The 224,759-nt window shown below is 71.4% G+C and carries 202 protein-coding genes, 4 tRNA genes and 2 pseudogenes (2 of these 208 cut by a window edge); 128 read left to right on the top strand and 80 right to left on the bottom strand.

Annotated features, from left to right (window positions below; genetic code table 11):
• On the bottom strand, positions 1 to 1,108 hold the 5' portion of the coding sequence (gene paaN / locus ACZ6TD_RS24280) for a phenylacetic acid degradation protein PaaN (protein WP_471341593.1). Its footprint begins 617 nt before the window's first position; 1,108 of the gene's 1,725 nt are visible here — the first part of the coding sequence; its start codon is at positions 1,106 to 1,108; the stop codon falls past the left edge of the window.
• Between the two features lie 129 nt (positions 1,109 to 1,237).
• Between paaN and ACZ6TD_RS24275 the strand changes: the two genes are divergently transcribed.
• Together ACZ6TD_RS24275 and ACZ6TD_RS24270 are read left to right on the top strand one after the other, a co-directional pair.
• Positions 1,238 to 2,755 carry a 3-hydroxyacyl-CoA dehydrogenase gene (locus ACZ6TD_RS24275; protein ID WP_471341591.1) on the top strand — a complete coding sequence of 506 codons (1,518 nt, stop codon included), beginning with the start codon at positions 1,238 to 1,240 and terminating at the stop codon, positions 2,753 to 2,755.
• 2 nt (positions 2,756 to 2,757) lie between these two features.
• On the top strand, positions 2,758 to 3,351 hold the full coding sequence (locus ACZ6TD_RS24270) for a TetR/AcrR family transcriptional regulator (RefSeq protein ID WP_471341590.1): 594 nt from the start codon (positions 2,758 to 2,760) through the stop codon (positions 3,349 to 3,351).
• Positions 3,352 to 3,398: 47 nt separating this feature from the next.
• Here the strand turns inward: ACZ6TD_RS24270 and ACZ6TD_RS24265 are convergent, their stop codons facing one another.
• The gene (locus tag ACZ6TD_RS24265; RefSeq protein WP_137978737.1) at positions 3,399 to 3,887 is read right to left on the bottom strand and encodes an Lrp/AsnC family transcriptional regulator; all 489 of its coding nucleotides are present in this window, start codon (positions 3,885 to 3,887) and stop codon (positions 3,399 to 3,401) included.
• A 182-nt stretch (positions 3,888 to 4,069) separates the two neighbouring features.
• Between ACZ6TD_RS24265 and pdhA (ACZ6TD_RS24260) the strand changes: the two genes are divergently transcribed.
• The 9 genes from pdhA (ACZ6TD_RS24260) to ACZ6TD_RS24220 all read left to right on the top strand — a co-directional run bounded on the left by pdhA (ACZ6TD_RS24260) (position 4,070) and on the right by ACZ6TD_RS24220 (position 13,909).
• Complete coding sequence (pdhA, locus tag ACZ6TD_RS24260; RefSeq protein WP_471341587.1) at positions 4,070 to 5,212, top strand: pyruvate dehydrogenase (acetyl-transferring) E1 component subunit alpha; 1,143 nt, start codon at positions 4,070 to 4,072, stop codon at positions 5,210 to 5,212.
• Complete coding sequence (locus tag ACZ6TD_RS24255; protein ID WP_471357513.1) at positions 5,212 to 6,264, top strand: alpha-ketoacid dehydrogenase subunit beta; 1,053 nt, start codon at positions 5,212 to 5,214, stop codon at positions 6,262 to 6,264. The genes pdhA (ACZ6TD_RS24260) and ACZ6TD_RS24255 overlap by 1 nt, the downstream gene beginning before the upstream one ends.
• Positions 6,261 to 7,667: a dihydrolipoamide acetyltransferase family protein gene (locus ACZ6TD_RS24250; protein WP_471357510.1), complete on the top strand. Its 1,407-nt coding sequence runs from the start codon at positions 6,261 to 6,263 to the stop codon at positions 7,665 to 7,667. Before ACZ6TD_RS24255 ends, ACZ6TD_RS24250 begins: the two co-directional genes overlap by 4 nt.
• Before the next feature lie 29 nt (positions 7,668 to 7,696).
• Positions 7,697 to 8,524, top strand: coding sequence for an NTP transferase domain-containing protein (locus tag ACZ6TD_RS24245; RefSeq protein ID WP_471357507.1), 828 nt, complete (start codon positions 7,697 to 7,699; stop codon positions 8,522 to 8,524).
• 491 nt (positions 8,525 to 9,015) lie between these two features.
• Positions 9,016 to 10,491 carry a molybdopterin molybdotransferase MoeA gene (locus ACZ6TD_RS24240; RefSeq protein ID WP_471358006.1) on the top strand — a complete coding sequence of 492 codons (1,476 nt, stop codon included), beginning with the start codon at positions 9,016 to 9,018 and terminating at the stop codon, positions 10,489 to 10,491.
• Positions 10,488 to 11,543: a potassium channel family protein gene (locus tag ACZ6TD_RS24235; protein WP_471357504.1), complete on the top strand. Its 1,056-nt coding sequence runs from the start codon at positions 10,488 to 10,490 to the stop codon at positions 11,541 to 11,543. Before ACZ6TD_RS24240 ends, ACZ6TD_RS24235 begins: the two co-directional genes overlap by 4 nt.
• Positions 11,544 to 11,553: 10 nt before the next feature.
• Positions 11,554 to 12,531, top strand: coding sequence for an NAD(P)H-quinone oxidoreductase (locus ACZ6TD_RS24230; protein ID WP_471357501.1), 978 nt, complete (start codon positions 11,554 to 11,556; stop codon positions 12,529 to 12,531).
• A 225-nt stretch (positions 12,532 to 12,756) separates the two neighbouring features.
• The gene (locus ACZ6TD_RS24225; protein ID WP_471357498.1) at positions 12,757 to 13,218 is read left to right on the top strand and encodes a hypothetical protein; all 462 of its coding nucleotides are present in this window, start codon (positions 12,757 to 12,759) and stop codon (positions 13,216 to 13,218) included.
• A gap of 121 nt (positions 13,219 to 13,339) precedes the next feature.
• Positions 13,340 to 13,909, top strand: coding sequence for a bacterial proteasome activator family protein (locus ACZ6TD_RS24220; RefSeq protein WP_471357495.1), 570 nt, complete (start codon positions 13,340 to 13,342; stop codon positions 13,907 to 13,909).
• A 147-nt stretch (positions 13,910 to 14,056) separates the two neighbouring features.
• Here ACZ6TD_RS24220 and ACZ6TD_RS24215 read toward each other — a convergent pair whose 3' ends face one another.
• Complete coding sequence (locus ACZ6TD_RS24215) at positions 14,057 to 15,721, bottom strand: Stk1 family PASTA domain-containing Ser/Thr kinase (RefSeq protein ID WP_471357492.1); 1,665 nt, start codon at positions 15,719 to 15,721, stop codon at positions 14,057 to 14,059.
• A 312-nt stretch (positions 15,722 to 16,033) separates the two neighbouring features.
• Between ACZ6TD_RS24215 and ACZ6TD_RS24210 the strand changes: the two genes are divergently transcribed.
• Positions 16,034 to 17,617, top strand: coding sequence for a protein kinase domain-containing protein (locus ACZ6TD_RS24210; protein WP_471357489.1), 1,584 nt, complete (start codon positions 16,034 to 16,036; stop codon positions 17,615 to 17,617).
• Between the two features lie 188 nt (positions 17,618 to 17,805).
• Here ACZ6TD_RS24210 and ACZ6TD_RS24205 read toward each other — a convergent pair whose 3' ends face one another.
• Together ACZ6TD_RS24205 and ACZ6TD_RS24200 are read right to left on the bottom strand one after the other, a co-directional pair.
• Positions 17,806 to 18,846, bottom strand: a complete 1,041-nt coding sequence (locus tag ACZ6TD_RS24205) for a phosphotransferase (protein ID WP_471357486.1) — start codon at positions 18,844 to 18,846, stop codon at positions 17,806 to 17,808.
• A 335-nt stretch (positions 18,847 to 19,181) separates the two neighbouring features.
• A complete protein-coding gene (locus ACZ6TD_RS24200; RefSeq protein WP_191069776.1) occupies positions 19,182 to 19,850 on the bottom strand; it encodes a response regulator in 669 nt (222 codons plus the stop codon).
• A 322-nt stretch (positions 19,851 to 20,172) separates the two neighbouring features.
• Between ACZ6TD_RS24200 and pdhA (ACZ6TD_RS24195) the strand changes: the two genes are divergently transcribed.
• The 5 genes from pdhA (ACZ6TD_RS24195) to ACZ6TD_RS24175 all read left to right on the top strand — a co-directional run bounded on the left by pdhA (ACZ6TD_RS24195) (position 20,173) and on the right by ACZ6TD_RS24175 (position 25,863).
• Positions 20,173 to 21,339 carry a pyruvate dehydrogenase (acetyl-transferring) E1 component subunit alpha gene (gene pdhA, locus ACZ6TD_RS24195; RefSeq protein ID WP_262701945.1) on the top strand — a complete coding sequence of 389 codons (1,167 nt, stop codon included), beginning with the start codon at positions 20,173 to 20,175 and terminating at the stop codon, positions 21,337 to 21,339.
• A gap of 1 nt (position 21,340) precedes the next feature.
• The gene (locus ACZ6TD_RS24190; RefSeq protein ID WP_471357483.1) at positions 21,341 to 22,321 is read left to right on the top strand and encodes an alpha-ketoacid dehydrogenase subunit beta; all 981 of its coding nucleotides are present in this window, start codon (positions 21,341 to 21,343) and stop codon (positions 22,319 to 22,321) included.
• Positions 22,322 to 22,343: 22 nt separating this feature from the next.
• Positions 22,344 to 23,789: a dihydrolipoamide acetyltransferase family protein gene (locus ACZ6TD_RS24185; RefSeq protein ID WP_471357481.1), complete on the top strand. Its 1,446-nt coding sequence runs from the start codon at positions 22,344 to 22,346 to the stop codon at positions 23,787 to 23,789.
• Between the two features lie 122 nt (positions 23,790 to 23,911).
• A complete protein-coding gene (locus tag ACZ6TD_RS24180) occupies positions 23,912 to 24,571 on the top strand; it encodes a GntR family transcriptional regulator (protein WP_137978747.1) in 660 nt (219 codons plus the stop codon).
• A complete protein-coding gene (locus ACZ6TD_RS24175; protein ID WP_471357478.1) occupies positions 24,568 to 25,863 on the top strand; it encodes an MFS transporter in 1,296 nt (431 codons plus the stop codon). The genes ACZ6TD_RS24180 and ACZ6TD_RS24175 overlap by 4 nt, the downstream gene beginning before the upstream one ends.
• 27 nt (positions 25,864 to 25,890) lie before the next feature.
• On the opposite strand, the gene ACZ6TD_RS24170 is transcribed toward ACZ6TD_RS24175, so the two are convergent.
• Positions 25,891 to 26,715, bottom strand: coding sequence for a maleylpyruvate isomerase family mycothiol-dependent enzyme (locus ACZ6TD_RS24170; protein ID WP_471357475.1), 825 nt, complete (start codon positions 26,713 to 26,715; stop codon positions 25,891 to 25,893).
• Between the two features lie 242 nt (positions 26,716 to 26,957).
• On the opposite strand from ACZ6TD_RS24170, the gene ACZ6TD_RS24165 reads away from it, so the two are divergent.
• On the top strand, positions 26,958 to 28,772 hold the full coding sequence (locus tag ACZ6TD_RS24165) for an NHL domain-containing thioredoxin family protein (protein WP_471357472.1): 1,815 nt from the start codon (positions 26,958 to 26,960) through the stop codon (positions 28,770 to 28,772).
• A 413-nt stretch (positions 28,773 to 29,185) separates the two neighbouring features.
• Here the strand turns inward: ACZ6TD_RS24165 and ACZ6TD_RS24160 are convergent, their stop codons facing one another.
• From ACZ6TD_RS24160 to ACZ6TD_RS24150, 3 genes are all read right to left on the bottom strand, one after another.
• On the bottom strand, positions 29,186 to 29,878 hold the full coding sequence (locus ACZ6TD_RS24160) for a DUF4232 domain-containing protein (protein ID WP_471357469.1): 693 nt from the start codon (positions 29,876 to 29,878) through the stop codon (positions 29,186 to 29,188).
• 276 nt (positions 29,879 to 30,154) lie between these two features.
• Positions 30,155 to 32,122, bottom strand: coding sequence for an AfsR/SARP family transcriptional regulator (locus tag ACZ6TD_RS24155; RefSeq protein WP_471357465.1), 1,968 nt, complete (start codon positions 32,120 to 32,122; stop codon positions 30,155 to 30,157).
• Position 32,123: 1 nt separating this feature from the next.
• The gene (locus ACZ6TD_RS24150; protein WP_471357462.1) at positions 32,124 to 33,416 is read right to left on the bottom strand and encodes a M18 family aminopeptidase; all 1,293 of its coding nucleotides are present in this window, start codon (positions 33,414 to 33,416) and stop codon (positions 32,124 to 32,126) included.
• Positions 33,417 to 33,598: 182 nt separating this feature from the next.
• On the opposite strand from ACZ6TD_RS24150, the gene ACZ6TD_RS24145 reads away from it, so the two are divergent.
• Positions 33,599 to 34,354 (top strand): TNT domain-containing protein, encoded by a 756-nt coding sequence (locus ACZ6TD_RS24145; protein ID WP_471357459.1) that lies wholly within the window; start codon positions 33,599 to 33,601, stop codon positions 34,352 to 34,354.
• Between the two features lie 17 nt (positions 34,355 to 34,371).
• Complete coding sequence (locus ACZ6TD_RS24140) at positions 34,372 to 34,740, top strand: hypothetical protein (RefSeq protein WP_471357456.1); 369 nt, start codon at positions 34,372 to 34,374, stop codon at positions 34,738 to 34,740.
• A 103-nt stretch (positions 34,741 to 34,843) separates the two neighbouring features.
• Here the strand turns inward: ACZ6TD_RS24140 and ACZ6TD_RS24135 are convergent, their stop codons facing one another.
• Complete coding sequence (locus ACZ6TD_RS24135) at positions 34,844 to 36,670, bottom strand: acyl-CoA dehydrogenase (protein ID WP_471357453.1); 1,827 nt, start codon at positions 36,668 to 36,670, stop codon at positions 34,844 to 34,846.
• A gap of 138 nt (positions 36,671 to 36,808) precedes the next feature.
• On the opposite strand from ACZ6TD_RS24135, the gene ACZ6TD_RS24130 reads away from it, so the two are divergent.
• Complete coding sequence (locus ACZ6TD_RS24130; protein WP_020869891.1) at positions 36,809 to 37,303, top strand: SseB family protein; 495 nt, start codon at positions 36,809 to 36,811, stop codon at positions 37,301 to 37,303.
• Between the two features lie 120 nt (positions 37,304 to 37,423).
• The gene (locus ACZ6TD_RS24125; protein ID WP_471357450.1) at positions 37,424 to 38,395 is read left to right on the top strand and encodes a pirin family protein; all 972 of its coding nucleotides are present in this window, start codon (positions 37,424 to 37,426) and stop codon (positions 38,393 to 38,395) included.
• Positions 38,396 to 38,488: 93 nt separating this feature from the next.
• On the opposite strand, the gene ACZ6TD_RS24120 is transcribed toward ACZ6TD_RS24125, so the two are convergent.
• Positions 38,489 to 40,960, bottom strand: coding sequence for an SdrD B-like domain-containing protein (locus ACZ6TD_RS24120; protein WP_471358003.1), 2,472 nt, complete (start codon positions 40,958 to 40,960; stop codon positions 38,489 to 38,491).
• A gap of 546 nt (positions 40,961 to 41,506) precedes the next feature.
• Here ACZ6TD_RS24120 and ACZ6TD_RS24115 point away from each other — a divergent pair.
• Complete coding sequence (locus tag ACZ6TD_RS24115; RefSeq protein ID WP_471358000.1) at positions 41,507 to 42,196, top strand: hypothetical protein; 690 nt, start codon at positions 41,507 to 41,509, stop codon at positions 42,194 to 42,196.
• 7 nt (positions 42,197 to 42,203) lie between these two features.
• On the opposite strand, the gene ACZ6TD_RS24110 is transcribed toward ACZ6TD_RS24115, so the two are convergent.
• Complete coding sequence (locus tag ACZ6TD_RS24110; protein WP_471357448.1) at positions 42,204 to 43,547, bottom strand: right-handed parallel beta-helix repeat-containing protein; 1,344 nt, start codon at positions 43,545 to 43,547, stop codon at positions 42,204 to 42,206.
• 78 nt (positions 43,548 to 43,625) lie between these two features.
• Here ACZ6TD_RS24110 and ACZ6TD_RS24105 point away from each other — a divergent pair, with 78 nt between their 5' ends.
• Positions 43,626 to 44,777, top strand: coding sequence for a Dyp-type peroxidase (locus ACZ6TD_RS24105; protein WP_471357445.1), 1,152 nt, complete (start codon positions 43,626 to 43,628; stop codon positions 44,775 to 44,777).
• 10 nt (positions 44,778 to 44,787) lie between these two features.
• On the opposite strand, the gene ACZ6TD_RS24100 is transcribed toward ACZ6TD_RS24105, so the two are convergent.
• Complete coding sequence (locus ACZ6TD_RS24100; protein WP_471357442.1) at positions 44,788 to 47,070, bottom strand: ATP-binding SpoIIE family protein phosphatase; 2,283 nt, start codon at positions 47,068 to 47,070, stop codon at positions 44,788 to 44,790.
• 119 nt (positions 47,071 to 47,189) lie between these two features.
• On the opposite strand from ACZ6TD_RS24100, the gene aspS reads away from it, so the two are divergent.
• Positions 47,190 to 48,986 carry an aspartate--tRNA ligase gene (aspS, locus tag ACZ6TD_RS24095; RefSeq protein WP_471357997.1) on the top strand — a complete coding sequence of 599 codons (1,797 nt, stop codon included), beginning with the start codon at positions 47,190 to 47,192 and terminating at the stop codon, positions 48,984 to 48,986.
• A 64-nt stretch (positions 48,987 to 49,050) separates the two neighbouring features.
• Here aspS and ACZ6TD_RS24090 read toward each other — a convergent pair whose 3' ends face one another.
• From ACZ6TD_RS24090 to ACZ6TD_RS24080, 3 genes are all read right to left on the bottom strand, one after another.
• Complete coding sequence (locus ACZ6TD_RS24090) at positions 49,051 to 49,446, bottom strand: DNA-binding response regulator (protein WP_385206354.1); 396 nt, start codon at positions 49,444 to 49,446, stop codon at positions 49,051 to 49,053.
• A gap of 362 nt (positions 49,447 to 49,808) precedes the next feature.
• The gene (gene metG, locus ACZ6TD_RS24085) at positions 49,809 to 51,542 is read right to left on the bottom strand and encodes a methionine--tRNA ligase (RefSeq protein WP_471357440.1); all 1,734 of its coding nucleotides are present in this window, start codon (positions 51,540 to 51,542) and stop codon (positions 49,809 to 49,811) included.
• A 171-nt stretch (positions 51,543 to 51,713) separates the two neighbouring features.
• A complete protein-coding gene (locus ACZ6TD_RS24080) occupies positions 51,714 to 53,564 on the bottom strand; it encodes a VWA domain-containing protein (RefSeq protein WP_471357437.1) in 1,851 nt (616 codons plus the stop codon).
• Between the two features lie 271 nt (positions 53,565 to 53,835).
• Here ACZ6TD_RS24080 and ACZ6TD_RS24075 point away from each other — a divergent pair, with 271 nt between their 5' ends.
• Entirely contained in the window at positions 53,836 to 55,911 is a 2,076-nt protein-coding gene (locus ACZ6TD_RS24075) for a PhoX family protein (RefSeq protein ID WP_471357434.1), read from the top strand.
• Positions 55,912 to 55,921: 10 nt separating this feature from the next.
• Here ACZ6TD_RS24075 and ligD read toward each other — a convergent pair whose 3' ends face one another.
• Entirely contained in the window at positions 55,922 to 56,869 is a 948-nt protein-coding gene (ligD, locus tag ACZ6TD_RS24070) for a non-homologous end-joining DNA ligase (protein WP_471357431.1), read from the bottom strand.
• Between the two features lie 168 nt (positions 56,870 to 57,037).
• On the opposite strand from ligD, the gene ACZ6TD_RS24065 reads away from it, so the two are divergent.
• On the top strand, positions 57,038 to 58,075 hold the full coding sequence (locus ACZ6TD_RS24065) for a LysR family transcriptional regulator (protein WP_471357994.1): 1,038 nt from the start codon (positions 57,038 to 57,040) through the stop codon (positions 58,073 to 58,075).
• 15 nt (positions 58,076 to 58,090) lie between these two features.
• On the opposite strand, the gene ACZ6TD_RS24060 is transcribed toward ACZ6TD_RS24065, so the two are convergent.
• Positions 58,091 to 59,155 (bottom strand): endonuclease/exonuclease/phosphatase family protein, encoded by a 1,065-nt coding sequence (locus ACZ6TD_RS24060; protein WP_471357428.1) that lies wholly within the window; start codon positions 59,153 to 59,155, stop codon positions 58,091 to 58,093.
• Between the two features lie 158 nt (positions 59,156 to 59,313).
• On the opposite strand from ACZ6TD_RS24060, the gene ACZ6TD_RS24055 reads away from it, so the two are divergent.
• The gene (locus tag ACZ6TD_RS24055; RefSeq protein ID WP_471357424.1) at positions 59,314 to 60,537 is read left to right on the top strand and encodes an alginate lyase family protein; all 1,224 of its coding nucleotides are present in this window, start codon (positions 59,314 to 59,316) and stop codon (positions 60,535 to 60,537) included.
• A gap of 130 nt (positions 60,538 to 60,667) precedes the next feature.
• Here ACZ6TD_RS24055 and ACZ6TD_RS24050 read toward each other — a convergent pair whose 3' ends face one another.
• Together ACZ6TD_RS24050 and ACZ6TD_RS24045 are read right to left on the bottom strand one after the other, a co-directional pair.
• The gene (locus ACZ6TD_RS24050; RefSeq protein ID WP_471357420.1) at positions 60,668 to 62,206 is read right to left on the bottom strand and encodes an ATP-dependent DNA ligase; all 1,539 of its coding nucleotides are present in this window, start codon (positions 62,204 to 62,206) and stop codon (positions 60,668 to 60,670) included.
• 48 nt (positions 62,207 to 62,254) lie between these two features.
• A complete protein-coding gene (locus tag ACZ6TD_RS24045) occupies positions 62,255 to 62,740 on the bottom strand; it encodes a DUF7144 family membrane protein (RefSeq protein ID WP_471357417.1) in 486 nt (161 codons plus the stop codon).
• A 198-nt stretch (positions 62,741 to 62,938) separates the two neighbouring features.
• Between ACZ6TD_RS24045 and ACZ6TD_RS24040 the strand changes: the two genes are divergently transcribed.
• The 9 genes from ACZ6TD_RS24040 to ACZ6TD_RS24000 all read left to right on the top strand — a co-directional run bounded on the left by ACZ6TD_RS24040 (position 62,939) and on the right by ACZ6TD_RS24000 (position 72,766).
• Positions 62,939 to 63,118, top strand: coding sequence for a hypothetical protein (locus tag ACZ6TD_RS24040; RefSeq protein ID WP_471357414.1), 180 nt, complete (start codon positions 62,939 to 62,941; stop codon positions 63,116 to 63,118).
• Positions 63,119 to 63,165: 47 nt separating this feature from the next.
• Positions 63,166 to 65,760, top strand: coding sequence for a SpoIIE family protein phosphatase (locus ACZ6TD_RS24035; protein ID WP_471357991.1), 2,595 nt, complete (start codon positions 63,166 to 63,168; stop codon positions 65,758 to 65,760).
• Between the two features lie 248 nt (positions 65,761 to 66,008).
• A complete protein-coding gene (locus tag ACZ6TD_RS24030; protein WP_471357411.1) occupies positions 66,009 to 67,622 on the top strand; it encodes a sensor histidine kinase in 1,614 nt (537 codons plus the stop codon).
• Between the two features lie 14 nt (positions 67,623 to 67,636).
• Positions 67,637 to 68,065, top strand: a complete 429-nt coding sequence (locus ACZ6TD_RS24025; RefSeq protein WP_020869870.1) for a roadblock/LC7 domain-containing protein — start codon at positions 67,637 to 67,639, stop codon at positions 68,063 to 68,065.
• Positions 68,062 to 68,421, top strand: coding sequence for a DUF742 domain-containing protein (locus tag ACZ6TD_RS24020; protein ID WP_020869869.1), 360 nt, complete (start codon positions 68,062 to 68,064; stop codon positions 68,419 to 68,421). The genes ACZ6TD_RS24025 and ACZ6TD_RS24020 overlap by 4 nt, the downstream gene beginning before the upstream one ends.
• Positions 68,402 to 69,046, top strand: a complete 645-nt coding sequence (locus ACZ6TD_RS24015; RefSeq protein WP_471357408.1) for a GTP-binding protein — start codon at positions 68,402 to 68,404, stop codon at positions 69,044 to 69,046. The genes ACZ6TD_RS24020 and ACZ6TD_RS24015 overlap by 20 nt, the downstream gene beginning before the upstream one ends.
• A complete protein-coding gene (locus tag ACZ6TD_RS24010; protein ID WP_471357405.1) occupies positions 69,043 to 70,341 on the top strand; it encodes a cytochrome P450 in 1,299 nt (432 codons plus the stop codon). The genes ACZ6TD_RS24015 and ACZ6TD_RS24010 overlap by 4 nt, the downstream gene beginning before the upstream one ends.
• A 303-nt stretch (positions 70,342 to 70,644) precedes the next feature.
• On the top strand, positions 70,645 to 71,859 hold the full coding sequence (locus ACZ6TD_RS24005) for a helix-turn-helix domain-containing protein (protein ID WP_471357402.1): 1,215 nt from the start codon (positions 70,645 to 70,647) through the stop codon (positions 71,857 to 71,859).
• Positions 71,860 to 72,154: 295 nt separating this feature from the next.
• The gene (locus ACZ6TD_RS24000; RefSeq protein ID WP_471357398.1) at positions 72,155 to 72,766 is read left to right on the top strand and encodes a TetR-like C-terminal domain-containing protein; all 612 of its coding nucleotides are present in this window, start codon (positions 72,155 to 72,157) and stop codon (positions 72,764 to 72,766) included.
• A 93-nt stretch (positions 72,767 to 72,859) separates the two neighbouring features.
• Here ACZ6TD_RS24000 and ACZ6TD_RS23995 read toward each other — a convergent pair whose 3' ends face one another.
• The 5 genes from ACZ6TD_RS23995 to ACZ6TD_RS23975 all read right to left on the bottom strand — a co-directional run bounded on the left by ACZ6TD_RS23995 (position 72,860) and on the right by ACZ6TD_RS23975 (position 77,535).
• Positions 72,860 to 73,570 (bottom strand): DUF305 domain-containing protein, encoded by a 711-nt coding sequence (locus ACZ6TD_RS23995; RefSeq protein ID WP_471357395.1) that lies wholly within the window; start codon positions 73,568 to 73,570, stop codon positions 72,860 to 72,862.
• Positions 73,567 to 74,235 carry a DUF3105 domain-containing protein gene (locus tag ACZ6TD_RS23990; RefSeq protein ID WP_471357391.1) on the bottom strand — a complete coding sequence of 223 codons (669 nt, stop codon included), beginning with the start codon at positions 74,233 to 74,235 and terminating at the stop codon, positions 73,567 to 73,569. The genes ACZ6TD_RS23995 and ACZ6TD_RS23990 overlap by 4 nt, the downstream gene beginning before the upstream one ends.
• 87 nt (positions 74,236 to 74,322) lie before the next feature.
• Positions 74,323 to 74,736, bottom strand: a complete 414-nt coding sequence (locus ACZ6TD_RS23985; protein WP_471357389.1) for a hypothetical protein — start codon at positions 74,734 to 74,736, stop codon at positions 74,323 to 74,325.
• A gap of 193 nt (positions 74,737 to 74,929) precedes the next feature.
• Entirely contained in the window at positions 74,930 to 76,030 is a 1,101-nt protein-coding gene (locus tag ACZ6TD_RS23980) for a phenylacetate--CoA ligase family protein (RefSeq protein ID WP_471357387.1), read from the bottom strand.
• A gap of 101 nt (positions 76,031 to 76,131) precedes the next feature.
• Positions 76,132 to 77,535 (bottom strand): aldehyde dehydrogenase family protein, encoded by a 1,404-nt coding sequence (locus ACZ6TD_RS23975; RefSeq protein ID WP_471357384.1) that lies wholly within the window; start codon positions 77,533 to 77,535, stop codon positions 76,132 to 76,134.
• Between the two features lie 187 nt (positions 77,536 to 77,722).
• On the opposite strand from ACZ6TD_RS23975, the gene ACZ6TD_RS23970 reads away from it, so the two are divergent.
• The 3 genes from ACZ6TD_RS23970 to ACZ6TD_RS23960 all read left to right on the top strand — a co-directional run bounded on the left by ACZ6TD_RS23970 (position 77,723) and on the right by ACZ6TD_RS23960 (position 79,273).
• Positions 77,723 to 78,421: a response regulator transcription factor gene (locus tag ACZ6TD_RS23970; RefSeq protein ID WP_471357381.1), complete on the top strand. Its 699-nt coding sequence runs from the start codon at positions 77,723 to 77,725 to the stop codon at positions 78,419 to 78,421.
• Positions 78,422 to 78,578: 157 nt separating this feature from the next.
• Positions 78,579 to 79,022: a hypothetical protein gene (locus ACZ6TD_RS23965; RefSeq protein WP_471357379.1), complete on the top strand. Its 444-nt coding sequence runs from the start codon at positions 78,579 to 78,581 to the stop codon at positions 79,020 to 79,022.
• The gene (locus tag ACZ6TD_RS23960; RefSeq protein ID WP_471357377.1) at positions 79,019 to 79,273 is read left to right on the top strand and encodes a hypothetical protein; all 255 of its coding nucleotides are present in this window, start codon (positions 79,019 to 79,021) and stop codon (positions 79,271 to 79,273) included. The genes ACZ6TD_RS23965 and ACZ6TD_RS23960 overlap by 4 nt, the downstream gene beginning before the upstream one ends.
• A gap of 43 nt (positions 79,274 to 79,316) precedes the next feature.
• Here ACZ6TD_RS23960 and ACZ6TD_RS23955 read toward each other — a convergent pair whose 3' ends face one another.
• Together ACZ6TD_RS23955 and ACZ6TD_RS23950 are read right to left on the bottom strand one after the other, a co-directional pair.
• Positions 79,317 to 79,661 (bottom strand): hypothetical protein, encoded by a 345-nt coding sequence (locus tag ACZ6TD_RS23955; RefSeq protein WP_471357374.1) that lies wholly within the window; start codon positions 79,659 to 79,661, stop codon positions 79,317 to 79,319.
• 96 nt (positions 79,662 to 79,757) lie between these two features.
• The gene (locus ACZ6TD_RS23950) at positions 79,758 to 81,524 is read right to left on the bottom strand and encodes a cellulose binding domain-containing protein (protein ID WP_471357371.1); all 1,767 of its coding nucleotides are present in this window, start codon (positions 81,522 to 81,524) and stop codon (positions 79,758 to 79,760) included.
• 604 nt (positions 81,525 to 82,128) lie between these two features.
• Between ACZ6TD_RS23950 and ACZ6TD_RS23945 the strand changes: the two genes are divergently transcribed.
• The 12 genes from ACZ6TD_RS23945 (at position 82,129) to ACZ6TD_RS23890 (ending at position 94,094) form a co-directional block, all read left to right on the top strand.
• Positions 82,129 to 84,171, top strand: coding sequence for a TerD family protein (locus ACZ6TD_RS23945; RefSeq protein WP_471357988.1), 2,043 nt, complete (start codon positions 82,129 to 82,131; stop codon positions 84,169 to 84,171).
• Between the two features lie 102 nt (positions 84,172 to 84,273).
• The gene (locus tag ACZ6TD_RS23940; protein WP_471357368.1) at positions 84,274 to 85,185 is read left to right on the top strand and encodes a dihydrodipicolinate synthase family protein; all 912 of its coding nucleotides are present in this window, start codon (positions 84,274 to 84,276) and stop codon (positions 85,183 to 85,185) included.
• 58 nt (positions 85,186 to 85,243) lie between these two features.
• A complete protein-coding gene (locus ACZ6TD_RS23935) occupies positions 85,244 to 86,245 on the top strand; it encodes a proline racemase family protein (RefSeq protein WP_471357365.1) in 1,002 nt (333 codons plus the stop codon).
• A gap of 35 nt (positions 86,246 to 86,280) precedes the next feature.
• Positions 86,281 to 86,964, top strand: coding sequence for a GntR family transcriptional regulator (locus ACZ6TD_RS23930; RefSeq protein WP_471357361.1), 684 nt, complete (start codon positions 86,281 to 86,283; stop codon positions 86,962 to 86,964).
• Positions 86,965 to 86,996: 32 nt separating this feature from the next.
• Positions 86,997 to 88,283, top strand: coding sequence for an NAD(P)/FAD-dependent oxidoreductase (locus ACZ6TD_RS23925; RefSeq protein WP_471357358.1), 1,287 nt, complete (start codon positions 86,997 to 86,999; stop codon positions 88,281 to 88,283).
• Complete coding sequence (locus ACZ6TD_RS23920) at positions 88,264 to 88,593, top strand: (2Fe-2S)-binding protein (protein ID WP_471357354.1); 330 nt, start codon at positions 88,264 to 88,266, stop codon at positions 88,591 to 88,593. The genes ACZ6TD_RS23925 and ACZ6TD_RS23920 overlap by 20 nt, the downstream gene beginning before the upstream one ends.
• Positions 88,583 to 90,013 (top strand): FAD-dependent oxidoreductase, encoded by a 1,431-nt coding sequence (locus ACZ6TD_RS23915; RefSeq protein ID WP_471357352.1) that lies wholly within the window; start codon positions 88,583 to 88,585, stop codon positions 90,011 to 90,013. Before ACZ6TD_RS23920 ends, ACZ6TD_RS23915 begins: the two co-directional genes overlap by 11 nt.
• Before the next feature lie 119 nt (positions 90,014 to 90,132).
• A complete protein-coding gene (locus ACZ6TD_RS23910; protein ID WP_185057990.1) occupies positions 90,133 to 90,522 on the top strand; it encodes a TOBE domain-containing protein in 390 nt (129 codons plus the stop codon).
• Between the two features lie 58 nt (positions 90,523 to 90,580).
• The gene (modA, locus tag ACZ6TD_RS23905) at positions 90,581 to 91,435 is read left to right on the top strand and encodes a molybdate ABC transporter substrate-binding protein (RefSeq protein ID WP_471357348.1); all 855 of its coding nucleotides are present in this window, start codon (positions 90,581 to 90,583) and stop codon (positions 91,433 to 91,435) included.
• Between the two features lie 89 nt (positions 91,436 to 91,524).
• Complete coding sequence (locus tag ACZ6TD_RS23900; protein ID WP_471357985.1) at positions 91,525 to 92,367, top strand: ABC transporter permease; 843 nt, start codon at positions 91,525 to 91,527, stop codon at positions 92,365 to 92,367.
• The gene (locus ACZ6TD_RS23895; RefSeq protein WP_471357345.1) at positions 92,364 to 93,464 is read left to right on the top strand and encodes an ABC transporter ATP-binding protein; all 1,101 of its coding nucleotides are present in this window, start codon (positions 92,364 to 92,366) and stop codon (positions 93,462 to 93,464) included. Before ACZ6TD_RS23900 ends, ACZ6TD_RS23895 begins: the two co-directional genes overlap by 4 nt.
• 360 nt (positions 93,465 to 93,824) lie before the next feature.
• Positions 93,825 to 94,094: a hypothetical protein gene (locus ACZ6TD_RS23890; protein WP_471357343.1), complete on the top strand. Its 270-nt coding sequence runs from the start codon at positions 93,825 to 93,827 to the stop codon at positions 94,092 to 94,094.
• 608 nt (positions 94,095 to 94,702) lie between these two features.
• Here the strand turns inward: ACZ6TD_RS23890 and ACZ6TD_RS23885 are convergent.
• Both ACZ6TD_RS23885 and ACZ6TD_RS23880 read right to left on the bottom strand, forming a co-directional pair.
• On the bottom strand, positions 94,703 to 94,897 hold the full coding sequence (locus tag ACZ6TD_RS23885; protein ID WP_471357340.1) for a DUF397 domain-containing protein: 195 nt from the start codon (positions 94,895 to 94,897) through the stop codon (positions 94,703 to 94,705).
• 11 nt (positions 94,898 to 94,908) lie between these two features.
• Positions 94,909 to 95,799: a helix-turn-helix domain-containing protein gene (locus ACZ6TD_RS23880; protein ID WP_471357337.1), complete on the bottom strand. Its 891-nt coding sequence runs from the start codon at positions 95,797 to 95,799 to the stop codon at positions 94,909 to 94,911.
• Between the two features lie 181 nt (positions 95,800 to 95,980).
• On the opposite strand from ACZ6TD_RS23880, the gene ACZ6TD_RS23875 reads away from it, so the two are divergent.
• The 7 genes from ACZ6TD_RS23875 (at position 95,981) to ACZ6TD_RS23845 (ending at position 101,043) form a co-directional block, all read left to right on the top strand.
• Positions 95,981 to 96,421 (top strand): ATP-binding protein, encoded by a 441-nt coding sequence (locus ACZ6TD_RS23875; RefSeq protein WP_471357335.1) that lies wholly within the window; start codon positions 95,981 to 95,983, stop codon positions 96,419 to 96,421.
• On the top strand, positions 96,418 to 96,642 hold the full coding sequence (locus ACZ6TD_RS23870) for a hypothetical protein (protein ID WP_471357332.1): 225 nt from the start codon (positions 96,418 to 96,420) through the stop codon (positions 96,640 to 96,642). Before ACZ6TD_RS23875 ends, ACZ6TD_RS23870 begins: the two co-directional genes overlap by 4 nt.
• Before the next feature lie 50 nt (positions 96,643 to 96,692).
• Positions 96,693 to 97,463 (top strand): hypothetical protein, encoded by a 771-nt coding sequence (locus ACZ6TD_RS23865; protein WP_471357329.1) that lies wholly within the window; start codon positions 96,693 to 96,695, stop codon positions 97,461 to 97,463.
• Positions 97,464 to 97,759: 296 nt separating this feature from the next.
• A complete protein-coding gene (locus ACZ6TD_RS23860; protein ID WP_471357326.1) occupies positions 97,760 to 98,269 on the top strand; it encodes a toxin-antitoxin system HicB family antitoxin in 510 nt (169 codons plus the stop codon).
• Positions 98,270 to 98,351: 82 nt separating this feature from the next.
• Positions 98,352 to 99,194 carry a DUF4097 family beta strand repeat-containing protein gene (locus tag ACZ6TD_RS23855; RefSeq protein WP_471357322.1) on the top strand — a complete coding sequence of 281 codons (843 nt, stop codon included), beginning with the start codon at positions 98,352 to 98,354 and terminating at the stop codon, positions 99,192 to 99,194.
• An 89-nt stretch (positions 99,195 to 99,283) separates the two neighbouring features.
• Positions 99,284 to 100,264 (top strand): ATP-binding cassette domain-containing protein, encoded by a 981-nt coding sequence (locus tag ACZ6TD_RS23850; protein ID WP_471357319.1) that lies wholly within the window; start codon positions 99,284 to 99,286, stop codon positions 100,262 to 100,264.
• The gene (locus ACZ6TD_RS23845) at positions 100,261 to 101,043 is read left to right on the top strand and encodes an ABC transporter permease (RefSeq protein WP_471357316.1); all 783 of its coding nucleotides are present in this window, start codon (positions 100,261 to 100,263) and stop codon (positions 101,041 to 101,043) included. The genes ACZ6TD_RS23850 and ACZ6TD_RS23845 overlap by 4 nt, the downstream gene beginning before the upstream one ends.
• A 125-nt stretch (positions 101,044 to 101,168) precedes the next feature.
• On the opposite strand, the gene ACZ6TD_RS23840 is transcribed toward ACZ6TD_RS23845, so the two are convergent.
• Together ACZ6TD_RS23840 and ACZ6TD_RS23835 are read right to left on the bottom strand one after the other, a co-directional pair.
• Positions 101,169 to 102,182 (bottom strand): zinc-dependent alcohol dehydrogenase family protein, encoded by a 1,014-nt coding sequence (locus tag ACZ6TD_RS23840; RefSeq protein ID WP_471357313.1) that lies wholly within the window; start codon positions 102,180 to 102,182, stop codon positions 101,169 to 101,171.
• Between the two features lie 16 nt (positions 102,183 to 102,198).
• The gene (locus ACZ6TD_RS23835) at positions 102,199 to 103,173 is read right to left on the bottom strand and encodes a PhzF family phenazine biosynthesis isomerase (protein WP_471357311.1); all 975 of its coding nucleotides are present in this window, start codon (positions 103,171 to 103,173) and stop codon (positions 102,199 to 102,201) included.
• Positions 103,174 to 103,281: 108 nt separating this feature from the next.
• Between ACZ6TD_RS23835 and ACZ6TD_RS23830 the strand changes: the two genes are divergently transcribed.
• Positions 103,282 to 104,181 (top strand): LysR family transcriptional regulator, encoded by a 900-nt coding sequence (locus ACZ6TD_RS23830; RefSeq protein WP_471357308.1) that lies wholly within the window; start codon positions 103,282 to 103,284, stop codon positions 104,179 to 104,181.
• Positions 104,182 to 104,233: 52 nt separating this feature from the next.
• On the opposite strand, the gene ACZ6TD_RS23825 is transcribed toward ACZ6TD_RS23830, so the two are convergent.
• The 4 genes from ACZ6TD_RS23825 to ACZ6TD_RS23810 form a co-directional block, all read right to left on the bottom strand.
• Positions 104,234 to 104,665: an NUDIX hydrolase gene (locus ACZ6TD_RS23825; protein WP_470002969.1), complete on the bottom strand. Its 432-nt coding sequence runs from the start codon at positions 104,663 to 104,665 to the stop codon at positions 104,234 to 104,236.
• 362 nt (positions 104,666 to 105,027) lie between these two features.
• On the bottom strand, positions 105,028 to 106,122 hold the full coding sequence (locus ACZ6TD_RS23820; protein ID WP_471357306.1) for an SPFH domain-containing protein: 1,095 nt from the start codon (positions 106,120 to 106,122) through the stop codon (positions 105,028 to 105,030).
• A gap of 11 nt (positions 106,123 to 106,133) precedes the next feature.
• Positions 106,134 to 106,385 carry a hypothetical protein gene (locus ACZ6TD_RS23815; RefSeq protein WP_471357303.1) on the bottom strand — a complete coding sequence of 84 codons (252 nt, stop codon included), beginning with the start codon at positions 106,383 to 106,385 and terminating at the stop codon, positions 106,134 to 106,136.
• A 117-nt stretch (positions 106,386 to 106,502) separates the two neighbouring features.
• Complete coding sequence (locus tag ACZ6TD_RS23810; RefSeq protein ID WP_471357301.1) at positions 106,503 to 107,183, bottom strand: hypothetical protein; 681 nt, start codon at positions 107,181 to 107,183, stop codon at positions 106,503 to 106,505.
• A 363-nt stretch (positions 107,184 to 107,546) separates the two neighbouring features.
• On the opposite strand from ACZ6TD_RS23810, the gene ACZ6TD_RS23805 reads away from it, so the two are divergent.
• Both ACZ6TD_RS23805 and ACZ6TD_RS23800 read left to right on the top strand, forming a co-directional pair.
• Complete coding sequence (locus ACZ6TD_RS23805) at positions 107,547 to 108,905, top strand: hemolysin family protein (RefSeq protein ID WP_471357299.1); 1,359 nt, start codon at positions 107,547 to 107,549, stop codon at positions 108,903 to 108,905.
• Complete coding sequence (locus ACZ6TD_RS23800) at positions 108,902 to 109,921, top strand: hemolysin family protein (protein ID WP_471357295.1); 1,020 nt, start codon at positions 108,902 to 108,904, stop codon at positions 109,919 to 109,921. The genes ACZ6TD_RS23805 and ACZ6TD_RS23800 overlap by 4 nt, the downstream gene beginning before the upstream one ends.
• Before the next feature lie 65 nt (positions 109,922 to 109,986).
• Here ACZ6TD_RS23800 and ACZ6TD_RS23795 read toward each other — a convergent pair whose 3' ends face one another.
• Positions 109,987 to 112,326 carry a protein kinase domain-containing protein gene (locus ACZ6TD_RS23795; protein WP_471357292.1) on the bottom strand — a complete coding sequence of 780 codons (2,340 nt, stop codon included), beginning with the start codon at positions 112,324 to 112,326 and terminating at the stop codon, positions 109,987 to 109,989.
• Positions 112,327 to 112,639: 313 nt separating this feature from the next.
• Between ACZ6TD_RS23795 and ACZ6TD_RS23790 the strand changes: the two genes are divergently transcribed.
• The 4 genes from ACZ6TD_RS23790 (at position 112,640) to ACZ6TD_RS23775 (ending at position 115,517) form a co-directional block, all read left to right on the top strand.
• Positions 112,640 to 113,398 (top strand): DUF4232 domain-containing protein, encoded by a 759-nt coding sequence (locus ACZ6TD_RS23790; protein WP_471357289.1) that lies wholly within the window; start codon positions 112,640 to 112,642, stop codon positions 113,396 to 113,398.
• A 141-nt stretch (positions 113,399 to 113,539) separates the two neighbouring features.
• The gene (locus ACZ6TD_RS23785) at positions 113,540 to 114,298 is read left to right on the top strand and encodes a sulfite exporter TauE/SafE family protein (protein ID WP_471357287.1); all 759 of its coding nucleotides are present in this window, start codon (positions 113,540 to 113,542) and stop codon (positions 114,296 to 114,298) included.
• Between the two features lie 72 nt (positions 114,299 to 114,370).
• Positions 114,371 to 114,955: a GNAT family N-acetyltransferase gene (locus tag ACZ6TD_RS23780; protein ID WP_471357283.1), complete on the top strand. Its 585-nt coding sequence runs from the start codon at positions 114,371 to 114,373 to the stop codon at positions 114,953 to 114,955.
• A 118-nt stretch (positions 114,956 to 115,073) separates the two neighbouring features.
• Positions 115,074 to 115,517 carry a nuclear transport factor 2 family protein gene (locus tag ACZ6TD_RS23775; protein WP_471357279.1) on the top strand — a complete coding sequence of 148 codons (444 nt, stop codon included), beginning with the start codon at positions 115,074 to 115,076 and terminating at the stop codon, positions 115,515 to 115,517.
• A gap of 29 nt (positions 115,518 to 115,546) precedes the next feature.
• On the opposite strand, the gene ACZ6TD_RS23770 is transcribed toward ACZ6TD_RS23775, so the two are convergent.
• Both ACZ6TD_RS23770 and ACZ6TD_RS23765 read right to left on the bottom strand, forming a co-directional pair.
• Positions 115,547 to 116,101 (bottom strand): NUDIX hydrolase, encoded by a 555-nt coding sequence (locus ACZ6TD_RS23770; protein WP_471357276.1) that lies wholly within the window; start codon positions 116,099 to 116,101, stop codon positions 115,547 to 115,549.
• 178 nt (positions 116,102 to 116,279) lie between these two features.
• The gene (locus ACZ6TD_RS23765; protein WP_471357273.1) at positions 116,280 to 116,975 is read right to left on the bottom strand and encodes a glycoside hydrolase family 11 protein; all 696 of its coding nucleotides are present in this window, start codon (positions 116,973 to 116,975) and stop codon (positions 116,280 to 116,282) included.
• Positions 116,976 to 117,404: 429 nt separating this feature from the next.
• Between ACZ6TD_RS23765 and ACZ6TD_RS23760 the strand changes: the two genes are divergently transcribed.
• From ACZ6TD_RS23760 to ACZ6TD_RS23745, 4 genes are all read left to right on the top strand, one after another.
• Positions 117,405 to 118,016: a DUF4232 domain-containing protein gene (locus ACZ6TD_RS23760; RefSeq protein WP_471357269.1), complete on the top strand. Its 612-nt coding sequence runs from the start codon at positions 117,405 to 117,407 to the stop codon at positions 118,014 to 118,016.
• A 244-nt stretch (positions 118,017 to 118,260) separates the two neighbouring features.
• On the top strand, positions 118,261 to 118,986 hold the full coding sequence (locus ACZ6TD_RS23755; protein WP_471357266.1) for a DUF899 domain-containing protein: 726 nt from the start codon (positions 118,261 to 118,263) through the stop codon (positions 118,984 to 118,986).
• Positions 118,987 to 119,044: 58 nt separating this feature from the next.
• Positions 119,045 to 119,512, top strand: a complete 468-nt coding sequence (locus ACZ6TD_RS23750) for a GNAT family N-acetyltransferase (protein ID WP_471357264.1) — start codon at positions 119,045 to 119,047, stop codon at positions 119,510 to 119,512.
• A gap of 213 nt (positions 119,513 to 119,725) precedes the next feature.
• Positions 119,726 to 120,616 (top strand): helix-turn-helix transcriptional regulator, encoded by an 891-nt coding sequence (locus ACZ6TD_RS23745; protein ID WP_471357262.1) that lies wholly within the window; start codon positions 119,726 to 119,728, stop codon positions 120,614 to 120,616.
• Between the two features lie 34 nt (positions 120,617 to 120,650).
• Here the strand turns inward: ACZ6TD_RS23745 and ACZ6TD_RS23740 are convergent, their stop codons facing one another.
• From ACZ6TD_RS23740 to ACZ6TD_RS23700, 9 genes are all read right to left on the bottom strand, one after another.
• Positions 120,651 to 121,292 (bottom strand): response regulator, encoded by a 642-nt coding sequence (locus tag ACZ6TD_RS23740; protein ID WP_471357259.1) that lies wholly within the window; start codon positions 121,290 to 121,292, stop codon positions 120,651 to 120,653.
• Positions 121,289 to 122,488, bottom strand: a complete 1,200-nt coding sequence (locus ACZ6TD_RS23735) for a sensor histidine kinase (RefSeq protein ID WP_471357257.1) — start codon at positions 122,486 to 122,488, stop codon at positions 121,289 to 121,291. The genes ACZ6TD_RS23740 and ACZ6TD_RS23735 overlap by 4 nt, the downstream gene beginning before the upstream one ends.
• A 5-nt stretch (positions 122,489 to 122,493) precedes the next feature.
• Positions 122,494 to 124,716: an MMPL family transporter gene (locus tag ACZ6TD_RS23730; protein ID WP_471357255.1), complete on the bottom strand. Its 2,223-nt coding sequence runs from the start codon at positions 124,714 to 124,716 to the stop codon at positions 122,494 to 122,496.
• A gap of 319 nt (positions 124,717 to 125,035) precedes the next feature.
• Positions 125,036 to 125,734, bottom strand: a complete 699-nt coding sequence (locus ACZ6TD_RS23725) for a DUF4232 domain-containing protein (RefSeq protein WP_471357253.1) — start codon at positions 125,732 to 125,734, stop codon at positions 125,036 to 125,038.
• Positions 125,735 to 125,913: 179 nt separating this feature from the next.
• Positions 125,914 to 126,897, bottom strand: coding sequence for a cyclase family protein (locus ACZ6TD_RS23720; RefSeq protein WP_471357250.1), 984 nt, complete (start codon positions 126,895 to 126,897; stop codon positions 125,914 to 125,916).
• 19 nt (positions 126,898 to 126,916) lie between these two features.
• Positions 126,917 to 127,666 (bottom strand): IclR family transcriptional regulator, encoded by a 750-nt coding sequence (locus ACZ6TD_RS23715; RefSeq protein WP_471357248.1) that lies wholly within the window; start codon positions 127,664 to 127,666, stop codon positions 126,917 to 126,919.
• A 119-nt stretch (positions 127,667 to 127,785) separates the two neighbouring features.
• Positions 127,786 to 128,067: a hypothetical protein gene (locus ACZ6TD_RS23710; protein WP_471357245.1), complete on the bottom strand. Its 282-nt coding sequence runs from the start codon at positions 128,065 to 128,067 to the stop codon at positions 127,786 to 127,788.
• Positions 128,068 to 128,093: 26 nt separating this feature from the next.
• On the bottom strand, positions 128,094 to 129,431 hold the full coding sequence (locus ACZ6TD_RS23705) for a TRAP transporter large permease subunit (RefSeq protein ID WP_471357242.1): 1,338 nt from the start codon (positions 129,429 to 129,431) through the stop codon (positions 128,094 to 128,096).
• The gene (locus tag ACZ6TD_RS23700; RefSeq protein WP_471357240.1) at positions 129,428 to 130,900 is read right to left on the bottom strand and encodes an RraA family protein; all 1,473 of its coding nucleotides are present in this window, start codon (positions 130,898 to 130,900) and stop codon (positions 129,428 to 129,430) included. Before ACZ6TD_RS23700 ends, ACZ6TD_RS23705 begins: the two co-directional genes overlap by 4 nt.
• 290 nt (positions 130,901 to 131,190) lie before the next feature.
• On the opposite strand from ACZ6TD_RS23700, the gene ACZ6TD_RS23695 reads away from it, so the two are divergent.
• A complete protein-coding gene (locus tag ACZ6TD_RS23695) occupies positions 131,191 to 131,925 on the top strand; it encodes a hypothetical protein (protein ID WP_471357237.1) in 735 nt (244 codons plus the stop codon).
• Here ACZ6TD_RS23695 and ACZ6TD_RS23690 read toward each other — a convergent pair.
• Complete coding sequence (locus ACZ6TD_RS23690; RefSeq protein ID WP_471357235.1) at positions 131,922 to 132,056, bottom strand: hypothetical protein; 135 nt, start codon at positions 132,054 to 132,056, stop codon at positions 131,922 to 131,924. The genes ACZ6TD_RS23695 and ACZ6TD_RS23690 overlap by 4 nt on opposite strands.
• Before the next feature lie 260 nt (positions 132,057 to 132,316).
• Here ACZ6TD_RS23690 and ACZ6TD_RS23685 point away from each other — a divergent pair, with 260 nt between their 5' ends.
• The gene (locus tag ACZ6TD_RS23685) at positions 132,317 to 133,306 is read left to right on the top strand and encodes a S66 peptidase family protein (protein ID WP_471357232.1); all 990 of its coding nucleotides are present in this window, start codon (positions 132,317 to 132,319) and stop codon (positions 133,304 to 133,306) included.
• A 51-nt stretch (positions 133,307 to 133,357) separates the two neighbouring features.
• Here ACZ6TD_RS23685 and ACZ6TD_RS23680 read toward each other — a convergent pair.
• The 4 genes and pseudogenes from ACZ6TD_RS23680 to ACZ6TD_RS23665 form a co-directional block, all read right to left on the bottom strand.
• Positions 133,358 to 133,561: pseudogene (locus tag ACZ6TD_RS23680) on the bottom strand (amino acid transporter); the annotation flags it as partial.
• Between the two features lie 167 nt (positions 133,562 to 133,728).
• Complete coding sequence (locus ACZ6TD_RS23675) at positions 133,729 to 134,520, bottom strand: ABC transporter permease (protein ID WP_471357230.1); 792 nt, start codon at positions 134,518 to 134,520, stop codon at positions 133,729 to 133,731.
• The gene (locus tag ACZ6TD_RS23670) at positions 134,517 to 135,479 is read right to left on the bottom strand and encodes an ATP-binding cassette domain-containing protein (protein ID WP_471357228.1); all 963 of its coding nucleotides are present in this window, start codon (positions 135,477 to 135,479) and stop codon (positions 134,517 to 134,519) included. The genes ACZ6TD_RS23675 and ACZ6TD_RS23670 overlap by 4 nt, the downstream gene beginning before the upstream one ends.
• A 43-nt stretch (positions 135,480 to 135,522) precedes the next feature.
• Positions 135,523 to 136,185, bottom strand: coding sequence for a DUF4097 family beta strand repeat-containing protein (locus ACZ6TD_RS23665; RefSeq protein ID WP_471357226.1), 663 nt, complete (start codon positions 136,183 to 136,185; stop codon positions 135,523 to 135,525).
• Positions 136,186 to 136,407: 222 nt separating this feature from the next.
• Between ACZ6TD_RS23665 and ACZ6TD_RS23660 the strand changes: the two genes are divergently transcribed.
• Both ACZ6TD_RS23660 and ACZ6TD_RS23655 read left to right on the top strand, forming a co-directional pair.
• Complete coding sequence (locus tag ACZ6TD_RS23660; protein WP_471357224.1) at positions 136,408 to 137,166, top strand: helix-turn-helix domain-containing protein; 759 nt, start codon at positions 136,408 to 136,410, stop codon at positions 137,164 to 137,166.
• A 426-nt stretch (positions 137,167 to 137,592) separates the two neighbouring features.
• Positions 137,593 to 138,237 (top strand): LysE family translocator, encoded by a 645-nt coding sequence (locus tag ACZ6TD_RS23655; RefSeq protein WP_471357222.1) that lies wholly within the window; start codon positions 137,593 to 137,595, stop codon positions 138,235 to 138,237.
• Between the two features lie 617 nt (positions 138,238 to 138,854).
• On the opposite strand, the gene ACZ6TD_RS23650 is transcribed toward ACZ6TD_RS23655, so the two are convergent.
• Positions 138,855 to 139,151, bottom strand: coding sequence for a hypothetical protein (locus ACZ6TD_RS23650; protein ID WP_471357220.1), 297 nt, complete (start codon positions 139,149 to 139,151; stop codon positions 138,855 to 138,857).
• 85 nt (positions 139,152 to 139,236) lie between these two features.
• Positions 139,237 to 139,590: a hypothetical protein gene (locus ACZ6TD_RS23645; RefSeq protein WP_020869785.1), complete on the bottom strand. Its 354-nt coding sequence runs from the start codon at positions 139,588 to 139,590 to the stop codon at positions 139,237 to 139,239.
• Between the two features lie 715 nt (positions 139,591 to 140,305).
• Between ACZ6TD_RS23645 and ACZ6TD_RS23640 the strand changes: the two genes are divergently transcribed.
• The 3 genes from ACZ6TD_RS23640 to ACZ6TD_RS23630 all read left to right on the top strand — a co-directional run bounded on the left by ACZ6TD_RS23640 (position 140,306) and on the right by ACZ6TD_RS23630 (position 144,442).
• Positions 140,306 to 141,571: a hypothetical protein gene (locus ACZ6TD_RS23640; RefSeq protein ID WP_471357217.1), complete on the top strand. Its 1,266-nt coding sequence runs from the start codon at positions 140,306 to 140,308 to the stop codon at positions 141,569 to 141,571.
• A 179-nt stretch (positions 141,572 to 141,750) separates the two neighbouring features.
• Positions 141,751 to 142,866, top strand: a complete 1,116-nt coding sequence (locus ACZ6TD_RS23635; RefSeq protein WP_471357982.1) for a tyrosine-type recombinase/integrase — start codon at positions 141,751 to 141,753, stop codon at positions 142,864 to 142,866.
• A 478-nt stretch (positions 142,867 to 143,344) separates the two neighbouring features.
• Positions 143,345 to 144,442, top strand: coding sequence for a hypothetical protein (locus tag ACZ6TD_RS23630; protein ID WP_471357215.1), 1,098 nt, complete (start codon positions 143,345 to 143,347; stop codon positions 144,440 to 144,442).
• Positions 144,443 to 144,691: 249 nt separating this feature from the next.
• On the opposite strand, the gene ACZ6TD_RS23625 is transcribed toward ACZ6TD_RS23630, so the two are convergent.
• The 4 genes from ACZ6TD_RS23625 to ACZ6TD_RS23610 form a co-directional block, all read right to left on the bottom strand.
• Positions 144,692 to 145,135: a hypothetical protein gene (locus ACZ6TD_RS23625; RefSeq protein WP_471357214.1), complete on the bottom strand. Its 444-nt coding sequence runs from the start codon at positions 145,133 to 145,135 to the stop codon at positions 144,692 to 144,694.
• Between the two features lie 471 nt (positions 145,136 to 145,606).
• Positions 145,607 to 146,020 carry a hypothetical protein gene (locus tag ACZ6TD_RS23620; RefSeq protein WP_471357211.1) on the bottom strand — a complete coding sequence of 138 codons (414 nt, stop codon included), beginning with the start codon at positions 146,018 to 146,020 and terminating at the stop codon, positions 145,607 to 145,609.
• On the bottom strand, positions 146,014 to 146,442 hold the full coding sequence (locus ACZ6TD_RS23615; protein ID WP_471357209.1) for an ATP-binding protein: 429 nt from the start codon (positions 146,440 to 146,442) through the stop codon (positions 146,014 to 146,016). The genes ACZ6TD_RS23620 and ACZ6TD_RS23615 overlap by 7 nt, the downstream gene beginning before the upstream one ends.
• A 45-nt stretch (positions 146,443 to 146,487) precedes the next feature.
• A complete protein-coding gene (locus ACZ6TD_RS23610; RefSeq protein WP_471357979.1) occupies positions 146,488 to 146,895 on the bottom strand; it encodes an NUDIX hydrolase in 408 nt (135 codons plus the stop codon).
• A gap of 111 nt (positions 146,896 to 147,006) precedes the next feature.
• Here ACZ6TD_RS23610 and ACZ6TD_RS23605 point away from each other — a divergent pair, with 111 nt between their 5' ends.
• From ACZ6TD_RS23605 to ACZ6TD_RS23555, 11 genes are all read left to right on the top strand, one after another.
• A complete protein-coding gene (locus ACZ6TD_RS23605; protein ID WP_413808615.1) occupies positions 147,007 to 147,792 on the top strand; it encodes a GntR family transcriptional regulator in 786 nt (261 codons plus the stop codon).
• Positions 147,793 to 147,976: 184 nt separating this feature from the next.
• Positions 147,977 to 148,327, top strand: coding sequence for an SCO3933 family regulatory protein (locus tag ACZ6TD_RS23600; RefSeq protein ID WP_030836282.1), 351 nt, complete (start codon positions 147,977 to 147,979; stop codon positions 148,325 to 148,327).
• 5 nt (positions 148,328 to 148,332) lie between these two features.
• Positions 148,333 to 149,709 carry an FtsK/SpoIIIE domain-containing protein gene (locus ACZ6TD_RS23595; RefSeq protein ID WP_471357205.1) on the top strand — a complete coding sequence of 459 codons (1,377 nt, stop codon included), beginning with the start codon at positions 148,333 to 148,335 and terminating at the stop codon, positions 149,707 to 149,709.
• Between the two features lie 81 nt (positions 149,710 to 149,790).
• Complete coding sequence (locus ACZ6TD_RS23590) at positions 149,791 to 150,000, top strand: hypothetical protein (RefSeq protein WP_471357203.1); 210 nt, start codon at positions 149,791 to 149,793, stop codon at positions 149,998 to 150,000.
• 24 nt (positions 150,001 to 150,024) lie between these two features.
• Positions 150,025 to 150,651 carry a DUF2637 domain-containing protein gene (locus ACZ6TD_RS23585; RefSeq protein WP_471357200.1) on the top strand — a complete coding sequence of 209 codons (627 nt, stop codon included), beginning with the start codon at positions 150,025 to 150,027 and terminating at the stop codon, positions 150,649 to 150,651.
• A gap of 11 nt (positions 150,652 to 150,662) precedes the next feature.
• Positions 150,663 to 150,848 carry a mobile element transfer protein gene (locus ACZ6TD_RS23580; RefSeq protein ID WP_037954184.1) on the top strand — a complete coding sequence of 62 codons (186 nt, stop codon included), beginning with the start codon at positions 150,663 to 150,665 and terminating at the stop codon, positions 150,846 to 150,848.
• A gap of 13 nt (positions 150,849 to 150,861) precedes the next feature.
• Positions 150,862 to 151,056, top strand: a complete 195-nt coding sequence (locus ACZ6TD_RS23575) for a hypothetical protein (protein WP_086884260.1) — start codon at positions 150,862 to 150,864, stop codon at positions 151,054 to 151,056.
• Between the two features lie 24 nt (positions 151,057 to 151,080).
• The gene (locus ACZ6TD_RS23570; protein ID WP_471357198.1) at positions 151,081 to 151,377 is read left to right on the top strand and encodes a hypothetical protein; all 297 of its coding nucleotides are present in this window, start codon (positions 151,081 to 151,083) and stop codon (positions 151,375 to 151,377) included.
• Positions 151,378 to 151,541: 164 nt separating this feature from the next.
• The gene (locus ACZ6TD_RS23565; RefSeq protein ID WP_471357195.1) at positions 151,542 to 152,849 is read left to right on the top strand and encodes a replication initiator; all 1,308 of its coding nucleotides are present in this window, start codon (positions 151,542 to 151,544) and stop codon (positions 152,847 to 152,849) included.
• Positions 152,842 to 153,054: an excisionase family DNA-binding protein gene (locus ACZ6TD_RS23560; RefSeq protein WP_471357193.1), complete on the top strand. Its 213-nt coding sequence runs from the start codon at positions 152,842 to 152,844 to the stop codon at positions 153,052 to 153,054. The genes ACZ6TD_RS23565 and ACZ6TD_RS23560 overlap by 8 nt, the downstream gene beginning before the upstream one ends.
• Positions 153,054 to 154,232, top strand: a complete 1,179-nt coding sequence (locus tag ACZ6TD_RS23555; RefSeq protein ID WP_471357191.1) for a tyrosine-type recombinase/integrase — start codon at positions 153,054 to 153,056, stop codon at positions 154,230 to 154,232. The genes ACZ6TD_RS23560 and ACZ6TD_RS23555 overlap by 1 nt, the downstream gene beginning before the upstream one ends.
• 51 nt (positions 154,233 to 154,283) lie before the next feature.
• Here the strand turns inward: ACZ6TD_RS23555 and ACZ6TD_RS23550 are convergent.
• Positions 154,284 to 154,357 (bottom strand) — tRNA-Gly (locus tag ACZ6TD_RS23550).
• 598 nt (positions 154,358 to 154,955) lie between these two features.
• Here ACZ6TD_RS23550 and dcd point away from each other — a divergent pair.
• Together dcd and ACZ6TD_RS23540 are read left to right on the top strand one after the other, a co-directional pair.
• Positions 154,956 to 155,531, top strand: a complete 576-nt coding sequence (gene dcd / locus ACZ6TD_RS23545) for a dCTP deaminase (protein ID WP_037954192.1) — start codon at positions 154,956 to 154,958, stop codon at positions 155,529 to 155,531.
• Positions 155,532 to 155,536: 5 nt separating this feature from the next.
• Entirely contained in the window at positions 155,537 to 156,034 is a 498-nt protein-coding gene (locus ACZ6TD_RS23540) for a phosphoribosyltransferase (RefSeq protein WP_471357188.1), read from the top strand.
• A gap of 91 nt (positions 156,035 to 156,125) precedes the next feature.
• On the opposite strand, the gene ACZ6TD_RS23535 is transcribed toward ACZ6TD_RS23540, so the two are convergent.
• Both ACZ6TD_RS23535 and ACZ6TD_RS23530 read right to left on the bottom strand, forming a co-directional pair.
• Positions 156,126 to 157,082: a Yip1 family protein gene (locus ACZ6TD_RS23535; RefSeq protein WP_471357185.1), complete on the bottom strand. Its 957-nt coding sequence runs from the start codon at positions 157,080 to 157,082 to the stop codon at positions 156,126 to 156,128.
• Between the two features lie 296 nt (positions 157,083 to 157,378).
• Positions 157,379 to 158,959, bottom strand: a complete 1,581-nt coding sequence (locus ACZ6TD_RS23530) for a VCBS repeat-containing protein (protein WP_471357182.1) — start codon at positions 158,957 to 158,959, stop codon at positions 157,379 to 157,381.
• Between the two features lie 932 nt (positions 158,960 to 159,891).
• On the opposite strand from ACZ6TD_RS23530, the gene ACZ6TD_RS23525 reads away from it, so the two are divergent.
• A complete protein-coding gene (locus tag ACZ6TD_RS23525; protein WP_471357180.1) occupies positions 159,892 to 162,609 on the top strand; it encodes a SpoIIE family protein phosphatase in 2,718 nt (905 codons plus the stop codon).
• Between the two features lie 160 nt (positions 162,610 to 162,769).
• Here the strand turns inward: ACZ6TD_RS23525 and ACZ6TD_RS23520 are convergent, their stop codons facing one another.
• Positions 162,770 to 165,037 (bottom strand): (Fe-S)-binding protein, encoded by a 2,268-nt coding sequence (locus tag ACZ6TD_RS23520; RefSeq protein ID WP_471357178.1) that lies wholly within the window; start codon positions 165,035 to 165,037, stop codon positions 162,770 to 162,772.
• Between the two features lie 292 nt (positions 165,038 to 165,329).
• Here ACZ6TD_RS23520 and dnaK point away from each other — a divergent pair, with 292 nt between their 5' ends.
• The 4 genes from dnaK to ACZ6TD_RS23500 are packed head-to-tail and all read left to right on the top strand — an operon-like array spanning position 165,330 to position 169,559.
• Positions 165,330 to 167,201 (top strand): molecular chaperone DnaK, encoded by a 1,872-nt coding sequence (gene dnaK, locus ACZ6TD_RS23515; protein WP_471357175.1) that lies wholly within the window; start codon positions 165,330 to 165,332, stop codon positions 167,199 to 167,201.
• On the top strand, positions 167,198 to 167,854 hold the full coding sequence (gene grpE, locus ACZ6TD_RS23510; protein WP_471357172.1) for a nucleotide exchange factor GrpE: 657 nt from the start codon (positions 167,198 to 167,200) through the stop codon (positions 167,852 to 167,854). The genes dnaK and grpE overlap by 4 nt, the downstream gene beginning before the upstream one ends.
• 45 nt (positions 167,855 to 167,899) lie before the next feature.
• Positions 167,900 to 169,078: a molecular chaperone DnaJ gene (gene dnaJ, locus ACZ6TD_RS23505; RefSeq protein ID WP_471357171.1), complete on the top strand. Its 1,179-nt coding sequence runs from the start codon at positions 167,900 to 167,902 to the stop codon at positions 169,076 to 169,078.
• Between the two features lies 1 nt (position 169,079).
• Entirely contained in the window at positions 169,080 to 169,559 is a 480-nt protein-coding gene (locus ACZ6TD_RS23500) for a heat shock protein transcriptional repressor HspR (RefSeq protein WP_137978822.1), read from the top strand.
• A 95-nt stretch (positions 169,560 to 169,654) separates the two neighbouring features.
• Here ACZ6TD_RS23500 and ACZ6TD_RS23495 read toward each other — a convergent pair whose 3' ends face one another.
• Both ACZ6TD_RS23495 and ACZ6TD_RS23490 read right to left on the bottom strand, forming a co-directional pair.
• Entirely contained in the window at positions 169,655 to 170,254 is a 600-nt protein-coding gene (locus ACZ6TD_RS23495; protein WP_471357168.1) for a hypothetical protein, read from the bottom strand.
• Positions 170,244 to 170,747 (bottom strand): SigE family RNA polymerase sigma factor, encoded by a 504-nt coding sequence (locus ACZ6TD_RS23490; protein ID WP_471357166.1) that lies wholly within the window; start codon positions 170,745 to 170,747, stop codon positions 170,244 to 170,246. The genes ACZ6TD_RS23495 and ACZ6TD_RS23490 overlap by 11 nt, the downstream gene beginning before the upstream one ends.
• 167 nt (positions 170,748 to 170,914) lie before the next feature.
• On the opposite strand from ACZ6TD_RS23490, the gene ACZ6TD_RS23485 reads away from it, so the two are divergent.
• The 3 genes from ACZ6TD_RS23485 to proP all read left to right on the top strand — a co-directional run bounded on the left by ACZ6TD_RS23485 (position 170,915) and on the right by proP (position 173,724).
• Positions 170,915 to 171,400, top strand: a complete 486-nt coding sequence (locus ACZ6TD_RS23485) for a hypothetical protein (RefSeq protein WP_471357164.1) — start codon at positions 170,915 to 170,917, stop codon at positions 171,398 to 171,400.
• Positions 171,401 to 171,687: 287 nt separating this feature from the next.
• Positions 171,688 to 172,059: a cupin domain-containing protein gene (locus tag ACZ6TD_RS23480; RefSeq protein ID WP_137978827.1), complete on the top strand. Its 372-nt coding sequence runs from the start codon at positions 171,688 to 171,690 to the stop codon at positions 172,057 to 172,059.
• 54 nt (positions 172,060 to 172,113) lie between these two features.
• Positions 172,114 to 173,724 carry a glycine betaine/L-proline transporter ProP gene (proP, locus tag ACZ6TD_RS23475; RefSeq protein WP_471357160.1) on the top strand — a complete coding sequence of 537 codons (1,611 nt, stop codon included), beginning with the start codon at positions 172,114 to 172,116 and terminating at the stop codon, positions 173,722 to 173,724.
• A gap of 114 nt (positions 173,725 to 173,838) precedes the next feature.
• On the opposite strand, the gene ACZ6TD_RS23470 is transcribed toward proP, so the two are convergent.
• Positions 173,839 to 174,243 carry a pyridoxamine 5'-phosphate oxidase family protein gene (locus tag ACZ6TD_RS23470; protein WP_471357158.1) on the bottom strand — a complete coding sequence of 135 codons (405 nt, stop codon included), beginning with the start codon at positions 174,241 to 174,243 and terminating at the stop codon, positions 173,839 to 173,841.
• A 118-nt stretch (positions 174,244 to 174,361) separates the two neighbouring features.
• Between ACZ6TD_RS23470 and clpB the strand changes: the two genes are divergently transcribed.
• Both clpB and ACZ6TD_RS23460 read left to right on the top strand, forming a co-directional pair.
• Positions 174,362 to 176,953, top strand: coding sequence for an ATP-dependent chaperone ClpB (clpB, locus tag ACZ6TD_RS23465; protein ID WP_471357155.1), 2,592 nt, complete (start codon positions 174,362 to 174,364; stop codon positions 176,951 to 176,953).
• A gap of 201 nt (positions 176,954 to 177,154) precedes the next feature.
• Complete coding sequence (locus tag ACZ6TD_RS23460; protein WP_020869726.1) at positions 177,155 to 177,691, top strand: YbjN domain-containing protein; 537 nt, start codon at positions 177,155 to 177,157, stop codon at positions 177,689 to 177,691.
• Positions 177,692 to 177,805: 114 nt separating this feature from the next.
• On the opposite strand, the gene ACZ6TD_RS23455 is transcribed toward ACZ6TD_RS23460, so the two are convergent.
• From ACZ6TD_RS23455 to ACZ6TD_RS23445, 3 genes are all read right to left on the bottom strand, one after another.
• Positions 177,806 to 179,005 (bottom strand): hypothetical protein, encoded by a 1,200-nt coding sequence (locus ACZ6TD_RS23455; RefSeq protein ID WP_471357150.1) that lies wholly within the window; start codon positions 179,003 to 179,005, stop codon positions 177,806 to 177,808.
• A 179-nt stretch (positions 179,006 to 179,184) separates the two neighbouring features.
• Positions 179,185 to 180,357: a pyridoxal phosphate-dependent aminotransferase gene (locus ACZ6TD_RS23450; protein WP_471357147.1), complete on the bottom strand. Its 1,173-nt coding sequence runs from the start codon at positions 180,355 to 180,357 to the stop codon at positions 179,185 to 179,187.
• Positions 180,358 to 180,464: 107 nt separating this feature from the next.
• Positions 180,465 to 180,845 carry a VOC family protein gene (locus ACZ6TD_RS23445; protein ID WP_471357144.1) on the bottom strand — a complete coding sequence of 127 codons (381 nt, stop codon included), beginning with the start codon at positions 180,843 to 180,845 and terminating at the stop codon, positions 180,465 to 180,467.
• A 110-nt stretch (positions 180,846 to 180,955) separates the two neighbouring features.
• Here ACZ6TD_RS23445 and ACZ6TD_RS23440 point away from each other — a divergent pair, with 110 nt between their 5' ends.
• The gene (locus ACZ6TD_RS23440; protein ID WP_471357976.1) at positions 180,956 to 181,039 is read left to right on the top strand and encodes a hypothetical protein; all 84 of its coding nucleotides are present in this window, start codon (positions 180,956 to 180,958) and stop codon (positions 181,037 to 181,039) included.
• Positions 181,040 to 181,109: 70 nt separating this feature from the next.
• Here ACZ6TD_RS23440 and ACZ6TD_RS23435 read toward each other — a convergent pair whose 3' ends face one another.
• Positions 181,110 to 181,574 carry a hypothetical protein gene (locus ACZ6TD_RS23435; protein WP_471357143.1) on the bottom strand — a complete coding sequence of 155 codons (465 nt, stop codon included), beginning with the start codon at positions 181,572 to 181,574 and terminating at the stop codon, positions 181,110 to 181,112.
• Between the two features lie 208 nt (positions 181,575 to 181,782).
• On the opposite strand from ACZ6TD_RS23435, the gene ACZ6TD_RS23430 reads away from it, so the two are divergent.
• The 17 genes and pseudogenes from ACZ6TD_RS23430 to ACZ6TD_RS23350 all read left to right on the top strand — a co-directional run bounded on the left by ACZ6TD_RS23430 (position 181,783) and on the right by ACZ6TD_RS23350 (position 199,558).
• Positions 181,783 to 182,727 (top strand): DUF5996 family protein, encoded by a 945-nt coding sequence (locus tag ACZ6TD_RS23430; protein WP_471357141.1) that lies wholly within the window; start codon positions 181,783 to 181,785, stop codon positions 182,725 to 182,727.
• A 146-nt stretch (positions 182,728 to 182,873) separates the two neighbouring features.
• Positions 182,874 to 183,794: an alpha/beta fold hydrolase gene (locus ACZ6TD_RS23425; RefSeq protein ID WP_471357974.1), complete on the top strand. Its 921-nt coding sequence runs from the start codon at positions 182,874 to 182,876 to the stop codon at positions 183,792 to 183,794.
• A gap of 108 nt (positions 183,795 to 183,902) precedes the next feature.
• Positions 183,903 to 184,199 (top strand): hypothetical protein, encoded by a 297-nt coding sequence (locus ACZ6TD_RS23420; protein WP_471357139.1) that lies wholly within the window; start codon positions 183,903 to 183,905, stop codon positions 184,197 to 184,199.
• Between the two features lie 349 nt (positions 184,200 to 184,548).
• Positions 184,549 to 185,064, top strand: a pseudogene (locus tag ACZ6TD_RS23415) (DUF2617 family protein); the annotation flags it as partial.
• A gap of 267 nt (positions 185,065 to 185,331) precedes the next feature.
• The gene (locus ACZ6TD_RS23410; protein WP_471357971.1) at positions 185,332 to 186,906 is read left to right on the top strand and encodes a polyamine aminopropyltransferase; all 1,575 of its coding nucleotides are present in this window, start codon (positions 185,332 to 185,334) and stop codon (positions 186,904 to 186,906) included.
• Between the two features lie 149 nt (positions 186,907 to 187,055).
• Complete coding sequence (locus ACZ6TD_RS23405; protein ID WP_471357136.1) at positions 187,056 to 187,943, top strand: SRPBCC domain-containing protein; 888 nt, start codon at positions 187,056 to 187,058, stop codon at positions 187,941 to 187,943.
• 25 nt (positions 187,944 to 187,968) lie between these two features.
• Complete coding sequence (locus ACZ6TD_RS23400; protein ID WP_471357134.1) at positions 187,969 to 188,784, top strand: aldose epimerase family protein; 816 nt, start codon at positions 187,969 to 187,971, stop codon at positions 188,782 to 188,784.
• A 60-nt stretch (positions 188,785 to 188,844) separates the two neighbouring features.
• Positions 188,845 to 189,390: an orotate phosphoribosyltransferase gene (gene pyrE / locus ACZ6TD_RS23395; protein WP_198279142.1), complete on the top strand. Its 546-nt coding sequence runs from the start codon at positions 188,845 to 188,847 to the stop codon at positions 189,388 to 189,390.
• A gap of 176 nt (positions 189,391 to 189,566) precedes the next feature.
• Positions 189,567 to 190,589 (top strand): class II fructose-bisphosphate aldolase, encoded by a 1,023-nt coding sequence (gene fbaA, locus ACZ6TD_RS23390; protein WP_471357130.1) that lies wholly within the window; start codon positions 189,567 to 189,569, stop codon positions 190,587 to 190,589.
• 109 nt (positions 190,590 to 190,698) lie between these two features.
• Positions 190,699 to 192,264 (top strand): MFS transporter, encoded by a 1,566-nt coding sequence (locus ACZ6TD_RS23385; RefSeq protein ID WP_471357128.1) that lies wholly within the window; start codon positions 190,699 to 190,701, stop codon positions 192,262 to 192,264.
• A gap of 63 nt (positions 192,265 to 192,327) precedes the next feature.
• On the top strand, positions 192,328 to 192,741 hold the full coding sequence (locus ACZ6TD_RS23380; RefSeq protein ID WP_014178261.1) for a DUF3151 domain-containing protein: 414 nt from the start codon (positions 192,328 to 192,330) through the stop codon (positions 192,739 to 192,741).
• 261 nt (positions 192,742 to 193,002) lie between these two features.
• On the top strand, positions 193,003 to 193,845 hold the full coding sequence (locus ACZ6TD_RS23375) for a tryptophan 2,3-dioxygenase family protein (protein WP_471357125.1): 843 nt from the start codon (positions 193,003 to 193,005) through the stop codon (positions 193,843 to 193,845).
• Positions 193,838 to 195,145 (top strand): kynureninase, encoded by a 1,308-nt coding sequence (gene kynU / locus ACZ6TD_RS23370; RefSeq protein WP_471357123.1) that lies wholly within the window; start codon positions 193,838 to 193,840, stop codon positions 195,143 to 195,145. The genes ACZ6TD_RS23375 and kynU overlap by 8 nt, the downstream gene beginning before the upstream one ends.
• 3 nt (positions 195,146 to 195,148) lie before the next feature.
• Positions 195,149 to 196,069: an alpha/beta hydrolase gene (locus ACZ6TD_RS23365; RefSeq protein WP_471357121.1), complete on the top strand. Its 921-nt coding sequence runs from the start codon at positions 195,149 to 195,151 to the stop codon at positions 196,067 to 196,069.
• 65 nt (positions 196,070 to 196,134) lie between these two features.
• A complete protein-coding gene (locus ACZ6TD_RS23360; protein WP_471357117.1) occupies positions 196,135 to 197,568 on the top strand; it encodes a sensor histidine kinase in 1,434 nt (477 codons plus the stop codon).
• Complete coding sequence (locus ACZ6TD_RS23355) at positions 197,565 to 198,269, top strand: response regulator (protein ID WP_471357115.1); 705 nt, start codon at positions 197,565 to 197,567, stop codon at positions 198,267 to 198,269. Before ACZ6TD_RS23360 ends, ACZ6TD_RS23355 begins: the two co-directional genes overlap by 4 nt.
• A 65-nt stretch (positions 198,270 to 198,334) precedes the next feature.
• Positions 198,335 to 199,558, top strand: coding sequence for a cytochrome P450 (locus ACZ6TD_RS23350; RefSeq protein WP_471357112.1), 1,224 nt, complete (start codon positions 198,335 to 198,337; stop codon positions 199,556 to 199,558).
• Positions 199,559 to 199,668: 110 nt separating this feature from the next.
• On the opposite strand, the gene ACZ6TD_RS23345 is transcribed toward ACZ6TD_RS23350, so the two are convergent.
• Both ACZ6TD_RS23345 and ACZ6TD_RS23340 read right to left on the bottom strand, forming a co-directional pair.
• Complete coding sequence (locus ACZ6TD_RS23345) at positions 199,669 to 201,321, bottom strand: ABC transporter permease (protein ID WP_471357109.1); 1,653 nt, start codon at positions 201,319 to 201,321, stop codon at positions 199,669 to 199,671.
• Complete coding sequence (locus ACZ6TD_RS23340; RefSeq protein ID WP_471357107.1) at positions 201,318 to 202,235, bottom strand: ABC transporter ATP-binding protein; 918 nt, start codon at positions 202,233 to 202,235, stop codon at positions 201,318 to 201,320. Before ACZ6TD_RS23340 ends, ACZ6TD_RS23345 begins: the two co-directional genes overlap by 4 nt.
• Positions 202,236 to 202,327: 92 nt before the next feature.
• On the opposite strand from ACZ6TD_RS23340, the gene ACZ6TD_RS23335 reads away from it, so the two are divergent.
• Entirely contained in the window at positions 202,328 to 202,882 is a 555-nt protein-coding gene (locus ACZ6TD_RS23335) for a GbsR/MarR family transcriptional regulator (RefSeq protein WP_471357104.1), read from the top strand.
• Between the two features lie 63 nt (positions 202,883 to 202,945).
• Here ACZ6TD_RS23335 and ACZ6TD_RS23330 read toward each other — a convergent pair whose 3' ends face one another.
• Positions 202,946 to 203,995, bottom strand: a complete 1,050-nt coding sequence (locus tag ACZ6TD_RS23330; RefSeq protein ID WP_471357968.1) for a hypothetical protein — start codon at positions 203,993 to 203,995, stop codon at positions 202,946 to 202,948.
• 214 nt (positions 203,996 to 204,209) lie between these two features.
• On the opposite strand from ACZ6TD_RS23330, the gene ACZ6TD_RS23325 reads away from it, so the two are divergent.
• On the top strand, positions 204,210 to 205,493 hold the full coding sequence (locus tag ACZ6TD_RS23325) for an adenylosuccinate synthase (RefSeq protein WP_471357101.1): 1,284 nt from the start codon (positions 204,210 to 204,212) through the stop codon (positions 205,491 to 205,493).
• Positions 205,494 to 205,544: 51 nt separating this feature from the next.
• On the opposite strand, the gene ACZ6TD_RS23320 is transcribed toward ACZ6TD_RS23325, so the two are convergent.
• Positions 205,545 to 207,383: a protein kinase domain-containing protein gene (locus tag ACZ6TD_RS23320; protein WP_471357098.1), complete on the bottom strand. Its 1,839-nt coding sequence runs from the start codon at positions 207,381 to 207,383 to the stop codon at positions 205,545 to 205,547.
• A 51-nt stretch (positions 207,384 to 207,434) separates the two neighbouring features.
• Positions 207,435 to 210,374, bottom strand: a complete 2,940-nt coding sequence (locus ACZ6TD_RS23315) for a protein kinase domain-containing protein (RefSeq protein WP_471357097.1) — start codon at positions 210,372 to 210,374, stop codon at positions 207,435 to 207,437.
• 328 nt (positions 210,375 to 210,702) lie between these two features.
• Here ACZ6TD_RS23315 and ACZ6TD_RS23310 point away from each other — a divergent pair, with 328 nt between their 5' ends.
• The 3 genes from ACZ6TD_RS23310 (at position 210,703) to ACZ6TD_RS23300 (ending at position 213,782) form a co-directional block, all read left to right on the top strand.
• On the top strand, positions 210,703 to 212,079 hold the full coding sequence (locus tag ACZ6TD_RS23310; RefSeq protein WP_471357093.1) for an aminotransferase class III-fold pyridoxal phosphate-dependent enzyme: 1,377 nt from the start codon (positions 210,703 to 210,705) through the stop codon (positions 212,077 to 212,079).
• 175 nt (positions 212,080 to 212,254) lie between these two features.
• A complete protein-coding gene (locus ACZ6TD_RS23305; RefSeq protein WP_471357090.1) occupies positions 212,255 to 212,989 on the top strand; it encodes a GntR family transcriptional regulator in 735 nt (244 codons plus the stop codon).
• Between the two features lie 142 nt (positions 212,990 to 213,131).
• Entirely contained in the window at positions 213,132 to 213,782 is a 651-nt protein-coding gene (locus ACZ6TD_RS23300; protein ID WP_471357087.1) for a hypothetical protein, read from the top strand.
• A 95-nt stretch (positions 213,783 to 213,877) separates the two neighbouring features.
• On the opposite strand, the gene ACZ6TD_RS23295 is transcribed toward ACZ6TD_RS23300, so the two are convergent.
• Complete coding sequence (locus ACZ6TD_RS23295; RefSeq protein ID WP_471357084.1) at positions 213,878 to 214,612, bottom strand: SLATT domain-containing protein; 735 nt, start codon at positions 214,610 to 214,612, stop codon at positions 213,878 to 213,880.
• A gap of 329 nt (positions 214,613 to 214,941) precedes the next feature.
• Here ACZ6TD_RS23295 and purD point away from each other — a divergent pair, with 329 nt between their 5' ends.
• The 3 genes from purD (at position 214,942) to ACZ6TD_RS23280 (ending at position 220,162) form a co-directional block, all read left to right on the top strand.
• Positions 214,942 to 216,207 (top strand): phosphoribosylamine--glycine ligase, encoded by a 1,266-nt coding sequence (purD, locus tag ACZ6TD_RS23290; protein ID WP_471357081.1) that lies wholly within the window; start codon positions 214,942 to 214,944, stop codon positions 216,205 to 216,207.
• 325 nt (positions 216,208 to 216,532) lie between these two features.
• On the top strand, positions 216,533 to 218,389 hold the full coding sequence (locus ACZ6TD_RS23285; protein WP_471357077.1) for a hypothetical protein: 1,857 nt from the start codon (positions 216,533 to 216,535) through the stop codon (positions 218,387 to 218,389).
• Positions 218,390 to 218,662: 273 nt separating this feature from the next.
• The gene (locus ACZ6TD_RS23280; protein WP_471357074.1) at positions 218,663 to 220,162 is read left to right on the top strand and encodes a N,N-dimethylformamidase beta subunit family domain-containing protein; all 1,500 of its coding nucleotides are present in this window, start codon (positions 218,663 to 218,665) and stop codon (positions 220,160 to 220,162) included.
• Positions 220,163 to 220,631: 469 nt separating this feature from the next.
• Here the strand turns inward: ACZ6TD_RS23280 and ACZ6TD_RS23275 are convergent, their stop codons facing one another.
• Positions 220,632 to 222,083: a phytoene desaturase family protein gene (locus ACZ6TD_RS23275; protein WP_471357072.1), complete on the bottom strand. Its 1,452-nt coding sequence runs from the start codon at positions 222,081 to 222,083 to the stop codon at positions 220,632 to 220,634.
• A 182-nt stretch (positions 222,084 to 222,265) separates the two neighbouring features.
• On the opposite strand from ACZ6TD_RS23275, the gene ACZ6TD_RS23270 reads away from it, so the two are divergent.
• On the top strand, positions 222,266 to 223,186 hold the full coding sequence (locus tag ACZ6TD_RS23270; protein WP_471357069.1) for a phosphoribosylaminoimidazolesuccinocarboxamide synthase: 921 nt from the start codon (positions 222,266 to 222,268) through the stop codon (positions 223,184 to 223,186).
• Positions 223,187 to 223,262: 76 nt separating this feature from the next.
• On the opposite strand, the gene ACZ6TD_RS23265 is transcribed toward ACZ6TD_RS23270, so the two are convergent.
• From ACZ6TD_RS23265 to ACZ6TD_RS23250, 4 genes are all read right to left on the bottom strand, one after another.
• A tRNA-Gly gene (locus ACZ6TD_RS23265) sits at positions 223,263 to 223,335 on the bottom strand.
• Between the two features lie 239 nt (positions 223,336 to 223,574).
• Positions 223,575 to 223,650, bottom strand: a tRNA-Gly gene (locus ACZ6TD_RS23260).
• An 81-nt stretch (positions 223,651 to 223,731) separates the two neighbouring features.
• Positions 223,732 to 223,803, bottom strand: a tRNA-Gly gene (locus ACZ6TD_RS23255).
• Positions 223,804 to 223,907: 104 nt separating this feature from the next.
• Positions 223,908 to 224,225: a histone-like nucleoid-structuring protein Lsr2 gene (locus ACZ6TD_RS23250; RefSeq protein ID WP_037953281.1), complete on the bottom strand. Its 318-nt coding sequence runs from the start codon at positions 224,223 to 224,225 to the stop codon at positions 223,908 to 223,910.
• A 302-nt stretch (positions 224,226 to 224,527) separates the two neighbouring features.
• On the opposite strand from ACZ6TD_RS23250, the gene purS reads away from it, so the two are divergent.
• Positions 224,528 to 224,759 carry the 5' portion of a phosphoribosylformylglycinamidine synthase subunit PurS gene (gene purS, locus ACZ6TD_RS23245; protein ID WP_471357066.1) on the top strand. The gene runs 53 nt beyond the window's last position, so the window shows 232 of its 285 coding nt (coding positions 1-232); it begins with the start codon at positions 224,528 to 224,530; the stop codon falls past the right edge of the window.

Genomic DNA, 224,759 nt, shown 5'->3' with positions numbered 1-224,759 from the left:
CGTCGGTGGTGATGCCGTCGCGGGGGATCAGCAGATTCTGCGGGGTGGTGCACATCTGGCCGCTGTAGAGGGACAGGGAGAACGCCAGGTTGGCCAGCATGCCCTGGTAGTCGTCGGTGGAGTCGATCACCACCGTGTTGACCCCCGCCTTCTCCGTGAAGACCTGGGCCTGGCGGGCGTGGGTCTCCAGCCAGTCGCCGAAGGCGGTCGAGCCTGTGTAGTCGATGATGCGGATCTCGGGGCGGACGGCGAGGACCTTGGCGATCCCCTCGTCCGGCCGCTCGGCGGCCAGCGCCACCAGATCGGGGCTGAACCCGGCCTCCTTCAGCACCTCGCGCGCCACCTGGACGGTCAGCGCCAGCGGCAGCACGGCCTGGGGGTGCGGCTTGACCAGCACCGGATTGCCGGTGGCGAGCGAGGCGAAGAGCCCCGGATAGCCGTTCCACGTCGGGAAGGTGTTGCAGCCGATCAGCAGGGCGATACCGCGCGGGACGGCCGTGAACGTCTTGCGCAGGCGCAGCGGGTCGCGCTTGCCCTGCGGCTTGGACCAGTCGGCGGCGCCCGGAGTGCGGGTCTGCTCGGCGAACGCGTACGCCACCGCCTCCAGGCCGCGGTCCTGGGCGTGGGGGCCGCCGGCCTGGAACGCCATCATGTACGCCTGTCCGCTGGTGTGCATGACGGCCTGGGCGAACTCATGCGACCGGGCGCCGATCCGGGCCAGGATCTCCAGGCACACCATGGCCCGCGTCTCGGGACCGGCGTCCCGCCAGGCGGGCATCCCCGCCCGCATCGCCGGGAGGAGCACCTCGATGTCCGGATGCGGATACTCCATGCCCATCTCCGCTCCGAACGGGGAGACCTCGGAGCCCGTCCAGCCGTCGGTGCCCGGCTGGTCCAGCTCGAAGCGCTTGCCGCGCAGCGCCTCGAACGCCGCCTGGCCCTCGGCGACGCTCAGGCTCGGGCGCCCGCCCTGGCCCTCGCCGCCGTACGCCTTCGGGTGCTCGGGGTGCGGGGACCAATAGGCGCGGGTACGGATCGCCTCCAGGGCCTGGTCGAGGGTGGGGCGGTGCTCTTGCGTCAACTGCGCGGTGGTGAGTGCGGCGGTCACGACTGACCAACTCCTCGTCGAGCTGGGGCTGGGCTGGAATGGGCGACAGGGTTAGAGTAACCGAACGATCGGTCGGGACAAGAGGGCCTGGCGAACCTGTGGACAACTTCGTCGAAAAGGATCTGCGGCATGACTGCGATCGACCGTGGGACCGACCGCGCCGGCCTCGTCGCCGTCGTCGGCACCGGCACGATGGGCCAGGGGATCGCCCAGGTGGCGCTGGCCGCAGGCCATCCCGTGCGGCTCTACGACGCCGCGCCCGGCCGTGCCTCCCGGGCCGTCGGCGCCATCGCGGACCGGCTCGGCCGGCTGGTCGCCAAGGAGCGCCTCACGGCCGCCGACCGCGACACCGCCCTCGGCCGGCTCGCGCCCGTCGCCGACCTCGCGGACCTGGCCGAGGCGGAGCTGGTGGTCGAGGCGATCCTCGAGGAACTCGACGCCAAGCAGCAGTTGTTCACCGCGCTGGAGTCGGTGGTCTCCGACGGCTGTCTGCTCGCCACCAACACCTCCTCCCTCTCCGTCACCGCCGTCGCGGGCGTCCTGCGCCGCCCCGGCCGCCTCCTCGGTCTGCACTTCTTCAATCCGGCCCCGCTGATGCCGCTGGTGGAGGTGGTGCGCGGCGCCGCCACGGACGAGGCCGCCGCCGACCGTGCCCAGGCCACCGTCGCGGCCTGGGGAAAGACCCCGGTGCGCTGCGCCGACACCCCCGGGTTCATCGTCAACCGGATCGCCCGCCCCTTCTACGCCGAGGCGTTCCGGGCGTACGAGGAGGGCGCCGCCGACCCCGCCACCCTGGACGCCGTGCTGCGCGAGTCCGGCGGCTTCAGAATGGGCCCCTTCGAGCTCACCGACCTGATCGGCCAGGACGTGAACGAGGCCGTCACCCGGTCCGTGTGGGAAGCGCTGTTCCACGATCCGAAATTCACCCCGTCCCTCGCCCAGCGGCAGCTCGTCGCCTCCGGGCGGCACGGGCGCAAGACGGGCCACGGCTGGTACGACCACTCCGAGGGCGCCGGGCGGCCCGCCCCGCACACCGCGGAGCCGTGCGAGCCGCCCGGCAAGGTCGACCTCCATGGCGACCTGGGGCCCGCACAAGGGCTGGTCGGCCTCATCGAGGAGGCGGGCATCCCGGTGACCCGCGAGCCCGTCGGGGCCCACCTCACCCTGCCCGACGGCACCCGGCTGTCCCTGGCCGACGGCACGACCGCCACCGACGACCCCTTCGCCGCGTCGGTCCGCTTCGACCTGGCGCTGGACTACCGCACCGCCACCCGCGTCGCCCTCGCGGGGTCCATAGCCGCCCCCGAGGAGTCCCTGCGGTCCGCGATCGGGCTGTTCCAGGCGCTCGGTAAGGAGGTCAGCGTGGTCCAGGACGTCCCCGGCATGGTCGTGGCCCGCACGGTCGCGATGCTCGTGGACTTCGCCGAGGACGCCGTCGCCCGCGGGGTGGCCGGCCCCGAGGACATCGACACCGCCATGCTGACCGGCGTCAACTACCCGCGCGGACCGCTGGCCTGGGGGCGTGCGCTCGGCGCCCGCTGGGTCCGCGACACCCTGCGCAACCTCCACCACGCCTGTCCGACCGGCCGCTACGCCCCTTCCCAGGCGCTGATCCGGCGTGCGGCCGCCGATGAGAAACTGCTCTAATCATGACCATGGCCAAGCGCGACACCTACACGCCCGAATCGCTGCTCGCGGTCGCCGTGGAGGTGTTCAACGAGCGCGGCTACGACGGCACCTCCATGGAGCACCTGTCCCGGGCCGCCGGCATCTCCAAGTCCTCCATCTACCACCATGTGAAGGGCAAGGAGGAGCTGCTCCGGCTGGCCATAAGCCGTGCCCTGGACGGGCTGTTCGGCATCCTCCAGGAGCCCGCCGCACGCGAGGGACGGGCGATCGGGCGGCTGGAGCACGTGGCCCGGCGCACCGCCGAGGTGCTGATGGAGGAGCTGCCCTACGTCACCCTGCTGCTGCGCGTCCGGGGCAACACGGACACCGAGCGGTGGGCCATGGAGCGGCGCCGGGAGTTCGACCACCAGGTGGCCGAGCTGCTCAAGCAGGCGGCGGCCGACGGCGACCTGCGCTCCGACGTGGACGCCCGGCTGGCGACCAGGCTGCTCTTCGGCATGATCAACTCCATTGTGGAGTGGTACCGGCCGGGCCGCGGCGGGGCCGCGACCTCCCATGAGGTGGCCGAGGCCGTGGTCCGTACGGCCTTCGCGGGCCTGCGCACGGAGCGCTGAGCGCTCCGCTGGAAGTGCCCTGAGACGCCGTCGATCGGCGGCCCCCGCTACGGCTCCGAGTCCAGGTCCGTCTCCTCGAAGACCAGCAGCGTCCGGGTGCTCAGCACCTCCGGTATGGCCTGGATCCGGGTGAGGACCAGCTCGCGCAGCGAGCGGTTGTCCTCGGTGTGCACCAGCAGCAGCACATCGAAGTCCCCGCTGACCAGGGCGATGTGGGTGGCCCCGGGGAGCTGCCTGAGCTGTTCGCGCACGGTGCGCCAGGAGTTCTGGACGATCTTCAAGGTGATGTACGCGGACGCGCCCTGCCCGGCCCGCTCCTGGTCCACCCGGGCGCTGAAGCCGCGGATCACTCCGTCGTCGATCAGGCGGTTGATCCGGGCGTAGGCGTTGGCGCGCGAGACGTGCACCTGCTCGGCCACGGAGCGTATGGAGGCGCGGCCGTCCATTTGGAGCAGACGCAGGATGTCGCGGTCGATGGCGTCCAGTGGGCGCGCCGGGGGTTTGCCGTCCGGATTGGCCATCTGTTCGCCCGGCATATCGTCCCGCCTCCCCTTCATGGACGTCCTGTCTTCATCTCAGGGGCAGCAGAACCGTTTGTCCACAGGCTCGGGTCGCCTGTAGCCAAAATGCGTCAACGACCGAACAATCGGTAGGGGAGGGCGATGCCGCCCGGCACGCCCCGCCCTCCCGCCGTACGCCACGCCCAGGAGGTCGCGACATGACGGTCCTTGAGCAGCCCGGTGCCTACCGGCCCACTCCCCCGCCCGGCTGGCAGCCCCGCGTCGACGCCGCGCCGCTGCTGCCCGACGCGGAGCCGTACCGCCTGCTGGGCACCGCCGCTGCCGCCGACATCTCCCCCGATCTGCTGACCCGGCTCCACCGCGAGCTGGTGCGCGGCCGCCGCTACAACACCCAGGCCACCGCCCTCACCCGGCAGGGCCGGCTGGCCGTCTATCCCTCCTCCACCGGACAGGAAGCCTGCCAGGTCGCGGCCGGGCTGGTGCTGGAGGACCGCGACTGGCTCTTCCCCAGCTACCGCGACACCCTGGCCGCCGTGGTCCGCGGGCTCGACCCCGTCGACGCCCTGACCCTGCTGCGCGGCGACTGGCACTCCGGGTACGACCCCCACACCCACCGCGTCGCCCCGCTGTGCACCCCGCTGGCCACCCAGCTGCCGCACGCCGTCGGCCTCGCCCACGCCGCCCGCCTCAAGGGCGACGACGTGGTGGCCCTCGCCCTGGTCGGCGACGGCGGCACCAGCGAGGGCGATTTCCACGAGGCCCTCAACTTCGCGGCCGTCTGGCACGCCCCGGTCGTCTTCCTCGTCCAGAACAACGGCTTCGCGATCTCCGTCCCGCTCGCCAAGCAGACCGCCGCGCCCTCCCTCGCCCACAAGGCGGTGGGATACGGGATGCCCGGCCGCCTCGTCGACGGCAATGACGCGGCCGCCGTCCACGAGGTCCTGGCGGAGGCGGTGCGCCGGGCCCGCGGCGGGGGCGGCCCCACCCTGGTCGAGGCGGTCACCTACCGCATCGAGGCGCACACCAACGCCGACGACGCCACCCGCTACCGCCCCGACTCCGAGGTCGAGGCATGGCGCGCCCACGACCCGATAGCGCTCCTGGAGGAGGCCATGCGGGACCGCCATCTGCTGGACGACGAGGGGGTCCGGGCCGCGCGGGAGTCCGCGGAGCGGCTCGCCGCCGATCTGCGGACGCGGATGCACCAGGACCCGGTCCTCGACCCCATGGCGCTCTTCGAGCACGTCTACGCCGACCGGACCAGCCAGTTGCGCGAGCAGGCGGCCCAGCTGCGCGCCGAGCTCGATGCCGAGGCCGCGGACGCCGGGAAGGGGGAGTGATGACCACCGCCGTCGGGGCCGACACCGCCCGTAAGCCCGCCACCATGGCCCAGGCCCTCGGCCGCGCGCTGCGCGACGCCATGGCCGCCGACCCGTCCGTCCATGTCCTCGGCGAGGACGTCGGCACCCTGGGCGGCGTCTTCCGGATCACCGACGGGCTCGCCGAGGAGTTCGGCGAGGACCGCTGCACGGACACGCCGCTGGCCGAGGCGGGCATCCTCGGCACCGCCGTGGGCATGGCGATGTACGGGCTGCGGCCGGTGGTCGAGATGCAGTTCGACGCCTTCGCCTACCCGTCCTTCGAGCAGCTCATCAGCCATGTCTCGCGGATGCGCAACCGCACCCGGGGCGCGATGCCGATGCCGATCACCGTGCGGGTGCCCTATGGGGGCGGCATCGGCGGCGTCGAGCACCACAGCGACTCCTCCGAGATCTACTACATGGCCACCCCCGGCCTCCATGTCGTCGCCCCCGCGACCGTCGCGGACGCCTATGGGTTGCTGCGCGCCGCCATCGCCTCCGACGACCCGGTGATCTTCCTGGAGCCCAAGCGGCTGTACTGGTCCAAGGCCGACTGGTCGGCCGACGCCCCCGAGCAGGTGCCGCCCATCGGGCGCGCGGTGGTGCGCGGGCCCGGCAGCGGCGGTCGGCGCGGCGCCACCTTGATCTCCTACGGCCCCTCCGTGCCGGTGTGCCTCGAGGCCGCCGAGGCGGCCCGGGCCGAGGGCTGGGACCTGGAGGTCGTCGATCTGCGCTCGCTCGTCCCCTTCGACGACGAGACGGTGTGCGCCTCCGTGCTCCGCACCGGCCGCGCGGTCGTCGTCCACGAGTCCACGGGCTTCGGCGGGCCCGGCGGGGAGATCGCCGCCCGGGTCACCGAGCGCTGCTTCCACCATCTGGAGGCGCCCGTGCTGCGGGTGGCCGGATTCGACATCCCCTACCCGCCGCCCATGCTGGAGCGGCACCACCTGCCCGGGGTGGACCGGGTGCTGGACGCCGTCGCCCGGCTCCAGTGGGAGTCGGAGTGGACCGAGGGGAGCGCGGTCCGATGACTGTCGTAAGGGAGTTCACCCTGCCCGATCTGGGCGAGGGGCTGACCGGCGCCGAGATCGTGCGCTGGCTGGTCCAGGTCGGCGATGTGGTCGCGGTCGACCAGCCGGTGGTCGAGGTCGAGACGGCCAAGGCGATGGTGGATGTGCCGTGCCCCTACGGCGGTGTGGTGACGGCCCGTTACGGCGAGGAGGGTGCGGAGGTGCCGGTCGGGGCGCCGCTGATCACGGTCGCCGTGCCCGAGGGCTCGGACGACGGATCCGGTCCGCCGGTCACCGAGAGCGCGATCGACGGGGCGTCGGGCAATGTGCTGGTCGGCTATGGCACGGCCGGTCCCGCCGCGCGGCGCCGCCGCGTTCGGCCCTCCCCCGGGCCGCTGCGCGAGACGCCCACGGCGGCCCCCGGCGGACCGCTGCCGGAGACGGCGGCGGCCCCCGCAGCGCCCTTGCGCGAGACGGCGGCGGCCCCCGCCCCGCCCGTACGCGAGACGGCGGCGGCCCCCGCCGGGCCCCTTCCGGTGATCTCGCCGCTGGTGCGGCGGCTGGCCCGGGAGCACGACGTCGATCTGCGGCAGCTCAGGGGCTCGGGCCCCGAGGGGCTGATTCTGCGGGCGGACGTCGAAAGAGCGGTCGCGGGGGCGGCGCCCGCCCCTGCCGCGCCCGCGCCCGCCGCGCCCGCCCCTGCCGCGCCCGCCCCCGCCGCGCCCCCCGCCCCGGAAGGGGAGCGGGTGCCGCTGCGAGGGGTGCGGGGCGCCGTGGCCGACAAGCTCGCGCGCAGCCGGCGCGAGATCCCCGACGCAACCTGCTGGGTGGACGCCGACGCCACCGAACTGCTCGCCGCCCGTGCGGCGATGAACGCCGGGGACGGGCCCAAGGTCTCCGTGCTCGCCCTCCTGGCCCGTATCTGCACGGCGGCCCTCGCGCGCTTCCCCGAGCTCAACGCCACGGTGGACATGGCGGGCCGGGAGATCATCCGGCTCCCCGACGTCCACCTCGGCTTCGCCGCCCAGACGGACCGGGGTCTGGTGGTCCCGGTGGTGCGCGATGCCCACACGCGGACCGTGGAGGGGCTCTCCGAGGAGATCGCCCGGCTGACCGAGGCCGCGCGGACCGGGACCCTCGCCCCCGCCCAGCTCACCGGCGGCACCTTCACCCTGAACAACTACGGGGTGTTCGGGGTCGACGGCTCGACGCCGATCATCAACCACCCCGAGGCGGCGATGCTCGGGGTCGGGCGGATCTCCCCGAAGCCCTGGGTGCACCAGGGTGAGCTGGCGGTGTGCCAGGTGGTGCAGCTGTCGTTCACCTTCGACCACCGGGTGTGCGACGGGGGCACCGCCGGCGGATTCCTGCGGTTCGTGGCCGACTGCGTGGAGCAGCCCATGATGTTGTTGCGGCGGCTGTAGCGGATGCGCGGCGGCGCCATACTCATGGGGTGACTCCAGGTGCGTATGACGCAGTGATCCTGGCCGGGGGCGCCGCTCGGCGGCTCGGTGGGGTGGACAAGCCCGCGCTGCGGGTGGGCGGGCGAGCCCTGCTCGACCGGGTGCTGGACGCATGCCGCGGCGCCGGGCGGACCGTCGTCGTCGGCCCGCGCAGGCCCACGGCACGGCCGGTGCGGTGGGCCCGGGAGGAGCCCCCCGGCGGCGGCCCGGTCGCGGCCGTCGACGCGGGCATCCGGCAGACCACGGCTCCGGTCGTCCTCGTCCTCTCCGCCGATCTGCCCTTCCTCACCCACGAGACCGTCGAGACCCTCCTCACCGGTCTCCGGGGCGCCGAAGGGGCCGTGCTCATCGACCCCGACGGCCGTGAGCAGCCCCTTGTCGCCGCCTACCGCGCCGAGCCGCTGCGCCGCGAGATCGCCCTCCTCGCCACCGAACACGGCGGCCTCGGCGGGCTGCCCCTCCGCCTCCTCGTCTCCGAGCTGGCCCTGGCCCGCCTCCAGCACTCCACCGCGTCGTTCGACTGCGACACCTGGGAAGACATCACCACGGCTCGAGCGCGCATCAGGGAGCATGGACACGTGTTGGACGAATGGATTGCCGCAGTCAAGGCCGAGCTCGGGATCGACCTGGATGTCGACACCGCGGCCCTACTCGATCTGGCCCGTGACGCCGCACATGGCGTCGCCCGGCCCGCCGCCCCCCTGACCACCTTTCTCGTCGGCTACGCCGCGGCCCAGAAGGGCGGCGGCCCCGAGGCGCTGGCCGCCGCCACCGAGAAGGCCGCGGCGCTGGCGGCGCGTTGGGCCGAGGAGCAGTGACACCTCGCCACCCCCGGGACGGGGACCCGCTCGACCGCGAGGTCGACGAGGCGCTGGCGCTGGCCAATGAATCGCCATCGCGGGGCCCGGAGCCGCTCGGAACGGAAACGGGAGAGGACTGGGCCGACGCCGCCCTCAGCCTGGCCAATGGCCGCCCGGCCCAACCCGCCCGGGAGCGAAGCCCCGGCGACGCCGACGGCACCGGCGATACGGGCGACATCAGCGACACCGGTGACCCGACCCGGACGGACTGGGTCGAGACCGCGCTCGACCTGGCACGGGAGACGGCGGCAGAGCCCGCGGCGGTCCTGGACGCCCAGGGTCACGTACGCCGAAGGCCAGAGGTGTATTCGAGGAGCCGATCTTCGGGTAGTCCGATGTCGGAGGGCACTGGCAGCAAAGGCACGCGGTCCAGGGCCCCCGCCCGTCAGGCCCCGGCCCCGCACCCGAAACGCACCCCCGGCACGTCCACGCCCCACCCGCATCCCTCCATGAACCCACCGCACCGCAGCCCCACCTCCTGGCCCGACGCCCGCGCCATCGCCGCCCGCGCCGCCGTCAAGGAGGCCGCCCACGCCGCCCCGGTGATGCGGCCGCTGTCCGAGGCGCTCGGCCAGGTCCTGGCCGCGCCGCTCGCCGCGCTCACCGATCTGCCGCCCTTCGACACCTCCGCGATGGACGGCTGGGCGCTCTCGGGCCCCGGCCCCTGGCGGCTGCCAACCGGCACGAAGGGCCAGGACCACCCCGGCATCCTCGCCGGACACGGCGAGACGGCCCCCCTCCCCGACGGCCACGCGGTGCGCATCGCCACCGGCGCCCGCGTCCCGCCCGGCGCCACCGCCGTACTGCGCAGCGAGTACGGCACCGACGCGGGCGACGGCTGGCTGCACGCGTCCGCCGCCCACCCCGTCGTCCTCGGCCAGGACATCCGCACCCGCGGCCAGGAGTGCCGCAGCGGCGATCAGCTGCTCCCCGCCGGGACCCTGGTCACCCCCGCCGTCCTGGGCCTGGCCGCCGCTGCCGGGTACGACGAGCTGCCGACGGTGCGCAGGCCGCGCGTCGAGGTGCTGGTCCTCGGCGACGAGCTGCTCACCGAGGGGCTGCCGCACGACGGCCGGATCCGGGACGCGCTGGGGCCGATGGTCGGGCCGTGGCTGCGGGCGCTCGGCGCCGAGGTCGTGGGCACCCGGCGGCTGGCCGACGAGGCGGACGCGGTGTACGCGGCGGTGGCCGAGTCGTCCGCCGACGTCGTCGTGACGACCGGGGGCACGGCCGCGGGCCCCGTGGACCACGTCCACCCCACCCTGCGCCGTTTGGGCGCCGAACTGCTGGTGGACGGGGTGGCGGTGCGCCCCGGCCACCCGATGCTGCTGGCCCGCCTCGCCCGCGAAAACCCCGGGAACCCCGGGAACCCTGGAAAGCCCGGGAACCCCGGAAAGCCCGGGAACCCCGGAGACTCCGAAGGCGTCGAAACCCGCAAAAACCCCAAAACCGCCGAAACCCCCGAACGCCCATCCCGCCCCGCCCGGCATCTGGTGGGGCTCCCCGGCAATCCGCTCGCGGCGGTCTCCGGTCTGCTGACCCTCGCGGAGCCGCTGCTGCGGACGCTGACGGGCCGCCCGGCCCCCGACCCCGGACCGGCCCCGCTGGCCGAGGCCGTGCAGGGGCATCCGCGGGACACCCGGCTGGTCCCCGTGACCTTCCGGCAGGACACAGCCGTGCCGCTGCGCTTCAACGGCCCGGCGATGCTGCGCGGCATCGCGGTGGCCGACGGCCTCGCCGTGATTCCGCCCGGCGGGGCGAAGCGCGGCGTGGAGGTCGACGTACTGGATCTCCCGTGGTCGGCGAGCGCGACGGAGCAACCGAGCCACACGGACCAAGCGCGCCAACGCACGGACCAAGCGCGCCAAGGCACGGGCCGGGCGGCCGACGGCGAGGACATATCCCCCCAGGAGGGCCCGGCGTGAAGCTGCCCAGCCATGACGCGGCCGCCCGCACCCCGGGGGACGGCGGCCACCGCGTCCACCTGCCCCACTTCCCCGCGGGCCCGCTGCGCCAGGTCGTCCGGCGGCTGCTGCTGGCGCTGCTGGTGCTGGTGCTGACGGTGGTCATCGTGTACGTCGACCGCGCCGGCTACCACGACAACTCCGACGAGCGGGTTGACTTCCTCGACTCCGTCTACTACTCGACCGTCACGCTTTCCACGACCGGATACGGCGACATCGTGCCGTACAGCGACAGCGCGCGGCTCAGTAACATCCTGCTGGTCACGCCGCTGCGCGTGCTGTTTCTGATCATCCTGGTCGGCACCACCCTGGAAGTCCTGGCCGAACGCACCCGCGAGCAGTACCGCCTGAACCGCTGGAGGTCAGCGTTGCGTGATCACACCGTTGTCGTCGGCTTCGGTACGAAGGGGCGGTCCGCGGTGCAGACCCTTTGCGCGACGGGCCTGCCCAAGAACCGGGTGGTCGTGGTCGACCCCAACCACAAGGTGATCGAGGCGGCGAACGCCGAGGGGTTCGCGGGGGTGGTCGGCGACGCGACCCGCAGCGATGTGCTGTTGCGGGCGGAGGCGCAGCGCGCCCGCCAGTTCGTGATCGCCACCCAGCGCGATGACACCGCCGTCCTGGTCACGCTGACGGCCCGGCAGCTCAACCGGGGCGCCAACATCGTGGCGGCGGTGCGCGAGGAGGAGAACGCGCCGCTGCTGCGCCAGTCCGGGGCCGACGCGGTGATCACCAGCGCCAGCGCGGCGGGCCGCCTGCTCGGCATGAGCGTGCAGAGCCCGACGGCCGGAGCGGTGATCGAGGACCTGATCCAGCAGGGCACGGGCCTGGACCTGGTGGAGCGCACGGTGGTGAAGGCGGAGGTGGGCAAGTCGGTGCGGGACACGGAGGACCTCGTGGTGTCCGTGCTGCGCGGCCATCGCCTCCTCGCGTACGACGACCCCGACGCCAGCCCGCTGCAGGCGGCCGACCGCTTGATCACGATCGTTCGCGCGCCGATGGTCCAGGAGTAGCCTCGCGGCCATGCATGCGATCACGATTCCCGAACCCGGTGGCCCCGAAGCGCTGGTATGGGCGGAGGTCCCCGATCCCGTGCCCGGTGAGGGCGAGGTCCTGGTCGACGTGGCGGCCGCCGGTGTCAACCGCGCGGATGTGCTCCAGCGCCAGGGCCACTATCCGCCGCCGCCCGGAGCCTCGCCCTACGTCGGTCTGGAGTGCTCGGGCCGGATCTCGGCGCTCGGTCCCGGCGTCACCGGCTGGTCGGTGGGCGACGAGGTGTGCGCCCTGCTCGCGGGCGGTGGATACGCCGAGAAGGTGGCGGTTCCCTCGGGCCAGCTGCTGCCCCTTCCCGAGGGCGTGGACCTGGTCACGGCCGCCGCGCTGCCCGAAGTGACCGCCACCGTCTGGTCCAACGTCTTCATGATCTCCCATCTCCGGCCGGGCGAGACGCTGTTGGCGCACGGCGGATCGAGCGGCATCGGCACCATGGCGATCCAGCTCGCGAAGGCGGTCGGGGCGCGGGTCGCGGTGACCGCGGGCGGCCCGGAGAAGCTGGCCGCCTGCCAGGAGCTCGGCGCCGACATCCTGATCGACTACCGCGAGCAGGACTTCGTCGAGGAGATCCGCCGGGCCACCGACGGCGCGGGCGCGGACGTCATCCTGGACATCCTCGGCGCGAAGTACCTCGCCCGGAATCTGGAGACGCTCGCCGTCAACGGTCGGCTGGCGATCATCGGGCTCCAGGGCGGGGTGAAGGCCGAGCTGAACCTGGCCACCCTGCTGTCCAAGAGCGCCGCCGTGACGGCCACCGGGCTGCGGGGCCGCTCGCTGGCGCAGAAGTCGGCGATCATCGCGGCGGTACGGGAGCATGTCTGGCCGCTGATCGGGGGCGGCCGGGTCCGCCCGATCGTCCACAGCACCGTCCCGATGCGGGAGGCCCCGGAGGCCCACCGGCTGCTGGAGTCCAGCACGCATGTGGGCAAGATCCTGCTGACGACCTGAGCGCCGCGGGCCCGTACGGCGGCGCCGCCGCGAGCCTTACGGCGGCGCCGCGGTCCGCATGGTCGCGACACGGCCCTTACGGCGCTGCCACGGCCCTTACGGCGGATGCCGCGGCCCTTACGGTCGTACCGCGTTCCTTACGGCGGCGTTCAGGATGCCCGGCACCTCCCCCCATGTGACGCTGATCCCGTTACCGCGACGGTTCGGCACGGGAGGGTGACCACCGTGAACCCTGCGACGCTTCGCACACTCCCCGCGGCGGCCCTGCTGGCGGGCACCGCCCTGGCCGCGGCCCCCGCCGCGTCCGCCGCCGCCCCCGCCGACGACGGCGGCGGCGGGCTGGCGGGCACCCGCGCGGGCGAGGGCCGTGCGCACCCCGGCCGCGCCGGGACGCCGACCCCCTCGTCGCCGGACGAGGACCCCACGGCCGACCCGGGGGACGACGAGGGAACCGGGCGGTTCTCGGTGGTGCCCGAGTGGACGCCCTCCTCCCTCCCCGTCCCGCAGCGGCCGGACCGGCACCAGGCGCGCGAATCACTCCCGTCCGGACAGCCTTACGGTGCTCAGCGGACCGCCGCCGAGCCCAGCGGGCGGGCGATGCGGGTGCTGCCGCTGGGCACCGGTCTCGCGCTCACCGGTCTCGGCCTCGGCCTGGCGTTCTTCGGCCTGCGGCTGCGCCGCCGCTGATCACCGCCATTGATCACCACCACTGATCCGATGCCCGCCGCTGACAGCCGTCGCCGGTGATCGGCGCCGAATCCTCGACCCTCGCCCGTCGTACCGGGTGCCGGTGCGGAACAATAGGGGTATGAACCAGCCGATGAACGAACGAGCGCAGGAGAGCCCGCACGTCCTGGTCGTCGGTCCGGACGGCATGGCACTCGGCGGCGTCACTCCTGCTTCTGGCGAGGGCAGTGGTGACGACGAGTCGCGCGAGGTTCCCGTGACGGACATGGTCGAACAGCCGGCGAAGGTCATGCGGATCGGCAGCATGATCAAGCAGCTTCTGGAGGAGGTCCGCGCCGCACCTCTCGACGAGGCCAGCCGGGTCCGGCTCAAGGAGATCCACTCCAGCTCGGTGAAGGAGCTGGAGGACGGGCTGGCCCCCGAGCTGATCGGGGAGCTGGAGCGGCTGTCGCTGCCCTTCACGGACGAGGCGGTGCCCACCGAGGCGGAACTGCGCATCGCCCAGGCTCAGTTGGTCGGCTGGCTGGAGGGGCTGTTCCACGGCATCCAGACCACCCTGTTCGCCCAGCAGATGGCGGCGCGCGCCCAACTGGAGCAGATGCGCCGGGCGCTGCCGCCGGGTATCGGCGGGGGCGAGGAGGACGAGGCCGCGCCCAAGCCGGGCGGCGCCCGCTCGGGGCCGTACCTCTGAGCCGCTGAGCCGCCCTCCGAGCCACGCGCCGGACGCGACCCGGACGCGACCCGGACAGGCACCGGACACAACGAAACGACGCCGCGGGCCTCACCTTCCGATGAGGCCCGCGGCGTCGTCACGCCGGAAGCGGGGTGGGAGCCGCCCCTACTCCGGGTTGCCGGTGGAGACGGTCAGCTCGATGGTGTCCGTCTTGGGGTTGTACGGCTCGTAGTTCCGGTACGTGTAATTGAGGACGGTGCCCTTGCCCCACAGATTCTCGTCCTGGGGCACCACGCGGTACTTCCAGCCCGCCGCGCGGATGCACTTCTTCACCGAGTCGATGTAGAGGTTCTGGAAGTCGGGCACCGAGTACGTGCCCTTCTCGTCGGTGTTCTCGTACGCGTCGGTGCACTTCTTCGCGTCGATGGTCTTGGTCTTGTCGCCCATGCGGAAGCCCGCGGCGGTGTCGGAGGCCGACGGCGACGCCGACTTGCCGCCACCGCCCCCCTTGCTCTCGTCCTTGGAGCCGTCGCCGTCGCCACTGAGCGCGATGACCAGGACCACGGCGATGACGGCGATCGCCGCGACGACGGCCGAGCCTATGATCACGCGCTTGTTGCCGCTGCCACCGCCGCTTCCGGACGGCGTCGAGGGCGAGATGTTGTACGGCGGCGGGGTGCTGGGGCCCTGGTACGACGGCGTCGGGGTCTGGTAGCCCGGCTGCCCCAGCGGGGCCGTGGACGGCGCCTGGGCGGCCGGGGGCGGCGGGGTGGACGGGCCGAAGGCGCCGAACTGCCCGGGGGAGTGCTGCGGCTGGTACGGCGTCTGGACGCTGCCGGGGCCGGGCGCGGGCGTCTGCTGGTCGACCGGCGGGAAGACCGCCGAGCCGACACCGGCACCGCTGCGGGCCGGGGGGCCGCCGCTGATGATGATCGGGGAGGCACCGGTCTGCCCGGTGCGGGCGACTCGCGCGCATTCGTCGCGCATGGCCTCGGCGGTCGGGAAGCGCTCGTTCGGGTTCTTCTTCAGGGCGCGGGCCACCAGCGCGTCCACCGCCGGGGGAATGGACTGGTTGATCGAGGAGGGCGTGACCGGCTCCTCCTGGACGTGCGCGTACGCGATGGCCAGCGGCGAGTCCGCGTCGAAGGGCAGCCGGCCGGTCAGCAGCTCGAAGAGCATGATGCCGACCGAGTACAGGTCGCTGCGGGCGTCCACGCCGCGGCCCAGCGCCTGCTCGGGGGAGAGGTACTGCGGAGTGCCGACGACCATGCCGGTCTGGGTCATGGAGGTGACCCCGGACTGCATGGCGCGGGCGATGCCGAAGTCCATGACTTTGACCACATTACGCTTGGTCATCATCACGTTACCCGGCTTGATGTCGCGGTGGACCAGCCCCATCTCATGGCTGATTTCCAGCGCCGCCAGCACATCGCTGGTGATCTTCAGTGCTTTTTCGGTCGGCATCGCGCCGTATTGCCGGACATCGCCGTCCAGAACCGAGCGCAGCGGCTGACCCTCGACGTACTCCATGACGATGTACGGCATCAGCGAGCCGTCGATGGAGTCCTCGCCGGTGTCGAAGACCGAGACGATATTGGTGTGCGTGAGTTTCGCCACCGCCTGGGCCTCGCGGCGGAACCGCTCGCGGAAGGACTGCTCGCGTCCCAGCTCGGTGTGGAGCGTCTTGATCGCGACCTGGCGGTCCAGCACGGTGTCATAGGCCAGGTGGACGGAGGCCATGCCGCCCTCGCCCAACAGGTCACGCAGCTGATACCGGCCGTTCGCCAGAGAGTGGCCTTGATACCTGCCCGATGCGCCGTACTGGCTCATTTCGTACTTCCCCCTTGGCGCACTCACTACTCTGACGCGCACGTTTCGACGCATTGATCTTGATGTTCTGGATATCGTGGCCAAGTCTGCCCCAGGCCACGGACACGTCAAGCCGCGTTGCCCGTTCCGTGACCGGATGCGCAAGAACCCGTCACGCGATTTGCATCGCTTCACCGTCAACAGGTTTGATGGCCGGTCCATCACCAACCGATACACGGCGCGAAGGCTGTAGCGTGCCTAGCGGGAACCGTACCGCCCGTGGGCGGGGCGATCTCGACCCGACCCCCACCGAGAACGAGACGGCGAGGACCGATGGCACAGACCCAGGGCGCCCATGGGCCCTCCGAACCTGACGCCAGTGGGTCCGGAATGCCGGATACGCCCGAGGTGTGGGGCAACGGAGGACTTGTCGGCGATGGTCGATATCGGCTTACCAGCCGACTCGGCCGCGGCGGTATGGCGGAGGTGTTCGCCGCCGAGGACCTCCGGCTCGGCCGTACGGTCGCGGTGAAGCTGCTCCGCGCCGATCTGGCCGAGGACCCGGTGTCCAAGGCCCGCTTCACCCGCGAGGCACAGTCCGTGGCCGGGCTGAACCACCACGCCGTGGTGGCGGTCTACGACTCCGGCGAGGACACCGTCGGCCAGAACACCGTGCCGTACATCGTCATGGAGCTGGTCGAGGGCCGGACCATCCGCGATCTGCTGCTCAACGCCGAGGCCCCGCCGCCGGACCAGGCACTGATCATCGTCTCCGGGGTGCTGGAGGCGCTCGCCTACAGCCATCAGCACGGCATCGTGCACCGTGACATCAAGCCCGCCAACGTGATCATCACCAACAGCGGCGCGGTCAAGGTCATGGACTTCGGCATCGCCCGCGCCCTGCACGGCGCGCAGTCCACGATGACCCAGACCGGCATGGTCATGGGCACACCGCAGTACCTCTCGCCGGAGCAGGCCCTCGGCAAGGCCGTGGACCACCGCTCCGACCTCTACGCCACCGGCTGCCTGCTCTACGAGCTGCTGGCGCTCCGCCCGCCGTTCACCGGGGAGACCCCGCTGTCGGTGGTGTACCAGCACGTCCAGGACACCCCGGTGCCCCCGTCGGAGACCTCCGGCACCGTGCCGCCGGAGCTGGACGGCCTGGTCATGCGCTCCCTCGCCAAGGACCCGGACGACCGGTTCCAGAGCGCCGAGGAGATGCGCGGGCTGGTCCAGTACGCGCTGCAGATGCTCCACGAGGCCGGCGGCCACACCGGCATGTGGAACACCGGCCCGGTCACCCAGCACCTGGGCGCCGCCACCCCCGCCATGGGCATGCCCGGCGTCGGGGCCACCACCGCGCTGCCGCACCCGGGCCACGGCGAGACCTCCCAGCAGCCGATCGTCACCGGCCCCGGCGGCGGGGGCGGCGGCTACCACGGCGGTTCCGGCCGCGGTAAGGGCCGCGGCAGGATGTGGCTGATCGCGGTGCTCGCGGTGATCGCGGTCGCGGCGGGGGTCGCCTTCGCCCTCCAGATGGGCGACAAGGACGGCGGGAAGCAGCCGAGCAAGCACCAGCCGTCGGTCACCCAGGAGAAGACGGAGAAGCCGACCGACAAGCCGAGCGACGACTCGAGCGACGAGACGGTCCCGAGCGACGACGGGAACACCTCGGGGGGCACGGGCAGCGACTACACCCCGACCGCGAACCCGACGCCGACGTACCAGGACAACCCCACGGACCAGCCGACCGGTCCGGAGACGGACCCGGGCACCGGCGAGCCGACCGGCGAGGAGACCACCCCGGGCGGCGGCGAGGAGACCACCCCGACGACGGACCCGGAGACGGACCCGGGCACCACCGAGCCCACCGGCGGCACGGCGGGCGCCACGGACGGTGGCGCCGGCACCCCCTGACGGCCTGGGGCGCCCCACGGCGCCCCCTCGGCCTCAGCCGTAAGAAGGGCCCCTTCCCAGCGGAAGGCGGCCCTTCAGCCGTAGGAACGCCCGCTCCGGCCGCCGTAGGAACGCCCGCTCCGGCCGCCGCGGGAACGCCCGCTCCGGCCGCCGCGGGAACGCCTCCCCGGCCGCGGAAGGCGCTCCCGTCACCCGCAGAAGGCGTCGCGGACCGCGTCGTACTCCCGGGTCCACCACACCACCAGCGCGGCGGCCGCCGGGAACTGCGGATCGGCGCGCCGGTCCCCGCGCTGGTAGCGCCAGCGCAGCATCCAGAAGTCGTTGAGCCGCTCCCACCACACCCGGTGCACGGCCGCGGCCATCTCGGAGGTCCCGGCCCCCGCCGCGCAGCGGTACGCCCGCGCGTAGGACCGCACCTTGGTGAGCTCCAGGGTGCCGCCGGGCCGTACGAAGAAGATCGCGGCGGCGCGGACCGCCTCCTCGGCGCGCGGCTGCACCCCGAGCCGGTCCCAGTCGACGATGGCGGCCGGTTCCGTGTCGCGGTAGAGCAGGTTCAGCGGGTGGAAGTCGCCGTGCACCCAGCCGGCGACCGGGACGGCGTCCGCCTCGGGGCGGCGGTGGGCGTGCCGCTCCACCAGCGTCCGCCGCTCGACCAGCCGGTGCTCGGCGAGTTCGTCGAAGGTGTCGCGGTTCCGGCGCCCCCGGATCAGCGTGAGCAGCTCGTCGATGACGGCGAAGGTGTCCTCGGGGTCGGCGGCGGCCTCCACGGGCGGCCTGCGGTCGCCCGTACGGGCCCGCATGACGCGCTCCAGACAGGTGTGGACGAGCCCGAGCAGCCCGCCCAGCCGCCAGCACTGCGGGGCGGTCAGCTCGCCGCCGTCGCGGTGCCGCCCGTCGATCCAGGGGTGTAACGCGTAGCAGCGGCCGCCGATGACGGCGACCGTACGGCCGTCGGCGTCCGGGACCGGCGGGGCGACGGGCACCCCGAGCGCCTCCAGCCGCTGGGTGACCCGGTGCTGGCGGGCGATGGCGGTGCGGTCGCCGTCGAGGTGGTGTTTGAGGAAGAACCGGCCACGGGTGGTGGCGAGGCGGTAGCCCCGGTTGAGCAGCCCCTGGGTGAGCGGTTCGCAGGAGACGGCCTCACCGGCGGTGTCATAGCGGCGGAGCAGGGCGCTCAGGGTTTCCCCGTCGGGAGCGGCCTCGGCGGAGTGTACATGTGAGCGCGGCACCTGCCAGATGTTAGATCACCGGACATCACCGCCACGGCCCGCGAAGACGGGGGCACGGCACCCCGGTGTACGGCTGGTTGACCGGGCCGGGCCCGGCCCGGCGTCAAGGCTGGGGGTGTCCGACGGTACGCGTACGCCTGCGGCGGGCTGTTCCCCTCCCGCCCCTTCCCACAACTGGGGCTCCGCCCCAGACCCCGGGATCCAGGGGCGGTGCCCTTGCCGTGCGGCGGAGCCGCCTATCGATGTCGAGGAAGTCCTGCGCCCACGCCCAGGGCCGGGGCGTATCGGCCCGCGTCGCCCCGCCCCGGGGCAGCGCTCCGGTCCCTCGCCGCCCCCTAGCGCTTCTGCGCCTGCGTCGCCTGCATTCGGGCGACGTACGCCGCCGCCTGGGAGCGGCGCTCCATGCCCAGCTTGGAGAGCAGGCTGGAGACATAGTTCTTGATCGTCTTCTCGGCGAGATGCAGCCGCTCGCCGATCGCGCGATTGGTGAGCCCCTCCCCGATCAGCAGCAGGATCCGGCGCTCCTGCTCGGTGAGGGCGGCGAGCTGGTCGTCCGGTTTGGCGGCCGTCTGGCCGCGCAGCCGCTCCAGCACCCGGGCGGTGGCCACCGGGTCGAGCAGCGACCGGCCCGCGGCCACGTCCCGGACGGCGGAGAGCAGTTCGTCGCCGCGGATGTCCTTGAGGACGTAGCCGGAGGCGCCCGCGATGATGGCGTCGAAGAGCGCCTCGTCGTCGGCGAAGGAGGTGAGCATCATGCAGCGGACGCTCTCGTCCCGGGCGCGGATCTCCCGGCAGACCTCGACCCCGCTGCGGTCGGGCAGCCGGATGTCCAGGACGGCGACGTCCGGGCGGGCGGCGGGGATGCGGGCCAGCGCGTCGGCCGCGGTGCCCGCCTCGCCGACCACCTCCATGTCCGGCTCGCCCGCGAGCAGGTCTCGTACGCCGCGTCGGACGACTTCATGGTCGTCGACCAGGAAAATACCTATTTTTCCTTCTTCGCGCACGGATCCAGTCTCACACACGAAGTCTTCCCGCGTCGTTGTCCAGCGGGATACCGTGCGCTTGTCCGGCGGCCTGCGGGGCTGTGACCAGTGGATGTTTCCCCACCCGCGCGATTTACTTGGAAATCCAAGCAAAATTGCAGGTCAGGTGGGGTTTCGCAGACATGCGACGCACTGGGTAACGTGCCTTGTGCAGGGCCAGCCGCCGGGAACCTGTCACGCCCGGTCATGCTCCGGCGCACCCACCCCGTGCGCCGTGGCGTAACGGGCGAGCCGCAACTGGCCGCCGGCGGATCCCGGAGGCCGGACAGACGGAGGAGCACACGTGACCGTGGAGAGCACTGCCGCGCGCAAGCCGCGCCGCAGCGGAGCCAAGCGCAGCACCACCGCGCGGGACACCAAGAAGCAGCCTGCGGGCCAGACCGAACTCGTACAGCTGCTGACCCCCGAGGGCGAGCGTGTCGAGCACCCCGAGTACGCCATCGACCCCACCCCGGAGGAGCTGCGCGGTCTGTACCGGGACATGGTGCTGACACGGCGGTTCGACGCCGAGGCCACCACCCTGCAGCGCCAGGGCGAACTGGGCCTGTGGGCCTCGCTGCTCGGCCAGGAGGCGGCGCAGATCGGCTCCGGCCGGGCGCTGAACGACGCCGACTACGTCTTCCCCACCTACCGCGAGCACGGAGTGGCCTGGTGCCGGGGCGTCGACCCGACCAATCTGCTGGGGATGTTCCGTGGGGTGAACCACGGCGGCTGGGACCCGAACAGCAACAACTTCCACCTGTACACCATCGTGATCGGCTCGCAGACGCTGCACGCGACCGGCTACGCGATGGGCGTGGCCAAGGACGGCGCGGACGCCGCGGTCCTGGCCTACTTCGGCGACGGCGCCTCCAGCCAGGGCGATGTCGCCGAATCGTTCACCTTCTCCGCGGTCTACAACGCCCCGGTCGTCTTCTTCTGCCAGAACAACCAGTGGGCCATCTCCGAGCCCACCGAGAAGCAGACCCGGGTGCCGCTCTACCAGCGCGCCCAGGGCTTCGGCTTCCCCGGGGTGCGGGTGGACGGCAATGACGTGCTCGCCTGTCTGGCCGTCACCAAGGCCGCGCTGGAGCGGGCGCGCACCGGGCAGGGCCCGATGCTCATCGAGGCGTTCACCTACCGCATGGGCGCCCACACCACCTCCGACGACCCCACGCGCTACCGCTCGCCCGAGGAGCGGGAGCTGTGGGAGACCAAGGACCCGATCCTGCGGCTGCGCACCCTGCTGACCCGCGAGGGCCTGGCCGACGACGCGTACTTCGCCGACCTCGAGCGGGAGAGCGACGCGCTGGCCAAGCGGGTTCGGGACGCCGTACGGGCCATGCCCGACCCCGAGGACATGGCGATGTTCGAGCACATCTACGCCGACGGGCACGCGCTCGTCGACGAGGAGCGGGCGCAGTTCGCCGAGTACCAGGCTTCGTTCGTCACCGCTGAGGAAGGCATCTGACATGGCCGCCGAGAAGATGTCGCTCTCCAAGGCGATCAACGCGTCCCTGCGGACGGCCCTCGAGACCGACCCCAAGGTCCTGATCATGGGCGAGGACGTCGGCAAGCTGGGGGGCGTCTTCCGCGTCACCGACGGGCTCCAGAAGGACTTCGGCGAGGACCGGGTCATCGACACCCCGCTCGCCGAGTCCGGCATCGTGGGCACCGCGATCGGGCTCGCGCTGCGCGGCTACCGCCCGGTGGTGGAGATCCAGTTCGACGGTTTCGTCTTCCCCGCCTACGACCAGATCGTCACCCAGCTCGCCAAGATGCACGCACGCTCGCTCGGCAAGGTCAAGCTGCCGGTCGTCGTCCGCATTCCGTACGGCGGCGGCATCGGCGCGGTGGAGCACCACAGCGAGTCGCCGGAGGCGCTGTTCGCGCATGTGGCGGGGCTGAAGGTGGTCTCGCCGGCCAACGCCTCCGACGCCTACTGGATGCTCCAGCAGGCCATCGACAGCGATGACCCGGTGATCTACTTCGAGCCCAAGCGCCGCTACCACGACAAGTCCGAGGTCGACACCGCCGCGATCCCCGGCCCGCTGCACGCCGCCCGGGTGGTGCGGCCGGGGACGGACCTGACGCTCGCGGCCTACGGCCCGATGGTGAAGGTCGCCCTGGACGCCGCCGCGGCCGCTGCCGAGGAGGGCAAGTCGATCGAGGTCATGGATCTGCGGTCGATGTCGCCGATCGACTTCGACACCATCCAGCGGTCCGTGGAGCGGACGGGGCGGCTGGTCGTCGTCCACGAGGCACCGGTATTCCTGGGCACCGGATCGGAGATCGCCGCGCGCATCACCGAGAGGTGCTTCTATCACCTCCAGGCCCCGGTGCTGCGGGTCGGCGGCTTCCACTCGCCGTACCCGCCGTCACGGCTCGAGGACGAGTACCTTCCGGGGCTGGACCGGGTGCTCGACGCCGTAGACCGCGCGTTGGCGTACTGAAGGGCTTGAGGAGATCGTGACGATGACCGCAGTCGAACAGCGCTTCCGTGAGTTCAAGATGCCCGATGTGGGCGAGGGGCTGACCGAGGCCGAGATCCTCAAGTGGTTCGTGGCGCCGGGTGACACCGTGACCGACGGCCAGGTGGTGTGCGAGGTCGAGACCGCCAAGGCCGCCGTCGAGCTGCCCATCCCCTTCGACGGCGTGGTGCACGAGCTGCGCTTCGACGAGGGCACCACCGTGGACGTGGGCACGCCGATCATCTCGGTGGACACCAACCCCGGGGCGGGGGAGGCGGCGCCCCAGGCCGCTCCCGCCGCGGAGGCCCCCGCCACCGAGGAGCCGGCCGCCGCCGAGCCCGAGGAGAAGGAGGGTCGCCAGGCCAATCTGGTCGGCTACGGGGCGGCGCCCGCCTCCACCAAGCGCCGTCCGCGCAGGCCCCTGCCGGGCCTCCAGCGGTCCGCGCCCGCTCCCTCCGCCGGGGCGCCCGCGCCCCAGGCGCCCGCCCCCGCGCCCGCGCGCCCCGAGGCGGCGCCCGCGCCCTCGCCCTCGCCCGAGCTGAACGGCAGCGGCCGGACCGCGCGGCCGCTGGCCAAGCCGCCGGTCCGCAAGCTGGCCAAGGACCTGGGCATCGACCTGGAGACGGTCACCCCGAGCGGGGCGGACGGGATCATCACCCGCGAGGACGTCCACGCGGCCGCCGAGGCCGTCCAGACGGCCCGGGAGACGCCCGCGGCGGCCCCGTCCGCGGCCGTCACGGCCGTGGCGGGCCGGGAGCGCCGGGTGCCCGTGAAGGGCGTACGGAAGGCCACCGCGCAGGCGATGGTCCACAGCGCCTTCACCGCCCCGCACGTGACCGAGTTCGTGACGGTCGACGTGACCCGCACGATGAAGCTCGTGGCCGACCTCAAGCAGGACCCGGAGCTGTCCGGGCTGCGGGTCAACCCGCTGCTGCTGGTCGCCAAGGCCCTGCTGGTGGCCATCCGGCGCAACCCGGACATCAACGCCACCTGGGACGAGGACAACCAGGAGATCGTCTACAAGGACTACGTCAATCTGGGCATCGCGGCGGCCACGCCGCGCGGGCTGATCGTCCCCAACATCAAGGACGCCCACGACAAGACCCTGCCCGAGCTGGCGTCCGCCCTGGGCGAGCTGGTCACCACCGCCCGTGAGGGCAAGACCACCCCGGCCGCGATGTCCGGCGGCACGATCACCATCACCAACGTCGGCGTCTTCGGCATCGACGCGGGCACCCCGATCATCAACCCCGGGGAGTCCGCGATCCTCGCCTTCGGCGCGGTCAAGCTCCAGCCGTGGGTCCACAAGGGCGAGGTCAAGCCGCGCCAGGTGACCACGCTGGCGCTCTCCTTCGACCACCGGCTGGTCGACGGCGAACTGGGCTCCAAGGTGCTCGCGGACGTCGCGGCCGTCCTGGAGCGCCCCAAGCGGCTCATTACGTGGACTTGATTTTTTAAGGCTCGGTTCGCCTCCACAGCGGGGGCACCCGAGCGTAATAGGCGCCCATCCCCCGTCCGCATCGCGGACGGGGGATGAGTGCGCATGCATCTTGTATCTATGATGTGCGCATCATGAGTCCCGCCGATACGGCCACCAAGCCGCCCCCTGCCGCCGAACGCGTCTACCACCACGTCAAACAAGCCGTCCTCGACCGCCGCTACGAGGGCGGCACACTGCTGAGCGAGGGTGAACTCGCGGACGCCGTCGGAGTCTCCCGCACCCCCGTCCGGGAGGCGCTGCTGCGCCTGGAGGCCGAGGGGCTGCTCAAGCTCTATCCGAAGAAGGGCGCCCTGGTGCTGCCCGTCTCCTCCCAGGAGATCGCGGACGTGGTCGAGACCCGGCTGCTGGTGGAGCAGCACGCGGTCGCCAAGGTCGTCCCGGCGGGCGGACAGCTCCTGGCCCGGCTCGAGGAGCTGCTGGAGGAGCAGAGGGTGCACGCCGCGGCCGGGGACCTGGCCGCCTTCGCGGCCGCCGACCGCTGCTTCCACGCGGCGATCGTCCGGGCGGCGGGAAACGCCATCCTGGCGCAGCTGTACGACCAGTTGAGGGACCGCCAGCTACGGATGGGCGTGGCCACCATGCACGCCGAGCCCGACCGCATCGCCAAGAACATCACCGAGCACACGGAGATCCTCCAGGCCCTGCGCGCCGGGGACGCCGGTTTCGCGTCCGGTCTTGTGCAGCGCCACATCAGCTGGGTGAACAACCTCGCCCGGGGTGAGGTGCGATGACCTCGGCCCAGTTGCCCGGTGATCCACCCGGCGGACGTCGTGCCGTCGCCGTATGGGGCCTGGGCGTCGCCGTCTACTTCGTCGCCATCACCTTTCGCACCAGCCTCGGCGTCGCCGGTATCGACGCCGCCGAGCGCTTCCACATCAACTCCTCGGCGCTGTCGACCTTCTCCATCCTCCAGGTGCTGGTCTACGCCGGGATGCAGATACCGGTCGGGCTCATGGTCGACCGTCTCGGCACCCGTAAGGTGCTCATGCTCGGCGTGGTGCTCTTCACCCTGGGGCAGTTCGGCTTCGCGCTCTCCCACTCGTACACGATGGCGCTGGTCTCCCGGGCGCTGCTCGGCTGTGGTGACGCGATGACCTTCATCAGCGTGCTGCGGCTCGGTTCGCGCTGGTTCCCGGCCCGCCGGGGGCCGATGATCGCCCAGGTCGCCGCGCTCTTCGGCATGGCGGGCAACCTGGTCTCCACGCTGGTGATCGCCCGGGCGCTGCACAGCGCCGGCTGGACCACGACCTTCGCGGGCAGCGCGCTCGGCGGGGTGGCCGTCTTCGTCCTGGTGCTGTTCTTCCTCAAGGACCACCCGGAGGGCTTCGAGCCCGCGCCCGCCTCCCACATGGGCGCCGACTACGTCCGCCGGCAGATCGCGGACGCCTGGCGCGAGCCCGGCACCCGGCTCGGCATGTGGGTGCACTTCACCACCCAGTTCCCGGCGATGGTCTTCCTGCTGCTGTGGGGGATGCCGTTCCTGGTCGAGGCCGAGGGGCTGTCCCGGGCGACCGCGGGTCAGCTGCTGACCCTGGTGGTGCTGTCCAACATGGCGGTCGGCCTGGTCTACGGCCAGGTGATCGCCCGGCACCACGCCGCCCGCGCCCCGCTGGCCCTCGGCACGGTCGCCGCCACCGCGCTGCTGTGGGGCACCGTGCTGCTCTGGCCGTCCGCCCACGCGCCCATGTGGCTGCTGATCGTCCTGTGCGTGGTGCTCGGCGCCTGCGGGCCCGCGTCGATGATCGGCTTCGACTTCGCCCGGCCCGCCAATCCGCCCGAGCGGATCGGCACCGCCTCGGGAATCGTCAACATGGGCGGCTTCACGGCCTCGATGACCACCCTGCTGGCCGTCGGCGTCCTGCTGGACCTGACCGGCGAGAACTTCCGGATCGCGTTCGCCTCGGTGTTCGTGCTCCAGGCGCTCGGCCTCACCCAGATCCTGCGGCTGCGCGGACGGGCGCACCGCCGGGAGCGCGAGCGCGTGGTCGCGAGCCGCGTCGAGGCGGTGCACGTACCGGCGTGACGCCGTGGCCCTCCGGTCCCCGGAGCGCTACGGAGTGATCGCGAAGTGCTGGAGGATCGCTTCCGCCAGCTGCTGGTCGCCCTCGATCTTCAGCCGCTCCGAGACCGCCTCGGGCCGCACCCGTCCACAGGCCAGCCGGACGTAGGTCTCCCAGTCCAGGGCGAGGGTCACCGTCGGCCCCAGCGAGACGCTGCCGTCGATGGTGCCCCGGCCGTCCGCGTCGACCCTTACCGTCCGCATGAACTCCATCGGGCCGTGCACATCGAAGACGACGGCCGACTGGGGCGCCGCGCCCGCGTCCTTGGCGACCACCTTCGGCAGCCCCGACAGCAGCAGGTCACGGGTGATCGTGGCGCCCGGCGAGTCGAGGTTGCCCGGCTTGTTCAGGGCCCGGCGCAGATCCTGTTCGTGCACCCAGATGTCGAAGGCCCGCCGCGTCAGGGCCTCCCCCAGCGTCACCTCGGTGCCGCCGGGCCAGCGCACCATGGCGTCCGGATCGCGCTTCTCGTTCCGCAGCTGGCGGCCCCGCCGGATGACGGTGTACTCCAGCTCGGAGGTCATCTCGGGCGCGGTGTGGCAGCGCCGGACGTCGACCTGGACCTCCATGTACCGCGACAGCTCGTTGGTGACGTGGTAGAGGTCGCGCGGCAGGGTGTGGATGGGGCGGGGATCGCCGAGCATCTCGCATTCGAGGCCGATCACATGCGAGACGACGTCCCGTACCGACCATCCCGGGCACTCGGTGGCGCGGTTCCACTCGCTCTCCGCTAGCGGATTGACCAACTCCGATATCGCGTCGATGGAGTGGGTCCAGGCGTCGATGGAGGTCTGAAGGCTGGGATGGACGGTCACGGGACCCCTCGGGCGGTTGGTGCGCGGGCTGGGTGCTGGTGTGTGCGTTCAAGTTACGCTGCCCACGAGCGCACGGGCAGTGCTTTCCGGTCTGATCGTAGGCCCGGATCGGCGGCTCGCGGCCTGCCCGCGATGGTAGTGTGCGCCCGCCCCGGCCTTATCTCCGGACAGACCCGTACGCATCGGTGGAAAGCCGCCGGGGCGGGGGAATGGCACGACCGGGACTGCTGTTTCATGGGGACATGGCTTCACGTGCACGCGTCCGCGCCCCCGAGCTGATCGGCCGGGGCGGCTGGCTCAACACCGGCGTTACCGACCTCACCCTCACCGACCTGCGAGGACGCATCGTCATCCTCGACTTCTGGACGTTCTGCTGTGTGAACTGCCTGCATGTCCTGGACGAGCTTCGCGAGCTGGAGGAGAAGCACCGCGACACCGTGGTGATCGTCGGGGTGCACTCGCCGAAGTTCGTCCACGAGGCCGAGCACCAGGCGGTCGTGGACGCGGTCGAGCGCTACGAGGTGCACCACCCGGTCCTGGACGACCCCGAGCTGGCCACCTGGAAGCAATACGCCGTACGGGCCTGGCCCACCCTCGTCGTCATCGACCCCGAGGGCTATGTGGTGGCCCAGCACGCGGGCGAGGGCCATGCCCACGCCCTGGAGACCCTCGTGGGGCAGCTGGAGGCCGAGCACGCCGCCAAGGGCACCCTGCGGCGCGGCGACGGTCCATATGTGCCCCCGGAGCCGGTCCCCACCGAGCTGCGCTTCCCCGGTAAGGCGCTGCTGCTGCCCGGCGGCACCTTCCTCGTCTCGGACACCACCCGCCATCAACTGGTGGAGCTCGCGGCGGACGGCGAGAGCGTGGTGCGGCGGATCGGCGCGGGCGAGCGCGGCCTTACCGACGGCACGAGCGAGCGGGCGCGCTTCAGCGAGCCCCAGGGGCTCGCCCTGCTCCCCGACGGCACCGTGGCCGTCGCCGACACCGTGAACCACGCGCTGCGCCGCTTCGACCCGGCCACCGGCGAGGTCACCACGCTCGCCGGGACCGGCCGCCAGTGGTGGCAGGGGTCGCCCACCGAGGGGCCCGCCCGCGAGGTCGACCTGTCCTCCCCCTGGGACGTGGCCTGGTTCGCCGGCCGGCTGTGGATCGCCATGGCGGGCATCCACCAGCTGTGGACCTACGACCCGGAGGCCGGGACCGTACGGGCCGCCGCCGGGACCACCAACGAGGGCCTGGTCGACGGTCCGGCCGAGGAGGCGTGGTTCGCCCAGCCCTCCGGGCTCGCCGCCACCGAGGACCGGCTGTGGATCGCGGACTCCGAGACGTCGGCGGTGCGCTACGTCGAGCGCGACGGTAAGGGCTTCACGGTCCGTACGGCCGTCGGCACCGGGCTCTTCGACTTCGGCCACCGGGACGGCGCCGCCGTTTCCGCGCTGCTCCAGCATCCGCTGGGCGTCACCGCGCTGCCCGACGGCTCGGTGGCGATCTCGGACACCTACAACCACGCGCTGCGCCGCTACGACCCGGCCACCGGCGAGGTCTCCACGCTCGCCACGGATCTGCGCGAGCCCTCCGGCGCGGTCCTGGCCGACGGGGACATCGTCGTGGTGGAGTCCGCCCGGCACCGGCTGACCCGGCTGCGGCTGCCTGAGGAGGCCGTGAGGGTCGAGGCGGTGGCCCACCGCACCCAGCGCGCCGCGACCGACATCGCCCCGGGGACGCTCCGGCTGGACGTGGTCTTCCAGGCGCCGGAGGGGCAGAAGCTGGACACCCGCTACGGCCCCTCCACCCGGCTGCTGGTCAGCTCCACCCCGCCGGAGCTGCTGGCCGGGGGCGACGGAGCGGGGACGGATCTGAGCCGTGAGCTCGTCCTTACGGCGGGCGTGACCGAGGGCGTGCTGCACGTCTCGGCGATGGCCGCCTCCTGTGACGACGACCCGGCCAACGAGTACCCGGCCTGCCATGTGCACCAGCAGGACTGGGGCGTCCCCGTGCGGGTCACCGAGGGCGGCGCGAACCGGCTGCCGTTGGTGCTCGCCGGGATGGACGACTGAAACCTGACGGGCCGGGACACGACGGGCCGATCCCCGACCGGCTGAGTTCTGACCAGGGGTCAGCCGGGGCAGTTGGGCAGCGTGGAGTACTGCACCTGGTCCTGGCGGATCCGGATGCCCGGCACTCACATCCGCTCGCCGTCCTTGGCGACGCGGAACCACATGGGGGCCGAGCCGCCCTTTGGGACGTCCCATCCGCGCCCACCCCTGACGACCTGCCAAAACGCCCACGGAGACGGCCGGATGCGGGACGGAGAAGGCCGTGCCGTGGGACATGACGAGACGGCCCCCGCCGGAGCGGGGGCCGTCCGGGGCAGGTAGCCGGGGGGAGGCGGCTACCTGTCCGGCTGGGTGGCTCGGAGTCGAGCGGTCACCGGAACGGAAGGGTGGGGGCGGTCACCAGATGGGCGCGGTCACCAGAGCAGGGCGTCGGAGGCGTCGCTCTGCCAGTAGCCGACCTCCGCCCCGCGGCCGACGTCCACCGAGTCGCCGGGGAGGTCGACGGCGCGGCGGCCGTCCCCGCCGGGGAGGGAGACGGTCAGCCCGGTGGCCTTGACGCCGTCGGCCGGGTCGTCCGCCGCAGAGGTGGTCAGGCCCGCGTAGCCGCTCTCGCCGGGGGCCAGCGTGACGGCCGTCTGGGGCCGGGTGTCCGCGGCCTCCGGCACGGCCGGGCCCGCCTCGTCGAACCGCACCGCGGGGAAGCCGGTGAGACGGCAGGGCGCGCCGGACTGGTTGGTGATCTGCAGCAGGAGGTGGCCGGCCGGGCGGGGGACGGAGGTGACGCCCACCGACATCGTGTCGAGGCGGCAGATCCTGGCCTCCCCCTCGACGCCGCTGTCGGCCCGCAGACCGCCCTGGGCCCCGGCGTCGGCCCCGCCCGCCACCGTGTCCCGCGCGGCCCGCTGGGCGCCGCCCTGGAGGCCGTCCTCGTGGGCGGCGGGGACGGCGGGGGCGATGCTCTCCGCCGCGCCGGCCGTCCGCACGCCCGACGCGTCGGCCGTGCCGCACGCCGCGAGGGTGATGCCCGCGGCGACGACTGTCAGTCCGGCCGCGACCGAGCGCAGGGTGCCGGCGCGGTGGGCGAGGCGAGCGGTGGTGAGCGGCATGGCGGGTCTCCCCTCAGCGGGCGTTCGGGCGTCTTCCGTTTTCCGGTACGGCTCAAGCCTGTCCGGACCCGCTGCCGTTCGGCTGGTGAACGGCTGCCGCCCGCTAACGCCTCGCTAACGCCCCGCTGTTCGCCCTTGTCAGGGCCTGCTTCGCCGTCGGCCACCGGGGCGCGGGAGGAGGCGATGGCCTCCTCGGACGCGGCGGCCGCACCAGCCCCCACCCACCGCCGGGGGCGCCCCCTGCGCGTGGCCGGGCGCCCCCTTCGACGACGGACCCTAGGCCCCCTGTGACGGCCCGCCAGGGGCTCCGCCGGGCGCCTCGCCGGGGGTGTCGCCGCGGTCGCTGCCGTCGCCCTGGGCGAAGAGCTTCACCAGGTCGCTCATCACGTAGCGGTTGGTGGCCTCCTCGTCCAGCAGGTGCATCTCCGCCAGCCGCTCCAGGGAGTCCTGGATCAGCTCGGGGTCCGCGCCCGACAGCGCGGCCGCCTCGGCGGTGTTGACCTCCCGCGCGAAACCGGCGCCCAGGGCCCGCAGTAGCTGCGCGTCGTCCGCCGAGAGCCGGGCCACCGAATTGCGCAGCGCGGCGGCCACTCCGGTGTCCTCCGCCGACAGCAGCGCGAGCCGGCGGCGCTCGTCGCGCAGCGCGGTGGCCAGCCGGGCCAGCCGCCAGCGGGGCCGCGCCATGAGCTGGGCGGAGGCGGCGCGCAGCGCCAGCGGCAGCCCGTCGCACAGCGCCACCAGCTCCCGCGCGGCCTCCGGGTCCTCGGCGACCCGGGCGGGCCCCAGCAGCGTGCCCAGCAGGCCCACCCCGTCCTCGGGGCCGAGGGCGTGCAGCCGCACCGGTCGGGCGGCGTCGGTGGCGATCAGCCCGTCCAGCCTGCTGCGGCTGGTGACCAGCGTGGCGCACTGGGGGCCGCCGGGCAGCAGCGGGCGCACCTGGGCGGAGCTGCCCGCGTTGTCCAGCACCACCAGCAGCCGGCGGCGGGCGGCCAGCGAGCGGTACAGCGCGGAGGCGGCCTCGGGCGAGGTGGGGATCTGCTCGGCCGGGGTGCCGAGGGCCAGCAGGAACTCGCGCAGCACCTCGGCGGGCACCACCGCCTCGCCGCCGCTGAAGCCGCGCAGATCCGCGAAGAGCCGTCCGTCCGGGAAGGCAGCGGCGTGGGCATGGCCCCAGTGGACCGCCAGACCGGTCTTGCCGACCCCGGCGGGCCCGGTGAGCAGCGCGATACCGCCCGCCTGGGGGTAGCCGCCGGAGCCGCCCGCGGCGCCGCCCTGGGCCGGTTCGGCGGTGCCCAGGGTCAGCCGGGTCAGCTCGGCCAGCTCCGCGCCCCGGCCGTGGAAGCCCGCCGGGGGCCGGGGGAGCAGCTCGGGCACGGGCGCGGGGGCCGAGGACGGCGGCTGCTGCGGGGTGGCCTGCTGTGCGCCCGGCTGCCCGGCGGCACCCGGCTGCTGCCCGACGGCCTCGGCGCCGCCCCGCGGTCCGTCCGCCGTGGGGGCCGCCCGCAGGATCTCCTGGTACGCGGCGCTCAGCCGCTGGCCCGGGTCGACCCCCAGGTCGTCGTCGAGCAGTTGCCGGGTGCGGTGGAACCAGGCGATCGCGTCGGACTGCCGCCCGGAGCGGTACAGCGCCAGCATCAGGGCGGCGATCAGCCCCTCGCGCAGCGGGTTGGCGACGGCGGCGGGATGCAGGGCGCGCACTGCCTGCTCATGCTCGCCCAGGCCCTCGTGCGCCCGCGCCAGGGCCTCCACGGCGCTCAGCCGCCGCTCCTCCAGGGCGTGCGCGGCCGCCGCGAACGGCGGGCTGGCCACGGTCCCGGTGAGCGCCGGGCCGCGCCACAGGCCGAGCGCCTGGCGGAGCAGCTGGACGGCCTCGCCGGGGGCGGACTCCGGGCTGGCCTGGGCGGTCAGCTGGTCGAAGCGCTGGGTGTCGATCAGGGATTCGGGGATGCGCAGCAGATAGGCGGAGCTGTGGGTGGTCAGCTCGACGCCGTGGTCCTCGGCGCCGCCCTCGGCCAGGGCCGCGCGGAGCCGGGAGACATGGCCCTGGATGACGGTCCGGGCGTGGGCGGGCGGCTCGTCCTCCCACAGGCTGGATATCAACTGGTCCACGGACACCGTCGCGTTGGGCCGCAGCAGCAGCATCGCCAGCACGCTGCGCCGTTTGGCGGGCCCCAGCGGAAGCTCGACGGGCGCTGCTTGCGGACCCGCGGTGACGGTCACCGGGCCCAGCAGGGAGAAGTCCAACTCAAGCCCCCAGAAAGGCGTGCAGTGCCTTGGCCAGCAGCCGCGGGTCCTGTGCTCCGCACAGCTCCCGGGCCGAGTGCATGGACAGGATCGCGATGCCGATGTCGACGGTGGCGATGCCGTGCCGGGCGGCGGTGATCGGCCCGATCGTGGTGCCGCACGGCATCGAGTTGTGGGAGACGAAGCTCTGCCAGGGGACGCCGGCGCGCTCGCAGGCGGCGGCGAAGACGGCTCTCCCGGCGCCGTCGGTGGCATATCTCTGGTTGACGTTCACCTTCAGGATCGGGCCGCCGTTGGGCCGCGGGTGGTGGCCCGGCTCATGGCGCTCGGCGTAGTTGGGGTGGACGGCGTGGCCGGTGTCGGAGGACAGGCAGACGGTGCCCGCGAAGGCCCGCGCCCGCTCCTCGTAGGCCCCGCCGCGGGCGAAGACCGAGCGCTCCAGCACCGTGCCGAGCAGCGGCCCGTCGGCGCCGGTGTCGGACTGGCTGCCGTTCTCCTCGTGGTCGAAGGCGGCCAGCACGGGGATGTACGGCAGCTCCTGGCCCGCGGCGGCGGCGATGAGCGCGGCCGTACCGGCGTGCACGGAGACCAGGTTGTCCATCCGGGGCCCGGCGACCAGCTCGCGGTCCCGGCCGAGGTAGGCGGGCGGCTCGACGCTGTGGGTCATCAGGTCCCACCCGGCGATCTCCTCGGCCGCGACCCCGGTCTCCTCGGCGACGAAGCGGATCAGGTCGCCCTCCTCGACGCTCCCGAGCCCCCAGATGGGCGTCATATGGCGCTGCTTGTCGAGCTTGAGGCCCTCGGTGTTGACCGATCTGTCGAGGTGCACGGCGAGCTGGGGCACGCGCATCAACGGCCGGTCGACGGTGACGAGGTGGTGGGATCCGTCCCTGAGGGTGATCCGGCCAGAGAGCCCGAGGTCGCGGTCGAGCCAGGTGTTGAGCAGCGCCCCGCCGTAGATCTCGACGGCGATCTGCCGCCAGCCGTGCGCCCCGGTGTCGGGAATGGGCTTCACGCGCAAATTGGGAGAGTCGGTGTGAGCGCCCACAATCCGGTACGGAGTGGCGGGGCCCGCCCCCTCGGGGACGTACCAGGCGATGATCGCGCCGCCGCGCAGCACGAACCGTCCACCGGCCGCCCCGTCCCAGGGCGCGGTCTCCTCGATCCGGCGGAACCCGGCCTTCTCCAGCCGCTCCGCGGCGCTCGCCACGGCGTGGTACGGCGAGGGGCTGGCGCGGAGGAAGGACATCAGGTCATCGGTGTGGCCGCGGTCGATGCCGGGTTGTGCGCTCATGTGCTCAGCATAGATTCGCCGGGGGGCGGCTCGCCCTGGTACGGGAGCGGCATCCATCCGTGGGGCCACGTTGATCCAATCTGATGAAAGCACGTCAGCTAAGGCGAGAAGTCGGGCGAATCGGTCGATATTCCCCTTGACTGAGCAACGTCGCACTGAGTCGTAACTCGAGGGGATACCGGATGCGCGTTCTTCGACACCTGCTTGTCGTCCTGGGGTCGCTGCTGCTGCTGTGTGCCGGCGGACCGGCCATGGCCGAGCCCGTCACGGACTTCACCGCGGGACTGGCCCCCGTGGCCTCCCCGGAGCCGACGGCGGCGCCCTCACCCGGCACCCGGCCGGGAGGCGACGGGGACGGTGAGGGCAAGGGTCACCCTCCCTGTCCCGGTACGGACCGCATCGGGGGGACCAACACCGCACCGAATCCTCCGCTCGACCGCTACTACAAGGGCGACTGGCGGCTCGGACCCGCTCAGCTCCCCCGCTACGGCGCGATCGGGCGCATGCTCGAAGGCTATGAACGACTCGACCACTTCTCCACCGCCTCCTCGTTCCTCAACTGTTACTGGAATGAGCAGACGAACGGCTGGTGGTTCCCGTACCCCGACGGCTGGGTGCTGCTCAACGGGTCGCCCCTGCACACCACCGTCCGGCTGAAGGTCGGCCAGAAGGTCGACTTGTTCGGGAGCGGTTTCGGCCACTTCCTCGCCCCGGCGGGCACGCCCTACGCGGAGCGCGCGCTGCCGCCCAGCAACCTCAACACCCTCGACCCGGCGTATCCGCACGGCTATCACCTCTACGAGGTCACCGAACCCTTCCTGGTCGAGGGCGGCCCCATCCGGCCCTGGTTCGGCCAACCCGGTTTGGGACTGCAATATCTGACCGGGCCTTCGATCCCCCAACTCGTCGCGGCCGGTAATCTCCGCCCGCTCAACTGAGGGCGGATCCTGGACCGGTGGACAGAACGGAACTCGTCCGGACCCTCCGCGACGAGCAGGTGCCGGACGCGCTGTACGACATCCCGGGCGTGCAGGACATCCCGGTGCAGCCGGACGCGTACTACTACCTGCGGCCCGCTCCGGACGGCGGCTGGGAGACCGGCCTGCGGGAGCGGTCCCTGGACCGGGACACCAGCCGGTTCGCCACCGAGGACGAGGCGTGCCGGGATCTGCTGGAGAAGCTGAGGGCCCGCCCGCGCCCGCCCGAGGGCGGGGGCGAGTCGATCGATGAGCTCCTCGCGCAGGGCGAGGAGCTCAGGCGGTGGGCCCGCGAGGAGGTCGAACGGGCGCTGCGGGAGCGGCGGCCCGACGACGACGAACGGTGACGACCAAGACGAACGGTGACGACGGAGCGCGCACGGCCCAGGGGGCCGGCCGCCCCGCTGGAGGATGGGACGGCCGGCCCCCTGGTCGCTGTGAGCGAAGCCCTTAGAACGCGGCCTCGTCCAGGTCCATCAGCCCCTTGTCGACCGACTCGGCCAGCGAACGCTGCACCGAGACGCCCGGCAGCACCTCGTGGGCGAAGAACTTCGCGACGGCGATCTTGCCCTCGTAGAAGGACCGGTCCTTGGTGGAGGCCGTGCCCAGCTTCTCGGCGGCCACCGCCGCACCCTTGAGCAGCAGGTAACCGATGATCACGTCACCGGAGGCCAGCAGCAGCCGGGTCGAGTTGAGACCGACCTTGTAGATCGAGCTGACGTCCTGCTCGGTGGCGGCCAGGTCGGTGAGCATCGCGCCGACGATCGCCTCCAGGTCCACCGCGGCCTGGGCGAGCTGGTCGCGGGCGGCCTCCAGCTCCTCGCCCCCGGCGGCCTCGGCCAGGAACTTCTTGATCTCCTCCGAGACGACGGTCAGCGCCTGGCCCTGGTCCCGGACGATCTTGCGGAAGAAGTAGTCCTGGCCCTGGATGGCGGTGGTGCCCTCATAGAGGGTGTCGATCTTGGCGTCCCGGATGTACTGCTCCAGCGGGTACTCCTGGAGGTAGCCGGAGCCGCCGATGGTCTGCAGGGACTGCGCGAGCTGCTCGTACGCCTTCTCCGAGCCGTAGCCCTTGACGATGGGCAGCAGCAGGTCGTTGAGGCGGTTCACGGCGGAGGTGTCCTCGCCCGCGGCCTCCTTGATCAGGACCTCGTCCTGGACCGAGGCGGTGTAGAGCACCAGCGCGCGCAGGCCCTCCGCGTACGCCTTCTGCGTCATCAGCGAGCGGCGCACGTCCGGGTGGTGGGTGATGGTCACCCGCGGCGCGGTCTTGTCGGTGAAGGCCGCCAGGTCCGGACCCTGCACCCGCTCCTTGGCGTACTCCAGCGCGTTGAGGTAGCCGGTGGAGAGGGTGGCCATGGCCTTGGTGCCGACCATCATCCGGGCGAACTCGATGATCTTGAACATCTGGCGGATGCCGTCGTGCTTCTCGCCCAGCAGCCAGCCCTTGGCCGGGTGGTCGGCGCCGAAGGTCAGCTCGCAGGTGTTGGAGACCCGCAGACCCATCTTGTGCTCGACGTTGGTGGCGTACACGCCGTTGCGCGCCCCCAGCTCACCGGTCTCCCAGTCGAAGTCGTACTTGGGGACGATGAACAGCGACAGACCCTTGGTGCCGGGCCCCGCGCCCTCGGGGCGGGCCAGCACGAAGTGGATGATGTTGTCCGAGAGGTCGTGCTCACCGGAGGTGATGAACCGCTTCACGCCCTCGATGTGCCAGCTGCCGTCCTCCTGCTGGGTCGCCTTGGTGCGGCCCGCGCCGACGTCGGAACCGGCGTCCGGCTCGGTCAGCACCATGGTGGAGCCCCACTGCTTGTCCACCATCAGCCGAGCGATCTTGAGCTGCTCCTCGGTGCCCTCGTCGTGGAGCACCCCCGCGAAGGCCGGGCCCGAGGCGTACATCCAGATCGGGGCGTTGGAGCCGAGGATGGTCTCGGCCGAGCCCCACAGCAGCGAGCGGGGGCAGACGGTGCCGCCGAGCGACTCCGGGACGCCCAGCCGCCACCACTCGGCCTCCATGTAGGCCCGGTAGCTCTTCTTGAACGACTCGGGGAGCGGCGCTGTGTGGGTCTTGGGGTCATAGACGGGCGGGTTCCGGTCGGAGTCGGCGTAGCTTTCGGCCAGCTCGTGCTCGGAGAGCCGGGATATCTCGGCCAGCACGCTCTTGGCGGTGTCGACGTCCATCTCCGCGAACGGGCCGGTGCCGTACACCGTGTCGCGCCCGAGCACCTCGAAGAGGTTGAACTCGATGTCGCGGAGATTCGACTTGTAGTGCCCCATGGCGACGGCTCCGTAAGGGATCGGGAGGCCAGGACCTCTGCGTTGACGCGTATCGGATCAGCTGTCGCCATGATGCTACCCGTGGGTAATAAAGGGCAACCCTCAACCGGGTAACTGTGACTCAGTACGCTTCTGCGCATGTACGGCTACGACCAGAACGCGAGCGCAGGGCAGGGCTACGCCGCCCCGCCACCTCCGCCGCAACAGCAGCCGCATGCGTCACATCACGCGGCGGGTGCGGGGTACGGCCAGCAGCCGCTCTACCCGGAGCCCTCGCCGCCGTCGCTCGCCGACGCGGTGCGGGCCTTCACCACCGGATCGATGTCGGCCGAGGACTTCCAGCAGATCTTCGCCGGCTCGAAGGTCTACTGCCCGCGTGGTGACAATCCCGGCTTCCTGGCGCTGCACAACACCCAGCAGCCGGTGATCCCCATGTTCACCTCGCTCAAGGAGCTGCGGAGGTACGCGGGCAAGGAGTCCAAGTACTTCGTGATCACCGGCGCCGAGGTGATCGACCTGCTGCCCACCGGCTATGGCTTCGTCCTCGACATGGAGGGCGAGCACCGGATCGTCTTCGACGCGAAGGCGGTGGAGCAGATGGTCGACTTCGCCATGCGCCGCATGTACGGCTAGATCGGCATACGTCCGGATATCACCGGTCGCCTCGCGGGGCGCTCGGGTGGAAATAAAGACCCTCTTGCGGGTCGTTCACCGTTCAATTAAGTTGAATGGTGAACGACCGAGGAGGCCGTCATGCCCGCAGTGACCGTAGAGAACCCGCTGACCCTGCCGCGCGTCGCGGCACCCGCCGAGGCACGACAGCGCCCCGTGCTCGCCGTCACGACCGCTCCCAGCGGTTTCGAGGGTGAGGGCTTCCCGGTGCGCCGGGCCTTCGCGGGCATCGACTACAAGCACCTGGACCCGTTCATCATGATGGACCAGATGGGCGAGGTGGAGTACGCGCCGGGCGAGCCCAAGGGGACCCCGTGGCACCCGCACCGCGGCTTCGAGACCGTCACGTACATCATCGACGGGATCTTCGACCACCATGACTCCAACGGCGGTGGCGGCACGATCACCAACGGTGACACCCAGTGGATGACGGCCGGCTCGGGCCTCCTGCACATCGAGGCGCCGCCGGAGCACCTGGTCATGTCCGGCGGCCTCTTCCACGGCCTCCAGCTGTGGGTGAACCTGCCGAAGAAGGACAAGATGATGCCCCCGCGCTACCAGGACATACGCGGTGGCCAGGTCCAGCTGCTCACCTCCCCCGACGGCGGTGCGCTGCTCCGGGTCATCGCCGGTGAGCTGGACGGTCACGCCGGTCCCGGGATCACCCACACCCCGATCACGATGGTGCACGCCACGCTCGCTCCGGGCGCGGAGATCAACCTGCCCTGGCGTGAGGACTTCAACGGCCTCGCGTACGTGCTCGCGGGCCGCGGCGCGGTCGGCGCCGAGCGGCGTCCGGTCCACCTGGGCCAGACCGCCGTCTTCGGCGCGGGCTCTTCGCTGACGGTCCGCGCGGACGAGAAGCAGGACTCCCACACGCCGGACCTGGAGGTGGTCCTCCTCGGCGGGCGGCCGATCCGTGAGCCCATGGCGCACTACGGCCCCTTCGTGATGAACACCCGCGCGGAGCTGCAGCAGGCGTTCGAGGACTTCCAGAAGGGCCGGCTCGGCACGATCCCCGCGGTGCACGGGATGTCCGAGGGCGGGATGTAAGGCTCGCCGGGACGAAACGCGAACGAGCCCCGTCCGGACATGGACGGGGCTCGTCAGCGCTTACGGGCGGATCACCCGTCTTTCAGCGGTGTCTCAGAGTTGCCTGGCCCGACGCTTCCGGGTCACGAACGCGGCTGCCGCGCCCGCACCGGCCAGCAGGGCACTGAGGGAGGCGATCTTCAGCAGGCCGGACGCACCCGTGTTGGCCAGCGAACCACCGCCTCCACCGGTCCCCGAGCCTCCGCTGGTCCCCGAGCCTCCGCCAGTCCCGGAGCCTCCGCTGGTCCCCGAGCCTCCACCAGTCCCGGAGCCTCCGCCACTCTGGGGGCCCGGATTGTTGGGCGGCTCGGACGACGACGGAGTCGGCGTCGGCTCAGGGTTCGGCGGTGTCTTCTTGGGGATGTACACGCCGGCGTCGATCGTGTGATCGACCTCTCCCGGCTTGTCCGGCGCCGTGACAGGTGCCTGCCCGTTACACAGCCGCCCGGTCCTCGGCGGGGTCACATTCGAGTCATGTGCCCGGTTGTCACCGGCCCGCGGGAGCGTGAACCGCAGCCTGGTGGCCGCCGGCTCGGTCGGCACCTCGCTGGTGTCCGCGGTGCACACATCGAACTGCACCGTGTACTTCGCACCCGGCTTGAGCTCGTATGCGGCGCCGGCCCCACCGAAGTAGTACTCGCCCGCGGCGTCGGTCTTGGTCGTGGCGACCTGCTTGCCGTCGGCGTCCAACAGGTTGATCGTCGCGTCCGGCAGCGGCACTTCGTTGCGACCCTCGGGATCCTGGATCCCATTGTGGTCGCCGTCGAACCACACCCGGTTGCCGATCTGGATCGGCGCGTTCGCCGCCTCGTAGGCGATGTCGCCGAGCCCACCGGCCTTACCGAACCCGCCTTGTTCCCGGCTGACGAACTGGAACCCGTTGGCGGTCGGGTTGTTGCCCGGGCCCTCGCCGGTGGTGATGTTGTGGTACCCGGTCCCCGAGGTCGCGACGGCGGCGACCGGGTCGAACTCCGTGCTGACGACCCACTGCTGCTGCGGGATATAGGCCACCGACCCCAGCGCGGTCTCCTGGTGCGCGTTGGCGAAGGTGTCGCCCGGGAAGTATTCGACGACATCGGCGGGCTGGCCGCCACTGTTGGCGGGGGTGGCGTGGTTGGGGCAGCTCCCGGTGCCTTCCCACTGGTATTCGCCGGTGGGAGTGGCGCAGACCATGGTGATGTCACCACCGGACATGCCGTTTTCCGCCGTGTCGTTCCCCGGGCGGGGGTCCAGCCCTCCCCAACTGAGCACGTCCATGAACCGGTCGCGGAAACCCAGGATCATCGAGCCGTCGCGGGCGAAGGCGAGGGAGGTCAGCTCCGGCTGCGGATCGATGAAGACGTTGCCCGCCTTCCGGTCCTCCCACGTGTCCAGGCTGGTGTTCCACGGGTTCCAGTGGGTGGCCTTGTCGCCGGAACCGAAGACGCTGCCGCGCTTGTCCGTGAGCTGGTGGCTCAGCACCTCGGTGAACCGCTCACCGTCGTAGGTGTAGACGACGGCCTTCAGATCCTCGCGCTTCTGTGTGCTCTCCGCGCTGCACACGCCACCGACGTAGAGCTTGTTGTCGTGGACCTGAAGACCGAACGGCCGCCAGTCGCCGGGGCTCGCGCAACCCGGGTCCGGGATGCGCACCGTCGCCTTGGGCGCGGACGCGGTGGCCCCGGTCGCGTCGAAGCTGACCAGGCGCCGGGTCAGCAGGTTCACCGCGTACAGCGTCGAGCCGTCCTCGGACAGGGCCAGTCCGCCGATGCTCTCCTTGCCCGGCGCGTTGGTGAACCCGGCGTCCTTGATCAGGTTGTTGGTGTCGTGCGGCGTCACCGTGGCGCCCGGCACCTTCGCGAACAGGGTCGGCGCGCTCCCACCGTCGGTCGGCGTGGTGTAGATCGCGTCACCGCCGTCCGGCCCGTACGAGGTGTACCGCCGGGCGAACGCGCCCTGGAAGATCCGCTGCCGGTCCTTGTCGTAGGCCAGTGCGAACGTGGTGCCCACCTGGGCCTGTGTGTTGAGCACGGTCGGGCACGCCGTATCGCCAGGACACGTACCTCGTTTGTCCGTCCCGAACGCCACCAGTGCCCGGGTGTCTTGCCCGCCGGCACCATTCTGGACCGGTACGAAATACCGCGTGTCCGGCAGTGCGTAGTCGGCCGGGTTCCAGACCCCGGTAATCACCGAGTCGTCCTTGCCGTCCGACACGTTCACGAACGTCGTGAAGCTGTCGAAGTGGTTTTCCGCCGTCGAGGCCGGTGCCGCCTGAAGGTACTTGTTGTACGGCGCCGGGATGGTGACGTCGACGCGGTACTGGCCGCCGGTCAGTTCGGTCGACTTCGAGACCACCACCTTTCCGGTGGCATCCGTGGTGCCGGTGACCCGATGACCGGCGGGGTCGGTTACCCGAACCTTCATGCCCCGCTGCGGCACATCCATGGTCGTGTTGATCACGCCCGTGCCGAAGAAATCCCGCAGGACCTGCACCGTCAGGGTGCCGTCGCCGGTCGAAGCGGTGGCCGTCCCGGCCGTCGCGCCCATGGTGCCGCCCAACAGCACGAAAGCGCAGAGGCCCGCTCGTGCCAGTGGACCCGTACGCTTTCCGGCTGTCCGGCGTAAACTTCTACACACTCTTCGCACAGCCATCACTCTCCCCTCGTGATGTGAACCGACCACCCGTTTCCAGCCGTGCGTCCGCTTCTCGGTCCCGGGTGACACATCGGTCATGAAAAGGGCCCACCGCTGTTTCGGTGGGCCCGGTCGTTCTTGGTCGTCCTGGTGGATGGAGCGAATTCAGGGACTCGGGAGTGCCTTTCCCAGGCCAGTCGCACTCGTCCTCGCCTTCCCACGCGGAAACAGCACAAGAGTCTGAATAGTGATCCTGAACCGCCCCACCAGCAGCGATACTGTAGCGGGTGTACGCCAAGATCGGGGGGAGAGTAGGGAATGAATAAGCGGAACGTGTTAGCAATGCGCCGTGTACGGAGTCTGAAAATCAGACCCGTTCTCTCGCGGCGCGCGGCCGGCCGGAGCCGATGGCTGAGGCCACGCTGGGTGGTGGCCGTGATCGGCGGTGTGGCCGTCGCGGTGGCCACGTTCCTGGTCGCGAGCAGCGGCTCCGCCCCTACCGGTCCGAAGGCGTTGACCGCGGATCAGGCGAGCCGTCTGGCGGTCACCCGGTTCCTCAACTACCAGGCGGGCGGGCGCGCCGTGACGATCGACGTGCCGGGCACCGCCGGTGGGCTGACCATCACCGGATCCATCGACTACCGCCGCAAGGTCGGTTACGGCGCGCTGCACGGCACCGGGCGCGATACGTCCAGCGACGGGCTGATCCAGTGGACGGCCACCACCGTGTTCGTCCACCCGATGGCGAAGGCCCCGGCCAAGGCACCGGCGCGGCCCCCGGGTTCGGGGTGGTACAGCCGTCCGCTGCAAAGGTACGGCAGCTCGCTGGACAGTTCGCTGGCCATCGCGCTGAAGCTCGGCAGCGACCGGCCGGACAACGCCGAACTGCTGCCGCAGAACGGTGCCGCCTGGGTGGAAAAGGACCGGTTGGACGGCCATCAGGTGGACATCATGACCGGGCCGGGCGCCGCCCGTGCCTCGTCCGCTCCGGCGGGAGAGGGTGCCGTGCGCTACTGGATCGGCTCGGACGGCACCATGTACCGGGTCCGCGTCGGCGTGGCGTCCGCATCGGAGCCGGTGGTCATCGATTTCGACACCCAGAAGTACGTTCCGGTCCGGCCGGTCCCCGGAGTCACCCCGACGCGGTAGCCGCCGCTCAGGACGTCCCCACCCGCGCGCCCGCGGCGAGCAGTGACGCCGGCGGCAGCCGGAAGTCCGCCGTGTCCGGCAGCGCCGGGACGGCCGGAACGGCGGTGGCGCCCGCGGTCGTGGCGTTCGGGAACCGCGGCTGTCGCTTGGGCGCCGCCACATCGGTGAACGGGATACCGCCAGGTGCCGTCGGCTTCGCCCAGGTGCCGGACGGCGAGGGCGATCGGGCGGGACGCGGGCAGGACGCGGTGGTCGCGAGCCGGGCGGGCACCGTCGTGCGCAGCTCATTGCCGCGCAGGCAGTTGCCCCGTCCCTTCGTGGCGGTGGGGAACGTCCAGCCGACGTCAACGCTGTTGGCGGTGAAGGTGTTGTCCAGGATCCGGTTGCCGTCCGGCTTGATGTCGGCGGTCGCGGTGATCACCAGTCCGGCGTTGCTGTTGTCGGCGATTCGGTTGCGGATGAACTGGTTGCCGGTGCCGCCGTCGATGCCGATGCCGATGCCCCACCCGCCGTCGGCCTGTTCGGGGGTGGCCGCCTGCTGGTTGGCCGCGATCAGGTTGCCCGCGATGACGGCGTCCTTCTGCGGGAGCAGCTTCTCCTGGTGGTCGGAGTTGGTGGTGAGTCCGACCCGGTTGCCGACCAGGCGGTTGCCGACCACATACATGTCGCCGCTGGCATTGGTGCCTTCGTAACCGACCGCGTTGAGTTCGGCGATGTTGTCCCGCACCACGATGCGGCAGGGCTTGCACTGTCCGACATAGATCCCCGAGTCGGCCGAGCCCGACGTGTACGAGTGCTCGATGACCCCGTTCTGCGCGGAGAACGCGTAGATGCCGTACAACCCGTTGCGGGTCGCGGTCACATGGGAGACCAGGAACGATTTCAGGAAGGTGACGGGTTCGTCGCCGGTGTCGTAGCCGCCGGACTGCCCCGGCATTCCGGCGGCCGCCTTCGCCGAACCGGTGACCAGGACCCCGTTCTGGGTGTTGTTCTGCACGGTCAGGTTCTCCACGGCCACGCCGGGAGCGGTGACGACGACGCCGTTCGGCTGCCGTAACCGCCCGTCGATGACGACCTTGTCCCGGGACTCGCCGCGAAGCGTGACGCGAGCCTTGGAGATCTTCACCGACTCGTGGTACGTGCCCGGCGCGACCAGCACGAGATCGCCGGGCCGGGCCAGGGACACCGCGGCCGAGATCGTCGGGGCGTCGGCCGGCACCTTGATCGTCACATGCTCACCGGACGGTCGTCGGCCGTCGTCCGATCCGTCATCGCCCCCGCCACAGCCGACCAGTACGGGTGCCAGTGTGCCGAGCACCGCGGCCATGAAACGAAGACGGAGACGAGGCATGGCCTCATCCTGGCACGGACGCCGACGGGGTCGCAGGCGCTGATACGGATATGGCCCGGATATGGCACAGTTCACGCTGTGCGCCAAGCCGACTCCCGCCCGTCACGCCGCGCGTTTATCGGTGCCACCGGCACCGTGACCGCCGTCGGCCTCTCCGCCGGATGCCAAGCGCGTTCCGCCCCGCCGGACCGGTCCGATGGCCCCGCGCCGACCCCGCCGGTGTCACCAACGGGCCGGTACCAGGCGGGCATCACGCTTCCCCAACCGGCCCAGCGGAACCTGCTGGCCGTGGTGGCCGACCTCGTTGACGCCGTGCCCGTCCGTCCGTTGCTGGCCGAACTGGGCGAGGCCGTCCGCACCCTCACCGCGGGGACCGACGCACGGCTGATGGGCCTGGAGCCGGGCGATCTGACCGTGACGATCGGGGTGGGTCCCCGACTGGTGCGTAACGTCGATCCCGCCCTGCCCGGCGCGAAGGACCTCCCACGGTTCTCCCGCGAACGGATCGCCTCCCGGGCACGCGGTGGCGACCTGCTGATACAGATCTGCGCCGACGACGCCTTGGTGATACCGATCGTGGCTGCCGCGCTTCTGGAGCAGGCCGGTGACCGGATACGGGAACGCTGGCGGCAGTCCGGAGTCCGTGGTCCGAACGTGCCGGTGGATCGGGGCCGTGCCGCGCCACGAAACCTCTTCGGTTTCGTCGACGGCATCGTGGGCCCCCACACCAAGGCCGAACAAGAACGCGACCTGTGGTTGTCCGGGCCGGCTCCGGTCGCCGGCGGCACCCTTGCCGTGCTGCGACGCATGGAACTGGACCTGCCGCGGTTCGCCAAGCTGTCCGTCGCCGAACAGGAAGCGGTCTTCGGCCGGCGCCGGGACACTGGCGTGCCCCTCTCCGGTGGCACCATCGCCTCGGGCCCGGACCTCGGCGCCAAAACGCCGGACGGACGCTACCTCGTCCCGGCGGACGCCCACGCCCGCAGAGCGCACGCCACCGCGGTCGGCGTCGGGCTCATGCTCCGCCGCTCCTACAGCACCGACGGACCCGCCCCCGGCCTGCTCTTCATGAGCTTCCAGAACGACATACGGACCTTCACCAACACCCTCACCAGCATGGACAATTCCGATGCCCTGCTGCAGTTCACGACCACGACCGCCAGTGCGACCTTTCTGATACTCCCCGGTTTCGACGAAGAACACCCGCTTGGTTCCCGGCTCTTCCGCTGAACCGCCCCGCTCATTTCCCCTGTCCCGCCCCTTCCCGAAACCGGGGCTCAGGCCCCGGACCCCGGGGGTGCGGGGGTGAGGCCCCCGCGCGGCGGCCCGCTGGATCCGGCCCCGCCTCGTACAGCTCGTACCAGACGCACTTGCCGTCGCCCCGCGGGTCCACCCCCCACGCGTCGGCGAGCATCTCCATCAGCAGCAGCCCGCGCCCGGAGGAGGCCAGCTCGCCCGGGCGGCGGCGGTGCGGCAGCTCGTCGCTGCTGTCGGCGACGTCCAGCCGCAGCCGCCGGGTCCCGTGCCGCCCGCTGACCTCGGCCACCAGCAGGGCGTCCCCGTCGGTGTGCACCAGCACGTTGGTGACCATCTCGGAGAGCATCAGCACCGCCGACTCCACCTGGTCGCGGTCGGTCCAGTCGTGGAGCATGTCGCGCAGCTGCTGCCGGACCTCGGCTATGCGCTCGGGCTCGGCCTGGGCGACCGTGACGGCCGTGCGACGCACCGGGGCCGTGCCGGGGCCGACCAGGCACACCTCGGCGTCGCGCCGGATCAGCAGCAGGGCTATGTCGTCCTCGCGGCGGTCGGCGAGATGGCCGGTGGTGTGGTGGGAGGGTGGCCCGTGCACCGCCTGGATCAGGGACTCGGCGAGCGCGTCGAGGTCGTCGGCGTCCACGGCGGCGACCGCGTCCACGGCGGCCATGGCGCCCGCGGCCGCATCGGCGACGGTCACGGCGCCCGGGACGGCCGCGTCGCCGGGGGCGGCGGCCCGTTCGAAGACGGCCCGGATCCGGTTCCAGCCCGTCTCCATGTCGTGCCCGCCGGTCTCGATCAGCCCGTCGGTGCACATCAGCAGCGTCTCGCCGGGCTCCAGCACCACCCGGGTGGTCGGATAGTCGGTGTCCGGGTCGATGCCCAGCGGCAGCCCGCCCGCCGTGGGCCGGAGCATCATCGTGCCGTCGGCGAGCCGGACCGCAGGGTCGGGGTGGCCCGCGCGGGCGATGTCGAGGGTGCCCGCCACCGGGTCCACCTCCATGTAGAGGCAGGTCGCGAACCTCGGGTCGTGGTGGCCGTCCGGGCCCTCGGGCTCGGCAAGACCGGCGAGGAAGCGGGAGGCGCGGGAGAGCACCGCGTCGGGGTGGTGGCCCTCGGAGGCGTACGCCCGGACCGCGATCCTCAGCTGCCCCATGATCCCCGCGGCGCGCACATCGTGGCCCTGCACATCGCCGATCACCAGCGCGGTACGCCCCGAGGGCAGCCCGATCACGTCGTACCAGTCGCCGCCGACCTGGAGTCCGCCGCCGGTCGGCACATAGCGCGCGGCCACCGTCAGCCCCGGGATGTCGGGCTTGCTTGCGGGCAGCATCGAGCGCTGGAGCCCGTCCGCCAGCTCCCGCTCGGTCTCCTGGAGCGCGGTGCGGGACAGCGCCTGGGCCAGCATCCGGGCGATCGTGGTCAGCACCGAGCGCTCATCGGGCGAGAACGACACCGGATGGGCGAATCCGGCCATCCACGCGCCGATGGTGCGGCCCGCGACGATCAGCGGCAGAAACGCCCAGGACCGGCGCCTGCGGGGGCGGCCCGGCGACCACGCGGCCGGAAACCGGCCGCGGTACTCCTCCGGGGTGGGCAGATAGACCGCCCGGCCGGTGCGCACCACCTCGGCCGCCGGATGGTCGGCGCTCAGCGCGAGGTCGTGAAGGGGGCGGTCGTGGCCCGCCCGGGGCCCGTGGTGGCCGATCACCGAGATCCGCTCGCCCTCGACGCCGAAGACCGCGAGCCCGTCCGGGGAGAAGCCCGGCATGGACAGCCCCGCCGCCACCCGCAGCACCTCGGCGGTGGACATCGCCTCCGCCAGCGCACGCCCCGCGTCCAGCAGGAACGCCTCGCGGTTGCGGCGCCAGTCGCCGGTGATCGGCGGACCGCCGGCCGAGGTGCCCGGCAGCGGGTCGGGGACCTCCTGGAGGGTGCCGAGCAGGAGGTAGCCGTCCTCGCCGCCGCCCCGCGCTATCGGCCGGGAGCGGGTGCGCACGGTCCGCAGTACGGTGCCCTTCTCGTCCACGATGCGCAGCCGCGCCTCGGCCAGGGTGCTCTCGGCCACCGCGAGCTGGACTATCGCCTTGACCTCCAGCCAGTCCACCGGGTGGAAGCAGGCGCGGGCGGCGGCCTCGGGGAGGGTGACGGCCTCGGCGGGGAGGCCCACCAGCCGGGCGGCCTCCGCGTCGTAGCTGACGGCGCCCGAGACACTGTCCCAGCGCCACAGACCGGTCGCTATGGCGGCCAGCAGGTCCTCGGTGCGCATTGCACTACCTTATGGGGGTTTGCCAACCGCTTACCAGTGAGGGTCGCGGCGCCGGTAGGCTTGGCCGGAAGCTTCCCGAGGGTACGTACGCCTCCCGATCGACACGACTTGGATGAATGATGCATCGGTACCGGTCCCACACCTGTGGTCAGCTCCGCGCCGCTGACGTCGGCACCGACGTCCGGCTCTCCGGATGGCTCCACAATCGACGGAACCTGGGCGGCATCCTCTTCATCGATCTCCGCGACCACTACGGTCTGGTCCAGCTGGTGGTGCGCCCCGACACCCCCGCCAACGAGGCCCTGAGCTCCATCAGCAAGGAGACCGTCGTCCGCGTGGACGGCCGGGTCATCGAGCGCGGCGCGGACAACGTCAACCCCGAGCTGCCGACGGGCGAGATCGAGGTCGAGGTCACCGACGTGGAGGTGCTCGGCGCCGCCGACCCGCTGCCCTTCACCGTCTTCCCCGAGGACGGGGTCGGCGAGGAGCGGCGGCTGGAGTACCGCTTCCTGGACCTGCGCCGCGAGCGCATGCACCGCAACATCATGCTGCGCTCCGCCGTCATCTCCGCCATCCGGCAGAAGATGACCGCGCAGGGGTTCAACGAGCTGGCGACCCCGATCCTGTCCGCCACCTCGCCGGAGGGTGCCCGGGACTTCCTGGTCCCCTCCCGGCTGCACGCGGGCAAGTTCTACGCGCTGCCGCAGGCCCCGCAGCAGTTCAAGCAGCTACTGATGATCGCGGGCTTCGACCGCTACTTCCAGATCGCTCCTTGCTTCCGCGACGAGGACGCCCGCGCCGACCGCTCGCCGGGCGAGTTCTACCAGCTCGACGTCGAGATGAGCTTCGTCGAGCAGGAGGACGTCTTCGGCGTCATCGAGAAGGTCATGACCGAGCTCTTCGAGGAGTTCGGCGGCGGCCGCCATGTGACCTCGCCGTTCCCGCGGATCCCGTTCCGCGAGGCCATGCTGAAGTACGGCTCGGACAAGCCGGATCTGCGGGCCCGGCTGGAGCTGCGGGACGTCAGCCACATCTTCGAGGGCTCCGGCTTCAAGGCGTTCGCGGACAAGCACGTGCGCGCGCTGGCCGTGCCGGACACCGCCGAGCAGCCCCGGAAGTTCTTCGACCAGCTCGGTGAGTTCGCCTCTCTGCAGGGCGCCAAGGGGCTGGCCTGGGTGCGGATCGGCGAGGACTCCAAGCTGACCGGCCCGATCGCGAAGTTCCTCAACCACGAGGACGTCGAGAAGCTGATCGCCGAGGTCGAGGGCAAGCCCGGCACGTCGATCTTCTTCGGCGCGGGCGACTTCGACGAGGTCTCCAAGATCATGGGCGCGGTGCGGGTCGAGGCCGCCAAGCGGGCCGGCCACTTCGAGGAGAACGTCTTCCGGTTCTGCTGGATCGTGGACTTCCCGATGTTCGAGCGGAACGAGGACACCGGGCAGATCGAGTTCTCCCACAACCCCTTCTCCATGCCGCAGGGCGGTCTGGAGGCGCTGGAGACCAAGGACCCGCTGGACATCCTGGCGTGGCAGTACGACATCGTCTGCAACGGCGTGGAGCTGTCCTCCGGTGCCATCCGGAACCACGAGCCGGACGTCATGTACAAGGCGTTCGAGATCGCGGGCTACGCCCGGGAAGAGGTCGAGCGCGAGTTCGGCGGCATGCTGCGCGCGTTCCACTTCGGCGCCCCGCCGCACGGCGGAATCGCGCCCGGCGTGGACCGCATCGTGATGCTGCTGGCCGATGAGCCCAACATCCGCGAGACCATCGCCTTCCCGCTCAACGGCAACGCCCAGGACCTGCTGATGGGCGCGCCCAGCGAGGTGGACGAGGCCCGGCTGCGCGAGCTGCACCTGTCGCTGCGCAAGCCGCCGCAGGTCAAGCAGGCCGAGAAGGCCGAGAAGACGGGCGAGTAGGCGGGGCCGGACGAGACCCACAGGGCGGGGGCGTGCCGAACGGCGCGCCCCCGCCCTGCGTGATTCAAAGCCTCCGGTCCACGCCGCACGGTGTGGACCGGTCGGCGCGAGCGGCCCGGTGCACGGCGCGCAGCAGCCGCTTCGGCGTGGTCCGGTGCTGCCATAAGACGGCTTGGACGCCGTACTCCATCACCGCCATCAGCTCCGTCTCCCGCAGCTCGCCCGCGATCAGCACCACCCGCTGCCGGCCGCCCCGCACCAGGCGGCGCAGCTCCGCCCCGGCGCGGTCGTCGAGGCGCTCGGCGAGCATGACGGCGACGGCGCCGCGGGGTTCGTCGCCGAGCGGGCACGGCCGGTCGACCAGCTCGACGCTGGGCTGATGCTGCAGATGACGCACGACCCCGGCCCGGCTGAGCGGGTCGGGGCCGTGGACCGTCACCGTGACACGCGCGTCCGGCACTGTGTTCCTCGATTTCCCGGTGGATATGGACTCCACAGGGTCATCGAGGGGGCTAAACGAACGGTTGCCGCGCGATCAACACGTGCGTGAGGGCCCGTGTGAGGGGCCCGTGCGGCGCCGTTCGCGGCTGCGCCTACGGGGCGCCTGGGCGTCCGGCGGGATCTTTCCCCCGCCCGCCCCTTCCCGAACCAAGGGCTTCGCCCCTGGACCCCGGAGCGCCCGCCACGCGGCGGAGCCGCATATCGGGCTCAGCCACCGCCGGGGTCTGGGGCGGAGCCCCAGTTACGGGAAGGGGCGGGGAGGGGAAGAGCCCGCGGCAGGCGGTGCGATCCGTCCGTCGCCCTGGCTATGCGGCGGAGCCGCTATGCGGCGCCGTTCCCGTTCTGCTCCTCGCCGCCGAAGCGCTGCCGGAAGGACTCCAGGTCCTCCTCGGTGATCTTCGCGAAGAGCACCGGGGGAACGGTGAAGGCCGTGCCCGCCGGGACCGACGCCAGCGCCTTCGCCTCCTCCTGGCCGACCCAGGCCGCGGTGTCCTCGCCCAGCGCGAACGCCGACCGCATGGCCCGCGCCGAGGCCGGGATGAACGGCTCGGAGACGATCGCGTAGAGGTGGATGAGGTTCATCGCCGTACGGAGGGTGAGGGCCGCGGCCTCCTGGTCGGTCTTGATCTCCAGCCAGGGGGCCTTCTCCTCCAGGTAGGAGTTGCCCGCGCTCCACAGGGCGCGCAGCGCCGCCGCGGCCTTGCGGAACTGGAGCGCGTCCATGTGCTCCTCGTACTCCGTCAGCAGCCGCGCGATCTCCGAGCCCAGGCGCTCCTCCGCCGCCCCGGCGGCCTTCCCGGCCGGGACCTCGTCGCCGAACCGCTTGCGGGAGAAGGACAGCACCCGGTTGACGAAGTTGCCGAGGGTGTCGGCCAGGTCCTTGTTGACGGTGGCGGTGAAGTGCTCCCAGGTGAAGGAGGTGTCGTCGGACTCCGGGGCGTTCGCCATCAGGAAGTAGCGCCAGTAGTCGGCGGGCAGCACCTCGAGCGCGGCGTCCGTGAACACCCCGCGCTTGGCGGAGGTGGAGAACTTCCCGCCGTAGTACGTCAGCCAGTTGAACGCCTTGACGTAGTCGACCTTCTTCCAGACGTCCCGGGTGCCGAGGAGGGTGGCCGGGAACATCACCGTGTGGAACGGGACGTTGTCCTTGGCCATGAACTCCGTGTAGCGGACCGTCTGGTCCACGTCGTACCACCACGACTTCCAGTCGCGGTGCTCCGGGTCCAGGTCCGCCCACTCCTTCGTGGCGCCGATGTACTCGATCGGGGCGTCGAACCAGACGTAGAAGACCTTGCCCTCGGCCGCCAGGTCCGGCCAGGTGTCGGCCGGCACCGGTACGCCCCAGTCCAGGTCACGGGTGATCGCCCGGTCCTGGAGCCCCTCGTTCAGCCACTTGCGGGCGATCGAGGAGGCGAGCGTCGGCCAGTCCTTGCCGTGCTCGTCGACCCAGGCGGCGACCTCGTCCGCCAGCTTGGACTGGAGGAGGAAGAGGTGCTTGGTCTCCCGGACCTCCAGGTCGCTGCTGCCGCTGATCGCGGAGCGGGCGTCGATCAGATCGGTCGGGTCGAGCACGCGGGTGCAGTTCTCGCACTGGTCGCCGCGGGCCCGGTCGTAGCCGCAGTGCGGGCAGGTGCCCTCGATGTAGCGGTCGGGGAGGAAGCGGCCGTCGGCGTTGGAGTACACCTGGCGGATCGAGCGCTCCTCGATGAAGCCGTTTGCCTTGAGCTCCCGTGCGATCGTCTGGGTGATCTGCACGTTCTGCGCGGAGGAGCTGCGGCCGAAGTAGTCGAAGGCCAGCCCGAAGCCGTCGTAGATCGCCTTCTGCGCCTCGTGCTGCTGGGCGCAGAACTCGTCGACCGGCAGCCCGGCCTCCTTGGCGGCCAGCTCGGCGGGGGTGCCGTGCTCATCGGTGGCGCAGATGTAGAGGACGTCATGGCCGCGCTGGCGCATATAGCGGGAGTAGACGTCGGCCGGGAGCATGGACCCCACCATGTTGCCCAGGTGCTTGATCCCGTTGATGTAGGGAAGGGCGCTGGTGATGAGGTGTCGAGCCATTGCAGGCTGCTCCCGAGTCGGTACGGTAAGTGACAATTCGTTCTGCTGAGCCGCCCATATCGTATCCGAGTGACGGGGGCCACCCGCGCGGCGTTTTTTCCGCGGCGGATGGCCCCCGGGGTGGCGCCGGGGCGGCGCCCAGTGGTGTGCCCGGTCAGGTGGGGTCCCTCGTCACCCCTGCTCGCGGGCGGCCAGCCAGCCCGGGAACTTCTTGAGCAGCTCCCGGTACAGCTCGGCGTCGGCGACCGTACGGGGGTCGAGCCCGGCGTGGAAGAAGCCGGTGTTGTCGACCGCCCGCTTCTCCGGGACGGCGAGGGCGGGCGAGGTGTCCAGCTTCCGCAGGAAGTCGAACCCCTTCGCCTCCGGGTCCCCGAACGCCAGGAACTGCCAGAACAGCGGCAGCCCCGCCGCCTCGCACAGCGCCTTCTCGGCGGCGGTCTTGGTGGTGGGCGCGCCGTCCGTCTGGAAGATCACGAACGCGGGGTCGGTGGTGCCGGACGCCTTGTAGTGCTCGATGACGGCGTTGACGGCGGTGTGGTAGTTCGTCCGCCCCATGTGCCCGAGCGAGCCGTGCAGCTCCTCGATCCGGCCGGTGTGGTGGTCCAGCTCGAGGTCGGCGGTGCCGTCGATGTCGGTGGAGAAGAACACGACGGGCACGGTGCCGCTGGTGTCGAGCTGCGCGGACAGGGCGAGCGCCTGCTCGGCGAGGTGCGACACGGTGCCGTCCTTGAAGTACCCCCGCATCGACCCGGACCGGTCCAGCACGAGGTAGACGACGGCCCGCTGCCCACCCAGCCCATGCTCCTGGATGGCCTCCCCGGCCGCGTTGTACGCCCCGACGAGCCCGGGTGCCCGCGACGTGAGGTCGGCGAGGGGGATGGCGGCCGCGGTGGTGGGTGCTTCGCCCTTCGCCGCGGCGGGGGCGTTGGCCGCGGCCGCCACGGGCTCGGCCTCGGGCGCGGGCTTGGCCTCGGGCTCGCTCGCGGCTGCGGGCTCGGCCTCCGCCGTGGCCTCCGGTTCGGCTTCCGTCTTGGCCTCGGCCTCCGCCGCCGCGGCCTTGGCGGGCTTGTCGTCGTTCTTGGCGGCGGGCGTGGCCTCGTCGCCAGCCTCTGCCGCTGCCTCATCCGCGGGCGCGGCGGTCTCTGCTGCCGCCTCGGTCGTCGCGGTGGCTTCCGTCTCCGCCTTGGCGGGCTCCGGCTCCGCCTTGGCCGTGGCCGATGCCTCGGCGGGCTCGTCGCCAGCCTCTGCCTGCGCCTCCGCCTCGGCCTTGGGCTCGGCGTCGGCGCTCGTCTCCGCCGCCGGAGCCGCCGGGGCATCGGCGTCCGCGTCGGCCTCGGGCGCGGTGGCGGACTCCGCCTTCGCCTCCGGCTCGTCCGCCTCCGTCTCGTCCTCGGCGTGGGCCGCCGGTTCGGGGGTCGGCTCGGGTTCGACGTCGGCGGTGGGGGCCGTGGCGTCGTCATCGGCGTCGGGCTCGGCCGTGGTCTCTGCCTCGGCGGCGGGCTGGGGCTCCTCCGCCTTCGTCTCCGGCTTCGGCTCGGTGGCGGGCGCTTCCTTCTCGTCGGTCGCTGCCGCTGCCGCTGCCTCAGCCGGAGTCTCTTCGCCGACCGTTGACGTGTCCTCGTGCGCGGGGGACTTCAGGATCTCGTCGAGGGACTTCAGCGGGGCGGACAGGGCCGGGTCGTGCGCGGATTCGTCGTCCCGGGAGTCCGGGGAGTCCGAGTCCAGGGAGTCCGAAGCCCGCGCCGGGGCCGCCGTGTCCGTGTCCGCGGTCGGCTCGGGCGCCGGCTCAGCCTTCGGCGCAGGCGCAGGCGCAGGCGCAGGCTCAGGCTCAGGCTCCGGCGCGGGCTCGGGCTTGGTGTCCGACTCGGCCTTCTGGTCCACCGTCGGCTCCGCCGACTTGGGCTCCGCCGACTTCGGCTGGGGGTCCGGGACAACCGCCGCCTCCGGCGCAGCAGAAGAATCGTCCACCCCCGTGGTTCGGGAGCGGCCGAAAACTTTGCGCAGTAGGTCCCGTATGCCCATGGGAGATACCTCTCACGTGTCGAGTGCGGTGCATGGCGGTGCATGTCCGTGGTGCCGAAAGGCTAGCGGGCCGTTCGGCGGCCCTCTTCCGCCGATTCCGCTCGCGCTTCGTTCACCTCTGGTTCAGGCGTTCGTCGCCACCATGCGGTTCTACGCCCATAGCTTCGCCGCCAAAGGATCCCGACGTCATGTCGGCCCGGACCGCGTCGGCGTACTGCCCATGCGGGGCCCGGCGAAGCCCATATGTGAACACCCTTACGGAGGGGAAGACGTGCGCAACCTCCTGCCGCTCATCAGCTCACACCCGGGCGGTCGTTCCGCACTGACGTGCCGGTACCGCTGTGGCGACGCCTGCCTTCACGAGACGCCGAACACCAGCGACAACGCCTACGTGGGCGATGTCATCGCCGGTGCCGCCTCGCGCCGTGCCCTGCTGCGGGCCGGTGCCGTGGTGACCGTGGCGGCCGCGACCGGTGCGGTGGCGGTGGAGCGGGCGCCGCGGGCGTCCGCCGCGACGGGCGGCGCCGCCGCGGAGCGCGAGGCCGCCGCGAAGAGCAAGGCCGCCCGCGGCCTCCGCTTCGCGCCCGTCGCCCCCAACACCGAGGACACCGTGGTCGTCGCCGACGGCCACGACCAGAACGTGGTGATCCGCTGGGGCGACCCGATCCTGCGCGGCGCGCCCGCGTTCGACCCGGACCAGCAGAGCGCCAAGGCCCAGGCGGGCCAGTTCGGTTACAACAACGACTACATGGCGGTCCTGGACGTCCCCGGCGAGCGCGACCATCAGCTTCTCGTGGTCAACCACGAGTACACCGACGAGGTGCTGATGTTCTCGGGTTACGACCCCGAGAACCCCACCCGCGAGCAGGCCGAGATCGGCTGGGCCGCGCACGGCCTGTCCGTGGTCGTGACGGCCGAGGAGCGCGGTCTTGGCCGGCTCACCGCCCTGTCCCGCCACCGCCTCAACCGCCGTATCACCGCGACCACGCCGTTCGAGGTCACCGGCCCGGCGGCGGGCAGCGAGCTGCTGCGCACCTCCGCCGACCCGACCGGCAAGCGCGTCCTCGGCACGCTGAACAACTGCGGCGGCGGCATCACGCCGTGGGGCACGGTGCTCTCCGGCGAGGAGAACTTCAACCAGTACTTCGCCAATGGCGGTTCGGTCACCGACCCGGCCACCGCGGCCCGCCTCAAGCGGTACGGCATCACCGGCGCAGCCTCCGAGCGCAAGTGGGAACGGTTCGACGACCGTTTCGACGTGTCCAAGGAGCCGAACGAGACCAACCGCTTCGGCTGGGTGATCGAGATCGACCCGTTCGACCCCGACTCCACCCCGCGCAAGCTCACCGCGCTGGGCCGCTTCAAGCACGAAGCCGCCGAGCCCCGGCTGACCACCGACGGCCGTCCGGTCCTGTACATGGGCGATGACGAGAAGTTCGACTACTTCTACAAGTTCGTCTCCGCCAAGCGGATGATGAAGGGCAACAGCCGCACCGCCCGCGAGCACAACCGCACGCTGCTGGACGAGGGCACGCTGTACGTCGCCAAGTTCACCGGTGACAGCCCGTCCGCCGAGATCGACGGCTCCGGAAAGCTGCCCGAGGACGGCGAGTTCGACGGCGCCGGTGAGTGGATCCCGCTGGCCTGCGGCGACCGCTCCTTCGTGGAGGGCATGACCGCCGAGGAGGTGTACGTCTTCACCCGTATCGCAGCCGACAAGGCGGGCGCGACGAAGATGGACCGCCCCGAGGACGTCGAGCCCAGCCCGCGCACCGGCCGGGTCTACATCGCGCTGACCAACAACACCGACCGCGGCAAGGCGGGCAAGGCCCCGGCCGACGAGGCCAACCCGCGCAACGGCAACAAGCACGGCCAGATCCTGGAGCTGACCGAGCGCTGGAACAACGCGGGCTCCACCCGCTTCAACTGGCGGCTGTTCCTGGTCTGCGGCGACCCCGAGGACCCGAGCACCTACTTCGGCGGCTTCCCCAAGGACCAGGTCAGCCCGATCTCCTGCCCGGACAACATCACTTTCGACGCCTACGGCAACCTGTGGATCTCCACCGACGGCAACGCGCTCGGCAACCACGACGGGCTGTTCGGAGTGGCCACGGCGGGCAGCCGCCGCGGTGAGGTCAAGCAGTTCCTGACCGTGCCGAACGGCGCCGAGACCTGCGGGCCGATCGTGCAGGACCGGCGGGTGCTGGTGGCCGTGCAGCACCCGGGCGAGATCGACGGCGCGAGCGTGGAGAAGCCCGCGTCCACCTGGCCCGACGGACCGGGCAGGCTGACCCGGCCGTCCGTGATCAGCGTCTGGCGGCGCGACGGCGGCGACATCGGCGCCTGACCCGCTCCGGCTAGTCCGCGCCGCCCTCCGCGAGCCGCCTCAGCCGCTCGCGGGGCCCGCGCAGCGAACGGCCCCTGGTGTCCGTACGGGCCCAGGGGTCGTCCGCGAGCCGCTCGCCGACCGTCCGCAGGGTCCAGCGGTCGGCCCGCAGCTCCGGGTCGTCCAGCTCCCGCGCGTCGATGGGCGTGGCCACGGGCGCTCCGGGCCGGGCACGCACCCCGTACGGGGTGACGGCGGTCTGGGCGTAGCCGTTGCGCTGGGTGTCCAGGTAGAGCCGGCCGCGCCGCTTGGCCTTGCGCGGCTCGGTGGTGAGCCGGTCCGGGTGGCGGGCGGCCAGCAGATCGGCGGCGTCGCGGGCGAAGGCTCGCACGGTGTCGAAGTCGGCGCGGCGGTCCAGCGGGACGATGACATGCAGTCCGCGCGAGCCGGTGGTCATCAGCAGCCCCGGCAGCCCGAGCTCGCCGAGCAGCCCGCAGCAGCGGCGGGCCGTCCAGCGCACCTCCTCGAAACCGGACTCCTCCGACGCCGACGAGGGCGGATCGAGGTCGAAGACCAGCCGGTCGGGGTGGTCGGGCCGGTCGGCCCGGGAGAGCCAGCGGTGCGGGGTGACGCACGCCTGGTCGGCGAGGTAGAGGAGGGTCGCGGTGTCGTCGCAGACCACATGGGTGACCTCACCGCCCTCCTTGGGGAGCACGGCGCGCCGCACCCAGTCCGGAAAGTAGTCGGGGGCGTTCTTCTGCATCAGCGGCTTGCCGCCGATTCCGTCCGGATGGCGTTCCATCATCAAAGGGCGGCCGCGCAACTGCGGAATGATGCGCCGGGAGACCGAGCGGTAGTACTCGACGAGGTCCCACTTCGTGATCCCGTCGTCGGGGAAGAGCTCTTTTTCCGGCCGACTGACTCGTACGGTGTGGCTCCCGGTCCTGACGTTCCGCGCATCGGTCCGCTTCTCGCTCATATCGGACTCGGGTAACCACATGGATCGCTGACTAAACTCTGGAGTCAGGAAAACGGGAGAAGTTGAAAAGCGGGGGAAATCATGGTGAGACCAGGTTCGCTCGGGCCGCCGACGACGGATCGGCGCGGCCGCTGGGCGCAGAGCCCGCTCGCGCTGATGGACACCACGATGGACCAGTTGCGCACCCTGATCATGGTTCATGAGGCCGGTACGGCGCTGGGCGCCGCACGGATTCTGGGCCGCGAACAGTCCAGTGTGCAAAAGCAGATCGACACCATGAACCGGAACTTTCGCGAGCTTTGCGGCGAACCCCTCGTACTCAAGCAGGGGCGGGGCAAGGACGTGCTGTTCACCGGCACCGGAGAAGCCCTGGTCGAATTGGCGCGCGGAACTCTCGGCGACTGGCTGGACGGCATCCATGAGTCACGGCGCCGCCTGGGAAAAACGCTGATGGTGGGCACCACCCGATTTACCCTCAGCTATCTCGCGGGTGCCGGGGAACGGGTGGCCGATGACTTCCGGCAGCGCGGTATCGAGCTGAAGGTCGGCCATGTGCGCACCCGGGACGTGCTGGCCAAGCTGCGCGCCAAGGATGTGGACCTGGTGTGCGGCTCGGTGGTGACCAGGCCGGACGGCGACGACGAGCTCGCCGCCTTCGATGTGATGGAGTGGCGCCGCAGCGGGGTCTCGCTGCTGACCAACCTCTCCGAGGCCGAGCTGCCCGGCCCCACCGCGCCGACGAGCGCGCTGCGCACCCTGCCGCTGGTGGTCTCGGCGAGCGGGCTGATGGCCGGGGTGCTGCACACCTGGTTCGGCGGCGACTACCGCGGCAAGCTGCGCATCGCGGCCGAGATCGACACCGTCAACTACGGTTTCGAGCTGCTGCGCTCCGGGCTGCTGCGCGGCTGCATGCTGGTCACCAAGGGGGTCGCGGACGCGGCGGGCGATCCGCGGGTGGTGTACGGACGCGGGCTGCGCGCCGTCGAGCTGGTCAATGACACCGGGCCCCGGCTGGAGGTGCTGCTGGGCGCGTTCACCCGGCGCGGGGAGCGCGCGTCCTACGACCCGGCCCATCCGCTCAATCTGCTCTGGGACGCGCTCGCGCGGGAGAACGCGCGCTGGCAGCGGGAGCAGCGCTGGCCCACGGCGGGTCTGGAGCCCGATCCGTTCGAGCTGGCCAACTCCTACGACCCGAGCGAGAGCTGACCCCCGAAGAGCCGCTCAGCTCCGCGATCCGTACAGGTCCAGCTCCACCAGCAGCGCCCGGTGGTCGGTGTGCGGCAGATCCAGGAAGCGGGCCGTGCGCGGCCTCAGGCCCCGGCTGACCAGGACGTGGTCGATCTGCGCTCCCAGAGCCGGGGTGGTGGCGCTCGGCCAGCTCGGCGTGCGGGACACCCCGGTGGCCCGTGCGCTGTCCCGCAGCCCGGTGTCCAGGACGGCCCGGAAGGCGGCGTGGTCCTGGGTGGCGTTGAAGTCGCCCGCGATCAGGGTGGGTTCCCCGGCCCGCCCGGCGGCGTAGGCCCGCAGTCGTCCCAGCTCGGTCCGCCAGAGGTCCACCCCGCCCGGCACCGGCGGCATGGGATGCGCGACCTGTATCCGCAGCCGCTGCCCCGCGACCCGGACGACCGCCCCCGGCATCCGCAGCGTTCCGCGCACCCCCTCCGCCCGGGTCAGCGGGTGGCGGCTGAGGATCGCCGAGCCCGCGGCGGCGCTGTCGCCGAGGGCGACGCTCCGGTACGGGTAGGCCCCGCGGACGGCGGCCGAGTCCAGCGCCGCGGCGCACCGCGTGTCGCACTCCTGCACCGCCACCAGATCCGGCCGCTCCCGGCGCAGCGCGCTCAGCAGCCCCTCCCTGGCCTGGCCGAACTCGAGGTTCGCGGTCATCACCCGCAGCCGGGCGAGGACCGGTCCGCGCGGCTCGGGCGGGGAGCCGCCGTCGTACGGCTGGATGAACCACCCGGTGGCCGCCGCTGCCGCCAGCGCCCAGCCGCACCCCAGCGGCCAGCGCGCGGCCGTGCTCAGCAGCAGTCCGAGTGCCGCCGGGACCAGCAGCCAGGGCAGGAAGGCCAGTAGCTGCGGTATGGGGGTGATGCCGTCGGTGTCCGCGGCCCGGCACAGCACCACCACGCTGACCACGGCCAGGGGCGGCACCGCGCACCAGGCCGCCCACCGCCGGGCCCGTCCGCCGGGGAGCCGTAGCAGCCGGCCGACGGGGCCCCGGGCGCCGCGCGGTGCCGGTGGGCGGCCGGGGCCTGCGGCTTGCTCCTCCGCGACTGTCGTCTCCACGCTGGGCCTCTCGATCGGGGCGGGGCGCACATTCTCTCCTACGCACGGAAGGTCTAGACCTTGACGTGTTCATGAGCTAACTTCCCGGAACACCACAGGAGTTCATGTCGGCATCCGTTGTTCACACATACGAACCCACCGTCAGGAGAGCCGCCCCCATGCGCACCAGAGCCCTGCGTGTCGCCCTCGCCACAGCGCTGGCCGCGCTGTTCGCGGGCATCCTCAGCGGCCCGGCCACGGCCGGGCAGACCCAGCGGTCCAGCACCACCAAAGCAGCGCCCGCCACGCCCAAGGCCGCCTTCACCCACCCCGGCGTCCTGGTCAGCCGTGCCCAGCTCGACTTCGTCCGCTCCAAGGTGAACGCCGGCGCCCAGCCCTGGAAGGGCGCGTACGACGCGATGCTGGCGAGCCCGTACGCCTCGCTGTCACGCACCCCCAAGCCCCGCGCGGTCGTCGAATGCGGTCCGTACTCCGACCCCAACATCGGCTGCACCGATGAGCGCCAGGACGCGCTCGCCGCCTACTCCCTCTCGCTGGCCTGGTACATCACCCGCGACAGCCGCTACGCCGAGAAGGCGATCCAGATCATGGACGCCTGGTCGACCACCATCAAGGACCACACCAACAGCAACGCCCCGCTCCAGACCGGCTGGGCCGGATCCTCCTGGCCCCGGGCGGCCGAGATCATCCGCTACAGCTACGACGGCTGGTCCGCCGCCTCGATCGACCGCTTCTCGACCATGCTGCGCACCGTCTACCTCCCGAAGGTCATCGGCGGCTCGAACTCCAACGGCAACTGGGAGCTGGTGATGATGGAGGCCGCCACCGGCATCTCCGTCTTCCTGGACGACCGGACCAGCTACGACAAGGCGATCGCGAAGTTCCGCGGCCGCGTCCCCGCGTATGTCTACCTGGAGTCCGACGGCTCCCTGCCCAGGACCGCGCCCGGCAGCGGCCTTGACACCCGCGACAAGATCATCAAGTACTGGCAGGGCCAGTCGACCTTCGTCACCGGGCTCACCCAGGAGACCTGCCGCGACTTCACCCACACCGGTTACGGCATCGCCTCCATCGCGCACGTCGCCGAGACCAGCCGCATCCAGGGCCAGGACCTCTACCCCGAGGTGGGCGAGCGGCTGCGGCAGGCGCTGGGCTTCCAGTCGAAGTACGAGCTGGGCGAGGCCCCGCCGTCCTGGCTGTGCGGCGGCAGCGTCAAGCGCGGCCTCGGCCCGATCACCGAGGTCGGCTACAACGCCCTGCACAACCGGCTCGGCATCGCCATGGCCAACACCCAGAAGCTCACCGAGCGGCAGCGCCCGGCGGGCACCAACAGCCTCTTCCTGGGCTGGGAGACCCTGACCCACGGGGACAACCCGTCCTGAGCCCAGCCTGCTCCCGGACCGGCCACGCGCCGTCCCCGGACTGTCCCCGGGCCGACTCCGTACCGACCCCGGGCCTCCCGTGGCCCGGGGTCCCGGGGGCTCTCGGGGCGTGGGCCCCGAGGGCCCGCGGTCATCCGCCGCGCAGCGCCAGCACCGTCTCGACCGTGTCCGCCTGATCCGCCGGTTTGTCCTCCCGGTAGCGCAGCACCCGCGCGAACCGCAGCGTGACGCCCGCCGGATAGCGGGACGAGCGCTGGAGCCCGTCGAAGGCCACCTCCACCACCAGCTCCGGCCGCACCCGCACCACCCAGCCGTCGTCGCTGACCGCGATCCCCAGCAGCGCCTCCGTCTGCCACTCCAGCATCACGTCGGTGAGCCCCTTGAAGGTCTTGCCCAGCATCACGTACGTGCCGTCCGGCGCCCGCGCGCCCAGGTGGAGGTTGGACAGCTTGCCGGTGCGGCGGCCGTGCCCCCACTCCGCCGCCAGCACCACCAGGTCCAGCGTGTGCACCGGCTTGACCTTCAGCCAGGACGCCCCGCGCCGGCCCGCGCCGTACGGCGCCTCAAGACCCTTGACCAGCACCCCCTCATGCCCCCGGGCCAGCACGTCCGCGGCGAACTCCCGTGCCGTCCGCCGGGTTTCCGGATCCGCCGGGTCGTCGGCCACCAGCCGCCGCACCCGCCGGGGCCCGGGGGCGATCCGGGCCAGTTCGGCATGGCGCTCGCGGGTCGGGAGGTCGAGCAGATCGCGGTCGTCCACCACGAGCAGATCGAAGAAGACGGGGGACAGCGGCAGTGCGGCCGACGCCCCGGCCACATCGAGCCGCGAGCCGACCCGGCCGGAGGTCTCCTGGAACGGCCGGGGCCGCCCCTCCGCGTCCAGCAGGATCACCTCGCCGTCGAGGATCGCCCGGTCCACCGCCAGCTCCCGGGCCGCCCTGACCACCTCCGGCAGCCGCTCGGTGATCTCATCGAGGGTGCGGGTGTAGATCCGTACCTCCTCGCCGTCCCGGTGCACCTGCACCCGGATCCCGTCCAGCTTCTCCTCGACCGCGCACGGCCCCAGCCGGTCCATGGCCTCGTCGAGGTCCTTGGCGCTCTGCGCGAGCATCGGCAGCACCGGCCGCCCCACCTCGAGCCGGAAGTCGGCCAGCGCCTCCGGGCCGCGCGCCAGCAGCGCCTCGGCCACCGCGCCCAGCGACCCGCCGAGCATCACCGCCCGCCGCACCTCGGCGGCCGGTGCGCCGACCGCCTCGGCGAGCCCCTCCACGGCCAGCCCCTCCAGCGCCCCCTGCCGCAGCTCCCCGCCGATCAGGCCGAGCAGAAAGCCCTGCTCCTCCTTGGTCGCGGCGGACAGCAGCTCGCCCACCAGCCGCTTGCGGGTCGCCGTCGCACCGGTGCCGGAGACCGCCGCGACCCGGCTCAGGGCCTCGTCCACATCGAGCACCGCGAGTGTCGGCTCGGCGGCGGGTTCCCGCCGGTGGCGCAGGGTGGACCAGCCCACTCCGGTGCGGCGCTGGGGCAGCTTGCCCGCGAGGTAGGTGATCACCACGGCCGCCTCGGCCGGTTCCGTACGCCGGAACAGCCGGGCCAGCGCGGCGATCTTCTCGGAGCGGGCGGAGGTGGCCGCGACCTGGCGGGAGGTCAGCGCGACATCAGCCAGCAGCATGGCTCCAGCCTGCCCCGCGCCCCGCCGGGAAACCAGGCATCGCGTCCCTCAGGCGGTGCGTCCCGCATCGGGGCGTCCCGCTTCGGGGCGTCCCGTCTCCGTCCGCCCCGCGCCGCCACGGCTCGGCCCGGCGCACAGCGCCCAGATCACGAGGGCGTCGATGATGAGCAGCACCGTGGCCCAAAGCGGGTAGTACGGCAGCCACAGGAAGTTGGCGATGAGCGCGAGACCGGCCAGCACCACGCCCGTGACACGGGCCCACATCGCACCGGTGAACACCGCGAACCCGGCGATCACCACGGCGATCCCGAGGGCCAGGTGGACCCAGCCCCATCCGGCGAGGTCGTACTGGAAGATATAGCTCTGCGTGACCAGGAAGACCCGGTCGGTCCGGATGGCCGAGATGCCCTGGGCCAGGTTCATCAGACCACCGAAGATCATCATGACCCCTCCGAAGACGAGCCATCCGCTCACCGCCCGGTGCACATGGCCGGGAGCGGCCCCTGTCTGAACTCCACCGGCGTGACTGGCCATGTCGGGCTCCTTCGTCCGGCGCGATCGGCGCCGCCACGGCACCGATTCGCGGCAATAAGGGTGAATTACCCTTTTCTCAGATTTGCATAGACCCCCGTCGTCGGCACCTCGCCCACCGTGGGCCCGCCATGAACCCACCGTCAGCTCGCTCCGGGTTCGCCAACGGAACGGAAAGTCGCGCATCATACGCGGAAAGTGATGGTCGCCGGGCCGCCGGAAGCGGAGATTCGCCTTCCAAGAATTCCCGGTGTAGATGTATGTGTATGGCCCGGTATATGGGTCGATCGTGGGCTGCCCGCACATTCCCCGGTCGGCGCCCACGGAGTCGGCGGCAGGAGCGCCCGGAGGTGGCGGGCCGGCGCTTTCGATCGTGGCTGAACGTTCGCAGCGTCGCCGGCCAGGTCTTCATCCTCCAGCTCGTGATCGTGCTACTGCTCGGAGCGGCGGCGACCGTCGCCCTGGTGCTGCAGGTGCGTCACGACGCCACCGAGGAGGCCCGCAGCCGGTCCGTCGCGGTCGCCGAGTCCTTCGCCAACTCCCCGGGTATCGTCCGGGCCCTGCACAGCCCCAACCCCACCAAGGTGCTCCAGCCGAAGGCCGAGGCCGTCAGGAAGAAGTCCGGGCTCGACTTCGTCGTGGTGACGACCGACAAGGGCATCCGGCTCACCCATCCCAAGCTCAACCGGATCGGCAAGCACTACGTCGGCAACATCGAGCCGGCGCTGCACGGGCACACCACCACCGATACCGGCCCCGGCACACTGGGCGAGGCGATGGACGCGGTGGCGCCCATCTTCGACAGCCACCACAAGGTCGTCGGCGCGGTCGGCGCGGGGATCACGATCAAGAAGGTGAGCGGGCTCGCCAACCGCCAGCTCCCGCTCCTCGTCGGCGCCGTCTCCACCTCACTCGTCCTCGCCACCGGCGGCACCGCGCTGGTGAGCAAGCGGCTGCGGCGGCAGACCCGTGGCCTGGACCCGGTCGAGATGACGCGGATGTACGAGCACCACGACGCGGTGCTGCACTCGGTGCGCGAGGGCGTGCTGATCCTCGGCGACGACGGGCGGCTGGTGCTCGCCAACGACGAGGCGTCCCGCCTGCTCGATCTGCCGTCGCGGCCGGAGGGGCGGCTGGTCGACGACCTGGGCCTGGAGCCCCATGTCGCCGACGTCCTGGCCTCCGGACGCGATGTCACCGACGAGGTGCTGGTGGCCGGCGACCGGCTGCTGGCCATCAACAACCGGCTGACCGACCGGGCCGGGGGGCCGCCCGGCAGCGTCGCCACCCTGCGCGACTCCACCGAACTGCGCGCCCTCTCCGGCCGCGCCGAAGTGGCCCAGAAGCGGCTCAAGCTGCTGTACGACGCGAGCGTGGAGATCGGCACCACGCTCGATGTGGGCCGTACCGCCGAGGAGCTGGCGCAGGTGGCGGTGGACCGCTTCGCCGACTTCGTCACGGTCGACCTGGCGGAGCCCGTGGCGCGCGGCGATGAGCCGCTGGCGGTCGGCGGTGTCGAGATGCGCCGGTCGGCGGTCCACGGCATCCGGCCCGATCACCCCTTCTATCCGGTCGGCCGGGTGTTCGCGTTCGTCCCCTCCTCACCCCAGGCGTTCGGGCTGAGCGGGGGCGAGCCGGTCGTGGAGTCCGACCTCTCCGAGGCCACCGGCTGGCAGGCCCAGGATCCCGAGCAGACCGCCGAGGTCATCGAATACGGCGTCCGGTCGCTGGCCACCGTGCCGCTGCGGGCCCGGGGCGTCCTCCTGGGCGTGGTCAACTTCTGGCGGATGAAGCAGCGCGAGCCCTTCGAGCAGGAAGAGGTGTCCCTCGCCGAGGAGCTCGCCTCGCACGCCGCGGTCTGCATCGACAACGCCCGCCGCTACACCCGCGAGCACACCATGGCGGTGACCCTCCAGCACAGCCTGCTGCCCCGCGCCCTGCCCAGCCAGAGCGCCCTGGACGTGGCCTTCCGCTATCTGCCGGCGGAGTCGGGGGTCGGGGGCGACTGGTTCGACGTGATCCCGTTGCCCGGGGCGCGGGTGGCGCTGGTGGTGGGGGACGTGGTGGGTCATGGTCTGCACGCGGCGGCGACGATGGGGCGGCTGCGGACGGCGGTGCACAACTTCTCCACGCTCGACCTCCCGCCCGATGAGATCCTCTCCCACCTCGACGATCTGATCGCCCGGATCGACCAGGACGAGGGCCCTGGTGGGCCGGACGGCGACGGCAGCGGTGGCGGTGGTGGCGGTGAGGGGATCACGGGGGCGACGTGTCTGTACGCGATCTACGATCCGGTGACGCGGCGTTGCACGATGGCGCGGGCCGGTCATCCGCCGCCCGCGCTGGTGCGTCCGGACGGCTCGGTGGAGTTCCTGGAGCTGCCCGCGGGGCCGCCGCTGGGCCTGGGCGGGCTGCCGTTCGAGACCGCCGAGGCGGAGCTCGCCGAGGGCAGCCATCTCGTCCTCTATACGGACGGGCTCATCGAGGACCGCCGCCGGGAGATCGACACCGGTCTGGAGATGCTGCGCCGCGCCCTGTCCCACCCCGGCCGTACGCCCGACGAGATCTGCACCGAGGTGCTGGACGCGCTGCTGCCCAGCAACCCGAGCGATGACATCGCCCTGATCGCCGCCCGTACCCAGGTGGTGGGCGCCGACCGGGTGGCCTCCTGGGCGGTGCCGTCCGACCCCGCCGCGGTGTCCGGGGTGCGCGCCGAGGTCATGCGGAAGCTGGCGGAGTGGGGTCTGGACGAAGCCGCGTTCACCGCCGAGCTGGTGCTCAGCGAGCTGATCACCAACGCCATCCGGTACGCCACCGGCCCGATTCGGGTGCAGGTCCTCCGCGACCGCGCGCTGATCTGCGAGGTTTCCGACACCAGCAGCACCTCCCCGCATCTGCGGTACGCGGCGACGACGGACGAGGGCGGCCGGGGGCTCTTCCTGGTCGCCCAGTTCGCCGACCGCTGGGGCACCCGCTACACCGCGGACGGCAAGGTCATCTGGGCCGAGCTGGCGATTCCGTAGCGCCGACCTGGGCCGAGCCGGCGATTCCGTTGCGTCGCCGGGCGGGCCGACGACGGCGGCGTCAATGGCAGCGTCATATGCGTCCGGAACTTGACGCTTCTCGGCGCCTCGATTTGACGGACCGTCATGATCCATGTGTTGAGAGGGCCCGGTCAAACTGACGTGACTCTACTAACATGTGGCGCCCACGGCTTGATGTCCGCGTGGTCCAGCCAAAAACCCTCAACGCGCCCATGAGGACCTGATAGATGTCAGCACACATATCCAGCCATCCGTACAAAGGGCCCTCGGTGACGCGCGGGGCCCTGACCGTCCCCCTCCTGGCAGTCGTCGTCGCCGCCGGAGCGGGACTGTGGGTGACCACCGCGGTGCCATCCGCCCAGCGCGCCTTCGTCGCCGTCTTCTGCGGAGCCGCCGCCGTGCTGCTGGGGGTGGCGCTCGCGGTCGCCGCCAACCGTTCGCGGACCATCGGCCGTCTCCAGGAGCGGGTCACCGCTCTGGAGACCGCGGCCGCCGCGCAGGAGATCGAGGCCACCCGGCTCGCCGAGGAAACGATTCCTTCCGCAGTGCGGCAACTGCGCGAGGGCGGTTCGGTGGAAACCGTGATCAACCGCATGGAGCGCCCCACCAGCCGGGCCCATCAGTACCTGCTGCGGACCCTGCTGCGCGAGATCGGCGACGGTGAGCGGATGCGCGCCTCCGCGATGGCCGCGTGCGCCAACGCCGCGGGCCGCGTCCAGGCGCTGGCCACCAGCATGCTGGCCGACCTCCGGGAGATGGAGAACCGCCACGACGAGACCGTCCTCGGCGATCTGCTGAAGCTGGACCACACCACCGCCCAGGCGGGCCGGATCGCGGACAGCATCGCGGTGCTGACCGGTGCCCGCTCCGGGCGCCGCTGGACCAAGCCGATCGTCATGGAGTCCGTGCTGCGCGGCGCGATCGGCCGGATCAGCGCCTACCAGCGGGTGCGGGTCCACTCGACCAGCAACGCCGCGGTGGCCGGTTACGCGGCCGAGGGCGTCATGCACGCGCTCGCCGAGCTGATGGACAACGCGGCCAGCTTCTCGCCTCCCACCGAGGAGGTGCACGTGTACGTCGAGGAGACGCACGCGGGCGTCGTGGTGACCGTCGAGGACGGTGGCCTGGTGATGGGTCCGGCCGCCCTGGACCGCGCCCAGAAGGCCGTCTCCTCCGAGAGCCTGGACCTGATGAGCCTGTCCGGCACCCGGCTGGGCCTGGCGGTCGTCGGCTGTCTGGCCCGCAAGCACGGGCTCACCGTCTCCTTCCGGCCGTCCGCGCGGGGCGGCACCGGTGTCGTCGTCCTGATCCCGCAGCAGTTGGTCACGCACATCAACCAGGACGCCGTCGTCCTCGACGCGCCGGGCACCGTCCGCACCGGGATCCCCCGGCAGACGTCGGCCGCGTCCACCACCGCGAGCGCGTCCACCGCCACGAGCGCGTCCACCGCCACGGTCGCGCCCGCACCGACGGCGCCCGCACCGACGGCGTCCGCCCCGGCCGCCTCCCCGGCCACGTCGCCGGAGACCGCCCCGTCCCCCTCGCCGGAGCCCTCCGAGGAGCCCTCGCGGGTCAACGGACTGCCCAAGCGGCGCCGTGGCGAGACGCTGGCCGCCGCCACCCGCGCGGCCGCCCAGGCGGCCGGGACGGAACCCAAGCCCAAGACCAGCCGTCCACGACCCGAGGAAGCCGGAGCCCGCTTCGGCGCCTTCCGCCAGGCGGCCCGCGGTACTTCCGCCGCCGGTGCACCGTGTGACACCGAGCCTTCGGTATCCGCAGATCACACCGAGACCGCCGAGCCTGCCGAGTCCACCGAGCCTGCCGAGAACGACAAGCCGTGACAGAAGGAACGCCGATGAACACCACCGACCGCAGCTTGGACTGGCTGTTGGAGAACCTGCTGGAGAAGACTCCGGGGTCGCGCCACGCCCTGGTGCTGTCGCGGGACGGGCTCAAGCTGTGCCTCTCCTCCGGGTTGTCCGTGGACCAGGCCGATCAGCTGGCGGCCATCGCGTCGGGCATCCAGAGCCTCGCCCATGGCGCGTCCATCGAGTTCGGCGACGGCAGCGGCGGCGTACGGCAGTCGATGACGGAGTTCCACGGGGGAATTCTGTTCATCGTCGAGGCCGGCGAAGGCGCCCATCTCGCCGTAGTGGCCCATGACGACGCCGATGTCGGCATCATCGGCCACAACATGAACGAGTTGGTCGAGCAGATCGGCGACCACCTGCGGGCTGCTCCGCGGGTGGAAGCGGGCGGCAGTGGCGGCGGGGCGAAGGCATGATCCGAGGGCCGCTGGACAAGGAGGGGCCGGACCGGCTGTACACCGTCACCGGCGGCCGCAGCCGGGCGGACGAGAGCCGGTTCGACATGGTCACGCTGATCGTCAGCGAAAGCGATCCCACCCCCGGCATGCAGTCCGAGCACGTCAAGATCCTGCGGATGTGCCGCCGCCCCCTGTCGGTCGTGGAGATCTCCTCGTATCTGGAACTGCCCGTCAGCGTGGTCAAGATCCTGCTGTGCGATCTGCTGGACACCGGCCGGATCACCGCGCGCCATCCGCATGCGGCCCGCCCCGGCGGCCGGCTGCCCGGGCCCGAAACCCTGAAGAAGGTGCTCGTTGCACTCCAGAATCTCTGAGACCACCGTGAGCACCGCGCTTCCCGGCGGCGCCGGGCACGCCCCGCTGCGGGAGAGCGCGAGCGACGGTCTGAAGATCGTGATCGTCGGCGGGTTCGGCGTCGGCAAGACGACGATGGTGCAGTCCGTCAGCGAGATCCGCCCGCTCAGCACCGAGGAGACGATGACGCAGGCGGGCATCGGCATCGACGACGCCTCGTTCGTGCGGAACAAGACCACCACCACGGTGGCCTTCGACTTCGGCCGGATCAGCCTGGACGAGCAGATGGTGCTCTACCTGTTCGGCGCCCCGGGCCAGGAGCGGTTCTGGTTCCTGTGGGACCGGCTGTTCTCCGGGACGCTGGGCGCGGTCGTCCTGGTGGACACCAACCGGCTCTCCGACTCCTGGTACGCGCTGGACCGGCTGGAGCACCACGGCACCCCGTTCATCGTGGCCCGCAACAACTTCACCGAGCCGCAGCACACGCTGGAGGAGGTGCGGGAGGCACTCGACCTCCCGCCCGAGGTGCCGATGATCGAATGCGACGCCCGCAAGCGCGACTCCAGCAAGGCCGTACTGGTCGCGCTCGCCCGCTACCTCTACTCCCTGTCCACCAACGGCTCCGCCGGGGAGACCACCGCGTGACCACCCCTGACCCCACGTCCCCGCTGGATGACCTGCCCGGGGCCGCGCCCCAGCCCGTCTTCCCGTCGGCCCCCGCGCCGCCCGACGGGGTGGTGCCCCCCGGGTCGGTGCCGCTGGACTACCAGCGGTTCCGGGACGAACCGATGGAGCTCTACCGCGAGCTGCGCCGGGACCACGGCCCGGTCGTGCCCGTCCTGCTGGACGGCAAGATCCCGGTCTGGACGGTGCTCGGCTACCGCGAGGTGGTCCGGGTCACCACCGATCCCAATCTGTTCGCGCGTGACTCCCGCCGCTGGCACTCCTGGCATCTGGTGCCGCCCGACTGGGAGTTGACGACCTTCGTCGGCTACCGCCCGACCATGCTGTTCAGCGAGGGCGCCGACCACCAGCGGCGGTCCGAGGCGATCTGCGACGGCCTGGCGTCGGTGGACCAGTTCGAGCTGCGCGCGGAGTGCGAGCGCGTCGCCGACCGGCTGATCGACACCTTCGCGGGCAGCGGCCGGGCCGATCTGGTGGCCGAGTACGCCAGCCTGATCCCGCTGCGGGTGGTGACCCGGCTCTACGGCCTGGACGCCACCGAATCCGCCGCCGTCCAGGACGATTCGCTCCACCTCACCGGGAACGACGCCCCCATCGCGCTGCAGAACATGCAGACCCGGATGGAGGCGCTGATCAAGCGCGTCCGGGAGAGCCCCGACCAGGTCAACGTCGCCGCCCGTCTGGTGTCCCACCCCGCCGGGCTCACCGATGACGAGATCGTCAACGATCTGCTCGGCTCCATCTACGCCGTCCAGCAGCCCACCAGCGACCTGATCGGCAACGCCCTCCGGCTGATGCTGACGGACGAACGGTTCGCCATCACCCTCTCCGGCGGCCGCCGAAGCGTCGGCCAGGCGCTCAACGAGGTGCTGTGGGAGGACACCCCGGTCCCGTTCTGGATCGGCCGCTGGGCCGCCGAGGACACCATGCTCGGCGGACGCCGCATCCGAAAGGGCGACTGCCTGATGCTGGGCCTCGCCGCGGCCAACGCCGACCCCGACGTCCGCCCGGACTTCCACTCCGGCGCCGACGGCAACCAGGCCCATATGGCCTTCAGCCACGGCAAACACGGCTGCCCCCCGGCCGCCCGCGAAATCGCCGAGGTCATCGCCACCGCCGCCATCGAGGTCCTCCTCGACCGCCTCCCGGACGTCACCCTCTCCGTCCCCGCGGACGACCTCGAATGGCGCGTCACCCTGATGATGCGCGGCATGGCCGCCCTCCCCGTCCAATTCACCCCGGCCCACCTGCACTGACCCTTCGTCCCCCGGAGGCGCGTCACGCACCGCCGGGGGACACGTCTTAACTCGCCTCTCACTTCGCGAATTCACCGTCGATGGCATGGACGCGGTCCTGGCCGTCCACGGCAGCGTGGGGCCTGGCGGGACTCCATCGTCTATGGAGTGCTCCGCGAGGATTGGGAGCACGGACAGGGCAATCGCCGGCAGCCGCGATCCGGGCCACCGGGGGCAAGGTTCTTCCCCCGAGGTGTGCGCCAGGGCGTAGCGTGGAAGCCACATCCGCCTGATACCTGATGGTGAGTGGGGGGACCAGGGGCCATGGGCTGTGAGGACGAGCAGGGGCTCGGGGAGCGGATCGCTCGGTTCCGGGTCCGGCGCAAGCTCACCCAGGAGCGGCTCGCCGAACGGGCGGAGTTGTCCGTGGACGTGGTGCGCAAGCTGGAACAGGGGCAGCGGCAGACGGCGCGGCTCTCGACGATCAACGCCCTCGCCCGCGCGCTCGATGTGGAACCGTCCGTATTGATCGGTCAGCCGACCACCTTCGAGGCTCGTCAGGAGGGCGACTCGCCGTCCGTGCTCGCGCTGCGGCAGGCCGTCTCCCCGCTGACCGAACTCCTCGGTGAGGACACCGATCCCGAGGCGCCGCCCACCGTCGGGGCCCTGCGCGCCGCGTTACGGTCCACCGAACGCGTCCGGCGCGAGGGGCGGATGGCCGAGATCGGCGTCCTGCTGCCCCAGCTCATCCGGGACGCCAGGACGGCGGCACACGCCCACAGCGGCGCCGACGCCGCCGCGGCCCACGCGGTGCTCGCCGAGGCGTATCAGGTGGCGGCCACCACGCTGGCCGCACTGGGCAAGGAGGATGCCGGGTTCACGGCGTTGGAGCGCTCCATGGAGGCCGCCCGGCGGTCGGACGATCCACACCTCGAGACCATGGGCGTCTCCACGTTGTCGTGGATCCTCACCAAGCAGGGGCGGCTGGAGGACGCCGAGCGCGTCGCCCTGACCGCCGCAGAGCGGATCGAGCCCGGATTCCGGTCCCGGCCCATCGAACTGTCCCTGTGGGGAATCCTGCTGCTGCGTGCCGCGACCGCGGCCGTGCGACGCGGCAAGCACGACGCCGTGGACGAACTGCTCAACATGGCGACGGCCGCCGCCTCCCGTATCGGCGAGGACCGCCTCGACTACGCCACACCGTTCGGCCCGACCAATGTCGGTGTCGCCAAGGTCAACTTCCTGGTGGAGATGGAGCGCGGCGCGAAGGCGCTGACCGCGGCCCGTGCCGTCCCCGAACTCCATCGGCTTCCGCCGACATGGCGGGCCCGGTTCCATGTCGACCGTGCCCTGGCCTGCGTCGACCTCGGCAAGGACGACAGCGCCATTCGCGCCCTCCTGGCCGCGGAGGGCGATGCGGCGGAGTGGATGCGCTACCACGGAACGGCCCGGCGGGTAGTGGCCGAACTACGCGGCCGCGAGCGCCGCCGTACCTCTCCGGTGACCGAACTGGCCGACCGGCTCAACCTGGACGGCTAGGACGCGACGTCCCACTCGCGCATCGAAGTGGTACGTACGGTGACCTCACCCGACCGCCCCGCCCTGAAGACCATGAGGAAGAAGAGAAGCGTGCTGGACCTTCCTTCCCCTCGTGAGGAAGGTCCGGCAAACTCTGCGCCATGTTGGCCTAATGCGCCGTCGCGCGCATTAAGTAACGGGTGTCACACTAGCGAGGGGTGTGTACGCCGTGCAATGGGTTACCGGGCGTTCGGCGCCCCGATGTCGTGAAGATCTGGTGCTCACGAGGGTGGAGGGGCCGTAGAGTCGGCGCGTCATGACAGAGCGACCACCGCATGGGTCGGCTCGCCCCGGGGGGCGTACGGCCCGGACTCGGGCCGCCGTGTTGGCGGCCGCGTACGAGGAGCTCGACCGCGACTCGTTCGCCGCGCTCACCCTCGATCGGCTCGCGCGGCGGTCGGGGGTGCATGTGTCGACCATCCGGCGGCGCTGGCGCACGGTGGAGGGGGTGGTCGTCGATCTGCTGGCCGAGCGCAGTTCGGCGCTGCCCACCCCGGACACCGGTGACTTCCATCGGGATCTGATGGAACTCACCCAGGCCATCGCGGACTTCAACAACGCGCTGCGCAACCGCAACGTCATGCAGGGGCTGATCGCGGCCGCCGCGCATGACACCGGGGTCGAGGAGATCCTCCGTAACGCGTTCGTACGGCGGACCGAGGAGGTGACCCTGATCGTGCGGAACGCGGTGGAGCGGGGGGACATCCCCGAGGACACCGACGCGTGGGAGGTCATCGCCTCGCTGGGGGCGCCGCTTTACTACCGGGTGCTCATCCTGCGCGGGTCCATCGACGAGCGGCTGGTGCACACCGCCGTCGAGACGACGTATCAGGCGGCCCGGTCGGGTGTGTTCGTGCGGCAGGGGTGATGGCGCCCCGCGGCCCCGTGGGGCAGACCCGGTGGGGCAGGCCCCGTGGGGCCGGACCCCCGAGGGGCGAGGGGCGCCATCGGTGGGGCGGCGTCAGGAGGACGCGCCGCGTGCCTTGAGCATGTCGGCCATCAGCTGGATCTCCGACTGCTGGCCCTGGACCATCGTCCGGGCCAGGTGCTTCTCGGTCGAGTTCTTGACCAGCTCGACCGCGCCCTTCGCCATCTCGACGCCGCCCTTGTGATGGGCGGTCATCAGCTTCAGGAAGAGCACCTCGGCCGCCTTGCCCTTGGCCTTGCGCAACTCGTCGAGCTGGCTGTTGGTGGCCATGCCCGGCATGAGCGAGCCGTCGTGCGGCTTGTACGGGGAGCGCATGCCCTTCATCGAGCCGTGGTCCATGCCCTCCATGCCGTCCGACGACATGTGCTTCATCCACGTCATCGGCGGGTCCTCGGACGTCTTGTCCAGCCCCCACATGTCCAGCCAGCCCTGGAGCATCCCGGCCTGGGTGGCCTGGGTGCTGGCGATGTCGAACGCCAGCCGCCGCACCTCGTCGTCGCCGGTGCGGTCGCGCACGATGAACGACATCTCCACCGCCTGCTGGTGGTGGACGGCCATGTCGCGGGCGAAACCGGCCTCGGCCGAGGTGTCCTTCGGCGTCCCCGTGTCGGTCGAGCCCTCCGAGCGGTCGCTCGTCAGCCACAGCACCGCCACCGCCACCAGCGTCAGCAGGGCGAGGGCGGCGGCGACCCCCGCCACCAGCGGCTGGCGGGAGGCGCGGCCGACGGCGGTCCCGTCGCTCACGAAGTCTTCCCGTTGGTGCAGTAGGCGCCGGGCTCGGGCGTCTGCTTGCCCTGGACGAACTTCTTGAAGAAGTCGGCCACCCGCGGGTCGGACGCCTTTTGGATGTCGAGCTGATTGCCCCAGGCGTTGAGGACGATCGGCGCGTCCTGCTCCTGGTAGGGGCTCATCAACGAGTACGGGGTCTTCTTGACCCGCGCCGAGAGGGTGGCGATGTCCTCCTTCGACGCCTTGTCGGTGTACGTCACCCACACCGCGCCGTGCTCCAGCGAGTGCACCGCGTTCTCCTTGGTCAGCGGCTTGGTGTAGACATCGCCGTTGCAGTTCTGCCAGACCTGGTTGTGGTTTCCGCCGACCGGCGGCGACATCGCGTACTTCACCGTGCCCTGGACATGCGTCCGGCCCAGGTTCTTCCAGGTCTTCATGCCCTTGAACTCACCGGTCTTCACGACCGAGGAGGTGACCTTGGCCGCCTTCTCCTCCTTCTTGTCGCTCGCGTCGACGAGGAAGTAGCCCCCGACGGCCAGTCCGGCGACGATCACCGTGACCGAGGTGATGGTGATGATCCGGTACCGGCGCTCGCGCGCCTTCTCGGCGCGGCGCAACTCCTCTATCTTCGCGCGGCGGTCGGCCGCCGTGCCCTTCGTCTTCGATCCCTTGGAGCCCATGGCTGTCCTCAACCTCGCAGTTCGCGCAGTTCGCGCAGTTCGCACACTGGATGGGTGGAGCGGTGCATCGCGGTGACCGGCGTCGGCCTAGGTCCGAAGTACTTGGAGTTGGTGGAGGCCGAGGGCGCGGACGGGGTGGTCCGGCGGCGCCCGGGCGGAGTCCGGGTCCCGGGGGCCGTCGGGCGGTGGAACCTCGGCGAGGGCGGGCGGGGGTACGGGCGTGGGCATCAGGGCCTGGACCACTCCCCGGGGGCCCGCGACGCAGTCGTCGCTTCCGGTGCCCGAGCCGGAGGTGTCGAACGGGCGGTGCCCCGGAGCCGGATACGCGACCGGCTCCTCGTACGGCTGGGCCGACGCGGTCTCCGCCAGGCGGTGCGGGCGGCACCCCGTCGACAGGGCGCTGTGGCCGGCGGCGGGCTGGGCGCACGAGGGCGCCATCCATATCGCCGCGGCGAGCAGCAGCACGGCACGGCAGAGCACGGAAGGCACGGTGCCGCGCACCGGGTCCCTCCGTATGTGGCCCCTCCGTATGCGGGCCTCTCCTCCGCCCTGCCCTCTGCCCATCGCGCCAGATCGTAACCACTGCGACTGTCGCGACTGAATGGGTCCATGGCGGAACGCGGCAAACGCCTGGTGGCGGCCCGGTGTCAGCCGCGCCGCCACCCCCGGCGTCCAGGTGTCTGTTAGTGGACGCCTAGTAGACGCCCTCGATCACGACCTCGTCGTCGAACATCGCCACCGGCCCCACATCGGCCACCGAGTCCCCGACCGCGCCCTCCGGCGGCGGGACGCGGATCGCCAGATCCCGCTCGAGGTTGTTCGGCAGCAGGGCGGACTTGCTGACGTGGTTCATCACCACCTGCCCGCGCTCGCCGTACGCCACCGGCGCCCCGCTCGCCGGGTCCACCACCGAGAAGGTGACGAACGGCGTACGCGGATCGAAGACACACGGCTCGTCCGGGCCGAGCCCCAGCCGCTCGGTGGCACCGCCGAGGATCATGGTGTTGCCGTAGGTGCCGTACAGCTCACAGCCGGGGAAGACCTCGGTGCGCAGCAGATCGCGGGTGTCGGCGTAAATATGGGCGCCGCCCCACATGATGCCCTTGACCTTCTCCCCGATCAGCTCGATGAGGTCGTCGTGCCGGGCCAGCCGCTCCAGCAGCGGCGGGGTGGTCATCAGCACCCCGATGTCCTGGGTGCGCAGGACGTACGCCGCCTGCTCCACCAGATGGTTCACATAGGCGTCGGTCTCCTCGGCCTTCCCGGCGGAGATCAGCTTCTTCACCCACCGCGGATCCATGTCGACGCGGAACATCAGCCCACCGTGCCGGGCGGCCGTGCCCGCGACCATCTCGCCGACCATATGGGGGCCGCTGGGGGCGATGGCGAGCCAGTCCACCCCGCGCGGGATGCCGAGCCCGTCGAGGTCGGTGCTCAGCCCGTGGGTGAGGCGGTCCAGCCAGTCGCGCAGGCACACGATCCGCTTGGGCGCGCCGGTGGTGCCGCCGCTTTCGAAGACCCCGACGATCCGGGCGTCGGCGCCGTAGCCCTGGGGGATCAGATCGCGCACCGGCACCTCGCGCAGCTCGCCGGTGACATTGGGGAAGAGCGCGAGATCGGCGACGCCCTTGACGTCCCGCCGCGGATCGAAGTCCAGCGCCTGCGCCTTCCGCAGCCAGAACGGGGAGCCGGTGTCCGGGCCGAAGTGCCACTCCATGGCGGCGCGGATGTACTCGTCGGGGTCGGGGCGCTCGTCGAAGGGGATGTCGAGCACCGAAAGGGAAGCTGTCGGCACGGGATGCTCCTCGCGGGTGGCGGCAGGTACGGATGGTGGATCAGGCGCGCTCGGCCGGATGGTGGTTCCGGCGCCCTCGGCCGGTGCTGGATCAGGCGCCCTCAGCCGCGGATGACGGCCTTCGTACGCATCAGGAACTCGCCGAGATACGCGTCGTGCGGGATGCCCGGCGCGATCCAGTGGGTGGGGTGGTCGCCGATGTAGAGGTTCTTGATGGACGGCTCGGCGAGCAGCCCGTCCAGCAGCGCCTCGTCCCCGGTGATCGCCGTGACCACCAGGCTGTCCCGGAGCGCGGCGACCCCCGCCTCCCGCGTCCAGGGGGCCACCCAGACACAGGGGAACGACAGCTCCACGCCCAGCCGCGCGTCCCGCGGATCGTCGAGTTGGAAGACGGCGGGGCGGAGGGCGGCGCTGCCGTCGCCGAGGTCGTCCACCACGCCGTCGCCGCCCAGCCAGGCCCGGGCGCCCGCGGCCTTGCCGAGCAGCAGGCGCTCGAAACCGCGCGCGACCTCCAGCGGATGGACCGGCAGCACCGCCTTCTCGTCCTGCGGGGGCAGGCTGGGCAGGGCGGCGAGCCGCTCCGCCAGCGCCTCGGCGACCGGCGCCGGATCACCCTCGACGAGCACGGCGGTGGCGTTGACGCACGCGGTGCCGCCGTGGCGGGCGATGGAGTCGACCACGACATCGAGGTGGTCGCGCCACTCCCGGTCGGCGGTGATCAGGATCTTGGAGCGGCCGGGCCCGTTGGGCAGGACGGCCGGGTCGGCGGCGTAGCGGTCGATGACCTCCTGGCCGCCGTAGACCATGGAGAGGTCCGCGCCGTGCAGGATCTCGCCCGCCGCGTCGTGGTCGGTGGGCAGCAGCACCACCTGATCCGTCCCGAACCCCGCCTCGCGCAGGGCGCTGACCAGCCGGTAGGGGGTGAGCGGCTCACGGCGGGAGGGGCGTACGGCCACCCGGTAGCCCAGCGCCAGCGCCTCCAGCCACAGGGCGTGCACGGCGGGGTGGTTGCCGGCGGCGTGCACCGCGAAGACATCGCCGCGCCGGATCCACACCGCGGTGCCGCTCCGGGCGTACGGATCGCGCCAATCGCCCACCGCCCCCACCGGGCGGGCCGCCTGGACGCTGCGGTACGCCTCGGTGGCGCTGAGCCGTATCGCCTCCACGGCGATCCGCACGTTGGCGAGCGGGGCGCCCGACACCCGGCACACCGCGCCCTGGTACGCCTCGGCCGACATCCCGGCCACGGTGCCGGTGGCGAACAGCTCCCCCGCCCGCTTCAGCGCGGCCAGCCGCTCCTCCAGCGGCAGGGTGTCGGCGGCGCGCAGCGCGGCCAGCGCCCGGGTGACGAACAGCCGGGGCACCAGGGAGAGTTCGGCCATCGGCGCGCCGGTGACATCGCTGACGGTGAGGCGGTGGCGGGAGCGGTAGCGCCCCTTGGGCCCCAGCGCGTCCAGGGCGTCCAGGGCATCCGAGGCATCCGGGGCGGTGGCGGGCTGGGACACGCTGGCTCCTTCGCGGGCGCGGGACACACCGGCTCCTGGGCGGGCGCGGCGGGAAAAGGGTGAACCAGGCCAATCCCACGGCGCGGACGGGACGGAGTCAATTGGCCCAAAGGCCATGTCCGGGCCCGTGGAGCGGGCCGGGCGCACGGCGGGGCACGTACCATGCCCGGCCGGAGGTGGTACGGACATGGCAGGCACGGGCAGCGGTCGCGTCCTGGTGACGGATGACGACGCGGCCATCCGGCGGTCCCTGGAGCGCGGGCTGCGGCTGGGCGGGTTCTCCGTGACCCTCGCGGACGGCGGCCACGCCGCGCTGGCCGCGGTGCGCGACGGGGCGCCCGATGTGGTGGTCCTGGACATCTCCATGCCCGACCTCAGCGGGATCGAGGTGTGCCGCAGCCTGCGCGCGGACGGCAATGACGTGCCCGTCCTGATGCTGTCGGCGCTCGACGAGGTGGCTGACCGGGTGGCCGGGCTCCAGGCCGGGGGCGACGACTATCTCGTCAAGCCCTTCGCGTTGCAGGAGCTGGTGCTGCGGCTGCGCGCCCTGCTGCGCCGCCGCCCGCCCGCCGCCACCGACCGGGTGCGGGCCGGGGCGCTGGAGATGGTGCCGGAGGCCCGGGAGGCGTGGCTGGACGGGGTGCCGCTGCGGCTGACCCGGCGCGAGTTCGAGCTGCTGGACGTGTTCGCCCGCAACGCCGGGATCGTGCTCACCCGCGATCAGCTACTGGATCGCGTCTGGGGCTATGACTTCGACGTCCGTACGGACGCCGTGGACACCTTCGTCAGCTATCTGCGCCGCAAGCTGGAGGCGGGCGGCCGCCCGCGGATGCTGCACACGGTGCGCGGGGTGGGGTTCGTCCTGCGGCCCGCCGAGGCGCCGTAGCCGGGGGCGGCGCCGGCGGTCCGGGACGGCCCGGCCGTTCCGGCGCTTCCGGCCCTTCCCTCCCACAGAGTTTCCACAAAGAAGGTTCCTAGGTTTCCCGGTCCGGGACGGCCCGGCCCCTCCCCGGCCGTCCGGCTCCGAGGGAAGGAAACGCACCATGCACCGTGGAAAGAGCGTCCTCGTGGCGTGTGCGGCCACCGCCGCCCTGCTCGGTCCGGTGGGCATCGCGGCGGCGGACGGCAGCGCCCCGGCCTCGGCCCCGGCCGCCTCCCCCAGCGCGAAGGCGCCGAAGGGAGCGGGGGACGGCTCCCGGGGGCTGTGCAAGCGCGCCAAGAAGATCGACAAGCGGCTGGACCGCGCGCTGAAGCGGCTGAGGGGCCCGGCGACCGTCCGTGGGTCCGTGGCCCGGCTGGCGAAGCGGGTCGAGCGGGCGAAGAAGGCGGACCACACCGAGGTGCAGACCTTCCTCAACCACAAGCTCACCTTCCGCAGGTCCCTCGTGCCGACGCTCGAGCAGCGGCAGAAGGACCTGTCGAAGGTCCGGACGTGGTGCGCCGCGCGCGGTGCGGGATCCGGCAGCGGTAGGGAATCGGCCCAGTGAAGCGCGGCCCCTGGGCCGTGGCGGCCACGGCGCTGCTCTGCGCCGCGCTGGTCACCGGCTGCGGCGGCGGCAACGGCGGTTCGGACGGTTCGGACGGCTCGGACGGCGCGAACGGCTCATCGGGGACGTCCGCCCCGTCGGCCACCGCACCGGCTCCGTCCGCCTCCGAGCTGGACGAGCTGAACAAGCTGGTGCACGACGCGGAGTCGGCGGCGAACAGGGCGGATTCCGACGCGGCGAACGACAACTGAGGTGACGGGTCCCGGCGCGCGGCCCCGCGCCGGGACCCGTCCTTCAGACGATCGTGACCGGGGCGATCAGACCCGCGGTGGATCCGGCCGGTACGGGGTTGGCCTCGGCGCTGACCAGATCGCCGTTCTCCAAGACCCCGGAGCCGCTGACGTCCACATGGACCCGCAGCCCGTAGTTGTCCCCCGGGACCAGCTCCCCGGGGACGGTGACGCTGAACGGGACATGGCCTCCTGGGCTCAGCGGCACATCCGTGAGGACCTGCGCGGCCACGATCGACTCGGGGGCGTCGGAGCGGGACACGTTGCGCACCTCCACCACCACCCGCGCCGCCCGCCCGGCGGGGGCGTCGGGGGGCAGGGTCACGATGCCGCTGAGGACACTGCTCATTCCGAGATGGTTTCCCCGGGGGGCCGGAGGACTTGTTCCGCCATCCGGGTGGGAACGGCGTTCCACACGCCGTCCGGCCCGGGTGGAGCGGTGTCGTCAGTCCGCGCAGGGGCGGCCGTTCAGGGTGAAGGAGCCGGGCGGCCGGTTGCCGTCGCTCCAGGTGCCGAGGAAGCCCATGGAGAGGGGGTCACCGGCCTTGACCCGCTTGTTGTAGTCGGCCGGGGTGGCGGTCACCTTCGAGCCGTGCTGGGTGAACTCCCCGTTCCACATCTGCGTCACCCGCTGGGAGCCGGGGAAGGTCCAGGTGACCCGCCAGCCGTCGAGGGGCTCGCGGGAGGTGAGGGTGACGGCGGCCTGGAAGCCGTCGGGCCATTCGTTGACCAGTTGGAAACGGGCCGTGCAGTCGGCGTCGTCGCCGGGCTCACGGTCGCCGGAGGGCGGTTTGCCGCCGTGGCCGGACGCGGAGCCGGAGCCGGAGCCCGAGTCGCCCTTGGAGGACGAGGAGGACGGTGCGGGGGAGCGCCCGGGCTTCTTCCGGTGCCCCTCGCCGGAGCCCTTCCCGTCCTTCCCGCCCTTGCTCTTCGAGGGGCTGGGGGAGGCGGGGGCGCCGGGGTGGTACGGCGAGGAGGTGGCGGGGGCCAGGCTGCCGGGGGTCACCTCGGGGCCCATGGAACCGCCGGTGCGGTTGTCGGAGTCCGCGGCGGTTCTGGTCATCGCGACCAGTGCGGCGAGGGCGACGACGGCGATCACCGCCAGGATGACCGTCGTACGGGCTCTGCGTAACCGGCGGCGGGCGGCGCGGCTCCGGACGACCCGGTGCCCCCCGGAGCGAGCCCCGCTCGCGCCATCGGCCCCGCCCGCGCCGGCTCTGCCACCCGCGCCGGCTCTGCCCTCCACGCCACCGACCCGTCTGCTCCGCCGCGCCCCGATCGCGTCCAGGACCCGGTCGCGCAGCCGCTCCCAGAGCGGCGCGCGGACCGCGTGCGCGGTGGGCGCGGCGGCGCGGGCGCTCGGCGCGGCGCCCGGGGCCCGCTCGGCGAGCGCGCGGCGCCGCTTGAGGTAGAGGTGCGCGCCCCAGCCGATGACCCCGCCCGCCAGCGCGCCGGGCAGCCCGGCGCCGTCCACATACATGCAGGTGGCGGCGTCCCGGCAGGTCCGGCACCGGGCGAGGTGCTGCCACAGGTCGGCGGGCGAGGGGGAGTCGGGCGCCCGAGTGGCGGCGTCCAGCAGCTTGGCGTAAGCGCGGCACTCCTCGTCGGTGAGGGTGTCCACATGGGCGCGCTGACACCGTTCGCGGAAGGCCGCGCGGACCCGGGCGATCTCCTCGGTGGCGTGCTCCGGGTCGTACCCGAGCTGCCGGGCCACCGCCTCCGTGGACCGCGCCTCCACCTCGACCAGCCACAGCAGCTCCCCGTCCGCCTCCGGCAGGTCCCGCAGCGCGCGCAGGGCGAGCGGCTGGTCGCGGGGCGGTGCGGCGAACCGGGCGGCGAGGTCGGAGGCCAGCCAGGTCCGCAGCTCCGGGTTGAGCCGGTCCCCGTGCCGGTGGGCGTCCCAGTCGGCGGCGGTCTTCCGTACGGCGGTCAGGAAGAGCGGAAGCCACGGGAGGCGCTTGCCGAAGCCCCGGGTACGGCGGTTGCGGGTCTCCCGGATGCCCCGCCGGAACGCCTCGGTGGCGAGCCGCATCCCGTCTTCCGGGGTGGTGGTGCACAGCTCCGCGTAATCGGCGACCGCGTCCCAGTACGCGCCCAGCAACGCCGTAGCGGAGGCCGCGCCATCGACGTCCTCGGCGGGCGCCTCGGCGACCCCGCGGCGCGCCGGGGAGCCGTCCCCGGGCGATTCCCTGGGAGATGAGTGGTCGGGCATGGAGGCAATTCCTCACTCACGAACAGCGGCGCCCCCGCCGGGGGCAACCCTCTCACAAACGGGCCGCGGGGTGGTCAGCCAACAGCACAGCGGTGCCTCGGAGTTGGGGATTCCCCTTACGGGGCGCGCCGAGCCTTTCACGCCGGTGACCTGGCTGACAAGAGACGAAGAGCAGTCCCCGTTTGGGATTGTGAGCCACCTGACAAGCCGTGGGATCCAGCCGAATCAACGTGAATAGTAGTCACGTTCACTGTTCCGTGCGACACAATGGCCACTCCCGCAAAAGGTATAGACCGCACAGTTCGCGCTGTGAACCCCTGTGCGTTTTCGGTGACTTCCGGGGGTGCGGTCCTGTCCGTTCCGCCACACCGGATGCGCCTCGGTGCCGGGATCGGTGCCGATGGGAGCGGGCGGGCGTGTGGGACGTATCCGCCGGGGCGGGTCGTCCGTATCAATCGGCGCATGACCTCCCGAAACGCGTGGTTCGGGCGCTAAGGTTCACTTCACTCACGCGACATGTGCGGCGCGTCACACAGCGCAACGCGGAGGCCGCTCGGGGGGTCCGAGGCGGCTGCTTTTTTTGGGGGGACCAACCATGCGGGAGATGACCAAGGGTGGCAATGTCGGCCTGGCCGCTCTGAGCGAGGACACGGGATCCGTGATCCTGAGCCTGAACTGGAGCTCGGCGACCGGAGACGGGGACGCCGACGTCTCCGTGCTGCTGCTGAACGGTGATGGCAAGGTCCGCGGGGACGCGGACTTCTACTTCTACAACAACCCGGCCGCCGCCGACGGCAGTGTGCAACTGCTGGGCAAGACACCGACCGCCGAGGGCAACGAGGACCGCATCAGCCTCGACCTGACGGCGGCACCCGCGGACGTCGAGCGGATCGTCGTGGCGGCCAGCCGGTACGGCGGCGCCAGGTTCGGCGATCTCAGCGACCTGCGGGTGACCCTCGCGGACCGGGTCGGCGAGACGCTGCTGGGGTTCTCGATCGAGGACGCCGATGTGGAGAGCGCGTTCATCTTCGGCGAGCTCTACCGCCGGGGCGAGGAGTGGAAGTTCCGGGCCGTCGGGCAGGGGTACGAGTCCGGACTGGCCGGTCTGGCCACGGACTTCGGCATCGACATCGACGATGACGCGGCCGACGAGGAGACGGCTGACGAGGGGACCGCCGACGAGGAGACCGGCGACGAGGCGGCGGACGCGGCGCCGGAGGCGGTGGAGCAGGCGCCCGTACCCGGGGCCGAGGGGGCGCCCACCATCCCCGCGCGGACGGCGGCGCCCACGGCCCGGGTGACCGGCGAGGAGTCCGCACCGGCTCCGGCCCGCCGCCCGCGTACGGCGAAGAAGAAGGTCACGCTTCCCAAGGTCGCCAAGAAGTCGCTGGCGGAGAACGAGTCGTGGCGGGCGGCTCGGCTCTTCCCGGTTTCCTCGCTCAGATACGACCGGGAACGGGAGATGCGCGCCACGTCCGTCCTGCTGTCGGTGATGGCGCAGGTGCCCGAGTTCGGGCGTCGGCTCACCGCGGCCTTCGGTGCGCCCGCCGGCCGTATGGAGACCTTCACCGAGGTCTCCCTGCCGCACGGTGGCAACGCCCCCAAGCGCCCTGACGGCGTGATCCGCGTCGAACGGGCCGGGAAACTCTGGACCGCCCTGGTGGAGACGAAGACCAACGGCAATCCGCTCAAGTCCGAGCAGGTCCAGGACTACATGGACATCGCCGCCCGGCGGGGCTACGAGGCCGTGATCACGCTGTCCAACGACGTCGCTCTCGAAGGCAGCCCACTGGTCGACGTCAAGGTCGACGGACGCCGTAAGCACAAGGTCGCGCTGTGGCACCTGTCCTGGGCCGAGGTGGCCCACCACGCCCAGATGCTGATCCGCCACGAGGGCGTCGGCAACACCGCGCACGCCTGGCTCCTCCAGGAACTGCTCCAGTACCTCCAGCACGAGAACTCCGGCTGCCACGGCTTCCAGAACATGGGCCCGGCCTGGGTGCCGGTGCGCAACGGCATCGACGACGAGACCCTGTGCCAGGGGGACCAGCGCGCCATCGACGTGGTCGAGAGCTGGGACCGGCTCATCCGCCAGGTCTGTCTGCGGCTGGGAGGCGAACTCGGGCAGAAGGTCCTGCCCGTCCAGCGCGCCAGGCGGGGGACCGACCAGAGTTCCCGTCGTGCGGCCATGGCCGACCGGCTCTGCGAGGAGGGCCGTCTCTACGCCGAGCTGCGCATCGAGGGCACCTCCGGGATCCTCGCGATCGTCGCCGATCTGCGCACCGGCAAGCTGCGCACCTCCATCGAGATCCCGGCCCCGGACCAGGGCTATCCCCTCACCTGGGCCAAGCGCCTGGTCCGGCAGCTCGCCGAGGCCCCGGCCGACCTCCATGTGGAAACCCTTGTCGAGGGGCAGAGCGGCGGTGGCCCGCGCGGCACCCTCGAGCGGCTCCGCCCCGAACCGGCCGACATGCTCCCCAAGGGCGGCGCCCGGATAACCGGCTTCCGGCTGTCCCTCTTCAAGGGCATGGGCAGCGCCCGGGGCAACGCCGAGTCCGGCTTCATCCGCAGTGTCGACGACGCCGTGGACCGCTTCCACTCCGGTGTCGTCGCCCACCTGGGAAGCGGCCCGGCCCGTCGGCCGTAGGGGATGAGAAGGCGGATCGGGCCACTGTGCGGTGTGACATTGCACTGCTACCGTTGGAAGGACAAGGACAGTGGCCTGGTCCCCTCCCCCAGGAGGTTCCGCATGCCCGATCTCTCCGCGCCCTGGCGTGGCGTTCATGTCGCCACGGCGCTTCCGTTCCATGACGATGACGAGTTGTCGGTCGACTACGAGGGTTACGCCGCCCATGTGCGGTTTCTCGCCGAGCACGGCTGTGACGGGGTCTGCCCCAATGGGTCGTTGGGGGAGTACCAGACCCTGACGGACGAGGAGCGGGCGCGGGTGGTGCGGGTGGCGGTGGAGGCGGCGCCCGAGGGGTTCGGGGTGATGCCGGGGGTGGCGGCGTACGGGGCGCTGGAGAGCCGGCGGTGGGCGGAGCAGGCGGGGGAGGCCGGGGCGCGGGCGGTGCTGGCGCTGCCGCCGAACAGCTACCGCGCCGACCGGGAGGCCGTGGTCGGCCACTACCGCGAAGTGGCGCGCGCCGGGCTGCCGGTGGTGGCGTACAACAACCCCCATGACACCAAGGTCGACCTCACCCCGGAGCTCCTGGCCGAGCTGTACGGGGAGGGGCTGATCGTCGCGGTCAAGGAGTTCAGCGGGGATGTGCGGCGGGCGTACGAGATCGCCGAGCGCGCCCCCGGTCTCGATCTGCTGATCGGCGCCGATGACGTGCTGCTGGAGCTGGGGCTCGCCGGGGCCGTGGGGTGGATCGCCGGGTACCCGAACGCGATTCCCGACGCCACCGTGGAGCTGTACCGGCTCGCCACCTCGGGCGTCGGCGCCGACCTGGAGAAGGCGCTGCCGCTGTACCGCGCGCTGCATCCGCTGCTGCGGTGGGACTCCAGGACCGAGTTCGTCCAGGCCATCAAGGCGTCCATGGACCTCGCCGGGCTGCGCGGCGGGTCGTGTCGCCCGCCGCGTTCGCGGCTGGCCGGGGAGGTGGCGGCCCGCGTCGTCCGGGAGACCGAGACGGTGCTCGCGCTGGGGTACCGGTGAGGGCCGTGTCGGTGGGGTTTGCCGTACCGGTGAGGGCGGTGTCGGTGAGGGGGCGCTTGTGAGGTCGCGGCGGGTGTTGCACACCGTGGAGTCCCACACCGAGGGCATGCCCACCCGGGTGGTCACCGGCGGAGTGGGGACGCTCCCGGGCGCGACCATGGCCGAGCGCCGGCAGTGGTTCATCGAGCACCGCGACGATCTGCGCACCCTGCTCATGTACGAGCCGCGCGGCCACTCCGCGATGAGCGGCGCCATCCTGCAGCCGCCGACCCGGCCGGACGCGGATCACGGCGTGCTCTTCATCGAGGTGTCCGGGGTGCTGCCCATGTGCGGGCACGGCACCATCGGGGTGGCCACCGTGATGGTCGAGACCGGGATGGTCGAGGTGCGGGAGCCGGTCACCACCATCCGCCTGGACACCCCGGCGGGCCTGGTGGTCGCGGAGGTCGCCGTGCGCGACGGGGCCGCCACCTCGGTGACGATCCGGAACGTGGCCGCGTTCTGCCCGGCCACCGACCGTACGGTGCGGGTGCCCGGCTTCGGCGAGGTGCGCTACGACATCGCGTTCGGCGGCAACTTCTACGCCATCGTGGAATTGGACGCCCTCGGGCTGCCCTTCGACAGGGCGGCGGGGCAGGAGCTGCTGACCGCCGGGCTGAAGATCATGGATGCGGTGAACGCGCAGGACCCGCCGCACCACCCCGAGCGGCCGGACATCACCGGCTGCCGCCATGTCTACCTCCAGGCCCCGGGTTCGACGGCGCGCCACTCCCGCCACGCCATGGCCATCCACCCGGGCTGGTTCGACCGCTCCCCCTGCGGGACCGGCACCTCCGCGCGGATGGCGCAGTTGCACGCACGCGGTGAGCTGGGCCTCGGCGAGGAGTTCGTCAACGAGTCGTTCATCGGGACCCGGTTCATCGGGCGGCTGGTCGAGGAGACCACGGTGGCGGGGCTGCCCGCCGTCGTGCCCTCGATCACGGGGCGGGCGTGGGTCACCGGCACCGCGCAGTTCCATCTCGACCCCGAGGATCCGTTCCCGGCCGGGTTTCTGGTGTAGAGGTGCGGAGAGGGGAGATCGGTGGTGGATGGAACATGACCGGGTCCGCTCCCCGGGGCCGCGGCTCCAGCCTCGAGCCGCTCGGCAAGCGCGAAAGCCTGCGCGACCGGGTCAGAAACGCGCTGCGCGCGGGCATCATCTCCGGTGAACTCGCCCCCGGCGCCGTCTACTCGGCGCCCGCCCTCGGCGCCCGCTTCGACGTCTCCCCCACGCCCGTCCGCGAGGCCATGCTCGACCTGGTGAAGGAGGGGCTGGTGGTCTCGGTGCCCAACAAGGGGTTCCGGGTCACCGAGGTCTCCGAGCAGGACCTGGACGACCTGGCGTCCATCCGTCTGCTCATCGAGCCGCCCACCGTACGGGAGGCCGTACCCCGTATCCCGCCCGGGGACCTGCCCGTGCTGCGGGAACTGGCCCAGGCCATCGTGGACGCGGCCGAACGCGGCGACCTCATCGGCTATATCGAGGCCGACCGGGTCTTCCACCTCACCCTGCTCGGCTACGCCGGAAACCGGCGTCTGGTGGACGTGGTCTCCGAACTCCGTTCCCAGACCCGGCTGCTGGGCCTCATTCCGCTGCTGGAGAGCGGGCGGCTCGGCCAGTCGGCGGCCGAACACCACGCTCTTCTCGACCTCGTGGAGGCCGGGGACGCGGCGGGCGCCGAGGCCATGACACATCGCCATATCGGCCATGTGCGCGGGCTGTGGGCCGGTGGCCCGTGACTCCGGGCGGGAACGACGGCGGGAACGACTCGATGCACCAGGACCTGCCGAGGACCGCCGACCTCGTCGTCATCGGCGCCGGTGTCGTCGGCGCGGCCGCCGCCTGGTTCGCCACCCTCGCCGGGCTGCGGGTGGTGGTGGTCGACCGGGGCGCCATCGCGGGCGGCACCTCGGGCGCGGGCGAGGGAAACGTCCTGGTCTCGGACAAGGAGCCGGGCCCGGAGCTGGAGCTCGCGCGGTACTCACGGCAGGTGTGGGGCGAGGACCTGGGCCCGTACGGCGAGCTGTGGGAGTTCGAGCGGAAGGGCGGGCTGGTGGTGGCCTCCACGCCCGCCGCCCTGGGCGCGCTGCGGACGCTGGCCGAGCGGCAGCGGGCCGGCGGTGTCGTCGTACGGGAGGTGTCCGGGGCCGAACTCCCCACCCTCGAACCACGGCTGACCCGCGAGGCCGCCGGGGGCGCGCTGTATCCGCAGGACGCCCAGGTGCAGCCCATGCTGGCGGCGGCCCATCTGCTGCGGCTCGCCCGGCGGCGCGGAGCGGTGGTGCGGACGCGGACGGAGGTGGTGGGCTTCCTCCGGCGGGGTGGGCGTACGGGCTCCCCGGCCACGTCGGGGGGCGGCGCGGGCGCTCCGGTCACCCAGGGAGGGGACCCGGGTGCCCTGGCCACCTCGGGAGGCGGCGCGGGCGCTCCGGTCGCCGGCGTACGGACACCCCACGGCACCGTCAGCGCCCCCGCCGTCCTGAACGCGGCGGGCACCTGGGCCGGTGCGGTGGCGGGGCTCGCGGGTGTCGAACTGCCGGTGCTGCCGCGCCGGGGCTTCGTCCTCGTCACCGAACCCCTGCCGCCCGCGACCGTACGGCACAAGGTCTACGCGGCCGACTACGTGGACGCCGTGGCCAGTTCGGACGCGGAGCTCCAGGCGTCGCCGGTCGTGGAGGGCACGGGCGGCGGCACGGTGCTGATCGGCTCCACCCGGGAGCGGGTCGGCTTCGACCGGCGGCCGTCCCCCGCCGCCGTACGGGCGCTGGCCCGGGGCGCCATCGGACTGTTCCCGATGCTGGCGTCGGTGCGGGCGATGCGCGTGTACGCGGGCTTCCGGCCGTACTGCCCCGACCATCTGCCGGTCATCGGCCCCGACCCGCACGCCCCCGGGCTGTGGCACGCCTGCGGCCACGAGGGCGCGGGGATCGGCCTCGCGGCGGGGACGGGGAAGCTGATCGCGCAGGCACTGACGGGGGAGGCGACGGATCTGGACCTGACGCCGTTCGCCCCCGAACGCTTCGAGGAGAGTGGTGCGGATGAGCCACGCCGGAAGTGAGCGCACGGGGCCGTCGCCCTACCGGCTGACCTTCGACGGCACGACGGTCACCGCGCTGCCCGGCCAGAGCGTGGGCGCGGCGCTGGTGGCCGCCGGGATCGTGGCCTGGCGGACCACGCGGCGGGAGGGCGGACCGCGCGGTCTGTTCTGCGGGATCGGGGTCTGCTTCGACTGCCTGATCACCGTGGACGGGCACCCCGGCCAGCGGGCCTGCCTGGTCCCGGCGCGGGACGGGATGCGGCTGTCGCGGGATGAGACGCGGCTGTCGGCGGAGGACGATCGTGGTGGTGACGGCAGCGATGGCGACTGATCGGCCGGCGTACGACGTAGCCGTCGTGGGCGCGGGTCCCGCCGGGCTCTCCGCCGCCGTCGGTGCCGCCGAGGCGGGCCTGGACGTCGTGCTCATCGACGCCGGGCGCCTGCCCGGCGGCCAGTACTGGCGCCACGACGAGCACTCAACGCCCCCTCGCCACCACCACGGGCGGCTCTTCGCCCGCCTCCGCGCCCGGCTGCACCACCAGCGCCGGCTCGGCCGTCTCCACTACCTCCCCGGCCACCAGGTCTGGCTGATCGACCGCCCCCGCCCGGACACCGGGCCGTTCACCCTGCGCCTGACCGGTCCGTACGACACGGCCCCCGTCGAGCGGGACCGGGTGCGGGCCGGTGCGCTGGTGCTCTGCTGCGGCGCGTACGACCGTCAACTGCCGCTCCCCGGCTGGGAACTGCCCGGGGTGATGGCGGCCGGAGGCGTCCAGGCGCTGCTGAAGGGGCATCGCGCGGCGGCGGGACGGCGCGCGGTGGTCGCGGGCACGGGCCCGTTCCTGCTGCCGGTGGCGACGGGCCTGGCGCAGGCGGGGGTGCGCGTCCTCGCCGTGTGCGAGGCCAACCCGGCGCACGGCTGGCTGCGCCACCTGGACGGGGCGGTGCGGGCGCCCGCCAAGTCCACCGAGGCGGTGCGGTACGCGGCGCTGATGGCCCGCCACCGCATCCCGTACCGGACCCGGGCCACGGTGACCGAGATCCTGGGCGAGGACCGGGTGCGCGCGGTGCGGCTCGACGGCGGCGAGGTGCTCGAGGCCGATCTGGTGGCGCTGGGCTGGGGGTTCACCCCCGCCCTCGAACTGCCCCTGATGGTCGGCGCCGCCACCCGGCGCGACCTCGACGGCTCCCTCGTCGCCGTGGTCGACGCCCGGCAGCGCACCACCGTCCCGGACGTTCTGGCCGCGGGGGAGACCACGGGCGTGGGCGGCGCCGCGCCGGCCGTCGCCGAGGGGCGGCTGGCCGCCCTGTCGCTGGCGGCGGCCCACGGGCTGCCGGTGGATCCGCGTGCCGTACGGCGGCTGCGCACCGCGATCCGCCACGGCCGGGCCTTCGCCGCCGCGCTGCACCGCACGTACCCCGTGCCCGCCGGGTGGACCGAGCGGCTGACCGAACGCACGGTGGTCTGCCGCTGCGAGGAGGTCACCTACGGGGAGCTGTGCCGTGCCCGTACCGACCTGGGCGCCGAGGACCCGCGCACCATGAAGCTCCTGGCCCGCCCGGGGATGGGCTGGTGCCAGGGGCGGATCTGCGGTTTCGCGGTCGCCGCCGTCACCGCGTCGCTGACCGGCCGCCCGGCCACGGCGGAGGATCTGCGGCCGCTCTCGGCACGGCCGTTCGCGGCGCCGGTGACGCTGGGGGAGCTGGCGGAGATGGAGGAGATCGCGGACGACGCGGACGAGGAGCCCTGATCTGCCGAGCCGATCCTGACCCTGCGGCGCGCAGATGCCAGCATTCGTACCCGAATCGTTGGACGGATACCGCCTGATCGACCTGTACCGGCTCGCAGATGCGGCGCTACCATCGGCGGATGCATACGTACCGGATCGGTGAGGCCGCGGCCCTGATGGGGGTCAGCGTCGACACCCTGCGGCGCTGGGTCGACAGCGGACGGCTGACCGCCGAACGGGACGAGCAGGGGCGCCGGATCATCCCGGGCCCGGCGCTCGCCGCGTTCGCCCGCGAGGTCGCCGGCGGCACGGACCGCGACCACCCGGGCTCCTCGGCCCGCAATCGCTTCTCGGGAATCGTCACCGAGGTGATCCTCGGCGATGTGTCCGCGCAGGTGGAGATCCAGGCGGGGCCGTTCCGCGTGGTGTCCATGATCAGCCGGGAGTCGGCGGAGGAGCTGAAGCTGGAGCCGGGCGTTCCGGCCGTCGCCGTGATCAAGTCGACCAACGTGGTCGTGGAAACGCCGTGAACACGCGCGCCGCGGGCGGCCCAGGCAGCAGTCGCAGAGAGAGGGAGAGACAGACCCCATGACGCCCCGTTCCGTATCCGGTTCCGGATCCCGACCCCGTTGGACGCTCCGTGTGGTGGGCGGTTTCGCGCTCGTCGCCATGGCGCTCACCGCCTGCTCCTCCGGTGACTCCGGTGACTCCGGCGACTCCGGTGACTCCTCCAAGAAGTCCGGCTCCGGTTCCTCCTCCGAGAAGCTGTCCGGCACGGTGACCGTGTTCGCCGCGGCCTCGCTGAAGGAGAGCTTCACCGCGCTGGGCAAGACGTTCGAGAAGGAGCACCCGGGCACCAAGGTCTCCTTCAACTTCGGCGGCAGCGACGCCCTCGCGGCCAGCATCACCTCCGGCGCACCCGCCGATGTCTTCGCCGCCGCGAGCCCGAAGACCATGAAGACCGTCACCGACGCCAAGGACGCGAAGGGCACCCCGGCCACCTTCGTCCGCAACCAGCTCGAGATCGCGACCCTCCCGGGCAACCCGAAGAAGATCAAGACGCTCGAGGACCTCACCCGCTCCGGGCTGAAGGTCGCGCTGTGCGCCAAGGAGGTGCCGTGCGGTTCGGCGGCGCAGAAGGCGCTGACCGCGGCCAAGCTCGAGCTCACCCCGGTCTCGTACGAGCAGGACGTCAAGGGCGCGCTGACCAAGGTGCAGTTGAAGGAGGTGGACGCCTCCGTCGTCTACAAGACCGATGTGAAGGCGGCGGGCGGCAAGGTCGCGGGCGTGGAGTTCCCCGAGTCGAAGCAGGCCATCAACGACTATCCGATCGCCCCGCTGAAGAACGCCCAGAACGCGGAGGCGGCCACGGCCTTCATCGACCTGGTGACGTCCGCGCAGGGCCAGAAGGTGCTCGGCCAGGCCGGTTTCCTCAAGCCGTGACGGAGCGGAACGCGGGGGCGTCGCCGAACGCCGGGGCGGCGCCGAAGGCCGGGGCCGGGCCAGAGGGGGCCACCGTCCCCCCGGAGGCCCTGGGCGGCGGCACACGGCGACACCGCCCCCGCACCCCCCTCACCCCCCGCACCCCCCGCCTCCGCGCGGGCGTCCCGCTGCCGCTGCTGCTCCCCGCCCTCGCCGGCCTGGTCTTCCTGGTACTCCCGCTGATCGCGCTGCTGGTCCGCGCGCCCTGGCGGAGCCTGCCCGACCAGTTGACCAGCGTCGCGGTGTGGCAGGCGCTCCGGCTCTCGCTGATCACCGCGACCGCCGCCACCGCCGTGGCGCTGGTGCTGGGCGTGCCCCTGGCCTGGCTGCTGGCCCGCGCCCGCTTCCCCGGCCGCCGGCTGCTGCGCGCCCTGGTGACCCTGCCGCTGGTGCTGCCGCCGGTGGTGGGCGGTGTGGCGCTGCTGCTCGCGCTGGGCCGTAACGGGATCGTGGGCCGCTGGCTGGACTCGGCGTTCGGCGTGACCCTGCCGTTCACCACGGCGGGGGTGGTGGTCGCGGAGGCGTTCGTGGCGATGCCGTTCCTCGTGATCAGCGTCGAGGGCACGCTGCGGGCCGCCGATCCGCGGTACGAGGAGGCCGCCACCACCCTCGGCGCCTCGCGCTTCACCGCCTTCCGGCGCGTCACCCTGCCGATGGTGGCGCCCGGCGTGGCCGCGGGCGCGGTGCTGGCCTGGGCGCGGGCGCTGGGCGAGTTCGGCGCCACGATCACCTTCGCGGGCAACTTCCCCGGCCGTACGCAGACGATGCCGCTATCGGTCTATCTCGCGCTGCAGAGCGATCCGGCCGCCGCCATCGCGCTCAGCCTCGTCCTCCTCGCCGTCTCCATCGCGGTCCTGGCCGGGCTGCGCGACCGCTGGATGGCCGCCTCATGACCCACACGCACACCTCCCCCACCGAGGAGGCCGCGCCGCACACCGACGGCCTCGACGCCCGGCTCGTCGTGGACCGGGGCGGCTTCCGGCTCGACCTGCGGCTGACCGCCGCGCCCGGCGAGGTGGTCGCGCTGCTCGGGCCGAACGGCGCGGGCAAGACGACCGCGCTGCGCGCCCTGGCCGGGCTCACCCCGCTCACCGAGGGGGCGCTGCGGCTGGACGGCCGGACCCTGGAACGGCCGGAGCACCGGCTGAGGGTTCCGCCCGAGGACCGCCCGGTCGGCGTCGTCTTCCAGGACTATCTGCTCTTCCCGCACCTCACCGCGCTCGACAACGTGGCGTTCGGCCCGCGCTGCCACGGGGTGCCGAAGGCGGAGGCCCGTGCCCAGGCGGCCGAGTGGCTGGACCGGATGGGCCTGGCCGACCGCGCTGGCGCCAAACCCCGTGCCCTGTCCGGCGGGCAGGCCCAGCGGGTCGCCCTCGCCCGCGCCCTGGCCACCCGCCCCCGCCTGCTGCTCCTGGACGAACCGCTGGCCGCGCTGGACGCCCGCACCCGCCTCGACGTGCGCGCCGGACTCCGCCGCCATCTGGCCGACTTCGAGGCGGTGGCGGTCCTGGTCACCCACGATCCGCTGGACGCGATGGTGCTGGCCGACCGGCTCGTGGTCGTGGAGGACGGCCGTATCGTCCAGGAGGGCGCTCCGGCGGACATCTCCCGCCGCCCCCGCACCGACTACATCGCCAGCCTCGTCGGCCTCAACCTGTACCAGGGCCGCGCCGACGGCCACACCGTGACGCTCGACGGCGGCACCGCCATCACCACCACCGAGGACCTCACCGGCCCGGTCTTCGTCGCCTTCCCACCCGCCGCGGTCACCCTCCACCGCGACCGCCCCGACTCCAGCGCGCGCAACCTGTGGCGGCTGGAGGTGGCCGGCATGGAGTCCCACGGCGACCAGATCCGCGTCGACCTCACCGGTGAACTCCCCCTCCTGGCGGACCTCACGACGGCGGCGGTGGCCGAACTGTCCCTCCACCCGGGCCGCCCGGTGTGGGCCACGCTGAAGGCAACGCAAACCCACGTATACCCGGCGTAAAGCGGGTCCCGACAGGCCCCGCCTCGCCCTCCACGCAGAGCGGCCGACACACCCACAACTCGACCTCCCGCGTCCTGCTTCCACAGGTCCACGCGACCGTCCCCAGCAACTGATCCCCTATCAGCCGCCGCCCGCACAGCGCACAGTCCCAGCCCTCCAGCTGGGGCCCGGTCAGCGTGTCCGCGTCCGGCATCTCGATGCCGTGCACTGCCGCGAGCGACTGTTGCGCGGCTGGACGACCGTCGGTCACCGTTCTCCCTTCTCCCCAACCCCGAGCTCGGCGACGACGGCCCGAACCAGCGCCTCGCGAAGCCGATTGGGATCGGTGAGACATCGCCCCGGCCCGAGCGGAACGCGCCAATGCAGATACGGCCCGCTGGTCCGGTCAATGGGCGGAACACCCAGGTACGAGGTCTCAAGGCGACCCGTGCCGAGCGTCTGCACCTGCGGATGGCGCGGTGCACCAAGTGGGGCCCGAGCGACCTGGCCGACGAGACCGGCGAGGCCCTCGCCTGGTGGGAGGGCGCCGGGCGACCTGAGCTCTTCGACTTCGGCCTGACGGTCACGGCCGACGGCCACCGGGTGTGGCTCGGCGATCCCTCGGCGGCGTGGCCCCTGCCCACCGCGTAGCCGGAGCGCCGTCCCGCTGGCCGGGGCCGTCCGGCTTGCCCGACGGGCCGCTTCCGCCGGGGGCGCCGCATCGGTCGAGTACGGCGCATGGGGCGGGTCCGCGAATGGGTCGGATCCGCGAATGGGTCGGGTGCGGCGCCGTTTCGCGCGCTTCGCGCGATTGAGCAGCGGGGCAGGGGGCGGGGGCGCGGGTCGACCGCCGACCGCCGGGCCGGTGGGAGTGACCGCCGGTGGCGGCAGCGGCGCCCGGGGGGCGAGGCCCGTCGCCGGACCGGCGGACTCCGTATCCACTGCGACGCTGGACCACCCATCAGCCGCGCCTGGACGGTCCACCGTCGCACTCGACGCCGTAGGGGGGTGCCTCTCCCGAAAACCTTTGACAAGGTAGTTGCTTCAGATCAAGCGTTTTCGGAGGGGGTACCCGGAGGGGCCGTCCCGACGGGCCGCGCTCCGGATCGGCATGGGCCCCCGGGCGCGATTGCCGTCACGGCGCGAGCCCCGCACCGGCCCGGCGGCCGGCAACGCGCCTTGCGCCCCCGCCCCCTGCCCCGCTGCTCAATCGCGCGAAGCGCGCGAGACGATACCCGCACCTGGCATCCGGCCTGCGCTCAGAGGGTGCGATCGAGGCGGCCAGTCTTTATGGCGCGTATGAGGACGCCGAGCGCGGCGGGGGTCGTACGGATCACCGCCTCGGGCTCGTCGCTCTCGCGTATGTGGATGCCGCCAGGGGTGGCGGCGAGTTCCACGCAGTTTTGGTGGACGTCCGTGCTGAAGGAGGACTTGCGCCACTTGAGGTCAGGCATGACCACGCTTCCTAGTAATGGCTGTAGAGGATGTGTTGGATCAGGCCAAGCGAATCGCGAACGTCATGGCTGATCGCCGAAGGGCTGCTGTCCACTGGCGGTAGGGCTACGCCACGGAGCCGGTCGAAGTGCCCTCGGTACTGGGCGACCGAGTCCGGGTCGTGGAGGAACATGGACTGGCTTGCCTGGTCCAACTGGATGGTTTCCAGAATCCCGCCGTGTGAAGCAATCAGGTTGAAGGGCGTGTTCACCATTGGCAGGCCGTCCGCCGTGAAGGGCAGGACCTGGATCGTCACATGCGGCAGTTCCGCCAGCTCTACGAGCCGCAGCAACTGCTTGCGCGTCACGGCCGAGCCTCCGAACCGCATGTGCAGCGCGGCCTCGTGAATAACGGCATGGATCGTGGGTGGCTCTTCGGCGGTGAGCGCTGCTTGGCGCTGCATGCGGAACTCGACCGCCCGATCGATGTCCACGGGATTCGTCACCACGTCGCTGACCCGGAAGATGGCGCGGGTGTAGTCCTCCGACTGGAAGACGCCGGGGATGAACAGCGACTCGTAGGAGCGGAGGCTGACGGCGCGGGACTCGAGTTCCGCCAAGTCCAGGGCTGCGGCAGCCATGTTGCTCTTGTAGCCGCTCCACCAGCCCTTGCCCTTGTCCTCCGAAAGACTGACGAGCGCCTCGATGAAGGGCGCACTTGTGCACCCGTAGCCCTCGCAAAGCCGACGCAGTCGGTCGCTCGGGATCGCCGTGCGGCCGCCTTCGATATGCGTCAGGTGCACACGACCCATGTCGATGAGCGCACCCGCCTCATGCAGCGTCAACCCGGCTTGCTCGCGCAACCTTCGCAGCTCTGCGCCAAGGCGGCGCTGTCTCTCGGTGGGGTTGGTTCGCAGTGCCAACGGGGTCTCTCCTCAGGGTGTGGGCCACAGTCTGCCGTCAGGGGGTGGGTCGGTCCACTCATTCTCGCGATTAGGTTGAACTTGTCATCCTCTATCTCTACCGTGTGTGTGGTGGCGGTCACACAGCGGAGCTGTGTTGGGCCGCACGATGCCCGTTCACGAAGCGCCACGGAGGCGTCGCATGGGAGCACACGCACTCGCACACCCGGAACATCCGCACCGCTACACCCTCTCCGCCCCCGCTCTCCCCACCTCACCCCGCTTGTGCCGCGACTTCGTGCGCGGGATCTTCGCGGCCTCAGGACTGTCCCAACTGGCCGACGCGGCAGCCCTCTGCACCTCGGAGTTAGTCACCAACGTCCACCGGCACGGCAAGGGCGACGTACGGATGGCCGCCACCGTTCAGCACGACCGGGTCCGGGTGACCGTCCACGACGACAGCCCCGAACTCCCCTCGCCCCGCCGCGCCGCGACCGATGAAGCCAACGGGCGCGGCCTCTTCCTGGTCACGGCCCTCTCCGACATCTGCGGCATGACCCTCGACGAATCCACCGAAGGCACCGGCAAAGCGGTGTGGTTCGAGTTCAACGTCCCGCCCATGCACACGAAAAGCCCCGTATGAACCCCACCCCCGCCGAGCGGGTCGCCGCGATCCTCCGGGACGAGTTCGCCGCCCACGGCGTACGGCTCCCCGACATCCGGGCCGACCTCAGCGACCCCCACCAACCGCAACTGCAACTCGGCACCATCCCCCTCGGCACCGGATTCGCGCTGCTGCGCGTACTCACCGACTACCAGCGTCTGCTGAAGGCCGAGCGGGCCCGATCACAGCGGAGAGGGTAGAGCGTCGGTATCCGGCCTGAGCCGGGCCCGGTTGGGGCATGCTGGGGCACATGAGGCAGGGGGAGCCCGGGGAGGGCGAGGGGTATTCGGGGCGGGGCGCGAGGCGGCGATACATCGTCGCGTCCGTGGTGAGCTGTGTGGCCATCGCCGTGGCCGTGACCCATGTGCTGGCGCCGGATCTGAAGATAGACAACGTCACCGTGGCGCTCCTGGTGGTCGCCGTCGTGCCCTGGTTGCGCGATCTGCTCAACAGCATCGAACTGCCGGGTGGGGTGCGCCTGGAGTTCAAGGAGGCGGTCGAGCGGCGCATCGAGGCCGCCGAGCGGATCGCCGACGCCGCCCTCGTGGGGAGCGGCGACGACGGACCCGAGGCCGACGGCGCCACGGCGCTCACGGATGTGCGCCGACTGGCCGCCGAATACCTCGAGGTCCGTACGTCGATGACCGGCGGGTCCGCCCGTACGCAGCGCATGAACGGCATCTTCGCCCGCCTGGTGCGCGCCACCCAGCGGCTCGCCGACCCCGACCTGGACGGCTGGCTCGCCTCCCCGGACGGCGGTCTGCGCCTGGCCGCGTACGCGCGGCTGTACGCGGTGCCGGACGCGGACGCGCTGGCCGTCCTCACGGATGCCGTGGTCAAGGAGCCGCTCGCCTTCAGCCAGTACTGGGGCATCCACGCGCTCGACAAGGTCGTGGACGCCGTCGGGGTCGAGGACGTGCCGCCGGGGGTCGTCCGCCGCCTGGAGGACTGCCGGCCGCGCGGCAGCGACCGGGTGGCCCTGCTGCGGCGTCTGATCGTCAAGCTGCACGGCCTCCACTAGCGGTCCCGCGTCGGCCGTCCCGCATCATCGCTCCGCCCCGCGTCATCGCTCTGCCTTGCGACATCACATGACACCAGGTGGCACCGCTTGGCGCCATCCGGCATCACCCGGGTGCCATCCGGTGCCATCCGGTGTCATTCCGCGCTCCCGAGAGCGCGTGAGTACGCATAGCGCCACAATGACTCAGCTCGGCGCCTGCGCGTTTACCCAGCTCAGAGTGGGTATTCTCGCGCCAGCCTCCCGTAAGGTGTCATTCGGGCTTGCCTGTGGCGCCATTGTGGTGCCATGATGACGTCATGGACCTCACCCCGTATGTCGACACCCTCCGCCGGGAACTCGCGGTGGCCGCCGAGGCCGGCGGTGACGAAGCTCTCGAGCTGGCCGAGCGGCTCACCGCTCCGCTGGAGTCGGCGGCCCGGCTGACCATGCTCAATGTGCTCTCCGCCGCGATGGACGAGATCACCCGGGAGCTCGCCCCAGGCTCGGTCGACGTACGGCTGCGCGGGCTCGACCCCGACTTCGTGGTGACGCTGCCGCCCCGCGACGACGCCCCCTTCGAGGCCGCGCCCGCCGAATCGCTCGCGCCCCCGGCCCCCGTGGACGGCGACGAGGGCGGCACCGCCCGGGTCAATCTGCGACTGCCGGCCCAGCTCAAGGCGCGCGCCGAGGAGGCCGCGTCCCGCGAGGGCCTGTCGGTCAACGCCTGGCTGGTGCGCGCCGTGTCGGCCGCGGTCGACGGCGGCACACAGCCCCGTACGGCAACGAAGACCCGCTCCGCGCAGAACTTCACGGGCTGGGTGCGCTAGCAGCGCCCGCGCCCGACCCAAGCCACCTACAACACGTCCCACCTGCGGGGACGCCCCGACCAGTCATGAGGACGGTACAGCCATGCCTTCTTTCGACACTCCCGAACCGATCACGGTCACCGCCCACGTGGGCGCCGGCTCCCTCCGCTTCACCGCGAGCGACCGCGCGGACACCGCCGTCGAGGTGCGGCCCGGCAGCCCCAAGCGGGACAAGGACGTACGGGCCGCCGAGCAGACCGAGGTCACGTACGCGAACGGCGTGCTGACCATCAGGACGAAGGAGCGGCGCTTCATCGGCCCCTCCGGCGCCGTCGACGTGACGGTCGACCTGCCCGCGGGCTCGGACATCGACGTCACCGGCTCCTGGACCCACGTGGCGAGCGAGGGCCGCCTCGGCAAGACCCGGATCAAGACCTCGGGCGGCGACGTCCGCCTCGATGCGACCGGGCCGCTCCAACTGACCGTCTCCCACGGCTCGATCGCCGTCGCCCGGGTCGAGGGCGCCGCCGAGATCACCACCAGCTCCGGCAGCATGCGCGTCGGCACCGTCGACGGCCCCGCCACCCTGAAGAACTCACACGGCACCACGACCATCGCCGCCGCCCTCGGCGAGCTGCGGGCCAGCGGCGCCCACGGCGACATCGACATCCTGCGCGCCGAAGCCTCGGTCACCGCCACCACCGCCTACGGCTCCCTGCGCGTCGCCGAAGTCGCCTCCGGTGACGTCCAGGTGGAGACGTCCTACGGCGCCATCGACATCGGCATCCGCGAGGGCACCGCCGCCTGGCTCGACGTCAGCGCCGAGCGCGGGCAGGTGCGCAACGCCCTCGCCGACTCCGCGCCGCCGGCCGAGACCGAGAACACCGTCAAGGTCCGCGCCCGGACCCGCTGGGGCAACATCGACGTCCGCCGCGCCAAGGTCTGACGTCCCCAAAAGAGCGACTCCCCCAACTCACCTACGAGACCGACCACTTCACACTTCGAGCCGGAGGGCTCTCCATGCGCTCATCTGTCATGCCCACATCCAGGGGCGCGGCTTCCCCCGCCGTTTCCACCGCCGATCTGCGCAAGTCCTACGGCGACAAGGTCGTGCTCGACGGCATCGATCTGCGCATCCCGGCCGGGACCGTGTTCGCGCTGCTCGGCCCGAACGGCGCCGGGAAGACGACGACCGTGCAGATCCTGTCCACGCTGATTGCCGCCGACGGCGGGCAGGCCCAGGTCGCCGGTCACGACGTCGCCACGTCGCCGGACGGGGTGCGCGCCGCGATCGGCGTCACCGGGCAGTTCGCCGCGCTCGACGACCTGCTCACCGCCGAGGAGAACCTGCTCCTCATGGCCGACCTGCTGCGCCTCGGCAAGCGCGAGGGCAGGAAGCGCGCCAAGGAACTGCTCGAGCGGTTCGACATCGCGGACGTCGCGGGCAACCGCGCCGCGACCTTCTCCGGCGGTATGCGGCGCCGGCTCGACATCGCCATGACGCTGGTCGGCGACCCGAAGGTGATCTTCCTGGACGAGCCGACGACCGGGCTCGACCCGCGCAGCCGCCGCACCATGTGGGAGACCGTGCGCTCGCTGGTCGCGGGCGGCACCACTGTCTTCCTCACCACCCAATACCTCGAAGAGGCCGACCAGTTGGCCGACCGGATCGCCGTGCTCGACGGCGGCCGGATCGTCGCCGAGGGCACCGCCGACGAACTCAAGGCGCAGATCCCCGGCAGCCATGTGCGGCTGCGGTTCACCGAGCCCGCCGAGTACGAGCGCGCGGCCACCGCCTTCCCCGGTGCGGCCCGTGACGACGAGAACCTCGCCCTGCGCGTGGCGGGCGGCGGTGGCCTCGACGCGCTGCGCGCCCTGCTCGACCGGCTCGACACCGCCGGTATCCGGGCCGCCGACTTCTCCGTGCACACCCCCGACCTGGACGACGTGTTCCTCGCCCTGACCGGCGACGGCACCGCCGACACTCCGCTTCACGTCAAGGAGACCCTGCGATGAGCACCCTCGCCTACGCCGTGCACGACTCCATGACGATGTTGCGGCGCAACCTCAAGCACGCGATCCGCTATCCGATGGTGGGGTTCGGCAGCGCCATGATGCCGATCATGATGCTGCTGCTGTTCGTGTACGCCTTCGGTGACTCGATCGGCACCGGCATGGGCGGCGGCCGGGACGCGTATCTGGACTATCTGACGCCCGGCATCATCATCATGGGGGTGGCCGCCGGTTCGATGTCGACCTCGGTCGCGGTCTGCTCCGATATGACCGAGGGCATCATCAACCGCTTCCGCACCATGAACATCACCCGCTCGTCGTTCATGACGGGGCATGTCATCGGCAGCGTCATCCAGACGATGGTGTGCATCGTCCCGGTCGTCGGCGTGGCGCTCGCCGTCGGATTCCGGTCGGACGCGAGCCCACTGGAGTGGCTGGCCGCCGCCGGACTCATCGCGGCCATCGCGTTCGCGGTGACCTGGCTGTCGGCGGCGCTCGGCCTGATCTCCAAGACCGTCGAGTCCGCGAGCAACAAACCACTGCTGGTCCAGTTCATGCCGTTCCTCGGCTCCGCGTTCGTGCCGGCCGACTCGATGTCGCCGGGCCTGCGCTGGTTCGCCGAGAACCAGCCGTTCACGCCGATGACCGAGACGCTGCGCGGCCTGCTCTCCGGCTCGGAGATAGGCAACAACGGCTGGATCTCGCTCGCCTGGTGCGCCGGCATCGCCCTGGTCGGCTACGTCTGGTCGCGCTCGCTGTTCAACAGCACCACCAAGCGCTGAGAGCCCCGCGTTGACCTCATCCACGCGCCACGGCGGAGGGCCCCGATGCACACAGGGCCCTCCGCCGTGGCGCAGCGGCGACTACTTTGGCGGCAGCGCTGACGCCGACGCCGGGGGGCTCGTCGTCACGCGTCCGTGATGACCACCTTCCCGAAGTGCCCCCGCCCCGCGAAGTACCGGTACGCGGCGGGCGCCTCGGCGAACGGGAAGGCGCGGTCGACGACGGGGCGCAGGCGGTGGTGCTCGATCGCGCGGTTCATCCGCTCGAACATCTCGCGGCTGCCCACGAACATCCCCTGCAGCGTGACCCCCTTGAGCAGGACGGAGGACGGGTCGGCCCCGCCGTCCCGGGCCAGTACGCCGATGAGGCTGATCCGCCCGCCGACGCGTACGGCGTCAAGCGACTGCGGCAGGGTGCCCGAGCCGCCCACCTCCACGACGTGGTCGACTCCGCCGTCGGTCGCCTCGGCCACCAGGCGGCCCCAGTCGGGGGTGCGGGCGTAGTTGACGCCGTCCGTGGCGCCGAGCGAGCGCAGCCGCTCCAGCTTGGCGTCGTCGCTGGAGGTGGCGAGCACCCTCGCGCCGCCGAGCGCGGCGAACTGGAGGGCGAACAGGGACACTCCACCGCTGCCCAGGGTCAGCACCGTCTGGCCGGGGGTGAGTCCGCCGGTGACCGCCACCGCGTGCCAGGCGGTCACGGCGGCGCAGGGCAGCGTCGCGGTCTCGGCGAAGTCGAGATGCGCGGGGGCGGCGACCAGGGCCTCCTGGTCGAAGAGGACGTACTCGGCGAGCACCCCGTCCGCCGGGCCGCCCAGCGCGCCCGCCGTCTTCCGCGCGGTGGGCGGCCCGGAGAGCCAGCCGGGCATGAAGATCCCGGCGACGCGGTCGCCCTCCCGCCACCGGGTGACCTCGGAACCGGCGTCCACCACCTCGCCCGCGCCATCGGACAGCGGCACGACATCGGGCTTCAGGGCACGTCCGTACGTGTCCGACGCGATCATCAGATCCCGGTAGTTGAGCGACCAGGCCCGCATCCGGACCAGCACCTCGCGCGGCCCCGGGGCGGGCACCTCGCGCTCGTCCAGCCGGAGGGCGTCCACGCCGGTCAGGCGCGGCAAGTGGTAGTAGCGCGTCTTCATCACACCGTTCCTGTTCTCACGCGGTCCGCGGGATCGGGACGGCCTGGCCGCTGACCCGCGCCCGGGGGTCGTCGGGTGTGACGTCGAGCAGGAGGTCGCTGGGGCGGCCCATGTCCTCGCCCTGGCGGATACGGACCCTGGTCTGGCCGCCGACCAGGCCGAGTACCCGCAGATAGCCGCCGAAGGCGGCGGCCGCGGCACCGGTGGCCGGGTCCTCGACCACCCCGCCGACGGGGAACGGATCGCGGGCGTGGAAGACCACGTTCTCGGCGGAGCCGTCCGCGGACGGCTCCGCGGTCTCGCGCCACACCAGGTGCACCGTCGTCCAGCCGCGCCGCCGCATCACCGCATCGAGCGCGTCGAAGTCGTAGTCCAGGTCCGCCAGCCGCTCGCGGGTGGCGGCGGCGAGGACGAGGTGGTCGTTGCCCGCGAAGGCGACGTGCGGGGGCAGGGCCGGGTCCAGGTCGTCCGCGGACCAGCCCAGCGCCGCCAGCGTCGGCTCGAGCTCCGTGCCCGGGTCGGCGGGGCGCGACCGCGTGGGAACGCTGGTGAGCGTGGCGCGGGGCGGGCCGTCGCCGTCGGCCGTGGTCTCGACGCGGATCTCGCCCGAGGCCGTGTCGAAGACCAGCTCACCCGGGCCGTCGCGCTCGGCGAGGGCCACGGCCGTGGCGATGGTGGCGTGTCCGCAGAACGCGACCTCGGAGAGCGGGCTGAAGTACCGCAGCCGGTAGCGGCGCGCGGCCTCGTCCCGCTCGGTGACGAACGCGGTCTCCGAGTAGCCGACCCGCGCGGCGACGGCGGTCATGGCCGCGTCGTCGTCCGCGACGGCCGCGGCGTCGAGGACCACACCGGCGGGATTGCCGCCGTCGGGACGGCTGGTGAAGGCGGAGTAGTGCAGAACGTCGACATCTGGGGTGGACGCGGTGGACGTGGTGGACGTGCTGGGCGTCGTGGATGTGGTGGATGGGGTGGGTTCGGTGGGTGCGGTCATGCCGTCCACGGTTCCACCGGCCCCGGTATCGCGTCCAACGATTCCTTTCGCTGGAGTCGATCGAGAAACCCAATGAGGGCAGGTCGGGGGCCATCTATCCTGACCGTTGTGGACACACGACTCCTGAAGACGTTCGCGGCGCTGGCGAGAACCGGCAGCTTCACGGCGACCGCCACCGAGCTCCATCTCGCCCAGTCCACCGTCACCGTCCAGATACGCGCCCTGGAACGGGAGCTGGGCACCCGCCTCTTCGACCGGCTGCCTTCAGGCACCCTGCCGACCAGCGCCGGACGCCGACTGCTGACGGAGGCCGAGGAGGTCCTGGACGCCGAGGCCCGGCTGCGCGCGGTGGCGGCGGCCGGAAACGGCGACGGCGCGGACGGCGCGGTGGAGGGCCCCGTCGCCCTCGGCGCGGGCGAGTCGCTGTGCGCCTCGCACCTCCCCCGCGTGATCGCCTCGCTGCGCCGCAGTCACCCCGGTATCGACGTCCACCTCCACCCCGCGGGCAGCGCGGCGGCCGTCGAGGGGCTGCGTACGGGACGGCTCGACCTCGTCCTCCTCCTCGAACAGGACGTGACCGACGCCGACCTGGTGGCCCGTACCATCGCCCGCGAACCCCTCGTCTACGTCGCCGCCCCCGGCCACCCGCTGGCCGGACGCGAGGCGGGCTGGGACGAGCTGGCCGGGCAGAGCTTCTTCGTCCACGAGCAGGGCTGCTCCTACAGCGACCACCTCGTCCGCACCCTCCTCGCCCTCCCCGGCCCGGCACCGCGCCTCACCCGCTTCGGCAGCATCGAGGCCGCCCGCGCCTGCGTCGCCGCGGGCCTCGGCCTGACGCTGCTCCCCCGCGCCACGGTGGAACGGCAGCTCGCCGAGGGCTGTCTCGCCGAGGTCCACGGCCCGGCCATCCCCCCGGTCCCCGTCCAGCTCACCCGCCACCGCCGCCGCTGGACCAGCCCGGCGGCGCGGGCGGTGGCGGACGAGCTGACGCGGCTGCTCGCGGCGTGAGCCGTACGTCGGACGAGCTTCGGACGAGCGTCGAATGAGCCTCGAATGAGCCTCAGACGAGCGTGACGCCGTCGTGGGCGCGGATCGCCGGTGGGGTGGCGGTGTCGAGGGCGTCCAGGACGCGCACGGCGTACGCCTCGTCGGCGAGATCGGGGACCTCGGCGCGGGTGGCCCAGCGCCAGGCCCGGGTGCGGGGGCCGGTGGCGGGGGTGCCGTCGAGGGCCTCGCAGCGGAAGACGAGGGAGACGGTGAGGTCGTTCATGTCCTTGTAAACCCCGGTGAGCGCGGCCGGGAGCGCGATCTTGACGCCCGTCTCCTCGAGGATCTCGCGCTGGAGGGCGTCGGGGATGGTGGCGTCGGGGTCGAGCGCACCGCCCGGCGGTTCCCAGGTGCTGCCGTCGCGCCGCTTGATCAGCAGCGCTCGGCCGCGCTCGTCCACGATGACTCCGGCGACGCTGACGCGGTGCGGGCGGTCAGTGGTCACGTTCCTCGGCCCTCTCGGCTGGCTGGGGGTTTCTCACGGTAGCAACGCCCGGACGGGGCCGGGGCCATGACCGAGGAGCCGACCCCACCACGACCGCTGCGCGGCAGGGGCTTCGCCCCTGGCCCCGGGGTCGGGGGCGGAGCCCAGCGCCTTCGCGGTCCGCCGCCCGCCCGCCGATTCGGCCATACGGCTGCTGCGTGGCGGGGGCTTCGCCCCTTGGCCCCGGGGTCTGGGGCGGAGCCTCGTTTCCCCGGGGTCTGGGGCGCGGCCCCGTTTCCTCCGGGGTCTGGGGCGGAGCCCCAGTTTCGGGAAGGGGCGGGGAGGGGAACAGCCCGCCGCAGGCGTCACGATCCCTTGGCCCCCTAACGCTCCGCGCCCGGGGCGCCCATGTTGCGCCGTACCGCGTCCAGGATGGTCAGCCCCTGGCCGACCAGGCCCGCCGCGATCTCGCCCAGCCCGTCCGCCCCGTTGAGGACGTTGACGTTCGCCCCGGAGAGCCCGGAGGCGGCCTCCTTGACGATCTGCGGCAGTTGGTCGATCAGCATGCGGTCGAGCGCGACCCGGCCGTGTGAGGCCGCCGCCTCGGCCTGGATCTTCATCCGCTCCGCCTCGGCCAGCGCCACCACCCGGATCCGCTCGGCCTCCGCCTCCGCCGGCTTCACGATCTCGGCCACCAGTTGCTGTTGCCGCAGATCGGCCGCCCGCTGGGCCAACTCCGTCCGCGCCGACAGCACTTCCTGCTGTGCGTGCGCCTCCGCCAGCGGTCCGGCCTGGGCGGCCTGCGCCTGGGCGCGGTCCACCTCGGCGTTGTACTGGGCCTGCACCACGGCCGTCTGCCGCGCGTACTCGGCCTGGTTGCGCGCCGCCTCCTGCTCCGCCTCGGCCGCCGCCTGGCTGGCCTGCGCCTGGGCGATCTGGGCCTGCCGCTGGATGGCGGCCTTGTGCGGGGCGGACATCGCGTCGATATAGCCGGTGTCGCCGTCGTCGATCGACTGGATCTGCAACGAGTCCACGATCAGACCGATCTTCGCCATCTCCGCCTTGGAGGTGTCCAGCACCTCGGTGGCCAGCTTCTGCCGCTCGGTGATGAGCTCCTCGACCGTCATCGAGCCGATGATGGACCGCAGATGACCCGCGAAGATCCGCCCGGTCAGCACCGCCATCTGCTCCTGGTCGGAGAGGAACCGCTGCCCCGCGTTGACGATGGACTCGGTGTCGTTGCCCACCTTGAACGCGATCACCGCGCGCACCGTCAGCGTGATGCCCTGTCGACTGACGCACTTCTCCGCGACCTCGGCCTCGCACATCGCCAGCGTCAGGAAGCGGACCTTGCGGAAGACCGGAAGCACGAACTTGCCGTGCCCGGTCACCACGCGAAACGGCGCACCCCCATGTCCACGCCTGCCACCCGATATCAGCATCGCCTGGTCGGGTGCGGGCACGCGGTAACCGAACATCCTTCGTCTCCTCAACCGGCGCCGCCGGCCCCGCCGGACGACGCGTTCAATGGATCGGTCCACTCGATGACGTCGACCTGGCGGGAGCCGCGGAAGTCGATCACGAGCACGGACGCGCCTTGCGGCAGCGGGTCGGAGGACCAGGCGAGGAACGTCTCCGAGCCGCCTCTGACGCGCACCAGGACCTCGCCGGGACCATCGGCACCACGGGTGCCGAGAAGCAGCACCCCGGTGCGACCGATCACAGGATCATCCGGTGTCATGCGGCAGCCGCCCCCCGTCGTTCCGCTGCTGAAATCCGACGTTAGACCCTTTTCTCGGCGCCGGATACGGTTGTGCGCAGCGGGGATCGGGCGAACCGCCACCCGCGTGGACGGCCGCTACGAGGTGGCGTCCTTGGCGTCGGTGTCCTTGGCTCCGTCGCTCTTGGCGTCGGTGTCCTTGGAGTCCGTGTCGCTGCCGGTGTCCGCGTCGGCCTCGCCGTCCTCGCCGCCCTCCGAGTCCTCGAAATACGCGTCGAGCACCGCGTCCAGCTCCGCCGTCCATTCCTTGAGGAGCTTGCGGGCCGGTGCCTCGACATCGGCGGTGTACCAGCGCCGGTTGGTCGTATAGACGGTGATCCCGAAGCGCTTGCCGAACCGCGGGGTGTCGACCTCCACCGCGCCGATCTCGTCCCACCCGAACTCGGCCTTCTCACCGTCGAGCTCGAACGTGACCCCTCGGCGCCCGGCCCGTATCGCACCGCGCCGGTCGGACACCTCGAAGACGGCCCCGCCGTCCTCGTCCTCCTCGTCGTCGTCCGCTTCCCCGTCGGACGCGACGACGTCCTTCGACGCGTCGGCTTCACCGTCGGACTCCGCCTCGGCCCCGACGCCCTCTTCCTCGTCGAGCTCCGGCTCGTCCTCGGCGGTGACTTCCTCCGGCGGCCGCTCCGCCGCTGCCTTGTCCGGGGCGTCCTCCTCCACATCGGCAGGGCGCGGGGACGTCAGGCCGGGGATGTACCCCGGATCCGTCCCGGCGGTGTGCATGGGCGGGATGATCGGTCCAGTGCTCTGCTCCACGGCCGGAAGTATTGCCGATAAACCTGTGCCGACGACAGGCAACCCCGACCCCAATCGAGCCGACGGGGGAAAGCCGCAGGTGACGCGGAGCCGATTTCGGGGCGGGCCGGAGCGGTGGCCCGGTGGGCACGCACCTTTACTGTCCCTTTACTATGGGTGTGGGGACACTTGACCTACTAGCGCCCCCCAGCACTCTCCCAGCGACGTAAGGAGCACCGGACCCGCAATGGGCGAACCTCCCAGTACCACCCGTGCCACACCCCGCCCGCCCCTCGCCAGAACGCCCCTGACCAGCTCGATCGGCTCGATTGACCCCATCAGCTCGATCGGCTCGTCCGGGGAGAGGGACACGGGGGTGGCACGGTGACCGAGATCCTGCTGCTTCTCCTCGCGCTGGCCCTCACCCTCGCCTGCGCGCTCTTCGTGGCCGCCGAGTTCTCCCTCACCACCGTCGAGCGCGGCGCCCTGGAGCGCGCCGCCGAAGCCGGTGAGCGCGGGGCCGACAGCGCGCTCACGGCCGTGCGCCGGCTGACGTTCCAGCTCTCCGGGGCCCAGCTCGGCATCACCGTCACCTCCCTGGTGATCGGCATGCTCGCCGAGCCCTCGCTGGCCGCCCTCCTCGAAACCCCGCTCACCGCGATCGGCCTGCCCGACGGCGCGGCGTCGACGACCGCCGTGGTGCTGGGCGTGGCCGTCTCCACGGTGGTGCTGATGGTCGCCGGGGAGCTGGTGCCCAAGAACTGGGCCATCTCCCGCCCCCTGCACGTGGCCAAGGCGGTCGCCTCCCCGCAGCGCGCCTTCACCGCCGCCTTCGCCCCGCTGATCCACCACCTCAACAACACGGCGAACCGCCTGGTGCGCCGCATGGGCCTGGAGCCCGCCGAGGAACTCGCCTCCGCCCGTACGCCGGACGAGCTGGTCGCGCTGGCCCGCCACTCGGCCGCCGAGGGCGCGCTGGAGCAGGACGCGGCCGAGCTGTTCGTCCGCACGCTCCACCTGGGCGAGCTGACCGCGGAGAACGTGATGACCCCGCGCGTGGACGTCCAGGCGCTGGAGGCCCACGCCACCGCCGCCGACGCCGCCAACCTCACCCTGGCCACCGGGCGGTCCCGCTTCCCCGTCTACCGCGACACCCTGGACGAGGTGGTCGGCACCGTGCACATCCGCGACGTCCTCGCCCTGGACGCCGCCCGCCGCGCCACCACCCCCGTCACCGACCTGGCCACGCCGCCGCTCCTGGTGCCCGACAGTCTCCCGGTGGACCGGCTGCTGGACCGGCTGCGCCGTGCGCACACCATGGCCGTCGTCATCGACGAGTACGGGGGCACCGCGGGCATCGCCACCCTGGAGGACATCGTCGAGGAGGTCGTCGGCGACGTCCGCGACGAACACGACCCCGACGAGACCCCCGGCCTGGTGCCCCTCGGCCCCGGCGCCTGGGAGGCGGACGGCGGCGTACGGCTGGACGAGCTCACCGGCATCGGCCTGACCGCCCCCGAGGGCCCGTACGAAACCGTCGCGGGCCTCCTGGCCACCGCACTGGGGCGCATCCCGGCCGCCGGGGACACCCTCGAGACCGGCGACGGCTGGCAGCTCACGGTCCTGAAGGTGGACCACCACCGCGCCGACCGCGTACGGATCACGGAGTCCGCCGAAGCCGCTGAGACCGCCGAGGCCGCCGAGACCCCCGAAGCCGCTGAGACCGCCGAGGCCGCCCGATGACCGTCATCCAACTCACCATCGGCGCCCTCACCCTCCTCACCAACGCCTTCTTCGTCGGCGCCGAATTCGCCCTGATCTCCGTGCGCCGCAGCCAGATCGAACCGCGCGCGCAGGCGGGGGAGAAGCGGGCGCGCGGTGTGCTGTGGGCGCTGGAGCACCTGTCCGCGCTGATGGCCACCGCCCAGCTCGGCATCACCATCTCCTCCCTCGTGCTGGGCGCGGTCGCCGAACCGGCCATCGCCCATCTGCTGGAGCCCGGCTTCGACGCCGTCCACGTGCCGCACGCCCTGGTGCATCCGATCGCGTTCGTCATCGCGCTCACGGCGGCCACGTATCTCCACATGCTCATCGGCGAGATGGTCCCCAAGAACATCGCCCTCGCCGCGCCCGAGCGCACCGCGCTCCTCCTCGGCCCGCCGCTGGTGGCCCTCACCCGCCTCCTGCGCCCCGTCGTCTTCGGCGTCAACGCCTTCGCCAACGCGCTGCTGCGGCTGCTGAAGGTCGAGCCGAAGGACGAGGTCGAGTCGGTCTTCACCGACGACGAACTCATCCGGCTGGTACGGGACTCCAGCGACGCCGGGCTGCTGGACAAGTCCGGCGGCGAGCGGCTGCGCGACGCCCTGGAGCTGGGCACCCGGCGGGTCGGCGACATCCTCGTCCCGCTCGACGAGATGGTCACCGTCGACCACCGCGTCACCCCGGCCCAACTGGAACGCACGGCGGCCGCCTCCGGCTACAGCCGCCTCCCGGTCACCGGCCCCGGCGGCGCCATCCTGGGCTACCTGCACATCAAGGACACCCTCGGCATCGCGGACCGGGACCGGCCCTTCCCCCGCACCGCCGTCCACACCGTCCCCCGCGTCCGCGCCGACACCCCGCTGGACGACACCCTCACCACCATGCGCGCCACTGGCGCCCACCTGGCCGCCGTGACGGCCGACACCGGTACGGTCCTGGGCTTCGTCACGATGACGGACGTCCTGGACGAACTCGTGGGCCCGGCCACCCCGGCGTAGCCCGGGGTGTCACCCGGCGCCGCTCAGGACGACGGCCGGACCGACCAGGGACGTCACCGCGCCGCTCAGGGCGACGGCCGGACCGACGGATGAACCGACGGATGAACCGACGGATGAACCGACGGACGGTCCGGCCGTACGGAGAACGCCGTGTCCCCGGCCGTCGCCACGATCGCGTCCTTGACGAGCACGACCCTCGGCTCGGCTTCCTGCGCCGCCGTCCCGGGGTCGTTCAGCGCGGCGGTGCGCCACGCCTCCTTGCCGTCGTCCACGTTCAGCGCCAGCAGGCGGCCGAAGCGGTTGGCGAAGTACAGCTGCCCGTACCGCTGGGACAGCACCGGTTCGGACAGGCTCTCCGTGTCCGTCGCCCGCTGCCACAGCTCCCGGCCGCTGTCCGCCGCCACCGCGGTGACCGTTCCGTTGGGCCGGACGAAGTAGACGGCGCCGTGCAGCAGGGTCGGCTTGCCGAGCACGGGGCGCCGCAACGGGATCCGTGTGATCCCGCCGGTGCGCGGATCCACCCGCACCATGGCCTTGTACGGGCGCTCGTACCCCGAGTCGTACACGTCCTTCGCGGTCTGCGGGATCAGGAACAGCGGCTCGCCCTGGACCGCGCCGAGGGTCAGCGCCTTCCGCGGGAGGGTGGTGAGGTGCGCTCGCGTGCCGTCGGAGGGGTCGAGCCGCAGCAGGTCGTACGGGCCCTCGGCGGCCAGGCCGTCGGAGCCGGTGGGCGCGCACAGGGCGTACGGCGCACCGCCCAGCGCCGTCGGCTCGCAGAACTTCCCCTCGGGCGCCGGCGACTGCCACAGCCGCGCCCCCGACGGTCCGTAGGCGACGAGCTCCCGGGCGTCCGGGGACAGCGTCAGCACCCCGCCGCGGAACAGGCGCACCGCGCCGGAGCCGTTGATGCTCCGCTCCCACCGCTGCTTCCGGGTGGCGACGTCCAGGGCCACGACGAACCGCCCGCCCTCCTCCGACTCCCGGTAGGTGTAGACGATTCCGTCCCGCACCCCGATGGGCCGCGCGAGCTGGGGGCGGGTGCCCCACCGCCACTGGACGTGGCCGGTGGCGGCGTCGACCCTGGCGACCGTGAACCCGTTGCCGCCGCAGTACAGGGCCCGGCCGCCCTCCGGGGCGCACCCGGGCTCGTTGTAGACGAGGGGCGGCCCCTCGGTCCCGACCCGCAGCTCCGCCCGCCACGGCCGCCAGCCCTTGGGGAGCGAGGCGGGCCGCTGGGAGTGCGCGGCGTCGGCGGTGGCGGACGCGTCGCCCGACGAGTCCGTCATGTCCGGGGCGAAGACCGCCGCGGCGACGGCCAGCCCGGTGACGGCCAGAGCCACCCCGGTGGTGGTGACGACGAGCCGCCGCCGGGCGCCTCGCCGCGGTGCGGTCCGCTGGGAGGCGGGGGGCTGAGGGGCGTGGGCCGGGGCTGGGTCCGGGTCCGGGTCCGGGGCCGGGACGACGGGAGGACGTCCAGCGGCGGACGCCGCGGGGCCGTGGGCCGTTGCGGGGCCGGGGGCCGCCCCGGGCCCGTCGACCGCCCCGGGCCCGTCGACCGTTGCGGAGCTGTCGGCCGCCGCCGGGGAAGCCGCCGGGAAGTCCGACAGCTCGCGCAACATGCGATGCAGCTCGTCCAGCTCCGGCCGGGCCTCCGGCTCCTTGGCCAGACAGCGCTCGGCGATGGGCCGCAGCGGTTCCGGGACCCCCTCCAGCGTCGGGTGCTCGTACATCACCTGGTAGCCCGACAGATAGGGGCTGTCGGACTCGAACGGGCTGCTGCCCCGCGCCGCGTACACCAGCAGCGAGCCCAGCGAGAAGACGTCCGACGCCGCCGTGACGCCCCGCGGACTGCGCAGTTGCTCCGGCGACATGAACGGCGGGGTGCCGAGCACCCGCCCGATGGTGACGGTGAGCGTCTGGCTGTCGACGGCACGGGAGATGCCGAAGTCGATGACGCGCGGACCGTCCTCGGCCATCAGGATGTTGGCGGGTTTGAGGTCCCGGTGCACCACCCCGGCCCGGTGGATGTCGCGCAGCGCCTCGACCAGCCCGAGGCCCAGCGTTCGCAACTCCCGCCCGCTCAAGGGGCCGTTCCTCCGTACGACCTCGGAGAGGGTCTGCCCCGGTACGTACAGGGTGGCCATCCACGGCCGGTCGGCCTCCGGATCGGCGTCCACGACGGGGGCGGTGAACGCCCCGCTCACCCGGCGCGCCGCCACGACCTCCTGCCGGAAGCGGGTGCGGAACTCCTCGTCCTGGGCGTACTGCTCATGGACCAGCTTGATCGCGACCTGCCGCCCCGAGGCCGCGCGCCCGAGATAGACGACGCCCATGCCGCCCGCGCCGAGCCGGTCGAGCAGGGCGTAGCCGCCTATGGATTCCGGATCCCCGGTGGCCAGCGGCATCGCCGATCCCCTCTCCCGCGCCTCTCCCGCGCTGTTTTTCCGCGTCTCGAACGGCCCTACCGGAGACCTACATTAGGTCGGCGGGGGCCTCGGCGGACCATGCGGTCCAGGACGTGGCGGAACGGTGATGTGCGCCACGGTGACGCGCGCGGGCGAACGGGCCGGTGTGAAGGGGAAGTTCCGTTAGCGGCGTGTTAGCGGAACGGCGTCGGGACGGCAGCGTCACGCCAGCGGACCACGGAAGGCTCATAGCCAGACCCGAGGGCCGGTGCGGAACACCGGCCGGACCGCTGACCCATAGGGGGAGCCCGCCATGAACGTCACCGCTTACCGCCGCGGCCGCACCGTCCGTACGATCGCCGCCTCCATCGTGGCCGTCGCCGCCCTGAGCCTGACCGCGGCGTGCGGCGGGGACGGAGACGGAGGCTCCGACAACGCGGGCAAGGCGAACGCGTCGGCCACGGCCCCCGCGTCCTCCACGGACGAACAGGGCGCGGGCAAGGCTGAGACCGGCAAGGGGAACGAGTCGGGCAAGGAGAACCAGGGCGACAAGGGGAACCAGGCCGGCAAGGGGAACCAGGGCGGCAAGGAGGGCGCCGCGGGCGTCAAGGACGCGAAGGCGCGGGCCCAGGAGTCCGGGGGCGGCTCCGAGGCCGAGCCGGTCGGCGACTGCGACATCAACAAGACGGCCATCACCGTCCAGAACGTCAAGAGCCCCATCAACCACATGCTGCTCAAGGCGACCAACAAGGCCGGCGTGGACTGCAAGCTGGTCGGCTACCCGGGCCTGAAGTTCGGCGCCGAAGCGCAGGCCGCCACCCCGGTGAACGAGGACAGCAAGCCGCAGGCCGTGGTCATGCTCGCCCCGGGCGAGAGCGCCTACGCGGGCATCACCACCTCCGCGGGGGACGGCTCGGGCGACGAGGGCGGCGATGTCGACTCGCTCGAGGTCTTCGTCGACGGCAGCGAGGACCCCAAGCAGGTCGAACTGCCCGGCGGCTCGGTCTACGTGGACAGCGCGGCTCAGGTCACGTACTGGCAGACGGACGCGCAGACCGCCCTGACCTGGTAACACCACGCACAAGCACCCCTGTGCCGGAGTGTTCATCACTATGAACACTGTCTTGCATAGAAGACAGCCGCCCTGGAGGATGAAGCGGCGCCGCCGACGCGGCGCACAGGGCGCGGGCACGGGCACAGGGGTGGGGAACGGATGGGCATCGGCTCCGCGGCGCTGCTGGTGTCGGCCGGTGTGGCCTCCGGGCTCGCCGGTTCGATCGCGGGGCTGGCCTCGCTGTTCAGCTACCCGGCGCTGCTGGCGGTAGGACTGCCACCGGTGGCCGCGAATGTGACCAACACGGTGGCGCTGTTCTCCAACACCGTCGGCACCGCGGCCGGATCCCGCGCCGAACTCCGCGGCCAGCGCGACCGCCTCCTCCGGCTCGCCGCCATCGCGGCACTGGGCGGCGCGGTCGGGGCCGCCCTGCTGCTGGGCACCCCGTCCTCCGCCTTCGAGGCCGTCGTCCCGTGGCTGATCGCCCTCGGCTCGGTACTGATCCTGGTCCGCGATCCGCTCCGCCGGCTCATGGCCTCCCGCTCACGCCCCCTGGCCCACACCGCCCGCCCCACCCTCCCGCTGGCGTGCGCGGTCCTCCTGGTCGGCCTCTACGGCGGCTACTTCGGCGCGGCCTCGGGCGTCCTGATGCTGGCAGTGCTCTCGCTGACGGCCACGGAACCCCTCCCGGTCACCAACGCCGTCAAGAACATCGCCACCGGTGCGGCCAACGTAACGGCGGCCGTCGCCTACGTAGCCGTCGCCCCGGTCAACTGGCCCGCCGCCGTCACCCTCGGCCTAGGCGCCCTCCTGGGCAGCTGGCTGGGTCCCCTGGTCGTCCGCCACCTCCCCGAAACCCCCCTCCGAATCGCCATCGCCCTGGGCGGCCTGGGCCTGGCCATCTCCCTCTGGCGCTGACCCGTCGTCCTCCGCCCGGCCCCTAGCCGCCGTACGGCTGCCATCCGACGATCGCGGGCCTATTCTGTGCGGGTGAACAACCAGTCGCTCGAAGGCACTGTTGTCCGCCTCATCCCGTTGTCCGCCGACCACGCAGAGGCCCTCTTCCCCTCCGCAACCGACCCCGAGGTCTGGCGATGGATGCCCCGGCCGCGCCCCGAGACCGTGGCACAACTGCGGGACATGCTCGGCGAGATGATCGCCGACTCGACGCGGCGCTGCTTCGCGGTGCAACGGCGCGCTGACGGCACGGTGATCGGATCAACCAGCATGTATGACCTCGACCTCGTCGAGAGTCGCACCGAGATCGGCGCGACGTGGTTCGACCGTTCCTGCTGGGGCGGCCCGTACAACACCGAGTCCAAGCTGCTTCTGTTCGGCCACGCCTTCGACGACCTGCGGCTCGCGCGGCTGGCCCTGCGCACGGACAACCTCAACGTGCGCTCCCAGCGCGCCCTGGCCCGCCTCGGCCTGGTCCACGAGGGGACCTTGCGCAGCCATATGCGGCGCCCGGACGGCAGCCGTCGTGACTCGCTGTACTACAGCCTCCTCGCGGACGAATGGCCCGCGGTGCGGGACGCCCTGCTCGCCCGAGTCGCGGCGAGGCGTGTGGCCTGAAGCGGAGCCCGCCGTCATGAGGCGGTAACGGCATTACCTCGGACGTAATCGCACCGAACCGCCGCGCTGGGCAGCATGGTGATCGCTTCCCGCAGGGTTTCCGATCGGAGGGATCACCATGTCCTTGGCCGCGCCCATGACCACCCGCGCCCTGGTGGAGGAACTGCTGCGCCGCATCGGTGAGGGCGACCCCGAGCGGATCGCCGAACTGTACGCCGAGCGCAGCGACTGGAAGCTGGACTGGCCGGAGGCCGAGCACGGCCGCGCGGCCACCCCGTGGATTCGGCACCGGGCCACCCGTGCGGATGTGGCGGACCACTTCCGGGAGTTGGCCCGGCACCATGTGCCCGAGGAGGCGGACACCGAGGTCGAGCGGATTCTCGTCGACGGCGACGACGCGGTCGTGCTGGGCGAGATCCGCCAGACCGCCCGGTCCACCGGGCGTGCCTATCGTGCGCGGTTCGCCCTGCATCTCACGCTCGAGGGCGGCCTCGTCACCCGGCACCACGTCTATGAGGACAGCCTCGCCGTCGCCCAGGCATTCAGCACGCCGCAGGCATGAAGCAGGCATGACGCCGGACCATTGAGCGATCAGCGTGCGAGCAGCGGCTCCACCCGGGAGAGGGTGTCCAGGATGTTCGCCTCCGTGATCGCCATCCGCGCCTCGTCCGGCGTCAGCCAGCGCAGCGGCGCGTCCGGGTTCTCCGGGCGTACCGCCTCGGGAGCGCTGGTGGCCAGTACGAAGCGCACGTCGGCGTGCTCATGCGCCGGCTCCCGGCTGTTCGCGGGGACCGGGACGATCACCAGATGCCGCACCTCCGCGTCCGGCCACGGGGCCAGGTCGGTCAGCCCCGTCTCCTCCCGCCCCTCCCGCAGCGCGATGGCGAGCGGGTCGTACTCACCCGGGTCGCCATGCCCGCCGACCAGCAGCCACGACTGGTGGCGCTGGTGCCAACGCAGCAGCACCCGGCCGCTGTCGGGGTGCACGATCAGGGCGGAGGCGGTGATGTGGAGGGGACTCGACCGGTCCCAGGGCGCACCCGCCTCGATCACGCCGCGCACCCGCTCGACGTCGACGCATTCCGCGGTGGTCTTCGGCCGGTAGCCCGTAAGGACATGGAGGACTGAGTGATCGGCTGTGGCCATGCCCCGGATCCTAACGACGCGAGACCGCCCGCGGCGCGGGGTTTTCCTCACTCCGGGCGCCGTACTCCGTGTGCCCCGTGTGCCCCGTGCGCGTGAGCCCCAGGCGGTCGGCCTGGGGCTCTGTGGTGGTAGCACGGGATGAACGCGACGGACGGGATGGACGAGTCGGACCGGAACGTTATCCGCTCACGGTGAGATTCGAATTCCCGCTGCTCTGATATCCCTCAGTCGCGAGGATCATGTAGTACTTGAAGGTGCCCAGGCCCATTCCGGAACGGGCCCATGCGTCGAAGTGATTGCCCGTGGTGATGGTTCCGCCCGTTTTCTTCGACTGCCGGACGCTCCAGTACTGGTTGAACGTCCGGATGCCCTCGACCGAAGGGGCGTTGTAGCGCGTCGTCTGGTAGATGTCGTACGTGCCGCCGTCGCTGGTGACGGTGCCCTTGTACGTCCCCGTGGGCCGGTATGTACCCCAGTTGTCGACGACGTAGTATTCCACGAGCGGGTTCGAGGTCCACCCGTAGAGACACAGATATCCGTTACCGGACGGGTTGAAGCTGCCCGAGTACTGCACGTTCCTGCGGCCGCCGTTGCTCCAGCCCTTACCGCACACGAAATTCCCGCAGTTGGTCCATGAGGCGCGGTAACTGCCGCCTGACGACAGCGTCATGGAGACCGACCCACCGCCGTCGGTCCAGAACGAATAGTAGAAGCCGTTATTGGTGCCGGTTTGGTTGGTGGTGATGGTCGTGTCGGCGCTGGCGGTTCCGATGCTGGGCAGCGTCAGCCCGGACGTGACCAGCGTCAGGGCGCCGGCCCGGCCGATTAAGTTCCTGCGGCTGATCGGCCGGGCGGGGGTGTCGTCCCGGTGCATGCGTCCTCCTCCTCGGTTGTGGTGGGGGCCTGTCGGTGCGGACAGTGTTGGACCGACGCGGTGGGGTGTCAACGGTTTCCGCAAGGATTACGGAAGTTCTGCCGTGGGTGGTGATCTCTCGAGGAGGCATATCTCCTGCTCACTGCCTCTTCTTGTTGATCCAATCCGGAATTGATCGATGTGGGAGTGGGATTGGAGATCCTTTTCTGGATGCGGTCATCGAAAATTTTCGGAATGCTTCCGGATCAACTCGCGGCGTGGGAACAGCACCGGCCGGGGCCGGCCACGGAGATCGAAGCGCGAGGTCAGAGCCTTGCCGACCGGTTAGCAGGGCGTTAGTGACGCGGCAGTGGATCGTCAGCGTCGGCGGACAGTCTTGTTGTCACGGCCCCGGAGGACGGGGCGAAGCCCACGACAACAGGGGGATCCATGTCGCGCCGCATCACCACCCTTCGCCATGCACGCAAGGTCGCCGCCGCGGCGGTCGTCGCTGTCGCCGCGTTCGGCCTGACCGCGTGCCAGGACAACACGGACGTCGGCGGAAGCTCGCCCTCCTCGGCCGCGAGCGACTCCTCGGACTCGGGCTCGTCGGGTTCGGCCGGAGGCGACCAGGGCAATGGCGGTGCGGGTGGCGGTGGTGGTGCCGGTTCGGGCGCCTGCAAGACCTCGCAGCTGGGGTTCAGCAGCTCGCACGGCATGGGTGAGGGCACCCTGATCGTCAACCTCAAGAACACCGGCTCCGCCCCCTGCACCCTCCAGGGCTTCCCCGGCGTGGACCTCAAGAGCAAGAACGGCTCGATCAGCGCCGAGCGCAGCGGCCTCGCGGCGCCGAAGACCAAGGTCGCGCCGGGCGAGGAGACCCGCTTCACGCTCCACTACCCGCCGAACGACTCCGGCGGCAGTGGCGAGACCTTCACCACCCTCGTCGTCACCCCGCCCAACGAGACCCACGCCCACTCCCTCCCCGTGAGCATCAACGTCCCCGTCACCGACGGCACCGCCTCCGCCATCAAGGTGGACCCGGTCGGCACCGGCAAGTAGCCGCGCACACCGCCGCGGGGATCTCGACAGCGGCAGACAGCAAAGCATCCCCGGGCCGCCGGCCTGGGGCTTTGCTCTGGGCAACGAGACTGCCTGCCGGACGTCAGGGCGAGGCCGCACCCCCTAACCGCCACCAATCGAACGTTCAACTTCTGGCGCACCGGCGTGCGCCCTCGCCCAGGACGGCCGACCCTGGATGGCGGGGGCGGTGGAGCGTGAACCGGACTGGAAGGTGAACGTCGCGATGGAGACACCCCCGATCGTTTCGGCGCAGGAGTGGGAGGCCGCGCGCCAGCGGCTGCTCGGGGAAGAGAAGCGGCTGACCCGCGCCCGTGACGCACTGGCCGCCAAGCGCCGGCGGATGCCGTGGCTGGCGGTGGAGAAGGCGTACGCGTTCGACGGCCCCGAGGGCAGGGTGAGCCTGCTCGACCTGTTCGCGGGGCGGCGTCAGCTGATCGTCTACCGCGCCTTCTTCGAGCCCATCGTCTACGGCTGGCCCGAGCACGCCTGCCGCGGCTGCTCCATGGTCGCCGACCACGTCGGCCACCTCGCCCACCTCAACGCCCGCGACACCACACTCGTCTTCGCCTCGCGCGCCCCGCAGCCGGAGATCGAGCAGGTGAAGGCGCGGATGGGCTGGACGATGCCCTGGTACACGATCACCGACGACTTCGACGCCGACTTCGACGTGGACGAGTGGCACGGCACGAACGCGTTCATCCGCGACGGCGACCGCGTGTTCCGCACCTACTTCATCAACGCCCGTGGCGACGAGGCGCTGGGCAGCACCTGGAGCTACCTCGACATGACCGCGCTCGGGCGGCAGGAGACGTGGGAGGACTCGCCCGAGGGCTATCCGCAGACGGCGCCGTACGAATGGTGGAACTGGCACGACGCGTACGGCGACCCCGAGCCGGCCCCGGAATGGCTGGCCCAGACCCGCCGGGGCCCCCGAGGCCGGCCCGCCTGACCGACGCGGCCCCGCGACCAGCACACCTCGCCCTCCGCATGCCGCACACTGTGGAGCCATGGACCACCGCATCCGCCCCGCGACGGCCGCCGACGCCGACGCCGTGAAGGCCGTCATCGACGCGGCATACCGCCCCTACGTCGCCCGGATCGGACTCCGCCCGGCCCCCATGGACGCCGACCACGCGGCCGACATCGCGGCGGGCCGCGTCTTCGTCACCGGCGACCCGGTCGTGGGCGTGCTGGTCCTGGTGGCCGAGCCGGACCACCTCGTCCTGGAGAACATCGCCGTACACCCCGACGCCCACGGCCAGGGCGTGGGCAGGCATCTGCTCACCTTCGCCGACACCCACGCCCGCGCCCTCGGCCTGCCGGAGATCCGGCTCTACACCAACGCCCTCATGTGGGAGAACCAGGAGATCTACCCGAGGTACGGATACGAGGTGACGGAACGCCGCCGGGACGGCCAGTACGACCGCGTCCACTACCGGAAGCGCATCACCGAGCCGGCGCCCGACGAGCGGTGACCAGACCGGCGCCGTCGCGGGCAGGGCCGCCAGGACGAAGCCCGCGGTGGCCGGGATCGGTTTCTACGGGGTGCCGCGGGCGCCGGCCGGCAGCAGCGGCGCGGCGAAGGCACTCTCGATGAAACCGCTGGTCACACCGGTGGGGAAGGGAAAGCTGTACCGGGTAATGACAGAACCTCCCACATCCTCCACGGCGGACCTAGCCTGTAAACCGTGGACAGCAGGAACGAGATCAAGGAGTTCCTGGCCTCCCGCAGGGCCAGGATCACCCCGCGGCAGGCGGGCCTTCCCGCCTACGGCGGCAACCGCCGCGTCCCCGGTCTGCGCCGCGAAGAAGTCGCCATGCTCGCCGGAATGAGCGTCGACTACTACGTGCGCCTGGAGCGCGGCAACCTCACCGGTGCCTCCGAAGCCGTCCTGGACTCCCTCGCCCGAGCCCTCCAGCTCGACGAGGCCGAACGCGACCACTTGTGGGACTTGGCCCGCGCCGCCAACACCACCCCACAAAAGCGCCGTCGTGCCCCTCAGCCGCAGACCCAGGTTCCGCCGAACGTGCAGCGCATCCTGGACTCCATGACCGACGCGCCCGCGTTCGTCCGCAACAGCCGCCTCGACCTCCTGGCCGCCAACCGGCTCGGCTACGCCCTGTACGCGCCCATGTTCGCCGACGGGCGGAAGCCACCGGTGAACATGGCCCGGTTCAGGTTCCTCGACCCCCGCGGCCGCGAGTTCTTCAGCCGCCACGGGGAGGAGTCGACGAACAACACCGTCGCCCTGCTCCGCACCGAGGCCGGCCGCAACCCGCACGACAAGGGTCTGACCGACCTCATCGGCGAACTCGTCACCCGCAGCGAGGACTTCCGCACCGCCTGGGCCCGGCACAACGTGCGCCTGCACCACAGCGGCCTGAAGCACTTCCACCACCCCGTCGTCGGCGATCTGACGCTCGCCTTCGACGCGATGCACCTGCCCGCCGAGCCCTCGTTGAGCCTGACGGCCATGAGCGCGCGGCCCGGCTCACCCGATGAAGACGCCCTCAAGCTGCTGGCCAGCTGGGCCGCCACCGACGAAGCACTGCCCAGGGGCCTCGGCACCTCGGCTTGACCTCACCCTCACCCGACCTGCCCGTACAGGCCCGCTAAGGCCGCTCCAAGATCCCCCTCTCCATCGCCACCACCACCGCCCTCGTCCGGTCGTTCACATCGAGCTTGGCGAACAGCCGGAGCAGATGCGTCTTCACCGTGGCCTCGGCGATCACGAGGCGTCGTCCGATCTCGGCGTTGGTGAGACCGTCCGCCACGGCGTTGAGGACGTCGGTCTCGCGGTCGGTCAGCGGGTCCTGAACGGGCCGCCGCATCCGCGCGACCAGCTTCTCCGCGACCCGGGGAGCGAGCACCGTCTCGCCCCGCGCCGCCGCGTGGATGGCGTCGACGAGCTGATCGCGGGTGGTGTCCTTGAGCAGATAGCCGATGGCACCGGCCTCCACCCCGCGCTCGATCTCCGTGTCGGTGTCGTACGTGGTCAGGATCAGCACCCGGGTACGCGGATACCGGGCGACGATCTCGGTCGTCGTCGCCACCCCGTCCAGCACGGGCATCCGCAGATCGACCAGGGCCACATCGGGGTCGTACCGCTCGACGAGATCGAGCGCCGCGCGTCCGTCCCCCGCCTCGCCGACGATCTCGATGCTGTCCTCGGCGGCCAGCAGGGCGATCACCCCGGCCCGCATCACGGTGTGATCGTCCACGACGACGATCCGCAGTGCCGCCACCCCGCTCATGCCTCCACCTCGCCCGCCATGGGGATCATCGCCAGGATCCGTGTCCCGTCGCCCACCGAACTCGTCACCGTGAGCCTCCCGCCCAGCTCCGCCAGTCGCTTGCGCATGCCGTCGAGTCCGAAGCCCGTCGACTCCCCGACCAGGAACCCGGTCCCGTCGTCGGTGATCTCCAGCTCCACTCCGTGCGGACGCCGCGCCAGCACCACGCCGACCATGGACGCGCGCGCGTGTTTGCGCACATTGGCCAGGGACTCCTGGGTGCAGCGCAGCAGCGCGATACGGGTCTGCTGGTCGCACTGGAGGTCTGCCAGGTCGGCGTCCACCGCCAGCCCGGTGTCCTCCGCGAAGCGGTCCAGCGTACGGCGCAGGGTCCGCGCCACCGAGCCGGCCGCCACCTGGCCGGGGCCCGGCTGCCGCGCCGAGCCGACCAACTCCCGGGCCTCGGCGAGGTTTTCCCGGGCGGTGGACTCGATCGACCGCAGTTGCTGGGCGCTGGTCGCCGGATCGTGGTGGATGCCCGCCTGGGCCGCCTCCGCGAGCACGATGATCGACGCGAAGCCCTGCGCGAGCGTGTCGTGGATGTCCCGTGCGATGCGTTCCCGTTCGTCCGCCGCGCCCTGCCGCTGGTGAGCCTCGGACAGCTGCGCCTGCGTCCGCTCCAACTCCTCGATCAGCCGTGCCCGTTCACTGCTCTGCGCGACGACCGAGTGCGCCCACAGGCCGATCAGCACGCCCACCGCGACCACGATCAGGGTGGACACCATCGTCTCGCCGAAGAACTCCGCGGTCCAGCCCTGCCGGATCAGGCTCCCGGCCAGCGTGGCACCGGTGGCCAGCCCGAGGAACCCCATCGAGACCCGCGGTGTGCGCCCGAACATCCAGTAGTGCGGCAGCGTCACCATGAACAGCGCCGCGTAGCTGCTGCCCAGATAGGCCAGCCCACCGAGCGCGAGCACGAGCGCTGAGAGATAGACCCGTGGCCGTACGACGCGGTTCCCCGGGAAGCGGTCGAGCACCGCGTAGCAGAGCACCACACAGCTGAGCAGCGCGAGCGCCGTGTACTTGCTCCCGCCGGCCGGGACCGTCGTCACCAGGCCGACGGCCATCGCGGCGAACAGCACCCAGCACACGGCGTTCCACCGGCGCAGCGACGTGGCCCAGAAGGCGTCGGCCAAGGGGGTGGCGAGAGCGGTCATACCGATCAACGTACGTCGACCGCCGGTCGTCCGTCGGCTGTTCGGGACGAGGCCGCCGCCGCATGCCCCGCTTCCCGGCCCGCCGTCCGCCCCGCCGCCCGCGACGGCCACCAGCTCGCCTCACCGAGCAGCAGCATCGCCGACGGAAGGACCATGATCCGGACGATGAAGGCGTCGAGCAGCACGGCCGCCGCGAGGACGAAGCCGATCTGCTTCATCTCGATGATGTGCAGGAAGACGAAACTCACGAAGACGGTCGTCATCACCACCGCCGCACTCGTCACCACACTCGCCGACCTCCGGATGCCATCGAGCACGGCCTGCCTCGTGGACGCGCCCGCGAGTACGGCCTCCCTGATCCGGCTCACCACGAACACCTGGTAGTCCATCGAGAGCCCGAAGAGGATCACGAAGAGGAACAGCGGTACGCGCGATCCGATCGAACCGGTGGAGTGGAAGTCGAGCAGCCCCTCGGCCCAGGTCCCCTGGAAGACCAGGACGAGCAGACCGAGCGCGGCCGCCGCGGAGAGCACGTTCAGCAGGACCCCGATCAGGGCCAGTACCAGCGAGCGGAACGCGTACGCGGTCATCGCGAAGGTCACCAGCAGCAATGCCCCGAGAACCAGCGGGAGTTTGCTGTTCTGGTGCGCGGGATAGTCGGCGTACCGGGCGACGTCGCCACTCACCCCGAACTCCGCCCCGTCGACCCGGCCGACGGTCGCGGGGAGGTAGTCCTCGCGCAGGTGGTCGAGGGAGTCGTACGCCTGGTCGGAGTTGCCCAGGTACGGCACCTTCAGCTCGAGCGCACTGATCCGGTGGTCGGCGGAGGTCCGCACCCGCGAGGCGCCGGTGAACAGCGGGTCGGCGCCGGCGCGTCGGGCCAGCTCGCGCAGCGCCCCGCCGACCTCGCCGGATCGCGCGGCGTCGGCGCGTACGACGACCTGGTGGGTGACCCGTTGGCCCGGAAACGCCTCGTTGAGCCGGTCGTACACCCGCATGGCGGCGATATCGCGGGAGTGGGTGTCCCGGCTCATCTCCGTGATCTTCAACCCGGCCAACGGGACGACGAGCGCGAGCAGGGCGAGAACGGACACGCACAGCGTGGCCAAGGGGTGCCGGCTCGCGGGTCGCAGCAGAGCGGCCCATACGCGGCCACCGCCGTCGCCGCGAGTCCGGCGCGCGGGCTTCCCTCGCTCGGCACGGCGCCGCGCCCTGCGCTCCTCCCGTTCTCCCAGCTTGACGAGCATCGCGGGCAGCGCCGTCAGGGAGCTGGCCACCGCGACCAGGACGACCACGATCGTGCCGGTGGCCAGCGAGGAGAAGATGACGTCGGAGGCGAGATACAGCGTCGCGGTGGAGACCACGACCGCGAGCCCGGAGACCACGACGGCCCGGCCCGAGGTCGCCGCGGCCATGTCCACCAGCGCCTCGGAGCTCAGCCGGCCGCCCGAGCGGGCGCGCTCCTCGCGCTCCCGCTTGAGGTAGAAGAGCGTGTAGTCGACGCCGACCGCGAGACCGATCATCAGGATGACGTTCGTGCCGACCCCGGCGTCGGGGGAGACGTGCGAGGCCACCATCGAGAGCCCGATGGCCGCCGCGATCGACGACAGCGCGAGCAGCAGCGGAACCCCCGCCATGGTCACGGATCCGAACACGACCAACAGGGTGATCAGGGTGATGGGAAGCGTGATCTTCTCGGAGAGCGCCAGGTCGTCACCGCGCTGCTGGTCGACTCCCTTGCTGATGGAGGGACTCCCGGTCTCCTCCAGCCGCAGCCCCGGATACGCCTTCGCCACGGCGTCCGTCTGGGCGACCAGCGCGTCGACCTTGTCCTTCGCGTCCCGCTCCTCGCCCTTCAGCGCCACCTCGACCATGAGGATCCGGCGATCCCCGGACAGCAGCGGGTCGGCGACGCCCGCGACCTCGGGCAGCCGCTCCATCCGGGCAGTCAGGTCCCCGGCGGCGGCTTCGGCCGCGTCCCGGTCGAGGGCGCCCGACCGGGCGGAGATGAGCACCTGCTCGGTGGCCCGGCGCTCCAGTCCCCCCTCGGCGGCCATCGCCTCCGCCCGCCCGGCCTCGCCGACCCGGTAGTCGGCCGTCGTAGCGCTGTGTGTGCCGACGGCACTGCCGACCCCCAGGCACAGCACCACGAACACCAGCCAGCCGACGATGGCCCGCCAGGGGTGCCGAGCGCTCCAGCGCGCCATGCGCACAGTGAGTGATTTCATGCCCGAAAGCCTTGCTGGGCAGCGCGGTCGGCCGACAGAGGTACCCGGTTGAACTTCCCGTCCACCGATCGGTGGACCTGGACCCTCGCCGTACTTCTCCTTCATCGCGTAGTCGAAGTCCCCCGGTCCACTGCCCGCGTACGACAGACGCACCTCCCGATCCAGCTGCCCGTCACCGGAGTTGTTCAGTGCGGTACTCCGCGACGCGCGCCGTCGAGGGGTCGTCCCCGCCGGACGGCTCGACGATGTTGACGACCATGTCCAGGGTGCCGTCGTTCCGGAAGTCGGCGACCGCGGCGCAGAGCCGACCCCCTACGGGCTACTGGTCCGTTCCGCCGAAGGGGACCGCATCCGCCGCGGAGGTGTGCCAGTTGGTGACGATGGGCTCGTCGACGGTGATGGTGCCGACCGGCAGGGAGACCGGGTTGGGGTCCTCATCACCGATCGCGACGATGATGCTGTCCAGTTCCTTGCCACCGTTCTCGTTGGTGGTCTTCGGGTTCACCCCGGCATAGGCGGTCGTTCCCTTGCCCAGCGTGACGGCCTCTCCGACGGCCTGCTCCGCGGGACCCGCCTCGGTGCCGTCCGACCCGAAGGCCACGGTGGGGAGCGCGGCGGGCAGAACACAGGTGATCCCCGGCTTGGCCTTCGCGATGACCAGGATGTACCCGCCGGCCTGCGACTCGTTCCTGGTGCTCCAGGAAATGTCGTTGGCCCCGCACACCTGCCCGACCTTGCCCCGCTCACCATTCCCGGTGTCGGCGCCGGAGCCGTCCTGGGCCCCCTCGCCCTTCCCATCGGAGGACCCGGCCTCCGAGCCGGCGGCGTTGTCCTTGCCGGCCTCCGCCTCGGTCGTGGCCTCGGTCTTGGCCTCGGTCGTGGCCTCGGCGGAGGCTGACGAGTCACCGGACCGGGAACTCGTGTCGTCCGAAGACTGGCAAGCGGTGGCGAACATCGCGGCCGTCACCAGCAGACCTGCACCGGCGAACATACGGACCCGGGGGCGGGTGATAAGCATGGAATGACCCTCTTCGTCATCAGCGGAGTACTGCGCCCGGCGACGTTTCGCTCGGTGTGCCACCCACCTTGCCGGTGACCGCTACCGTTCCATTGGCGCGCCACTAACGAACCGCTGACGGAGCATCAATCGGCCTTGCATGCATGGTCGTTGTGGTGGGCCTGGCTGTGTTGTGTGCGTCAGCGCAGAGCGGTGGCGTTGGCGGGGGAGCCGACGCCACCGGTGAGGTTGAGGGGCTTGACGGTCAGGAGGCTGGTCCAGCGGCCGGTGGCCCGGCAGTCAGCGGTCAGAGCGGTCAGGTTCCACAGCTCACCCAACGGCAGGCCGAGCTTGGCGATCAGTTCCTGGTGCATCATGCCGCTGTCCTCGGGTGCGCTGGTGTGGAAGTCGCTCTCGGGCACCACGGGGAGGACTTCGACGGCGAAGGTGTCCGTGGCCAGCAGCGCGATGCGGTGGTCCCAGCACCAGGCGGCGAAGTCCCGGGACTGGATGAACCCGGTGGCGCGTCGCCCGGCGCGGACCGCGGCTCGTGCGCCGGGTTCGGCGGTGAGGTACCAGTGGGCCCAGCCGGTGTGGACGAGAACCAGATCGCCGGGTTCGACACGGCAGTGCTGTGCCTCGAGTGCCGCGTCGAGCAGTTCGGGGCCGAGAGCGGGGCCCGCCGTGTGGTCGAGGGGCGTGCCGCGGCCGCGGAGGAGGCCGTCGATGTCGATGAGGAGTGCGCGCCCCGCCAGCGGGGTCTCGGCCCACAACTGCACGCCCAGGCGTGGGGTTCGCGGCGCGATCTCATCGTCCGGCACGGCGTTGTAGAAGCCGTGCCCGGAGGCGCGGCGGTGGCGCAAGCCGTCGATCTGGCTGCTGGCCTGGAGGAAGAAGCCCTCCAGGACGTCGTCGCGGGCCTGCTCGTGTTTGGCGGTGATGCGGTGGTGGGGGATGGAGCGGGCCCGGGACATGGGCGGGTCGAAGGCGTCGAGGGCGTAGTCGAGGTTGAAGGCACGGCCGTCTCGCACCTCGTGCGCCGCCCGCCGGATCTGTTGACCGCCCGCGAAGTTGGCCATGCCACGTTCGGGCTGGTCGGCGAAGAGGTACCAGCTGGAGCCGGGCGGGGCATCGGTGCGCCGCAGCAGTTCGTCGTAGGTGAGGTACGGCAAGGGGTGGGACAAGGCGAAAGGCGCTTTCTGTTCAGGGGCAGCGGGCGGCGATGGCGTCGGCCGCCCGGCGTACCTCGGTGATGACGCGTGGGTGGTCGGCGGTGGGCAGGTCGCTGCTGGGGCCGGCGACGCTGAGCGCGCCGAGGACCCGTTCGTCCCGGTGGATGGCGGCGCTGACGGCGGTGACGTCCAGGACCCGTTCGCTGAGGGAGACGGCGTGGCCGTCGTCCTTGGTGCGGCGGAGCTCTTCACGCAGGTCTTCGGCGCTGACGCGTTCGCCCGAGATCCGGGTGAAGGGGGCGACGCTGTCGACGTAGGTGTCGAGTTCCTCCTCGGGCAGCCAGGCGGCCAGGGATTTCCCGGCGCCCAGGTGCAGGGGGAGCTTTTCGCCGATGGGCAGTTGGTAACGGAGGGGATTGAGGCCCTCGACGCGGGCGATCAGCACGCGGGAGAGGCCGACGCGTACGTACAGGGTGGACGTCATGCCGGTGGTCGCGGCCAGTTCCTGCAGTACGGGCAGGGCGACCTGGCTGAGCCGGTTGTTGACCAGGAAGGCGTGGGCGGTGGCCACGGACGCCGGTCCCGCCACGTAACCGGGTTCTTCCTTGACGGCGTAGCCGCGGTCGACGAGGACGTTCAGGATGCGCTGAGCGGTGGCCACGTGGAGCTCGGAGCGGCGCGCGATCTCGCTCAGGCGCAGGGGGTGGCGGGCGTCCTCCAGCACGGACAGAACGTCGAAGGCCCGGTCGACCGAGCGCATCGGAGAGGCGGGGGTGGCCATGGGTCGGCTCCTGGGTGGTCTGCTCGGCTGCGGAATTTCCTGATAAGTGTTATCAGCATGCGAGCAGCGGCGTGGTCCGCACAAGATCCACCCGGAGCGGTACGTCCGATTCGGTCCGCTTATTCCGGCTGCGACGCGGTCTCGGCGGGCCGAGCCTCGGGGGTGGCGGCCGCGACCGGTTCCGGGTCGCCGGGACGGGCGTACGACAGGACGTAGGCGAGCAGGCCGGTGATGCCTGCGGTGATGAACGTCGGGGGCCCGGCGGTGGTTGCGACCCCGTTGACCCAGGCGGCGTCGCCGAGAGCCAGCCCCAGCGTCTGGCCCGCGACGATGCAGACGCCGCCGAGCAGGAAGCCGAGGACGCCGAGACGGAAGAGGATCTTGATCAGGTGGGTGGGCATGGCACGACCTCGTGTGGAAGGGCGGATCAGACGGGCAGCACGCCGGTGGCCACCGCGGCGCCGATCAGGAGGATCGGCAGGCAGTAGTAGCCGACGAGGGGAGCGAAGGTGCGGGCCGGATTGACTCCGGCGATGCCGCTGGCCACGTAGATCGGGGCTCCGGACGGCGGCGAGGCGCCCTCGGTGGAGGCGAAGATCAGCACGGCGACGCAGGCGGTGGCGGCCGGCACTCCGGCCTCGGCCAGGGACGAGACGGCGACCGGGCCGATGGCGGCCATGGTGGCGCTGGCGGTGAGCGGGATGGCGACGGCGACGACGATCACCCCCACGATCAAGGTCATGGCCCACTTCGGTGCGTGCAACTGCGTCAGCACGTCGGTGAGCTGTTGCGGCAGGCCCAGGTCGCCGAGGACGTTCGAGGCGGAGAACGCGGCCACGATCGTGACGCCGATGACACCGAATTGCGGCGCGGCCCCCTCCAGCAGGTGCCACCACCCGCGCCCGGTGCGGGGCAACCGGCGGCGGCCCAGGAACAGCACGATCGCGATGAGCAGGACCGGTATCCAGGTGATCAGGCTGATCGCGTCCGACATCGTGGCACCGACGTAACGGCCCAGCTCGCCACCGGTCGGTCCGCGGGTCAGCAACAAGGGAACGATCATCCCGGCGAACAGGAACAGGCTGGTCCACCCCGCGCCCAGGCTGGCCCGGAGCGGCAACAGATCGGCGCGGTCCATGGGCTGGATCTTGTGGCGGCGGACCATCCAGAACGCCGCCAGCAGGCGGTAGCCCAGACACCACAGCCCGCCCAGGAACAGCGGCAGCACGATCTCGTCCTTGGAGACCAGCGCCGCCACCCCGGCCGAGCCCATCAGGATGAACATGGTGGAGCTGAACGGGAAGGTGACGCCCATGCCCGCGCCACCGGCGGCGACGGTGGCGGCGAGTTCACCGCTGACCTTGGAGCGCTTCATCCACGGGATGGTCACCGAGCCGACGGCGGCGGTGACGGCCGCTCCGACGTGGGCGATGGCGCCGAAGACGCCCGCGGCGACGGTCGAGGTGTACACCGGTCCGCCCCGCAGCCGGCCGAGCAGCGAGTTGAGGATGTTCAGCAACTGATCCAGGACCGGCGTACGGCTCAGCAAGTAGCTCATGAACACGAAAGCGAGGGCGGCGAACGTGACCTCCTCCTGCATCGCTTCGGCGAACCCGTGCCACATGACGTGAGCGATGTCGCCGCCTGCGAACAGGCCGGTCACCACGAATCCGACAAGGAGGGCTTCGCCGATGTTCCTCTTCAGTACGGCGTTCCAGACGATGATGGCCGTCATGTAGGAGACCAGGGCCCATATCGCGATCATGCTGCTTCTCCTGCGGGTTCTTCTGCGGGTCCGCCCGCGGGTGCTCCTGCCGGTCCGCCGGCGGCCTGTCCGGCCCGCTCGGCCTGTTCGTGCCTGTTGTCGCCTCGCCCGGCCCGGATGTCGCCGCGGCGGCGCGCCTCGTCGGCCTCGATCTCACGCGCCGCGACCAGCGTCGACTCCGCCTCTTCGGCGGGAAGGACGGCGATCCCGTCGCCGTCCGCGACGACCAGGTCACCGGGCCCGCACACCGCGCCCCCGACGGCGACGGCGACGTTCACCCTGCCGGGGCCGTCCTTGTAGGGGCCGGCGGGGGTGACCGCGCGCGCCCAGACCGGGAAGCCGATCTCTTCAAGGACCTCCACGTCGCGGGCGGCGCCATCGAGCACCATACCGACCACCCCGCGAGCCTTGGCGCGCTCGGCCATCAGCTCGCCGATCAGGGCGCGGGAAGTGTCACCCTGACCGTCGACCACGATCAGGTCACCGGGCCCGGCGATCCGCAGCGCCTCGTGGATGGCCCGGTTGTCCCCGGCCCGCGTCAGCACCGTCACCGCCCGGCCCACCGCACGGGCACCGGCCCACAGCGGGCTGATTCCGGAGTCGACCAGACCCAGCCGGTCGCGCGCATCGCCGATGTTGGCAGTCGGCAGCCCCTCGTAGGCCGCCAGCAACTCCTCGGTCACCAGCGGCGCGGCGCGCAGCCCGGCCGGGCGGGCGGCGAGGGTGTGCAGCCTGCTGATGTCGCGGGCCAAGGCCGCGTCCAGGCCGAGATCCGCCATCAGGTCGGCTGCGGCGGCCACCTCGCCGGACCGACGTAGCCCGTGCTTAAACGTTCCTGCATACAACCGTTCCAACGTGGCCTCGCCGTCGGTCAGCTCCCGCGCGATCTGCTGGCGTACCCACTCCTCATCCCCGGCGGCACGGCCGGCTTCCACCGTCTGCACGATGATGGCGCCCAGCCCCTTCATGAAGAGGCTGCGCAGCAGCTTGCGGGCCGACGCCGCCCCCGGCTCCCCGCCCAGGTCCTCCACGGGCGCACCCAGCGCTCGGAAGTGTTCCGCCACTACCGGGGCTCCGCGGCCGCTGACCACCAGAGCCGTACGGTGGCGGTACTTGGGAACCGAACCGATCACGGACACATCCGCGAAGACCGCCCGCCCGCCCTCGGTGACGACGCCGTCGATCGCCCGCTTGAGCTCCGGCGCCCCGGCGTTCATGTCCGCGAAGACGGCACCGTCCCGCAGATGCGGCGCCGCCTCCGCCGCCACCGACGCGGCCGCTTTGGCTCCCGTCAGCCCCAGCACAAGATCGGCCCCGCCAACCGCGTCCGCCGCACTGCCCGCCCGCCTGACGCCGACCGGCGTCGGCACGTCGCCGGGGTCATATCCCGCCACGGACCAGCCGCTTTCCGCGAAACCTGCGGCGTACAACGCCCCGGCCTCGCCCAGCCCAAGGATCCCTACACGCATCGACACCCTCATGTTTCTCGTAGAGTGATAAGTTTTCTCATGAACGGTGGGAGGATGTTGCCTACGTGTGAACTCCGAGTCAAGGGTTGAGCGCGAACCAGTCGGCCGGAGCCCGGCTCTCCCTCTCGGGCGAATGCCCCGTCGAGTCCGCGATCCGACGCTCGCGGTCGCGCGACGACCTCAACGCGTACCCGCGCGCGGCATCTCTGCGGCAGGGAACCGCGGCCGCGAGGCCGGATAGAGTCCGGGCCATCGCGTTGCGGCTGTTGTGCACGAGGGTGAGGCGTCTCATGGGGCGAAAGATGTGGCTGGCGGATCCGGGCGAGCGGATCCAGTCCGGGCACACGGCGGACAAGGACAAGGGGAGCGAGCCGGAGGACGGCGCCTTGTACTGCGAGATACGGATGTGGGAGGGCCGCCAGGCGCCCGACGGGACCGACCTCGTACGGACCGTCGCCTACCCGGAGCGGCCGCTGCCCCCGGGCGGGCTGGACGAGTACCAGAAGGCACGTAAGCAGGGCAGCCGCTCCATCGTCCTGTGGGCCGACCCTCACCGGGAGCGGAAGCTGGCGGCGGTGGTCACCAGGACGGCGTCCAAGGGCCGCCCGGCGGCGTACGACGTGGTGGACGAGTCCGGGGCGCCGCTCGGCTCGATCGTCCGTGAACCGGCCGCGAGGGGCGGGCGGGTCAGGACCCGCTGGGTCGTACAGCAGACCGGCCGCCCAGCCGCCGTGGGACACAAGGGGCACCCCTTCTGGTGGGTCGTGTGGTGGCTGATCTGGCCCGTACAGCTGACCCTCGCCTTCCTGAGCGTCTTGGGGGGCGGCGGCGCGGCGCGGACACCGCGGCGCACGAAGTGGCGGATCGACGGCGAGACCGTCTTGGACTGGCACGACGGCGGCGACGAGTTCCAGCTGTCCCTCCTTGCCGACTGGTGGGATGAGCGGCTGATCGCCGCCCTGGTCGCGCTGGAGGAGAGCCACGAGAGCTGGCTGGGCGACGCGTGGGACAACGTCTCGCACTAGGCGGTTTCGCTGCCGCGGATTTGCACCCAGGGGTCGGCGTCGTTGTTGCTGTAGCGGTAGATGTTCCCGGACGCGTTGGTCGAGGGCTCCCTTCCTGTTTGACCGCTGGCCCGGTCTGCGGGAAACGACATGACCAGAAGAGGTTCCTTCTCACGGGTGAAGTACCCGGACGCCGTTGACGGTCGTGTCCTATTGCCCGACCGGCAGCCGCCGTTGGCCCGCCCTCCGCCGTGCGGATACCCCGGCCCCTGGCAAGCACGTAAGGAGCCGTCGCGGCGGTCGGTGGGCCCAGCCGGGGTTTCGGGGCTTGACTTGATCACTTGGGGGAGGCGGAATACCGGCGGCGCGGGCCTTGTTGCTCGCCATTATTGATCTCCAAGGAGGAGGCTGCATGCCTGCGGTCCTTCGGCCCCGCGCGCTACGTTCCGGCGACCTCGTAGTCGTTACGGCGCCCTCGGGCCAGCTTGAGCCGGGTGAGGAACCACTGCTCGCCCGCGGTGTGGCGATACTCGAGCGGATGGGTTTCCGCGTGCGGGTCAGCCCGATGGTCAACCCCGCGCAGAATCGCTGGTGGGCGTCGGGCACTCCGGCGGAGCAGGCCGACGAACTGAATGTTTTGCTCCGGGACCCGGAGGTGCGGGCCATCGTCGCGCATACCGGTGGACAGGCGACCATCGGCTATCTCGATTTGATCGATCTGGACGCGATCCGGGCCGACCCGAAACCGATTCTCGGCTACAGCGATATCTCGCTGCTGCACATGGCGTTGTACGCCAAGACCGGCCTCGTCGGCTTTCACGCCGACATCGCCACCCACGGTTTCGGCAGCGATTGGTACACGCTGGGCGACGAGGCCCGTCGCTCCGAGCTCGTCGACCTCTACACCCGTGTGCTCACCAAGGCCGAGGCGCCGGGCGTGCTGCCGGCCGGGGGGGCTTGGGAAACCTGGCGGCCGGGCCGCGCGCAGGGACCGCTGTTCGGCGGTTTGCTGAACCGCCTGGTCCTCCTGCAGGCGACACCGTTCGCGCCGGCCGCCGAACGGTTCGAGGGCGCCGTGTTGTTCTGGGAGGAGCTGCAGCGGCCGGTCTCGCGGATCTGGAACGACCTGCATACCCTGCGGCTGTCCGGTGTGCTGGACCGGATCGCGGGCATGGTGGTCGGCATCCCGACCGAGGTCACGCCCCACGATGGCGGCGGAGACCGCGCGGGTCTACGCGACGTGGTGCTCGATGTCCTGGCGCAGCGTGACATCCCGGTCCTCGCCCAGGTCGACTTCGGCCACACCTCGCCCAACTTGCCGCTGCCCATCGGCGTCCGCGCACACGTGGACGCGGACAACCGGACGCTGTCCCTGCTCGAGTCGGCGGTCGCGGACAGCTGAGTTCTGTCGGACATTGGCGTGAGCCCGGAGGGCTGAGACCCGTCGTGTTCCGCTCCTGGTGAGCGTGACCAGGAAGCCCGTCGCCGCGAACCCTTGCAGCGTCAGAACGAAGAGCTTGCCCTGCCAGAACGACAGCAGCCGCTCCAGCATCGCGATCGACCCCTCGCCGTGCGGGCTCTCCTTGGCCACCCGCCGGTACACCGGCAGCGCCCCCGCCAGGGTCACGGCCACCAGGACGAGGGTGGCGATGGGGAGGGCAGGGCATGCGGCCCCGGCTGGCGCTTGGCCATATCGGTCAGACCTTCGAGCTGGCCCCCGGCCGAGGGCGGGGATGCCGAAGGGGCGGCGTCCGCGACATGGTGTCGGTGGACGCCGCCCCGGGCGGGACGAGGTGCGGGAGGTGGCCCGCGGGCGCATGCCGGTTACTTCGGGTCGCGCTTGAACGACGCCGTCGACCAGCGGTAGCCGAGCGCGGTCAGGCCGATGGACCAGGCGAGGGCGAGCCATCCGTTGTGGCCGATTTCGGTGCCGAGCAGCAGACCGCGCAGGGTTTCGATGGCCGGGGTGAACGGCTGGTACTCGGCGATGGGCTGGAACCAGCCCGGGATCGAGTCGATCGGGATGAAGGCGCTGGAGATGAGCGGCAGGAGGATCAGCGGCATCGCGCTGTTGCTGGCGGCTTCGGCGTTCGGGCTGGCCATGCCCATCCCGACCGCGATCCAGGTGAGGGCCAGGGCGAAGAGCACCAGCAGTCCGAACGCCGCGAGCCACTCCAGGGCGGTGGCGTCTGTGGAGCGGAAGCCGATGGCCACGGCGATGGTGCCGACCAGGACCACACTGGCGATGGACTGCAGCACGCTGCCGATGACGTGCCCGATGAGCACGGATCCGCGGTGGATGGCCATGGTGCGGAAGCGGGCGACGATCCCCTCGGACATGTCGGTGGCGACGGACACCGCGGCCCCGATGACAGTGGAACCGATGGTCATCAGCAGGATGCCGGGGACGACGTAGGCGATGTAGTCGGAGCGGTCGGCGCCGCTGCCGGCGATGCCCGCGCTCATCGTGTCGCCGAAGAGGTAGACGAAGAGCAGAAGCAGCATGACCGGTGTGAGCAGCAGGTTCAGGGTCAGCGACGGGTAGCGGCGGGCGTGCAGGAGGTTGCGGCGCAGCATCGTGGCCGAGTCGCGGACGGCAAGCGAGAGGGCGCTCATCGGACGTTCTCCTTGGGCTCGTTGTTCTGGGCGGGCACGGTGGAGCCGGTCAGGGCGAAGAACACGTCGTCGAGGTCGGGAGTGTGCACGGTCAGCTCGTCGGCCTCGACGCCGACCGAGTCCAGCCAGTCGAGAACGGAGCGCAGTTCGCGCTGGCTGCCGTCGCTGGGGATCTGCAGCGACAGCGCCTCGTCGTCCCGAGTCACCTCGCGCAGGGCGACGGAGGCGGACTGGTAGGCGGCCGGGTCGGCGAAGCGCAGCCGTACATGCCCGCCGGGGATGAGCCGCTTCAGCTCGTCGGCGCTTCCCTCCGCGGCGATCTTGCCGTCGCTCAGCACCGCGATGCGGTCGGCGAGTTCGTCGGCCTCGTCGAGGTACTGGGTGGTGAGGAAGACGGTGACGCCGTCGGAGACCAACGCGCGGATGATGCCCCACATGGTGTGGCGGCTGCGCGGGTCCAGACCGGTGGTCGGCTCGTCGAGGAAGATGATCCGCGGGCTGCCGACCAGCGTCATGGCGATGTCAAGGCGGCGCCTCATCCCGCCGGAGTAGCTGGCGGCGGGCTTCTTCGCGGCCTCGACCAGGTCGAACCGCTCCAGCAGCTCGGTGGCGACCCGTCGCCCCTCGCGCTTGGAGAGATGGTGCAGGTCCGCCATGAGGAGCATGTTCTCCTCACCGGTGATCAGCCCGTCGACAGCGGAGAACTGCCCGGTGACACCGATCGCGGCCCGCACCGCCTGCGGGTCGGCGGCGAGGTCGTGGCCGGCGACGTGCAGCTCGCCGCCGTCGGCACTGATGAGAGTGGAGAGGATCTTGACGGCGGTGGTCTTGCCGGCGCCGTTCGGTCCGAGCAGGGAGAAGACCGTGCCGGCCGGCACCGCCAGGTCGATGGCGTCGAGGACGACCTTGTCGCCGTAGGACTTGCGCAGCCCGTTCGCCGCGATGGCCAAGCTGGTCATGAGGGGCGCTCCTTCTGGAAGCCGCGGATCGGAGGCTGCGGGGTCAGAGGCTGCGGGCGGCGATGTCGCCCTGGGAGGTGGTCGCGTGGATGTCGAGTTCGGCGGTGCCGTGGTTCCTGAGGCTGTTGGTGACGCGGCCGTAGGAGGTACCGGCGTCCAGGGAGGCCGAGACGCCGGCGGCGGCGGTGACCGAGATGTCGCCCTGCTGGGTGCTCAGCACGACCTTGCCGCGCACGGCCTCGGCGATCCGGATGTCGCCCCTCGCGGTGCTGATCTCCGCGGGTCCGTTGAGCCGGCCGACCTCGACGTCGCCGTCGACCGCGGTGAGGCGGACACTCGCGGCCTCATCGATCTTGATCTGGCGGTACGCGCCGTCGAAGGCGATGTCGCCGAGGCGGCCGACGACCCGGAACTCGGTGCTCACCGCCTTCGCCTCGACCCGGGAACCGGCGGGCAGCTGGACGGTCACCTCGATGGATCCGGAGGGGCCGAGGTACTGGTTCTTCACCGGGACCTCGATCCGCAGGGCCCCGTCGGCGTATCCGACGGTGGTCTGCTCCGCCGCCTTCACATCGCGGCTCTTCGAGGCGTTGGTGGGCCGGACCTCGACCGCGGTGTCGGCGCGATCGGCGGCGATGATCTGGACGCGCCCCGAGGGGATGTCCAGAACGGCGGCGATCGGGGCGGGGGTCTCGAACTTTCGCATCGTGCTCTCCTTGCGACTCGTTGTTTCCGACATGGGAAAAGCTACGTTGCGTTCATGAAGTTGGCAACGAAGACGTTGCATAAAAACCACGTTGTCGCAGCTAAAACCTCAATAATCGTTGCGATGGTCCTGAATGTAATGCAACGTGAGCTCCCCCGTACGTTGCAATGGAATGCGCGTGAACGCTATGCTGGGGCATCGGACAACACGAAGGAGGGCGCGATGCCGGGCGGCAGGCTCACCCAGAAGGACCGTCAGCAGATCGCGCTGGGGCTGGCCGACAACCTCCCCTACGCCGAGATCGCCCGCCGTCTGGAGCGTCCGACCTCGACGGTCACGCGTGAGGTGATGCGCAACGGCGGCCCCACCGGCTACCGCGCCGACCTGGCCCACCGCGCCACCGAGCGCCGCGCCCACCGGCGCAAGCCCGCCTCGTCCCGGGGAGTGGAGCCGGCCACCCTGCCACATGGCCGCGACCCCGAGGCCGTGGCCGAGTACGAAGAGCGATTCACCACCGTCATGATGCAATCGGGCCTGTCCAACAAGATGATGGCGCGGGTGATGGTCTGCCTCCTCACCACCGACTCCGGCAGCATGACCGCCGCTGAACTGGTCCAGCGCCTTCAGGTCAGCCCGGCGTCCATCTCCAAATCGATCGCCTTCCTGGAGAGCCAGTCCCTCGTCCGCAGGGAACGCGACGAACGCCGCCGGGAGCGCTACGTCATCGACGACAACCTCTGGTACCAGTCGATGGCCGCCAGCGTCCGCGCCCTCACCCAGCAGGTCGAGATCTCACGCCAGGGCGTCGGCATCCTCGGCCCCGGCACCCCGGCCGCCATCCGCCTGGAGAACGTCGCCCGGTTCCTCGACTTTGTCGCCGAAAGCCTCGCCCGCGCCACGGAACAGGCCCGCGACATCCTCTACATGAGCGCCGAAGCGACCGCGGACAGCCCAGCCGCACCAAGCCCGGACCGCGGATAGCCATGCCGTGAACCGACGCTGCCCATCGCCTCTCCGTAGGGGCCTTGGCCCGCATCTATACCGCGATAGAGCGTTGGTCCTCCACTCGCGCCGCTGTCCGCCCCGCGCGAATCGCAGTGGCTTCCTCAGGGGTGAGATCGTAGGCGGCGAACTGCTTGTCGGTGTACCGCTGGATGCGACCGAGCGAGTCGGCGAACATGCGTTACGGCGCTGAACGAGACGGAAACTGAGACGGATGTGTCGGCTGTCGTTGATGTCGTCGGCGGGCTGGAGCGGGGTCGGGGGTGCAGGAAGATACCGAGCGGCAAGGCCGTATCCTGCAGTAGGCGAGGAAGGCGCTGCTGATGCGTCGTAGCAGTCCGTTGCAGCCGGGCGACTCCGCACTCCGGGTACCAGGTACTCGACGAACGACCAGGAGGTTGACCGGTGATCACTCTGGCCGCAGTGGGAGGAGTGGCACTGGTCGAACTGGGCATGGCCCTGACTCCGGGACCGAACATGATCCACCTCGCCTCCCGCGCGATCACCCAAGGCCGCAGGGCGGGCCTGGTCAGCCTCAGCGGGACCGCCGTGGGATTCGTGTGCTATCTGCTGGCCGCGGCTGCGGGCCTGTCCGCGTTGTTCGCCGCCGTGCCGATGGCGTTCACGGTGGTCAAGCTCGCCGGGGCCGCCTACCTGGCCTACCTCGCCTGGGGCATGCTCAAGCCCGGCGGCCGCTCGCCCTTCGCCCCGGCCCAGGACCTGCCTCCGGTCTCCGACGCCCGCCTGTTCTCGATGGGGCTGCTGACCAACCTGCTCAACCCCAAGATCGCTCTTATGTATGCCGCCCTACTGCCCCAGTTCCTGGACCCACAGGCAGGTCCGGCCTGGGGGCAACTGCTCCAGCTCGGTAGTGTGCAGATCATCGTGGGGATCTCCGTGAACGCTCTGATCATGCTGGGCGCAGCACGGGTGTCAGGGTTTCTGGCCGCCCGGCCCCGCGTCATGGCCGCCCAGCGGTTCACGGCAGGCGGCTTGCTCGGCGCCTTCGCGCTGCGCACCGCCCTGTCCCGCACTCCCGTCTCCACCTGAGCCAGGCCCGCGTGCCTGTGACACCGGTCCTGCTGTGAGCGCCGATACGGGGACGTTGATGGCGCCCGCGGCTGTCAGAATTTACCCCTGCCCAGCGCAGACCGCCCCAGCTTCCGTCCCGTACGCCGTCGACCCACACACCGTGGAGCGGGTGTGGTTCAGGGGCGTCAAGGTGGAGCGCGCCACTGTACGAACGACCTTGACGCCCCTGGGCCGCGTCTGCTCGGCTCTGCCTGGGTCGATGGTGTGCGGGACGGAAGCCCCACCACTTGTCACCACCTCCGGACTTGCAGTCGGCGACGGTGCCCCGATGCTCCCGGTGCCGGCCGATCCCCATCCGGAGGCATCGTCTTGTGCCCGCGGATGGCATCCGTCGCTGCCCGCTTGCACGTAGCGCGCCGCCGGGCGCGGCCAGCCGGGGCGCAGACAGGAGTTCCGTGCCGACCGGCAGAAGGTCGCTGAGCAGGGCGGCGCGGGGGCTTCTGGTGCGGATCTGACGGAAAACGCTTAGCGCGGTCTGGACAACAAACAAGGCCCGGGTCGCCGACCTGGGCCTTCGTCGTGGAGCGGGTGGCGGGAATCGAACCCGCGCTCTGAGCTTGGGAATCACGTGGTGATCACGGCTGAGTACGCTGCTGACCAGCGCAAACGAGGGCTGACGGCAAGCCGCCGACCTTTCGCAGTTCCCGGCATTGACCGCTGTTGACTGCCGTATCTGGTGCGCTTCTGATGCGGGGGACGCTAGCCGAGCCATGTGACGCGGTGATCACAACAAGTTCGAGCCGTTCCAGGGCCATGAACATGAGAAAGCCCCGCCCTCCGAAAATGTCCTGTGTCCGCAGACCTCCGCCGTGCGGGTTTCCGCGCCCGACATCGACCGCGTCGCGGCCCAGGACCGTCAGCTGCTCGGCCAAGCGCTCTACCTCGGCCACGACTTCGTGCGGCAGCCGTCTACGACATGCTCGGCATCGGGGTCGTAGTCCCACGTCCAGTTATCGCTCACGCGGAGATCTCGCGCTGCGCCAAGTCTGTGATCTGTCGCATCTCGGCGAGTGCTGAACGCAGGGCCTCGCGGTCCATTGCTCCTTCCGCTACAGCTTCCAATTCACGCAGGCGGGCCGCTCGCGCGGGGTAGCGCTCGATGGCAACGAATTCTCCCCACCACAGCAGGAAGGTACGCAGCGGAGCGATGGTGCTCTGAGTGGCGGCTTGTTCGACCGCGCGGTCGAGGTGCTCGACGAAGGAAGGCAACTGGGCGGGGGCGATCTGGGCGACGGCTGCGCGGAGCGCTGCCGGAGTGAGCGCCGGCATGGGGATCAGGGGCCCGTCGGGGGCAGAGGGCTGCTCGGTCATCGGAACGTCTCCTGGGCGGCGGTCTGCGTGATCATCGTGAGCCTGGCCGTTGTTGCGGACGCTGGGCTGAGCCTACGCCCGCGGCCTGACCTCGGGTGTGACACGCACGGCGTGACCACCGCCTTACAGGTTCGATCACGCCTAGCTAGGCCCGAGCCAGACCGGGCCTGACTGGTGGACGGATGGGGGTCTCGGTACACCGGCTGCCGCTGACGTCCGTCACCGTTGATGTCACTTGGTGATGTCAGAACTTCAGCCGAGCCTGCGGCAGTCGGCGCCAAGCCATCCCCACAGGCCGATTCCTTTTGGGGGCCACCTGCCAGCACCATCATGGACAGCGGATCACTGCTCTATCTGGTGCGCCCTGCTCTTGCTCTCAACTGCTCGATCATTGAGTTCTTCCAACTGGAAGGTGATCGGCGATCACCATTAGCCGTAGTGGTTGCTCCGCTGCCGTACAGGCGGTCCGCCGGTCAGCGCAAGCGTCGGCGCAGTGACGGCGGCTGCGGATGTGTGGGGGTATGACCACCGAGAAGAGGCAAGGCAGACCGCCGCGTCTTGCCTGCTCGGGTTCCGCCACTGTTCCACGGTCGTTCTACGCGAGTGGGGGGGGAGTTGAGCGGGACGTTTGAGCTACCCCCCGTGCAAGCGCATAGTCTTGGGCCGACCAGTCGGCGTCAGCTGGCCCGGTACGAGACCTCGGATGTGAACCTCTGTGGCTGCGAATCCCTCCACTTCCGCCGATGCTTTCTTGGCTTGCTATGAGGCCATGCAGCGTGCGGTCTTGATCAAGCGCGTGAGTAAGTCGGACAAGGAATTTCACTTCCAGAACTGGGTCGGGGATCGCCTCACTGATGCCGGCCTCATGCACGACTCCATTGGGAGGAATAGCTACCCAGACTTCACGCTCGTGCATCACCCAGAAGGCTATGAGGTTAAAGGTCTCCAGTGGCCTGGAAGGGAAGCAGACTACGATAGCAACAGTCGAGTTCCCACCGGTCTACATAATGGTCGAACGGTCTACTACGTCTTCGGCCGATACCCGGCAAACTCTAGCGAAGCAGAGTATCCCGTGGTTGATTTGGTCATCTGCCATGGCGACTTCCTCAACGCCGATCACACATACGTCCACAAGAATAAAAGCTTCCGCGGATTCGGATCGTATGGCGATCTTCTAGTTCGCGACCGGAAGATGTATGTCGCCCCAACTCCATTCGCGCTGACCGAAGGCACCACTGGGCTCTTCGATAAGTGGCCCCGAGGAGGGTTGCCTGACGATGCGGTCTACCTGCGCACTGGAGATGCGTCACAAACCGACCTGCCTGACGCCTCGGTTGATCTAGTGATCACTGATCCACCGTATATGGATAACGTACATTACTCGGAGTTGGCTGATTTCTTTCACGCCTGGCTTCGGGAGATTGTGCCGTTCGAGCATTATCCGGTAACACGCGAGACCACCAGAAACATCAACGAAGTACAGAGTGCCTCACCTGATGAGTTCCAGAAGGCCATCGCTCGCGTCTGGCGTGAATGCGCTCGCGTGCTAAAGGTTGATGGTCTCCTTGCCTTCACCTTTCACCAAGCCAGGATTACAGGGTGGGTGGCACTTATGCGCGCTCTCGCGGATGCAGGGTTGGTAGTGACTGCCGTTCGCCCCGTCAAGGGTGAGATGACTACGAGCGTCACAAAGGGGGGAAAGGAGCCGTCGAATCTGGACTCGGTTGTGGTCTGCCGAAAGCGGTCGGGTGCAGCTCGCAACATGATGACTGATCCGCGAGCAGCCGCACACGCTGGCGAGCGTCTGCTGAGCGAACTGCAAGCCAGGGAGGTTTCGGTCGGAGCTGGCGATATCCGATCTGTAGTCCGCGGGTATGTACTTGCGACTTACACTGCAAATCCCGAAGGTGTTGATCTCTTGGCTACGGCTGCACTCGCAGATGAATTGGCGACAGAGTGCATCGGCCGCCTTGTTCCTTAGTGGACTCGTGAATTCCGCTGAGGTGGGGTATGCCCCTCCCAGTGCCGATACCGACCACCATCTGTTAACGACTCAGATCGTGCCACAGTTACACACCTCGCCAGCGCAGTTGCGAAGCGAGGCGGCGGCAGAGAAGCTGCAGGTGAGAGGGCTGCCGCCAAGCTGGCCGGCAGCAAGAGATCCGCAAGCTCCGCTCCGGGCGTTATCAGGCGCGCTATCTCGGCCCCGATGGTGTGGACTGTCCGGCGCCTGTCACCTTCGCCACGGCCAGGGAGGCAGACGACTGGCTGGCTGAGAGGCAGGCTGAGGTACGCAAGGGCGACTGGCAGGACCCGGACGCGGGGGCCGTCAACTTCGAGGAGTACGCCTTGCGGTGGGTTAAGGAGCGCGGGCTTTCCCCTACCACTGACGAGTTGTACCGGCGGCTTCTGCGGCTGCACGTCTTGCCGACCTTCCGGGCCTGGGACCTGGACGAGATCACCCCTCCGCGCGTTCGTACCTGGCGCGCTGAGCGGCTGGAGGCCGTGGGGGAGACGACCGTTGCGAAGTCGTACCGGCTGGTGAAAGCCATCCTGGAGACGGCCGTTGAGGACGAGTTGATCCGACGGAATCCTTGTCGGATTCGCGGCGCGGGGAAGGAATCGGCGAGTGAGCGTCCCATCGCAACGGTGGAGCAGGTGGATGCGCTCGCTGACGCCATGGGGCCTCGGTGGCGGCTGATGGTCTACATCGCTGCGTACGGCCCGGCTCGGCCTGAAGAGCAGGCGGAGATGCGGCGGCCTGACGTGGATCTCGAAACGGTCGGTGTGTGGGTGCGCCGGGCCGCTCCCGAGCTGACAACCGGCCGGCGGGTGGTGGGCGATACGAAGTCCGAGGCGGGGAAGCGGTTCATCGTGCTGCCCGGCTTCATGCGGAAGGACCTGGAGCGGCACGTGAAGTGGTTCGCCGAGAAGGAGCCGAACGGGCTGCTCTTCGTCGGCGAGAAGGGTGCTCCGTTCCGGCGGTCGGCGTTCGGGCGGAAGTGGCGACGGGCGAGGGCGAAAGTGGGGCTCCCCGACGACTTCCGTTTCTACGATCTTCGTCACACCGGACACACCCTCTCGACCCAATCCGGCGCGACGCTCAAGGACACCATGGTCCGTGCCGGCCAGTCCTCCGAGCGAGCCGCGCTGATCTACCAGCACTCCAACCTGGACCGTCAGAAGGAGGTCGCCGCTGCCCTCGACGCTCGCGTACGGGCACACCGTGAGGCGGCACAGACCTCATCGGGCACCCAACGGGCACGGAACGCCTAGAGAGGTCTAGACAACAAACAAGCCCCGGGCCGCTGGCCTGGGGCTTTGTGCTGGAGCGGGTGACGGGAATCGAACCCGCGCTCTGAGCTTGGGAATCACGGGGCGAATCGCTTGCAGTGTGGCTGTGACCTGTGGAAACTGTCGAATGGTTGGGCCTGTTACGCGTGCTGGACTGACCGCTGTTGACCGCTGTCTTCCGGGTGTTCTGGCACGCATCTGGCACGCCCGCTGCGGCGAAAGGTCTCGAGAGAGAGGGGAGCGATAGTGTAACCAGCTCACGTTGACGATTTCGTGAGACTGGCGACTGCACCGAGTGCCGACCCTAATCCAACTCCAGCGCCGCTGTCACCCTCTCGAGCCAGTCACGGCTCTCAGCTGATCCGAAATGAAGAGGCGTTTTGTGGACGTAATTGCGCGACTCGCACAGAACATTCATCAGATCACGCTTCGTCCGGCAACAGGGCTCACTACGATGACGATGAGCGACGGCTCCGAACACTTAGTTCCCCTCGGGTCATCTGCGGATGGCAAGCGCGTTAACATTGTCAGGTTGTGCTACGACCTGCGGCGCAACCTGTTGGAGATGGAAACTCTCGACGGCTGTTCGATGGAAATCGAGATGCCGAGACCCGGCCAAGTTCCCCCGATTAAAGGGCGTCCGATTATCTATCTCGATCAGTGTCACTGGAGCGCGCTTTCGAACCATCAATACAGGCCAGAAGTGGTTCCAGAAAGGGATAGAGCGGCTGCCGATAAAATTATCAGCATGGCCCTGAGTGGGGAAATAATCGTCCCCTTCTCGGCGGGTCATTTCCTTGAAACCTCTGCTTTGTGCGGCGTCAAGAGGGTGAATCTGGCTTCTACCATAATCCGCCTCAGCCGGGGGTGGATAATGCGTCACCCTGTGCGTATCCGGATGGGTGAGATAAGCGAGGTGCTCGCCGCGAAAGCAGGCGGGGTTCGCATGCCTGGCGAGGACCAGGTGTTCACATTGGATGCTACAGCTCTAATGAGAGATCGAAACGCACGGTTCACTGGGTCAGGTGACCTAATTGGACTCAGTCCCGTGATCGAGCAGCTTTCTGCGATGCAGACCCAGTATGACCTCCTCCTGGATCCAGGTCGTGTCGAGACTAGTCGAGGGTCAGAGTGGGAGGATTACCTCCGTGGCATCTCGCGAGACCCTGAATGGCGTGACTTCAACAAGGTTCGCAGACGGGAGGCGTCTGGAGGCCTGGCGCTCGTTGATGTCGTTCACGAGGTGATGGGCTTTGTGTCAGTCGGCCAAGTCGGCTTGACTCCTGAAGAGATAATAGAGGTACTAATTGATTCACTTACGGAAATGCCATTTCTCGGGCTCTATGCGAACGTGTTAAATGCCCGATTGTCAAAGTTTGAAGCCAAGTGGGAAGCGAATGACTTGGTTGACATGCTCTTCCTTACGAGCGCAGCGGCATACGCCGATGTGGTGGTTGGGGAAAGGGTGGCTACCAACTATCTGAATGACGCATGGGTGGGAAGAAGTCGTCCCTGCCCCGTGGTCAAGACCCTAAAGGATGCAGCGGATCGGTTGTAATTGGCAGATCGGTGAAAGCTCAGGATCGCATTAATTTAGTGGGGTGCCGCCTGGTGTGTGTCGGGAACCGTGCCGAGACAGATTTTGCTGGTCTCTTCCTTGTCGAGTTGAATCGCCGTAGCGTTTGTCCTATCCGAGTACGTGTAATTTAAAATTGTTATCCAATCCTGCGGGCGGCGGTATCCGTGACTGTCCATCGTTATTAGTGTCAGTCGTTGAGGCCAGCTTGCTGTGCCGATGCATGAAGCATCACCGCTTTTGCACTTGCTGTGAAACGGTCTCGCCGTGTCCCAGAGTGATCACCACGGTGACGTCAGATGCCTCCGCCTCGATGCTCGAAGCGTCTATGGCCCAATGGAGCCGGGAATGTCCTTCTATCCTGTGGGGAAGGGCTGGGCCTGAGTCGTAGTCCTCCAGTCGATGATGCGTACCATTCAGCATCACTCGCTCTGAGTAGATCCAGATCGATGCGACTTCAGTGTCTTCCCGGCCGGTGTTTCTGAGGGACACACAGACGGCTCGGACCGTTGCACCTGCGCGATGGGCAAGATGATCTGTGAACAGGACGTGCAAGGCAATGTTCGGCCTGGCTCTCTGTACTTCGCGTTTAGCCAGGCGTGCCTGCGACAGACTGATCACTACGGCAACGATCGAAACCATAAGGCTGGCTATCGAAAGAACCAGGGACATCATGGTCGGTATCTTGGCAGCTCAGAGGGTTGGGTCAGGACGGAACAGGCAAAGTGGACCACTGTCTTAACCCACCGCTCACCCTCAGCTCCCATCCCGTCTGCCGTCGACCCACACACCGTGGAGCGGGCGTGGTTCCTGGCGTCCAGGTGGAGCGCGCCACTGTACGAACGACCTGGACGCCAGGGACCACGTCTGCTCGGCTCTGCCTGGGTCGACGGCAGACGGGATGGGAGCTCCCCGCGCACGCCACCGATGACTGGCACTCGCGTATGGCGCCCCGTCCATCCCGGATCCTGAGCGCCCCCGCCGGAGGCATCAATCTTTAAGGGTAAGCGGCTGATTGCTGTGTGCGCGGCGCGGGCGGCGGTCGGGCTGGAGCGGGGCGGAGACAGGAGCGGCGGCCCGGCCGGGGGCCGGGCTGCGCGCGGTGAGCGGAGCGAGCCGCCTTGAACCCGTAGAGAAGGTTGTAACTCAGTGGTCGTTGGCCTGGTGTCGGGCGATCTTGTGGGTGGTGGGGCAGGTGAACTGTTCGGCGCATGCCGGAAGGCGTCGGGACTCGCGGTGGGCCAGGGGTAAGAAGATGACCGGTCGGAGGATCCATGCGATGTGCGTGTCTTGCTGGGTGAGGGCGAACGTGGCTGCTTGCCCGTTGGTGAGGGCGTCTTCGGCTTCCTTGTGGCTGTAGGTGATCCAGTCCCATGCCTCGTGGGCTGTTTCGCGGTCGAGTGCTGAGGCGATGGTTCGCACGGTGACGCTGACCCAACCGGTGGCCTCGCTGGGGCTGTCGGTTTCGATGGAGGCGAGCAGGACCGAGCGGGGTCCTGTGGCTGGTGAACGCGTCCAGCATTCGCACCAGAAGCCGGGTCGCAGTAGGGGCCTCAGCATGTGGTGACTCCTGCCTGCTCGGGTGCTACGAGTTGGGCGGTGACGGTGCGGCCGTGCTGGCTGCCGGTGATGTCCAGGCGGCGGGCGAGTGCCATGACGATGGTTAATCCGCGGCCGTGGGTGTCGTCCGGGTCTGCCTCCGTGTGGCGGGGTTCTTCGGGGTGGCCTCCCTCGTCGGTGACGGAGATCGCGACGGTGCGGGGTGAGAGGGACAGCGTGAGCTGGAAGGTGCCGTAGGGGCTACCGCTTGCCGTGTGGGTGAGGGCGTTGCTGCCGAGTTCGCTCACGATCAATTCGGCGTCGTCTGCGCAGGGGTGGTTACTGAGGATGTCGCGGGTCCAGCGGCGGGCGCGGGTGACTTCTTCTCGGGATCCTGGGCACATCAGGCCCCAAACTCGCGGAGCACTCATATACTCGTCCATACAAGTTCCTTCGTGCTGGTAGGGGCTATGGGTCGTGGGTGCGTGCTAGATGAGTCGTACGCCGTCGTGGGCGCGGATGGCCGGCGGGGATGTGTTGTCGAGTGCGTCCAGGACGCGGATCGCGTATGCCTCGTCGGCGAGCTCGGTGATCTCGTCGCGGGTGGCCCAGCGCAGGGCGCGGGTTTCCGCTCCGGTGGTCGGGGTGCCGTCGATGGCCTCGCAGCGGAAGACCAGGGAGACGATCAGGCCGGTCATGTTCTTGTAGACGCCGGTGAGGGTCGCGGGAAGCGCGATCTTGATGCCGGTCTCTTCGAGGACTTCGCGCTGAAGCGCGTCGGGGATGGTTTCCTCGCGTTCGAGCACGCCGCCGGGCGGTTCCCACTTACCGTTATCGCGTCGCTTGATCAGCAGCGCACGGCCCGCGTCGTCGACGATGACTCCGGCGACGCTCACGGAGTGCGGGCGCTCAGTGCTCACGTTCCTCGGCCCTCTCGGCTGGCTAGGCTCTCCACCGTAGCAATTCGAGTCAGCCGCTCGTCTAGATACCTAAAGGAGTATGTGCACATGCCTTCTCTGACTTCCGTCCTGGGTGTATTGGACCCGACGAGCGACCGGGCGGTGTTCCGGCAGATCGCTGACGCGCTGCGGGAAGCGATCGACAAGGGACGCTTCCGGGAGGGTGACAAGCTGCCGTCGGAGACTGAGCTGGTCGAGCACTTCGGTGTCTCGCGGATGACCGTCCGCAACGCCCTGTCGCTGCTCCAGCAAGAGGGTCTGGCCGTGTCCGAGCATGGCAAGGGGGTCTTCGTGCGGCCTCGGCCGCCTGTGCGGCGGCTGGCTTCGGACCGGTTCGCGCGGCGGCATCGGGATCAGGGGAAGGCTGCCTTCACTGTGGAGGCGGAGGCTGCGGGAAGTCGCCCGGAGGTGGACAGCCTGGAGGTGAAGGAGGAGCGGCCTTCGCCCGACATCTCTGCTCGGCTGGGCTCGCCTCGTAAGGTGCTGGCCCGGCGGCGCCGGTATCTGCTGGACGGGCGGCCGGTGGAGTTCGCCACCTCGTATCTGCCGTTGGATCTTGCGCGGAACACTCCGATCGCGCAGCCCAACCCCGGCCCTGGTGGCATCTACGCCCGGCTGGAGGAGATGGGGCACCGCCTGGACCACTTCGATGAGGAGATTCGGGCCCGGATGCCTTCTCCCGCCGAGGTGCGCACGCTCCAGCTCGCCTCGGGGGTTCCGGTGATCCATCTCGTCCGGACTGCCTACGACAGCGAGGGGCGGGCGGTGGAGGTGTGTGACACCGTGATGGCCGCCGACGCGTACGTCCTCGCCTACCAGCTGCCTGCCAACTGACGCATGGCCGGGGCGTGGTGGCCCCGGGCTGCTTCTTCTGACTCGTACGAACGAAGACGCATACTCGTATAGACGAGTGGGCAAGCTGTGTGGCATGGTGGTCCCCGTTCCCGTTCGTTCGGGTTCAGAGACCGCAACTCATCTACACAACTAGGTGCGTTGTTCGTGAGAGAAGGAGAAGTAGTTGCGTTCCATCCGAGTTGAGACCTCCGGTGCCACGGTTCTGCTGACCGAGGCGCCGGAGCCGAAGGTGAAGGACCGGCAGACCGGCGAGATCGCCAAGGACGCACAGAGCGGCGAGACGTTGATGCGGCTTGGCGTCGTCTACATCGACGGCGGGGAGTCCTCGCTGCTTCAGGTCACTGTGCCGGAGAGCGGCGTGACGGAGGGGCTGGCGCTCGGTTCGCCGGTCACGCTGATCGGGCTGATCGCCCGGCCCTGGGACACCGTATTCAACGGGCAGCAGCGTCACGGCATCGCCTTCCGGGCCGAGGCCATCGCCCCGGCCGCCATATCGGTCGGTGCGGGGGCCTGAACCTGATGGCTGACGTGATGACGCTGATGGAGGTGGGTGGTCCGGCCGCCGGAATGGTCGGCGGGGCCGCCTACCTCCGGGCCCGGCACCCGGCCGCCTACTGGTCCACCGTCGGGATGCCCATCTCGACTGCCCGGCTGCTGGGGTCGTACGGGTCCGTGATGGACGCGTGCGGGCTGACCGTTCCGCCGTCGCGCCTGCGGGCCTGGGCGGTGCAGGCGTTCACGCATCGGGAGGTCCGGCCGGTGCCCCCGCGTCGGGGCCTGATCCGGCCTACATCGACCGGGCTGCGGGTCCGGCTGCGGCTGGCGCCAGGGCAGGAACCTGCCGACGTGGCCGCCTCGGCCGAACGGCTGCGGCATGCCTGGGGCGTTCACGGCGCCTACGTGGAGGAGATCAAACCGGGCGTGGTCGAGTTGCGGCTGATCGGCTTCGATGTGCTCCGGAAGGTCCGGATGCCTCGCAAGACCGGCGGCGGCTTCCTGAAGGTGCCGGTGGCGCTGCGAGAGGACGCGACGCCGTTCGTCCGGGACTACCGGGCCATCCCGCACCAACTGACGCTAGGCGCCACGTTGTCGGGCAAATCAATGTTCCTGCGACACCTCATAGCCGGGCTCGCTCGGCAACCGGTCGCGCTGGTCGGGATTGACTGCAAGCGGGGTGTCGAGCTGGCGCCGTTCGCTCCACGGCTCTCGGCGCTGGCAACTGATCCTTTGCAGGCGGCGGAGCTGCTGCCTGTGCTGGTCGGGCTGATGGAGGACCGGTACGACCTGATCAAGGCCCGGCAGGGCATCGCTCCCAGCACGCCGGATGAGGAGATCACCTCTGACATCTGGGGCTTGCCGGAGGAGGAGCGACCGGTGCCGGTGGTGCTGCTTGTGGACGAGGTGGCCGAACTGTTCCTCGTCGCCACGCGGAAGGACGAGGAGCGGCGGGATGAGATGGTCACTCAGCTCATCAGGCTCGCCCAACTCGGCCGCGCGGCAGGCATCTACCTGGAGGTGTGCGGGCAGCGGTTCGGCGCCGAGCTGGGCAAGGGGGCGACGATGCTGCGGGCTCAGCTGACCGGCCGGGTCTGCCACCGCGTGAACGATGAAGCCTCCGCCAAGATGGCGCTTGGGGACATCGCCCCCGAAGCGGTCGGCGCGGCCTGCGCTATCGCCCCAGAGCGGCCCGGCCTCGCGGTCGCCGGGGACACGTCCGGCGGTTGGTCCCGCATCCGCACGCCCCATCTCTCGCTCGCCGACGCTGCGGCCGTCTGCCGTGACCATGCCCATCTCGTGCCAGACCTGCCCGCGCTCGAACCGTTCCGGCCGGACGTGCCGGCCCTTCCGGTGAGCGCTCCAACCTCGCTGCTCAAGCCGCTTCCGGCCGCCGAGTAATGCACCCCATCTGACGGTTGGCGGGACCGCATCGCGCCGTGTCCCTACCCCCGCCATGCCTGAAACCGAAAGGGAGTCCCTGTGTCCCGACCCACCATCTCCGAAGTCTCCGTGCTCCTTGCCGACCTGGCCGACTTCCGCACACGCGGGGCCGGGAGCAACGCCGAGCTGATGAACCGCAAAGCGGACCTGTTGGAGCGCATCGCCGCTGCCCAGCCCGATGACGTTGAGGCCGCTGAGGTCGCCGCTGCCGCTCGCGCCCGTGCCGACGAGCTCACGGCGGGCGGCTGACCGAACCGGAAGGAGTCCCTACCCATGCGCGCTCATCTGGCGCGGGTTGACGCGGTGCTCGTGCAAGCGGCCATCGCTGCCGCGCTCTCCTTCGCCCACCTGCATGACCTGGCCTCGGCGGCCGGACAGGACGGGTGGAAGGCGTGGGCCTATCCGGTGTCCGTCGACCTGTTGCTTGTGGCGGCCTGGAAGCGGCTCCGGTCGGGGGCGTCCAAGGCTGCGGGCTGGTGCTGGTTCGTCGTCGCCCTGGCTGCGTCGCTCGGGGCGAACGTCGCCACCGCCGGGCTGCTCGACCTGGCCGACGTACCGGACTGGCTGCGCATCCTTGTCGCCGGATGGCCTGCTATTGCCTTCCTCGGCGGCACGCTCCTCGCCCACACCGCACCAACGCCCGAAACGGCATCGGTCGCCGCCGAACATGCCGAAGCCGTACCGGTCCCGGCCGCACCGGAAACCGCGGCGCCTCCTGCTGCCCCGGAACCTGAGCCGAAGCAGCCTGCGCCGCACGTTCCGGCCGCGCTTGTCGCCCACGCGCGCAAGCTCGCCGACGACCATCACGCCCGTACCGGCTCGCCCATCGACACCGACACCTTGCGCGCCCGCCTCGGCGTCCCGGCGCCACTGGCCGACGCCATCGCATCCCGCCTCTGAAGGAGTCCTCCATGCTCCGCCGCTTCCGCAACGTCGCCCGTATCGGCCCGGTCCGGGTCGGCACTGCCAACGATCAGCGCGGCCGGGTGAAGCACACCGCCGTGTGCACCGCCCCCCGTTGCGACTTCTCCGCCGACTACGACACCCGCGCCGCCGCCGAACTGGCCGCCCGTACGCACCGCTGCCCCGTCCGCTGAAAGGAGATCGCCCGTGACCGTCAGCCTGCCCCTGGTCCTCGTCCTCGGAGCCGTCGCCTGGATCGCGATCAAGTTCATGGGCGTCCGCCTGTGGGTCGCCGTCGTGATCGCGCTGTTCGGCTTCTGGCTCGCCCACACCGGCCTCGCGCCGTCCGTGGAGTCCGGTACGCGCTCCGGCGTCGACTCCGTCAACCGACAACACGACTAGACGAGTAGCTGAGAGGAGATCGCAATGTTCCGACCGAAGTACCCCGAAGCCCCCAAGCCGTCGATCGTCCACGTGCCCACCGCCGTCCCGGCGGCCCAGCACAGGCATGCCCCGGCCTGCTCCTGCCAGCACACCACCGCGCCTGCTCCAACTCGCCCGGCCGGGGTCTTGAGCGGGCTCAACGCCGGAACGGTCGGCGCCGTGGTCACGGTCGGCATCGTCCTGACGGCCCTGCTCGCCGCCGTCGCCGTGACGGCCGTCTCCGTCGCGGTGGCCGCCGTCGTCATGCGCTCGCTGCTGGCCAGCCAGCGCCGCCGCTAACCCCGCACGAACACGACTGCCGGGGCGGCCTCGATACCGCCAAGCATCCGCCGCCCCGGTAGCCCACCCCCTCCCGACCCAAGAGCCGAAAGAGGAGACCCATCATCACCCGAACCACCCCGCCACCGCTGCCCGAACTCCGCAGTCTGGCAGTCCTCGGTACCATGCCCGCGCTGCTGCGTCAGCTGTCCGGCCTCGGCGGCTGCACCAGCCCGATCCGCCTCGACGGTCACCGCACTGAACACCACGTGAACCGGGACACCGGCGAGATCGGCCGGGTCCTCCACCACCTGGACTCCACCGAACTGCCCGCTGGGCATCTGCTGGTCCGTTGCAACAACCGCCGTACCACCCGCTGTGCGGCCTGTGCCGAGACCTACCGCCGCGACACCTTCCACCTGATCACCGCCGGGCTGCGCGGCGGCAAAGGCACCCCGGAAACGGTCGCCAGCCACCCGCGCGTCTTCGCCACCTTCACTGCGCCCAGCTTCGGCCCGGTCCACAACCGCCCCAACGGCCCGGCTCGCACGATCCGCCCGTGCCGGTGTGGCGTCCGCCACGACCAGGACGACGACGCCATTGGTACGCCGCTCAACCCGGACAGCTACGACTACGAATCCGCGGTGCTCTGGAACGCTCACGCTGGCCTGCTGTGGCGGCGGTTCTCGATCTACCTGCGGCGGGAGGTCGCCAAGCGGGCCGGGCTCACGCAACGGGCCTTCCGCGAGCACGCCCGGCTGTCCTTCGCAAAGGTCGCCGAGTACCAGAAGCGCGGCGCTGTCCACTTCCACGCTGTGATCCGTATCGACGGTCCCGGCGGTGGTGACAGCCCGCCTCCGGGCTGGGCCACGGCCGAGCTGCTGGCTGATGCCATCCGTGCTGCCACAACCACCGCCACGACCAGGGCCCAGGTCGTCGGTCCCGTCATCGACGGCCGGGCCCACACCTTCGCCTTCGGCGGGCAACTCGACGTACGGCCCATTCGGGGAGCGGACTTCAACGGCGGCCAAGAGCTGACCGACCGGGCTGTTGCCGCGTACGTCGCCAAGTACGCCACCAAGGGCGCTGAGACCGCGACCGGAGCCCTGGACCGGCCGATACGGCTCATCGCCGAAGTCGCCCAGCTCGACATCAGCGAGCACGCCCGGCGTCTCGTCCGCACCGCTTGGGCTCTCGGGGCGCGGAAGGACCTGGAACACCTTCGGCTTCGTGCCTGGGCTCACATGCTCGGCTTCCGGGGCCACTTCTCCACCAAATCCCGCCGTTACTCCACCACCCTCGGCGCACTCCGCGACGCCCGCGCCGCCTGGCGACGTGCTCAGGCTGCGGCTGCCGACTCCGGCCCGGACGAGACCACGCTGGTCCTTGCCCACTGGGTCTACGCCGGTACCGGCCTCACCCCCGCTGAGGAATGGCTCACCGCCACCATCACCCCCGCCCCAGGAACAGAAGGAGAACCGACCCATGCGTGACCGGTACCTCAGCGTTGCTCAGGTGGCCGAGCTTCTGGGGACCACCCAGCGCTTCCCTCGACGGCTGGTCGCTGAGCGGCGCATCAAGTACGTGAAGGTGGGGCGCCATGTCCGCATCCCGGAGAGCGTCATTCAGGAGTACATCGACGCCAACACCGTGCGGCCGGTGCAGCCTCGGCGTCGTCACCTCCGGAGGGCTGTCTGATGGCCAACAGCAAAGGGAAGCGGCGTCGTTTCGGAGCGGTTCGCAAGCTCCCCTCCGGCCGCTTCCAGGCTCGCTATCCCGGCCCGGACGGGATCATGCGTCCGGCTCCGGTGACCTTCGAGACGACGGGCGACGCAGACGACTGGTTGGCGGAGAAACAGACCGAGCTGCGGAGGGGCGATTGGCAGGACCCGGACGCGGGCGCCGTCAACTTCGAGGAGTACGCCTTGCGGTGGGTGAAGGAGCGCGGCTTGTCGCCCACCACCGACGAGTTGTACCGGCGGCTTCTGCGGTTGCACATCTTGCCGACCTTTCGGGCCTGGGACCTGGACGAGATTACGCCTCCGCGCGTTCGTACCTGGCGTGCTGAGCGGCTGGAGACCGTGGGGGAGACGACTGTTGCGAAGTCGTACCGGTTGGTGAAAGCCATCCTGGAGACGGCCGTTGAGGACGAGCTGATCCGCCGGAATCCCTGCCAGATACGCGGAGCAGGGAAGGAGTCGGCAGGTGAACGTCCCATCGCCACCGTGGAGCAGGTGGATGCGCTCGCCGACGCCATGGGGCCTCGGTGGCGGCTGATGGTCTACATCGCCGCGTATGGCCCGGCTCGCCCTGAAGAGCAGGCGGAGATGCGGCGGCCTGACGTGGACCTTGAAACGGTCGGTGTGTGGGTCCGCCGGGCGGCTCCCGAGCTGACAACCGGCCGGCGGGTGGTGGGCGATACGAAGTCCGAGGCGGGGAAGCGGTTCATTGTGCTGCCCGGCTTCATGCGGAAGGACCTGGAGCGGCATGTGAAGTGGTTCGCGGAGAAGGAGCCGAACGGGCTGCTCTTCGTCGGCGAGAAGGGGGCGCCGTTCCGGCGGTCCTCCTTTGGGCGGAAGTGGCGACGGGCGAGAGCGAAAGTGGGGCTCCCCGACGACTTCCGTTTCTACGATCTTCGTCACACCGGACACACCCTCTCGACCCAATCCGGCGCGACGCTCAAGGACACCATGGTCCGTGCCGGCCAGTCGTCCACGCGGGCCGCGCTGATCTATCAGCACTCGACCCTGGAGCGTCAGAAAGAGGTGGCCGCCGGGATCGATGCCCGCGTTGCCGCCGACCGCCAGGCGGCCAAGGAGGCTGCTGAGGAGGGCGACGATCAGGCATCTGGCACGGATCTGGCACGAGATGCTTAGGGAGGTCTAGACAACAAACAAGGCCCAGGTCGCTGACCTGGGCCTTAAGCGTGGAGCGGGTGACGGGAATCGAACCCGCGCTCTGAGCTTGGGAAGCTCATGTTCTACCATTAAACTACACCCGCGAGAGGCACCCGATCTCTGGCGCCGCATCGTCGGACACTTTACCCCATGGCTGACCCCCGGCGCATTCGTCGTGGGGTCTTCGTGCTGTTCGGGGTGCGGTCGGGGGTGGGGCGGGGCCAAGGCGGGGGGTGAGGTGGGGTGGGTTCGGGGGTGTTTTGAGGGGGATTTGGCGTGGTTTTGGGGTGGATTTTCGGGGTGTCCGTGGGGTGGAAGCGGCTGTTGGGGTGCGGGAGTTGGGCGTACGGTGGGGGTGCGGAGTGCCGCGTGGAGTGGTGGGTGGTTGATCCCCTAATGTGGCTTTTGTCGTCCACGCCGTCCACGTTCTTGGGGAAGGGACTCAATGGAGCGCACCGTCGTCCGTTGTGCTGAAGGGCATGTGTTCAGCACCTCCTCGTTCCCGATGCAGCACCTCACCGTCGACCGCATCGGCCCCGGCCGGTTGCTGCGGTGTCCGCGTTGCGCTCGGCTCCGGCACGCGGTGCCAGTGGGGGCCGATAAGCGGTGAGCGGTAGCCGATGAAGTCGCAGGGTGCGGGCCCGGTCCGGTGGGACCGGGCCTGTGCCGTGGGGGCGCCTGTGATGTGCGTATCCTCTTTGGGTGCTTCTCTCAGACAAGGACATCCGGGCCGAGATCGACGCCGGGCGGGTGCGGATTGATCCGTACGATCCGGCGATGGTGCAGCCGTCGAGTATCGATGTACGGCTGGACCGGTTCTTCCGGGTGTTCGAGAACCACCGCTATCCGCATATCGACCCGGCGGTGGAGCAGCCCGATCTGACGCGGCTGGTGGAGCCCGAGGGCGAGGACGCGTTCATCCTGCACCCCGGCGAGTTCGTGCTCGCCTCGACGTACGAGGTCGTGACGCTGCCGGACGACATCGCCTCGCGGCTCGAGGGGAAGTCGAGTCTGGGGCGGCTGGGGCTGCTGACGCACTCCACGGCGGGGTTCATCGACCCGGGGTTCTCCGGGCACGTCACGCTCGAGCTGTCGAATGTCGCGACGCTGCCGATCAAGCTGTGGCCGGGGATGAAGATCGGGCAGCTGTGCATGTTCCGGCTGACCTCGCCCGCGGAGCATCCTTACGGCTCCGCCCGTTACGGTTCCCGCTATCAGGGGCAGCGCGGGCCGACGCCCTCGCGGTCGTTCCAGAGCTTCCACCGGACGAAGGTGTGAGCGGCGTGGGTGAGCAGCGCGAGAACCTTACGTACGAGCGGTTCGGGGTCGCGGTCCGCGAGCTGGCGGAGAAGATCGCCGGCGATGGCTACGAGCCCGACGTCGTGCTCTCCATAGCCCGCGGCGGGGTTTTCGTGGCCGGTGGGCTGGCGTACGCGCTCGACTGCAAGAACATCCACCTGGTGAACGTGGAGTTCTACACGGGCGTGGGGACCACCCTCGACATGCCCGTGATGCTCGCGCCCGTGCCCAACGCGATCGACTTCTCCGACAAGAAGGTGCTGATCGCCGACGACGTGGCGGACACCGGCAAGACGCTGAAGCTGGTCCGTGACTTCTGTCTCGGGACGGTCGCCGAGGTGCGCAGCGCGGTGATCTACGAGAAGCCGCAGTCGCTCGTGAAGTGCGAGTACGTCTGGCAGCGCACCGATCAGTGGATCAACTTCCCGTGGAGCGTGGAACCGCCCGTGGTGCGGCGGGAGGGGCAAGTGCGGGACGCCTGACACAGGCCGCGACGCATCAGACGCGTCAGACGCATGAGATGAGGGGCCCGCCGGTGCGGGCCCCTTGGTCATGCGGCCTGTGGTGCCGGCCTTACAGCGTTCCCAGCTTCAGCAGGCTCAGCAGCGCGATCAGCTGGAGCGCCGACGCGCCCAGCGCCTTCTGCCACGGCAGGTCGTGCGACTTGCTCACCATCGAGGTGAAGAGCGCGCCCGCCGCCAGCCAGGTCACCCAGCCCAGCACCTTCACCAGCGAGCTGTCCCCGCCCAGGAAGAGCGCGAACACCAGCCGCGGTGCGTCCGTGATCGACATGATCAGCATGGACAGGCCGATGGTCGGCGCCCAGGTGCCGTCGCCGCCCAGTTGGCGGGCGAGGGTGTGGGTGACGGCGCCCAGGATCAGCCCACTGATCAGCATGGCGACGCCCGCGGTGAGCACCCACGGGATGCTGTTGGACATGGGGGCGTTGAGGACGTCCTTACGGGCGTCATCGAAGCTGAAGACCGCCAGCAGACCGTAGACGAAGGTCACGATCAGCGCCGGGCCCCACACCGCGTAGTCCCGCATCTGCCAGAAGGTGGCCGACGGGCGCAGCACGATGCCGCTCAGCAGCTGCTGCCAGTGCAGCCGGGGGCCGGCGGGCGGGGTCGTGGAGGAGCCTGCGCGGTAGGTCTGCCCGCCGTAGCCGTCGTCGTACGAACCGGGGCCCTGGCCGTACGGGTCGTACGCGTCGGGCGCCTCGCCGACGCTGAACTGCTGTGTATGGCCCGAGTTGTTGTCGGCGTACGTGCCGCCGCCCTGTCCGTACGGTCTCTGCCCCGGGCCGTAGCCTCCGGGGCCGGGGCCCTGCCCGGGCCCGGGGCCGTAGTGCGGGTCCTGGCCGCCGAAATACTCCGGCTCTCCCTGTGAGGGGGGCTGCTGCCACTGCGGCTGCTGCTGACCGCCGTACGGGTCGTGCTGTCCGTACGGCGGCTGCGGCGGCCGCTGCTGCTGCCCTTGTTGCGCGGAGTGGGAGTCCCGTCCGCGTCCGATCCTGAATCCAGCCACCATTCGAACGTACCCGGTCGTAGCGGGCCGGGTGCGGGAGCTGTGTGGGCGGCCCGGGCATTGCGGCCGAGCTGTGACATCCCCTAGGGGGTCCCTTATGGGTTTTCCCCCGGTGGTCGGTGGGGGTTGCCGGGGGCGCCGGGGTTGCCGGGGTTGCCGGGGTTGCCGGGGTTGCCGGGGGTGCCGGGGTTGCCGGGGGCGCCGGGGGTAGCCGGTGTGCCCTCGCGGCGTTCTCCTGGCGTTCGCCCGCCCTGGTCCACGTCCTGGTCCGCGTCCTCGCTCGCGTCCTAGTCCGAGTCCTAGTCCGCGTCCGCCGCGAACGGCTTGCTGCTGAAGGCCGTCTTGTCCGCCGTGCCGTCCGTGATCCACCACCACTCGGGACGCTCGCCGTACCGCGAGAAGGCCAGACCGGGGCCCCACGCCAGGACGACCTCGTCCTTACCGTCGTGATCGAAGTCCGCGACACCGTAGAGCCGGGCCGCGCGCTCGCCCTTACGGACGGACCTGCCGTCCACGACGGCGGGTGCCGCGCGGGTCAGGAGATGACGCCGGGCGACGCGGGTCGTGGCGGGGCGGGAGCCCCGCAGGGCGAGCAGTTCCACGCCGCCCCGCCCGAGCGAGACGGCCAGTTCATCGGTGCCGTCGCCATCGGTGTCGGCGGCGGCCAGGGTGCCCGACATCCCGGGCACCTTGAGGGGGCGCGGAGTGGAACCGGCCGTCCGCGCCGCCTCCTTGTGGTAGACGCTCACCGTCTTGCCGATGTCCGGCCGCTCCGTCTCCACACCCGGCTCGTCATTACGGGTGCCGCTGTCGCCGACCGCGACATCGCGGCGGCCGTCGCCGTCGAAGTCGCCGAAGGCGATCGAGTTGCCCTCGCGCAGCCTGCGGCCCGTGTGGCTGAGGCCGCGGGACCCGGCGGTGAGGAGGGTGGAGCCGGACTGATCGTTGTCGTTGAGCGCGTGCACCACCAGATCGGTGGCGCGGTGGCCGTCGGCGGTGTCGGCGATCGTGTCGGCGATGAGGTCGCCGATCTCGCCGTGGCCCTCCAGCGGGCTCGCGTACGGCACGGTCCGGGCCGCCTTGCCCGCCCGGTTGAACGGCCCGTACAGCACCAGCAGCGAGTGCCGGTCCGCGCGGACCAGGGCCAGGTCGTGGTGGCCGTCGCCGTTGAAGTCGCCGACGGTGGGGCGCTGGGCGTCCACGCCGTCGTCCGGACCGGTCAGCTGGACGCGGGCGGCGGAGCGGGTGCGGTGGGGGCCGCCGGGGCCGCCCCAGGAGATGTAGGGGACGGTCCGGACGGTGGCCTGGGTGCGCTCGGTCTCCTGCTTGCCGAGCGCCTCGCCCGCCGTCGTGGTGACGTCGGCGTAGCCGTCGCCGTCGAGGTCGGCCGTGGCCACCTCGGTCGCGCCCGCGACGGTGACGTCCTGGGAGGGCAGCCCGAGGTCGCGGTCGCGGAGCACGGTGCGGGTGGCGGGATTCAGGCCGTGGGACGAGCCGTGGACGAAGGCGATCCGGCTGGGCAGCCCCCCTTTGCCGGACGGGACGGGGACGCGCAGATCGGGGTAGCCGTCGCCGTTGACGTCGTCCGGCAGCCGGCTGCCCTTGCCGTGGGGGACGGGCGCGGTCGCGGTGGGGGTGATGACGGACCCGGCGGCGGAGCCGTCGCGATGGCCTCGTGCGCCGTCGTCGGGGCCGCAGGCGGTGAGCAGCAGCGCCAGACAGGCCGTACCGGCGGCGACGCAGGTGGTGACGGACGTGGCCGCAGAGGCGGCGGCTGAGGCGGTGGTGACGCGAGGGATACGGGGGACGCGGGGGAGGGAGCGGCGTCGGGGGCCCGGGACGCGGCCGGGTGGTGCTGTGGGGGGAGGTGCGGGCGTCATCGGGCCACCTCAACCCATCAGGGCGGCTGAGGCCATGGGGCACGGCACTTCGTTACGAGGGTGATGCCTGACGCCCCGGTCGGCCGTCGCTCGGTGGCCTTTCCGGATGATGCGGGATCGATCAGTCTGCTTGGCTGTAAAGATGACCTTTGGAGCACAAGGGCCGTCCAGGACATTTACGGACGCCGTGGTGGGCATGATCCTGTAGGGGATTCGCAACGTCATTGTGAGAAGGGATACTTCACGGCCAGTATCGGTACGTCCGACGCGGAACTTCGACGCGGAAAAGCGGGGGCAGCCATGTGCTTAACGCACGATGTGCGGGTGACGGGTGAGGCGGCGAGAGCGGTGAAAGAGGGTGCGGGCGGGGTGTAGTCGCGATGTCGGACGGGAGTGCTCGGTCGGCGGCTGAGGATGCCGCTCGCCCACCGCTGAGCGAGGGTGCTAAAAATAACGACATGGCCGGACTTTTCGGTCGACCACGGGTTCCGCTGGCCCGCACGATGACCGACTGGCGCCCACGCGGTCGGCGTGAGGGGCCCCGCTCGGCATGGGAGCGACGTGGGCGGCGCGTTCAGCAGGACACGCAGGACCAGCAGGACCGACAGGACCAGCAGGGCCGACAAGACCGACAGGGCCCGCGAGACCAGCAAGGTCAACGAGACGAGCGAGACCGGCGAGGTCAGCGGGACCAGCGCGATCCAGCCGATCCCCAGGGCTCGCCGAGCCCCTCTGACCGCTGGGGTCGGCAGGGTCGGCAGAGCCCGTACGCCCGGCTGAGCCCGCATGGGCGGCCGTCGCTGCGCACCGGCTGGATCGGCCGCGGATCGGGCCCCGGCTCCGGCGGTGGCCCCGGCGGCGGCCCTGGCGCCCCCAACGGCCGCGGCTATGGGCGGCGGCCCCGCTGGCACCCGGGGCGCGGGGTGCGCACCGTGGCCGGCCAGGTCTTCGTCCTGCAGGTCGGTGTCGTGCTGCTGCTGGTCGTCGCCGCCGTCGTGGCACTCGTCCTCCAGTCCCGCTACGACAGCGAGCGGGAGGCCCGTAACCGCTCCATGGCGGTCGCCGAGAGCTTCGCGCACGCGCCGGGCATGGTGAGCACGCTGCGCGGCCCCGATCCCAGCGCCGTACTGCAGCCGCTCGCCGAGCGGGCCCGTAAGGGCTCCGGGGTCGACTTCGTCGTGGCCATGACGCCGCGAGGGATCCGCTACACCCACCCCAACCCCGGCCGGATCGGCAAGCACTTCATGGGCAGCATCCGCCCGGCGGCCGAGGGCCGGACGGTCCAGGAGACCTTCACCGGCACGCTCGGCCTGTCCGTACGGTCCGTGGTGCCTGTCAAGGACGCCCAGGGGAAGGTCGTCGGCCTGGTCGCGGCGGGTATCACGATCAAGAAGGTGAGCGGCGCCGCCGACCAGCAGCTGCCGCTGCTGTTCGGCGCGGCGGCGGCCGCCATGGCGCTCGCCACGGCGGGCACGGCCCTGGTCAGCAGGCGGCTGCGGCGCCAGACCCACGGGCTGGACCCGTCCGAGATGACGCGGATGTACGAGCACCACGACGCGGTGCTGCACTCGGTGCGCGAGGGCGTGCTGATCGTCGGCGGCGACGGACGGCTGGTGCTGGCCAACGACGAGGCGCGCCGGCTCTTCGACCTCCCGTCGGACGCCGAGGGCCGCCTGGTGTCCGAGCTCGGCTTCGACCCGCACACCGCCGCGCTGCTGGCGTCCGGGCGCCCCGCCACCGACGAGGTCCATACGGCGGGTGAGCGGCTGCTGTCCGTCAGCCACCGCCCCACCGACCGCGACGGCGGCCCGCCCGGCAGCGTCGCCACCCTGCGCGACACCACGGAGCTGCGCGCGCTGTCCGGCAAGGTCGACCTCGCGCGCAACCGCCTCAAGCTGCTGTACGACGCGGGCGTCTCCATCGGCACCACGCTGGACGTGGTGCGCACCGCCCAGGAACTGGCGGAGTACGCGGTGGCCCGGTTCGCCGACTACGTCTCGGTGGACCTCGCGGACTCGGTGCTGCGCGGCGAGGAGCCCCCGGACGGGGTCTCGGGCATCGGCGGCCTGGACGCGGGCTCGTGGCCCGCCGTGGCGGCCGCCGACGGCGGCCGTACGGTCCTGCGTCGTACGGCCCTCAGCGGCATCCGCGACGACGGCCCGCTCTACCCCCTCGGCATGCTGATCGAGTTCGGCCCGAGCGCGCCCCAGGCCCGGGGCTTCCGCAGTGGAGCGGTCACGGTCGAGCCGGTCCTGGGCGACTTCGGCGGCTGGCAGGAGCAGGACCCCGAGCACGCCCGGCGGATCGTCGACTACGGCATCCACTCGATGATCACGGTCCCGCTGCGGGCCCGGGGCGTCGTCCTGGGCGTGGCCAGCTTCATGCGCGCGGAGAAGCCGGAGCCCTTCGAGGAGGACGACGTCTCCCTCGCGGAGGAGCTGGTCACCCGGGCCGCCGTCAGCATCGACAACGCCCGCCGCTACACCCGCGAGCACACCATGGCGGTGACCCTCCAGCGCAGCCTGCTGCCCCGGATGCTGCCGGAGCAGAACGCGCTGGATGTGGCGTACCGCTATCTGCCGGCGGAGTCGGGGGTCGGGGGCGACTGGTTCGACGTGATCCCGTTGCCCGGGGCGCGGGTGGCGCTGGTGGTGGGGGACGTGGTGGGTCATGGTCTGCACGCGGCGGCGACGATGGGGCGGCTGCGGACGGCGGTGCACAACTTCTCCACGCTCGACCTCCCGCCCGATGAGATCCTCTCCCACCTCGATGACCTGATCGCCCGGATCGACCAGGACGAGGCTCCTGGTGGGCCGGACGGCGACGGCAGCGGTGGCGGTGGTGGCGGTGAGGGCATCACGGGGGCGACGTGTCTGTACGCGATCTACGATCCGGTGACGCGGCGTTGCACGATGGCGCGGGCCGGTCATCCGCCGCCCGCGCTGGTGCGTCCGGACGGCTCGGTGGAGTTCCTGGAGCTGCCCGCGGGGCCGCCGCTGGGCCTGGGCGGGCTGCCGTTCGAGACGGCGGAGCTGGAGCTGCCCGAGGGCAGCCATCTGGTGCTCTACACGGACGGGCTGATCGAGAAGCGCGACCGGGACATCGAGACCGGTCTGGAAATGCTGCGCGGCGCCCTGTCCCACCCCGGCCGGACGCCTGAGGACGCCTGTACGGCGGTGCTGGACGCGCTGCTGCCCGATCGCCCGAGCGATGACATCGCGCTCATCGTGGCCCGTACGAGGGTGCTGGAGCCCGGTCTGACCGCCGACTGGGAGGTGCCGTCCGATCCGGCGCAGGTGGCCGAGGTGCGTGCCGCGGTGGCCCGGAAGCTGGCGGAGTGGGATCTGGGCGATGTCGCGTTCACGACCGAGCTCATCCTCAGCGAGCTGATCACCAACGCGATCCGCTACGCGACCGGCCCGATCCGGGTGCGGCTGCTCTGCGACCGCAGCCTGATCTGCGAAGTCTTCGACACCAGCAGCACCTCCCCGCATCTGCGGTACGCGGCGACGACGGACGAGGGCGGCCGGGGGCTCTTCCTGGTCTCGCAGTTCGCCGACCGCTGGGGCACCCGCTACACCGCGGACGGCAAGGTCATCTGGACCGAGCAGGCGCTGCCGCTGTCGAAGAACGGCAGGCCGCGGGCATAAGGCCCTCATGAGAGCCGTAAGGTCGCCATGGCCTCCGTAAGGCCGCCGGCAAGCGTGGCCGAAGCCCGCCGGCAAGCGTGAAGCCCGCCGGCAAAGCGTGAAGCCCGCCCACGGACTCCGTGGGCGGGCTTCGACACATCGTCGCGGTGCTACGGCCGTGCTACTTGGCCGGGGCGGGCTCCGGCTCCTCGGCGTCCTTGCCGCCGTCCTCCGGCGCGGCCGGGGTCTTCACCGAGTCCAGGAGAAGCTGCGCCACATCCACGACCTGGAGTTCTTCCTTCGCCTTCCCGTCATTCTTCTTGCCGTTGACGGAGTCGGTCAGCATCACCAGGCAGAACGGGCAGGCGGTGGAGACGATGTCCGGGTTGAGGGACAGCGCCTCGTCCACGCGCTCGTTGTTGACGCGCTTGCCGATCCGCTCCTCCATCCACATCCGGGCGCCGCCCGCGCCACAGCAGAAGCCGCGCTCCTTGTGGCGGTGCATCTCCTCGTTCCGCAGCCCCGGCACCTTGGCGATGATCTCGCGCGGCGGGGTGTAGACCTTGTTGTGGCGGCCCAGGTAGCAGGGGTCGTGGTAGGTGATCAGACCCTCGACCGGCGTGACCGGGATCAGCTTGCCCTCGTCGATGAGGTGCTGCAGCAGTTGGGTGTGGTGGATGACCTCGAAGTCGCCGCCGAGCTGCGGGTATTCGTTGGCGATCGTGTTGAAGCAGTGCGGGCAGGTCGCGACGATCTTCTTCGCCGACTTCGGCTTCTTCGAGGACTCGTCCTCGTCGTCTTCGCCGAAGGCCATGTTCAGCATCTCGACGTTCTGCTGGCCGAGCTGCTGGAAGAGGAACTCATTGCCCAGGCGGCGGGCGGAGTCACCGGTGCACGCCTCGTCGCCGCCCATGATCGCGAACTTGACGCCCGCGATGTGCAGCAGCTCCGCGAAGGCTTTAGTGGTCTTCTTGGCCCGGTCCTCCAGGGCACCCGCGCAGCCGACCCAGTACAGGTAGTCGACCTCGGTGAGGTCCTCGATGTCCTTGCCGACGACCGGCACCTCGAAGTCGACTTCCTTGGTCCACGCCAGCCGCTGCTTCTTGGCCAGGCCCCAGGGGTTGCCCTTCTTCTCCAGGTTCTTGAGCATCGTGCCCGCCTCGGACGGGAACGAGGACTCGATCATCACCTGGTAGCGGCGCATGTCCACGATGTGGTCGACGTGCTCGATGTCCACCGGGCACTGCTCGACACAGGCACCGCAGGTGGTGCAGGACCACAGCACATCCGGGTCGATGACGCCGTTCTCCTCCAGCGTCCCGATCAGCGGCCGCTCGGCCTCCGCCAGCGCGGCCGCGGGCACCCCGGCGAGCTGCTCCTCGCTCGCCCTCTCCTCGCCCTCCATCGTCTTGCCGCCACCGGCGAGCAGATACGGGGCCTTGGCGTGCGAGTGGTCGCGCAGCGCCATGATCAGCAGCTTGGGCGAGAGCGGCTTACCGGTGTTCCAGGCGGGGCACTGCGACTGGCAGCGGCCGCACTCGGTGCAGGTGGAGAAGTCGAGGATGCCCTTCCAGGAGAAGTGCTCGATCTGCGAGACGCCGAACTGGGCGTCCTCGTCCGGGTCCTCGAAGTCGATCGCCTTGCCGTCGCTGGTCATCGGCTGCAGCGCGCCGAGCGCCACCTCGCCGTCCGCGTTGCGCTTGAACCAGATGTTGGGGAAGGCGAGGAAGCGGTGCCAGGCGATGCTCATGTCGAGGTTGGTGCTGACCGTGATCATCCAGATCATGGTCGTGCCCAGCTTGATCATCGCGAAGAAGTAGGTCAGGTTCTGCACCGTGTCCAGGCTCAGCCCGTCGAAGAGCTGGACCAGCGGATACGAGGCGAAGTACGCGGGCTCGTAGGAGTCGACGTGGTGCAGCGCGCCCTCGGTGCCGCGCAGCGCCATGATCGCGAGGCCGATGATGAGGATGACGTACTCGACGAAGTACGCCTGCCAGGCGGTGGAGCCGGTGAACCGGGACTTGCGGCCGGCCCGGCTGGGCAGGTTCAGCAGCCGGATCACCATCAGCGTCAGGATGCCCAGCGTGGTCATCGTGCCGATGAACTCGATGTACAGCTCGTAGGGGAGGAAGCCGCCGAGGATCGGCAGCGTCCAGTCCGCCTGGAAGAGCTGGCCATAGGCGTTGATGATGGTCGGCGGCAGGGTCAGGAAGCCGATCGCCACGAACCAGTGGGCGACGCCGATGACGCCCCACTTGTTCATGCGCGTGTGCGCGAGGAACTCCCGGACCAGGGTCACGCTGCGCTGCCAGGGATTGTCGGTCCTGGCTCCGGCCGGGACCGGCGCGCCGAGCTTGAAGAAGCGCACGAACTGTGCGACGGCCCGGCCGAGCAGGGCAACGCCGACCGCGGTGAGGACCAGCGACACGATGATCGCGGCGAGTTGCATAAGGGGCTCCTCGAACCTGCGAGAGCTGGATTACTAAGCAGTAACTTAATGTGGCTTGACCGAGATTACCCGCCCGGACGGGAACCCATGTAGTCGACGAGCCGGTGATCTGTGTCGCTCACTTGGCCCCTCCTCCACCTCATGTGGCCCCTCCTCCGCCTCATCCGCGCCCGCTTGGGCATAAGCCTCATATAAAACTTGAGCCCTGTCGACTCAGGTCTGTTGACAGCCGCACAGCGGTGATGCACGCTTGAGCCTGTTCCACTCAATGCTGTAGCTGGAGGATTCCGAAATGGCACGTGCGGTCGGCATCGACCTGGGTACGACGAACTCCGTCGTCAGTGTTCTCGAAGGCGGTGAGCCCACCGTCATCACCAACGCCGAGGGCGCCAGGACCACGCCGTCCGTTGTGGCGTTCGCGAAGAACGGCGAGGTTCTGGTCGGCGAGGTGGCCAAGCGCCAGGCGGTCACGAACGTGGACCGCACCATCCGGTCGGTCAAGCGCCACATGGGCACCGACTGGAAGATCAACCTCGACGGCAAGGACTTCAACCCCCAGCAGATCAGCGCCTTCATTCTGCAGAAGCTGAAGCGCGACGCCGAGTCGTACCTGGGTGAGAAGGTCACGGACGCTGTCATCACCGTCCCGGCGTACTTCAACGACGCCGAGCGCCAGGCGACCAAGGAAGCCGGTGAGATCGCGGGCCTCAACGTCCTGCGTATCGTCAACGAGCCTACTGCCGCCGCGCTCGCCTACGGGCTGGAGAAGGACGACCAGACCATTCTGGTCTTCGACCTCGGTGGCGGCACCTTCGACGTCTCGCTGCTGGAGATCGGCGACGGCGTGGTGGAGGTCAAGGCCACCAACGGTGACAACCACCTCGGTGGTGACGACTGGGACCAGCGCGTCGTCGACTACCTGGTCAAGCAGTTCAACAACGGCCACGGCGTCGACCTGTCCAAGGACAAGATGGCCCTGCAGCGCCTCCGCGAGGCCGCTGAGAAGGCGAAGATCGAGCTCTCCAGCTCGTCCGAGACCACCATCAACCTGCCCTACATCACGGCGTCCGCCGAGGGCCCGCTGCACCTGGACGAGAAGCTCACCCGCGCCCAGTTCCAGCAGCTCACCTCCGACCTGCTGGAGCGCTGCAAGACTCCGTTCCACAACGTCATCAAGGACGCGGGCATCTCGCTGTCCGAGATCGACCACGTGGTGCTGGTCGGTGGCTCGACCCGTATGCCCGCCGTCGCCGAGCTCGTCAAGGAGCTGACCGGCGGCAAGGAGGCCAACAAGGGCGTCAACCCGGACGAGGTCGTCGCCATCGGCGCCTCCCTCCAGGCCGGTGTCCTCAAGGGCGAGGTCAAGGACGTCCTGCTGCTGGACGTCACCCCGCTGTCCCTCGGCATCGAGACCAAGGGCGGCATCATGACCAAGCTGATCGAGCGCAACACGACCATTCCGACCAAGCGCTCGGAGATCTTCACCACGGCCGAGGACAACCAGCCGTCCGTGCAGATCCAGGTCTACCAGGGCGAGCGCGAGATCGCGGCGTACAACAAGAAGCTCGGGATGTTCGAGCTGACCGGCCTGCCCCCGGCCCCGCGCGGCGTGCCGCAGATCGAGGTCACCTTCGACATCGACGCCAACGGCATCATGCACGTCGGCGCGAAGGACCTCGGCACCGGCAAGGAGCAGAAGATGACCGTCACCGGCGGCTCCGCGCTGCCGAAGGACGACATCGACCGCATGATGCGCGAGGCCGAGCAGTACGCGGAGGAGGACCACAAGCGCCGCGAGGCCGCCGAGACCCGCAACCAGGCCGAGCAGCTGGTGTACCAGACGGACAAGTTCCTCAAGGACAACGAGGACAAGGTCCCGGCCGAGGTCAAGACCGAGGTCGAGGAGGCCCTCACCGAGCTGAAGGAGAAGCTCAAGGGCGAGGACACCGCCGAGATCCGCACCGCGACCGAGAAGGTCGCCGCGGTCAGCCAGAAGCTGGGCCAGGCCATGTACGCCAACACCCCGGGCGACGGCGCGGACGCGGCCGGTGCCGCCGCCGGTGACGCCGGCGCCGCGGGCCAGGCCAAGGCCGATGACGATGTGGTGGACGCCGAGATCGTCGACGACGACAAGGCCGACAAGGGTCAGGGTGGTGCCGCGTGACGGAGGAGACCCCGGGCTTCGAGGAGCAGCCCGACGTCCCCTCCGAGGCCGCGCAGACCCCCGACGACGCGGCGAAGGGCGCCGGGTCCGCCGACAAGGCGGGCCCGGCAGCCCCGGCCGGGGACCTCGAGCAGGTAGCCCTTCAGGCACAGCTGGACCAGGTCCGTACCGCGCTCAACGAGCGGACGGCCGACCTCCAGCGGCTCCAGGCGGAGTACCAGAACTATCGGCGCCGGGTCGAGCGGGACCGGGTGACGGTCAAGGAGATCGCCGTGGCGAGCCTCCTGTCCGAGCTGCTGCCCGTGCTCGACGACATCGGCCGCGCCCGTGACCACGGCGAGCTCGTCGGCGGCTTCAAGTCGGTGGGCGAGTCCGTGGAGACGGTGGTGGCCAAGCTGGGCCTCCAGCAGTTCGGCAAGGAGGGCGAGCCCTTCGACCCGCTGATCCACGAGGCCCTGATGCACAGTTACGCGCCGGATGTCACCGAGACCACGTGCGTGCAGATTCTGCAGCCGGGGTATCGAATCGGCGAGCGCACGATCCGCCCGGCGCGGGTCGCCGTCGCCGAGCCCCAGCCGGGAGCCGCCGCCGGCAAGGGCGAGGGCGAGACCGCGGCGCCGGACGAGGAGAGCGGTGGCCCGGAAGAGGGCTGACGTGACGGTGACCGCGAGAGCAACAGGAGAGGAGGGACGTCGGGGATGAGCACCAAGGACTTCGTGGAGAAGGACTACTACAAAGTCCTCGGCGTCCCCAAGGACGCCACCGAGGCAGAGATCAAGAAGGCGTACCGGAAGCTCGCCCGCGAGTACCACCCGGACGCCAACAAGGGCGACGCCAAGGCGGAGGACCGGTTCAAGGAGATCTCCGAGGCCAATGACATCCTCGGGGACCCCAAGCGGCGCAAGGAGTACGACGAGGCCCGCGCGCTGTTCGGCAACGGGGGCTTCCGCCCCGGGCCGGGCGGACCGGGCTCCACCGGCAGCTTCAACTTCGACCTGGGCGACCTCTTCGGCGGCGCGCAGGGCGGCGGTGGCGGCGCCGGCGGCTTCGGCGGCGGGCTCGGGGACGTCTTCGGCGGGCTGTTCGGCCGCGGCGGCGCCACCCGCGCCCAGCCGCGCCGGGGCCAGGACATCGAGTCCGAGGTGACGCTCAGCTTCATCGAGGCCGTCGAGGGGGCCACGGTCCCGCTGCGGATGTCCAGCCAGGCCCCGTGCAAGGCGTGCTCGGGCACCGGCGACCGGGACGGCACCCCGCGCGTCTGCCCGACCTGTGTCGGCACCGGCCAGGTCAGCCGGGGCGGCGGGGGCGGCTTCTCGCTCACCGACCCGTGCGTGGAGTGCCGCGGCCGCGGGCTGATCGCGCAGAACCCGTGCGAGACCTGCAAGGGCAGCGGACGGGCCCGTTCCGCCCGCACCATGCAGGTCCGGATCCCCGCGGGGGTCAGCGACGGCCAGCGGATCCGGCTGCGCGGCAAGGGCGCCCCGGGCGAGACCGGCGGCCCGGCCGGCGATCTGTACGTGGTCGTGCACGTGGACCCGCATCCGGTCTTCGGCCGTAAGGACGACAACCTGACCGTCACCGTGCCCGTCACCCTTCCCGAGGCGGCGCTCGGCGGCGAGATCAAGGTCCCCACCCTGGGCGGCCCGCCGGTCACCCTGAAGCTGCCGCCCGGCACGCCCAACGGGCGGACCATGCGCGCCCGGGGCAAGGGCGCGGTGCGCAAGGACGGCACCCGCGGAGACCTGCTGGTCACCGTCGAGGTCACGGTGCCGAAGGACCTGAGCGACTCGGCGCGTGACGCGCTGGAGTCGTATCGCGAGGCGACCGTGGGGGAGGACCCACGGGCGGAGCTGTTCAAGGCCGCGAAGGGAGCTTGAGATGGACGGCCGAGGAGGAATCGGAGGCAGGGGCGCCGGCCGGCCCCGCAACCCCTATGAGCTGACCGAGGATTCGCCGGTCTACGTCATCTCGGTGGCCGCCCAGCTCTCCGGGCTGCACCCGCAGACCCTGCGTCAGTACGACCGCCTCGGCCTGGTCTCCCCCGACCGTACCGCCGGCCGCGGCCGACGGTACTCCGCGCGCGACATCCAGCTGCTCCGCCAGGTCCAGCAGCTCTCCCAGGACGAGGGCATCAACCTCGCCGGGATCAAGCGCATCATCGAACTGGAGAACCAGGTCGCGGCCCTCCAGGCCCGGGTCGCCGAGCTCCAGGCCGCGGTCGAGGGCGCCGCGACGGCCATGCAGCAGCGCGAGGCCCAGGTCCACGCCTCCTACCGCCGCGACCTGGTCCGCTACCAGGACGTCCAGCAGAGCAGCGCCCTGGTCGTCTGGCGGCCCAAGCCCAAGCGCGGCGAATAGCGCGTCCGGCCTCGCGGCCATGTGGCCCGGCGACCGTTTCCCGGTCGCCGGGCCCGCTTGTGCGCGGACGCGGGTCGGGGGGGCGGGGGGGGAGGTCACGACCCGCCCGGGCAACCCCACTTCGAGATCTTCATGGCTCGGACGTCGAAGTCGACGTCGATCGCTACCGGTCCGCTGCTGTTGACGACCCGCGCCCGGACGGTGCCGGCACCGGTGCGGCGAGGCTCGCCGACGGTGAAGACCGTATCCGCCGTCACCCGCCCACACGTGGCGGCGAGGCCGTCCGCCCCCTTGCGTTTGCCGACCATCGCATTCCTCAGCGCGGTCTCGGTGAAGTGCACCGCCATCAGCTTCGACAGCTTGGCGTCCTGGGCCGGCCTCCGGGAGGCGAGAGCTTCCGGCAGGCCGGAATAGTAGGCGCGCAGTTTCTCCTGGGCCCGCTCCATGTCCCTGCCTTCCCGGGGATGAGCGGGCTCCACCGCTGACCGTTCCGGCCTCGTGACGTTCCAGACGGTGGCCGCTCCGAAGGCCACCACCCCGACGGCGGCGACGGCGCCGGCAAGAAAACGGCGCCTGCGCCGCCCGGCACTCCGCCGTCGCACGTCCCGCCCGGACAGGGCCCGTTCGACCCGGACATCGTCGAGTGCCGTCGCGGTCTCGGCGAACCAGGCTTCGACCCGGCGCTCATCCGACATGATCTACCTCTTTGTCCGGCAGGGGGGAAAGGTAGTGAGCGAGCGACGTCCGCCCCCGGACCAGCCACGTCCTGACGCTGCCCGTCGGCCAGCCCATCTCGGCGCTGATCTGCTCGACGCTCAGATCGCACAAATGGTAGAGAACGATCACGCTTCGCTGCTTGGCCGGAAGCGTTTTGAGCGCGTCCATGAGGGCGATGTGCTCCGGGGACGGGCCTTCCACGTGTCGATCTTCATGATGGCGCTGCAGCAGCTGTAAACCGCGCCGCACCCGGCGGAACCGGGATACGGCGAGCCGCCACGCCGTGGTGCGGATCCACGCCTCCTGCGAAGCGGCGCCCGAGAACCGCTCCCACCGGTCCCAGGCCCTGATGAACGCTTCCTGGACGACATCCTGGGCCTCGGAGAGATCCCCGGTCATCGCGTAGAGCTGCCGAACCAGCCTGGGATAGGCCAGTGCATAGAAATCGTCGAACTCCTCTTCCCGCCGCACCCATCGCCCCTCTTCCCGCCGATTCCCCGTACAGGAGGACGCACCGGCGTCCGCGCCGCGCTACGGCGCCGTGCTGTGACCTGTATCACCGGGACCGGGTGTCGCCGCAGGGTCCCCGTGGCGCGTATTCGCCATGTCCCAGTCGGACCGACAGCAGAGGAACCCCCATGCGCCACGCCGGACGCCGCAAGGCGAGCAAGACAGCCACGAAGCTCAAGACCGCCGCGGTCAGCGCCCTCGCGCTCGGCGGCCTGCTCCTGGCGGCGGAGTCACAGGCCAACGCCGCCGCGCCGGCCTCGCACTCCGTACCGGACGCCGAGAAGGAGGCGCGGGCCAAGGCCGTGGCGGACGGCAAGGACGGTGACGAGGCGCGGGCCCAGGCGCGAGCCCGTGGGCAGAAGGGCAGGGAGGCCGGTGCGGTGCCCCGCACGCTCACAGAGGCCCAGAAGCGGGCCCTCGCGCAGCGGAAGAGGGCCGTCGCCATCGCGGAGGCGGAGGGCGGGTCCCACGCCTCCTCGTCCGCGGCGGCCCGGAAGCGGGGCGTCACGCAGCGGGAAAGGGCCGTGCGGACCACGAAGATGTCGGAGGAAGAGGCGAGGGCGCGCGCCGAGAAGGCCCGCGCGGTGGCGAAGTACCGCTCGTCCCACCGCTGATCGGGGACACCGCCCCGTGGAGGCCGACCGCCATCACGCGGTCGGCCTCCAAGTTGAACGATCCGGCTGCCAGCTGAGCGACCTGCGGGTCGTGCTGGTTTCCGCCCTGGCCGGTCGGCGACGTCGGCATGGTGTTCCCCCCAGAACCGTTTCCGTGCGTGAGCAAAGCCTTGCGGGATGCCGTCGGGGCGCTGGGGCGCACAAGGCGTTTGTGAGAACGCCGAGGTCTCGAAGCGACCCCGGGCCCCGCCGGGCGCACCATGGAGATATGGGAGGAGGTACCGCCAATGTTGGAGATCAAGACGATGGACAAGCCGGATGAGCGGCGGGACTTTCCCGGTGGTCATCTGGAGGCGCTGAACCTGACCGGACTGCACCTCGCCGTGGCCACCTTCGAGCCCGGCTGGCGCTGGAAGGAGTCGGTGCGGCCGATCGTGGGGACGGACAGCTGCCAGGTCCAGCACAGCGGGATCATCGTGCAGGGCCGGATGCGGGTGCGCATGGACGACGGGGCCGAGGGCGAGGTGGGCCCCGGCGATGTGTATGTGGTGCCGGCCGGCCACGAGGCGTGGGTGGTCGGTGACGAACAGGTGGTGATGTACGACGTCGGCGGCCAGATGGCGGAGACCTACGCGAAGTCCAGCGATGCCGGGGCCTGAGCCCGGGGGCGGGAGCGGCGTCGGATAGCGGTTCAGCCGGCGGCAGGGGACGAGATGACTACCGGTCCGAGACCACCGCGCGGCCCCCGCCGCGGAGGCTGGCCGCACGGCAGTGCCCGTACCGACCAGCTGATCCGGACGCTGCTGCGCCGCCGCAAGGAGTCGCTGGCGATCGAGGACGTCACCGTCGTCGACAAGCCGGGGATGCGGCGTGCCGTCGCGGCGACGGCCATCGGCAACACCATGGAGTGGTTCGACTTCGGCGTCTACGCGTATGTCGCCGTCACCCTCGGCCGTGTCTTCTTCCCCGCCGACGACCCCGCCACCCAGGTGGTCTCCACGTTCGCCACCTTCGCCGTGGCGTTTCTGGTGCGGCCCTTGGGCGGGCTGGTGTTCGGGCCGCTGGGCGACCGGATCGGGCGGCGGCGAGTGCTGTCCACCACCATGATCATGATGGCGACGGGCACCTTCGCGGTGGGTCTGCTGCCCGGCTACGACGCGATCGGCTTCGCCGCCCCGCTGCTGCTCCTGGCCTGCCGGGTGGTGCAGGGCTTCTCGACCGGCGGGGAGTACGCGGGCGCGACCACGTACATCGCCGAGTTCGCGCCCGATCAGCGCCGTGGCTTCCTCGGCAGCTGGCTCGACTTCGGCACCTTCATCGGCTATTCGCTGGGCTCCGGCCTGGTCACCGTTCTCACCGCCGTCGTCGGTGAGAACGGGATGGTGGGCTGGGGCTGGCGGGTGCCGTTCCTGGTGGCGGGGCCGCTGGGGCTGATCGGTCTGTACATGCGGCTGCGGCTGGAGGAGACCCCGGCGTTCCAGCAGGAGGCCGAGCGGGCGGCCGAGGCGGCGGAGGCGGCGGCGGCCCATGGCGAGCCCCGGCCGGTGGAGGAGGCGCGCCAGTCCGGGAGGGGGCGGCTGAAGGAGATCTTCACCCGGCACTGGCAGGCGGTGCTGATCTGCATGGGGCTGGTGCTGATGTACAACGTCACCAACTACATGGTGACGTCGTACCTGCCGACGTTCATGACCTCCACGCTCGGCGATGACGCCACCACGGCCCAGGTGCTGGTGCTGGGCACCATGCTGTTCGTGGTGCTGGCGATCACGGTGGTCGGGCGCACGTCCGACCGCTGGGGGCGGCGGCCGCTGTTCCTGTTCGGCAGCCTGGGCATGATCGTGATGGCCGTTCCGGCGGTGCTGCTGATCCGGGAGGGCGGCGTCCTGCTGCCCGCGATCGGCTGTCTGATCCTGGGCGCGATGCTGGTCACCTTCGCGGGGACGAGCGCCGCGACGCTCCCGGCGCTGTTCCCGACCCGGCTGCGCTACGGCGCGCTGTCGATCTCGTACAACCTCTCCGTGTCGCTGTTCGGCGGGACCACGCCGCTGCTGGCCTCGTGGCTGGTGGCCACCACGCACAACACGCTGGTGCCCGCCTTCTACCTGGTGGCGGCGGGCGTGATCGGGCTGATCTCCACGATCTTCCTGCACGAGACGGCGGGGAAGCCGCTGCGCGGTTCGGGGCCCATGGTGGAGACCGAGGAGGAGGCGCGGACGGCGGTGGCCGAGAGCCGCACGGAGGCCGGGCGGCGCGCCCGCGACGTCTGGATCCGGCTGCGCCACCCCTGGGCGGGGGCGGGACATCGGGAGGAGGAAGAGGAGTGACGGGCCTCAGGCCAGGAGGAGTGGCGGGTCTCAGAGGAGTGACGGGCCTCAGGCCAGGAGGAGTAGCGGGCCTCAGAAGAGGGACGGGCCTCAGGCCAGGAAGAGGGACGGGCCTCAAGCCCGGCCCATTGCCCGGGTGAGGGCGATCTCGATGACCACGCGGTCCGGGTTGGGCCGGGGGGTGCGCTGGTAGCGCTCGGCGTAGCGGCGCTCGGCGTCCGCGATCGGCTCGGGCTCCTCCCGTACCACCGCGAGCCCCTCCAGCGTTGCCCACCGCCTGCCCGCCAGTTGGCAGACCGCGACCCGCGCACCGCCCTCGCCCGCCGCCCGGACGTTGGCGACCTTGACGCTGTGACGGCTCGCGATGACGCGGGCGAGCCCGGCCTCGGGTTCGTAGGTGACGCCGACCGGGACCACATGCGGGGTGCCGTCCGGGCGTGGGGTGGTCAGGGTGCACACATGGCGTTCGCGCCAGAAAGCGAGGTACTCGGGATCGGGGTTGCGGGGATCGACGGACATGACCCAGAACCTAAGGCCAGAGGAGTGGCGTTCGCGAGGTTGAGTGGAATAGACTCAACTTTACGGAGGTTGGGTAGGGCAGGGATGGAAAGATCGGAGCGAGGAGGAGCACAGGGACGTGGATGCCGAGCTGACCAACAAGAGCCGGGCGGCGCTGAGCGCCGCCAATGACCGGGCGGTGTCCTCCGGGCATGCGGACATGACGCCCGCGCATCTCCTGCTCGCCCTGCTGCAGGGCCAGGACAACGAGAACGTGATGGATCTGCTGGCCGCCGTCGAGGCCGACGCGGCCCTGGTGCGCGACGGCGCCGAGCGGCTGCTCGCCGCCCTGCCCAGCGTCCAGGGCTCCACCGTGGCCCCGCCGCAGGCCAGCCGCGACCTGCTGGCCGTCATCGCGGACGCCACCCAGCGGGCCAGGGAACTCGGGGACGACTACGTCTCCACCGAGCACCTCCTCATCGGCATCGCCGCCAAGGGCGGCCAGGCCGGGGAGCTGCTCGACCAGCAGGGGGCGGGCGCCAAGAAGCTGCTCGCCGCGTTCGAGAAGGTCAGGGGTGGACAGCGGGTGACGACGCCCGATCCGGAGGGCACGTACAAGGCCCTGGAGAAGTTCGGCACGGACTTCACCGCCGCCGCGCGCGAGGGCAAGCTGGACCCGGTCATCGGCCGGGACCAGGAGATCCGCCGGGTGGTGCAGGTGCTCTCCCGGCGCACCAAGAACAACCCGGTGCTGATCGGCGACCCGGGCGTCGGAAAGACGGCCGTCGTCGAGGGGCTCGCCCAGCGGATCGTCAAGGGCGATGTGCCCGAGAGCCTGCGCGACAAGCGCCTGGTCGCCCTCGACCTCGGCGCGATGGTCGCGGGCGCGAAGTACCGCGGTGAGTTCGAGGAGCGGCTGAAGACCGTCCTGGCCGAGATCAAGTCCAGCGACGGCCAGATCATCACCTTCATCGACGAGCTCCACACCGTGGTCGGCGCGGGCGCCGGCGGCGACTCCGCGATGGACGCGGGCAACATGCTCAAGCCCATGCTGGCCCGCGGTGAGCTGCGCATGGTCGGCGCCACCACGCTCGACGAGTACCGCGAGCGGATCGAGAAGGACGCCGCGCTCGAGCGCCGCTTCCAGCAGGTGCTGGTGACCGAGCCGTCCGTCGAGGACACCGTCGCCATCCTGCGCGGGCTCAAGGGCCGCTACGAGGCCCACCACAAGGTGCAGATCGCCGACGGCGCGCTGGTGGCCGCCGCCGCCCTCTCCGACCGGTACATCACCTCCCGCTTCCTGCCCGACAAGGCCATCGACCTGGTGGACGAGGCGGCCTCCCGGCTCCGGATGGAGATCGACTCCTCGCCCGTGGAGATCGACGAGCTCCAGCGGTCGGTGGACCGGATGCGCATGGAGGAGATGGCCCTCGCCCGCGAGACCGACGAGGCCAGCAAGCAGCGGCTGGAGAAGCTGCGCCGCGACCTCGCCGACAAGGAGGAGGAGCTGCGCGGCCTCACCGCCCGCTGGGAGAAGGAGAAGCAGGGCCTCAACCGCGTCGGTGAGCTGAAGGAGAAGCTGGACGAACTGCGCGGCCAGGCCGAGCGCGCCCAGCGCGACGGCGACTTCGACACCGCCTCCAAGCTGCTGTACGGGGAGATCCCGGCCGTCGAGCGGGAGCTCGCCGAGGCGTCGGAGGCCGAGGCCGAGGTCCAGGGGGACCGCCCGACGATGGTCAAGGAGGAGGTCGGCCCGGACGATGTGGCCGATGTGGTCGCCTCCTGGACCGGCATCCCCGCGGGCCGGCTGCTGGAGGGCGAGACCCAGAAGCTGCTGCGCATGGAGGACGAGCTGGGCAAGCGGCTGATCGGCCAGACCGAGGCCGTACGGGCCGTCTCGGACGCCGTGCGCAGGACCCGGGCGGGCATCGCCGACCCGGACCGGCCCACCGGCTCGTTCCTCTTCCTCGGCCCCACCGGCGTCGGCAAGACCGAGCTGGCCAAGGCGCTCGCCGACTTCCTCTTCGACGACGAGCGGGCCATGGTCCGCATCGACATGAGCGAGTACGGCGAGAAGCACAGCGTGGCCCGGCTGGTCGGCGCCCCGCCCGGCTACGTCGGCTACGAGGAGGGCGGCCAGCTCACCGAGGCGGTGCGCCGCCGCCCGTACAGCGTGGTGCTGCTGGACGAGGTGGAGAAGGCCCACCCCGAGGTCTTCGACATCCTGCTGCAGGTCCTGGACGACGGGCGGCTCACCGACGGCCAGGGCCGGACGGTGGACTTCCGCAACACCATCCTGGTGCTCACCTCCAACCTGGGCAGCCAGTACCTGATGGATCCGCTGCTCGGTGAGGAGGAGAAGAAGCAGAGCGTCCTGGAGACCGTGCGGGCCTCCTTCAAGCCCGAGTTCCTCAACCGCCTGGACGACCTCGTGGTCTTCTCCGCGCTCAGCGGCCCGGAGCTGGCCCGGATCGCCGAGCTCCAGATCGCCCGGCTGGCCCGCCGCCTCGCGGACCGCAGGCTCACCCTCGACGTCACCCCGGCCGCGCTGGAGTGGCTCGCCGTGGAGGGCAACGACCCGGCGTACGGGGCGCGCCCGCTGCGCCGGCTGATCCAGACGGCGATCGGCGACCGGCTGGCCAAGGAGATCCTCGCCGGGGAGGTCCGGGACGGCGACAAGGTCCGGGTGGACCGGGTCGGCGACGGCCTGCTGGTGGGCCCCGCGCAGTAGGCGGCCTGCCGGTGGGCCCGCGCAGTGGGCGGCCTGCTGGTGGGCCCCGCGCGGTAGGGGCCCGGGGCCGCTCGGCGCCCCCGGTCCCGCTGGTTCTCCCGGCCGTCGTTTCGGCCGGATCGGGCAATGTACGGCCGGGGTTGCACGGCGGGGGCGGGTGTGAGGGAGGATGGCGGTATTCCATACGAAGGGAAATCCACGGTGAGCATCGACCCGTCCTCGATTCCGAATTTCGGGGGTCAGCCCGAGCCCGAACCGACGGGTCCGAGCGGCCCCGTGCTGCCCGACCAGGACCTGGTCAAGCAGCTACTGGAGCAGATGGAGCTGAAGTACGTCGTCGACGAGGAGGGGGACCTCGCCGCGCCGTGGGAGCAGTTCCGCACCTACTTCATGTTCCGCGGGGAGGAGGAGCAGCAGGTCTTCTCCGTCCGCACGTTCTACGACCGGCCGCACGGCATCGATGAGAAGCCGAGGCTGCTCGAGGCGATCGACGACTGGAACCGCCGCACGCTGTGGCCGAAGGTCTACAGCCACACCAATGACGACGGCACGGTCCGGTTGATCGGTGAGGCGCAGATGCTGATCGGCACCGGCGTCAGCCTGGAGCACTTCGTGTCCAGCACGGTCAGCTGGGTGCGGGCTTCGATCGAGTTCGATCGCTGGCTGGTCGAACAGCTCGGTCTGGAGGCCGACATCGAGTCCGACGGCGACGACAAGCCGGGCGACGACGAGGCATGAGCCGCCGAGCCGCATAGCCGTATCGCGGTCAGCTCGGCCGTACGTTCGGTAGCAATGGCCGTACCCCGGTAGCAATGGCCGTACCCCGGTCGGCGAGGCCGTCGGCCGTACCGGTCAGACCGGGCTGGTGGCCATGGTCAGCAGATACGTCCCGTAGAGACAGGAGAGCCCGGCCAGCGCGCCGCCCACCAGGACGGCGGTGCCCGGCCGGGCTCTTGCCATCGCCAGCGCCGCCGGGAGCAGCAGCGGGAAGGCGGGCAGCAGGAAGCGCGGCTTGGACGCGAAGTAGTTGGCGCTGGCGAGCGCGATGAACACCAGGGCGAGGGTGTAGACGACCAGCGGCAGCGGCGGTGGCCGCAGCGCGAGCCCGACCAGGGAGATCAGCGAGGCGCCGATGACGATCAGCGCCATGTAGTGCGACAGATAGCCGCTTCCCATGATCAGGGAGCGGGTGGAGCGGAAGCCGCTCGCACCGAGATCGAGATACGTGCCCCAGTCGTCCTGGACGTCCAGATAGCCGCGCCACGTGCCGCGCCGCACCCCCACCCACGTGGCGTAGCCGAGCCAGCCGAGCGGTGACAGCGCGGCCCCCGCCCACACCCGCCAGGACGTCCGCCCGCGGTGGCGCCGGATCTCGGCGGCCGCGCACGCGCACACGGCCGCCGCGACCGCGAGCCCGTTGGGCCGGGTGGCCCCCGCGCACAGCGCGAGCGCCCCGGCCCACAGCCATCGCCCGGTCAGCAGCGCGTACAGCGACCAGGCCGCCAGCGCCGTCAGCAGCGACTCCGTGTACGCCATGGACTCGATGACCGCATGCGGCAGCAGCCCCCACAGCGCCACCAGCGTCAAGGCCACCCGCCGCCCGTACAGCCGCTCCCCGACCGCGTGGATCCCCCAGGCCGCCAGCCCCGCCGCGACCCAGGCGATCAGCAGCCCGGCCGCCACCGCGCTCACGGGGAGGACGCCGGTGACGGCCCGGATCAGCGCCGGGTAGAGCGGGAAGAACGCCAGATCGCTGAAGGTCAGGCCGGGGTGGGTGACGGAGGGGCGGCTGGTTCCGTAGCCGTGCTGGGCGATGGCCACGTACCAGAGGCTGTCCCAGTAGTGCCCGAGCTGCGTTCGCGGATGCTTCCCGGCCCGCCAGGACCCCAGCGCCACGCAGAAGATCCCGGCGGCCCGCACCGTCGCGTACACCGCCAGCGCGAGCCACGCCCGCCCCAGCGACGCCCCGACCCGCCCCAGCACCCGCCGCCGTTCGGCCTGCCGCCGGGGCGGCTCCGGGGCCCGGGTGGACGCGGCGGTGTCGGCGGACACGGACACCTCCGGTGCGGGCACACGACGGGCACACGACGGACCTGCGCCGAGCCCCCGGGAGGGGACGGACCAGGGGGCTCGGCGGACACACCGACCATCCGCCACGCCGCGGACGCCCGCGACCCGGGACGTCCAACCGGGGGAGCGGGGGTTGCCCCAGGGTCGCCGGCGGGGCCGCGTCAGCCAGCGGCGAGGGTCTTGAGGCGGGCCACGGCGTCCGTAAGGACCTCTTCGCGCTTGCAGAAGGCGAAGCGCACGAAGGGCGAGCCCTGGTCCTGGTGGTCGTAGAAGACCGCGTTCGGCACCGCGACCACACCGCAGCGCTCGGGGAGGGAGCGGCAGAAGGCGAAACCGTCGGTCTCGCCGAGGGGGCGGATGTCGGTGGTGATGAAGTACGTCCCCGAGGGGCGGAAGACGTGGAAGCCCGCGTCGGTCAGGCCGTCGGCCAGCAGATCGCGCTTGGCGCGCAGATCGTCCCGGATGCCGTGGAAATAGGCGTCGGGGAGGGCCAGCGCCTCGGCCACCGCGTACTGGAAGGGACCCGCCGAGACATAGGTGAGGTACTGCTTGGCCGAGCGCACCGCCGTGACCAGCTCGGGGGCACCGGTCACCCAGCCGACCTTCCAGCCCGTGAACGAAAACGTCTTTCCGCTGCTGCTGATGGTGACCGTCCGCTCGCGCATCCCGGGGAAGGAGACGAGCGGGGTGTGCCCGGTGCCGAAGACGAGGTGCTCGTAGACCTCGTCGGTGACCACCAGCAGATCGCGCTCGACGGCGAGCTCGGCGACCGCGGCCAGCTCGTCATGGGTGAGCACGGTGCCAGTGGGGTTGTGCGGGGTGTTGAGCAGGATGAGCCGGGTGCGGTCGGTGACGGCGGCGCGCAGCTCGTCCAGGTCCAGGCGGAAGGTGTCACCGTCGGGGCGGAGGGTGACGGGGACGCGGACGCCGCCCGCCATGGCGACACAGGCGGCGTACGAGTCGTAGTACGGCTCCAGCGCGATCACCTCGTCGCCCGGCTCCACCAGCGCCAGCAGCGACGCCGCGATGGCCTCGGTGGCGCCCGCGGTGATCAGCACCTCGGTGTCGGGGTCGAAGCCCAGGCCGTACCAGCGCCGCTGGTGCTCGGTGACGGCGGCGCGCAGCTCGGGCACGCCGGGGCCCGGCGGGTACTGATTGCCCCGCCCGTCGCGCAGCGCCCGGACGGCGGCCTCCCGCACCTCCTCGGGGCCGTCGGTGTCCGGGAAGCCCTGCCCGAGGTTGATGGCGCCGGTGCGCACGGCGAGGGCGGACATCTCGGCGAAGATCGTGGTGCCGAAGGCGGCCAGTCGGCGGTTGAGCGGCGGTCGTCCCATGGCGCCCATACTCCGCCGAACCATCGGCCTCCATCAACTCTGCCCCGGCCCGCGCGGGGGGCGCGCTCGCCGGTTTCGGGACCGGGATGCCCTCGTAAGGGGCCAGGTCAGGGCCAGACGTTGGCCTGCGCCCGAAAAGCCTCGGGGTCGCTTTCCACGGGCAGCACGCACACCAAGTGGCCACCGGGAACGCGTAGCACCCGGCACTCCTGCCACCGCGAAATCTGCTCGGCACCCAGGGCGAGCAAGCGCGTGGTTTCCGCCTCGACGTCGTCGGTCTCGATGTCCAGGTGGATACGAGGTGCGTCGTCGACCGCTTGGACGGCGGTGACCAGCCCCGGCAGAGCCTCATGGAGCGTGGTGAATTGCGGCTCCGGCGCAAACGGCTCAGCGGTGACGCCGAGAGCCGCTGACCAGAAGGCGGTCGCCCGAGCAGCCTCGGCTTCCGGCGTGTCGATCAAAACGGCGTACACACGGCTCCGATGCATGTACGGCACCTACCCCCGTGAGCCGACGGCCAGTCGCGGCACGCTTGCCGCGTAGAGCGGCTGGCTGACGGGCGCACCTTTTGGAGCATCACCCGTGGAAGAACCCCGAGGTGTCGGCGGTGCGGATCGTCGCGGGCTCGGATGCCTACCTGCGGTGGGTGGAGCGGACCACTGAGCCCGAGTCCGGGAGCTGACCTCTCAGGGCGCGTTCGGTCTCGTCCGCGTCTCCGGCAGCGGCGCCTGCGGCGCTACCTTGCAAGCGTCTCAGAGGTGCCTCTTGCCTGCGGTGACAAGTCGGCTGATGTCGTCACGGGTCCGCACTCTGAGATCGTCGAGTTCGGCCCTGTTGTCAGCCTTGGCCAGTCCCGTGATGTCTGCAAGCACGTCCTCCGCGGCCTGGCTCAGCGTCTCGTCGTCCGTGAGCATCTGCATCCGGAAGAGGGCTTCTTGGGCATTGGAGCGCAAGTCGTAGGCGCGGATGCGCACGGTGTCCGGGCTCTCGTGCGGGGGATGTTCGTGCTCACAGAACCAGAGGTGAACGAGGCAGCGACGGTAGTTGATCAACGCGCCGGCATAGACGGAGTAGGCATCGAGTCGCTCCTGCCGGAGCGTCTCGCGACGGGTGAACTGATGGCTCCTGTCGGTGGTGCGCTGCTGGAACGCCAGGGTGATCGCCGAACCCAGCAGCGTTCCGAGGACGGCTATGGCGCTGGCGATGATGGTCTCCACGACCCAAAGCTGATCACATGTCGAACTTCGTGCGTCGTGGGAGCAACTGCCGTCGCGCCTCCGCGCCAGCACCACCTTCCATCCGGTGCGGGGATCACTCGCTGGTCTTCTGCGTTGGTTTTGGGTGGCGGAATGGGCGGGTACTCGGCCGGGCCGGATTCCAACGACCACGCGTTGTGCCAAAGCCGGGAGCCCCGCGGGAGGCGAGATGGCCAAGCAGAGGACACCGCAGGCCGGCGCCTGGCCGCGGCTTCGGCTGGAGGACTGGGCCGAGACCCGGGACACGCTGCACATGTGGACCCAGATCGTCGGCAAGATCCGGCTGGACCACGCGCCACCGGCCAATCAGTGGTGGCAGGTGACCTTGTACGTCACCCCGCGCGGGCTGAGCACGTCCACGGTCCCGTATCGGACCGGGGCGTTCGATATCGAGTTCGATTTTGTCGAGCACCGGCTGGGGATCCGGGTCAGCGACGGAAGCCGGCGCGAGCTGGCGCTGGAGTCCAAACCGGTGGCCCAGTTCTACTCCGAGGTCATGGGCGTGCTGGGAGATCTGGGCATCCAGACCCGGATGTACCCCCGGCCGAACGAGGTGCCCGTGGCGATCCCGTTCCCGGAGGACCACCGGCACGCGGCCTACGACCCGTACGCCACCCGGCTCTTCTGGGGCCAGTTGCTGAGCGCGCACCGGGTGTTCGGGGAATTCCGGTCCCATTTCGTCGGCAAGGCCAGCCCCGTGCACTTCTTCTGGGGAGCGATGGACCTGTGCGTCACCCGCTTCTCCGGCCGCACCGCGCCGCCGCATCCCCCCGGCGGTGTGCCGAACCTGCCGGACCGGGTGACGCAGGAGGCGTACTCCGTCGAGCTCTCCAGCTGCGGCTTCTGGCCCGGTGGCGGCGAGGAGGGCGGCTTCTACTCCTACGCCTACCCCGAGCCCGCCGGCTTCGCCGACCAGCCGGTCCACCCCGAGGCGGCCTCGTACCGGCGGGATGTCGGCGAGTTCGTGCTGCCCTACGAGGCGGTCGCCACCGCACCCGATCCGGACCGGACGCTGAGCGAATTCCTGCACAGCACCTATGAGGCGGCCGCCGAACTGGCCGACTGGGACCGCGCGGTCCTGGAAGCCGACCCCCATCACTGGGAGCATCGCTAGCCAGGTCCTACTGGCTCAGAGGGCTGTCCCCCGGGCGAGCTACGGGCGGGTGCGCTCCGCGTGGGGACGATCCCGGGGTTCCGGATCCATAGCGTGTGGGTCAGTCGCGGGGAGCGGCTGACCCACACGTCCGAGGGGGAGACATGATGATCCGCAGTGCCAGGGTGTCCGCCGTGATCGCGCTGTCCTGTGCCGTGGCCGGTGTGGGGCTGGTCGGCTGTGAGGATTCCTCGAAGGCGGATGCGGAGACGTCCGCCGCCGCTCCGGAGAAGGCGGGTGATCGGGGCTCGCTCACCGGCACCAAGAAGATCGAGGTCGGCGGCCGGTCGGTGAACGTGTCCTGTTCGGGGACTCCGGCGGACGGCAGGCCGGTGATCATGCTCATGGCCGGGGGCGGCGACGGTCTGGAGAAGATGGCCGGGATCCAGAAGACCCTGAGCAAGGAGAACCGGGTCTGCTCCTACGACCGGCTCGGCGAAGGCGCCAGCGACCAGCCCGGCGGGCCGCAGACCCTCGAGAGCACGGGGAAGGTGCTGACCGCGGTGCTCGACCGGGTCGCCGGTGACGACCCGGTCGTCCTGGCCGGGCATTCGCTGGGCGGGCTGATCGCCGCCCGGTACGCCCCCGACCATCGGGACAGGATCGAGGGGCTGGTCCTGATGGACGCCACCTCACCGACCCAGATCGCCGATCTCAACAAGGGAATTCCCGAATCCGCCACCGGCCCGGCGGTCGAACTGCGTGAACAGACCCTCGCGCTCCTTCACGGCGGGAAGCCGGAGCGGCTCACGGTTCCGGACGGGAAGGTCCGTTCCGCCGGGGACATCCCGGTGGAGGTGATCCACCACGGGAAGCGGTATCTCGCGGAGGTGCCCGACTACGGGCCGGGCCTGGAGCGGGCGTGGACCGACGGCCAGCGCAAGTGGCTCGCGGTCTCCAGCCGCAGCAGGCTGAGCACCGCCACGAGCAGCGCGCACTACATCTACGTCGACCAGCCGGACGTCGCCGTGCGGGCGATCGAGCGCGTCGCCGTTCAGGCCGTGGACCGTGCGCAGGGCGCGCGCTGAACCTCTGGACTTCCTCAACTTCGCTTTGACCCCCCATGAGGTCGGGCATGGGACCCGGCAGGTACGAAGCGGTACCTCGCTACGGGGGTTGGAAGGAGAGTGAGGACCATGGGTCCTGTTGTCATCTTGGTCGTGCTGGCGTTCACGTTCGCGGCGCTCGCCGCGCTGGGCGCCGGTCGGTCGAAGGGGTACAGCGGGCGGCGCAAGCGGTCCTGGGGCGCCGGGTCCAGTGGGGCCGCCGGTGGCGGCTGGTGGGCCGGTGGCGACGGCGGCGGCGGTGGTGGCCATCACGGGGGTGGTCACCACGGCGGCGGTGGCTGCGGCGGCGGAGGCGGCTGCGGTGGCGGGGGTGGCTGCGGTGGTGGCGGCGGTGGTGGTGGCGGTGGCTGCGGCGGGGGCGCCTGACCCGCGGTTCCCGCGGCCTTCGCGGTCGCCGCGCGGCCTCGCGGTCGCCATGCCGTTCTTACGGTTGCCACGCCGTCCTTACGGCCGTGAAGCGATGAGCCAGCGCCCGGCGCGCCAACGTGCGCCGGGCGCTGGCTTGTTGAACACTTGACCTAGGGAGCGCCCTAGGGGGTGGAAACCCGGCGAAGGTGGGTAAAAACGATGTGGCGCCCAGCATTTCATGATTCCGTATACCACCAATCGACCTTACGGCCCCACGTGGGCACGAGCCACCGTATGCGCATGCCCCTGGTCCCCCGCGGGGCGAGCTGGCCCATCTCTTTCCACTGCGTGCTTGCGGAGCCGATCCATGCTCACGACCCTCAAGACTGCCTACACCGATACCCGCGCCGCTGACCTCGCCTGGGGCCTGGGGCGGGAACCGCTTCCCGCCCTCGCCGTGCTTGATCTTCAACTCCATGGCTTTGACGTCCAGTTGAGGCTTCTGGGCGCCTCGCACCAGGTCCTCCTCGAAGGGGAGGGCAGCCGTTGCTCGGAGACCGTGGCCTGTATGTCCGGCAACAGCACCCCGCTTCCGCTGGGGGTTTCCACCCTCGTCGACGGCCGCGAATACGAATTCGCGGCGCGCGTCGAGGAGTTGTCGCAAGGGGCCTTCGCGGGGCGCGCCCAGGAGCTGCTCGCGCTGGTGGCCGACCATCCGCACGGCCTGGCCGGTACGTTCCCCGGCAGTCCGAACGCGTTCACGGCGCTGCTCGCGCAGTGGAACGAGGGCACGGTGGGCTGGCGGACCTGGCACGCCTACCCCCAGGAGGGGCGGTTGGTCACCACCCGCACCTGTGTGGGGGCCCGGGTGCCGGCCGCGCTCCGGCCGCCGGGCGCGGGCGGGCTCGATATGAGCGGTCTGCCGGGTGGGCTGTCAGGTGGCCTGCCGGGTGGTCTGCCCAGCGGTCTGCCGGGGGGACTGTCGGACGGGCTGTCGGGCGGGGTGTCGCCCCAAGTTCCCTGCGTCTGAAGGGGATCGCGGGTGGGCGAGAGGCCATCGATGCCAGATGTGCGAACGGCAATGCACTCGTGTGGGGGACGAGACGTAAGCGATATGTGACGTAGCGTTCCCTTTGTGATCGATTCGCCCATGTCCGCCGTCTCGGATGCGCCGTCGTCGCCGGAATCCGGCCCCCCGGCGCGGCTGCCCGTGCGGGCGGGGCTCGGCCGCTTTCTCGTGCTCGGCACGGTCTTCGTCTGCGCCGCCTGCGGGCTCGTCTACGAGCTCGAACTCGTCGCCCTGGCCTCGTACTTGGCGGGTGACTCGGTCACCCAGGCATCCGTGGTGCTGTCCGTGATGGTCTTCGCCATGGGCGTCGGCTCGCTGCTGGCCAAGCGGCTGCGCTGCCGGGCCGCCGTGGGCTTCGGCGCGGTGGAGGCGGTGCTCGCGCTCGTCGGCGGCTGCTCGGCGATGGCACTGTACGCGTGCTTCGCGTGGGGCGGTCACTCGCGCTCCGCGCTCGTCGGCGTCTCGTTCGCCATCGGTGTGCTCATCGGGGCCGAGGTGCCGCTGCTGATGACCCTCATCCAGCGGGTGCGCCGGCAGGACGCGGGCGGCGCGGTGGCCGATCTGTTCGCGGCGGACTACGTGGGCGCGCTGGTCGGCGGGCTCGCCTTTCCCTTTCTGCTGCTGCCCGCGTTCGGGCAACTGACCGGCGCGCTGGTCACCGGCGCGGTCAACGCGGTCGCGGGCGGGGCGCTGGTGCTGTGGCTGTTCCGCCGCGATCTGAGCGTACGGGCGCGGTGGACGCTGATCGTCGCCAACGGGCTGGTGCTCGCCGCGCTGGCCGCCGGTGCCGTGCTGACCCCCTCCTTCGAGCGGGCCGCCCGACAGGCCGTCTACGGGCCGGGGGTGCGGGTCGCGCTGCGCACCGGCGAGCAGGAGATCGTGCTGGTGGGCGGGGGGACGAGCGGGCGGCCGCTGTCCCTCTTCCTCAACGGGCGGCTGCGGGTCAGCGGGCGCGACGAGGTCCGCTACCACGAGGCGCTGATCCACCCGGCGATGGCCGCCGGACCGCACGGCCGGGTCCTGGTGCTGGGCGGGGGCGACGGGCTCGCGGCGCGCGAGATCCTGCGGTACGCGGGGGTCCGGTCGGTGACCGTCGTGGAGCGCGACGCGGAGGTGGTGCGGCTGGCCCGGCGCGATCCCGGCCTGTCCGCGCTCAACGGCGCCGCCTACCGCGATCCGCGGGTGCGGGCGGTGACGGCGGACGCCTTCGACTGGCTGCGCCGGTCCATGGCGTACGACGTGGTGGTGTGCGATCTGCCCGCCCCCGAGCTCACCCCGAGCACCAAGTACTACTCCCAGGAGTTCTACGGCCTGGCCGAGCGGGTGCTGGCGCCCGGCGGCCGGCTGGTGGTCCACGCCGGGCCGCTGCGGCCCGATCCGCGGGCGTTCTGGACGGTGGACGCGACGATGCGCTCGGTCGGGCTGCGGACCACTCCGTATGTGATCGGCGCCCCGCGCCCCGGGCGCGGCAGTCCGCACGACTGGGGCTTCGTCCTGGCGGCGCGCTCCCCGGTCGGGCTGCGGCTGGCCCCGCACCGGCCGCGGCCGCGCTCGCTCACGGAGGAGGGGCTGCGGGCGGCCCGCCGCAGGGCCGAGCGCGACCGAGAGGCCGGTCTGTCCCCGTCGACGCTCATGCGTCCGCGCTATGGGGAGTGACGCCCCGGCGGGCCCGGTGGCGAGCGCCCACCCGCGTGCGGGGCGTGTCCGCGCGCCGGGGGCTCGCGTCGGCGGTGTGCGTCAGCGGCACGCGGAAAGTTGCCCGGGAACGGGTCTCAGGGAACGTGCGATGGGTACTGTTTTGACCTATGGAGCATGAGGTGTTCGTTCCGTTTCCCGTCGACACCGTCCGGCTGGCGCTCGCGGAGCCCGCCCGCGTCGCCCGTTGCGTTCCCGGGCTCCAGCAGGACGCCGATGAGGCCGCCGGTCCGCTGGCCGGCCGGCTACGGCTGCGCATCGGCGGGTCCACCATCACCTATCGCGGCTCGCTGCGCGTCGTCCCGCGCGCCGATGGCTTCGAGGTCGAGGGCGAGGGCAGCGAGGCGCGCGGCAGCGGCTCGGTGAAGCTCGCGCTGACCATCACGCCGAAGCCCGTCGAGGGCGGTACGGAGCTGAACTGCTCCGGGACGGTCCACAGCGACGGGCGGCTGGCCGAGTTCGACGACGAGGCGTCCATCACCGTGGCCCGCCGCATGCTGGATCGGTTCGCCGCGGCGCTCACGGCCGGTCTTGAGACGTCCCCGATCAGCGCGCCCACGGAGGACGAGGCCCCCGGCCAGGCCGCTGACGAGACCACCGACGCGGCCGTTGAAGCGGGCGGGGCCGCCGCCGCGGACGAGACCGGGCTGCCGACCGAGGCCGAGCTTCCGCTGTCGGCCGACGACATGGACATCGAGGACGTCGGCGACCTCGAGGACCTCGACGAGGTGGGCGCCGTCGAGGAGCCCGTCGGCTTCGGCGATCTCGACGACCTGGACGAGGAGCCCCCGGCCGAGGCCGCCCACGCCCGCCGCACGATGATCGGCCGCTCCACCGAGGAGGTCGACCACGCACCGCCGCGCGGCCGCTACGCCCCGGTCCCCGCACCCGAGACCGTCTCCACCAGCGCCACCCTGCGCTGGGCCGCGCCCGCCGCGGCCGTCGTGCTCGCCTCCGTCGTCGTCGTGGGCCGTCGCGTGCTTCGCCGCCGCCGATGAGCGTGGGCGCATAGGCTCGGTGTTTGTGACCACCGAAGACACAACGGAGACCAAGGGCGTACGGCTGACCGCCGGGGACGCCGAGCTGACCGTCTCACCCGAGAACGGCTGCCGTATCGGTTCATTGCGCATCGGCGGTACGGAGCTGCTGCGGCAGGGTCCGCGGTTCGGGTCGTTCCCGATGGTGCCGTGGTGCGGCCGGACCGGTCTTGGCCGGTTCCGCAACGGCGGGCGGACCCACCAACTGCCCATCAACTCCCCGCCGCACGCGATCCACGGGACCGGCCGGAACGTCGAATGGGCCCCCGCCGGCACGGGTCAGTCCAGCGCGGCCTTCACCTACGACCTCGCCGACCCCTGGCCGTACGAGGGCCGGGTCACCCAGAGCTTCGAGCTCTCCCCGGACAGCCTGACCGTCACCATGAGCGTGGAGACCGAGGGCGATTCCTTCCCGGCGCAGGCGGGCTGGCATCCGTGGTTCCTGCGGAACCTGGGCGACGGCGGCGCCGATGCCGAGATCGCCTTCGACGCCGCGTGGCAGGAGGAGCGCGGCGAGGACCACCTCCCCACCGGCCGCCGGATCGCGCCGAAGCCCGGCCCCTGGGACGACTGCTTCGGGATGCCGCAGGGGGTGGACGTCACGCTCACCTGGCCCGGCCGGCTCGAGCTGAAGGTCACCAGCCGGACGGAGTGGGTGGTCGTCTACGACGAGCAGGCGGAGGCGGTGTGCGTGGAACCGCAGTCCGGCCCGCCCAACGGCCTCAACCTCATGCCGCGGCTGGTCACCCCCATCGATCCGCTGGAGATCGCCATGACCTGGAGCTGGCGCACACTGGCCTGACGCGGTCGGTCTCACGGTACGGAGCGGCTTGGGGGGTTCCGAGGGCCACCGCATAAGCTCATGCGCATGAGCGATGCGCGTGACGCCCTGCTGCAGCAGATCAAGGACAAGGCCGTGGTCCACGGCAAGGTGACCCTCTCCTCCGGGCGTGAGGCCGACTACTACATCGACCTGCGCCGGATCACCCTGGACGCCGAGGCCGCGCCGCTGGTCGGGCAGGTCATGCTCGAGACCACGGCCGATCTGGAGTACGACGCGGTGGGCGGGCTGACGCTGGGCGCCGACCCGGTGGCCACGTCCATGCTGCACGCGGCCGCCGCGCGCGGGCGCCGGCTCGACGCCTTCGTGGTCCGCAAGGCCCAGAAGACGCACGGGATGCAGCGGCGGATCGAGGGCCCGGACATCGCGGGCCGCCGGGTGCTGGTGGTCGAGGACACCTCCACCACCGGCGGTTCGCCGCTGACCGCGGTGGAGGCGGCACGGGAGGCGGGCGCGGAGGTCGTCGCGGTCGCGACGATCGTCGAGCGCGGTGCCGCGCCCGCGATCGCGGACGCCGGGCTGCCGTACCTCCCGGCGTACTCGCTCACCGACCTCGGGCTGAGCTGAATCCCGCAGGCTGGGGAGGTGGGAGGTTTCACGTGAAACCACCCACCCCCGTCCGTGTGGTCTCGGCGTGCGCCGTGTGGAGCAACCGGCGGAGTCTGGGATTATGGCCCCGACGATGACGTCGCCCCTAGGTCAGGGCCAAGTACGACTAACCCGCACATACAAGGAGCGGTCAGATGCCCATCGCATCCCCTGAGATCTACAACGAGATGCTCGACCGGGCGAAGGCGGGCAAGTTCGCCTACCCGGCGATCAACGTGACCTCGACGCAGACTCTGCACGCCGCCCTGCGCGGCTTCGCCGAGGCGGAGAGCGACGGCATCGTCCAGATCTCCACCGGTGGTGCCGAGTTCCTGGGTGGCCAGTACAAGAAGGACATGGTGACCGGTGCGGTCGGCCTCGCCGAGCTCGCGCATGTCGTGGCCGAGAAGTACCCGGTCAACATCGCCCTCCACACCGACCACTGCCCGAAGGACAAGCTGGACGGCTATGTCCGTCCGCTGCTCAAGGTCTCCCAGGAGCGCGTCGCCAAGGGCCAGAACCCGCTGTTCCAGTCCCACATGTGGGACGGCTCCGCCGAGACCCTCGCCGACAACCTCGACATCGCGCAGGAGCTGCTCGCCGAGGCGGTCAAGGCGAAGATCATCCTCGAGGTCGAGATCACCCCGACCGGTGGCGAGGAGGACGGCGTCACGCACGAGATCAACGACAAGCTGTACACGACGGTGGACGACGCCCTGCGCACCGCCGAGGCCCTGGGCCTGGGCGACAAGGGTCGCTACCTGCTGGCCGCCTCCTTCGGCAACGTCCACGGCGTCTACAAGCCGGGCAATGTCGTCCTCCGCCCGGAGCTGCTGCGTGACCTCCAGGACGGTGTCGGCGCGAAGTACGGCAAGCAGGACCCGTTCTTCTTCGTCTTCCACGGCGGCTCGGGCTCCACGGAGCAGGAGATCCGCACCGCGCTGGAGAACGGCGTGGTGAAGATGAACCTCGACACGGACACCCAGTACGCCTTCACCCGTCCGATCGCGGACCACATGTTCCGCAACTACGACGGGGTGCTGAAGGTCGATGGCGAGGTCGGCAACAAGAAGACGTACGACCCGCGGAGCTGGGGGAAGCTGGCCGAGCAGGGGATGGCCGAGCGGGTCACCAAGGCTTGTGCGGATCTTCGGTCCACGGGCACGAAGCTGAAGTAGTCCTTCGGCTCGCCCCTTCGGGCCCGGCTCCTCGCCTTGCGGCGAGTTCGCCGGGCCCGTTTGTGTCCTGGGCTGGCCCCGGGAGCGCTGCCCGGGGGATCATCCAGGTATGGCAGGTGTGCGACTGTCCGTGCCGGCCGGGCGGTGGCTGGTGTTCACCACCGTGCTGGGCTCCGCCATGGCCCTGCTCGACAGCACCGTCGTCAATGTCGCCCTGCCGCACATCGGCCTCGACCTGGGCGCCGATCTGCCCGTACTGCAGTGGACCGTCAACGCCTACATGCTCACCCTCGCCGGGCTGATCCTGCTGGGCGGGGCGCTCGGGGACCGGTTCGGGCGGCGGCGGGTGTTCGTCATCGGGGTGGTGTGGTTCGCGCTGGCCTCGCTGGCGTGCGGGCTGGCGCCGAACGCCGGGGTGCTCATCGCCGCGCGTGCGTTCCAGGGCATCGGCGGGGCACTGCTCACCCCCGGGTCGCTGGCGCTGATCCAGTCGGTGATCCACCCCGATGACCGGGCGCGGGCGATCGGGCTGTGGTCCGGCTTCGGCGGCATCGGGGCGGCGATCGGGCCGTTCCTCGGCGGCTGGCTGGTGGACGGGCCCGGCTGGCGCTGGGTGTTCTTCATCAATGTGCCGCTGGCGGCGGTGTGTGTGCCGGTGGCTTTGCGCCACGTACCGGAGACCCTCGATCCGCGGGCGCGCGGCCGGTTCGACGTCCTCGGCGCCGTGCTGGGGGCGGCGGCCCTCGCCCTGGTCACCTATGCGCTGATCGCCGCGCCGCAGAAGGGCGCCTCGCCCGCCGTGGTGGTTCCGGGCGTCGCCGGGCTGGCGCTGGGGGCGCTCTTCATCGCCGTGGAGCGGAGGCTGCGCGAGCCCATGCTGCCGCTCTCCATCTTCGCCTCCCGTCAGTTCAGCGCCGTCAATGTGGTGACCCTGTGCGTCTACGCGGCCTTCGGCGGCTTCTTCTTCCTCTCGGTGCTCGACCTCCAGGTGGTGGTGGGCTACTCCGCGCTCGCCGCCGGTACCGCGCTGCTGCCCACGACCACCCTGATGCTGCTGCTGTCGGCCCGTTCGGGAGAGCTGGGCAAGCGCATCGGCCCGCGGATCCCGCTCACCCTCGGCCCGCTGCTGTGCGCGGCGGGGATGCTGCTGATGACCCGGGCCGGGGTGGGGGCGGTGTACTGGCGGGACATCCTGCCCGCGCTGTTGGTGCTGGGCCTGGGCATGGTCGTGGTGGTCGCCCCGCTCACCGCGACCGTCCTGGCCTCGGTGGACGTCGCCCGCGCGGGCCTGGCCAGCGGTGTCAACAACGCGGCGGCGCGGGCGGCCGGGCTGGTCGCGGTGGCGGCACTGCCACTGCTCGCGGGGATGGGCCCGGAGGCGTACCGATCGGCGGACGCCTTCTCGAGCACCTTCCGGCGGGCGATGCCGATCTGCGCCGGGGTGCTGGTGCTGGGGGCGGTCCTCGCCTGGCGCACGGTGCGCTCGGACGTGCTGGAGCAGGCGGGCGCGGAGGAGCCGGAGAGAGCCGGGGCCGCGGAGGGCACCGAGGGCGTCGCGCGGGCGGCGGGGCCGCCGTGCCGCCCCGAGTGCGCCTACCACTGCGGGGTGTCCGCGCCACCCCTGGACCCGGGAGAGCCACGCCTGGACCCGGGAGAGCGACCCCCGCGTACCTGACCCGCGTCCTCCTCATGGCTTGAGCGTGTCGGGTGGGGCCCCGGACCAGGCAGACTGGAACCCATGGCCATTCATGAGAACCTGCTCGGGGGACCGCCCCCGACCCATCTGCCCGACGACCCGGAGCCGCGCGAGCTGCTCGCCTCCGGCGCGGCCCCGGCCGAGGTCGCCGCGAAGTACCCGGCCTCCTCGCTCGCCTGGGCGCAGCTCGCCGACGAGGCGTTCGAGGCCGGCCGGGTGGTCGAGTCCTACGCGTACGCCCGCACCGGCTACCACCGCGGGCTCGACGCCCTGCGCCGCAGCGGCTGGAAGGGCCACGGCCCGGTGCCCTTCGAGCACGAGCCCAACCGGGGCTTCCTGCGCGCCCTGCACGCGCTCGCGCGCGCCGCGCAGTCCATCGGCGAGCAGGAGGAGTACGAGCGCTGCTCGACCTTCCTGCGCGAGAGCTCCCCGACCGCGGCGGACACGCTCTCCTGAGGCACGTCTCCTGAGGCACGTCTCCTGATGTCACGTCTCCTGATCCCGCCTCTCCTGATCCGCTGAGGCGGCGCGAGGCGCACCGGGCCTGTGGGGTGTCGCCTGCCCCACGGGCCCCTTCCGTACTTGCCGATCGTCCGCGCTGCGCGGATGATGCGGTGCGGGGCCCCTTCGGCTGTGGGCCCCGAGGGGACCGGGGCTCCGAGACCGAAAGGAAGGGGCGGACCGCTACCCGGTAGCGAGCAGTACTCAGGAGATGCGATGTCGCAGCAGCCTGTCCCTGACCACGCCGAGTCCGAAGCCCCCAATCTGGACTTCGCCGGCACCACGCCGTACGAGGACTACGTCCAGGCGTCCGTGCTCACCCACCTCCAGCACCCCCTCTCCGACGACCCCGGCGAGATGGTGTTCCTGGTCACCACCCAGGTCATGGAGCTGTGGTTCACCGTGATCGTCCATGAGTGGCAGACCGCCGCGCAGGCGCTGCGCGAGGACGATCTGCCCACCGCGATGGCCGCGCTCCAGCGCTCGGCCTACGAGCTGGAGTCGCTCAACGCCTCGTGGACACCGCTGGCCCATCTCACCCCCGGCCAGTTCAACGCGTACCGCTCCGCGCTCGGCGAGGGCTCCGGTTTCCAGTCGGCGATGTACCGGCGGATGGAGTTCCTGCTCGGCGAGAAGTCCGCGTCCATGCTCGTCCCGCACCGGGGCGCGCCGCGGGTCCACGCCGAGCTGGAGAAGGCGCTGACCGAGCCCAGCCTCTACGACGAGGTGTTGCGCTACCTCGCGCGGCGCGGCCTCGCCGTCCCGGCCGCGGTGCTGGACCGCGATCCCGCCCTGCGCCATGAACCGGATCCGGGGGTGGAGCGGGTCTGGGAGGAGATCTACTCCGGCCCGCGCGACAGTGAGCTGATCCGGCTCGGCGAGGCGCTCACCGAGGTCGCCGAGCTGGTGTGGCGCTGGCGCAATGACCACCTGGTGGCGACCCGGCGGGCGATGGGCTCCAAGACCGGCACCGGCGGCTCGGCCGGGGTCGCCTGGCTGGAGAAGCGCGCGGCCAAGAACGTCTTCCCCGAGCTGTGGACGGCGCGCAGCCATGTCTGACGCGACGATTCCGACGGAGTCGGCTGGTGCCGAGCCGACCGAGCCCGAGCCGGCCGCCACCCAGCCCGGTGCGGCCGAGCCCGGTCCGCCCAGGACCGCTCCGGCCGACGAGGCCGCCAGGCTCGACGCGGCCGACCCGCTGCGCGCCAAGCGCGACGCCTTCACCCTCGACGACACGATCTACCTCGACGGCAACTCACTGGGCGCGCTGCCCCGCGCCGTCCCGCCCCGGCTGGCCGATGTGGTCGCCCGCGAATGGGGTGAGCTGCGCATCCGCTCCTGGGAGGAGAGCGGCTGGTGGACCGCGCCGGAGCGGATCGGCGACCGCGTCGGCCGGCTCGTCGGCGCCGCCCCCGGCCAGGTGGTGGTGGGCGATTCGACGAGCGTGAACGTCTTCAAGGCGGTCGTCGCGGCCGTACGGATCGCCCAGGAGCGCGGCGCCCACCGCGATCAGATCCTGGTCGACGAGGCCACCTTCCCCACCGACGGCTATATCGCCGAGTCCGCCGCCCGGATGACCGGCTGCACCGTGCGGCCGGTGGCCGCGGGCGACGTCCCGACCGCCGTCGGCGCGCGCACCGCCGTCGCGCTCGTCAACCACGTGGACTACCGCACCGGCCGCCTCCACGACCTGCCCGGGATCACGGCCGCCGGGCACGCGGCGGGCGCGCTCGTGGTGTGGGACCTGTGCCACAGCGCGGGTGCCCTGCCGGTCGGGCTGGACGCCCATGGGGTGGACCTCGCGGTGGGCTGCACGTACAAGTACCTCAACGGCGGGCCCGGCGCGCCCGCGTATCTGTACGTCGCCCAGGCGCATCAGCCCCGCTTCGACTCGCCGCTGCCCGGCTGGAACTCGCATGCCGACCCCTTCGGCATGGCCTCCGCCTACACCCCGGCCGACGGCGCGGTCCGCGGCCGCGTCGGCACTCCGGACATCCTCTCGATGCTGGCGCTGGAGGCCGCGCTCGAGGTGTGGGACGACGTGACGATCGAGGACGTCAGGGCCAAGAGCCTGGCCCTGACGGACTTCTTCCTCCGCTGCGTCGAGACGTACGTCCCGGCGGGCCGCGTCCGGTCGATCACCCCCGCCGCGCACGCCGAGCGCGGCAGCCAGGTGGCGCTGCGGTGCGCGGCGGCGGAGGAGGCCGGGGAGGTGATGGCGGAGTTGGTGCGGCGCGGTGTCGTGGGCGACTTCCGCCGCCCCGATGTGCTGCGCTTCGGCTTCACCCCGCTCTACACGGGCTTCGCCGAGGTGGAACGGGCGGCTCGGGTGCTGGCCGACGTGCTGAAGGAGGGCTGACCGATGGGCGGGACGGCGGCGGGGTCGGCGGCCGAGGAGACGTCGGTCTTCGGGCTCGCGCCCGTGGAACCGGCCCGGACCGCCGCGTACGGCGCACACCCGGACCAGGTGGTGGACTTCTACCTTCCGCCACCCGGGACGGACCGCGCTGCCCGCCCCGCCCCGCTGGTCCTCCTCTTCCACGGCGGCGCCTGGCGCGCCCCCTACGACCGCCGCCATGTCTCGCCCTTCGCCGCCTTCCTGGCGGGGCGGGGCCTGGCGGTGGCGTCCGTCGAGTACCGGCGCGGCGGGGCGGACCCCGCGCGGGCCGGGCGGTGGCCGGAGACGTTCGACGACATCGCGGCCGCCGTGGACACCGTTCCGGGCCTCGTCCGGGAACTCGGGCTCCCCGGGGCCGACCCGGACCACGTGGTGCTCACCGGGCACTCCGCGGGCGGGCACGCCGTGCTGTGGGCGGCGGCCCGGCACCGGCTGCCGTCCGGCACTCCCTGGTATCTGCCCGCCCCCTCGCCGCTGCGCGGTGTCGTGGCCCTCGCCCCCATCGCGGACCTCGCCACCGCCCGTGCGCTGGACGTCTGCTCCGGCGCCGTCGACGAACTCCTCGCCGAAGGCGCCGGCGAAGGTGATGGCGAAGACGATGTCCACGTCGACGGCGATGAGCTGACGGTCCGGCTGGGCCTCGCCGACCCCGCCGCGCTGCTGCCCACCGCGATCCCCACCACCATCGTGCAGGGCGGCACCGACATCGATGTGCCACCGGCGGTCGCGGACGCCTTCGCGGAGGCGGCGGCCCGCGCCGGACAGGACGTACGGCTGATCAGGAGCGACGGCGGCCACTTCCCGCCCATCGACCCCACGACGCCCGCCGCGCACATCGTCGCCGAGGAGATCGCCCGGCTGGCGGGGGCGGACGCGGCCGCGTAGTACTTGAGACGGACGCCGCACAATCCACATTCCCGGGGACGACGCCGCGGCGCCCGCTCCCTACCGTGGACGGCGTGACTGAGACGATTCCGCGGACCGAACTCCGCACCATCCGCCGGGCGTTGTCCGATCTGTGGAAGGACTTGATCAGCGACGCCTTCGCCCTCCGCCCCCTGCCGCCCCTCGGCGCCACGCATCCGCTGGTGCGCAAGATGCCCCGGTCGGCCCTGCCGTACGCGCCGTGGCTGCCGCAGGCCGCGATCGCGGCCTGCGCCTTCTACCTCATGGCCGTGGCGATCGAAACCGAGGGCGCGGGTCTGGCCCTGCTCAGCGGTGTGCCACTGCTGTTGGCGCTCTACCGGCCGATCGGCGCCTGGTGGCTGTCGTTCGGGGGGAGCGTCATCTGGGGCCTGGGTATCACCGACACGAGTGCGGGCGGCATGTGGCCCTGGCCGCCGACCTTGTTCGCCTCGTATATCGCGGTGATGGTGATCGTCGCGTTCCAGAACCGCCCCCGCGTGGCCGGACAGATGCTGCTGCTCACGGCCGGGTTCGGGTTCGTCTACGATCTCGTCGCCGATTGGCGGCAGACGAACGTCTTCCCCATGGTGGTCACCTCCTGTGTCATCGTGGGCGCCGTCGTCGCCCGGCGCAGTCTGCGCGAGACCAAGCAGCAGGTGGCCGTGCAGCAGTCGGCCACCCACGAGGAGCGCTCCCGCCGCACCCTGCTGGAGGAGCGCGCGACCATCGCCCGTGAGCTGCACGACGTCGTCGCGCACCACATGTCGGTGATCGCCATCCAGGCGGAGGCGGCGCCCTACCGGGTGGCGAACCCGCCCGAGGAGCTGGCCACCAGCTTCGCGACCATCCGCGAGAACGCGGTCGCCGCGCTCACCGAACTCCGCCGCGTCCTCGGCGTCGTCCGCGCCGACGACCCCGATGCCTACGCCGACGCCGACCCCGAGGCGCCCCAGCCGACCCTCGCCACGCTCGACACGCTCTTCGCGGGGGTCCGGGCGGCGGGGCTGACCGTCGAGCACATCACCACCGGCGCCGTGCGGCCGCTGCCCTCCGGCGTGGAGCTGTCCGCGTACCGGATCGTCCAGGAGGCGCTGTCCAACGCGCTGCGGCACGCGCCCGGCAGCACCGCCCGCGTCGAAGTCGCGTACGTCCTCGGCGGTCTGGGCCTGCGGATCGTCAACGGCCCGCCCACGCAGGCCGTACGGCCCTCGCCGGGCATGGGCCATGGGCTGCTCGGGATGCGGGAGCGCGTGGCCATGCTGAACGGGGAGATGACGGCGGGCGCGGTGGAGGAGGACGGCGGCTACGAGGTCGCGGTCTTCATCCCGGCCGCCGCGCTCCCCGAGCCGGAGGCGTCCGGGCCGGAGGCGTCGGCACCGAAGCAGGGTCCCGCGCCGGAGGCACCGGGCCAGGCACCGGACCAGGCTCCAGGGCTGAAGAAGGGGCCCGGCCCGGAGGGGGAGACGATGAAGCCATGACCACCGACGCCCCCTCCCTCCCCGCTCCCATCCGCGTGCTGATCGCCGACGACCAGGTGATGGTCCGCGAGGGCTTCTCCGTGCTGCTGAACGCCCAGCCCGATATCGAGGTCGTCGGCGAGGCGGTCGACGGGCGCCAGGCCATCGCCCAGGTGGCCGTCCTGCGCCCCGACGTCGTCCTGATGGACATCCGGATGCCGGAGCTCAACGGCCTCGAGGCCACCCGTGAGATCGTCGCGGCGGACGCGGACGCCAAGGTGCTCGTCCTGACCACCTTCGACCTGGACGAGTACGTCTACCAGGCGCTGCGCGCCGGAGCGAGCGGCTTTCTGCTCAAGGACGCCTCCGCCCGTCAGCTCGGCGATGCGGTACGCGTCGTCGCGGCGGGCGAGGCGCTGCTCGCCCCGACCGTCACCAAGCGCCTGATCAGCACGTTCTCGCGGATCGGCGAGGCCGCCGGGTTCGGCGGTCCGCTTCCCTCACCGCGGGGGCGGCTGGCCGAGCTGACCGAGCGGGAGAACGAGGTCCTGGTGCTGGTCGCCCAGGGCTGCTCCAACGCCGAGATCGCCGAGCGGCTGATCGTCGCCGAGTCGACGGTGAAGACGCATGTCAGCCGGATCCTGGTGAAGCTGGGGCTGCGCGACCGCACCCAGGCGGCGGTGTTCGCGTACGAGGTCCGTCTGGTGACGCCCGGAGGCTGACCGGCCCGGTGAGCCCCCCGGGACTGCCCCTGGAGGCCGGGCGGGCCCGGCGGTACCGTCCGGGGATGAGCAGTAGTGCGGAAGCCCCCGCCTTCGACCCCTGGCGGCCGTCGTTCGTCGCGGACCCGTATCCGGCCTACGCCGAGCTGCGCGAGCGCGGCCGCGCGCACTGGTTCGAGCCCTCCCGCCAGTGGCTGATCCCGCGTCATGCGGATGTCGGCGCCCTGCTGCGGGACCGCAGGCTCGGCCGCACCTATCTCCACCGCTTCAGCCATGAGGAGTTCGGCCGCACCGCGCCGCCGCCCGAGCACGAGCCGTTCCACACCCTCAACGACCACGGCATGCTCGACCTGGAGCCGCCGGACCACACCCGGCTGCGCCGGCTCGTCTCCAAGGCGTTCACCCCGCGCACGGTCGAGGCGCTGGTGCCGACGATCCAGCGGCTCGCGGAAGAACTCGTCGACTCCCTCGTCACCGCGGGTGGCGGCGATCTCATCGCGACGGTCGCCGAACCGCTGCCGGTCGCCGTGATCGCCGAGATGCTGGGCATTCCGCCCGCCGACCGCCCCGCCCTGCGGCCCTGGTCGGCGGACATCTGCGGGATGTACGAGCTGAGCCCGGGGGAGGACACGGCGCGCCGGGCCGTGCGCGCGTCCGTCGAATTCTCCGCGTATTTGCGCGAGGTGATCGAGGCGCGCCGCAAGGCCCCGGGGGACGATCTGATCAGCGGGCTCATCGCCGCGTACGACGAGGGCGACCGGCTCACCGAGCAGGAGATGATCTCCACCTGTGTGCTGCTGCTCAACGCGGGCCACGAGGCCACGGTCAACACCACCGGGAACGGCTGGTGGGCGCTCTTCCGCCACCCCGAGCAGCTCGCCCGGCTCCGCGCCGACCCCGACGCGCTGCTGCCCACCGCCGTGGACGAGCTGCTGCGCTACGACACCCCGCTCCAGCTCTTCGAACGGTGGGTGCTGGAGGACATCGAGGTCGGCGGCACGGTGATCCCGCGCGGCAGCGAGGTCGCGCTGCTCTTCGGCTCGGCCAACCGCGACCCGGCCCGCTTCGACCGCCCCGACACCCTCGATCTCTCCCGCGCGGACAACCCCCACATCAGCTTCGGCGCCGGTATCCACTACTGCCTGGGCGCCCCGCTGGCCCGACTGGAGCTGATCGCCTCCTTCGGCGCCCTGCTCCGCAAGGCGCCCGGGCTGCGGCTGGTCGAGGAGCCGGAGCGGCGGGCGAACTTCGTCATCCGCGGTGTCCGGGAGCTCCAGGTCGAGCTCTGACCACGGAGCCCTGAGCACCAAGACCCGGCACGGAGACAAACGAGCCCCCTGTTGTCCACAGCCTGTGGACAACAGGGGGCGGTTGCCGGGGTGTGGTGGGCCGACGGGGGTCAGCCGCCGATGTCACGGCGGCGCATGCCCACCAGTCCTCCGGCGGCGAGAACGACCGAGAGGAGCAGCAGCCACAGGAACGGTGCGGCCGTCACCTCGTCGCCCGGCAGCTTCGGCAGATGGCTGAAGGGCGAGGTGTTCATGACGGAATCGGACAGCTCCAGCGCCGGGCCCATCCAGCCCAGGGCGACCACCCAGCCGACGAAGGCCCAGGCCGCGGCCGAGTACTTCGGCACCACGCCCACGAGGAAGAGCGTCACGCTGGTGAGCACCCACAGCGCCGGGAGCTGGGAGAGGGTGGCACCGAGGCAGCGGGGGAGCTGGTCGGCCAGATCGCCCGCCGCGATGCCGTAGCCCAACCCCAGCGCCAGACCGCCGATGGCGAGGATGACGACCGGGCCGAGGTACGCGATGACCAGGTGGCTCCCGGCCCAGCGCAGCCGGCCGACGGCGTTGGCCAGCAGGGGCTCCGCGCGCTGGTCGGTCTCCTCGCTGCGCAGCCGCAGCACGGAGGTGGCGGTGTAGACGGTGAGGATGGTGCCGAGGACGCCGACCATGGCGGCCAGGAACGCGTCGTTGAGCCCCTGGGCGCCACCCATCCGCTGGATGATCTTGCGGGTCTGGTCGCTGTCGCCGAGGAAGTCGTTCGCCCCGTCGGAGATGCCTCCGAAGATGGCGCCCGCGAAGACGATGCCCGCGGCCCAGCCGAGCAGGGCACCGCGCTGCAGCCGCCAGCCCAGGCCGTAGACCCCGTTCAGCAGCGGGCCGGCGGCCGGCGGGCCGGGACGGCTGGCGTAGAAGCTGGCGCCCACGTCGCGGCGCCCGGCGAGGGAGTACGCGAGGGCGATCGAGGCCGCGGCGAGCACGGCGATCAGCAGCAGCGGCCACCAGCGCTCGTCCGCGTACGGCCGGGCGTACTCGGCCCAGCCCAGCGGCGAGAGCCAGACCAGGACATGGCCGGAGCCCTTGCTGCCGTCCTCGGCGGCGTCACCCGCCATGCGCAGCACGAAGGCGACGCCGACCGCGGCGGAGCTCAGGCCCCGGGCCAGCCGTGCGTTCTCCGTGAGCTGGGCGGCGACGGCGGCCAGACCGCCGAAGGCCATACCGGACAGCCCGACGGCGAGGCCGAGGGCCAGCGCGCCGGTGCCGCCCTGGGCCGCGAGGCTGCCCGCGATGAGCAGGGTCACCGCGCCGTTGGCGATGGCCACGGCGAGCAGGGCCGAGGTGAGCCCCGCGCGGCGGCCGACCATGCCGGCGGAGAGGGCCTCCTGGCGGCCGGTCTCCTCCTCCTCACGGGTGTGCCGGATCACGATGAGCAGGCTCATGATCGCGGCGAACACCGTAAGGAAGGCACCCACGCGCCAGACGGTGAGCGCGCCCAGCGTGTCGTCGAAGGCGGCGCCGAACAGGGCCCGGGTCGAGCCGTTCCCGTTCATGTCCTGGACGAGGTTGGCGCGGCGGGCGGGGGTGTCGTACGCGCTCTTCAGACGGCCGACGGTGCTGCTGGCCGTGAGCCCCAGGCACAGCACCCACACCGGCATCATGATCCGGTCACGGCGCAGGGCGAGCCGCAGCAGCGTGCCCGTGCCCGCCAGATCGTGGGCCGATCCGCGGGCGCGGGGGGAGACCCGGGCGTCGGCTACGGCGGTCATCGGGCGATCGCCTCGGCTTCCGTGCCCGTGATGTCGTCCTGGTAGTGGCGCAGGAAGAGCTCTTCCAGGGTGGGCGGGGTGGAGATGAGGCTGCGCACCCCGGCCTGGGTGAGCTGCCGGAGCACGGCGTCCATCTTGTCGGATTCGACCTGGAGCTTGACCTGGCTGCCCTGGATGTCCACGTTGTGCACACCGGGGAGGCCGGACAGGCCGTTCGGCTCGCCGGCGAGCTCCGCGGTCACCGACGTACGGGTCAGATGGCGCAGCTCGGCGAGGGTGCCGGACTCCACCCGCCGGCCCTTGCGGATGATGCTCACCCTCCGGCAGAGCGCCTCGACCTCGCTGAGGATGTGGCTGGAGAGCAGCACCGTACGACCGCGGTCGCGCTCCTCGGCGACGCACTCGCGGAAGACCTCCTCCATGAGCGGGTCGAGCCCGGAGGTCGGCTCGTCGAGGATCAGCAGCTCCACTTCGGATGCGAACGCGGCGACCAGGGCGACCTTCTGGCGATTGCCCTTGGAGTACGTACGGCCCTTCTTGGTGGGATCGAGCTCGAACCGCTCCAGGAGCTCGGCGCGGCGTGCGGTGTCCAGGCCACCGCGCAGCCGCCCGTACAGGTCGATGACCTCTCCACCGCTCAGGTTGCGCCACAGGGTGACGTCTCCGGGGACGTACGCGATGTGGCGGTGGAGGTCGACCGCGTCGTGCCAGGGGTCCTTGCCGAGCATCTGCACCGCGCCGGAGTCGGCGCGGAGCAGCCCGAGGAGGACCCGGATGGTCGTGGACTTCCCGGCGCCGTTGGGCCCGAGGAAGCCATGGACCTCACCTGCCTCGACTTCGAGGTCGAGGCCGTCCAACGCGTGGGTCCGGCCGAAGGACTTGTGGAGGCCGGACACGGAGATTGCCGTTTTCATGATTCCGAAGCTACGCTAGTTTCACAAATTTGTGAAGTTAAGGAACCATATAAACTTATGATGATGTGACGAAGAGAGGAGATGATGAAGCGGTGAGGGAGACGATCGAACCGGAGGGCGCGCCCGATGAAGCGCGCGGTGAAGCGGCGCGTGACGAGGCGGCGGTGTCCAGGTTCGTCGAGCGGTTCGCGGCCGATCTGGCCGAGGCCGGGATGCAGCGCATGGCGGCGCGGGTCTTCGCGGCGCTTCTCGTCTCCGACTCCGGGGCCCTCACCTCGGCGGAGCTCGCCGAGCGGCTGCGGATCAGCCCGGCCGCGGTCTCGGGCGCGATCCGCTATCTGTCCCAGGTGGACATGGTGGTGCGGGAGCGCGAGCCGGGCTCCCGCCGCGATCGCTACCGGCTCTACAACAACGAGGTCTGGTACGAGACGCTGACCCGCCGGGACCAGATACTCGCCCGCTGGGAGAGCACCATGCGCGACGGCGCGAAGGTGCTCGGCCCCGGCACCCCGGCGGGGCTGCGGATCGCCGAGACCGCCGACTTCTTCGAGTTCGTCCAGCGGGAGCTGCCCAAGATGCTCGCGCGCTGGCGCACCCAGCAGGCCGAGCGCCGCGCCGCCGAGGCCCGCGAGGCCGAAGCGGGCTGACGGCCGGCCCGGCCCGCCCGCGCCGCCCGGCCCCACCGGGCCCCGCGGCGGCGCGAGTGAGGCTCAAGGGCGGTGGGGGAGCATCAGGCTCCAGGCCCCGGCCAGGACCGTCCAGGTGCGGCTGCGGACCGGGCCGTGGATCAGCGCGTCCGCGTGGTAGCGGAAGTCCGGGCCGGAGACGGTGACGGCCCGGGCCCGGGTGCGCAGGGGACCGCCCGCCGCGTGGGGATGGACCACGATCTCGGCCAGCCCGCCGCCCGGCGCGGCCGTCGAGACCGAGACCCGCTCCACCGGCCGGTCCAGATCGGTCAGCAGCACTCCGTCCGCCTCGATCCGCAGCCGCTGCGGCGGCGGATGCGCCGGGCGCCGGGCGCCGCCCGCCAGCCCGATCACCGGGAGCGAGAGCAGCGTCAGCGCGGTGCGGGCGGTGCGGGCCGCCGGGCTCCACCACGGCCGGTGGCCGTCGCCCTCCCGCTCCGGGTCCTCCCGGTCGTGGCCGGGCGGGCCCGTAGCGTCCCGGCCGTCCTCGGCGTCCTCGGCCCGGCGGCGGTCGTGGGCGCAAGGGTCGCAGCCGCAGTCCCGGGCCCTCGCCCCGTCGTCGTGCGGCGCCGGGCCGTGCCCGTCCGCTCCGGCCGTCCCGTCCGGCCCCGCCGCCGCGCCGCGGCCGTCGCCCGGCGTCCCGTCGTGCGCACCGTAAGGAGCGAGTCCGGAGGGGATCCGCAGACCGCCGAGGACCACCCCGCCGCTCTCGTCCACCAGCAGGTCACGCGGGCGCGCGGTCCCGTCGAGGACCGTACGGGCCGCGGCGACCGCGTCCGTCGGCACTCCGAGCGAATGGGCCAGGGCGACCGTGGCGGAGCCGCCGACCGGGACCACCGACAGCGTGGCGTCCGCCAGCTCCCGCCGCCGGTGCAGCAGCTCCACCATCCGCAGCAGGGCGCGGTCGTCGCCCACCAGCACCGGCCGGCGGGCGCCCCGGCGGGCCAGTGCCCGCTCGACCTCCTCCGGGCCGTCCGGCAGGCAGATTTTCGTCTGCGCGCCCGCACACAGCACATCCTTCGCGATCCGCACCGACTCCCCGTCCGTGCGGCGGGCGTTGGGGTCGATGACCATGAGCAGCGGGCGCCCCCGGGCGGTGTCCGGCGCAGGGGGCCGGGGATCTGGAGCCGACACCTCGGTCCTTCCTCAGGTAATCTCTCGGTGCAAGAGCCCCTGTCGCTGTTGCGCCAGGGGCTTCGTCTATCCGGGGCACCGGTTCGACGGCTCTTGTGGTGGCGCGCGTCACCATGCACGTTGGACATGCCCCGCCCGGAAGGGGTGTACGCCTGTGCCCGCACTTGTGCTGCTCGGTGCTCAGTGGGGTGACGAGGGCAAGGGAAAGGCCACCGACCTGCTCGGTGGCTCCGTGGACTACGTAGTGCGCTACCAGGGCGGTAACAACGCGGGCCACACGGTGGTGGTCGGCGACCAGAAGTACGCGCTGCACCTCCTCCCGTCCGGAATCCTCTCGCCCGGGTGTACCCCGGTCATCGGCAACGGCGTCGTCGTGGACCCCGCGGTCCTGCTCTCCGAGCTGAGCGGTCTCGCCGACCGCGGCGTCGACACGTCCAAGCTGCTGATCAGCGGTAACGCCCATCTGATCACGCCGTATCACACGACCCTCGACAAGGTGTCGGAACGATTCCTCGGCAAGCGGAAGATCGGCACCACCGGCCGCGGCATCGGCCCGGCCTACGCGGACAAGATCAACCGGGTGGGCATCCGGGTCCAGGACCTCTTCGACGAGTCGATCCTGCGGCAGAAGGTCGAGGCGGCCCTGGACTACAAGAACCAGGTGCTGGCCAAGCTCTACAACCGCCGCGCCATCGCGGTCGACCAGGTCGTCGAGGAGCTGCTGGGCTACGCGGACCGGCTCGGCGGCTATGTCGCCGACACCACCCTGCTGCTCAACAACGCCATCGACCAGGGCCAGGTCGTGCTCTTCGAGGGTGGGCAGGGCACCCTGCTCGACGTCGACCACGGCACGTACCCCTTCGTCACCTCCTCCAACCCGACCGCGGGCGGCGCCTGCACCGGCACCGGCGTGGGCCCGACGAAGATCAACCGCGTGATCGGCATCCTGAAGGCGTACACCACCCGCGTCGGCGCGGGACCGTTCCCCACCGAGCTCCTCGACGAGGACGGCGAGAAGCTGCGCACGATCGGCGGCGAGCGCGGTGTGACCACCGGGCGCGACCGGCGCTGCGGCTGGTTCGACGCGGTCATCGCGCGCTACGCGACCCGGGTCAACGGCCTGACCGACTTCTTCCTCACCAAGCTGGACGTGCTCACCGGCTGGGAGCGGATCCCGGTGTGCGTGGCCTACGAGATCGACGGCAAGCGCGTCGAGGAGCTGCCGTACAGCCAGACCGACTTCCACCACGCCAAGCCGATCTACGAGACGCTGCCGGGCTGGTCGGAGGACATCACCCAGGCCAAGACCTTCGACGAGCTGCCGAAGAACGCGCAGAAGTACGTCCAGGCGCTGGAGGAGATGTCGGGCGCCCCGATCTCGGCGATCGGCGTCGGGCCGGGCCGTGACGAGACCATCCAGATCAACTCGTTCCTCTGATCACTCGGCGGGAGCCCGGCTCTCGGGAGCGCGGCCCGCGCGTCGGCGTCACTACGCCGCGGGCGGGCCGAACACCCCGGCGGGCTGCTGCGGCTGACCGACGGGCCGCGCGGCCCGCTGCTCCTGCATCTTGGTGATCCGCCGCACCACGGCGATGGCCAGCGACGCGGTCAGGATGCCGATCGAGTCGTCGACGATGCTGATGATGACGCTGGGCCGCTGTTCCCGGACGTTGTCGCCGACGATCTCGCTGGTCCCGTTCACCGGGAACATCACGAACATGATCACGAAGAACGTCCACCACCAGTGCAGCACCGCGCGCCCGTGGCGCCCGGGCCCCGGCGGAGCGCTGGAGGTCCAGACGTCGTTGGCGATCTGCTTGGGCAGCCACAGTTGGGCGATCGGGATGAACCAGGCGCCCACCGCGTAGCCGCTGCCGAACCGCTGCCGCCCGGGGTTGAGCACCGTGGAGTTGAGGTAGGCGGTCCGGAACCAGACCAGCCACAGCACGACGAGCACCAGCGCGGCGACACCGGTGCCGCTGTCCATCGCCTCGACGTCGCTCCGCTTGCTGTAGAGCAGGTCGTTGGAGACCGTGCCGGAGTCGACGGCGAAGTAGGCGTCGAGCAGCGAGATGTTCAGCGCCATGTCGAGCAGCGTCAGCACCAGCCAGATGCCGAACATGCTCATCAGCGCGGTGGCCAGCCCCCGGATCGGCCTCAGCCGCGTGCCCGGGGCGGGGTAGCCCATCGGCGTCTGATAGCCGCCCTGCCAGGGCTGGGTGGCGGGCTGGGACATCTGGTACGCGGGACCCCCGGCCGCGTGGGCGTGCGGGGCCGCGTACGCCGACGGCGTGCCGTACGCGGAAGGGCCGGGCGGGGTGTGCGCGGCGGCCTGCGGGGTGTGCGCGGTGGCCTGGGGGTGGCCGTACGCCGACGGGCCCTGCTGCGGCGACGCCATGGCGTTCGGCTGCGCGTTCTCGGCCTCCACCTCCAGCAGTTGGAGCGCGTCCCGCCCCAGCCGGGCGAGCAGTCCGCCCGGCAGCCAGGGCTCGCCGTCATCGGCCACCGGCCGGGTGGCGGCCACCAGTTCGTCCACGGACGGCCGCTTGGCCGGGTCCTTGTCCAGGCACGCGGTGACCAGCCCGCGCGCGCCGTCGGGGAGCCCCACCAGATCGGGCTCCTCCTGGGCTATTCGGTACATCAGGGCGTGGATGCCGCTGTCCAGGTTGCCGAAGGGCTGGCGTCCGGTGGCGGCGAAGGCGAGCACCGAGCCGAGGCAGAAGACATCGCTCGCGGCGGTGACCGGCTCACCCCGCACCTGCTCGGGCGACATGAACCCGGGCGAGCCGACGACCGCGCCGGTCACCGTCAGATTGCCGCCCGTGGTGGTGCCCACGGCGTCCAGGGCGCGCGCGATGCCGAAGTCGATGACGCGCGGACCGTCGATGGTGACGAGGATGTTGGACGGCTTGAGGTCGCGGTGGACCAGCCCGGCGCCGTGGATGTCGCGCAGCGCGAGGGCCAGTCCGTTCGCCAGGATCCGCAGCGAGCGCTCGGGCAGCGCCCCGAAGTCCTCGGCGACGACGCTGTGCAGGGACGGACCGCCGATGTAGCCGGTGGCCACCCACGGCACCTCGGCGTCGGTGTCGGCGTCGAGGACGGGCGCGGTCCACTGCCCGCCGACCCGTCTGGCCGCCTCCACCTCCCGCTTGAAGCGGCCGCGGAAGTCGGCCTGGCGTGCGAGTTCGGCCTGTACGAGCTTCACCGCGACGGTGCGGCCGCGGGCGGAGCGGGCGAGATAGACCCTGCCCATTCCGCCCTCGCCCAGCTTGCCGAGCAGCCGGTACTCGCCGATCCACCGCGGGTCCTGGGCCCCGAGGTTCTCCATCGCGGTGTGGCTCCTGTCCCTGTGCCGATAGTCCCTCTGCCGATCGGCCGATCAGTCGAGGCGGGTGAACGTCTGTGTCATCGTCTCATCGCTGTAATCGTCCGGGTCGTCATATTCGACACGCAGCTTGTCATGTCCGGAAGATGTGAACGTGAGTGACGTGCCGGGTCCGCAGAGATTCTTGGGGGTGCCCCCGGTGAACTTCGAGGGGCTGAGGACGAGCCCCTTCTCCACCGAGGCCAGGACCCGGTCACCCTCGCAGTGGTACTTCTTGCTGTCCGCGACGTCCTGGGCCACCACGGAGCCGATAGCGCCCTGTTTGATGGTGATCTTCAACGTGGCGTCGGGCTTCCCGAACGCGTCCTTGGCCAGCCACGTGCCCACGTATCCGGAGGGGATGGGCTTGCCGCCGCTCTTGGAGGGGCGCAGCGTCGCCTCGGAGGAGCCGTCCGTGGTGCTCCAGGCGAGGGTGCCGTCGTTGCCTATCCGCAGCGTCTGCTCGCCGACCGCGCTGCAACTGTCCTCGGGGATGCTGGTGGCGACCTCCTCGTCCTCGATGAGGAGCAGGCTGTCCACCGACTTGAGCTTGGCGGAGTCCTGGCAGAACGAGTCCGAGTCGGAGGTCAGGGTCTCGGCGACGACCGCGCCGACCGGCCCCTGCGAGAGCACGACCCGGCGGATCTTGCCGGTCGACTCGCCGCTCTCCTTGATCTCGCCCTCCCAGGCGCCCAGATACTCGGTGGGCACGTCGCCCGTCGTATCCAGCTTGGTCGCGGACGGATCGGGGCCGTCCGAACCCCCGGTGGGGCCCTTGGAGTTGCCGCCGCCTGATCCGCCCGGGTCCGCGGGCGGGGTGTGGGTCATCTTGTCGTAGTCGGTCTTGGCCCGGTCGCCCTTGTCGTCGTTCTCCTTGACGATGACGAGCGCGGCGACCCCCGCTATGAGGGCGGTGGCGACGGCGGCGGAGATGACGATGAGCGTCTTACGGCGCCGCCGGTTCGGCTTCGGGGGTGTCTGCGACGAGCCGCCCCCGGGTCCGCTCGGCGCACCGGGTCCGTTGGGTGCACCGGGTCCGCTCGGTCCGCCGAACCCGGCGGAAGGCGACCCGGCGGCCGCCCCGAACGAGGTGACCGCGGGCGGCCCAAAGCCATGCGAGGGCGTCGGCGGCTCGCCCTCCGCGCCCGCCTGCGGCGCCTGCGGCGCCTGCGGGGGCGTGGCGTGCGACGGGTAGCCGTACGCCCCGGGGGCGTAGGGCCCGGCGGAACCGGGAGAGTCGGGAGAAGCGCCGCCCGCACCTGCGTGCGGCGGTGTGGCGCTTCCGGGCGCGCCGTGGCCGGGCGTGCCCGCGTGCGGGGCGCCGTGCTCCGGCCCGGCCTGCCCGGCGCCCGCGTGCGGCCCGGCGGACGGTCCGCCGGGTGTTCCGGGCGCGGCGGTGTGCGGGGCGCCGTGGCTTGGCGCGGCGCCACCGGGCGCCTGCGGCGCGGCTGCCTGCGGTGCGCCGGGCGAGCCGCTGGGTGTCGCGTGTGAGGCGCCGTGGCCCGGTGTGGCGCCACCGGGGGCGTTGGGCGAGGCGGCGGAGCCCCCCGCCGCCCCGGCCTGCGGCGGGTTCGCGCTTCCGGGTGTGCCGTGGCCCGCTCCGGCCTGCGGCGCGTCCGCCGATGGCGTGGCGTCCCGCGGCCCGGCGGCCGCCCTGCTGTGCCCTGGGGCGCCCGCCTCGGGCGCGGCGGCCTGCGGGGCGCTGGACTGCCCGGCGGGCCGGCGCGGGTCGGCCGACGGCGCGCCTGCCCGCGGCCCGGCGGCTGGGTCGGGGGTGCCCAGGTCCTCGCCCGCCTGCGGCGCGGCCGGGTGCCCGCCGGGCTGGGCCGGGCCGCCCTGTGCCGCACCCGCCGAGGGCGGAGTGGACGGAGCCGGGGGGAGTGGCGCGGCCGAGGGGCGGGGCGGGGTGGTCGGTGGCGGGGGTGTGGGGGGTTCCGCCGGGGCCAGGGGGTACGACGTGGCCGACGGCGGCGCGGAGGGCGGCGGCGGTACGGCGGGGCCCGTCGCCCCGGCCACGGGCGGTACGGCGGGCCGCGCGGGCACCCCCGGCCCGGCGGGCGTCTCCACCTCCAGCAACTGCACCGCGTGCCGCCCGAGCTGGGCGACGAGCGTGCCCGGCAGCCACGGTTCGCCGTCGTCGTCCGCCCCGGCCGTACGCTCCAGCAGCGCCTCCAGCGAGGGCCGGTCGTCCGGGACCTTCCTCAGGCAGTCGGTGACGAGGTCCCGCAGCCCCTCCGGGAGTCCCTCCAGGTCCGGCTCCTCCTGGGCGATGCGGTACATCACCGCGTGCACCCCGCTGTCGGCCGTGCCGAAGGGCTGACGGCCGGTCGCCGCGTAGGCGAGCACCGAGCCGAGGCAGAAGACGTCGCTGGCCGGGGTGACCCGCTCGCCGCGCACCTGCTCGGGCGACATGAAGCCGGGCGACCCGACGACGGCGCCGCTGCGCGTGAGGATGCCGTCGGTGACGGTCTCCAGCGCCCGCGCGATCCCGAAGTCGATGACGCGCGGACCGTCGATGGTGACCAGGACGTTGGACGGTTTGAGGTCACGGTGGACGAGACCGGCGTCGTGGATGTCGCGGAGCGCCTGCGTCAGGCCGTTGGCCAGGATGCGGACGGTCCGCTCGGGCAGACGGCCCGACTCGGCGACGATCGCGTGCAGGGAGGGGCCGGCGATGTAGCCGGTGGCGACCCACGGGGTGGCGGCCTCGGTGTCGGCGTCCAGCACCGGCGCGGTCCATGTGCCCCCGACCCGCTGTGCGGCCCGCACCTCCTGTTTGAACCGCCGCCGGAATTCGGCCTGTTGGGCGAGCTCGGACTGGACGAGCTTCACCGCCACCGTGCGGCCGCGTGACGAATGAGCCAGGAACACCCGGCCCATGCCACCCGCGCCAAGGCGCCGGAGCAGCCGGTACTCACCGATCCAGCGAGGGTCCTCGGCCCCCAGGTCTTCCATGCGTCGATCGTCCCTTCCCCGTGAATCCCCCTGATCAGCCCCCCGGAGAGAATAAAGGCGGCTGAGAGCGAAGTGGACGACGCGGACGATCCGTTATCGGTTCCGTATCCGTCCTGTGTCACTCCAGAGCCGGAGATACGGAATCCCGGGAGCTGCGGAGGGGACCGCCGGGGGCGAAATCCGGACAGCCGCGCTCCGACCACCTGCGACGGCCACAGGGCCACCACCGCCCGGCAGGATGTCGGCGTACGACCCGAAACCCGGACAGGCTGTCGGTGCCGGGCGCGGGCCCGGGGTCCGTACGCTGGTGCCGCCCCGACCGCGAGCGATGCGAGGTACGAACGTGTCCGTGCAGCCCAGCCCCGACCACGCGGCCGGCGCCGCCGTCAAGGCCGCCGACCGCGCGCATGTCTTCCACTCCTGGTCCGCGCAGGGCCTGATCGACCCCCTCGCCGTCGCGGGCGCCGAAGGCTCGTACTTCTGGGACTACGACGGCAACCGCTACCTCGACTTCTCCTGCCAGCTGGTGAACACCAACATCGGCCACCAGCACCCCAAGGTCGTGGCCGCGATCCAGGAGCAGGCCGCGAAGCTCTGCACCATCGCGCCGGGCTTCGCCGTGGACGTGCGGTCCGAGGCGGCGCGGCTGGTCGCCGAGCGCACCCCGGGCGACCTCGACAAGATCTTCTTCACCAACGGCGGCGCGGAGGCGGTGGAGAACGCGGTCCGCATGGCCCGGCTGCACACCGGCCGCGCCAAGGTGCTCTCCGCCTACCGCTCGTACCACGGCGCCACCGCCGCCGCGATCAACCTCACCGGTGACCCCCGCCGCTGGCCCTCCGACACCGCCTCGGCGGGCGTGGTGCACTTCTGGGCGCCGTTCCTCTACCGCTCGCCCTTCCACTCCGACAGCGAGCGGCAGGAGTGCGAGCGCGCGCTGCGCCACCTCGAGGACACCATCGCCTTCGAGGGCCCGCAGACCATCGCCGCGATCATCCTGGAGACCATCCCCGGCACCGCCGGGATCATGGTCCCGCCGCCCGGCTACCTGGCCGGGGTCCGGGAGATCTGCGACCGCTACGGCATCGTGTTCATCCTGGACGAGGTCATGGCGGGCTTCGGCCGCACCGGCCACTGGTTCGCGGCCGACCACTTCGGCGTCACCCCGGACCTGCTGACCTTCGCCAAGGGCGTCAACTCCGGCTATGTGCCGCTCGGCGGCGTCGCGATCTCCGCCGAGATCGCCGCGACCTTCGACCGGCGCCCCTACCCGGGCGGGCTCACCTACTCCGGCCACCCGCTGGCCTGCGCCTCGGCCGTCGCGACGATCAACGCGATGGCGGAGGAGGGGATCGTGGAGAACGCCGCCGCGATCGGGGAGAACGTGATCGGCCCCGGGCTGCGGGAGATCGCCGAGCGCCACCCCTCGGTCGGCGAGGTGCGCGGCCTCGGCGTCTTCTGGGCGCTGGACCTCGTGAAGGACAAGGAGACCCGCGAACCGCTCGTGCCGTACAACGCGGGCGGAGCGGACAACCAGCCGATGGCGGACTTCGCGGCGGCCTGCAAGCGCGGCGGTCTGTGGCCTTTCGTGAACATGAACCGCACCCATGTCGTGCCGCCGTGCACCGTCACCGAGGCCGAGGCCAAGGAGGGTCTGGCGATCCTGGACGAGGCGCTGAACGCGGCCGACGCGCACACCTCGTAGCGGCCGCCGGTACCGGTTTCCCGGCGCTGCCCGTTTGCCTCTGGCCGCTGCCCGACGGCTGCCCGGTGTAGACCACCGCCGCACTCTGCGTGTTCCGCGCAACGGCCCTCGCATATCGTGATGCGAGGGCCGTCCGCTTTCTTACACCGACGGCCGTGGAAGGAGACGGTCCTCGATGCCCGTGCCCGGCACCAGCCCGGTCAAGCGGAACACCCTGCGGCAGCAGATCGCCGACGCGCTCTGTGACGAGGTGCTCGCGGGCAGGCTCCCTGCGGGGCGCCAGTTCACCGTCAAGGAGATCGCCCAGCAGTACGGCGTCTCCGCGACCCCCGTCCGGGAGGCGCTGCTGGACCTGTGCTCCCAGGGGCTGCTCGATGTCGAGGAGCACCGGGGCTTCAAGGTCCACGAGTTCACCATCGACGACTTCCGGCACATGGTGGACGCCCGCACGATGGTGGTGGAGGGCGTCTTCCGGCACTACGTCGAGCAGACGCTGAACAGCATGACCCCGCAGGCGCTGGCCTCGGTGCGGCGGCGGGCCGAGGAGGCCGAGCGGGCCGCCCGCTCCGGTGACCTGGACATCCTCATCGGCTACGACCTGCGCTTCTGGCGGGAGATCTGCGGGCTGGTCGGCAATCCGTACGTGTCGGACTTCCTCCAGCGGCTGCGGGTGCAGACCTGGGTGTTCACGGTGCCGTACCTGCGCCGCGTCCCCGATCTGCGGGGTCTGCTGTGGACGGGGCACTGCGAGCTCACGGCGGCGGTCACCCGTGGGGACCCCCATGACTCGGAGCGGCTCATAGCGGCGTACAACACGCATTTCCGTGCGCTGATCGAGCGGTTGGCGGCGGGGGAGGCGACGCGCTCGCAGAACCGGACGGGGGCCGCGCCGGAAGTCAACTCCCCCTGATCTCGTTCTGAACTCTTCGCGAACTCCACCTGGTCCATGGGCCCCGGCCCCCCAGGGCTGACGTCCCGCACTCTTCGCGCCGCGTACGTGGGGCATTACGCTGGGCCGACCATCGACCGTACGGATACGAGAGTGAGATCGCGTGGCATGTGACCTCTGGCTGGTCCCCCTCGTCGATGTGCTGTGCCACAGCCCCGACAACCCCTTCGCCGAAGAGATCGCCGCGTACGACAAGGCGCTCGGTGATGCCGGTCTGCCGCCCGTGCCCATCTTCAGTTATATGCCGGGTCTTTCCGGGGATGTCGCCCCGGTGGCCGGTTTCGACTACGACGCGCTGCACTTCCTCCGCCGCGCCTATCTGCTCCAGCTGTGCGGACTCGCGGTGACGCCGGTGGACGAACTCGGCGGGGACTACGAGCAGTTGCTGGAGATGTTCGAGCCCACGGCCCAGCAGTCGCATCTGGTGTGGCACTACGACCACGCGGGCGCGTACGTCCCCGTCGACTTCCAGAGCCCGCTGTCCAACGACGAACTCCTCGAGGGCGGCGGCCCGTTGGGCTCCAGCCATGGACTGCTGCGCGAGTTGGAGGCGGTCGCCCCGGCGCTCGGCATCGACCCGTCCAACCCCCCGGCCGCCCCCGCGCCCCCGGCCCGCCCCACGAGCCTGGAGGAGCCGGCGGCGTCGGTCCCGTACGAGGACAGCCCGTTCGCGCGGGAGCGCCATGTGTGGCTGGGCCTGCACGCGGCGGCGACGCGCAGTCTGGGCCAGGGCTCGATGATCGTCTTCAGCTGACCACCGAGCTGACCGCCGTCTCCGGGAGGCCCCGCGGCCGTCTCCGGGACCCCCGACCGTCATCGGCGAGGGCTCCGACGGCCCCGCGGCCGTCATCAGCGGGGCGGCTCGGGAGGACGCTGCCGGGGCATATTGGGCCGGGCGGGGCCCGGCGGCAGCGGAAAGCGGCTCGCGGGGCTCCCGCTGTCCGGACGGGAGCCCTGGGCCATCAGCGACTGCGTGACCAGCGGCGCCGAACCGGACCCGAAGTCCGCCATCCAGCCCGCCGTCTCGGCCCGCACCAGCTCCGACACGTCCTCGCAGAACCGCCGCAGCACCGACAGACACCGCTCCACGGCCTCGCTCGCGGTGCCCTCGGTCGGGCCCAGCACCTCCCGCACGCTCTCCGACGCCCAGTCGAACTGCAGCGCCTCCAGCCGCCGCCGCACCGCCTGCGCCGTGGCCATGTCCCGCATCCAGCCGGACGTCAGCCCGAAGAAGCGGTCGCCGCCGACGCAGGCCACCGCCAGCAGCAGCGCCAGCGCGCCCCAGCCGGCGCCGCCGTCCAGCGTTCCGTTCAGATCCAGCAGCGGCAGTACGGCCCCCACGACCCCCGCCACCGCGGCCCCCACCCGCAGCACCCGGGCGGCCCGCCGCTTCCACACCCGGTCGGCGAGGTACCACCCGGCGACCTCCAGCGCGCCCTCCTCGACCCACTGGTACAGCTCGTCGAGCCGCTCCGCCGGCTCCCCCCAGTCGCCGTGCGGGAAGGGCCGGCCGAGCAGGTCACCCTGTTTCCTCGCACCCTCCTGCCGAGGGAGCCCCTCGGGCTGCATCTCCGGCTGACTCACCGTGCGACTCCCTCTGCGGCGGCGTTTCTCCTGCGCGCGGCTGACGCGCGACCACCATTCCTACCGCCGAACGGCTGGCCACGAGGACCCGATCACCGGATTTCAGCCCGTAAGAGCTGCCCCATCGGGTATAGGGCCGCCCGCTCCTCACCCAAAAGAGTGCCCCCGCTCACGGGGCGTAGGGCCTCGCCCGGGGCTCCCGTCCGAACCGCGCCGAGCCGCGCCGAGCCGCACTCGAGCCGCCCGCGGACCGCCCTCGGACCACCCGCGGACCGCGCAGCGGCCCCCACCGCACAGCGCCCGCCGCCCCAGGCAATAGGCTGCCTACCGTGAAGGTCCTCGTCATCGGCGGCGGCGCCCGCGAACATGCCCTGTGCCGCGCTCTCTCCCTCGACCCCGACGTCACCGCACTGCACTGCGCCCCCGGCAACGCCGGCATCGCCGAGGTGGCCGAGCTGCACGCGGTCGACGCGCTCGACGGTGCCGCCGTCGCCGACCTCGCCGCCTCCCTGGGGGCGGGCCTGGTGGTCGTGGGGCCGGAGGCCCCCCTCGTGGCGGGGGTGGCCGACGCCGTGCGCGAGCGCGGGATCCCGGCCTTCGGGCCGTCCGCGGAGGCCGCGCGGCTCGAGGGCTCCAAGGCGTTCGCCAAGGACGTGATGGCGGCGGCCGGTGTGCCCACCGCCCGCGCCTATGTGTGCACCAGCCCCGCCGAGGTCGACGAGGCGCTGGACGCCTTCGGCCCGCCGTACGTCGTCAAGGACGACGGCCTCGCCGCGGGCAAGGGCGTCGTGGTGACCGAGGACGTCGAGGCCGCCCGGGCGCACGCGCTGGCCTGCGGCCGGGTGGTGATCGAGGAGTTCCTGGACGGCCCTGAGGTCTCGCTCTTCGCGATCACCGACGGCGAGACCGTGGTCCCGCTCCAGCCCGCCCAGGACTTCAAGCGCGCCCACGACGGCGACGAGGGCCCGAACACCGGCGGCATGGGCGCGTACTCCCCGTTGCCCTGGGCGGACCCCGCCCTGGTGGACGAGGTCGTGGCCACGATCTGCCAGCCCACCGTCGACGAGCTGCGCCGCCGCGGCACGCCCTTCTCCGGGCTGCTGTACGCGGGCCTGGCGATCACCTCGCGCGGGGTGCGCGTGATCGAGTTCAACGCGCGCTTCGGCGACCCGGAGACCCAGGTGGTCCTGGCCCGGCTGAAGACCCCGCTGGCCGCGGTGCTGCTCGCCGCCGCCACCGGCCGCCTGGCGGCCGAGCCGCCGCTGCGCTGGAGCGACGGCGCCGCCGTGACCGTGGTCGTCGCCTCGCACAACTACCCGGGCACCCCCCGCACCGGCGATCCCATCACCGGGCTGGACGAGGTGGCCGAGAAGGACGGCCCCAAGACGTACGTCCTGCACGCGGGCACCAAGCGGGACGGCGCGTCCGGTGAGGTGGTGAGCGCGGGCGGCCGGGTGCTCTCCGTCACCGCGACCGGCTCCGACCTGGCGAAGGCGCGCGAGCGGGCCTACCGCGCGGTGGGCCGGATCGGCCTGGAGGGCTCCCACCACCGCTCCGACATCGCGGCGAAGGCGGCCGCCGAAGCGGGCTCGTAACCAGAACCGGAGACGGCTGTAAGAAGTGTCTCAACCGGGGGCTCGAGCGGGCCGGTGAACGGTCCGGAAGGCCGCTTCGGCCTGTTCACACGGGGCCTGGCGTCGCCATCGCGAAGTTCCCGGTTTTGCCCAAGGCCATTCCATTGGGTGAGCGGTTCCGCATCCTGCTGACGCGCGCCCGGCCCCCAACTAGTGTGCCGCTCAGGCGAGGTGCGGCAACTGGCCCACCGGCATTGCGGAGTCGGCGGCCGGTGCGACAGTGGGTGGGGAGAAGACAACGCCGCCGTCGTCCGCTGTTCAAACACCGGCCGGACAGTAGGGGGTGATGAGAACCGTGGCAGGTCCCGAAGCAGGTGCCCTGGCGGCGCGCGCCCGCGCCCTCGCGGTACTGCGCATCCGGAGCACCGCGCTCGCGGTCGCACTCCTCCCGGCCGCCGCCGCCGTCGTGCTGCTGGCCGGAAGCGCCACCGGCAGCATCGGCGGCTCCCAGGACGAGGGCTGGACCGCCCTGCGCTGGGTGGTGACCGGGAGCGCCCTGGTGGTCCTGCTGCTGGCGGCGGCCGTGGCCGCCGTGATCGTCCGGGCCAGGCCCGCGCTCACCCCGACGGTGCCCATCGCCGAGGAAACGGCGCCCGACCTGTACCAGCTCGTCCGCGAACTGGCCGAGCGTCTGGAGGTCCCCGCGCCCTCGGCCATAGCGCTCACCCCCGACTGCGACAGCTGGCTGGAGGACCGTACGCATCCGGCGCACGCCCACCGCCGGGAGCGCCGGGACCGCGGCGCCCTCGCGGTCGAGGAGCCCCGCCCGGTGCGCGGCGCCGGAGGGCCCGGCCCGGCGGCCGGAGCGGACCGGGTCGTGGACCGCCTCGAGCGGCGCGCCCCGCGGGCGCCGGTGCTGGTGATCGGCTCGCCGTTCCTGTGGTGGATGCGGGTCGCCGAGCTGCGCGCGCTGCTCGCCCCGGTGGTCGCGGGCACCGGCCCGTCCGTCCACCCCGACATAGCCTCCGCCCGCCGCTTCGTGCGCGGTCTTGACGCCGCCGTGGCCGTCGCGGCCCGCGGCGGCGAGCCGCCGTCCGGGCCCGCGCCCGCCCTGGTGGCGGCGGTGCGCCGGCCCGCCTTCGCCTTCGTCGGCTGGGTGGCCCGGCTGCTGCTGCGCGGCTGCCGGGACCACGCGGCCGAGATGGAGCGCGCGGTCGCCGCGGCCGCCTCCGAGCGGGCCCAGTCGGTCGACTACGGGCTGCGGATCGTCGCCCAGGAGCAGGTGGGCCTCGCCTACGCGGGCTGGGACCGGCTGCTGACCCGGGTGGCGCTGCCCGCCTGGCGGATGGGCCGCTGGCCCTCCCGGCTGGACGCGGGCGTGGTCTCGGCGCTCACCGAGCTCTCCCGCCGCGACCGGCTCGCCGAGGGGTTCACCTCCCGGCTGAGCGAGCGCCCGGCCTGCGACCTGCTGGAGGAGCCCGGGGCGATGGACGAGGCCACCTCGCTGCTCGCCGCCCGCCTCTTCCACGGCGGCCCGCCGGAGCCGGGCCCCGACTGGTCCCCGGTCGACTGGGGCGCGTATCCGGAGGAGGTCGTGGACCGTAAGTGGCGGCAGGAGGCCGCCCGGCTGAACCGGCTCCTGGACGAGCGGGACGACACCCACGAGCCCGTCGGCGCCGCCCCCGCCCCGGCGGCCCGCGCGAGCGGGCCCGCCCCGGCCACCCTGGCCCGGGTCATCGACCGGCTCACCGCCGCCCCGTCCGGCCCCGCCGACGGCGCCGACGGCGGCGCCCCCCGCCTCGCCGCCCGGCTCAGCGTCGAGGTGGCCCGGGAGGAGGCCGCCGCCACCCGGGCGCACGGCCAGGGCCCCGCGGCGGGGGCCGAGGGGCCCGCGGGCGGCTCCGGCGGCGACCCGTGGATCGACGGCTTCGCCCCGGCGTTCCCGCTCCAGCCGCCCCGCACCGGCCGGGAGCTGCTCGCCGACCACGTCACCGCCATGGTCTGCTGCGCCGCCGTGGACACCGCGGGCGCGGCCCCCGGCCTCGACTGGCTCGACGGGCCCGCGCTGCTCGTCGGCGGGCGGCGGCGGGCCGATCTGGCCCATCCGGTGCTGAGCCTGGTGGAGGACGGCGACGACGGACCGCTGCGCGCCTGGCTCGGCGAGGTGGGGGTCCGCCCGGAGAAGCCCGTCCGGCTGGTGTAGCGGCGCATAGTCCGCCGAATACCGCTCCTATGTCCACCCTTGTCGCGCGTTCGGTGTCTGTTCCGGCAAATTAGCGACTATCGGTGACGGAGTGGGTGCGTAATGTGATGTGCTGGGACCGGTCGCTGTCGCCCGGCCCAGGAGTTCCGGCCCAACCGGCCCGAACCGCGAGACCGGCCCCGTAGCCCGGCCCACAAGGCCGGACCCGCGGCGGTGCGGTGTGCGAGGACAGCGAGGCGAGGCGCCGCCGGGTACGCAGGGAGGGGAGCAGTTGTGGGGACGGACCAGATCCGGCGCTGGGAGTCGGGAGCGCTCGCTCACGCGGTGACGGATCCTTTCGGCCAGGGCCCGCTGCCCTGGCTGCGCGACAGTGAGAACTACTTCGACGACACCGGCCGGGTGGTCCCGTGGTACGTCGACCAGGTCCATCTCTCCGGGGCCGACGCCCGGGCGCCCGGGCGGGCCGGCGAGAGGGGCCCCGCCAGGATCCCCGGCCCGCGCACCGCCGACGATGTCCACCGGCAGATCAAGGGCTTCCCCTCCACTTCCGCCGCGGCCCCCGGTGAGGCCATCGACTTCCGGATCACGGTGGACCCGCCCCAGCAGTTCAGCGTCGACATCTACCGCATCGGCTACTACGACGGCACCGGCGCGCTGAAGATCACCACCAGCCCCCGGCTGTCCGGGATCGTCCAGCCGCCCCCGCTCACCGCCGACCGCACCGTCTCCTGCCACCACTGGTGGCTGTCCTGGCGGATGCAGATCCCCTCGTACTGGAAGCTCGGCGCGTATGTCGCGGTGCTGACCACCCTGGACGGCTACCGCAGCCACATCCCGTTCACCGTCCGCGACAGCCGCCCCGCCGACCTCCTCCTCGTCCTGCCGGACCTCACCTGGCAGGCGTACAACCTCTACCCGGAGGACGGCCGGACCGGCGCCAGCCTCTACCACGCCTGGGACGAGCGGGGAAAGCTGCTCGGCGAGTCGGAGGCGGCCACCACGGTCTCCTTCGACCGGCCGTACGCGGGCGCGGGGCTGCCCCTCCACGTGGGGCACGCGTACGACTTCATCCGCTGGGCCGAGCGCTACGGCTACGACCTGGCCTACGCCGAGATGCGCGACCTGCACGCGGGCGGCGTCGACCCCACCCGCTACCGGGGGCTGGTCTTCCCCGGCCATGACGAGTACTGGTCGGCGCCGATGCGCCGCACCGTGGAGGCGGCCCGCGACAGCGGCACCTCGCTGGTCTTCCTCTCCGCGAACACCATGTACTGGCAGGTCGAGCTCGCCCCCTCGCCCTCCGGCCCGCACCGGCTGCTGACCTGCCGCAAGCGCCGCGGCCCCGGCCGCTCGGCGCTCTGGCGGGAGACCGCACCCGAGCAGCAGCTCATCGGCATCCAGTACGCGGGCCGGGTGCCCGAGCCGAGCCCGCTGATCGTGCGCAACGCCGGCCACTGGCTGTGGGAGGCCACGGGCGCGGAGGAGGGCGACGAGCTTCCCGGCCTGGTCGCCGGCGAGGCCGACCGCTACTTCCCCCGCACCGCCCTCCCCGACCACCTCCGCCGCATCCTCCTGGCCCACTCGCCGTACGAGGACGCGGAGGGGGTCATCCGCCACCAGGAGACGTCGATCTACCGGGCCCCGAGCGGCGCGCTGGTGTTCGCGTCGGGGACGTTCGCGTGGTCCCCCGCGCTGGACCGTCCGGGGCATACGGACGAGCGGGTCCAGAAGGCCACGGCGAATCTGCTGGACCGGATCTGCAAACGGGGATGAGGCAGTGTCCGGCGAACCACGGATGCTTTCCCCTTCCCGCCCCTTCCCGCTACCAGGGGCTCCGCCCCTGGACCCCCGGGATCCCCGCGGCGGAGCCGCATATCGATGCTCAGCCCGCCGCAGGCGTCACGATCCGCCGGGCGTCGCTTGGCCTGCGGCCGGTGGAGGGCGGCTTTCCGCTCCTCGTCCTGCTGGGCAGGGGGCTCTCCGCCTCTGGACGCCGGGGTCTGGGGCGGAGCCTCAGTTTCGGGGAGGGGCGGGGTGGGGGGGGGCAGTCCGCCGCAGGTGTCGCGGTCCGTCGGGCGCTGTTTGGCACCCGTGGCCGGTGCGGGGGGCTTCCCTCTCCCCGCACCGCTACCAGGGGCTCTCCGCCTCTGGACGCCGGGGTCTGGGGCGGAGCCTCAGTTTCGGGGAGGGGCGGGGTGGGGAACAGCCCGCCGCAGGCGGCGCGATCCGCCGGACGCACCCCCTACGCCACCGGGGCCAGGGGCGGGGCCTTCCGTATGCCGAAGCGATGCCGTAGCGCCGACAGGGCCGCCAGGTAGCCGCACATCCCATGGACCCCCGGCCCCGGTGGGGTCGCCGACGAGCAGAGGAAGAGGCCGGGCAGCGGGGTGCGGTACGGATCGAAGCGGGGCACCGGCCGGGCGAGGCTCTGCCAGATCGTCATCGCGCCCGAGCCGATGTCCCCGCCCACGTCGTTGGGGTCGTAACGCTCCAGGTCCCGCCCCGACATCCCACGCGCCGCGAGCACCGTGTCGCCGAAGCCGGGGGCGTACGTCTCGATCCGGGAGCGGATCAGCTCCACCGGGTCGGTGTCGTCGCCGTTCGGCATGTGGGCGTAGGCCCATACCGGGCGCCTGCCGGGCCGGGCGCGCCCGGGGTCGGTGACGGCCGGGTCGACGAGCAGGACGAAGGGCGCCCGGCTGCGTATCCCGCGCGCCGTCCGGTTCTCCTCCCGGACCAGCTCGGCATGGGTGCCGCCCAGGTGTACGGTCCCGGCGCGGCCCACGGCGGGGTCGGCCCACGGGATCGGCTCGCTGACCAGGAAGTCGGCCTTGGCGGCGGCCGGGCCGTAGCGGAACCGCCGCAGCGCCCGGACATAGCGGTCGGGCAGCGCGCGCCCGGCGATGTCCAGCAGCCCCGGGACACCGGTGTCGAGCAGCACCGCGCGATACCCGTCCAGCTCGCCGAGGTCGCCGATCGCGCACCCGGTGTGGAAGGTGCCGCCGTGCGCGGTGATGTCGTCCACCATGGCCTCGGCGATCCGGGCGCTGCCGCCGCGCGGCAGCGGCCAGCCGGGGCCGTGGGCCAGATGCCCGAGGAGGGCCGCCACCGCACCCCCGGCCAGGCTGGGCAGCTCGCCCACCGCATGGGCGGCGACCCCGGTGAGCAGGGCGGGCGCCGCCTCACCGGTGAAGCGGACGGCACCGAGCCCGGTGCCGTGCACGAGGATCCGCGTGGCCAGCAGCAGCGGTGCCACCGGATCGCGAGGGAGGGCGCGCTGCCCGGAGAGGATGAAGTCGACCACGCCCTCGCTGTGCCGCACCAGCGGTGCCATCAGCAGCCGCCAGCGCTCCCCGTCCGGGCCGAGCCCGGCGCAGGTGGTCTCCAGATCGCGGTGGGCGAGCGCGGCGCGGCCGCCGTCCAGCGGATGGGCGTAGGAGACCTCGGGCGTCAGCAGCTCCACCCCGCGCGCGGCCAGGCCGAACTCGCGGAAGAAGCGGGAGGCGGGCGCCATGGGGTGGACCGCCGAGCAGATGTCGTGGGCGATCTCCGGGTCGAGGAGCGGCTGGGTGCGCAGCCCGCCGCCCAGGGCGGCGGCGGCCTCGTACACCACCACCCGCAGCCCGGCGCGGGCCAGGGTGACGGCGGCGGCGAGCCCGTTGGGCCCGCTGCCCACGATCGCCGCGTCGGCCATCCCGCACCTCCCCGCCGCCCCCGTCTGTGTCCTGCCGCACGAGTTCCTCGTACGCCGTGTTCGAACCGGCCGGAAGCGGAACCCGGAGCGCGGCACCCCTGCGGCTCCGCGCCCCGCCGCAGGTCGCCGCCGTTCAGTGCGGCAGAATCGAGGGGGCTTGGACAAAAACACCAGGAGGAAGCGTGTCCGGATTCGTCGAGAAGCCCGAGCCGGTCGAGGTTCCGGGCCTTCAGCACCTGCACACCGGCAAGGTGCGCGACCTCTACCGGAACGAGCGCGGTGAGCTCGTCATGGTCGCCAGCGACCGGATCTCCGCCTACGACTGGGTCCTGCCGACCGAGATCCCCGAGAAGGGCAAGATCCTCACCCAGCTCTCCCTCTGGTGGTTCGATCTGCTCGCCGACCTCGTCCCCAACCACGTCCTGTCCACCGAGCTGCCCCCCGGCGCCCCCGCCGACTGGGAGGGCCGGACCCTGGTGTGCCGGTCGCTGCGGATGGTCCCGGTCGAATGCGTGGCGCGCGGCTATCTGACCGGCTCCGGCCTGGCCGAGTACCGCGAGACCCGTACGGTGTGCGGAATCGCCCTCCCCGAGGGGCTGACCGACGGTTCCGAGCTGCCCTCCCCGATCTTCACCCCGGCCACCAAGGCCGAGGTCGGCGAGCACGACGAGAACGTGGCGTACGAGGAGGTGGCCCACCGCATCGGCGCCGAGCCCGCCGCCCAGCTTCGCCAGGCCACCCTCGCCATCTACCACCGGGCCCGGGAGATCGCCCGCGCGCGGGGGATCATCCTCGCCGACACCAAGTTCGAGTTCGGCTACGCGGAGGCGACCCTGGGCGTGGAGAGCGCCGAGCCGGTGCTCGCCGACGAGGTGCTGACCCCGGACTCCTCCCGCTTCTGGCCCGCCGACCAGTGGGAGCCCGGCCGAGCGCAGCCGTCCTTCGACAAGCAGTACGTCCGCGACTGGCTGACCTCCCCGGCCTCCGGCTGGGACCGCGCCGGCGAGCAGCCGCCGCCCCCGCTCCCGGAGGAGGTCGTCGAGCGGACGCATGCGAAGTACGCGGAGGCTTACGAGCTGCTGACCGGCACCGGCTGGAAGTAGGCCGGAGGCCGACCAGCGGGACGGAAGAAACGACGCGAGGGCCCCGGCCGATCGGCCGGGGCCCTCGCGTTCACCGAGCGGACGACGAGGCTCGAACTCGCGACCTCAACCTTGGCAAGGTTGCGCTCTACCAACTGAGCTACGTCCGCCTGCGCCGGACTTTTCCGCTCCGACGCGCCTCTACTATAACCAAACCCTCGACCGGTGAACTACCACCCCGGGTACGGAGCCCGCTCCGGGGCCCCTCCTGGCGGCGGTGAAGCCGCTCGGAGCCGCTCCGCGACGGAGGCGCCCCGTCCGCCGCCGGCTCCAGCGGCATGGGCCTGTTGCGGCGGCATGCGCCCGAAAACGCCTGAGGCGCCGGTCGATTCGACCGGCGCCTCAGATCTGGAGCGGACGACGAGATTCGAACTCGCGACCCTCACCTTGGCAAGGTGATGCTCTACCAACTGAGCCACGTCCGCATGCCTCCGACCGGCTTTCACCGATCGGCGCGTGCATCACTCTACCTGATCCTCGTCAACAAGAGGCCGATAGGCGATGAGAGCGGGTGACAGGGATCGCACACTGCGCCTCCCCCTTGGAAAGGGGGCGCTCTACTACTGAGCTACACCCGCATGGTGTCTTCCTCGGGGTTTCGGCCTTTCGGCCTCGCCCCTCGGCGTGCTCCAGACTTTAGCGGATCACCCGGGGTGGTGTGCAACTCGGCTGAACGGGTGCCTCAGGCCGACTCGTCGAAGGCTTCGTAGACCTTCTTGGGGATCCGGCCGCGCGGCGGCACCTCCATGCCGTTCGACCGGGCCCAGGCGCGCACCGCGGCCGGGTCCGGGGCGACGGCGGTGCGGCGGTACGTCTTGCCCGAGCGGGCCCGCTTGCGGCCGGCCTCCACGTACGGCGCGAGAGCGTCGCGCAGTTTCGACGCATTGGCAGAGTTGAGGTCGATCTCGTACAACTTGCCGTCGAGTCCGAACGTGACCGTCTCTTCCGCTTCGCCTCCTTCGAGATCGTCGGAGAGCGTGACTACTACGCGCTGCGCCACGGATATCGGTCCTTTCGGGCTGCATCGATGCGTTGACGTGCAAAGATGCCAGCTGTCCAGTTGTGTCCAGCAATGCTTTTTCATTTGTACAGTGACTGGCATTGCATTGTGAACCCCAGTAATTCCATCCGCGTGTCACGCCGCGATCGGCACCATACGTTTTTCCCTGACCTTTCCCCGTCGGTTGCCACCGACGATGCTTAAACGTGACCGAACCCTTGCATATCTACTCGCGTAGATTTTTGGCCGGGGTACGCTTGGGCACCGCCTTACGCACCAGCACCACACCACCGGGAGTGCCAGTGGCACGCGTCGTAGTCGACGTCATGCTCAAGCCGGAGATCCTCGACCCCCAGGGCCAGGCGGTGCAGCGAGCACTGCCCCGCCTCGGTTTCGACGGGATCGCCGACGTCCGTCAGGGCAAGCGCTTTGAACTCGAGGTGGAGGGCCCGGTCGATGACGCCGCCCTCGCCCGTATCCACCAGATCGCCGAGACCTTTCTGGCGAACACCGTGATCGAGGACTTCTCCGTGA

It is taken from the genome of Streptomyces yongxingensis (assembly GCF_055597465.1).
The sequence above is the reverse complement of the archived record's forward strand: the minus strand, read 5'-3'. Positions and strand labels throughout refer to the sequence as shown.

What these genes read in the sequence shown, in the direction of transcription:
- ACZ6TD_RS24275 (WP_471341591.1), top strand. Translation starts at nt 1,238, where the DNA reads ATGACTGCGATCGACCGTGGGACCGACCGCGCCGGCCTCGTCGCCGTC.
- ACZ6TD_RS24270 (WP_471341590.1), top strand. Translation starts at nt 2,758, where the DNA reads ATGACCATGGCCAAGCGCGACACCTACACGCCCGAATCGCTGCTCGCG.
- ACZ6TD_RS24265 (WP_137978737.1), bottom strand. Translation starts at nt 3,887, where the DNA reads ATGCCGGGCGAACAGATGGCCAATCCGGACGGCAAACCCCCGGCGCGC.
- pdhA (WP_471341587.1), top strand. Translation starts at nt 4,070, where the DNA reads ATGACGGTCCTTGAGCAGCCCGGTGCCTACCGGCCCACTCCCCCGCCC.
- ACZ6TD_RS24255 (WP_471357513.1), top strand. Translation starts at nt 5,212, where the DNA reads ATGACCACCGCCGTCGGGGCCGACACCGCCCGTAAGCCCGCCACCATG.
- ACZ6TD_RS24250 (WP_471357510.1), top strand. Translation starts at nt 6,261, where the DNA reads ATGACTGTCGTAAGGGAGTTCACCCTGCCCGATCTGGGCGAGGGGCTG.
- ACZ6TD_RS24240 (WP_471358006.1), top strand. Translation starts at nt 9,016, where the DNA reads ATGAACCCACCGCACCGCAGCCCCACCTCCTGGCCCGACGCCCGCGCC.
- ACZ6TD_RS24230 (WP_471357501.1), top strand. Translation starts at nt 11,554, where the DNA reads ATGCATGCGATCACGATTCCCGAACCCGGTGGCCCCGAAGCGCTGGTA.
- ACZ6TD_RS24220 (WP_471357495.1), top strand. Translation starts at nt 13,340, where the DNA reads ATGAACCAGCCGATGAACGAACGAGCGCAGGAGAGCCCGCACGTCCTG.
- ACZ6TD_RS24215 (WP_471357492.1), bottom strand. Translation starts at nt 15,721, where the DNA reads ATGAGCCAGTACGGCGCATCGGGCAGGTATCAAGGCCACTCTCTGGCG.
- ACZ6TD_RS24210 (WP_471357489.1), top strand. Translation starts at nt 16,034, where the DNA reads ATGGCACAGACCCAGGGCGCCCATGGGCCCTCCGAACCTGACGCCAGT.
- ACZ6TD_RS24190 (WP_471357483.1), top strand. Translation starts at nt 21,341, where the DNA reads ATGGCCGCCGAGAAGATGTCGCTCTCCAAGGCGATCAACGCGTCCCTG.
- ACZ6TD_RS24185 (WP_471357481.1), top strand. Translation starts at nt 22,344, where the DNA reads ATGACCGCAGTCGAACAGCGCTTCCGTGAGTTCAAGATGCCCGATGTG.
- ACZ6TD_RS24180 (WP_137978747.1), top strand. Translation starts at nt 23,912, where the DNA reads ATGAGTCCCGCCGATACGGCCACCAAGCCGCCCCCTGCCGCCGAACGC.
- ACZ6TD_RS24175 (WP_471357478.1), top strand. Translation starts at nt 24,568, where the DNA reads ATGACCTCGGCCCAGTTGCCCGGTGATCCACCCGGCGGACGTCGTGCC.
- ACZ6TD_RS24165 (WP_471357472.1), top strand. Translation starts at nt 26,958, where the DNA reads ATGGCTTCACGTGCACGCGTCCGCGCCCCCGAGCTGATCGGCCGGGGC.
- ACZ6TD_RS24160 (WP_471357469.1), bottom strand. Translation starts at nt 29,878, where the DNA reads ATGCCGCTCACCACCGCTCGCCTCGCCCACCGCGCCGGCACCCTGCGC.
- ACZ6TD_RS24150 (WP_471357462.1), bottom strand. Translation starts at nt 33,416, where the DNA reads ATGAGCGCACAACCCGGCATCGACCGCGGCCACACCGATGACCTGATG.
- ACZ6TD_RS24145 (WP_471357459.1), top strand. Translation starts at nt 33,599, where the DNA reads ATGCGCGTTCTTCGACACCTGCTTGTCGTCCTGGGGTCGCTGCTGCTG.
- ACZ6TD_RS24135 (WP_471357453.1), bottom strand. Translation starts at nt 36,670, where the DNA reads ATGGGGCACTACAAGTCGAATCTCCGCGACATCGAGTTCAACCTCTTC.
- ACZ6TD_RS24130 (WP_020869891.1), top strand. Translation starts at nt 36,809, where the DNA reads ATGTACGGCTACGACCAGAACGCGAGCGCAGGGCAGGGCTACGCCGCC.
- ACZ6TD_RS24125 (WP_471357450.1), top strand. Translation starts at nt 37,424, where the DNA reads ATGCCCGCAGTGACCGTAGAGAACCCGCTGACCCTGCCGCGCGTCGCG.
- ACZ6TD_RS24120 (WP_471358003.1), bottom strand. Translation starts at nt 40,960, where the DNA reads ATGGGCGCGACGGCCGGGACGGCCACCGCTTCGACCGGCGACGGCACC.
- ACZ6TD_RS24110 (WP_471357448.1), bottom strand. Translation starts at nt 43,547, where the DNA reads ATGCCTCGTCTCCGTCTTCGTTTCATGGCCGCGGTGCTCGGCACACTG.
- ACZ6TD_RS24100 (WP_471357442.1), bottom strand. Translation starts at nt 47,070, where the DNA reads ATGCGCACCGAGGACCTGCTGGCCGCCATAGCGACCGGTCTGTGGCGC.
- aspS (WP_471357997.1), top strand. Translation starts at nt 47,190, where the DNA reads ATGCATCGGTACCGGTCCCACACCTGTGGTCAGCTCCGCGCCGCTGAC.
- metG (WP_471357440.1), bottom strand. Translation starts at nt 51,542, where the DNA reads ATGGCTCGACACCTCATCACCAGCGCCCTTCCCTACATCAACGGGATC.
- ACZ6TD_RS24080 (WP_471357437.1), bottom strand. Translation starts at nt 53,564, where the DNA reads ATGGGCATACGGGACCTACTGCGCAAAGTTTTCGGCCGCTCCCGAACC.
- ligD (WP_471357431.1), bottom strand. Translation starts at nt 56,869, where the DNA reads ATGAGCGAGAAGCGGACCGATGCGCGGAACGTCAGGACCGGGAGCCAC.
- ACZ6TD_RS24065 (WP_471357994.1), top strand. Translation starts at nt 57,038, where the DNA reads ATGGACCAGTTGCGCACCCTGATCATGGTTCATGAGGCCGGTACGGCG.
- ACZ6TD_RS24055 (WP_471357424.1), top strand. Translation starts at nt 59,314, where the DNA reads ATGCGCACCAGAGCCCTGCGTGTCGCCCTCGCCACAGCGCTGGCCGCG.
- ACZ6TD_RS24050 (WP_471357420.1), bottom strand. Translation starts at nt 62,206, where the DNA reads ATGCTGCTGGCTGATGTCGCGCTGACCTCCCGCCAGGTCGCGGCCACC.
- ACZ6TD_RS24045 (WP_471357417.1), bottom strand. Translation starts at nt 62,740, where the DNA reads ATGGCCAGTCACGCCGGTGGAGTTCAGACAGGGGCCGCTCCCGGCCAT.
- ACZ6TD_RS24040 (WP_471357414.1), top strand. Translation starts at nt 62,939, where the DNA reads ATGGTCGCCGGGCCGCCGGAAGCGGAGATTCGCCTTCCAAGAATTCCC.
- ACZ6TD_RS24030 (WP_471357411.1), top strand. Translation starts at nt 66,009, where the DNA reads ATGTCAGCACACATATCCAGCCATCCGTACAAAGGGCCCTCGGTGACG.
- ACZ6TD_RS24025 (WP_020869870.1), top strand. Translation starts at nt 67,637, where the DNA reads ATGAACACCACCGACCGCAGCTTGGACTGGCTGTTGGAGAACCTGCTG.
- ACZ6TD_RS24020 (WP_020869869.1), top strand. Translation starts at nt 68,062, where the DNA reads ATGATCCGAGGGCCGCTGGACAAGGAGGGGCCGGACCGGCTGTACACC.
- ACZ6TD_RS24005 (WP_471357402.1), top strand. Translation starts at nt 70,645, where the DNA reads ATGGGCTGTGAGGACGAGCAGGGGCTCGGGGAGCGGATCGCTCGGTTC.
- ACZ6TD_RS24000 (WP_471357398.1), top strand. Translation starts at nt 72,155, where the DNA reads ATGACAGAGCGACCACCGCATGGGTCGGCTCGCCCCGGGGGGCGTACG.
- ACZ6TD_RS23990 (WP_471357391.1), bottom strand. Translation starts at nt 74,235, where the DNA reads ATGGGCTCCAAGGGATCGAAGACGAAGGGCACGGCGGCCGACCGCCGC.
- ACZ6TD_RS23970 (WP_471357381.1), top strand. Translation starts at nt 77,723, where the DNA reads ATGGCAGGCACGGGCAGCGGTCGCGTCCTGGTGACGGATGACGACGCG.
- ACZ6TD_RS23965 (WP_471357379.1), top strand. Translation starts at nt 78,579, where the DNA reads ATGCACCGTGGAAAGAGCGTCCTCGTGGCGTGTGCGGCCACCGCCGCC.
- ACZ6TD_RS23955 (WP_471357374.1), bottom strand. Translation starts at nt 79,661, where the DNA reads ATGAGCAGTGTCCTCAGCGGCATCGTGACCCTGCCCCCCGACGCCCCC.
- ACZ6TD_RS23950 (WP_471357371.1), bottom strand. Translation starts at nt 81,524, where the DNA reads ATGCCCGACCACTCATCTCCCAGGGAATCGCCCGGGGACGGCTCCCCG.
- ACZ6TD_RS23945 (WP_471357988.1), top strand. Translation starts at nt 82,129, where the DNA reads ATGACCAAGGGTGGCAATGTCGGCCTGGCCGCTCTGAGCGAGGACACG.
- ACZ6TD_RS23940 (WP_471357368.1), top strand. Translation starts at nt 84,274, where the DNA reads ATGCCCGATCTCTCCGCGCCCTGGCGTGGCGTTCATGTCGCCACGGCG.
- ACZ6TD_RS23930 (WP_471357361.1), top strand. Translation starts at nt 86,281, where the DNA reads ATGACCGGGTCCGCTCCCCGGGGCCGCGGCTCCAGCCTCGAGCCGCTC.
- ACZ6TD_RS23925 (WP_471357358.1), top strand. Translation starts at nt 86,997, where the DNA reads ATGCACCAGGACCTGCCGAGGACCGCCGACCTCGTCGTCATCGGCGCC.
- ACZ6TD_RS23920 (WP_471357354.1), top strand. Translation starts at nt 88,264, where the DNA reads ATGAGCCACGCCGGAAGTGAGCGCACGGGGCCGTCGCCCTACCGGCTG.
- ACZ6TD_RS23915 (WP_471357352.1), top strand. Translation starts at nt 88,583, where the DNA reads ATGGCGACTGATCGGCCGGCGTACGACGTAGCCGTCGTGGGCGCGGGT.
- ACZ6TD_RS23910 (WP_185057990.1), top strand. Translation starts at nt 90,133, where the DNA reads ATGCATACGTACCGGATCGGTGAGGCCGCGGCCCTGATGGGGGTCAGC.
- modA (WP_471357348.1), top strand. Translation starts at nt 90,581, where the DNA reads ATGACGCCCCGTTCCGTATCCGGTTCCGGATCCCGACCCCGTTGGACG.
- ACZ6TD_RS23895 (WP_471357345.1), top strand. Translation starts at nt 92,364, where the DNA reads ATGACCCACACGCACACCTCCCCCACCGAGGAGGCCGCGCCGCACACC.
- ACZ6TD_RS23890 (WP_471357343.1), top strand. Translation starts at nt 93,825, where the DNA reads ATGCAGATACGGCCCGCTGGTCCGGTCAATGGGCGGAACACCCAGGTA.
- ACZ6TD_RS23885 (WP_471357340.1), bottom strand. Translation starts at nt 94,897, where the DNA reads ATGCCTGACCTCAAGTGGCGCAAGTCCTCCTTCAGCACGGACGTCCAC.
- ACZ6TD_RS23875 (WP_471357335.1), top strand. Translation starts at nt 95,981, where the DNA reads ATGGGAGCACACGCACTCGCACACCCGGAACATCCGCACCGCTACACC.
- ACZ6TD_RS23870 (WP_471357332.1), top strand. Translation starts at nt 96,418, where the DNA reads ATGAACCCCACCCCCGCCGAGCGGGTCGCCGCGATCCTCCGGGACGAG.
- ACZ6TD_RS23865 (WP_471357329.1), top strand. Translation starts at nt 96,693, where the DNA reads ATGAGGCAGGGGGAGCCCGGGGAGGGCGAGGGGTATTCGGGGCGGGGC.
- ACZ6TD_RS23860 (WP_471357326.1), top strand. Translation starts at nt 97,760, where the DNA reads ATGGACCTCACCCCGTATGTCGACACCCTCCGCCGGGAACTCGCGGTG.
- ACZ6TD_RS23855 (WP_471357322.1), top strand. Translation starts at nt 98,352, where the DNA reads ATGCCTTCTTTCGACACTCCCGAACCGATCACGGTCACCGCCCACGTG.
- ACZ6TD_RS23850 (WP_471357319.1), top strand. Translation starts at nt 99,284, where the DNA reads ATGCCCACATCCAGGGGCGCGGCTTCCCCCGCCGTTTCCACCGCCGAT.
- ACZ6TD_RS23845 (WP_471357316.1), top strand. Translation starts at nt 100,261, where the DNA reads ATGAGCACCCTCGCCTACGCCGTGCACGACTCCATGACGATGTTGCGG.
- ACZ6TD_RS23840 (WP_471357313.1), bottom strand. Translation starts at nt 102,182, where the DNA reads ATGAAGACGCGCTACTACCACTTGCCGCGCCTGACCGGCGTGGACGCC.
- ACZ6TD_RS23835 (WP_471357311.1), bottom strand. Translation starts at nt 103,173, where the DNA reads ATGACCGCACCCACCGAACCCACCCCATCCACCACATCCACGACGCCC.
- ACZ6TD_RS23820 (WP_471357306.1), bottom strand. Translation starts at nt 106,122, where the DNA reads ATGTTCGGTTACCGCGTGCCCGCACCCGACCAGGCGATGCTGATATCG.
- ACZ6TD_RS23815 (WP_471357303.1), bottom strand. Translation starts at nt 106,385, where the DNA reads ATGACACCGGATGATCCTGTGATCGGTCGCACCGGGGTGCTGCTTCTC.
- ACZ6TD_RS23800 (WP_471357295.1), top strand. Translation starts at nt 108,902, where the DNA reads ATGACCGTCATCCAACTCACCATCGGCGCCCTCACCCTCCTCACCAAC.
- ACZ6TD_RS23795 (WP_471357292.1), bottom strand. Translation starts at nt 112,326, where the DNA reads ATGCCGCTGGCCACCGGGGATCCGGAATCCATAGGCGGCTACGCCCTG.
- ACZ6TD_RS23790 (WP_471357289.1), top strand. Translation starts at nt 112,640, where the DNA reads ATGAACGTCACCGCTTACCGCCGCGGCCGCACCGTCCGTACGATCGCC.
- ACZ6TD_RS23785 (WP_471357287.1), top strand. Translation starts at nt 113,540, where the DNA reads ATGGGCATCGGCTCCGCGGCGCTGCTGGTGTCGGCCGGTGTGGCCTCC.
- ACZ6TD_RS23775 (WP_471357279.1), top strand. Translation starts at nt 115,074, where the DNA reads ATGTCCTTGGCCGCGCCCATGACCACCCGCGCCCTGGTGGAGGAACTG.
- ACZ6TD_RS23770 (WP_471357276.1), bottom strand. Translation starts at nt 116,101, where the DNA reads ATGGCCACAGCCGATCACTCAGTCCTCCATGTCCTTACGGGCTACCGG.
- ACZ6TD_RS23765 (WP_471357273.1), bottom strand. Translation starts at nt 116,975, where the DNA reads ATGCACCGGGACGACACCCCCGCCCGGCCGATCAGCCGCAGGAACTTA.
- ACZ6TD_RS23760 (WP_471357269.1), top strand. Translation starts at nt 117,405, where the DNA reads ATGTCGCGCCGCATCACCACCCTTCGCCATGCACGCAAGGTCGCCGCC.
- ACZ6TD_RS23755 (WP_471357266.1), top strand. Translation starts at nt 118,261, where the DNA reads ATGGAGACACCCCCGATCGTTTCGGCGCAGGAGTGGGAGGCCGCGCGC.
- ACZ6TD_RS23750 (WP_471357264.1), top strand. Translation starts at nt 119,045, where the DNA reads ATGGACCACCGCATCCGCCCCGCGACGGCCGCCGACGCCGACGCCGTG.
- ACZ6TD_RS23740 (WP_471357259.1), bottom strand. Translation starts at nt 121,292, where the DNA reads ATGAGCGGGGTGGCGGCACTGCGGATCGTCGTCGTGGACGATCACACC.
- ACZ6TD_RS23735 (WP_471357257.1), bottom strand. Translation starts at nt 122,488, where the DNA reads ATGACCGCTCTCGCCACCCCCTTGGCCGACGCCTTCTGGGCCACGTCG.
- ACZ6TD_RS23730 (WP_471357255.1), bottom strand. Translation starts at nt 124,716, where the DNA reads ATGAAATCACTCACTGTGCGCATGGCGCGCTGGAGCGCTCGGCACCCC.
- ACZ6TD_RS23725 (WP_471357253.1), bottom strand. Translation starts at nt 125,734, where the DNA reads ATGCTTATCACCCGCCCCCGGGTCCGTATGTTCGCCGGTGCAGGTCTG.
- ACZ6TD_RS23715 (WP_471357248.1), bottom strand. Translation starts at nt 127,666, where the DNA reads ATGGCCACCCCCGCCTCTCCGATGCGCTCGGTCGACCGGGCCTTCGAC.
- ACZ6TD_RS23710 (WP_471357245.1), bottom strand. Translation starts at nt 128,067, where the DNA reads ATGCCCACCCACCTGATCAAGATCCTCTTCCGTCTCGGCGTCCTCGGC.
- ACZ6TD_RS23705 (WP_471357242.1), bottom strand. Translation starts at nt 129,431, where the DNA reads ATGATCGCGATATGGGCCCTGGTCTCCTACATGACGGCCATCATCGTC.
- ACZ6TD_RS23700 (WP_471357240.1), bottom strand. Translation starts at nt 130,900, where the DNA reads ATGCGTGTAGGGATCCTTGGGCTGGGCGAGGCCGGGGCGTTGTACGCC.
- ACZ6TD_RS23695 (WP_471357237.1), top strand. Translation starts at nt 131,191, where the DNA reads ATGGGGCGAAAGATGTGGCTGGCGGATCCGGGCGAGCGGATCCAGTCC.
- ACZ6TD_RS23690 (WP_471357235.1), bottom strand. Translation starts at nt 132,056, where the DNA reads ATGTCGTTTCCCGCAGACCGGGCCAGCGGTCAAACAGGAAGGGAGCCC.
- ACZ6TD_RS23685 (WP_471357232.1), top strand. Translation starts at nt 132,317, where the DNA reads ATGCCTGCGGTCCTTCGGCCCCGCGCGCTACGTTCCGGCGACCTCGTA.
- ACZ6TD_RS23675 (WP_471357230.1), bottom strand. Translation starts at nt 134,520, where the DNA reads ATGAGCGCCCTCTCGCTTGCCGTCCGCGACTCGGCCACGATGCTGCGC.
- ACZ6TD_RS23670 (WP_471357228.1), bottom strand. Translation starts at nt 135,479, where the DNA reads ATGACCAGCTTGGCCATCGCGGCGAACGGGCTGCGCAAGTCCTACGGC.
- ACZ6TD_RS23665 (WP_471357226.1), bottom strand. Translation starts at nt 136,185, where the DNA reads ATGCGAAAGTTCGAGACCCCCGCCCCGATCGCCGCCGTTCTGGACATC.
- ACZ6TD_RS23660 (WP_471357224.1), top strand. Translation starts at nt 136,408, where the DNA reads ATGCCGGGCGGCAGGCTCACCCAGAAGGACCGTCAGCAGATCGCGCTG.
- ACZ6TD_RS23645 (WP_020869785.1), bottom strand. Translation starts at nt 139,590, where the DNA reads ATGACCGAGCAGCCCTCTGCCCCCGACGGGCCCCTGATCCCCATGCCG.
- ACZ6TD_RS23630 (WP_471357215.1), top strand. Translation starts at nt 143,345, where the DNA reads ATGAGCGACGGCTCCGAACACTTAGTTCCCCTCGGGTCATCTGCGGAT.
- ACZ6TD_RS23625 (WP_471357214.1), bottom strand. Translation starts at nt 145,135, where the DNA reads ATGATGTCCCTGGTTCTTTCGATAGCCAGCCTTATGGTTTCGATCGTT.
- ACZ6TD_RS23620 (WP_471357211.1), bottom strand. Translation starts at nt 146,020, where the DNA reads ATGCTGAGGCCCCTACTGCGACCCGGCTTCTGGTGCGAATGCTGGACG.
- ACZ6TD_RS23615 (WP_471357209.1), bottom strand. Translation starts at nt 146,442, where the DNA reads ATGGACGAGTATATGAGTGCTCCGCGAGTTTGGGGCCTGATGTGCCCA.
- ACZ6TD_RS23605 (WP_413808615.1), top strand. Translation starts at nt 147,007, where the DNA reads ATGCCTTCTCTGACTTCCGTCCTGGGTGTATTGGACCCGACGAGCGAC.
- ACZ6TD_RS23595 (WP_471357205.1), top strand. Translation starts at nt 148,333, where the DNA reads ATGGCTGACGTGATGACGCTGATGGAGGTGGGTGGTCCGGCCGCCGGA.
- ACZ6TD_RS23585 (WP_471357200.1), top strand. Translation starts at nt 150,025, where the DNA reads ATGCGCGCTCATCTGGCGCGGGTTGACGCGGTGCTCGTGCAAGCGGCC.
- ACZ6TD_RS23580 (WP_037954184.1), top strand. Translation starts at nt 150,663, where the DNA reads ATGCTCCGCCGCTTCCGCAACGTCGCCCGTATCGGCCCGGTCCGGGTC.
- ACZ6TD_RS23570 (WP_471357198.1), top strand. Translation starts at nt 151,081, where the DNA reads ATGTTCCGACCGAAGTACCCCGAAGCCCCCAAGCCGTCGATCGTCCAC.
- ACZ6TD_RS23565 (WP_471357195.1), top strand. Translation starts at nt 151,542, where the DNA reads ATGCCCGCGCTGCTGCGTCAGCTGTCCGGCCTCGGCGGCTGCACCAGC.
- ACZ6TD_RS23560 (WP_471357193.1), top strand. Translation starts at nt 152,842, where the DNA reads ATGCGTGACCGGTACCTCAGCGTTGCTCAGGTGGCCGAGCTTCTGGGG.
- ACZ6TD_RS23555 (WP_471357191.1), top strand. Translation starts at nt 153,054, where the DNA reads ATGGCCAACAGCAAAGGGAAGCGGCGTCGTTTCGGAGCGGTTCGCAAG.
- ACZ6TD_RS23535 (WP_471357185.1), bottom strand. Translation starts at nt 157,082, where the DNA reads ATGGTGGCTGGATTCAGGATCGGACGCGGACGGGACTCCCACTCCGCG.
- ACZ6TD_RS23530 (WP_471357182.1), bottom strand. Translation starts at nt 158,959, where the DNA reads ATGACGCCCGCACCTCCCCCCACAGCACCACCCGGCCGCGTCCCGGGC.
- ACZ6TD_RS23520 (WP_471357178.1), bottom strand. Translation starts at nt 165,037, where the DNA reads ATGCAACTCGCCGCGATCATCGTGTCGCTGGTCCTCACCGCGGTCGGC.
- dnaK (WP_471357175.1), top strand. Translation starts at nt 165,330, where the DNA reads ATGGCACGTGCGGTCGGCATCGACCTGGGTACGACGAACTCCGTCGTC.
- dnaJ (WP_471357171.1), top strand. Translation starts at nt 167,900, where the DNA reads ATGAGCACCAAGGACTTCGTGGAGAAGGACTACTACAAAGTCCTCGGC.
- ACZ6TD_RS23500 (WP_137978822.1), top strand. Translation starts at nt 169,080, where the DNA reads ATGGACGGCCGAGGAGGAATCGGAGGCAGGGGCGCCGGCCGGCCCCGC.
- ACZ6TD_RS23495 (WP_471357168.1), bottom strand. Translation starts at nt 170,254, where the DNA reads ATGTCGGATGAGCGCCGGGTCGAAGCCTGGTTCGCCGAGACCGCGACG.
- ACZ6TD_RS23485 (WP_471357164.1), top strand. Translation starts at nt 170,915, where the DNA reads ATGCGCCACGCCGGACGCCGCAAGGCGAGCAAGACAGCCACGAAGCTC.
- ACZ6TD_RS23480 (WP_137978827.1), top strand. Translation starts at nt 171,688, where the DNA reads ATGTTGGAGATCAAGACGATGGACAAGCCGGATGAGCGGCGGGACTTT.
- proP (WP_471357160.1), top strand. Translation starts at nt 172,114, where the DNA reads ATGACTACCGGTCCGAGACCACCGCGCGGCCCCCGCCGCGGAGGCTGG.
- ACZ6TD_RS23470 (WP_471357158.1), bottom strand. Translation starts at nt 174,243, where the DNA reads ATGTCCGTCGATCCCCGCAACCCCGATCCCGAGTACCTCGCTTTCTGG.
- ACZ6TD_RS23450 (WP_471357147.1), bottom strand. Translation starts at nt 180,357, where the DNA reads ATGGGACGACCGCCGCTCAACCGCCGACTGGCCGCCTTCGGCACCACG.
- ACZ6TD_RS23445 (WP_471357144.1), bottom strand. Translation starts at nt 180,845, where the DNA reads ATGCATCGGAGCCGTGTGTACGCCGTTTTGATCGACACGCCGGAAGCC.
- ACZ6TD_RS23430 (WP_471357141.1), top strand. Translation starts at nt 181,783, where the DNA reads ATGGCCAAGCAGAGGACACCGCAGGCCGGCGCCTGGCCGCGGCTTCGG.
- ACZ6TD_RS23425 (WP_471357974.1), top strand. Translation starts at nt 182,874, where the DNA reads ATGATCCGCAGTGCCAGGGTGTCCGCCGTGATCGCGCTGTCCTGTGCC.
- ACZ6TD_RS23420 (WP_471357139.1), top strand. Translation starts at nt 183,903, where the DNA reads ATGGGTCCTGTTGTCATCTTGGTCGTGCTGGCGTTCACGTTCGCGGCG.
- ACZ6TD_RS23410 (WP_471357971.1), top strand. Translation starts at nt 185,332, where the DNA reads ATGTCCGCCGTCTCGGATGCGCCGTCGTCGCCGGAATCCGGCCCCCCG.
- ACZ6TD_RS23405 (WP_471357136.1), top strand. Translation starts at nt 187,056, where the DNA reads ATGGAGCATGAGGTGTTCGTTCCGTTTCCCGTCGACACCGTCCGGCTG.
- pyrE (WP_198279142.1), top strand. Translation starts at nt 188,845, where the DNA reads ATGCGCATGAGCGATGCGCGTGACGCCCTGCTGCAGCAGATCAAGGAC.
- fbaA (WP_471357130.1), top strand. Translation starts at nt 189,567, where the DNA reads ATGCCCATCGCATCCCCTGAGATCTACAACGAGATGCTCGACCGGGCG.
- ACZ6TD_RS23385 (WP_471357128.1), top strand. Translation starts at nt 190,699, where the DNA reads ATGGCAGGTGTGCGACTGTCCGTGCCGGCCGGGCGGTGGCTGGTGTTC.
- ACZ6TD_RS23380 (WP_014178261.1), top strand. Translation starts at nt 192,328, where the DNA reads ATGGCCATTCATGAGAACCTGCTCGGGGGACCGCCCCCGACCCATCTG.
- ACZ6TD_RS23375 (WP_471357125.1), top strand. Translation starts at nt 193,003, where the DNA reads ATGTCGCAGCAGCCTGTCCCTGACCACGCCGAGTCCGAAGCCCCCAAT.
- kynU (WP_471357123.1), top strand. Translation starts at nt 193,838, where the DNA reads ATGTCTGACGCGACGATTCCGACGGAGTCGGCTGGTGCCGAGCCGACC.
- ACZ6TD_RS23365 (WP_471357121.1), top strand. Translation starts at nt 195,149, where the DNA reads ATGGGCGGGACGGCGGCGGGGTCGGCGGCCGAGGAGACGTCGGTCTTC.
- ACZ6TD_RS23355 (WP_471357115.1), top strand. Translation starts at nt 197,565, where the DNA reads ATGACCACCGACGCCCCCTCCCTCCCCGCTCCCATCCGCGTGCTGATC.
- ACZ6TD_RS23350 (WP_471357112.1), top strand. Translation starts at nt 198,335, where the DNA reads ATGAGCAGTAGTGCGGAAGCCCCCGCCTTCGACCCCTGGCGGCCGTCG.
- ACZ6TD_RS23345 (WP_471357109.1), bottom strand. Translation starts at nt 201,321, where the DNA reads ATGACCGCCGTAGCCGACGCCCGGGTCTCCCCCCGCGCCCGCGGATCG.
- ACZ6TD_RS23340 (WP_471357107.1), bottom strand. Translation starts at nt 202,235, where the DNA reads ATGAAAACGGCAATCTCCGTGTCCGGCCTCCACAAGTCCTTCGGCCGG.
- ACZ6TD_RS23330 (WP_471357968.1), bottom strand. Translation starts at nt 203,995, where the DNA reads ATGGTCATCGACCCCAACGCCCGCCGCACGGACGGGGAGTCGGTGCGG.
- ACZ6TD_RS23320 (WP_471357098.1), bottom strand. Translation starts at nt 207,383, where the DNA reads ATGGAGAACCTCGGGGCCCAGGACCCGCGGTGGATCGGCGAGTACCGG.
- ACZ6TD_RS23315 (WP_471357097.1), bottom strand. Translation starts at nt 210,374, where the DNA reads ATGGAAGACCTGGGGGCCGAGGACCCTCGCTGGATCGGTGAGTACCGG.
- ACZ6TD_RS23310 (WP_471357093.1), top strand. Translation starts at nt 210,703, where the DNA reads ATGCGAGGTACGAACGTGTCCGTGCAGCCCAGCCCCGACCACGCGGCC.
- ACZ6TD_RS23305 (WP_471357090.1), top strand. Translation starts at nt 212,255, where the DNA reads ATGCCCGTGCCCGGCACCAGCCCGGTCAAGCGGAACACCCTGCGGCAG.
- ACZ6TD_RS23285 (WP_471357077.1), top strand. Translation starts at nt 216,533, where the DNA reads ATGAGAACCGTGGCAGGTCCCGAAGCAGGTGCCCTGGCGGCGCGCGCC.
- ACZ6TD_RS23275 (WP_471357072.1), bottom strand. Translation starts at nt 222,083, where the DNA reads ATGGCCGACGCGGCGATCGTGGGCAGCGGGCCCAACGGGCTCGCCGCC.